The 222,199-nt window shown below is 67.5% G+C and carries 207 protein-coding genes, 6 tRNA genes and 1 other RNA gene (2 of these 214 cut by a window edge); 132 read left to right on the top strand and 82 right to left on the bottom strand.

Features of this window, described 5'->3' with window-relative positions; genetic code table 11:
* Positions 1 to 1,071, top strand: partial view of a tRNA 2-selenouridine(34) synthase MnmH gene (gene mnmH, locus GRB96_RS00435; RefSeq protein ID WP_161429944.1) — the 3' portion only. Its footprint begins 81 nt before the window's first position; 1,071 of the gene's 1,152 nt are visible here — the last part of the coding sequence; its start codon lies beyond the left edge, outside the window; its stop codon occupies positions 1,069 to 1,071.
* Between the two features lie 117 nt (positions 1,072 to 1,188).
* Here the strand turns inward: mnmH and GRB96_RS00440 are convergent, their stop codons facing one another.
* The gene (locus GRB96_RS00440; protein ID WP_161429945.1) at positions 1,189 to 1,884 is read right to left on the bottom strand and encodes a type 1 glutamine amidotransferase; all 696 of its coding nucleotides are present in this window, start codon (positions 1,882 to 1,884) and stop codon (positions 1,189 to 1,191) included.
* Positions 1,885 to 1,930: 46 nt separating this feature from the next.
* Between GRB96_RS00440 and GRB96_RS00445 the strand changes: the two genes are divergently transcribed.
* Positions 1,931 to 2,224 (top strand): MGMT family protein, encoded by a 294-nt coding sequence (locus GRB96_RS00445; protein WP_161429946.1) that lies wholly within the window; start codon positions 1,931 to 1,933, stop codon positions 2,222 to 2,224.
* Between the two features lie 139 nt (positions 2,225 to 2,363).
* Positions 2,364 to 2,963 carry a YjaG family protein gene (locus GRB96_RS00450; RefSeq protein ID WP_161429947.1) on the top strand — a complete coding sequence of 200 codons (600 nt, stop codon included), beginning with the start codon at positions 2,364 to 2,366 and terminating at the stop codon, positions 2,961 to 2,963.
* 3 nt (positions 2,964 to 2,966) lie between these two features.
* On the opposite strand, the gene hisF is transcribed toward GRB96_RS00450, so the two are convergent.
* The 4 genes from hisF to hisB all read right to left on the bottom strand — a co-directional run bounded on the left by hisF (position 2,967) and on the right by hisB (position 5,878).
* Positions 2,967 to 3,740: an imidazole glycerol phosphate synthase subunit HisF gene (gene hisF / locus GRB96_RS00455; protein ID WP_161429948.1), complete on the bottom strand. Its 774-nt coding sequence runs from the start codon at positions 3,738 to 3,740 to the stop codon at positions 2,967 to 2,969.
* A 2-nt stretch (positions 3,741 to 3,742) separates the two neighbouring features.
* Positions 3,743 to 4,489 carry a 1-(5-phosphoribosyl)-5-[(5-phosphoribosylamino)methylideneamino]imidazole-4-carboxamide isomerase gene (gene hisA, locus GRB96_RS00460; RefSeq protein ID WP_161429949.1) on the bottom strand — a complete coding sequence of 249 codons (747 nt, stop codon included), beginning with the start codon at positions 4,487 to 4,489 and terminating at the stop codon, positions 3,743 to 3,745.
* Between the two features lie 122 nt (positions 4,490 to 4,611).
* Complete coding sequence (hisH, locus tag GRB96_RS00465) at positions 4,612 to 5,253, bottom strand: imidazole glycerol phosphate synthase subunit HisH (protein ID WP_161429950.1); 642 nt, start codon at positions 5,251 to 5,253, stop codon at positions 4,612 to 4,614.
* Positions 5,254 to 5,284: 31 nt separating this feature from the next.
* Positions 5,285 to 5,878, bottom strand: coding sequence for an imidazoleglycerol-phosphate dehydratase HisB (gene hisB, locus GRB96_RS00470; RefSeq protein ID WP_161429951.1), 594 nt, complete (start codon positions 5,876 to 5,878; stop codon positions 5,285 to 5,287).
* Positions 5,879 to 6,081: 203 nt separating this feature from the next.
* Between hisB and GRB96_RS00475 the strand changes: the two genes are divergently transcribed.
* The 9 genes from GRB96_RS00475 to GRB96_RS00515 all read left to right on the top strand — a co-directional run bounded on the left by GRB96_RS00475 (position 6,082) and on the right by GRB96_RS00515 (position 12,627).
* Complete coding sequence (locus tag GRB96_RS00475) at positions 6,082 to 6,543, top strand: acetyl-CoA sensor PanZ family protein (RefSeq protein ID WP_161429952.1); 462 nt, start codon at positions 6,082 to 6,084, stop codon at positions 6,541 to 6,543.
* Positions 6,540 to 8,885, top strand: a complete 2,346-nt coding sequence (locus GRB96_RS00480; protein WP_161429953.1) for an AsmA family protein — start codon at positions 6,540 to 6,542, stop codon at positions 8,883 to 8,885. Before GRB96_RS00475 ends, GRB96_RS00480 begins: the two co-directional genes overlap by 4 nt.
* Positions 8,886 to 8,937: 52 nt before the next feature.
* Positions 8,938 to 10,029 (top strand): A/G-specific adenine glycosylase, encoded by a 1,092-nt coding sequence (mutY, locus tag GRB96_RS00485; RefSeq protein WP_161429954.1) that lies wholly within the window; start codon positions 8,938 to 8,940, stop codon positions 10,027 to 10,029.
* Between the two features lie 26 nt (positions 10,030 to 10,055).
* Positions 10,056 to 10,328 carry an oxidative damage protection protein gene (locus GRB96_RS00490; protein ID WP_161429955.1) on the top strand — a complete coding sequence of 91 codons (273 nt, stop codon included), beginning with the start codon at positions 10,056 to 10,058 and terminating at the stop codon, positions 10,326 to 10,328.
* A gap of 60 nt (positions 10,329 to 10,388) precedes the next feature.
* Positions 10,389 to 10,464 (top strand) — tRNA-Phe (locus GRB96_RS00495).
* Between the two features lie 6 nt (positions 10,465 to 10,470).
* Positions 10,471 to 10,545, top strand: a tRNA-Gln gene (locus GRB96_RS00500).
* Between the two features lie 93 nt (positions 10,546 to 10,638).
* A tRNA-Thr gene (locus tag GRB96_RS00505) sits at positions 10,639 to 10,714 on the top strand.
* A 144-nt stretch (positions 10,715 to 10,858) separates the two neighbouring features.
* The gene (thpD, locus tag GRB96_RS00510) at positions 10,859 to 11,857 is read left to right on the top strand and encodes an ectoine hydroxylase (RefSeq protein WP_161429956.1); all 999 of its coding nucleotides are present in this window, start codon (positions 10,859 to 10,861) and stop codon (positions 11,855 to 11,857) included.
* A 104-nt stretch (positions 11,858 to 11,961) separates the two neighbouring features.
* Positions 11,962 to 12,627 (top strand): fumarylacetoacetate hydrolase family protein, encoded by a 666-nt coding sequence (locus GRB96_RS00515; protein WP_161429957.1) that lies wholly within the window; start codon positions 11,962 to 11,964, stop codon positions 12,625 to 12,627.
* An 82-nt stretch (positions 12,628 to 12,709) separates the two neighbouring features.
* Here GRB96_RS00515 and speA read toward each other — a convergent pair whose 3' ends face one another.
* From speA to GRB96_RS00530, 3 genes are all read right to left on the bottom strand, one after another.
* Positions 12,710 to 14,632, bottom strand: a complete 1,923-nt coding sequence (speA, locus tag GRB96_RS00520) for a biosynthetic arginine decarboxylase (RefSeq protein WP_232913044.1) — start codon at positions 14,630 to 14,632, stop codon at positions 12,710 to 12,712.
* Positions 14,629 to 15,588, bottom strand: coding sequence for a homoserine kinase (locus GRB96_RS00525; protein WP_161429958.1), 960 nt, complete (start codon positions 15,586 to 15,588; stop codon positions 14,629 to 14,631). The genes speA and GRB96_RS00525 overlap by 4 nt, the downstream gene beginning before the upstream one ends.
* Before the next feature lie 259 nt (positions 15,589 to 15,847).
* The gene (locus tag GRB96_RS00530; RefSeq protein ID WP_161429959.1) at positions 15,848 to 16,141 is read right to left on the bottom strand and encodes a DUF2782 domain-containing protein; all 294 of its coding nucleotides are present in this window, start codon (positions 16,139 to 16,141) and stop codon (positions 15,848 to 15,850) included.
* A 157-nt stretch (positions 16,142 to 16,298) separates the two neighbouring features.
* On the opposite strand from GRB96_RS00530, the gene polA reads away from it, so the two are divergent.
* Positions 16,299 to 19,067: a DNA polymerase I gene (gene polA, locus GRB96_RS00535; RefSeq protein WP_161429960.1), complete on the top strand. Its 2,769-nt coding sequence runs from the start codon at positions 16,299 to 16,301 to the stop codon at positions 19,065 to 19,067.
* 60 nt (positions 19,068 to 19,127) lie between these two features.
* Here polA and GRB96_RS00540 read toward each other — a convergent pair whose 3' ends face one another.
* Positions 19,128 to 20,156, bottom strand: a complete 1,029-nt coding sequence (locus GRB96_RS00540) for a Fe(3+) ABC transporter substrate-binding protein (protein WP_161432945.1) — start codon at positions 20,154 to 20,156, stop codon at positions 19,128 to 19,130.
* 223 nt (positions 20,157 to 20,379) lie between these two features.
* Here GRB96_RS00540 and GRB96_RS00545 point away from each other — a divergent pair, with 223 nt between their 5' ends.
* On the top strand, positions 20,380 to 21,552 hold the full coding sequence (locus tag GRB96_RS00545) for an ABC transporter ATP-binding protein (protein WP_170293761.1): 1,173 nt from the start codon (positions 20,380 to 20,382) through the stop codon (positions 21,550 to 21,552).
* Here GRB96_RS00545 and GRB96_RS00550 read toward each other — a convergent pair.
* The 4 genes from GRB96_RS00550 to dctP form a co-directional block, all read right to left on the bottom strand.
* Positions 21,469 to 23,046, bottom strand: a complete 1,578-nt coding sequence (locus tag GRB96_RS00550) for an ABC transporter permease (RefSeq protein WP_161432946.1) — start codon at positions 23,044 to 23,046, stop codon at positions 21,469 to 21,471. The two genes, GRB96_RS00545 and GRB96_RS00550, sit on opposite strands and share 84 nt — an antisense overlap.
* Positions 23,047 to 23,316: 270 nt before the next feature.
* Positions 23,317 to 24,645 (bottom strand): TRAP transporter large permease, encoded by a 1,329-nt coding sequence (locus GRB96_RS00555; RefSeq protein ID WP_161429961.1) that lies wholly within the window; start codon positions 24,643 to 24,645, stop codon positions 23,317 to 23,319.
* Positions 24,642 to 25,145 carry a TRAP transporter small permease subunit gene (locus GRB96_RS00560; protein ID WP_161429962.1) on the bottom strand — a complete coding sequence of 168 codons (504 nt, stop codon included), beginning with the start codon at positions 25,143 to 25,145 and terminating at the stop codon, positions 24,642 to 24,644. Before GRB96_RS00560 ends, GRB96_RS00555 begins: the two co-directional genes overlap by 4 nt.
* 94 nt (positions 25,146 to 25,239) lie before the next feature.
* A complete protein-coding gene (dctP, locus tag GRB96_RS00565) occupies positions 25,240 to 26,349 on the bottom strand; it encodes a TRAP transporter substrate-binding protein DctP (RefSeq protein WP_161429963.1) in 1,110 nt (369 codons plus the stop codon).
* A 365-nt stretch (positions 26,350 to 26,714) separates the two neighbouring features.
* Between dctP and GRB96_RS00570 the strand changes: the two genes are divergently transcribed.
* Both GRB96_RS00570 and GRB96_RS00575 read left to right on the top strand, forming a co-directional pair.
* The gene (locus GRB96_RS00570; protein WP_161429964.1) at positions 26,715 to 28,946 is read left to right on the top strand and encodes a tRNA(Met) cytidine acetyltransferase TmcA; all 2,232 of its coding nucleotides are present in this window, start codon (positions 26,715 to 26,717) and stop codon (positions 28,944 to 28,946) included.
* Between the two features lie 204 nt (positions 28,947 to 29,150).
* Positions 29,151 to 30,620: an aminoacyl-histidine dipeptidase gene (locus tag GRB96_RS00575; RefSeq protein WP_161429965.1), complete on the top strand. Its 1,470-nt coding sequence runs from the start codon at positions 29,151 to 29,153 to the stop codon at positions 30,618 to 30,620.
* A gap of 75 nt (positions 30,621 to 30,695) precedes the next feature.
* On the opposite strand, the gene GRB96_RS00580 is transcribed toward GRB96_RS00575, so the two are convergent.
* Positions 30,696 to 31,169 carry a Dps family protein gene (locus GRB96_RS00580; RefSeq protein ID WP_161429966.1) on the bottom strand — a complete coding sequence of 158 codons (474 nt, stop codon included), beginning with the start codon at positions 31,167 to 31,169 and terminating at the stop codon, positions 30,696 to 30,698.
* Positions 31,170 to 31,447: 278 nt separating this feature from the next.
* Here GRB96_RS00580 and GRB96_RS00585 point away from each other — a divergent pair, with 278 nt between their 5' ends.
* Both GRB96_RS00585 and GRB96_RS00590 read left to right on the top strand, forming a co-directional pair.
* Positions 31,448 to 31,987, top strand: a complete 540-nt coding sequence (locus GRB96_RS00585; RefSeq protein WP_161429967.1) for a hypothetical protein — start codon at positions 31,448 to 31,450, stop codon at positions 31,985 to 31,987.
* On the top strand, positions 31,984 to 32,343 hold the full coding sequence (locus GRB96_RS00590) for a hypothetical protein (protein ID WP_161429968.1): 360 nt from the start codon (positions 31,984 to 31,986) through the stop codon (positions 32,341 to 32,343). Before GRB96_RS00585 ends, GRB96_RS00590 begins: the two co-directional genes overlap by 4 nt.
* A gap of 36 nt (positions 32,344 to 32,379) precedes the next feature.
* Here GRB96_RS00590 and GRB96_RS00595 read toward each other — a convergent pair whose 3' ends face one another.
* Positions 32,380 to 32,823, bottom strand: a complete 444-nt coding sequence (locus GRB96_RS00595; protein WP_161429969.1) for an HIT domain-containing protein — start codon at positions 32,821 to 32,823, stop codon at positions 32,380 to 32,382.
* Positions 32,824 to 32,963: 140 nt separating this feature from the next.
* On the opposite strand from GRB96_RS00595, the gene GRB96_RS00600 reads away from it, so the two are divergent.
* The 4 genes from GRB96_RS00600 to GRB96_RS00615 all read left to right on the top strand — a co-directional run bounded on the left by GRB96_RS00600 (position 32,964) and on the right by GRB96_RS00615 (position 35,374).
* Positions 32,964 to 33,710, top strand: a complete 747-nt coding sequence (locus GRB96_RS00600; protein ID WP_161429970.1) for a sulfite exporter TauE/SafE family protein — start codon at positions 32,964 to 32,966, stop codon at positions 33,708 to 33,710.
* 69 nt (positions 33,711 to 33,779) lie between these two features.
* Positions 33,780 to 33,911 (top strand): entericidin A/B family lipoprotein, encoded by a 132-nt coding sequence (locus GRB96_RS00605; RefSeq protein WP_031217497.1) that lies wholly within the window; start codon positions 33,780 to 33,782, stop codon positions 33,909 to 33,911.
* A 107-nt stretch (positions 33,912 to 34,018) separates the two neighbouring features.
* On the top strand, positions 34,019 to 34,339 hold the full coding sequence (locus GRB96_RS00610) for an I78 family peptidase inhibitor (RefSeq protein WP_161429971.1): 321 nt from the start codon (positions 34,019 to 34,021) through the stop codon (positions 34,337 to 34,339).
* 84 nt (positions 34,340 to 34,423) lie between these two features.
* Positions 34,424 to 35,374 (top strand): IS481 family transposase, encoded by a 951-nt coding sequence (locus tag GRB96_RS00615; protein WP_161429972.1) that lies wholly within the window; start codon positions 34,424 to 34,426, stop codon positions 35,372 to 35,374.
* On the opposite strand, the gene GRB96_RS00620 is transcribed toward GRB96_RS00615, so the two are convergent.
* The 4 genes from GRB96_RS00620 to GRB96_RS00635 all read right to left on the bottom strand — a co-directional run bounded on the left by GRB96_RS00620 (position 35,371) and on the right by GRB96_RS00635 (position 39,454).
* On the bottom strand, positions 35,371 to 35,886 hold the full coding sequence (locus tag GRB96_RS00620; protein WP_161429973.1) for an acyl-CoA thioesterase: 516 nt from the start codon (positions 35,884 to 35,886) through the stop codon (positions 35,371 to 35,373). The genes GRB96_RS00615 and GRB96_RS00620 overlap by 4 nt on opposite strands.
* 90 nt (positions 35,887 to 35,976) lie before the next feature.
* The gene (locus GRB96_RS00625; RefSeq protein WP_161429974.1) at positions 35,977 to 37,287 is read right to left on the bottom strand and encodes a short-chain fatty acid transporter; all 1,311 of its coding nucleotides are present in this window, start codon (positions 37,285 to 37,287) and stop codon (positions 35,977 to 35,979) included.
* Between the two features lie 70 nt (positions 37,288 to 37,357).
* Positions 37,358 to 38,719 (bottom strand): MATE family efflux transporter, encoded by a 1,362-nt coding sequence (locus GRB96_RS00630; RefSeq protein WP_240894189.1) that lies wholly within the window; start codon positions 38,717 to 38,719, stop codon positions 37,358 to 37,360.
* A 117-nt stretch (positions 38,720 to 38,836) separates the two neighbouring features.
* Positions 38,837 to 39,454, bottom strand: a complete 618-nt coding sequence (locus GRB96_RS00635; protein WP_161429976.1) for an outer membrane beta-barrel protein — start codon at positions 39,452 to 39,454, stop codon at positions 38,837 to 38,839.
* A gap of 206 nt (positions 39,455 to 39,660) precedes the next feature.
* Here GRB96_RS00635 and GRB96_RS00640 point away from each other — a divergent pair, with 206 nt between their 5' ends.
* Entirely contained in the window at positions 39,661 to 39,984 is a 324-nt protein-coding gene (locus tag GRB96_RS00640; protein WP_240894105.1) for a hypothetical protein, read from the top strand.
* 114 nt (positions 39,985 to 40,098) lie between these two features.
* Here the strand turns inward: GRB96_RS00640 and GRB96_RS00645 are convergent, their stop codons facing one another.
* From GRB96_RS00645 to GRB96_RS00660, 4 genes are all read right to left on the bottom strand, one after another.
* Positions 40,099 to 40,347, bottom strand: coding sequence for a YfhL family 4Fe-4S dicluster ferredoxin (locus tag GRB96_RS00645; protein ID WP_089679530.1), 249 nt, complete (start codon positions 40,345 to 40,347; stop codon positions 40,099 to 40,101).
* A gap of 69 nt (positions 40,348 to 40,416) precedes the next feature.
* Positions 40,417 to 40,896 carry a pantetheine-phosphate adenylyltransferase gene (gene coaD / locus GRB96_RS00650; protein ID WP_161429977.1) on the bottom strand — a complete coding sequence of 160 codons (480 nt, stop codon included), beginning with the start codon at positions 40,894 to 40,896 and terminating at the stop codon, positions 40,417 to 40,419.
* A 5-nt stretch (positions 40,897 to 40,901) separates the two neighbouring features.
* On the bottom strand, positions 40,902 to 42,782 hold the full coding sequence (locus GRB96_RS00655) for a beta-ketoacyl synthase (RefSeq protein WP_161432949.1): 1,881 nt from the start codon (positions 42,780 to 42,782) through the stop codon (positions 40,902 to 40,904).
* Positions 42,783 to 42,919: 137 nt separating this feature from the next.
* Positions 42,920 to 43,762: a Tim44 domain-containing protein gene (locus tag GRB96_RS00660; RefSeq protein ID WP_161429978.1), complete on the bottom strand. Its 843-nt coding sequence runs from the start codon at positions 43,760 to 43,762 to the stop codon at positions 42,920 to 42,922.
* A 132-nt stretch (positions 43,763 to 43,894) separates the two neighbouring features.
* On the opposite strand from GRB96_RS00660, the gene GRB96_RS00665 reads away from it, so the two are divergent.
* On the top strand, positions 43,895 to 44,470 hold the full coding sequence (locus GRB96_RS00665; protein WP_161429979.1) for an isochorismatase family protein: 576 nt from the start codon (positions 43,895 to 43,897) through the stop codon (positions 44,468 to 44,470).
* Positions 44,471 to 44,593: 123 nt separating this feature from the next.
* Here the strand turns inward: GRB96_RS00665 and yaaA are convergent, their stop codons facing one another.
* Together yaaA and GRB96_RS00675 are read right to left on the bottom strand one after the other, a co-directional pair.
* Entirely contained in the window at positions 44,594 to 45,373 is a 780-nt protein-coding gene (gene yaaA / locus GRB96_RS00670; RefSeq protein WP_161429980.1) for a peroxide stress protein YaaA, read from the bottom strand.
* Positions 45,374 to 45,470: 97 nt separating this feature from the next.
* Positions 45,471 to 46,502 (bottom strand): NADP(H)-dependent aldo-keto reductase, encoded by a 1,032-nt coding sequence (locus GRB96_RS00675; protein ID WP_161429981.1) that lies wholly within the window; start codon positions 46,500 to 46,502, stop codon positions 45,471 to 45,473.
* Positions 46,503 to 46,710: 208 nt separating this feature from the next.
* On the opposite strand from GRB96_RS00675, the gene GRB96_RS00680 reads away from it, so the two are divergent.
* Together GRB96_RS00680 and GRB96_RS00685 are read left to right on the top strand one after the other, a co-directional pair.
* Positions 46,711 to 47,226: a tetratricopeptide repeat protein gene (locus tag GRB96_RS00680; RefSeq protein WP_161429982.1), complete on the top strand. Its 516-nt coding sequence runs from the start codon at positions 46,711 to 46,713 to the stop codon at positions 47,224 to 47,226.
* Positions 47,227 to 47,289: 63 nt separating this feature from the next.
* Complete coding sequence (locus GRB96_RS00685) at positions 47,290 to 47,790, top strand: hypothetical protein (protein ID WP_161429983.1); 501 nt, start codon at positions 47,290 to 47,292, stop codon at positions 47,788 to 47,790.
* Position 47,791: 1 nt separating this feature from the next.
* On the opposite strand, the gene GRB96_RS00690 is transcribed toward GRB96_RS00685, so the two are convergent.
* The gene (locus GRB96_RS00690) at positions 47,792 to 48,340 is read right to left on the bottom strand and encodes an LOG family protein (protein ID WP_161429984.1); all 549 of its coding nucleotides are present in this window, start codon (positions 48,338 to 48,340) and stop codon (positions 47,792 to 47,794) included.
* Between the two features lie 317 nt (positions 48,341 to 48,657).
* Here GRB96_RS00690 and GRB96_RS00695 point away from each other — a divergent pair, with 317 nt between their 5' ends.
* Positions 48,658 to 49,986: an RNA-guided endonuclease InsQ/TnpB family protein gene (locus tag GRB96_RS00695; protein ID WP_205743460.1), complete on the top strand. Its 1,329-nt coding sequence runs from the start codon at positions 48,658 to 48,660 to the stop codon at positions 49,984 to 49,986.
* A gap of 46 nt (positions 49,987 to 50,032) precedes the next feature.
* Here GRB96_RS00695 and GRB96_RS00700 read toward each other — a convergent pair whose 3' ends face one another.
* The 6 genes from GRB96_RS00700 to GRB96_RS00725 all read right to left on the bottom strand — a co-directional run bounded on the left by GRB96_RS00700 (position 50,033) and on the right by GRB96_RS00725 (position 53,220).
* Positions 50,033 to 50,554, bottom strand: coding sequence for a DUF501 domain-containing protein (locus tag GRB96_RS00700; RefSeq protein WP_161429985.1), 522 nt, complete (start codon positions 50,552 to 50,554; stop codon positions 50,033 to 50,035).
* Positions 50,535 to 50,852 (bottom strand): hypothetical protein, encoded by a 318-nt coding sequence (locus GRB96_RS00705; protein ID WP_161429986.1) that lies wholly within the window; start codon positions 50,850 to 50,852, stop codon positions 50,535 to 50,537. Before GRB96_RS00705 ends, GRB96_RS00700 begins: the two co-directional genes overlap by 20 nt.
* A gap of 71 nt (positions 50,853 to 50,923) precedes the next feature.
* Positions 50,924 to 51,394 carry a Cys-tRNA(Pro) deacylase gene (ybaK, locus tag GRB96_RS00710; RefSeq protein WP_161429987.1) on the bottom strand — a complete coding sequence of 157 codons (471 nt, stop codon included), beginning with the start codon at positions 51,392 to 51,394 and terminating at the stop codon, positions 50,924 to 50,926.
* Positions 51,391 to 51,798 (bottom strand): acyl-CoA thioesterase, encoded by a 408-nt coding sequence (locus GRB96_RS00715; protein ID WP_161429988.1) that lies wholly within the window; start codon positions 51,796 to 51,798, stop codon positions 51,391 to 51,393. Before GRB96_RS00715 ends, ybaK begins: the two co-directional genes overlap by 4 nt.
* Before the next feature lie 60 nt (positions 51,799 to 51,858).
* Positions 51,859 to 52,671: a hypothetical protein gene (locus GRB96_RS00720; RefSeq protein ID WP_161429989.1), complete on the bottom strand. Its 813-nt coding sequence runs from the start codon at positions 52,669 to 52,671 to the stop codon at positions 51,859 to 51,861.
* Between the two features lie 114 nt (positions 52,672 to 52,785).
* Entirely contained in the window at positions 52,786 to 53,220 is a 435-nt protein-coding gene (locus GRB96_RS00725) for a hypothetical protein (protein ID WP_161432950.1), read from the bottom strand.
* Positions 53,221 to 53,266: 46 nt separating this feature from the next.
* Here GRB96_RS00725 and GRB96_RS00730 point away from each other — a divergent pair, with 46 nt between their 5' ends.
* Complete coding sequence (locus GRB96_RS00730; RefSeq protein ID WP_161429990.1) at positions 53,267 to 54,430, top strand: MalY/PatB family protein; 1,164 nt, start codon at positions 53,267 to 53,269, stop codon at positions 54,428 to 54,430.
* Here GRB96_RS00730 and GRB96_RS00735 read toward each other — a convergent pair.
* Both GRB96_RS00735 and GRB96_RS00740 read right to left on the bottom strand, forming a co-directional pair.
* The gene (locus GRB96_RS00735) at positions 54,424 to 55,371 is read right to left on the bottom strand and encodes a tetratricopeptide repeat protein (RefSeq protein ID WP_161429991.1); all 948 of its coding nucleotides are present in this window, start codon (positions 55,369 to 55,371) and stop codon (positions 54,424 to 54,426) included. The two genes, GRB96_RS00730 and GRB96_RS00735, sit on opposite strands and share 7 nt — an antisense overlap.
* A 281-nt stretch (positions 55,372 to 55,652) precedes the next feature.
* Positions 55,653 to 55,729 (bottom strand) — tRNA-Met (locus GRB96_RS00740).
* Between the two features lie 188 nt (positions 55,730 to 55,917).
* Between GRB96_RS00740 and phbB the strand changes: the two genes are divergently transcribed.
* Positions 55,918 to 56,664, top strand: coding sequence for an acetoacetyl-CoA reductase (phbB, locus tag GRB96_RS00745; protein ID WP_161429992.1), 747 nt, complete (start codon positions 55,918 to 55,920; stop codon positions 56,662 to 56,664).
* Between the two features lie 75 nt (positions 56,665 to 56,739).
* Here the strand turns inward: phbB and GRB96_RS00750 are convergent, their stop codons facing one another.
* Complete coding sequence (locus GRB96_RS00750; RefSeq protein ID WP_161429993.1) at positions 56,740 to 59,523, bottom strand: DUF349 domain-containing protein; 2,784 nt, start codon at positions 59,521 to 59,523, stop codon at positions 56,740 to 56,742.
* 244 nt (positions 59,524 to 59,767) lie between these two features.
* On the opposite strand from GRB96_RS00750, the gene minC reads away from it, so the two are divergent.
* From minC to sbcB, 4 genes are all read left to right on the top strand, one after another.
* A complete protein-coding gene (minC, locus tag GRB96_RS00755) occupies positions 59,768 to 60,514 on the top strand; it encodes a septum site-determining protein MinC (RefSeq protein ID WP_161429994.1) in 747 nt (248 codons plus the stop codon).
* A gap of 55 nt (positions 60,515 to 60,569) precedes the next feature.
* On the top strand, positions 60,570 to 61,388 hold the full coding sequence (minD, locus tag GRB96_RS00760; RefSeq protein ID WP_161429995.1) for a septum site-determining protein MinD: 819 nt from the start codon (positions 60,570 to 60,572) through the stop codon (positions 61,386 to 61,388).
* Entirely contained in the window at positions 61,385 to 61,645 is a 261-nt protein-coding gene (gene minE, locus GRB96_RS00765) for a cell division topological specificity factor MinE (RefSeq protein WP_161429996.1), read from the top strand. Before minD ends, minE begins: the two co-directional genes overlap by 4 nt.
* Positions 61,646 to 61,767: 122 nt before the next feature.
* The gene (gene sbcB, locus GRB96_RS00770; protein ID WP_161429997.1) at positions 61,768 to 63,258 is read left to right on the top strand and encodes an exodeoxyribonuclease I; all 1,491 of its coding nucleotides are present in this window, start codon (positions 61,768 to 61,770) and stop codon (positions 63,256 to 63,258) included.
* A gap of 141 nt (positions 63,259 to 63,399) precedes the next feature.
* Here sbcB and GRB96_RS00775 read toward each other — a convergent pair whose 3' ends face one another.
* Positions 63,400 to 66,255: an insulinase family protein gene (locus GRB96_RS00775; RefSeq protein ID WP_240894106.1), complete on the bottom strand. Its 2,856-nt coding sequence runs from the start codon at positions 66,253 to 66,255 to the stop codon at positions 63,400 to 63,402.
* Entirely contained in the window at positions 66,252 to 66,941 is a 690-nt protein-coding gene (locus tag GRB96_RS00780) for an SOS response-associated peptidase (protein WP_161429998.1), read from the bottom strand. Before GRB96_RS00780 ends, GRB96_RS00775 begins: the two co-directional genes overlap by 4 nt.
* 114 nt (positions 66,942 to 67,055) lie before the next feature.
* Here GRB96_RS00780 and GRB96_RS00785 point away from each other — a divergent pair, with 114 nt between their 5' ends.
* Together GRB96_RS00785 and GRB96_RS00790 are read left to right on the top strand one after the other, a co-directional pair.
* Entirely contained in the window at positions 67,056 to 67,661 is a 606-nt protein-coding gene (locus GRB96_RS00785) for a TetR/AcrR family transcriptional regulator (RefSeq protein WP_161429999.1), read from the top strand.
* Positions 67,662 to 67,678: 17 nt separating this feature from the next.
* Positions 67,679 to 68,392, top strand: a complete 714-nt coding sequence (locus GRB96_RS00790; RefSeq protein WP_420841777.1) for a 1-acyl-sn-glycerol-3-phosphate acyltransferase — start codon at positions 67,679 to 67,681, stop codon at positions 68,390 to 68,392.
* Positions 68,393 to 68,406: 14 nt separating this feature from the next.
* Here GRB96_RS00790 and GRB96_RS00795 read toward each other — a convergent pair whose 3' ends face one another.
* Positions 68,407 to 69,678, bottom strand: coding sequence for an HlyC/CorC family transporter (locus GRB96_RS00795; RefSeq protein ID WP_161430001.1), 1,272 nt, complete (start codon positions 69,676 to 69,678; stop codon positions 68,407 to 68,409).
* 78 nt (positions 69,679 to 69,756) lie between these two features.
* Positions 69,757 to 70,557, bottom strand: a complete 801-nt coding sequence (locus GRB96_RS00800; protein ID WP_161430002.1) for a cytochrome C assembly family protein — start codon at positions 70,555 to 70,557, stop codon at positions 69,757 to 69,759.
* Between the two features lie 202 nt (positions 70,558 to 70,759).
* Between GRB96_RS00800 and ffh the strand changes: the two genes are divergently transcribed.
* From ffh to GRB96_RS00855, 11 genes are all read left to right on the top strand, one after another.
* Positions 70,760 to 72,178 (top strand): signal recognition particle protein, encoded by a 1,419-nt coding sequence (ffh, locus tag GRB96_RS00805; protein ID WP_161430003.1) that lies wholly within the window; start codon positions 70,760 to 70,762, stop codon positions 72,176 to 72,178.
* 123 nt (positions 72,179 to 72,301) lie between these two features.
* Positions 72,302 to 72,550, top strand: a complete 249-nt coding sequence (gene rpsP, locus GRB96_RS00810; RefSeq protein ID WP_161430004.1) for a 30S ribosomal protein S16 — start codon at positions 72,302 to 72,304, stop codon at positions 72,548 to 72,550.
* 38 nt (positions 72,551 to 72,588) lie between these two features.
* Positions 72,589 to 73,140 carry a ribosome maturation factor RimM gene (rimM, locus tag GRB96_RS00815; protein ID WP_161430005.1) on the top strand — a complete coding sequence of 184 codons (552 nt, stop codon included), beginning with the start codon at positions 72,589 to 72,591 and terminating at the stop codon, positions 73,138 to 73,140.
* Between the two features lie 38 nt (positions 73,141 to 73,178).
* On the top strand, positions 73,179 to 73,940 hold the full coding sequence (trmD, locus tag GRB96_RS00820; RefSeq protein ID WP_161432952.1) for a tRNA (guanosine(37)-N1)-methyltransferase TrmD: 762 nt from the start codon (positions 73,179 to 73,181) through the stop codon (positions 73,938 to 73,940).
* A gap of 153 nt (positions 73,941 to 74,093) precedes the next feature.
* Positions 74,094 to 74,450: a 50S ribosomal protein L19 gene (gene rplS / locus GRB96_RS00825; RefSeq protein WP_161430006.1), complete on the top strand. Its 357-nt coding sequence runs from the start codon at positions 74,094 to 74,096 to the stop codon at positions 74,448 to 74,450.
* Positions 74,451 to 74,568: 118 nt separating this feature from the next.
* Positions 74,569 to 75,468: a site-specific tyrosine recombinase XerD gene (xerD, locus tag GRB96_RS00830; RefSeq protein ID WP_161430007.1), complete on the top strand. Its 900-nt coding sequence runs from the start codon at positions 74,569 to 74,571 to the stop codon at positions 75,466 to 75,468.
* Positions 75,469 to 75,471: 3 nt separating this feature from the next.
* Positions 75,472 to 76,221 (top strand): DsbC family protein, encoded by a 750-nt coding sequence (locus GRB96_RS00835; protein ID WP_161430008.1) that lies wholly within the window; start codon positions 75,472 to 75,474, stop codon positions 76,219 to 76,221.
* A 48-nt stretch (positions 76,222 to 76,269) separates the two neighbouring features.
* Positions 76,270 to 77,586, top strand: coding sequence for a homoserine dehydrogenase (locus GRB96_RS00840; RefSeq protein WP_161430009.1), 1,317 nt, complete (start codon positions 76,270 to 76,272; stop codon positions 77,584 to 77,586).
* A gap of 3 nt (positions 77,587 to 77,589) precedes the next feature.
* Positions 77,590 to 78,978: a threonine synthase gene (thrC, locus tag GRB96_RS00845; protein WP_161430010.1), complete on the top strand. Its 1,389-nt coding sequence runs from the start codon at positions 77,590 to 77,592 to the stop codon at positions 78,976 to 78,978.
* A gap of 315 nt (positions 78,979 to 79,293) precedes the next feature.
* On the top strand, positions 79,294 to 81,087 hold the full coding sequence (locus GRB96_RS00850) for a single-stranded-DNA-specific exonuclease RecJ (protein ID WP_420841778.1): 1,794 nt from the start codon (positions 79,294 to 79,296) through the stop codon (positions 81,085 to 81,087).
* Positions 81,088 to 81,097: 10 nt separating this feature from the next.
* Positions 81,098 to 81,715, top strand: coding sequence for a YitT family protein (locus GRB96_RS00855; protein WP_161430012.1), 618 nt, complete (start codon positions 81,098 to 81,100; stop codon positions 81,713 to 81,715).
* Positions 81,716 to 81,799: 84 nt separating this feature from the next.
* On the opposite strand, the gene GRB96_RS00860 is transcribed toward GRB96_RS00855, so the two are convergent.
* Together GRB96_RS00860 and GRB96_RS00865 are read right to left on the bottom strand one after the other, a co-directional pair.
* Positions 81,800 to 84,565 carry a heavy metal translocating P-type ATPase gene (locus GRB96_RS00860; protein WP_161430013.1) on the bottom strand — a complete coding sequence of 922 codons (2,766 nt, stop codon included), beginning with the start codon at positions 84,563 to 84,565 and terminating at the stop codon, positions 81,800 to 81,802.
* Positions 84,562 to 85,020, bottom strand: a complete 459-nt coding sequence (locus GRB96_RS00865; RefSeq protein WP_161430014.1) for a MerR family transcriptional regulator — start codon at positions 85,018 to 85,020, stop codon at positions 84,562 to 84,564. The genes GRB96_RS00860 and GRB96_RS00865 overlap by 4 nt, the downstream gene beginning before the upstream one ends.
* A 299-nt stretch (positions 85,021 to 85,319) precedes the next feature.
* Between GRB96_RS00865 and GRB96_RS00870 the strand changes: the two genes are divergently transcribed.
* From GRB96_RS00870 to GRB96_RS00905, 8 genes are all read left to right on the top strand, one after another.
* Entirely contained in the window at positions 85,320 to 86,672 is a 1,353-nt protein-coding gene (locus GRB96_RS00870; RefSeq protein ID WP_161430015.1) for an OmpP1/FadL family transporter, read from the top strand.
* 199 nt (positions 86,673 to 86,871) lie between these two features.
* A protein-coding gene (gene prfB, locus GRB96_RS00875; protein ID WP_143004396.1) for a peptide chain release factor 2 occupies positions 86,872 to 87,970 on the top strand; the annotation gives its coding sequence in 2 pieces (ribosomal slippage) (positions 86,872 to 86,946 and positions 86,948 to 87,970; 1,098 coding nt in all).
* Between the two features lie 4 nt (positions 87,971 to 87,974).
* A complete protein-coding gene (gene lysS / locus GRB96_RS00880) occupies positions 87,975 to 89,525 on the top strand; it encodes a lysine--tRNA ligase (protein WP_161430016.1) in 1,551 nt (516 codons plus the stop codon).
* A gap of 243 nt (positions 89,526 to 89,768) precedes the next feature.
* Complete coding sequence (locus GRB96_RS00885; protein ID WP_161430017.1) at positions 89,769 to 90,155, top strand: hypothetical protein; 387 nt, start codon at positions 89,769 to 89,771, stop codon at positions 90,153 to 90,155.
* A 74-nt stretch (positions 90,156 to 90,229) separates the two neighbouring features.
* A complete protein-coding gene (locus GRB96_RS00890; protein ID WP_161430018.1) occupies positions 90,230 to 91,609 on the top strand; it encodes an MFS transporter in 1,380 nt (459 codons plus the stop codon).
* 88 nt (positions 91,610 to 91,697) lie between these two features.
* Positions 91,698 to 92,006, top strand: coding sequence for a BolA family protein (locus GRB96_RS00895; RefSeq protein WP_161430019.1), 309 nt, complete (start codon positions 91,698 to 91,700; stop codon positions 92,004 to 92,006).
* Positions 92,003 to 92,821, top strand: a complete 819-nt coding sequence (locus tag GRB96_RS15720; RefSeq protein WP_161430020.1) for a hypothetical protein — start codon at positions 92,003 to 92,005, stop codon at positions 92,819 to 92,821. The genes GRB96_RS00895 and GRB96_RS15720 overlap by 4 nt, the downstream gene beginning before the upstream one ends.
* On the top strand, positions 92,811 to 93,359 hold the full coding sequence (locus GRB96_RS00905) for a GNAT family N-acetyltransferase (protein ID WP_240894107.1): 549 nt from the start codon (positions 92,811 to 92,813) through the stop codon (positions 93,357 to 93,359). The genes GRB96_RS15720 and GRB96_RS00905 overlap by 11 nt, the downstream gene beginning before the upstream one ends.
* 14 nt (positions 93,360 to 93,373) lie before the next feature.
* Here GRB96_RS00905 and GRB96_RS00910 read toward each other — a convergent pair whose 3' ends face one another.
* Positions 93,374 to 93,568 (bottom strand): cell division protein ZapB, encoded by a 195-nt coding sequence (locus tag GRB96_RS00910; protein ID WP_161430021.1) that lies wholly within the window; start codon positions 93,566 to 93,568, stop codon positions 93,374 to 93,376.
* Positions 93,569 to 93,665: 97 nt separating this feature from the next.
* The gene (rsmD, locus tag GRB96_RS00915) at positions 93,666 to 94,331 is read right to left on the bottom strand and encodes a 16S rRNA (guanine(966)-N(2))-methyltransferase RsmD (protein WP_161430022.1); all 666 of its coding nucleotides are present in this window, start codon (positions 94,329 to 94,331) and stop codon (positions 93,666 to 93,668) included.
* Between the two features lie 90 nt (positions 94,332 to 94,421).
* Here rsmD and ftsY point away from each other — a divergent pair, with 90 nt between their 5' ends.
* The 4 genes from ftsY to rpoH all read left to right on the top strand — a co-directional run bounded on the left by ftsY (position 94,422) and on the right by rpoH (position 98,419).
* A complete protein-coding gene (ftsY, locus tag GRB96_RS00920) occupies positions 94,422 to 95,795 on the top strand; it encodes a signal recognition particle-docking protein FtsY (protein WP_161430023.1) in 1,374 nt (457 codons plus the stop codon).
* Positions 95,792 to 96,460 carry a cell division ATP-binding protein FtsE gene (ftsE, locus tag GRB96_RS00925; protein ID WP_161430024.1) on the top strand — a complete coding sequence of 223 codons (669 nt, stop codon included), beginning with the start codon at positions 95,792 to 95,794 and terminating at the stop codon, positions 96,458 to 96,460. Before ftsY ends, ftsE begins: the two co-directional genes overlap by 4 nt.
* Positions 96,457 to 97,431, top strand: coding sequence for a permease-like cell division protein FtsX (gene ftsX, locus GRB96_RS00930; protein WP_161430025.1), 975 nt, complete (start codon positions 96,457 to 96,459; stop codon positions 97,429 to 97,431). Before ftsE ends, ftsX begins: the two co-directional genes overlap by 4 nt.
* Positions 97,432 to 97,552: 121 nt before the next feature.
* Entirely contained in the window at positions 97,553 to 98,419 is an 867-nt protein-coding gene (gene rpoH / locus GRB96_RS00935) for an RNA polymerase sigma factor RpoH (RefSeq protein ID WP_161430026.1), read from the top strand.
* Positions 98,420 to 98,571: 152 nt separating this feature from the next.
* Here the strand turns inward: rpoH and slmA are convergent, their stop codons facing one another.
* The 5 genes from slmA to coaBC are packed head-to-tail and all read right to left on the bottom strand — an operon-like array spanning position 98,572 to position 103,351.
* Entirely contained in the window at positions 98,572 to 99,183 is a 612-nt protein-coding gene (slmA, locus tag GRB96_RS00940) for a nucleoid occlusion factor SlmA (protein ID WP_161430027.1), read from the bottom strand.
* A gap of 7 nt (positions 99,184 to 99,190) precedes the next feature.
* Positions 99,191 to 100,090, bottom strand: coding sequence for an acetylglutamate kinase (gene argB, locus GRB96_RS00945; protein ID WP_161430028.1), 900 nt, complete (start codon positions 100,088 to 100,090; stop codon positions 99,191 to 99,193).
* 40 nt (positions 100,091 to 100,130) lie between these two features.
* Positions 100,131 to 101,525, bottom strand: a complete 1,395-nt coding sequence (locus GRB96_RS00950) for a phosphomannomutase/phosphoglucomutase (protein WP_161430029.1) — start codon at positions 101,523 to 101,525, stop codon at positions 100,131 to 100,133.
* A gap of 40 nt (positions 101,526 to 101,565) precedes the next feature.
* Positions 101,566 to 102,033: a dUTP diphosphatase gene (gene dut, locus GRB96_RS00955; protein ID WP_161430030.1), complete on the bottom strand. Its 468-nt coding sequence runs from the start codon at positions 102,031 to 102,033 to the stop codon at positions 101,566 to 101,568.
* A gap of 28 nt (positions 102,034 to 102,061) precedes the next feature.
* Positions 102,062 to 103,351, bottom strand: coding sequence for a bifunctional phosphopantothenoylcysteine decarboxylase/phosphopantothenate--cysteine ligase CoaBC (coaBC, locus tag GRB96_RS00960; protein ID WP_420841734.1), 1,290 nt, complete (start codon positions 103,349 to 103,351; stop codon positions 102,062 to 102,064).
* 130 nt (positions 103,352 to 103,481) lie between these two features.
* On the opposite strand from coaBC, the gene radC reads away from it, so the two are divergent.
* The 10 genes from radC (at position 103,482) to GRB96_RS01010 (ending at position 112,150) form a co-directional block, all read left to right on the top strand.
* Entirely contained in the window at positions 103,482 to 104,156 is a 675-nt protein-coding gene (gene radC / locus GRB96_RS00965; RefSeq protein ID WP_161430032.1) for a RadC family protein, read from the top strand.
* A gap of 299 nt (positions 104,157 to 104,455) precedes the next feature.
* Positions 104,456 to 104,692 carry a 50S ribosomal protein L28 gene (gene rpmB, locus GRB96_RS00970; RefSeq protein WP_023007520.1) on the top strand — a complete coding sequence of 79 codons (237 nt, stop codon included), beginning with the start codon at positions 104,456 to 104,458 and terminating at the stop codon, positions 104,690 to 104,692.
* 43 nt (positions 104,693 to 104,735) lie between these two features.
* A complete protein-coding gene (gene rpmG / locus GRB96_RS00975; protein WP_021819788.1) occupies positions 104,736 to 104,891 on the top strand; it encodes a 50S ribosomal protein L33 in 156 nt (51 codons plus the stop codon).
* 103 nt (positions 104,892 to 104,994) lie between these two features.
* Positions 104,995 to 105,825 (top strand): bifunctional DNA-formamidopyrimidine glycosylase/DNA-(apurinic or apyrimidinic site) lyase, encoded by an 831-nt coding sequence (gene mutM / locus GRB96_RS00980; RefSeq protein WP_161430033.1) that lies wholly within the window; start codon positions 104,995 to 104,997, stop codon positions 105,823 to 105,825.
* A gap of 16 nt (positions 105,826 to 105,841) precedes the next feature.
* Positions 105,842 to 107,035 carry a class I SAM-dependent rRNA methyltransferase gene (locus tag GRB96_RS00985; RefSeq protein ID WP_161430034.1) on the top strand — a complete coding sequence of 398 codons (1,194 nt, stop codon included), beginning with the start codon at positions 105,842 to 105,844 and terminating at the stop codon, positions 107,033 to 107,035.
* Between the two features lies 1 nt (position 107,036).
* Positions 107,037 to 107,369 (top strand): putative signal transducing protein, encoded by a 333-nt coding sequence (locus tag GRB96_RS00990; protein ID WP_161430035.1) that lies wholly within the window; start codon positions 107,037 to 107,039, stop codon positions 107,367 to 107,369.
* Between the two features lie 17 nt (positions 107,370 to 107,386).
* Positions 107,387 to 107,821, top strand: coding sequence for an acyl-CoA thioesterase (locus tag GRB96_RS00995; protein ID WP_161430036.1), 435 nt, complete (start codon positions 107,387 to 107,389; stop codon positions 107,819 to 107,821).
* A gap of 71 nt (positions 107,822 to 107,892) precedes the next feature.
* Positions 107,893 to 108,918 carry a tryptophan--tRNA ligase gene (locus tag GRB96_RS01000; protein ID WP_161430037.1) on the top strand — a complete coding sequence of 342 codons (1,026 nt, stop codon included), beginning with the start codon at positions 107,893 to 107,895 and terminating at the stop codon, positions 108,916 to 108,918.
* 189 nt (positions 108,919 to 109,107) lie between these two features.
* Positions 109,108 to 110,316: a YeeE/YedE family protein gene (locus GRB96_RS01005; RefSeq protein ID WP_161430038.1), complete on the top strand. Its 1,209-nt coding sequence runs from the start codon at positions 109,108 to 109,110 to the stop codon at positions 110,314 to 110,316.
* Positions 110,317 to 110,470: 154 nt separating this feature from the next.
* Complete coding sequence (locus GRB96_RS01010; RefSeq protein WP_161430039.1) at positions 110,471 to 112,150, top strand: NAD-dependent malic enzyme; 1,680 nt, start codon at positions 110,471 to 110,473, stop codon at positions 112,148 to 112,150.
* Positions 112,151 to 112,349: 199 nt separating this feature from the next.
* On the opposite strand, the gene acnA is transcribed toward GRB96_RS01010, so the two are convergent.
* Positions 112,350 to 115,094: an aconitate hydratase AcnA gene (gene acnA / locus GRB96_RS01015; RefSeq protein WP_161430040.1), complete on the bottom strand. Its 2,745-nt coding sequence runs from the start codon at positions 115,092 to 115,094 to the stop codon at positions 112,350 to 112,352.
* 205 nt (positions 115,095 to 115,299) lie between these two features.
* Between acnA and GRB96_RS01020 the strand changes: the two genes are divergently transcribed.
* Entirely contained in the window at positions 115,300 to 115,509 is a 210-nt protein-coding gene (locus GRB96_RS01020) for a zinc ribbon domain-containing protein (RefSeq protein WP_161430041.1), read from the top strand.
* A 110-nt stretch (positions 115,510 to 115,619) separates the two neighbouring features.
* A complete protein-coding gene (gene trxB / locus GRB96_RS01025; protein WP_161430042.1) occupies positions 115,620 to 116,570 on the top strand; it encodes a thioredoxin-disulfide reductase in 951 nt (316 codons plus the stop codon).
* A gap of 241 nt (positions 116,571 to 116,811) precedes the next feature.
* On the opposite strand, the gene GRB96_RS01030 is transcribed toward trxB, so the two are convergent.
* Positions 116,812 to 117,057 carry a SlyX family protein gene (locus GRB96_RS01030; protein WP_161430043.1) on the bottom strand — a complete coding sequence of 82 codons (246 nt, stop codon included), beginning with the start codon at positions 117,055 to 117,057 and terminating at the stop codon, positions 116,812 to 116,814.
* Positions 117,058 to 117,151: 94 nt separating this feature from the next.
* Here GRB96_RS01030 and GRB96_RS15725 point away from each other — a divergent pair, with 94 nt between their 5' ends.
* Positions 117,152 to 117,616: a cold-shock protein gene (locus tag GRB96_RS15725; RefSeq protein WP_276608732.1), complete on the top strand. Its 465-nt coding sequence runs from the start codon at positions 117,152 to 117,154 to the stop codon at positions 117,614 to 117,616.
* A 94-nt stretch (positions 117,617 to 117,710) separates the two neighbouring features.
* Here GRB96_RS15725 and GRB96_RS01040 read toward each other — a convergent pair whose 3' ends face one another.
* The 7 genes from GRB96_RS01040 to map form a co-directional block, all read right to left on the bottom strand.
* On the bottom strand, positions 117,711 to 118,112 hold the full coding sequence (locus tag GRB96_RS01040; protein ID WP_161430044.1) for a hypothetical protein: 402 nt from the start codon (positions 118,110 to 118,112) through the stop codon (positions 117,711 to 117,713).
* 7 nt (positions 118,113 to 118,119) lie between these two features.
* A complete protein-coding gene (gene dapE, locus GRB96_RS01045) occupies positions 118,120 to 119,292 on the bottom strand; it encodes a succinyl-diaminopimelate desuccinylase (protein ID WP_161430045.1) in 1,173 nt (390 codons plus the stop codon).
* Positions 119,279 to 120,304: a 2,3,4,5-tetrahydropyridine-2,6-dicarboxylate N-succinyltransferase gene (gene dapD / locus GRB96_RS01050; RefSeq protein ID WP_161430046.1), complete on the bottom strand. Its 1,026-nt coding sequence runs from the start codon at positions 120,302 to 120,304 to the stop codon at positions 119,279 to 119,281. The genes dapE and dapD overlap by 14 nt, the downstream gene beginning before the upstream one ends.
* Before the next feature lie 54 nt (positions 120,305 to 120,358).
* A complete protein-coding gene (locus tag GRB96_RS01055; RefSeq protein ID WP_161430047.1) occupies positions 120,359 to 120,703 on the bottom strand; it encodes an arsenate reductase in 345 nt (114 codons plus the stop codon).
* Positions 120,703 to 121,929 (bottom strand): succinyldiaminopimelate transaminase, encoded by a 1,227-nt coding sequence (dapC, locus tag GRB96_RS01060; protein WP_161430048.1) that lies wholly within the window; start codon positions 121,927 to 121,929, stop codon positions 120,703 to 120,705. Before dapC ends, GRB96_RS01055 begins: the two co-directional genes overlap by 1 nt.
* A 109-nt stretch (positions 121,930 to 122,038) precedes the next feature.
* The gene (locus GRB96_RS01065; protein WP_161430049.1) at positions 122,039 to 124,720 is read right to left on the bottom strand and encodes a [protein-PII] uridylyltransferase; all 2,682 of its coding nucleotides are present in this window, start codon (positions 124,718 to 124,720) and stop codon (positions 122,039 to 122,041) included.
* Positions 124,721 to 124,724: 4 nt separating this feature from the next.
* Positions 124,725 to 125,516: a type I methionyl aminopeptidase gene (gene map / locus GRB96_RS01070; RefSeq protein ID WP_161430050.1), complete on the bottom strand. Its 792-nt coding sequence runs from the start codon at positions 125,514 to 125,516 to the stop codon at positions 124,725 to 124,727.
* A gap of 317 nt (positions 125,517 to 125,833) precedes the next feature.
* Here map and rpsB point away from each other — a divergent pair, with 317 nt between their 5' ends.
* From rpsB to tilS, 18 genes are all read left to right on the top strand, one after another.
* Entirely contained in the window at positions 125,834 to 126,583 is a 750-nt protein-coding gene (gene rpsB / locus GRB96_RS01075; protein ID WP_161430051.1) for a 30S ribosomal protein S2, read from the top strand.
* A 162-nt stretch (positions 126,584 to 126,745) separates the two neighbouring features.
* Positions 126,746 to 127,615, top strand: a complete 870-nt coding sequence (gene tsf / locus GRB96_RS01080; RefSeq protein WP_161430052.1) for a translation elongation factor Ts — start codon at positions 126,746 to 126,748, stop codon at positions 127,613 to 127,615.
* 113 nt (positions 127,616 to 127,728) lie between these two features.
* Positions 127,729 to 128,490: a UMP kinase gene (pyrH, locus tag GRB96_RS01085; protein ID WP_161430053.1), complete on the top strand. Its 762-nt coding sequence runs from the start codon at positions 127,729 to 127,731 to the stop codon at positions 128,488 to 128,490.
* 4 nt (positions 128,491 to 128,494) lie between these two features.
* Positions 128,495 to 129,052, top strand: a complete 558-nt coding sequence (gene frr, locus GRB96_RS01090; protein WP_161430054.1) for a ribosome recycling factor — start codon at positions 128,495 to 128,497, stop codon at positions 129,050 to 129,052.
* 59 nt (positions 129,053 to 129,111) lie between these two features.
* The gene (gene uppS / locus GRB96_RS01095; RefSeq protein WP_161430055.1) at positions 129,112 to 129,900 is read left to right on the top strand and encodes a polyprenyl diphosphate synthase; all 789 of its coding nucleotides are present in this window, start codon (positions 129,112 to 129,114) and stop codon (positions 129,898 to 129,900) included.
* Entirely contained in the window at positions 129,893 to 130,693 is an 801-nt protein-coding gene (locus tag GRB96_RS01100) for a phosphatidate cytidylyltransferase (protein ID WP_161430056.1), read from the top strand. The genes uppS and GRB96_RS01100 overlap by 8 nt, the downstream gene beginning before the upstream one ends.
* A gap of 1 nt (position 130,694) precedes the next feature.
* Positions 130,695 to 131,894: a 1-deoxy-D-xylulose-5-phosphate reductoisomerase gene (gene ispC / locus GRB96_RS01105; protein WP_161430057.1), complete on the top strand. Its 1,200-nt coding sequence runs from the start codon at positions 130,695 to 130,697 to the stop codon at positions 131,892 to 131,894.
* A 49-nt stretch (positions 131,895 to 131,943) separates the two neighbouring features.
* A complete protein-coding gene (rseP, locus tag GRB96_RS01110) occupies positions 131,944 to 133,302 on the top strand; it encodes a sigma E protease regulator RseP (protein WP_161430058.1) in 1,359 nt (452 codons plus the stop codon).
* Positions 133,303 to 133,471: 169 nt separating this feature from the next.
* Complete coding sequence (gene bamA / locus GRB96_RS01115) at positions 133,472 to 135,817, top strand: outer membrane protein assembly factor BamA (protein ID WP_240894108.1); 2,346 nt, start codon at positions 133,472 to 133,474, stop codon at positions 135,815 to 135,817.
* Positions 135,818 to 135,879: 62 nt separating this feature from the next.
* Complete coding sequence (locus tag GRB96_RS01120) at positions 135,880 to 136,362, top strand: OmpH/Skp family outer membrane protein (protein WP_161430059.1); 483 nt, start codon at positions 135,880 to 135,882, stop codon at positions 136,360 to 136,362.
* Between the two features lie 19 nt (positions 136,363 to 136,381).
* Positions 136,382 to 137,419, top strand: coding sequence for a UDP-3-O-(3-hydroxymyristoyl)glucosamine N-acyltransferase (lpxD, locus tag GRB96_RS01125; protein WP_161430060.1), 1,038 nt, complete (start codon positions 136,382 to 136,384; stop codon positions 137,417 to 137,419).
* A 101-nt stretch (positions 137,420 to 137,520) separates the two neighbouring features.
* Positions 137,521 to 137,964: a 3-hydroxyacyl-ACP dehydratase FabZ gene (gene fabZ, locus GRB96_RS01130; RefSeq protein ID WP_161430061.1), complete on the top strand. Its 444-nt coding sequence runs from the start codon at positions 137,521 to 137,523 to the stop codon at positions 137,962 to 137,964.
* Entirely contained in the window at positions 137,961 to 138,728 is a 768-nt protein-coding gene (gene lpxA / locus GRB96_RS01135; RefSeq protein ID WP_161430062.1) for an acyl-ACP--UDP-N-acetylglucosamine O-acyltransferase, read from the top strand. Before fabZ ends, lpxA begins: the two co-directional genes overlap by 4 nt.
* Positions 138,729 to 138,730: 2 nt before the next feature.
* Positions 138,731 to 139,945 (top strand): lipid-A-disaccharide synthase, encoded by a 1,215-nt coding sequence (gene lpxB, locus GRB96_RS01140; protein WP_161430063.1) that lies wholly within the window; start codon positions 138,731 to 138,733, stop codon positions 139,943 to 139,945.
* Entirely contained in the window at positions 139,942 to 140,586 is a 645-nt protein-coding gene (gene rnhB / locus GRB96_RS01145; RefSeq protein WP_240894109.1) for a ribonuclease HII, read from the top strand. The genes lpxB and rnhB overlap by 4 nt, the downstream gene beginning before the upstream one ends.
* Positions 140,587 to 140,609: 23 nt before the next feature.
* Positions 140,610 to 144,122: a DNA polymerase III subunit alpha gene (gene dnaE / locus GRB96_RS01150; RefSeq protein ID WP_161430064.1), complete on the top strand. Its 3,513-nt coding sequence runs from the start codon at positions 140,610 to 140,612 to the stop codon at positions 144,120 to 144,122.
* 292 nt (positions 144,123 to 144,414) lie between these two features.
* Entirely contained in the window at positions 144,415 to 145,368 is a 954-nt protein-coding gene (accA, locus tag GRB96_RS01155) for an acetyl-CoA carboxylase carboxyl transferase subunit alpha (protein WP_161430065.1), read from the top strand.
* Positions 145,352 to 146,647, top strand: coding sequence for a tRNA lysidine(34) synthetase TilS (gene tilS, locus GRB96_RS01160; protein ID WP_161430066.1), 1,296 nt, complete (start codon positions 145,352 to 145,354; stop codon positions 146,645 to 146,647). The genes accA and tilS overlap by 17 nt, the downstream gene beginning before the upstream one ends.
* Positions 146,648 to 146,670: 23 nt before the next feature.
* Here the strand turns inward: tilS and ppx are convergent, their stop codons facing one another.
* Complete coding sequence (ppx, locus tag GRB96_RS01165; RefSeq protein ID WP_161430067.1) at positions 146,671 to 148,197, bottom strand: exopolyphosphatase; 1,527 nt, start codon at positions 148,195 to 148,197, stop codon at positions 146,671 to 146,673.
* A gap of 453 nt (positions 148,198 to 148,650) precedes the next feature.
* On the opposite strand from ppx, the gene rho reads away from it, so the two are divergent.
* From rho to GRB96_RS01200, 9 genes are all read left to right on the top strand, one after another.
* Entirely contained in the window at positions 148,651 to 149,910 is a 1,260-nt protein-coding gene (rho, locus tag GRB96_RS01170; RefSeq protein WP_161430068.1) for a transcription termination factor Rho, read from the top strand.
* A gap of 269 nt (positions 149,911 to 150,179) precedes the next feature.
* A complete protein-coding gene (ubiD, locus tag GRB96_RS01175) occupies positions 150,180 to 151,667 on the top strand; it encodes a 4-hydroxy-3-polyprenylbenzoate decarboxylase (protein WP_161430069.1) in 1,488 nt (495 codons plus the stop codon).
* A gap of 18 nt (positions 151,668 to 151,685) precedes the next feature.
* The gene (locus GRB96_RS01180; RefSeq protein ID WP_161430070.1) at positions 151,686 to 152,465 is read left to right on the top strand and encodes an NAD(P)H-flavin reductase; all 780 of its coding nucleotides are present in this window, start codon (positions 151,686 to 151,688) and stop codon (positions 152,463 to 152,465) included.
* Complete coding sequence (gene folM / locus GRB96_RS01185) at positions 152,462 to 153,175, top strand: dihydromonapterin reductase (RefSeq protein WP_161430071.1); 714 nt, start codon at positions 152,462 to 152,464, stop codon at positions 153,173 to 153,175. The genes GRB96_RS01180 and folM overlap by 4 nt, the downstream gene beginning before the upstream one ends.
* A 95-nt stretch (positions 153,176 to 153,270) precedes the next feature.
* Positions 153,271 to 153,399, top strand: coding sequence for a hypothetical protein (locus tag GRB96_RS15730; RefSeq protein ID WP_023004631.1), 129 nt, complete (start codon positions 153,271 to 153,273; stop codon positions 153,397 to 153,399).
* A 60-nt stretch (positions 153,400 to 153,459) separates the two neighbouring features.
* Positions 153,460 to 153,588 carry a hypothetical protein gene (locus GRB96_RS15735; RefSeq protein WP_276608733.1) on the top strand — a complete coding sequence of 43 codons (129 nt, stop codon included), beginning with the start codon at positions 153,460 to 153,462 and terminating at the stop codon, positions 153,586 to 153,588.
* A gap of 297 nt (positions 153,589 to 153,885) precedes the next feature.
* The gene (locus tag GRB96_RS01190) at positions 153,886 to 154,950 is read left to right on the top strand and encodes a 3-deoxy-7-phosphoheptulonate synthase (protein ID WP_161430072.1); all 1,065 of its coding nucleotides are present in this window, start codon (positions 153,886 to 153,888) and stop codon (positions 154,948 to 154,950) included.
* Between the two features lie 125 nt (positions 154,951 to 155,075).
* Positions 155,076 to 155,588 carry a DUF3087 family protein gene (locus GRB96_RS01195; protein ID WP_161430073.1) on the top strand — a complete coding sequence of 171 codons (513 nt, stop codon included), beginning with the start codon at positions 155,076 to 155,078 and terminating at the stop codon, positions 155,586 to 155,588.
* Between the two features lie 127 nt (positions 155,589 to 155,715).
* A complete protein-coding gene (locus GRB96_RS01200; protein ID WP_161430074.1) occupies positions 155,716 to 157,830 on the top strand; it encodes a PhoX family protein in 2,115 nt (704 codons plus the stop codon).
* Between the two features lie 195 nt (positions 157,831 to 158,025).
* Here the strand turns inward: GRB96_RS01200 and ppk1 are convergent, their stop codons facing one another.
* Complete coding sequence (gene ppk1, locus GRB96_RS01205; protein WP_420841779.1) at positions 158,026 to 160,203, bottom strand: polyphosphate kinase 1; 2,178 nt, start codon at positions 160,201 to 160,203, stop codon at positions 158,026 to 158,028.
* 83 nt (positions 160,204 to 160,286) lie between these two features.
* On the bottom strand, positions 160,287 to 161,291 hold the full coding sequence (hemB, locus tag GRB96_RS01210; protein ID WP_161430076.1) for a porphobilinogen synthase: 1,005 nt from the start codon (positions 161,289 to 161,291) through the stop codon (positions 160,287 to 160,289).
* Positions 161,292 to 161,499: 208 nt separating this feature from the next.
* On the opposite strand from hemB, the gene elbB reads away from it, so the two are divergent.
* A complete protein-coding gene (gene elbB, locus GRB96_RS01215; protein WP_161430077.1) occupies positions 161,500 to 162,162 on the top strand; it encodes an isoprenoid biosynthesis glyoxalase ElbB in 663 nt (220 codons plus the stop codon).
* Positions 162,163 to 162,300: 138 nt separating this feature from the next.
* On the opposite strand, the gene tatC is transcribed toward elbB, so the two are convergent.
* From tatC to GRB96_RS01280, 13 genes are all read right to left on the bottom strand, one after another.
* Positions 162,301 to 163,068: a twin-arginine translocase subunit TatC gene (gene tatC, locus GRB96_RS01220; RefSeq protein ID WP_161430078.1), complete on the bottom strand. Its 768-nt coding sequence runs from the start codon at positions 163,066 to 163,068 to the stop codon at positions 162,301 to 162,303.
* Positions 163,065 to 163,490, bottom strand: a complete 426-nt coding sequence (gene tatB, locus GRB96_RS01225) for a Sec-independent protein translocase protein TatB (RefSeq protein WP_161430079.1) — start codon at positions 163,488 to 163,490, stop codon at positions 163,065 to 163,067. The genes tatC and tatB overlap by 4 nt, the downstream gene beginning before the upstream one ends.
* 6 nt (positions 163,491 to 163,496) lie before the next feature.
* Positions 163,497 to 163,769, bottom strand: a complete 273-nt coding sequence (tatA, locus tag GRB96_RS01230) for a Sec-independent protein translocase subunit TatA (protein ID WP_161430080.1) — start codon at positions 163,767 to 163,769, stop codon at positions 163,497 to 163,499.
* Between the two features lie 64 nt (positions 163,770 to 163,833).
* Positions 163,834 to 164,169, bottom strand: coding sequence for a phosphoribosyl-ATP diphosphatase (locus GRB96_RS01235; RefSeq protein WP_161430081.1), 336 nt, complete (start codon positions 164,167 to 164,169; stop codon positions 163,834 to 163,836).
* Between the two features lie 38 nt (positions 164,170 to 164,207).
* On the bottom strand, positions 164,208 to 165,830 hold the full coding sequence (gene ubiB / locus GRB96_RS01240) for a ubiquinone biosynthesis regulatory protein kinase UbiB (RefSeq protein WP_161432957.1): 1,623 nt from the start codon (positions 165,828 to 165,830) through the stop codon (positions 164,208 to 164,210).
* Positions 165,830 to 166,453: a ubiquinone biosynthesis accessory factor UbiJ gene (locus GRB96_RS01245; protein WP_161430082.1), complete on the bottom strand. Its 624-nt coding sequence runs from the start codon at positions 166,451 to 166,453 to the stop codon at positions 165,830 to 165,832. The genes ubiB and GRB96_RS01245 overlap by 1 nt, the downstream gene beginning before the upstream one ends.
* Positions 166,453 to 167,220: a bifunctional demethylmenaquinone methyltransferase/2-methoxy-6-polyprenyl-1,4-benzoquinol methylase UbiE gene (ubiE, locus tag GRB96_RS01250; RefSeq protein ID WP_161430083.1), complete on the bottom strand. Its 768-nt coding sequence runs from the start codon at positions 167,218 to 167,220 to the stop codon at positions 166,453 to 166,455. The genes GRB96_RS01245 and ubiE overlap by 1 nt, the downstream gene beginning before the upstream one ends.
* A 93-nt stretch (positions 167,221 to 167,313) precedes the next feature.
* Entirely contained in the window at positions 167,314 to 167,697 is a 384-nt protein-coding gene (locus tag GRB96_RS01255; RefSeq protein WP_161430084.1) for a gamma-butyrobetaine hydroxylase family protein, read from the bottom strand.
* A 186-nt stretch (positions 167,698 to 167,883) separates the two neighbouring features.
* Entirely contained in the window at positions 167,884 to 169,206 is a 1,323-nt protein-coding gene (gene hslU / locus GRB96_RS01260; protein WP_161430085.1) for an ATP-dependent protease ATPase subunit HslU, read from the bottom strand.
* Positions 169,207 to 169,216: 10 nt separating this feature from the next.
* On the bottom strand, positions 169,217 to 169,750 hold the full coding sequence (gene hslV, locus GRB96_RS01265) for an ATP-dependent protease subunit HslV (RefSeq protein ID WP_161430086.1): 534 nt from the start codon (positions 169,748 to 169,750) through the stop codon (positions 169,217 to 169,219).
* A 148-nt stretch (positions 169,751 to 169,898) separates the two neighbouring features.
* Positions 169,899 to 170,624: an SPOR domain-containing protein gene (locus GRB96_RS01270; protein WP_161430087.1), complete on the bottom strand. Its 726-nt coding sequence runs from the start codon at positions 170,622 to 170,624 to the stop codon at positions 169,899 to 169,901.
* Positions 170,625 to 170,627: 3 nt separating this feature from the next.
* Complete coding sequence (gene argS, locus GRB96_RS01275; RefSeq protein WP_161430088.1) at positions 170,628 to 172,313, bottom strand: arginine--tRNA ligase; 1,686 nt, start codon at positions 172,311 to 172,313, stop codon at positions 170,628 to 170,630.
* Positions 172,314 to 172,463: 150 nt separating this feature from the next.
* A complete protein-coding gene (locus tag GRB96_RS01280) occupies positions 172,464 to 174,698 on the bottom strand; it encodes a primosomal protein N' (RefSeq protein ID WP_205743463.1) in 2,235 nt (744 codons plus the stop codon).
* A 185-nt stretch (positions 174,699 to 174,883) separates the two neighbouring features.
* On the opposite strand from GRB96_RS01280, the gene rpmE reads away from it, so the two are divergent.
* Both rpmE and GRB96_RS01290 read left to right on the top strand, forming a co-directional pair.
* On the top strand, positions 174,884 to 175,096 hold the full coding sequence (gene rpmE / locus GRB96_RS01285; RefSeq protein WP_161430090.1) for a 50S ribosomal protein L31: 213 nt from the start codon (positions 174,884 to 174,886) through the stop codon (positions 175,094 to 175,096).
* Between the two features lie 186 nt (positions 175,097 to 175,282).
* On the top strand, positions 175,283 to 176,551 hold the full coding sequence (locus GRB96_RS01290; protein WP_161430091.1) for a malic enzyme-like NAD(P)-binding protein: 1,269 nt from the start codon (positions 175,283 to 175,285) through the stop codon (positions 176,549 to 176,551).
* 102 nt (positions 176,552 to 176,653) lie between these two features.
* On the opposite strand, the gene GRB96_RS01295 is transcribed toward GRB96_RS01290, so the two are convergent.
* Positions 176,654 to 179,170 (bottom strand): penicillin-binding protein 1A, encoded by a 2,517-nt coding sequence (locus GRB96_RS01295; RefSeq protein ID WP_161430092.1) that lies wholly within the window; start codon positions 179,168 to 179,170, stop codon positions 176,654 to 176,656.
* Between the two features lie 260 nt (positions 179,171 to 179,430).
* Here GRB96_RS01295 and GRB96_RS01300 point away from each other — a divergent pair, with 260 nt between their 5' ends.
* From GRB96_RS01300 to eno, 12 genes are all read left to right on the top strand, one after another.
* On the top strand, positions 179,431 to 180,492 hold the full coding sequence (locus tag GRB96_RS01300) for a pilus assembly protein PilM (RefSeq protein ID WP_161430093.1): 1,062 nt from the start codon (positions 179,431 to 179,433) through the stop codon (positions 180,490 to 180,492).
* A complete protein-coding gene (locus GRB96_RS01305; RefSeq protein ID WP_161430094.1) occupies positions 180,489 to 181,076 on the top strand; it encodes a PilN domain-containing protein in 588 nt (195 codons plus the stop codon). The genes GRB96_RS01300 and GRB96_RS01305 overlap by 4 nt, the downstream gene beginning before the upstream one ends.
* A complete protein-coding gene (locus tag GRB96_RS01310; RefSeq protein WP_161430095.1) occupies positions 181,073 to 181,696 on the top strand; it encodes a type IV pilus inner membrane component PilO in 624 nt (207 codons plus the stop codon). The genes GRB96_RS01305 and GRB96_RS01310 overlap by 4 nt, the downstream gene beginning before the upstream one ends.
* Positions 181,693 to 182,229, top strand: a complete 537-nt coding sequence (locus tag GRB96_RS01315) for a pilus assembly protein PilP (RefSeq protein ID WP_240894110.1) — start codon at positions 181,693 to 181,695, stop codon at positions 182,227 to 182,229. Before GRB96_RS01310 ends, GRB96_RS01315 begins: the two co-directional genes overlap by 4 nt.
* Before the next feature lie 132 nt (positions 182,230 to 182,361).
* Positions 182,362 to 184,506 (top strand): type IV pilus secretin PilQ, encoded by a 2,145-nt coding sequence (locus GRB96_RS01320; protein WP_161430096.1) that lies wholly within the window; start codon positions 182,362 to 182,364, stop codon positions 184,504 to 184,506.
* The gene (aroK, locus tag GRB96_RS01325; RefSeq protein WP_161430097.1) at positions 184,506 to 185,048 is read left to right on the top strand and encodes a shikimate kinase AroK; all 543 of its coding nucleotides are present in this window, start codon (positions 184,506 to 184,508) and stop codon (positions 185,046 to 185,048) included. The genes GRB96_RS01320 and aroK overlap by 1 nt, the downstream gene beginning before the upstream one ends.
* A gap of 3 nt (positions 185,049 to 185,051) precedes the next feature.
* Positions 185,052 to 186,158: a 3-dehydroquinate synthase gene (gene aroB, locus GRB96_RS01330; RefSeq protein WP_161430098.1), complete on the top strand. Its 1,107-nt coding sequence runs from the start codon at positions 185,052 to 185,054 to the stop codon at positions 186,156 to 186,158.
* Between the two features lie 461 nt (positions 186,159 to 186,619).
* Complete coding sequence (gene gltB, locus GRB96_RS01335) at positions 186,620 to 191,071, top strand: glutamate synthase large subunit (RefSeq protein WP_161430099.1); 4,452 nt, start codon at positions 186,620 to 186,622, stop codon at positions 191,069 to 191,071.
* Positions 191,072 to 191,177: 106 nt separating this feature from the next.
* Positions 191,178 to 192,596 carry an FAD-dependent oxidoreductase gene (locus tag GRB96_RS01340; protein WP_161430100.1) on the top strand — a complete coding sequence of 473 codons (1,419 nt, stop codon included), beginning with the start codon at positions 191,178 to 191,180 and terminating at the stop codon, positions 192,594 to 192,596.
* A gap of 285 nt (positions 192,597 to 192,881) precedes the next feature.
* Positions 192,882 to 194,537: a CTP synthase gene (locus tag GRB96_RS01345; RefSeq protein ID WP_161430101.1), complete on the top strand. Its 1,656-nt coding sequence runs from the start codon at positions 192,882 to 192,884 to the stop codon at positions 194,535 to 194,537.
* 5 nt (positions 194,538 to 194,542) lie between these two features.
* Positions 194,543 to 195,394 carry a 3-deoxy-8-phosphooctulonate synthase gene (gene kdsA / locus GRB96_RS01350; RefSeq protein WP_161430102.1) on the top strand — a complete coding sequence of 284 codons (852 nt, stop codon included), beginning with the start codon at positions 194,543 to 194,545 and terminating at the stop codon, positions 195,392 to 195,394.
* A 34-nt stretch (positions 195,395 to 195,428) separates the two neighbouring features.
* Positions 195,429 to 196,721 carry a phosphopyruvate hydratase gene (eno, locus tag GRB96_RS01355; protein WP_161430103.1) on the top strand — a complete coding sequence of 431 codons (1,293 nt, stop codon included), beginning with the start codon at positions 195,429 to 195,431 and terminating at the stop codon, positions 196,719 to 196,721.
* Positions 196,722 to 197,217: 496 nt separating this feature from the next.
* Here the strand turns inward: eno and fdxA are convergent, their stop codons facing one another.
* Positions 197,218 to 197,541: a ferredoxin FdxA gene (gene fdxA, locus GRB96_RS01360; protein WP_023007499.1), complete on the bottom strand. Its 324-nt coding sequence runs from the start codon at positions 197,539 to 197,541 to the stop codon at positions 197,218 to 197,220.
* Positions 197,542 to 197,891: 350 nt separating this feature from the next.
* Positions 197,892 to 200,471, bottom strand: coding sequence for a DNA mismatch repair protein MutS (gene mutS / locus GRB96_RS01365; protein ID WP_161430104.1), 2,580 nt, complete (start codon positions 200,469 to 200,471; stop codon positions 197,892 to 197,894).
* Positions 200,472 to 200,622: 151 nt separating this feature from the next.
* Between mutS and GRB96_RS01370 the strand changes: the two genes are divergently transcribed.
* From GRB96_RS01370 to GRB96_RS01405, 8 genes are all read left to right on the top strand, one after another.
* A complete protein-coding gene (locus GRB96_RS01370; RefSeq protein ID WP_161430105.1) occupies positions 200,623 to 201,135 on the top strand; it encodes a CinA family protein in 513 nt (170 codons plus the stop codon).
* Between the two features lie 107 nt (positions 201,136 to 201,242).
* Positions 201,243 to 202,310 (top strand): recombinase RecA, encoded by a 1,068-nt coding sequence (gene recA / locus GRB96_RS01375; protein ID WP_161430106.1) that lies wholly within the window; start codon positions 201,243 to 201,245, stop codon positions 202,308 to 202,310.
* A gap of 3 nt (positions 202,311 to 202,313) precedes the next feature.
* On the top strand, positions 202,314 to 202,796 hold the full coding sequence (locus GRB96_RS01380) for a regulatory protein RecX (RefSeq protein WP_161430107.1): 483 nt from the start codon (positions 202,314 to 202,316) through the stop codon (positions 202,794 to 202,796).
* A 162-nt stretch (positions 202,797 to 202,958) separates the two neighbouring features.
* Entirely contained in the window at positions 202,959 to 205,568 is a 2,610-nt protein-coding gene (gene alaS / locus GRB96_RS01385) for an alanine--tRNA ligase (RefSeq protein ID WP_161430108.1), read from the top strand.
* A 107-nt stretch (positions 205,569 to 205,675) separates the two neighbouring features.
* The gene (locus GRB96_RS01390; protein WP_161430109.1) at positions 205,676 to 206,929 is read left to right on the top strand and encodes an aspartate kinase; all 1,254 of its coding nucleotides are present in this window, start codon (positions 205,676 to 205,678) and stop codon (positions 206,927 to 206,929) included.
* Positions 206,930 to 207,136: 207 nt separating this feature from the next.
* Positions 207,137 to 207,334: a carbon storage regulator CsrA gene (gene csrA / locus GRB96_RS01395; protein WP_161430110.1), complete on the top strand. Its 198-nt coding sequence runs from the start codon at positions 207,137 to 207,139 to the stop codon at positions 207,332 to 207,334.
* Positions 207,335 to 207,416: 82 nt separating this feature from the next.
* Positions 207,417 to 207,509, top strand: a tRNA-Ser gene (locus GRB96_RS01400).
* 21 nt (positions 207,510 to 207,530) lie between these two features.
* Positions 207,531 to 207,607, top strand: a tRNA-Arg gene (locus GRB96_RS01405).
* Between the two features lie 282 nt (positions 207,608 to 207,889).
* Here the strand turns inward: GRB96_RS01405 and GRB96_RS01410 are convergent.
* From GRB96_RS01410 to smpB, 3 genes are all read right to left on the bottom strand, one after another.
* Entirely contained in the window at positions 207,890 to 208,417 is a 528-nt protein-coding gene (locus GRB96_RS01410; RefSeq protein WP_161430111.1) for a tyrosine-type recombinase/integrase, read from the bottom strand.
* 263 nt (positions 208,418 to 208,680) lie between these two features.
* Positions 208,681 to 209,061: a transfer-messenger RNA gene (gene ssrA, locus GRB96_RS01415) on the bottom strand.
* 40 nt (positions 209,062 to 209,101) lie between these two features.
* Positions 209,102 to 209,593: an SsrA-binding protein SmpB gene (smpB, locus tag GRB96_RS01420; RefSeq protein ID WP_161430112.1), complete on the bottom strand. Its 492-nt coding sequence runs from the start codon at positions 209,591 to 209,593 to the stop codon at positions 209,102 to 209,104.
* A gap of 126 nt (positions 209,594 to 209,719) precedes the next feature.
* On the opposite strand from smpB, the gene GRB96_RS01425 reads away from it, so the two are divergent.
* Positions 209,720 to 210,154: a type II toxin-antitoxin system RatA family toxin gene (locus tag GRB96_RS01425; protein WP_161430113.1), complete on the top strand. Its 435-nt coding sequence runs from the start codon at positions 209,720 to 209,722 to the stop codon at positions 210,152 to 210,154.
* A 3-nt stretch (positions 210,155 to 210,157) separates the two neighbouring features.
* A complete protein-coding gene (locus GRB96_RS01430) occupies positions 210,158 to 210,454 on the top strand; it encodes an RnfH family protein (RefSeq protein WP_161430114.1) in 297 nt (98 codons plus the stop codon).
* A 55-nt stretch (positions 210,455 to 210,509) separates the two neighbouring features.
* On the opposite strand, the gene GRB96_RS01435 is transcribed toward GRB96_RS01430, so the two are convergent.
* The gene (locus GRB96_RS01435) at positions 210,510 to 210,935 is read right to left on the bottom strand and encodes an outer membrane protein assembly factor BamE (RefSeq protein WP_161430115.1); all 426 of its coding nucleotides are present in this window, start codon (positions 210,933 to 210,935) and stop codon (positions 210,510 to 210,512) included.
* 72 nt (positions 210,936 to 211,007) lie between these two features.
* Between GRB96_RS01435 and fur the strand changes: the two genes are divergently transcribed.
* Positions 211,008 to 211,454 (top strand): ferric iron uptake transcriptional regulator, encoded by a 447-nt coding sequence (gene fur / locus GRB96_RS01440; RefSeq protein ID WP_161430116.1) that lies wholly within the window; start codon positions 211,008 to 211,010, stop codon positions 211,452 to 211,454.
* Between the two features lie 88 nt (positions 211,455 to 211,542).
* Here the strand turns inward: fur and recN are convergent, their stop codons facing one another.
* A complete protein-coding gene (gene recN / locus GRB96_RS01445) occupies positions 211,543 to 213,216 on the bottom strand; it encodes a DNA repair protein RecN (RefSeq protein ID WP_161430117.1) in 1,674 nt (557 codons plus the stop codon).
* Between the two features lie 241 nt (positions 213,217 to 213,457).
* Between recN and grpE the strand changes: the two genes are divergently transcribed.
* The 3 genes from grpE to dnaJ all read left to right on the top strand — a co-directional run bounded on the left by grpE (position 213,458) and on the right by dnaJ (position 217,399).
* Complete coding sequence (gene grpE / locus GRB96_RS01450; RefSeq protein WP_161430118.1) at positions 213,458 to 214,087, top strand: nucleotide exchange factor GrpE; 630 nt, start codon at positions 213,458 to 213,460, stop codon at positions 214,085 to 214,087.
* A gap of 124 nt (positions 214,088 to 214,211) precedes the next feature.
* Positions 214,212 to 216,143: a molecular chaperone DnaK gene (gene dnaK, locus GRB96_RS01455; protein ID WP_161430119.1), complete on the top strand. Its 1,932-nt coding sequence runs from the start codon at positions 214,212 to 214,214 to the stop codon at positions 216,141 to 216,143.
* Between the two features lie 104 nt (positions 216,144 to 216,247).
* Positions 216,248 to 217,399 (top strand): molecular chaperone DnaJ, encoded by a 1,152-nt coding sequence (dnaJ, locus tag GRB96_RS01460; RefSeq protein WP_161430120.1) that lies wholly within the window; start codon positions 216,248 to 216,250, stop codon positions 217,397 to 217,399.
* 83 nt (positions 217,400 to 217,482) lie between these two features.
* Here the strand turns inward: dnaJ and GRB96_RS01465 are convergent, their stop codons facing one another.
* The gene (locus GRB96_RS01465) at positions 217,483 to 218,439 is read right to left on the bottom strand and encodes an HNH endonuclease (protein ID WP_161430121.1); all 957 of its coding nucleotides are present in this window, start codon (positions 218,437 to 218,439) and stop codon (positions 217,483 to 217,485) included.
* A gap of 182 nt (positions 218,440 to 218,621) precedes the next feature.
* Between GRB96_RS01465 and GRB96_RS01470 the strand changes: the two genes are divergently transcribed.
* The 5 genes from GRB96_RS01470 to carB all read left to right on the top strand — a co-directional run.
* Positions 218,622 to 218,900 carry a DUF2218 domain-containing protein gene (locus tag GRB96_RS01470; RefSeq protein WP_161430122.1) on the top strand — a complete coding sequence of 93 codons (279 nt, stop codon included), beginning with the start codon at positions 218,622 to 218,624 and terminating at the stop codon, positions 218,898 to 218,900.
* Positions 218,897 to 219,805, top strand: a complete 909-nt coding sequence (locus GRB96_RS01475) for a DMT family transporter (protein ID WP_338073996.1) — start codon at positions 218,897 to 218,899, stop codon at positions 219,803 to 219,805. The genes GRB96_RS01470 and GRB96_RS01475 overlap by 4 nt, the downstream gene beginning before the upstream one ends.
* 65 nt (positions 219,806 to 219,870) lie before the next feature.
* Complete coding sequence (gene dapB / locus GRB96_RS01480; protein ID WP_161430123.1) at positions 219,871 to 220,677, top strand: 4-hydroxy-tetrahydrodipicolinate reductase; 807 nt, start codon at positions 219,871 to 219,873, stop codon at positions 220,675 to 220,677.
* Between the two features lie 270 nt (positions 220,678 to 220,947).
* Positions 220,948 to 222,096: a glutamine-hydrolyzing carbamoyl-phosphate synthase small subunit gene (gene carA, locus GRB96_RS01485; protein ID WP_161430124.1), complete on the top strand. Its 1,149-nt coding sequence runs from the start codon at positions 220,948 to 220,950 to the stop codon at positions 222,094 to 222,096.
* A 58-nt stretch (positions 222,097 to 222,154) separates the two neighbouring features.
* Positions 222,155 to 222,199: the 5' portion of a carbamoyl-phosphate synthase large subunit gene (gene carB / locus GRB96_RS01490; protein WP_161430125.1), read on the top strand. It continues 3,186 nt past the right edge of the window; 45 of the gene's 3,231 nt are visible here — the first part of the coding sequence; the start codon lies at positions 222,155 to 222,157; its stop codon lies beyond the right edge, outside the window.

Here is a 222,199-nt window from a genome sequence, read left to right on the forward strand (position 1 = left end):
GAGTTCGCCCAGGGGGCGCTGCCCGGGGCGGTGAACCTGCCGCTGATGGATAACGAGGAGCGCCGCCTGGTCGGCATCGAGTACAAGCAGCGCGGCCAGGCCGCGGCGATCGCCCTGGGCGAGCGTCTGGTCAGTGGCGAGGTCAAGGCGGCGCGGGTGGCGGCCTGGATGGCGGAGCTCGAACGTTACCCCGATGCCATCGTCTACTGCTTCCGCGGTGGGCTGCGTTCGCAGATCGCCCAGCAGTGGATCCGCGAGGCGGGCATCACCCGGCCGCGTATCCGCGGCGGCTGGAAGGCGATGCGCCAGGCGCTCTGCGCACGCATCGATGCCGCCGCCGAGCAGCCGCTGCTGGTGGTGGGCGGGCTCACCGGCTGTGCCAAGACTGATCTCGTGCTGGCCCTGGACAATGGCCTGGACCTGGAGGGGTGTGCCCGTCACAAGGGCTCCGCCTTCGGCCGCCACCCGCTGCAGGCCCCCGGCCAGATCGACTTCGAGCACGCCATGGGCCTGCGCCTGCTGGAGTTGCCGGGCCCCGTGGTAGTGGAGGACGAGTCACGCCATATCGGCGGCGCCAACCTGCCCCAGGCCTTCTGGGAGGCGATGCAGCGCGCCCCGCGACTGCGCGTGGAGATGCCCCTGGACTGGCGCCTGGCACAGATCCATCGTGACTATATCGAGGAGCTGTGGGCGGTCTATCGTCGGCAGTTCGGCGAGTGGCTGGGCTGGGCCCTGATGCGCAAGCAGCTGGAGGAGTCCCTGGCCAAGCTGCGCAAGCGCCTGGGCAGCGCACGCCTGGCCCGGCTGCAGCGGCTCCAGGCGCTGGCCTTTCGCGAGCATGAGCGCGGCAACCCCCAGGCCCATGAGGCGTGGCTGGCGCCGCTGCTGACCGAGTACTACGACCCCATGTATCGCCACCAGCTGGAGAAGCGCGCCCCGGGCCACTTCCTCCACGTGGGCGACTGGGAGAGCTGCCTGACGGTGGCCCGGGAGTGGTCGAATGAACAGAAGGCAAGGTTGAAAGTGATGTGTGGTCACTCTGTGGCTGAGACCGGCATCGCTCGGGGCTGACCCGGCAACAAGCCTGCGAGGAGGCGCTGTGAATACGTCCCTGTACGCTACCTCGGCCATCCCTGGTCCTCGGACCTCCTCTTCGGCTTGTTCCCGGCGCCCTCGCTAATCGCAGGGTCAGGCTGCTGCCTGGCGCAGCCACTGGCTGAGCAGGCGGTCGAGCAGCGGGGCGAGGCGGTCGAAGCGCCGCGGGTCCCCGAGCATCGCCGCGGTATCCTGGGCGTGGGGGCTGGCCTCGCTGCCCTCGGGCAGTGGCTCGTTGGCGAGCAGCGCCCCGACGCTCTCGGCGGTGGCCTCCAGGTGGCAGAGCAGCCCCAGCACGCGGCCGTCGTCCCAGCTGAAGCCCTGCAGCGGGCTCGCCTCGCTGCCACCCAGAGGCAGGGCGTTGTCGGGCAGGGCGAAAACCTCGCGATGCCACATGAAGGCCTCGAAGCGCTCGGGCAGGTCCAGGCCGCTCTCCGCGGCAAGTGTGACGGGGTGCCATCCGGTTTCCGCGAAGGTGCCGCGGGCAACCACCGCACCCAGCGCCGTGGCGATCAGGCGAGCGCCGTAGCCGATGCCCAGCAGCGGCCTGTGGCCGTCCAGGGCGCGCTCGACCAGCTTGCGCTCGCGCCTGAGCCAGGGCTGGCGAGTCTCGTCCAGGGGACCTTCGGGGCCATCGAGCAGCACCAGGGCATCGCCGTCGCCGGGTTTCGGCGGCAGCTCGCCGGCGTCGAGGTGGAATACCGTGTGGCTGTGGCCCATGCTGGTCAACCAGTCGGCCAGGCGTGCCGGCCCCTGGTGGGGGGCGTGCTGGAGCAGATGAACGTGCATGGGTAACCTCGCCAGCGTATGCAACGGACAGGGGGCGCAAGGGTACATGAAGGCCGGCTGGAGGGAACAGGTCCTGACCGTCATCGCCGAGATCCCGCCCGGGCGGGTGACCACCTATGGTCGCATCGCCGCCATGGCCGAGGGCGCCACGCCGCGGTTGGTGGCCCGTGCCCTGCGCGAACTGCCCACCGGCCACGACCAGCCGTGGTTTCGCATCATCACCGCCTCGCGCAAGCTGGCCGACCACCCCGGCGCCGCCGAGCAGCGCCAGCACCTGGCCGCCGAGGGGGTGCTGCTGGATGCCCGCGGCCGGGCACCAGTGGAGCGGATGTGGCCGTGAACAGACCATAGACACTGAACCTGCCCGAGGAGCGCCGGGGTCAGGTCGTATAGGATGTGAAGGCCTGTCGCCGGGTCAGCTCCGATTACTGCCATGGTCGAAGGGGGCAGCCGACATAACCAACAGCCAAGGAGAGTCCATGAGCGGTTTCTTTCAGCGCCTGCAGGGCCTCGAGCCTCATCGCCAGCAGGCCTTCATGGCGGCGCTGTGCGAGCGCCTTCTGCCCAACTATCTCTTTTACTGTCAGGCGCACTACGCCCAGACCGCCGGCCAAGGCAACCCGGCGGGGCTGCGCGCCATCCTCGACCTGGTGTGGGAGCGGCTGGCGATTGCGGGGGCTCGCATCGACTTCGAGCGCCAGGCCGAGAAGCTCGCCGAGCTGGCACCGCCGGAGGATGACGACAGCTTCGGTGCGCGGCGCGCCACCGAGGTGGTGGCGGCACTCTCGGCGCTCCTCGACACCCTGCAGGACGAGGCGCCCGAGGCGGTGCTGGAGGTGAGTCGCGCCTCGCGAGGCGGGGTGCGGGCCTTCATCGAGCTGACCGAGGGCGAGGAGGACGGCGCGCGCCTGGCCGTCCTGGTGCGCGAGCATCCGCTGATGGCGGACGAGAACGACTTCCAGGACGCAGTGCTGGAGGCGGTGGAGGCAGGCCCGCTGGATCGCGATGCCCTCAAGGCGCTGCGCCGGCTGGGGCGCAACGAGGGCGTCAGCAACCTGGGGCTCTCCGCCGACGAATAGTGCCTACAGGCGCATCTCGATGCCGCGCTCGGCCATATAGCGCTTGGCCTCGGGGATGGTGTACTCGCCGAAGTGGAAGATGCTGGCGGCGAGCACCGCGTCGGCACCGCCCTCGACCACGCCCTCCACCAGGTGATCGAGGTTGCCGACCCCGCCGGAGGCGATCACCGGTACGCTCACCGCCTCGCTGATGGCGTGGGTCACGCCGAGATCGAAGCCGGCCTTGGTACCGTCGCGGTCCATGCTGGTAAGCAGCAGCTCGCCTGCGCCGTAGTCCACCATCTTCTTCGCCCACTCCACGGCATCGAGGCCGGTGGGGCGGCGCCCGCCGTGGGTGAAGATCTCCCAGCGCGGGGCCTCGCCCTCGGCGGAGACCTTCTTGGCGTCGATGGCCACCACGATGCACTGGCTGCCGAAACGCTCGCTGGCCTCGCGTACGAACTCCGGGTTGGTGACCGCGGCGGTGTTGATGGAGACCTTGTCGGCGCCGGCGTTGAGCATGGTGCGGATGTCATCGCAGGTGCGGATGCCGCCGCCCACGGTCAGCGGGATGAAGACCTCGCCGGCGATGCGCTCGACCATCTCCACCGTGGTATCCCGGTCCTCGTGGCTGGCAGTGATGTCGAGGAAGGTAATTTCGTCGGCGCCCTGCTGGTTGTAGCGCTGGGCGATCTCCACCGGGTCTCCGGCGTCGCGGATGCCGATGAAGTTGACGCCCTTGACCACGCGGCCGGCGTCGACGTCGAGGCAGGGGATGATGCGCTTGGCGAGTCCCATGGTCAGCTCCCTTTCCGGGCGAGTTCATCGCACAGCCGCTGGCCCTCGGCCAGGTCCAGGCTGCCCTCGTAGATGGCGCGTCCGGTAATGGCGCCGAGGATGCCGGGTTCGTCGGCGGCCACCAGAGCGCGCAGGTCGTCGAGGTTGGTCACCCCGCCGGAGGCGATCACCGGCAGGCCGCCGTCACGGGCGAGTGCCGCGGTGGCCTCGACGTTGACGCCGTTCAGCATGCCGTCCCGGGCGATATCGGTGTAGACGATGCTGGAGACGCCGTCGTCGGCGAAGCGCTTCGCCAGGTCCACCGCCTTGACCTGGGAGACCTCGGCCCAGCCGTCGGTGGCCACGAAGCCGTCGTGGGCGTCGAGGCCGACGATCACATGGCCGGGGAAGGCGCGGCACATCTCGCCCACGAAGTCGGGCTCCTTGACCGCCTTGGTGCCGATGATCACGTAGCTGACCCCGGCCGCTAGGTAGTGCTCGATGGTCTCGGCGGAGCGGATGCCGCCGCCGATCTGAATCGGCAAGTCGGGGTAGCGGCGGGCGATGGCGGTGACCGCCTCACCATTGACCGGCTTGCCCTCGAAGGCGCCGTTGAGGTCCACCAGGTGCAGGCGACGGGCGCCGGCGGCGACCCAGCGCTCGGCCATGGCCACCGGATCGTCGCCGTAGGTGGTGGCATCGTCCATGCGCCCCTGCTTGAGGCGCACGCACTGGCCATCCTTGAGGTCGATAGCGGGAATTACCAGCATGTCAGTGTCCTGTTGATCCATGGTCGGGCGGCGCGGGATGGGCCCCCGGTTGACCGGGCGCGGCTCGGGGCGCCCAGTTGACCCGGGCGCGGTTCAGGGCGCCCAGTTGACCCGGGCGCGGCTTAGGGCGCCCAGTTGACAAAGTTCTCGAGCAGCTTGAGACCGGCCCGCGAGCTTTTCTCGGGGTGGAACTGCACGGCGAAGGTGGCGTCGCGGCCGATCGCCACATGGGCCTGCACCCGGCCGTAGTCGGTGGTGCCGAACACCGTGGCATCATCGCTGGCCGCCACGTAGTAGCTGTGCACGAAGTAGAAGTGCTCGTCCTGGTCGATGCCCTCCCACAGCGGGTGCTCGCGCTGCTGGTGCACCAGGTTCCAGCCCATATGGGGTACCTTCAGTCGCTGGTTCAGGTCGTCGCGCATGTTGGCGGGGAAGCGCTTCACTTCGCCGCCGAGGAAGCCCAGGCAGTCGACCCCGCCGTTTTCCTCGCTGTGGTCGAGCAGCATCTGCTGGCCTACGCAGATGCCCAGCAGGGGCTTCTCCTGGCTGGCCAGCAGCTCTTCCACCAGGCCGCGCAGCTCGGTCTTCTCCAGCTCGCCGATGCAGTCTCGAATGGCGCCCTGGCCGGGCAGCACCAGGCGGGTAGCGCCGAGGATACGGCGCGGGTCACGGGTGATCACCACGTTCTCGTGGGTGACGTGCTCCAGTGCCTTGGCGACGGAATGCAGGTTGCCCATCCCGTAATCGATGACGGCAATCGTCATGGGGCGCTCCTCGTGGGGTGGTACGTGGGTCTCACAGGCTGCCCTTGGTGGAGGGCATCTGGCCGGCCATGCGGGGATCTTCCTCCAGGGCCATGCGCAGGGCACGACCGAAGGCCTTGAAGATGGTCTCCGCCTGATGATGGGCGTTGAAGCCCTTCAGGTTGTCGATATGCAGGGTGACCATGGCGTGGTTGACGAAGCCCTGGAAGAACTCCCAGAACAGCTGGGTATCCAGGCGGCCCACGGCGGCGCGGGTGAACTCCACGTCCATGAACAGGCCGGCGCGGCCGGAGAAGTCGACCACCACCCGGGAGAGGGCCTCGTCGAGGGGCACATAGGCGTGGCCGTAGCGACGGATGCCGCGCTTGTCGCCGATGGCCCTGGCGAAGGCCTGGCCGAGGGTGATGCCGAGGTCCTCGACAGTGTGGTGGTCGTCGATGTGCAGATCGCCCTCGGCCTTGATGTCGAGGTCGATCAGGCCGTGGCGGGCCACCTGGTCGAGCATGTGGTCGAGGAAGGGTACGCCGGTCTCGCAATTCAGCTTGCCGCTGCCATCGAGGTTGACGGTGACGCTGATCCGGGTCTCCTGGGTGTCGCGACTGACCGTGGCGATACGCTCGGACATTGAGGCTTCTCCAGCGCCTGGGCGCATGTCGAGGCGGATCGCTGGAGCAACGATCCGCAGAAACGAGGGGACGGCGGGGCTCACCCGCGGTCGTAAAACTGCCATTATAGAGAATCGCCGACCCCATCCGCTACAATGCCTCCATTCACTACGCCCGTCGCGCGGCGGCGATACCTGCCGTCCCGGCCCAAGGAGGTTCTTTTATGCCGGTGACTCTGCACCCCGTCGATCGGGGCGCCTGGGAAGCGGATGCCCAGGCCCGAACCGACCTCGCCCGAATCTATGCCGACGCTCCTGCAGAGCGCCTGCCCGCCCCTGCTGATACCTTTATCGAGGACCACCTGACGGCGGGGGGCGCCTTCCTCTGTGCGCGCTTCAATGATCGTCTGATCGGTGCCGTGGCGCTGCGCGACGATGGCAAGGCGTGGTGGCTGTCGCACTTCTGTGTGCGCAAGCCGACCCGTCGCCGGGGCGTCGGCTCACGCTTGCTGGCGCTGGTCGGCGAGGCCGCCAGCGCCGAGGAGAAGCCTCTGCGTGCGGAGCTGGCCCAGCTGCAGATGGCCGACCAGCTGATGCTCTCGCGGCTCGGCTATCGGCTCGACCGCAGCGGCGACCATTATGAGCTCGTCCTGCCCGGCTGCCACACCAAGGAGTCACCGCGATGAAGCGCCTGCTGAGCACCCTGCTGGCCGCTATCGGTATCCTCGCCGTGCTGGCGGTGGGGGCGGTGGTCTATGTCACCACCTTCCTCGACCCCGAAGACCTCAAGCCGCGGCTGGAGGAGGTGGTGCAGGAGCGGGTCGGCCTGACCCTCTCCCTCGAAGGCCCCATCTCGTGGTCGTTCTACCCGCGGCTGGGGGTCGGCGTGGAGCAGGCCGAGGCCTGGCTGCCCGAGCAGTCGGCCGGCGAGGATCCGGCCTTCATGGCCTTTCGCCGCGCCGAGGTCAGCCTGGCCTTCGCTTCGCTGCTCCGCGGTGAGGTGGCCATCGATGGCATGACCCTGGATGGCCTGCGCCTCAACCTGGCCCGCGACGAGGACGGTCGCGGCAACTGGGAATCCCTGATGGAGCGCTTCGCCGGCGGAGATGACCCGTCGACACCGGCCAGCGCCTCCTCTGCCCCGGTCCCCGGCGGTGGCAATGGGCCCTCCGTGGCCTTCAATATCGCCAGCGTGGAGGTCAAGGACGGCGAGGTGAGCTATACCGATCGAGCTGCCGGGCACTCGCTGCGCCTCAAGGGACTCTCCGTTACCGGGCGCAACGTCAATCCCCGGCGCTCCTTCCCCTTCACGGCGGGCTTCCAGCTGCTTGGCCATGACACCCCGGCGGGCGTGGACGACACCGTGCCGCGGCTGGCCAGCGAGGTCACCATGAAGGGGCGTCTTGCCCTGGCCCTCGCCGAACGCCGCTATACCCTCGAGGACCTGTCCCTCGCCACCCGCAACCGGCTGGCCGGTGTCGAGAGCCCGCAGCAGCTGGAGCTGAGCGGCCAGCGGCTGGTGGTCGACATGGCCGCGCGCCAGCTGCGCCTGGAGCCCGGCACCCTGAAGGCCACGCTGGCGCATTCCGCGCTGGGTGACACGCCTCTCTCACTGGCCATGGAGTTCGCCCTGGAGTCCGACCTGGCCGCCGGCAGTGCCCGGCTGCGCGACCTGACGCTGAGTGGTGACCATGGACTGCGCCTCAGCGGCAACCTCAACCTCGCCAACCTTCACGAGGCACCCCGCTACGATGGTCAGCTGCGTCTGGCTCCGCTCTCGCTGCGGCCCTGGCTCGAGCGCTTCGACAGCCTGCCGGCCACGGCCGATCCCGAGGCGCTCAGCGACGTGGCGTTGACCACTCCCCTGGAGGGTGACCTCGAGCGGGTGGACCTTACCGGCATGACCCTGGTGCTCGACGGCAGCACCTTCACCGGGCGCCTGGCGGCGGGCCTCGACGGCCACCGCCTGGAGACGGAGCTGCAGGGGGACCGCCTGGACCTGGATGCCTACCTGCCGGCATCCACGGGGCAGGCGCCGGACGCCGCCGGCCTGTGGCTGCCCGGTGTCGGTCGTGCCCACGCCCAGGACGAAGAGGCACTCCTGCCCGTCGAGTGGCTGCGCGAGCTGGCGCTGGATGCGCGGCTGAGCCTGAGCAGCCTGCGGCTGGGCGGGCTGGATTTCCGCGACGTGGCGTTGCGACTCGAGGGGCGTGACGGCCGGCAGCGGCTGGTGTCGCTCGAGTCGGCCTTCTACGAGGGCAGTCTGGCCGCCGATGGCGAACTGGACCTGAGCCGTGAACCCATCGCCTGGCGGCTGGCACCGCGCCTTGAGCGGGTGCGCATCGATGCGCTGCTGGAGGCGCTGGGCGAAGGCGAGGAGCCGGCGCCGCTGCGTGGCCGTGCCTTCGTCGAGGGGGAACTGACCACCCAGGGCAATGCCTGGCCGGTGATGAAGCGTGGCCTCGATGGCCGCCTGGCCGCGCGCCTGGATGACGGAGCCATCCTCGACGTCAATGTCTCCCGGGAGCTTTGCAGTGCGGTGGCGAGCCTGCAGGGGGAGCAGACCAAGCGCGAGTGGGAGGCGGATACCCGCTTCGAGCGCGCCGAGGCGACCCTCAGTGTGCGCGATGGCGTGGTGGAGAGCGATGACATCATTGTCACCCTGCCGGGCATCGATGTGGGCGGCGAGGGCACCCTCGACCTGACCAGCGAACGCTTCGATCTGCGTGCCGCGGCGCGGGTGGTGGATACCGCCGATGTGGCCTGCGAGGTCAATCCTCGCCTCGAACGCCTGCCCCTGCCGGTTCGTTGTGAGGGCAGCCTCAGCGGCGACAGCGCCGAGTGGTGCCGCTTCGATCGTGAGGGCTTCACTGCCGCCATCGGTGAGGCACTGCGTGAAGAGTTGGGCAGCCGCGCCGGTGACGAGGTGGAGCAGCGCCTGGAAGGTGCCCTCGACAAGCTCGAGGAGCGCGTCGGCGAGGACGCCGGCAGGGAACTTCGCGACGCCCTCAAGGGTCTCTTCGAATGAGCAAAGTCAGTCCCTGCGTCGGCCCCGTGCCGGCGCCTTTTTTTGAGCCGCAATGACCGACACGCCGACTCCCGTACTCGCCCCCACCGCCTTCCAGCGGCGCCTGCTCGAGTGGTTCGATGAACACGGCCGTCACGACCTGCCCTGGCAATTCTGGCGCACGCCCTATCGGGTGTGGGTCTCGGAGATCATGCTGCAGCAGACCCAGGTCGCCACCGTCATTCCCTACTTCGAGCGCTTCATGGCGCGCTTCCCGGATGTACAGAGCCTGGCGGCAGCGGAACAGGACGAGGTGCTGCACCTGTGGACGGGACTCGGCTACTACGCCCGCGGGCGCAATCTCCACAAGGCCGCCCGGGTGGTGGTCGACGAGCATGGTGGGGAGTTTCCGCTCCACAGCCTGGAGGAGATGGCGGCCATGCCCGGCATCGGACGCTCCACCGCCGGGGCCATCGTCGCCCAGAGCCAGGGGCGCCGCGCGGTGATCCTCGATGGCAACGTCAAGCGCAGTCTCAGCCGCCTGCACGCCGTGCCAGGCTGGCCGGGACGAGTGGCGGTGGAGCATCGTCTATGGGAGCTGGCGGAGCACTATACGCCCCACGAGCGACTGGCCGACTATACCCAGGCGATGATGGACCTGGGCGCGACCCTCTGCCGTCGCGGTACCCCCGAGTGTGGCCGCTGCCCCTTCAACGATGTCTGCCTGGCCCATGCGCGCGGCGAGGAGCGCCGCTTTCCCGAATCCAAACCCAGGAAGGCGTTGCCCACCCGAACTACTCGCATGCTGCTGCTGCGTGATGCCCGCGGCCGGGTGCTGCTGGAGCAGCGCCCGGCCAGCGGCCTGTGGGGCGGGCTGTGGAGCCTGCCCCAGTTCGATGAGGCGGCAGCGCTGCAGGCCTGGCTCGATGTCCACGCCCCGGGCAGCCGGCTGGATGCCCCCCGGGCTCCCTTCACCCATGTCTTCAGCCACTTCCGCCTGGAGATCACCCCCCAGCCGGCGCGGGTCGAGCGCCTTGATTCGATAGGCGAGACGCGTCGCTGGTACGATCCCGATAATCCCGATGCCGTGGGCCTGGCGGCTCCGGTGAAGGCGCTGCTGGCGAGCCTGGCGACCTTCACCCTGGATACCCCGCCGGGACCCTGAGTCAGCGTTTGCCAAGGAGTCACCCCATGAGCCAGACCGTGTTCTGTCGCAAGTACCAGCAGGAGCTCGAGGCCCTGCCGTTCCCGCCGCTGCCCGGCAAGAAGGGGCAGGAGATCCAGGCCAGCGTGTCGAAGCAGGCCTGGGAGGAGTGGCAGGCCCTGCAGACCCGACTGATCAACGAGAAGCATCTCAACATGCTCGAACCATCGACCCGGGAGTACCTGATGGAGCAGATGGAGCGCTTCCTGGACAACCGTGAGACCGACCGTGCCGAGGGTTATGTACCGCCCTCATCTTGATGAAAAGAAAGGGGTTGACGAGAAAGGCCGACTGGGGTTTAATACGCACCGTTGGCAAGGGGCCAGATAGCTCAGTTGGTAGAGCAGGGGATTGAAAATCCCCGTGTCGGCGGTTCGATTCCGTCTCTGGCCACCACGCTGCTGGGGTATAGCCAAGTGGTAAGGCACCGGTTTTTGGTATCGGCATTCCCAGGTTCGAATCCTGGTACCCCAGCCATCGCCAACCTCGTTTTCGAAAGACCGTGGACTCGAGTTCACGGTCTTTCTCGCTCAGAGGACCTCGTCCTCCGCGCCGTCAAGAGCGGCAGTTGCCGGCATAGCTCAGTTGGTAGAGCAACTGACTTGTAATCAGTAGGTCCCGGGTTCGACTCCTGGTGCCGGCACCATCCAGACTCCGCGCCGCTGCGCGATTATTACCGCCCATCGAGGCGGTTTTTTGTGTCCCTTCTCCCTGGGGTCACCCACGGCTGTATCGCCGTCGGAACACGAGTTTTGCTGAGACTGATCACGGACACACAGGAGGTGATTGGATGTCAGTCAAGACGTCTGACCGTGCGTTTGAGAAGACCGTTTCCCGTCATGGTGTCGTCGACTCGCCGGACCCGCAGGGCCGCGTGAAGAGCGCGCCGCGGCCCGGCGAGGACCCCTACCCCACGCGCCTTGCCGAGCCCTTCGACATGCCCTGGCTCAATCGCCGTGAGGCGGTGGTGAAGGGAAGTGCCGAGGCGGGCCCCCTGAGCCAGGCGCAACTCGACGAGTTCGAGCGCAAGGGCTTCCTGTTCGAGCCCGGCTTCATCACCGGCGAGGAGCTCGACGAGCTGCGTCGGGAACTGGCGGCCCTGCTGGAGAATCCCGGCTACCGCCATCGCGACTTCAGCATCACCGAGCCCTCCGGCAACGAGATCCGCTCGCTGTTCGCGATGCACTTCCTCTCCGAGCGCTTCGCCCGCCTGGCGCGCGACGAGCGCCTTGTCGGTCGTGCCCGCCAGATCCTGGGCGGCGAGCCCTATGTGCACCAGTCGCGCATCAACTACAAGCCGGGCTTCGAGGGCAAGGGCTTCAACTGGCACTCGGACTTCGAGACCTGGCACGCCGAGGACGGCATGCCGGCGATGCATGCGGTGAGCGCCTCCATCGTGCTCACCGACAACCACCCCTTCAACGGCCCGCTGATGCTGATCCCGGGCTCCCACCGAGTGTTCGTGCCCTGCCTGGGCGAGACGCCGGACGACAACCACAAGCAGTCGCTCAAGACCCAGGAGCTTGGCGTGCCCAGCCGCGAGGCGCTGGCCGCCCTGGTCGAGCGCCACGGCATCGAGGCGCCCACCGGGGCCGCCGGCGGCCTGCTGCTGTTTGACTGCAACGTGCTGCACGGCTCCAACGCCAACATGTCGCCGGACCCGCGCAGCAACGCCTTCTTCGTCTACAACCGCCGCGACAACGGCTGCGTGGCGCCCTTCGCGGCGCGCCGGCGTCGCCCCGGCTTCCTGGCCCATGATCCGGACGAGGCCTGGTCGCCGGAGGGGTGAGGGTCTCGCGATGACGGCGGTGCTGTGGCGTGTGCCGCGGGCTGCGGTAGACTGGGAGGTCTGTCGCGCCCGCGGCATGCCTCAAGAGAAGGAGAAGATGCGCCATGCGCTTTGTCCCCCATTTCACCGACGGCCAGGCCTATCCCGAGAGGCTCGGCAAGATCGTCTGCGTCGGTCGCAACTACGCCGACCATGCCCGGGAGCTCGACAATCCGGTACCCAGCGAGCCGCTGCTCTTCATCAAGCCGGCGACCAGCGCCGTGCCCCTGGAGTCGCCCATCGAGGCCCCCTTCTCCCGGGGTGAGGTGCACTACGAGACCGAGCTGGCGCTGCTGATCGGTGAGGAGCTCACCCACGTCACCGCCGACGAGGCGGAACGTGCCGTGGTGGGTATCGGGTTGGCGCTCGACCTGACCCTGCGCGATGTCCAGTCGCGGCTCAAGGAGAAGGGGCACCCCTGGGAGATCGCCAAGGCCTTCGACGGCGCCTGTCCGCTCTCCTCCTTCCTGCGGCTCTCCCAGGTGCCCAACTGGAGCGCGCTCTCCTTCACCCTGGAGGTGGACGGCGAGAGGCGCCAGCATGGCGAGGGTGCAGACATGCTCTTCCCGGTGCCGACTCTGCTGGCCGAGATGAGTCGTCACTTCTCCCTGCAGCCGGGGGACGTGGTGCTTACCGGCACGCCCGCCGGGGTCGGCCCCCTGGAGCGCGGCAGCGAGCTGCGCTTCACTCTGACCGGTGGCCTGGAGGTGACCACCCGCGTGGTGGAGTGAGGCTTGGCCTGGAGCGAGGCCTGGCCGCAGACGATGACGCCCCGCTCGAGCGGGGCGTCATCGTGTCAAGGCAGGGGCCCGGCTATTCGAGGTAGGTATAGCCCGCCAGGCCCTCGGAGAGGTCATCAAGGAAGCGCCGCTGTTCGGCCTCTTCCAGGCCGCTGGCGGCGAGTTGCTCGGCCAGGTTTCGGCGCAGTACCTCGGCGTCGAAGTTGACGTAGCTCAGCACGTCGGCCACCCGGTCACCCTGCTGGATATGGCTCAGGGTCCAGCTGCCGTCGTCGTTGAGGGTGGCATCCACCGAGTCGGTATCGCCGAACAGGTTGTGCAGATCGCCGAGGATCTCCTGGTAGGCACCCACCATGAAGAAGCCGAGCAGCTTCTCGTCTCCCTCCTGCCACTCAGGCAGCGGCAGGGTGGTCTCCACGCCCTGGCCGTCCACGTAGCCGTCGATGCGGCCGTCGCTGTCGCAGGTGATGTCCTGGATGACGCCGCGACGTACCGGCTCCTGGTCGAGTCCGGTGAGTGGCACGACCGGGAAGATCTGCTGGATGCCCCAGACATCGGGTACCGACTGGAACAGCGAGAAGTTGACGAACAGCTTGTCGGCAAGTTTCTCGGCAAGCTCGTCGTTGATCTCGCGGTGCACCCGGTTACGGGTGTCGAGACGGGCGCGCAAACGGGCACAGGCGGCGAAATAGACGGCCTCGCCCTCGGCGCGGGCGGTGATATTGGTCAGCCCCATGACGAAGCGCTCATGCAGGTCGCCCATGGCCTGCACCAGGTCGTGCCAGGCCTCCACCAGGCCGCGCTGGTCGGGGGAGGCGCCCAGCAGGTCGTGGACCCGCCACAGCTCGTCCAGTTGGGGGTCGCCCTCCACCCGGCGCTCGGGTGCGGCCTCGCTGACCCGCTCCTCCCCGATCACATTGCTGATCAGCACCGCGTGGTGCGCGGTGAGAGCGCGTCCCGACTCGCTGATCAGGTGAGGTTGCGGCAGGTCGTGTTCCTGGCAGGCCAGGCGGAAGGCGTAGACCACGTTGCGGGCATACTCGAGCATCGAGTAGTTGGCCGAGCAGAAGCTGCGCGAGCGCGTACCCTCGTAGTCGACCCCCAGACCGCCGCCCACATCCACGGTATCCACCGGGGCACCCAGCTCCACCAGCCCCTGGTAGAAGCGCGCGCACTCATTGAGGCCGCGCTGGATGTCACGGATATTGGCGATCTGGGAGCCCAGGTGGAAGTGCACCAGCTGCAGGCTGGCCAGGGCATCGGCCTCGCGCAGCTGCTCCACTACCGCCAGGATCTGGCTGGCGGTGAGGCCGAACTTGGACTTCTCGCCGCCGGTGTTCTGCCAGCGCCCACGCCCCACGCTGGCCAGGCGGGCCCGCAGGCCGATTCGCGGCGTGACGCCGAGCGCGGCGGCCTCCTCAAGGATCAGCGGCAGCTCCGAGAGCTTCTCCACCACCAGATAGACGCGGTGGCCGAGTTTCTCGCCCATCAGCGCCAGGCGCACGTATTCGCGATCCTTGTAGCCGTTGCAGACGATCAGCGAGGGGCCGTCGCCGGAGAGTGCCAGCACGGCGAGCAGCTCGGGCTTGCTGCCGGCTTCCAGGCCCACCCGGTCGCGGCCGCGTTCGGGGGTGGCGAGGATCTCCTCCACCACCCGGCGCTGCTGGTTGACCTTGATGGGATAGACCGCGGTATAGCCTCCGTCGAAGTTTTCTTCGGCCATGGCTGTGTCGAAGGCGTGGCAGAGCTGCTCGACCCGGTCGTGGAGGATGTCGATGAAGCGCACCAGCACTGGCAGGCGCAGGCCGGCGGCCTTGAGCTCGGCCACCAGCTCGTCCAGCGGCAGGGCGGGGCCCTCGGTTTCGCTGCCCAGGGGGCGTACCAGGGCGTGGCCGGAGTCATCGACGTCGAAGTAGCCGCTGCCCCACTGGTCGATGTTCCAGACGCGCCGCGCGCGCCGCGCCGGGCTTCCGGTACTGGCCATGGGTCGGCTCATGAATCTGCCTCCGGCAGGGGCAGCGCAGCATGATCGATGCGCGCCTTGAGAATGGTGCGGAATCGCTCGGGATCATGGGGGGTGAGGTCGTGGGCCGGCGGGTCCACGTAGACCACCAGCAGGCGCGAGAGCCAGTAGCGAAGTGCGGTCATGCGCAGCATCATCGGCCAGGCGTCGCGCTCGGCGGCGGTCAGCGGGCGATGGGCCTGGTAGGCGGCGAGCAGGGCGTCGTGGCGCTCGGCATTCAGGCGGCCGTCGGCGTCGCTGGCCCAGTCGTTGATGACGATGGCCAAGTCGAACAACAGGTCGCCGGTGCAGCCGTTGTAGAAGTCGATGATGCCCCCCAGACGCTCGCCCTCGAACAGCGTGTTGTCACGGAACAGGTCGCCGTGCAGGGCTCCCTGGGGCAGTGTCGGGGCGTCGCCGAAGAATCCCTGGTAGGTCTCCACCTCGTCCTTCATCAGCGTCTGGTCCTCGGGGGCGAGGTAGGCCAGCACCTTGTGGTGCATGGGTAGCAGCCAATGGAGGTCGCGGGGATTGGGGCGGTGGCCGGGGAAGTGCTTCGACACGCGGTGCATGTGCCCGAGGGCCTCGCCCAAGGCGTGGCACTGGGCCAGGTCGGGGGCCTTCGGGTGTCGCCCGGGCAGGCGCGGGAAGAGCAGGGCGGGCTTGCCGGCCAAGCCGTGCAGCGCCACGCCGTCGCGGTCGTGCAGCGGCCCCGGCACCGGCAGGCGGTGCTCGTCGAGGTAGTCGAGCAGGTCGACGAAGAACGGCAGTTCCTCGTGTTCACCCTGCTCGAACAGGGTCAGCACCAGCTCGCGCCGGTCGGTAGTGACGAAGAAGGTGCTGTTCTCGGTGCCGGCGGGAACGCCCTCCAGGGAGACCAGTGAGCCGGCGTCGAAGCGGCTCAGGAAAGCCTCGACCTGGGACTCGGTCAGCGGTGTGAATACGGCCATGTGTCTCTCACCCGGGAATGCCAAGCCGCCTATTGTAGCGACTTGCGAGTGTGATGCACGCTTCGACTGCCGCCGCATACAGGGCATCGCAGTAAGCCTTGCGACGATAGCGAAAGGCGCCGGGGACAGGTTGAAGAGGGGGTCCTATGCCAGGGATGGCATCGGTAGTGCCCAGGGAAGGGTTCACAGCGCCCCCTCGTAGGCCTGTCGCCGGGAAAGCCTTGAGTGGTGCCTCCATCTGCGATGGTCTTGTACCGCCTCAGAAGGTCTTCAGCACCCATTCGGGCACGGCGATGCGGTCGCCCTCCTGGCGCTCGAAGTTGCCGTCGCCGTCGCGGTCGACCAGGTAGTAGGAGGGGCCGGCAGAGGGGCGGATCTCGATGGCATAGAGCTCACCGTTGACCCGGTACTCGCGGATGATGCGCTCCTCCTCCTGGCGGATGGTGATGTCCGGCTCGAGGTTTTCATTGGACTGGGCCAACGCGGGGGAGGCGGCGGCGAGCGTCACCCCCACGGCCAGCAGCAGGGCGGTAAGCGAGCGAAGGGCGTTCATGGTGACCTCCAGGCCGCCGGTGGGCGGTGAAATGGTGAGCCTGCCCCCAGTGTAAGAGGTCTCACCGCTTGCGCCCACTGGCCGCGGCAAAACGCCGGCGCAATGCGTATCATGGTTGACCAGAATCATCTTCCGCTCAGCTGCAATGGATGCCTCCATGGCCGATACTCCCATCGTTCTCGTCGACGGTTCCTCCTACCTCTATCGGGCCTTCCACGCCCTGCCGCCGCTGACCACCTCCGAGGGCCTGCCTACCGGGGCCATCAAGGGCGTGCTCAACATGCTCAAGCGGCTGATCAAGGACTACCCGGACAGCCCCATGGCGGTGGTCTTCGATGCCCCGGGGAAGACCTTTCGCGACGAGCTGTTCGAGGAGTACAAGTCCCATCGCCCGCCGATGCCGGATGACCTGCGCGACCAGGTGCAGCCACTGCACGACTGCGTAAGGGCGCTGGGGCTGCCGCTGCTGTGCATCGAGGGGGTCGAGGCCGACGATGTCATCGGCACCCTGGCGCGCCGGGCCACCGAGGCGGGCCGCGATGCGGTGATCTCCACCGGCGACAAGGACATGGCCCAGCTGGTCAATGCCCATATCACCCTGGTCAACACCATGAAGGACGAGACCCTCGACGTGGCGGGGGTGAAGGAGAAGTTCGGGCTGCCTCCGGAGCTGATCATCGACTTCCTGGCGTTGATGGGCGACAAGGTGGACAACATCCCCGGAGTGCCGGGGGTGGGCGAGAAGACGGCACTCGGCCTGCTGCAGGGCATGGGAGGCGGGCTCGACGCCATCTACGCCGACCTGGAGAAGGTCAAGACGCTGGGCTTCCGCGGCGCCAAGACGCTGCCGAAGAAGCTCGAGGAGCACCGCGACCAGGCCTTCCTCTCCTACCGGCTTGCGACCATCAAGACCGACTGCGAGCTGCCGGTGGGGCTCGATGATCTGGATATCGCCCATCCGGATCGCGAGGCGCTGCTCGAGCTCTATCGTCGGCTGGAGTTCCGGGCCTGGCTCTCCGAGCTGCTCGAGGGCAGGGACGAGGGCGTCGACGATGCGGCGGGCGGCACCCCGGTGCCGGTCGAGGACGAGAGGGCGGCCGGCTCGGAAAGCCGCTCCCCCCGCGAGGACCATGTCATCCTGGCGCAGGCCGACTTCGACGCCTGGCTCGAGCGGCTCAAGGCGAGCACGGCCTTCTGCTTCGACCTGGAGACCACCAGCCTGGACTACATGGAGGCGCAGATCGTCGGTGTCGGGCTGGCCCTGGAAGCGGGGGAGGCGGCCTATATCCCGCTGGCCCACGACTATCTGGACGCCCCCGACCAGCTCGATCGCGAAGCCGTGCTCGCTGCACTCAAGCCGCTGCTGGAAGATGGCAGCAGGACCAAGATCGGCCAGAATCTCAAGTACGATATCTCGGTGCTGGCCGGCTATGGCATCCGGGTGGCGGGGCCGCTCCAGGACACCATGCTCGAGTCCTATGTGCTCGACTCCACCGCCACGCGCCACGACATGGACTCCCTGGCACTCAAGTACCTGGGGGAGAAGACCGTCTCCTTCGAGGAGATCGCCGGCAAGGGCGCCAAGCAGCTTACCTTCAACCAGGTGGCCCTGGAGCAGGCCGCGCCCTACGCCTGCGAGGACGTCGACATCACCCTGCGCCTGCATCAGGAGCTGCGGCCCCGCGTCGAGGCCGAGGGAAGGCTCGCCGAGGTGCTCGAGGCGATCGAGCTGCCGCTGGTGCCGGTGCTCTCGCGCATGGAGCGCACCGGGGTGGCACTGGATCCTCAGCGTCTGCACGACCAGAGCCGGGAGCTCGAGGGGCGTATCAACGAGCTGGAGGCGCGCGCCCACGAGCTGGCCGGCCGCGAGTTCAACCTCGGCTCCCCCAAGCAGCTCGGCCAGATCCTCTTCGAGGAGCAGCAGATCCCGGTGATCAAGAAGACCCCCAAGGGGGCGCCCTCCACGGCCGAGGCGGTGCTCGAGGAGCTGGCGCTGGACTATCCGCTGCCCAAGGTGATCATGGAGCATCGTGGTCTGGCCAAGCTCAAGTCCACCTACACCGACAAGCTGCCGCGGCTGGTCAACAAGGCAACCGGCAGGCTGCACACCAGCTACCACCAGGCGGTTACCGCTACCGGGCGACTCTCCTCCAGTGATCCCAACCTGCAGAACATCCCGATACGCACGGAAGAGGGGCGCAAGATCCGTCAGGCCTTTATCGCCCGGCCGGGTTACCGCATCGTCGCCGCCGACTACTCCCAGATCGAGCTGCGCATCATGGCCCACCTCTCAGAGGACAAGGGGCTGCTCGAGGCCTTCGCCGAGAGGCGTGACATCCACGCCGCCACCGCGGCGGAGGTGTTCGGGGTGGCGCTCGACAAGGTCTCGGGTGACCAGCGGCGCAGTGCCAAGGCGATCAACTTCGGGCTGATCTACGGCATGAGCGCCTGGGGGCTGTCGCGGCAGCTGCATATCGAGCGCAACCAGGCGCAGACCTGGATCGAGCGCTACTTCGACCGCTACCCCGGGGTGGCCCGCTACATGGAGCGCATCCGCGCCCAGGCCGCCGAGGACGGCTTCGTCGAGACGGTGTTCGGTCGGCGCCTCTACCTGCCCGAGATCCGCTCCCAGAACCGCGCCCGCCGCCAGGGCGCCGAGCGCACCGCCATCAACGCCCCCATGCAGGGCACCGCGGCTGACATCATCAAGCGCGCCATGATCGATGTGGCCGCCTGGCTGGAGGAGGGCGAGATGGACGCCTGGATGGTGATGCAGGTCCACGACGAACTGGTGTTCGAGGTGGCCGAGGCCCAGGTCGAGGCCTTCATCGAGCAGGTGAAGGCGCGTATGCAGGCCGCCGCCGAGCTCAGCGTGCCGCTGATCGTCGAGGCCGAGTCTGGAGCCAATTGGGACGAGGCCCACTGACCATCAAAAACGCCACCGCGGCTGCGGTGGCGTTTCTGGTTGAAGCGAGGGCCGTAAGGCTTAGCGCCAGCCGACGCGATCGAAGATCCGAATCGCCTCGGGGTTGTTCTCGCCCAGCTTGCTGATGTTGAGGCTGTCCTTCTTGAAGTTGCCCCAGGACTCGAGCACCGGGTTCATCTTCACGCCCTCGACCACCGGGAACTCGTAGTTGCCGTTGGCGAAGATCTCCTGGGCGGTGTCGGAGGCCAGGAACTCCAGGAATCGCACGGCGTTTTCGTGGTTGGGAGCCCCCTCGACCACACCGGCGCCGCCGACGTTGATATGGGTACCGCGATCATCCTGGTTGGGGAAGATCACGCCGACCCGGCGGGCGACCTCGCGATCCGCCTCGTCGTCGGAGTGCAACAGGCGCACGTAGTAGTAGTGGTTGGCCACCGCCAGGTCGCACTCGCCGTTGGCCACGCCCTTGATCTGGTCGGTGTCGCCACCCGCGGGGTCGCGGGCCATGTTGGCTACCACGCCCTGGGCCCACTCCTCGGCACCCTCGGCACCGTGATGCTCGACCAGCGAGGCGAGCAGCGACTGGTTGTAGATATTGTTCGAGGAACGAATGCACACCTCGCCCTCGAATTTCGGGTCGGCGAGTTCCTCGTAGCTGCCGATCTGGCTCGGATCGAAACTCTCGCGGTCATAGAAGATGGCGCGGGCGCGCTGGCTGAAGCCGAACCACAGCCCCTCGGGGTGGCGCATGGCCTCCGGCAGGCGCTCGTTGAGCACCTCGGAATCGACGCTCTGGAAGATGCCCTCCTGCTCGGCGCGCCACAGGCGGCCAGCGTCCACGGTGATCATCACGTCGGCGGGACTGGCCACGCCCTCGCGGGTAATGCGTTCGATCAGCTGATCCGAATCGCCTTCCAGCAGGTTGACCTCGATGCCGGTCTCCTCGGTGAAGGCCTGATAGAGCGCCTCGTCGGAGTCGTAGTGGCGCGCCGAGTAGATGTTCAACTCGTCGGCGGAGGCGACGGTAGCGAAGGCGGAGCCGGCCAGCGCGACGGCGATGGGAGCGGCGAGACGAGCGTGCTTGATCATCATGACCTCGGTGGTTCCCGGTGGAATGGATGAGTGGAATGATAATACGTTGCATTATTGGCACGCCTATTGAAGCCCCGCATGTCGGCGACGTCAAGTGGTCGTGGGCAGATTCCTTGCGCTGAAGCAGGTAATTCGCTGAATGCGAGTCGCTTTCAAACGCATTAGCGCTCACGATCGGTTATGATAAGGGCAACTCCACCGACACGACGTCGAGGGCCCCATGAACCAGAATCTCCAGCAATCGCTCTCCTCAGCCGCACCGGCGCTATCGATGCAGGGCATCCACCATGCCTTCGGCAGGCACGAAGTGGTGAAGGGCATCGACCTTGAAGTGCTGCCCGGCGAGGTAGTCTGCCTGCTGGGCCCTTCGGGCTGCGGCAAGACCACTCTGCTGCGCATCGCCGCCGGCCTCGAGACCCTGCAGCGAGGGCGTGTGGCCCTCGAAGGCAAGGAGGTGGCCGGCGGCGGTGGGCGTCATCTGCCGCCCGAAAAGCGCAGCGTCGGCCTGGCCTTCCAGGATTCCGCACTCTTCCCGCATCTCTCCGTGCTCGAGAACGTGACCTTCGGGCTCAAGCACCTGCCGGCGGGGGAGCGCCGTCAACGCGCCCTGACGCTGCTCGAACAGCTGGGCATGGCGGCCCACGCCGAGAGTTATCCGCACATGCTCTCCGGCGGACAGCAGCAGCGCGTGGCCCTGGCCCGCGCCCTGGCGCCCGAACCGCAGCTGATGCTGCTCGACGAGCCCTTCTCCAGCCTCGATGCGCGACTGCGCGACCAGATCCGTGATGACACGCTGCACGTGCTCAAGAAGGTCGGCGCCGCCACCCTGCTGGTGACCCACGATCCTGAGGAGGCGATGTTCATGGCCGACCGTATCGCGCTGATGCGCGATGGCCATATCATCCAGGTAGGCACGCCACGGGAGCTCTACTGCAACCCCAGCGATCCCTTCGTGGTGACCTTCTTCGGTGAGGTGAACGAGCTCTCCGGCGAGGTTCGCGACGGCCAGGTGCTGACCCCGGTGGGCCCCGTGGATGCCGGCTGGCTGGCCGAGGGCAGCACCGCGCGGGTGCTGGTGCGGCCGGAGGCGCTGCAGGTGGCGGCGCTGGATGCGCCGGCGGAAACGCATAGCCACAGCCATATCGTCATGGCCAAGTTGCTCGGGCGCAGCAGCCTGCTGCATATCTGTGCCCATGCTCCCGACGGTGAGGAGGCTCACGTCCATGCCCGGGTGCCGGGCGTCTTCCTTCCCGCCGAGGGCCAGCCGGTCACCCTGCGACTGGACCCCTCCCAGGTGTTCGTCTTCCCCTCACGCCCCGCCGGGGCGCGAGCGGCGCATGGCCAGGCTCAGCAGGATCACCGGGACTATGCCTACGACCACGATGGCCAGTGAGGCCGTCGAGGCCTCGGCGAGTCGCTCGTCTGCCGCCAGGCTGTGAGCCCGAACTGCCAGAGTGTCGAAGTTGAAGGGGCGCAGGATGATGGTCGCCGGCAGCTCCTTCATCACATCCACGAAGACCAGGATGCAGGCCGCCAGCAGGCTGCCGCGCATGATTGGCGTGTGCACCCGCTTGAGGGTGCCGGTAGCGGTCTGTCCCAGGGTGCGTGAGGCGGCGTCCATGCTCGGAGTCACCTTGCCCAGGCTCGCCTCCACGGCATTGAACGACACCGCCAGGAAGCGGACCACGTAGGCGTAGATCAGGATGAACGCCGAGCCGCTGAAGATCAGCCCGATCACCTCCCCGCGCTGCTCGAGCAACCAGGTGTTGATGGTGTTGTCCAGCCAGGCGAAGGGGATCAGGATGCCCACCGCGACCACCGAGCCCGGAATCGCATAGCCCATGGCCGAGATTCGCGTGGCGGTGCGCGTCAGCCGGGTGTCGTTGAGGCGCACCCCGTAGCTGAGCACCACCGCCAGGGTCACCGCGATCAGCGCGGCGATGGCGGCCAGCACCAGGCTGTTGCGGGCGTAGCCGATGAAGGCGGTGCCGAACAGCGAATCGCCCTGTGCGATGGCCAGCTCGGCGAGGATGCCGCTGGGAATCAGGAACCCTCCCAGGATCGGCAGCAGGCAGGCCAGGAAGGCGCCTGCCGAGGCCCAGCCGCCGAGCTGGAACTCAGGCAGCTGCTGATAGCGGCTGGAGGTGTGGAAATAGCGCCGCTTGCCCCGCGACCAGCGCTCCAGCAGCACCAGGGCGATCACGAAGGCCAGCAGGCAGGCGGCCAGCTGGGCGGCGGCGACCTGCTCGCCGAGGCCGAACCAGGTGCGGTAGATGCCGGTGGTGAAGGTATCCACGCCGAAGTACTGCACCGCGCCGAATTCGTTCAGGGTCTCCATCAGTACCAGCGATACGCCACCCACCAGGGCAGGGCGTGACAGCGGTATGGCCACGCTGCGAAACAGCTCCCAGGGGCCCCGCCCGAGGGTTCGCCCCACGTCCAGCATGCACACCGACTGCTCCATGAAGGAGGCGCGGGCCAGCATGTAGACGTAGGGGTAGAGCACCAGGGTGATCAGCGTCGCCGCCCCGCCCAGTGAGCGGACTTCGGGAAACCAGTAGTCGCCGAAGCGCCAGCCGAACAGGTCGCGAAGCCACCCCTGCAGGGGGCCCGAGAACTGCAGGAAGTCGGTGTAGGCGTAGGCGATCACGTAGGTCGGCACGGCCAGCGGCAGCAGCAGCGCCCACTCGAACAGCCGTCTTCCCGGGAAGCGGCACATCACCACCAGCCAGGCGGTGCCGGTGCCGATCACCAGGGTGCCAAGCCCCACCGTCACCACCAGGAACAGGGTGTTGGTCAGGTAACGGGGCAGCACCGTGCTGGCAAGATGCTGCCAGACGCCGCCGGATGGCATCAGGATGTGCGCCAGCACCGCCAGTACCGGCATCGCTACGATCAGGGCGACCCCGAGCAGCAGGGCGGTCCAGGGAGTGAAGGAAGGAATCAACCGGCGCGACAGGGCGGGCAGGTCACCGCTGGAGGGTCGAGACAAGGGAAAGCTCCTTGCAGGCGCGGAAAAGCAAATGCGAGACGTTGACGACGGCAAATGGTATCAGTTGCGCCCGATCGCTGCAGCCGACTTCGGCTGACCGGTGTCAAGACGACGACGCCCGCCGTCATATGACGGCGGGCGTCGCACCTGGGACGGCTCGGAGGGTCAGTAACCCAGCAGCATCGCCGGCAGGCCGGTGATCAGCACCGGGAAGAAGGCCATCAGCACGCAGGCCAGGACGATCAGCGCCACGAAGGGAATGACCGCGCGGTAGAGGTCGACGATCTCCACTCCGGGCGGCGCCACCCCCTTGAGGTAGAAGAGCGCATAGCCGAACGGGGGTGTCAGGAAGGAGGTCTGCAGTACCACGGCGACCATCACCACGAACCACAGCATATCCACGCCCATGGTGTCGACGATGGGCAGCATGATCGGGAAGCTGAGCAGCACGATGCCGGTCCAGTCCAGGAACATGCCCAGGATGAAGACCAGGAACAGCATCAGGATCAGCGCCCCGGTGGTGCCGCCGGGCATCGCCGTCACCACGTTGTGGATGACGTCCATGCCGCCGCCGATGGAGAACACCCCGGTGAAGGCGGTGGCCCCCACCACCACCAGCATCACCATGGTGGTGGTCTTGCTGGCCTCGATCAGGGTGCGATAGCAGGTGGAGGCCTTGCGGTCGCCGAAGATCAGGAACAGCAGGAAGGCGATGAAGACCCCGATGGCCGAGGCCTCGGTGGCGGTAGCGATGCCCAGGAACAGCGAGCCCAGCACGCCGAGGATCAGCGACATGGGCGGCAGCACATACTTGCCGAGCATGATCAGCAACTCGCCGGTCGAGGTCTCGGCGCGCTCCGCGGCCGGCACGGCCGGGCCATAGCTGGGCTTGATGAAGCAGATGATCAGTACGTAGAGCGCGTACATGGTGCCTAGCATCACCCCGGGTACCAGGGCGCCGGCGAACAGCGCGCCCACCGAGACCGGCGAGTAGCTGGCCATCAGGATCAGCATGATGCTGGGCGGGATCAGGATGCCCAGGCAGCCGCTGGCCATGATCACCCCGGTACTCAGCTCCTTGTTGTAGGAGTACTTGAGCATCGGCACCAGGGCGATCATGCCCATCACCGCGATGGAGGCGCCGACGATGCCGGTGGTGGCTGCCAGCAGTACCGAGACGATGACCACGGTGAGTGCCAGGCCGCCGCGCAGGTTGGCCAGCAGCAGGCGCATGGTGTCGAACATCTTCTCGGTGACGCCGGAGTCATTGAGGAAGCGTGCCATCAGCACGAACAGCGGGATGGCCACCAGGACATAGTTGTCCATGGAGTTGCCGTAGATGTTGTTGATCAGGATGCCCAGGGTCTTGGCACCGGGGCCGAGCCAGGCGCCGAGCACGGCCACGCCGCCCAGCACGAAGGCCAGCGGATGGCCCATGAACAGGCCAATCAGCAGACCACTGAACATGAACAGGGTGAGCATCTCGGGGCTCATGCGGTGGTCTCCTTGCGCAGTTCGTCGAAGGCGCGGATGACGATGGCGATGGCCTGCAGCAGCAGCAGCACGGCGGCCACCACGATCACGGCCTTCACCGGGTAGACCGGGATGGACATCATGCCGTAGGTGGTCTCGCCGCGGCTGAAGGAGCGCTCGAAGAAGGCCCAGCCGAAGGTCAGCAGCATCCAGATGAAGGGCACGAAGAAGAGCAGGTAGCCGAGGATTTCCAGCACCGCCTGCTTGCGGCGGGAGAGCAGGCGCTTGAGCACGTCGACCTCGACGTGGGCGTGATGGCGCAGGCCGAAGGCGGCCATCAGCATGAAATGGGCGCCGAACAGCATCTTGGTGACATCGAAGGCCCAGTCGCTGGGACGTCCGATGAAGAAGCGGGCGGCGATATCATAGATCACGATCAGCGTGATCACGGCAAGAAGTGGGGCGATCAGGCGTCCGAACCCCTCGTTGAGGGCATCGATGGCCCTGGCAATGGCGTTCATGGTGAGGCTCTCGGAAACAGGCGAATCAGACGAAAGGCGGCGCCAGGGGCGCCGCAGGGGAGCCGGGCCCACGAGGGCCCGGCGGTTTTCCCGATTACTGGTTCATGCAGGCCTCGAGCTCCTCCAGGGACGGCAGGTTGTCCATGGTGCGGCTCATGTTGAAGGGCACGGTCACGTCACGCCAGTTGGCGTAGTGCTCCAGGTAGCTGACCATGGAGTGGTAGACCTTGGCATGCATCGGGTCCTCGCAGGCGCCCTGCAGGATCACCTCGTTGGTGACCTCCTGGATGCGGGCCAGGTCTTCCTCGGACAGCTGGTTGATGGTCATGCCCTCGTCCTTGAACTTGACGGTGGCATCGGTGGAGCCGCGCTCGGACCAGGCCAGCGACCAGGTCATGGTGGCCTCGGCGGCGATCTTCAGCTTCTCCTGGGTCTCCTCGGAGAGGGCATCCCAGGCGTCCTTGTTGATCATCACGCCGAACACGCTGGCGGACTGGTGCCAGCCCGGGGTGGACCAGTAGTCGGCGACTTCGCCGAAGCCGGCCTTGTAGTCGACCCCCGGGGTGGAGAACTCACCGGCGTCGATCACGCCGCGCTCGATGGCCTGGTAGACCTCGCCGCCGGCCAGGGTGACCTGCGAACCACCCAGCTTCTCGAGCACGCGACCCTGGTCGCGGCCGGAGAGGCGCAGACGCTTGCCCTCGAGGTCGGCGATGCTCTCGATGGGCGTGCCGCCCATGAAGCCGGACTCGTTGTTGGTGATCCCGTAGGGCAGGTAGACCATGTCGTACTCGCCGTAGACTTCTTGATACAGCTCGAAGCCTCCCCACTGGTTGATCCAGTTGAGGTAGTCCACGCCGTTGAACAGGCTGGTGGTGGTGGCCAACGGCGAGAAGGCCGGGCTCAGGCCGGCCCAGTAGCCGGGCCAGTCAGCGGCGGCCTCGATGGCGCCGGTCTGGGTGGCGTCGAACACCTCGCTGCCGGGCATCAGGGTGCCGCCAGCGCGGAAATCGATGGTCAGTTCGTCGCCGGCCAGCTTGTTGACCAGCTCGACCCAGTGACGATCCATCTGGATCAGGTCCAGGTTGTCCGGCCAGGTGGAGGTCATGGTCCACTCTTCCTGTGCCTGGGCGGTGGTGCTCAGCGTGGCCAGGGCCACGCCGGCGGCCAGGCCGGTGAGCGTGAAGGTGCGCAGTGCTTTCATGTTGTTCTCCCTTCGGGTCTGAGCAGGCGGCGGCGCCTCTCGGCGCCGACCGGATAATGTCGGGTTGCGGAAGCCGTAGGCATGTTGCATTGGCATATCCGCAACTTCGGCCCCAGGCTAGCACGCTATTGGCTTGCCCGACGATCTCGCCGCTGTGACGGAGGTGCCCTCCGCGGGCAAGGTGTCGGTACCGGTATCGTGGCATTACAGGGCCGAGACGCTGTCGATAAAACGTTTCTGTATCAATAGGTTGGCTTTAGTTTACGTTAACGTAAAGGTTGCGGTGTGCGGGGCTTTCAGCGTTGAATCTTGCATCGCCATAAGACCAAAGTGCTAGGAGCGACCGCGGTGCCAGGGGAGGGACGATGATCCAGAGGCAAGAGGAAGAGGCCAGAGAAGGGGGCGAGCGGCACGCCACGACGCGGCCATTGCTGGCCCATGCCAGGCGGCTCGGCCGGCGTCGCTGGCGGGGATTGGTGTGGCTGCAGGGCGCGCCGGAGGCGTGTCATGGGGCCGCTGTCGAGCTATGGAGAGCCGGTGGCTGGCATACGCCCCTCTGGGTGGCACCCGAGGGCCCCCGGGAGGTCGATGAGATTCACTGGCTGGCGCCCGCCCGGGCGCGCACTCGGCTGGGGGGGGAACACGATCTGCTGGTGATCGACGCCGTCTCCTGCGGGGCGGGCTTCGACCCCGATGCCGTCGCGGCCCTGGCCGGCACCCTGTGCGCCGGCGGCCTGCTGGTGCTGATGACCCCGGATGACTGGGGCGCCCGTCCGGATGCCGACTATGTGCGGCTGGCCGAGCACCCCTGGCGGCCCGAGGCGCTCTCCAGCCGCTACCTGGCCCGGCTGGCGCGGTTGTTGGCAGGCGCCGACGAGGTGATTCGCTGGCGCGCCGGGCAAGTGCCGTGCCTGCCCAGGCTCGCCGTCCGCGAAGTTCGCAGCGGGGTGACGGTGGCCGATGGCGACTGCCTGACCGCCGACCAGGCCCAGGCGGTGGCCCGCCTGGGCCGCCTGCGTCGCCGGCGGCCACTGGTGATCACCGCCGACCGCGGACGCGGCAAGAGCGCCGCCCTGGGCATCGCCTGCGCCCGCTGGCTGGCCGCGGGGGAGGGCGAGGTGCTGGTCACCGCGCCGCGTCCGGCGGCGGTGGATAGCCTCTTTGAACGCCTGGCGGCGCTCTGCCCTCACGGCGAGCGCCGGGGCGGCGCCTTCGTCACCGACCGCGGGGCGGTGCGCTTCGTGGCCCCCGATGCGCTGGCCGAGCTGGCTCGGCAGGGTGAGCTGGGCGGCGCCGGACGACTGCTGCTGGTGGATGAGGCGGCGGCGATCCCCGCCGGGCTGCTTGGCGAGTGGCTCGAGGCCTTCCCGCGCATCGCCTTTGCCACCACGGTGCACGGCTACGAGGGTTCCGGCCGGGGGTTCGCCCTGCGCTTCCGTGAGCGTCTCGCGCGCACCACACCGGAGTGGCGCGGCCTACATCTGGCCGAACCGATCCGCTGGGCGAGTGACGATCCGCTGGAGCCGCTGGTCCATCGCCTGCTGATGCTGGATGCCGAGCCTCCCGAGCCCGCGGCGCGGGCCGACGGCAGGCCGGAGTGGTTGTCGCGGGATGAACTTGCCGTCGATGAGCCGCGCCTGCGTGCCCTGTTCGGCCTGCTGGTGCAGGCCCACTACCGGACCACACCGAGCGACCTGCGTCTGCTGCTGGACGGCCCCGGCCTGGCCGTCGGCGCGCTGATGGCAGATGACGCGCCGCTGGGGGTGGTGCTGACCGCCGACGAGGGGGGCTTCGCGGCGGAGCTGGCCGAGCGGGTCGCCCGTGGCGAGCGGCGCCCCCGTGGCCACCTCATGGCCCAGTCCCTGGCCGCCCACGCCGGCTCCCGGGAAGCGCTTACCGGTCGCCTGCGCCGGGTGGTACGCATCGCCGTGGCGCCGCAGCGCCGTCGCGAGGGGCTGGGTCAGGCACTGATCGAGGCGGAACTGGAACGTGCACGTGATGATGGCCGCGACCTGCTGGGCGCCAGCTTCGGCGCGGAGCCCGGGCTGATCGCGTTCTGGCAGCGCGAGGGCTTCCGCGCGGTGCGCCTGGGATTGAGCAGAGAGACCGCCACCGGCGAGCACGCCCTGATGGTGGCGCGGGCCACCAGCGCGGGGGGTGAGGCGCTGATCGACTCGCTCGCCGTGCGTTTCCAGCGTGCCCTGCCGGGCCTGCTGGCCTTCGAGCTGCGCGATCTGGCGCCGGAAGTGGTCGCCGCCCTGCTGGCGGAGGGCGACGGACCGGCCCTTACCGACGACGATCGCCAGGATGCCGAGGATGTCGCCGCCGGCCACCGCGAACCGGCGCTGGCGCGACCGGCGCTGCAGGCACTGGTGCGTCACGCCCTGGCACGCGGCGTGCCCCCCGAGGATGCCGACCTGGCGCTGCTGGTGGCCTGGGGCTTTCAGGGGCTCGCCGGCGAGGCCCTGGCCCGGCGCCTCGGCGTGCCGGGCAGGCGCCAGACCACCGCCCGGCTGCGCCAGGCGGTGGCAGGGATTCTCAGGGCTATCACAGTGAGCCATGTGGCGATAGCGAAAGGCGCCGGGGACAGGTCGTAGAGGGGGTCCTATGCCAGGGATGGCATCGGTAGCGCCCAGGGAGGGGTTCACAGCGCCCCATCGACGGTCCGGCGCCCCGGGGCCTGTCGCCGGGATAGCCTTGAGCGGTGCTTCCATCTGCGATAACCCTGACTGGAGTCGGCCACCGCTTCCCCTGCCGGAGCGGGCTGAGTAAGGTAGGTCGGTCAATCAGGAAGGATCCCCATGAACGAACATCTCGACCGGCTCGCGCCGCAGCCGCTGTGGCGCCACTTCCGCACCCTGTGCGAGACTCCGCGCCCCTCCGGCCACGAGGCCGCCCTGGCGGAGCGTCTCGAGGCCTGGGCCGACGCCCGGGGCCTCGCCCACGAGCGCGATGCCTTCGGCAACCTGCTGATCCGCAAGCCCGCGACGCCTGGCCGCGAGGCCGCCCCGGGGGTGATCTTCCAGGGCCACCTGGACATGGTTCCCCAGGCCAACAGCGACCACCCCCACGACTTCACCCGCGACCCCATCCAGACCCGCCTTGGCGACGATGGCTGGCTGCGTGCCCGGCATACCACCCTGGGCGCCGACAACGGCCTCGGTGTGGCCGCCGCCCTGGCCATCCTCGAGGATGACGAGCTCGTCCACGGACCGCTGGAGGCGCTCTTCACCCTGGAGGAGGAGTCCGGCATGGGCGGCGCGCTCAACCTCGCCGAGGGCTGGCTTACCGGGCGCTACCTGCTCAACCTCGACTCCGAGGATCGTGGCGAGGTATTCATCGGCTGTGCCGGTGGCACCGATGTGGTGGTGGAGGCGCAGCTGCCGACCGCGGCGATGGCCGACGACGAGGTGGCGCTGCGGCTGTCGCTCACCGGCCTGCGCGGCGGCCACTCGGGAATCGATATCCACAAGGGACTGGGCAACGCCAACCGGCTGCTGGTCCGCGCGCTGCGCGCCCTGGAGCGCTTCGATGCCCGCCTGGTGAGCTACCAGGGCGGCACCCTGCGCAACGCCCTGCCGCGGGAGGCCTTCGCCGTGCTGGCGCTGCCCGAGGAGGAGCGCGAGGCTGCCACGGCCGAGATGGCAGCCCTCGAGGCCACCCTACGCGCCGAGCTGGCCGGGGTCGACGATGGGCTTTCGCTGACCCTCGAGGCGACCGAGAGGCCCGCCGACGAGCCGCTCAATCCCCAGGCGACCCACCTGCTGCTGGCCGCCCTGCACGCCGCTCCCTGCGGCGTCGAGCGCATGAGCCAGGAGGTGCCCGGCGTGGTCGAGACCTCCAATAACCTCGGGGTGGTCAGCCTCGAGAAAGGACGCTTCCAGCTCGGCGCCCTGGTACGCTCGCTGCGCGACAGTGCCACCCGGGACCTGGCCGACCGCCTGCGTGCGCTATTCGAGCTGATCGGCGCCCGGGTGCGCATCGAGAACGGCTACCCAGGCTGGACACCGCAGCCGGGCAGCGAGCTGCTTACGCGCTTCCAGCGGGTGCACCGCGAACGACTGGGCAGCGACCCGGCGGTCAAGGTGATCCATGCCGGGCTGGAGTGCGGCATCCTGGGCGGCAAGTATCCCGAACTGGAGATGATCTCCTTCGGCCCGCTGATCCGCGGCGCCCACTCGCCGGACGAGCGGGTCGAGGTCGCCTCGGTTGAGGAGTTCTGGACGCTGCTGCGTGCTCTGGTCGAAGACCTGGCTCGCCCCGCGGCCTGAACGCCGCGCCAAGCCAGACACGACAACGCCGGGCCTGGGGCCCGGCGTTGTCGTGAGAGAAACCCTGCTTGCGGATCAGGCCAGGTAGCTGGCCAGCATCCATACGGTCTTCTCCTGCTCGCGGATATAGTCGCCGGCCTGGGCGGCGGTGCCCTCGTCGTCGGCATCCGAGGCCAGGGAGAGGATCTCGCGCTGCAGCTCGATCAGCACCTGATAGCCTGCCAGCACGCCCTCGACGCAGGTCTTGCCGTCCGAGACGTTCTTGTCCTCCTTGATGCGCGAAATCTCGACGTAGTCGCTGTAGGCGTGCACCGGCTGGTGTCCCAGGGTGAGGATGCGCTCGGCGACCTCGTCGACCTTGGTCAGCAGGTCGGTGTAGAGCTCCTCGAACTTCTCGTGGAGCTGGAAGAACTGCGGGCCCTTCACGTTCCAGTGGTAGCCGCGCACGTTCATGTAGAAGATCTGGTAGTTGGCCAGCAGCTCGTTGAGCTTCTCGGCCAGCTGGCTGGCGCTGTCCTCGTGCAGGCCGATACGGTTGGTGTCGCTCATGCGAATGCCTCCTTGGTCGTTTGGGTATCCATGATCAACGTGCCGCCGGATGGCGGCCAGCGAATCCTGATCATGGCCATGATAGCCGTGTTGCATTACATCATGGCGGGCGATGCCGATTTCAAGTGACCTGCGTCACCCCGCCGCGCCTACAGTGCGGGGCTATCGCAGATGGCAGTACCGCTCAAGGCTGTTCCCGGCGCCTTTCGCCATCACCCTGTCGGTAACTGCGATTGCCCTGGCCTACACTGGAGCTGTCCAACCTCGGGAGAGAGACCATGCGTCCCTGGCCGTTGCTCTTCATGCTGGCACTGGCCGGCTGCCAGACCGTCCCCTCGACCCTGCCGGTGGCGGAGCCACCACCCGCGGCGGCCTGCCGCTGGCCGGCTGCGGCCGAGCCTCCCGGCGAGATCCTGCGCCGCGCGGTGGTCGCCCTGGAGGATGACGGCTTCCTGATCCGCCATACCGCCACCGCCCCGGCACTGGTGAGCGCCGAGCGTACCCGTATCCTGCCCGGCTACGGCAGCCGCTACGACGACTGGGAGCGCCGCGGCGTGTTCGGCGGCATCGGCCTCGGCGGGGGCAGTGGCGGCATCGGCGGCGGGGTGATGATCGGCTTCGGCGGGGTCGGTAGCCTGACCCGCGACGCCACCCAGCTGGAGCGGGTCTCGCTGCTGGTCAGCGGGAGTGAGGTGCGGGTCAGTCGCGACCTGCAGATCATCGACTGGCGCGGCGAGTTGGTGGAGACACGCAGTGCCAGCACCGAGGCCTTCTGCAGTGACCTGCACAGAGCCATGCGGGCCGGGAGTGCGCCATGAGTCGTCTGCCGATCGTGCTGCTGGTGGCCCTGCTGCTCGCCGGGTGCGCCACCCCGCGGCCAGCGGCGTCGCCCACCGAGTTGATGCTCGCCGCGCCGCCGGATGCGGCCCTGGAGGCCGCCGCCGAGGCGTTGATCGCAGGCGGCCATGTGGTGCGCCACGCCGACGCCTCTCTGGGGCGGCTCGAGGCGGTGTTCTCGCGCTGGCCTGGTTATCGAGTACTGGTCCGTGTCGAGGCCCGGGGAGAGGGCAGCCAGCTTGCGCTGACCGCCACCCGCGGCGGGCGTGTCCTGCCACCGAGCACCCTGGAGCGGCTGACGGCGGAGATCGCCGCCAGGCTTGCCGCCAGTGACTGACCGCCGCTCGGCAGGCCCGGTATCGGCCGGTGGCCCTCAGCTGGCCTTTGCCGCCTCGGGGCGCAGGTCGAGCCCCTCGATCATGGCCAATACTCGGTCACGCATGGCGGCAAGGCCGTCGAGGTCGTAGGGAGTGGCCTCGCCCTGGCCCCACACCGGTCCCGGCCAGGCGTCGTCACCCTCCCGGCGCAGCACCAGGTGCACATGCAGCTGTGCCACCACGTTGCCGAGGCTCGCGACATTGAGCTTGTCGGCCTCCATCAGCGTCTTGAAGGCCTGGCCGATCCGCCCCGCCTCCCGCCACAGTTGCTGCTGCTCCGCCTCGTCCAGTTCGAAGACCTCGCTGATACCCCGCTTGCGCGGGATCAGCAGCAGCCAGGGAAAGCGGGTATCGTTCATCAGCCGCAGCTGGCACAGCGGCAGCTCGGTGACCGGATAGCTGTCTTCCACCAGGCGGGGGTCGGGCTCGAAGTGGTCCATCAGGGCTCTCCCGGGTAATCAACGAGCGGTATCGCCTGACTGGCATCATGCCACAGAACCGCTGACACAGAACCGCCGGGAGTTTTCCCGGGCTGCCCGGGCGGCTAAGCTGTGCAGCCCGACCCCGAAAGGACGCTCCCATGACCCTGATCGAGGCGCTGGCCCTGCTGCTGATCGGCACCCTGGCCGGCTTCATCAATGTGCTCTCCGCTGGCGGCTCCATGCTCACCCTGCCGCTGCTGATGTTCCTGGGCCTGCCACCCCAGGAGGCCAACGGCACCAACCGCGTCTCCATCGCGCTGCAGAGCGTCTCGGCGGTCTACAACTTCTTCCGTGCCGGGGCGCGCCATGTGGGCCTCTCGCTACGCCTCTCGGTGCCGGCAGTGGTTGGCTCGCTGGTCGGGGCCTGGCTGGCCCTGCGCACCGGCGATGCCCTGTTCGAGGCGATCCTGATCGTGGTGATGGCGGGGTCGGCACTGCTCATGCTGCTGCCCCAGCCGCGCCTGGACACCCGTCCGCTGACGCCCGAGCGGCTGACTCCGGCGATCTACCTGGCGATGTTCGGCATCGGGCTCTACGGCGGCTTTATCCAGGTGGGGGTGGGCATCCTGTTCATCGTGGTGCTCTACCGGATGCTCAAGATCGACCTGGCCCAGGTGAATGTCTTCAAGGTGCTGATCGTGCTGGTCTATACCCTGCCGGCGCTGGTGCTCTTTCTGGTCAATGACCAGGTGCGTTGGGGTTACGGCCTGCTGTTGGCGGCGGGAAGCATGACCGGGGCCTGGCTGGCGGTGAAGGTCAACGTCAGTCCCCGCGGGGCCTTCGTGGTCAAGTGGCTCACCGTGGCGGTGATCGTGGCGATCATTCTGCGCTTGCTGATCGGGTAGGGCATGGCGTGCCGTCAGCTGCTAAATTAACCTTTGCAACACCCCGAATCCGCAAGGAGATAGAGCCCCATGAAACGATCACTGTTGATGCTGATGGCGGCGCTGTTCGCCGTGTCGCTGCTCTCCGGCTGCAATACCATTCGCGGTGCCGGCCAGGATATCGAACGGGGCGGCGAGGCGATCCAGGACGCCAGCGACTGATTCCCACCCCCCCAGGGGGACGTACCGCCGGAGCGTTTGTCGCTTCGGCGTTTTTTATCGCTTCTGAGGTAGAAACCCAGGATAGAAACCCAGGCAAGGAACCCCAGATGTTCATGACGAGACTTTCGGCGCTTGCAATCGGCCTGCTGCTGGCCGGCTGCAGCGGCATGAATGCGGCACCGAGCCCTGATCCCGCCCCGCAGCCGCCCCGGGTGGAGGCCAGCGGCGAATGTGGCGCCGAGCGCGTCCAGGATCGTGTCGGCCGCGCCTACAGCGAGGCGCTCGGCGAGGCGATCCGCGACGAGAGCGGGGCGGCCGCCATGCGGGTGATTCGCCCCGGCGAGGCGGTGACCCTCGACCATCGGCCCGATCGCCTCAACGTCCACCTCGACGAGACGGACACCATCGCCTCCCTGGACTGTGGCTAGTTGTGATCTCTCGGTAGGTTGTTCATCCGGAGCCTACCCGGAAGACTGGAGATGCGAACCAACCAACCGCTCCAGGAGGCCCGGATGAACACCCATAAGAATGCCCGTCTCACTCCCCATGGTCGAGCCCTGCTGGCTGCTCGCGTGATCCATGAAGGGCTGCGACCCAGAGAGGTCGCGCAAGCCCAAGGCGTCAGTGTGAGAACGGTCTACAAGTGGGTGCGCCGTTTCCGCGAGGAAGGTCACGCGGGTCTCCAGGACCGCACATCACGCCCTGCCCGAAGCCCCTTCGCGACAGACGCGGCGACCGTGGAGCAGATCATCGAGCGTCGTCAGCAACGCCAGACCTATCGCCAGATTGCCCAGGCACTGGGGATCGGCGAGAGCACGGTGGCGCGCATTCTCAAGCGCAAGGGGCTGAACCGGTTGGCCGCCCTGTCCCCGCCCAGGCCTGACAACCGCTATGAACACGACGCCCCCGGGGATCTCCTGCATCTGGATATCAAGAAGCTGGGACGCTTCGAGCGACCAGGGCATCGCGTGACCGGCGATCGCCAGCAGAACACGCCTGGCGCAGGGTGGGAGTACGTTCATGTTGCCATCGATGACCACACGCGAGTGGCCTTCAGCAGCGTTCACCCGGACGAGACGAGCTGGAGCGCTTGCTTAGCCCTGCTGCAGGCCATGCGCTACTACACCGGCCTGGGAATCTGCTTCACCCGGGTGCTCACCGACAACGGCGCCTGCTACCGGTCACGGCGCTTCCAGCGCCTGTGCCGGCGGCTGAGGCTAAAGCATCGCCGAACCAAGCCGTACAGCCCCCGTACCAATGGCAAGGCCGAGCGGTTCATCCAGACGGCACTCCGTGAGTGGGCCTACGCTCGGTCATACGCCAGTTCGGAGGAGCGCGGCAGGCACCTGCCTGCCTGGCTCCATCAGTACAACTGGCATCGGCCGCATGCCAGTCTGGATTACCACCCTCCGGTTAGCCGGCTGGGCCTTTCCGTGAACAACCTGGTGGGTTTACACAGCTAGTCGCTCCCTTCCCTGGCGCCGTGCTCGTCCTGGGTGCGGCGCTCCTCCTCTTCGGCCTGCTTGCGCAGTTTCTTGCGCAGGGCGGCCTTCTCGAAGCGCAGCTTCTGCAGTTTCGTCTCCAGCCTGAGCGGAGGCACGGGGGCCGGTTTGCCGTCGGAGTCCACCGCCACCATGGTCAGGTAACAGCTGTTGGTGTGACGGATCAGCTTGTTCTGGATGTCCTCGGCCACCACCTTGACGCCGATCTCCATGGAGGAGCGGCCGACGTGGTTGACGCAGGCCAGGAAGGTGACCAGCTCGCCCACGTGGATTGGCTGCTTGAACAGCACCTGGTCCACCGAGAGGGTGACCACGTAGTGGCCGGCGTAGCGGCTGGCGCAGGCGTAGGCCACCTCGTCTAACTTCTTGAGGATGGCCCCGCCATGCACCTTGCCGCTGAAGTTGGCCATGTCGGGGGTCATCAGCACGGTCATCGAGAGTTCATGCTGGCCGGGCAGGGGTTGGGTGTCCATGGGAGTCTCCTTTTGTGTTATCCACAGCATAACGCCTTGCCCCCGGCCTGGGGACAAGGCGTCAGCGTGTCGAGCGGTTGATGCCTTGCTTCAGAACCAGGTCAGCCCGATGGAGATCAGTACCCCGGTGATGACCAGCTGAATCAGGCAGAAGCCCATGATGTCCTTGGCCTTGAGGCCGGCGATACCCAGCACCGGCAGCGCCCAGAAGGGCTGCAGCAGGTTGGTCCAGGCATCACCCCAGGCCACGGCCATGGCCACCCGCGGGATCTCCACCCCCAGGGCCTCGGCGGCGGGCAGCATTACCGGCGCCTGCACCGCCCACTGGCCGCCCCCGGAGGGCACGAAGAGGTTGACGATGCCGGCGCTGATGAAGGTCCAGAAGGGGAGGGTGGTCTCGGTGGCGAAGGAGACCAGCCCCTCGGAGAGGGTCGCCGCCAGGCCGGACTGCACCATGATCGCCATGATCCCGGCGTAGAAGGGGAACTGGATGACGATGCCGGCGCCGCCCTTGATCGCCTCCTGCAGGCTGGTCAGCAGGCTGCGCGGGGTGCGATGCAGCACGATGGCCAGGAACAGGAACAGGAAGTTGACGATGTTGAGGTTGAGGCCTCCGCCGCGCAGGAAGAAGTGGTCGATCAGATAGATCAGGCCGGGGATACCCACCAGCCAGGCCAGCACCACGCTGTTCTCCATGCGTTCGGCGGGGCGGGTGATGCGTACGCGCTCCTCCTCGTCCTCACCCAGCAGCTTGGGATCGATGAAGACGCTCTCGTTCTCGTCGGGGAGCATCATGCGGTTGACCAGCGGTACGGCGATGAACAGCATCACCACGATGGCCAGGTTGAAGAAGGCGAAGACGGTGGAGCCGGTGCCGATCACGCCGATCTGGTCGACACTGAAGTGGCCCTCGGTGGCGATGGTCAGCGGTACCGAACCGGCCAGGCCGCCGTGCCACACCACGAAGCCGGAGTAGGCGCTGGCCACCAGCAGGCGGTAGTCGACGCGCACCAGGCGAGCCAGCTCCTTGGCGAACAGCGCACCCACCACCAGGCCGAAGCCCCAGTTGATCCAGCTGGCCGCTAGCGACACATAGGTGACCAGCAGGATGGCGCCGCCGGGCCCCTTGGCCAGGGCGGCCAGGCGCTGCAGCAGCTTCTTCACAGGAGGGGAGCTGGCCAGCATGAAGCCGGTGACCAGCACCAGCAGCATCTGCATCGAGAAGGTCAGCAGGTTCCAGAAGCCGTCGCCCCACATGCGCATCACCGCCAGCGGCGTCTGGCGCTCCACGGCGATGGCTGCCACCGCGGCGATGATGGTCAGCAGCAGCACGAAGATATAGGGGTCGGGCAGATAGCGTTCGACCAGCTTTACCGCCGGTCTCGAGAGGGCCTTGAGCATGGCGTTCCCTACTGTTGTGAGTGTTCTTGGTGGTCCAGCACAGAAAGTAGCGCAGCGTCAGTATCTTGCGTTATTTCGCTGCCAACGGTCCAGGCCTGTCACGCCAGTCGCTGCGGCGCCGCTGGCGGTAGTAGGCGATCAGCGTCGCCGAGCGCACCAGGGTAAACAGCGTGAAGGCCAGCCACAGGCCGTGGTTGGTCAGTGCCTCCGGCAGCAGCGCCTGGGTCAGCCACCAGGCGGGCAGGTAGACGGCGAGCCCGGCGAAGATGCTGTTGCGCATCTCGCGGATTGCCGTGGCGCCGATGAAGACGCCGTCCAGCAGGTAGCTCCACACCGCGATCAGCGGCATGGCGACCATCCACGGCAGGTAGCTGGCGGCGGTTTCCTGCACCTCCGGCAGGCCGGTAAGCAGGGCGATCAGCGCCTCGCCGCCCAGGGCGAAGGCCAGCGAGGCGAGGCCGGCTGTGGCCAGCGAGAACCAGGCCGCGCCGCGCACCGCCTGGGCAAACTCCTTCCAGCGCCTGGCCCCCACCGAACGCCCGGTAAGGGCCTCGGCGGCATGGGCGAAGCCGTCCAGGGCGTAGCTGGTGAGCATGATGAACTGCAGCAGCACGGCGTTGGCGGCGAGCACGGTGTCGCCCTGGGCCGCGCCCCGGGAAGTGAAGAAGGCCATGGCAAACAGCAGCCCCAGGGTACGCACGAAGAGGTTGGCGTTGACCGAGAAAAGCTCGCCGTAGGCGGCAAGCGCCAGCAGCCGGCTACGCAGGAAGCGTCCCGAGAGCCACCTGAGTTGGCGCGAGACCAGCCACAGGCCGAAGGCGAGTGCGGTGTAGTCGGCGATCACCGTGGCCCAGGCCACGCCGTCGCTGGTCATGCCCAGGCCCACCACGAACACCAGGTCGAGCACGATATTAACGCCGTTGGTCAGCACCAGGATCGCCAGGGTCACCCGCGAGTTCTGCTGGCCCAGGAACCAGCCGAGGATGGCGTAGTTGGCGAGCACCGCCGGCGCCGAGAGGATGCGGATCTCGGCATACTCGGCGGCCAACGCCGTGGCTACCTCGCTGCCGTCGAGCAGCCACAGCCCCAACGCGATCAGCGGTCGGGAGAGCAGGATCAAGGCCGCGCCGATGCCCGCCGCCAGCAGCAGCGACTGGCCCAGCAGGTTGCGCACGTCGCTGTCGTTCTCGCGGCCCACCGCCTGGGAGGTGAGGCCGGTGGTGCCCATGCGCAGGAAGCCGAAGCCCCAGTAGAGGAAGCTGAACAGGGTGGCACCCAGGGTCACCGCGGCCAGGTAGCGGGAGTCCGGCAGGTGGCCGACAACGGCGGTATCCACCAGCCCGAGCAGCGGCACGGTGATATTGGAGAGGATGATCGGCCAGGCCAGCGTCAGGATGCGCCGGTGTGCGGACGCGGGGGACGAAGAATCCAAGCGGCTCACGATGGGCTCCCGAGGGTTGCGAGCCGCGCAGCATGGCCGGCGGCGGGGCATAACGCAACCGCCCCGCGCTGGGGCGGGGCGGTTGTGGCAGGCAGGGTCGGTTTCCGCTTAGAAGCGGTAGCCGATGCTCGCGGAGATCAGGTCGATCTCGAAGTCCTCGCCGCTGTCGCTGATATCGTAGCGTTCGAACTCGGCACGCATCAGGATGCGCTCGACCTCATACTCGGCGCCGATACCGTAAAACGGGTCGGTACCGTCTTCGCCATAACTGCCGGTAGTGCGCTGCGCACCATTGAAGTAGTTGTCAGTAAAGTCTGCATCCCAGGCAATCATGCCGAGTTTGCCGTAGACGCTGAATCCACTCTGAATGGGCAGCTTGCCTACCAGGGCAAACCCGAAGCCATCTACGCTTAGCTCAGCATTACCAGGCTCACCGCGATAGCGGTAGCTAGCTTCTGCATCACCCAAGTCGAGATAGCTGGCTTCGATAGCAAAATTGGGATTGAACTGGTAGCCGACGAACAGCTTGTAGCCAGTGTCGCTATCGTCTACGTCAACGTTGCTGACAGCAGAGCCAGCATAATCTGCAAGGTTTGCTTGGTGCTCGATATATCCCAGGCCCGCCCCCACATAGGGCCCCTCATTGGGGTTGTACTGATAGCTCTGGGCGAAGGCGGGGCTGGCGACGAGGGTGGCCAGGGCGGCGGTGGCGATCAGACGTTTCATCATGCGCTCCATTGCATGGTGGTGGTGCAGGCAACGCCTGCAAGTTGGGCAAGCGGCGAAAGCCGTCTACCCTGATGTAAGATCCTGTGAAAGGATGTAACCTCGGGCATTCTAGAAGCTAACAATGGTTAGTGCCATACCCGATTGATCGGTTGGCTGGTACTGGCAGGACGACAACGGCAGCAGAGACTGCAGGGAGCAGGGGAATGAAAGCGATGGGCAAGCGGACCTTGATTTTCTTCGCGCTGGCGCTGGTGACGCTGCTGGGCACCACCCCGGCGGTGGCCCAGGAGCAGCGTGCGGAGGCCCAGCCGAGTGGCGGGGCGATGATCGCCGACGCGGTGATCGCGCGGCCGCTGCTGGCGGCGGCCACCGTGGGTGGCACGGCGGTGTTCCTGGTCACGCTGCCCTTCACCGCCCTGGGTGGCGGCGTGGATACCGCCGCCGAGACGCTGATCAAGACCCCGGCCGAGGCGGCCTTCCGCCGCTGCCTGGGCTGCACGGTAAGCAGGCGCGCCGACGAGCTCTAAGCCGCCAGGCTCAAGGTGTTGTCACCGTCGCAGCGATATATAGAAGCGCCGACGCCCCGCTCTCAGGAGCGGGGCGTCGTTGTATCGGTGATCGTGTGTCTGCGCGGGAGACCGTCAGGCGGCGGTGATGCGCTCATACTTGGCCATCAGTTCCTCACGGCTCTCCTCGCGCTCGGGGTCGAGGGGAATGCAGTCTACCGGGCACACCTGCTGGCACTGCGGTTCGTCGTAGTGGCCGACGCACTCGGTGCACAGCTCCGGATCGATGACGTAGATCTCCTCGCCTGGCGAGATGGCGCCGTTGGGGCACTCGGGTTCGCAGACATCGCAGTTGATGCACTCGTCGGTGATCATCAGGGCCATGGGGGTACCTCACGGAAGTCGCTGGCCGCGGTCGTCGGGATCAGCTCGGTGCAATCCCGAGCCTTGTAGTCAGGTATTGTAAAGGCTCTTCAGCGCCGCGGCGACCCTGGGGTGGACATGTTGCGATACGTCGCCGCCCAACTTGGCGATCTCGCGCACCAGGGTGGAGGAGATATAGGAGTTCTCCACTGCCGGGGTCAGGAATACGGTCTCGAGTTCCGGCATCTGAGCGCGATTCATGTTGGCAAGCTGCAGCTCGTACTCGAAGTCGGAGACCGCACGCAGGCCCCGCAGCAGCACGCGCGCGCCTTGCTGCTGCATGAATTCGGTCATCAGCCCCGAGAAGCCGACCACCTCGATGTTGTCGAGTCCGGCGGTGACCTCCCGTGCCAGGGCGATCCGCGTATCGATATCCAGCGCCGGGCCCTTGCCGGGGCTCGTGGCGATGGCCACCACCACCTTGTCGAAGAGTCGAGAGGCGCGCTCGATCAGGTCGAAGTGGCCGTTGGTGATGGGGTCGAAGGTGCCGGGGTATACCGCGGTTTTCATCGCCGTCACTCCTCGAGTCGTCCGAAGGGGTTGTCCACTGCCAGGGAGACCGGGCGGGCATAGCCGGGGATCTGGATCTCGGTGTCGCTGAGCGTGAGCTCCGGCCCCTCCAGCACGCCCTCGCCGAAGCGGTAGCGCGGTGCGAAGCGCCCCTGGTCGGCCTGTCGTCGGTAGGCGATAGCGGCCTCGCGGGTCGCCTCGCGGCGTACCTGCCAGGCGGCAACGGCGGCCTCGCCGTGTCGCTGCATCAACAAGCGCTCGGTCACGGCCGGGGAGAGCAATACGCCGGTAGCGTTGTTGCCGCCGAAGCCCTTGGCGTTGATGAAGGCGGCGTCCGCGGAGAAGCGCATGGCCTCGCGTGAGAGCCGCAGCCGCTCGGCATGAACGTCGTCTGCCACGGCGTCCAGGGTGGGGATGCCGGGCAGCAGGCCGTGGGCGAAGCTGCCCAGGGCGTTGGTCAGCTGGTCTCCGGCGGCGCTGCCCTGGGAGTGACCGACGAAGGCCTTCACCGCCACCACCGGCCATGCCTCGATGCCATAGGCCCGCGCCACCAGGTCGAAGACATGGGATTCGGTCACCCGGTTCTTGGGCGTGCTGGTGCCGTGGGCTTGGACGAAGGTGCGCTCGCGCAGGGCCTGTTCGCCGAGCATCTCTCGCACCAGTGAGGCGGCCTTGCCCAGGGTGATGTAGTTGCCGATGCCCGGCGCGGAGATCGAGCGTTTCCACCCATCAGCATTGACGAAGACGTCCGGCACGCTGCCGAGGATTTCGGCGCCCACCTCAAGAGCGAGGGCGTCATCCATCAGCATCACGAACTGGCTGGACTCGGCGATGGTGAAGCCGCAGTTGCGGGCGAAGGGGCGGCAGGCGCGCTGGTAGTCGGCGTCGGTCAACAGCTCCAGTGCATCCAGGGCGCGCAGGCTATCGTCGTCGGCCAGGGCCCCCATGGTGCGGAAGCCTTCGATGATTTCCGCGGTAACCGGGGCATCGGCGGTGCCCACCATCACCACCCGGCGGCGACCGGCGCGGAGGTCGTCGACCCCCAGGCGCAGATTGTAGAGGAAGCTGGCGCAGGCGCCCATGGCCGCGCCGGTGCCCCCCACGCTGCCCAGCACATAGGCGTTGAGGAAGTCGGCGGGCATCTGCCCGTAGCCCAGCGGCATCTGCTTGGAGGTGGCACGCTTGCCGGAGACGAAGCTCTTGAGCAGGCCGCCCCAACCCTCGTCGTCGAGCTGGCCGATGGAGTTGCCGGCGTAGACGGCGACCTCGTCGGGATCGAGACGGTCGCGCAGGGTGTCCCAGTCGAGGCCGCTGTCGCCCAGGCAGTCGCTGGCGGCGAAGATGGCCATGGAGAGCCCGCGCGGGTGGTGTACGCTGCGGTAGAGCTGGCTGGGCTCGAAGCCGCTGGGCAGCTGGCCGGCGGCACGCACCTGGGCGGGGCGGTGCTCGGGGAGCATCACGTCCATCTCCCCGGCGGGCACGGTCACCTCGAGCAGCTTGCGGTCGAGCTCGCGCACCTGCCAGGTGGTCGGCAGGTCCTGGGGCAGCTGGCGACGCCGGATGCGGAAGGTGAGTGGCGCGTCCAACGCCAGGCTGGCTCGACGATTGGCAGGCAGGCCTTCGTCGTTGAAGCGCGGGTCCTCGATGCGGCGGATCAGGGTATGGTCGAGGACCTGCTGGCGGGTCTGCTCGACAATGGCGCCGGGGTCCAGGGTGTGCCCTTCGGCGTCCTGCCAGCTGCCGTCCTCCTGGCCGCTGGCCAGGCGCATCATGGCGGCCAGGCCGAGCAGGGTGCGGGCCTGGTCCTCCGCGGGCAGGGCGTCGAGCACGGTACGGCGAAACGCCTGGTGGCCCGAGGTTCTGCCGGCAGGGTTCACGCCGCCCATGCCGACGATCACCGGTAAGTGTGACAAGCCGGATTCCTCGTTGTGCTGTTGGTGTCTACGAGTTCGTTATTGATCGTGGATCATAGCACCCGGCCAGCGGCGGCGTCATGCGGCCGCCCGGGTTGGGCGGCCGGGTGTCAGCCGTTCTGTTCGATGCCCTGCACGTACCAGGGGGCGCCATCGCGCAGCTCGCGCATCAGGTGCCAGGTCTCGTTGAACTCGCTGTGCTCACCGTTCTCGTCGAGGATGCCGTGGAAGATCACCGTGGCCTCGGCCTGCTGCCCCACCTCCTGGACCATCCCCAGCTCGGCGAACAGGCGCACCACCTCGGTGCGGTTGTTGGCCGGCTGGCGGGCGCGCTCCTCGCGCAGCAGATTGTAGAGCTCCGGAGTGACGTACTCCTGAATGCCGGCGAAGTCGTTGTTGTCCCAGGCGCGCTGCAGGGTCATGAAGTGCTCCTTGGCACCGCCCAGGAAGCGCTCGCGGTCGAACCACTCAGGCTCACCGGCGAAGGCGCGGCCGAGCGGGGCGCCGCTGGCCTGGAAGGGCTGGGCGGTGGCGCCGCCGCGGGTTTCCTCGGCGCTCGGCGCGGGGCCACCCGCCACGGCCGGCCGCCGGCGTGCCAGCAGCCGGAAGAGCAGGAAGGCGATGCCGGCCACCACCAGGATATCCATCAGCCGCAGTTCATCGAAGGCGCCACCGAAGAACAGTGCGGCGAGCAACCCGCCGGCCAGCATCCCGCCCAGCATGCCGGGCATGCGCGATCCCGCGCGGCCCTGGGTGGCGCGGGTGCCGGTGGCCTGGTTCTGGGTCGCGGCCGGCTGCTGCTGCACGCTGCGCGACTGGGTGCCGAAGCTCTTGCCGCCGCCCAGGCGACGCGCCTCCGCGTCCTGCAGGGCCGGGCCCAGAGTGAATAAGCCTGCCACCAGCATGATCAGCAGGTGGCGGAAGAGCGAGGTATGAGCGAATCGTGTGGTCATGGGGTGTCGTCTTCGGTCAGGGGGAGGAAGAGTCGAGTCAGGCCATTCTAGCGGCTATGCTGGTGGCCTCCACTAAAATCGACAGCGTAGTGCCGACAACAGTAGTGCCGACAACAACAGGGAGTGAGAGCCATGCGCCTGAAACGAGAAGAGAGCCTGCTGCTGGTCGTCGATCTGCAGGCAGGGCTGCTGCCGGTCATCGAGCACGGCGACCAGGCGGTGAACGAGGCGGCCTGGCTGGGCGGCCTGGCCGAGTCCATCGAGGTACCGGTGTGGGTCACCGAGCAGTACCCCGAGGGGCTGGGCGGCAGCGAGCCGCGGCTGCTCGAGGCGCTGCCAGGGCACCGGCTGTGGCAGAAGTTGACCTTCGACGCCTGCGCCAACCCGGAGTTCGCCGCCACCCTTGCGGAAAGCGGCCGGCGCCAGGTGGTGCTGTGCGGCAGCGAGGCGCATATCTGCGTGATGCAGACCGGGCTCGGCCTGCTGGCGGCGGGCTACGAGGTCTACTGGCTCACCGAGGCCTGCGCCAGCCGCCGCGCGGCGGAGGCGCGCCTGGCCCGGGAGCGCATGGTGCAGGCAGGCGCGGTGGCGGTGAGCGCCGACATGGTGGCCTACGAGTGGCTGCACCGCTGCGACGACGAGCGCTTCAAGCAGGCCCACCGCCGTTTCCTCAAGGCTCGCGCCTCACGGCCGCTGGTGTTTGCATAGCCGCAATGCCTTGGAAGGCTTTCGGCCTCCATTCGCGCAGGATCTGCGCTCCCACCGGTAGCGTGGGAGCCCGATTTATCGGCGATGGCGGGAAACAACGACGATCGGGGCTCCCCTGCCGGCTCAGGCGGCACCCTCGGGGCGGGTGAAGACCAGGGTGTCGCCCTCGCTCATGGCGGCGTTGTAGGCGTAGCCGGCCACGTCGAACTCCTTCAGGCCCTCCGGGTCGTCCAGGCGTTGGCGGATCATCCATGCCGCCATCAGGCCGCGGGCCTTCTTGGCGTAGAAGCTGATGATCTTGAGCTTGCCGTTCTTCTCGTCCTTGAACACCGGGGTGACCACCCTCGCCTCGAGCTTCTTGGTATCGACCGCCTTGAAGTACTCGTTGGAGGCGAGGTTGACCAGCACCGGGCTGCCGCTGGCCGCGACGGCGCGATCGAGTTCGGCGGTGAGGGTCGCCTTCCAGAAGGCGTAGAGGTCCTTGCCCGCCGGGTTCTCGAGCCGGGTGCCCATCTCCAGGCGGTAGGGCTGGATCAGGTCCAGCGGGCGCAGCAGGCCGTAGAGGCCGGAGAGGATGCGCAGGTGCTCCCGGGCGAAGGCGTTGTCGCCGTCGTCAAAGGTGTCGGCCTCGAGACCCACGTAGACGTCACCCTGGAAGGCCTGGGCGGCGGGCTTGGCGTTCTGCGGGGTGAAGGGGGTGTGCCACTCGCCGTAGCGGGCGGCGTTGAGGGCGGCCAGCTTGTCGCTGATGCCCATCAGTTCGCCAAGTTGCTGGGGCGAATAGTCGCGCAGGATCTCGATCAGCTCGCGGCTCTGGTCGAGGAAGTCCGGCTGGGTGTGCAGGGCCGTGGTGGCCGGGGTCTCGAAGTCCAGCGTCTTGGCGGGCGAGATCACGCTCAGCATGGGGCGCTCCTGAATCCGGTGGGGTCGCGACGAGTATACCAAGGGCGCCCCGCCCGAGGGGCTATCGCGGTGATAGTCGCCAGGCGGAGCGTTGGCCTCAGGGGGCGGGGTTGGAGTGGCGGCGATGCACCTCCTCGATGGCCTCGAGTACCTCGCCGTCGAGGCGCAGGGACTCGCTTGCCAGGTTGCTTTCCAGCTGCGCCATGCTGGTGGCGCCGATGATATTGCTGGTCAGGAAGGGGCGCGAGTTGACGAAGGCCAGCGCCATCTGTGCGGGGTCGAGGCCGGCCTCCTGGGCGATCCTCACATACTCGGCGGTGGCGGCCTGGGCCTGGGGGTTGGTGTATCGCTGGAAGCGCTCGAACAGCGTCAGCCGGGCTCCTTCCGGGCGGGCGCCGTTGAGGTACTTGCCGGAGAGCATGCCGAAGGCCAGCGGCGAGTAGGCGAGCAGCCCCACCCGCTCGCGATGGGCGATCTCGGCCAGGCCCACCTCGAAGCTGCGGTTGAGCAGGTTGTAGGGATTCTGCACCGAGGCGACCCGGGGCAGGCCCTGGGACTCGGCCAGGTGAAGGGCACGCATCACGCCCCAGGGGGTGTCGTTGGACAGCCCGATGGCGCGCACCTTGCCGGCGTCCACCAGCTCCTTGAGTGCGGCCAGGGTCTCCTCCAGCGGAGTGGCGTCCTCCTCCTGGTCATGCACGTAACCGAGCTTGCCGAAGAAGTTGGCCTTCCGCTCTGGCCAGTGCAGCTGGTAGAGGTCGACGTAGTCGGTCTGCAGGCGCTCAAGGCTCTCGTCGATGGCCTGATGGAGGTGTGCGCGAGTCAACCGCGGGCCGCCGCGGATATGCTCGAGGCCGGGGCCGGCCGCCTTGGTGGCGATGATCACGTCGTCGCGGCTGCCACGGCGCTTGAGCCAGCTGCCGATATAGCTCTCGGTGCGGCCCTGGGTCTCCGCTCTGGGTGGCACCGGGTACATCTCGGCGGTGTCGATGAAGTTGATACCGAAGGCAACCGCGCGCTCGAGCTGCTCGTGGGCCTCGGCCTCGCTGTTCTGTTCGCCAAAGGTCATGGTGCCCAGACAGAGGCGGCTGACCTCGATGCCGGTATCGCCCAGCGGTCGCGTCTGCATCCTGGCGTCCTCACGGTTCGGGAAATGGAGTCGGCATGGTAGCCAGGCACTGACGGGGCGGCAATGCCCGGGGTTGAGTCCCTGCGGGGGCGGGCGTATGCTGGCCGCCCGTTATGCCCCGTGGACCGGGGTGGGCCAGATGTCAGACGCCGCGCACAGGGTGGTGCCGGGTGTCTTTTTCTCGCGATACAGGATTCGGTGGAAGGCCATGACACAGGCATCATCACTGTTCACACGGCTCGAGTACCGCCTGGCGGAGCAGCTCTTCCATACCCGCTGGTTGCCTCGTTCGCCGCGTACCCAGCGCCTGACCATGCATCTCTTTCAGCGCTGTGCCGACGCCGGCCATCCGGCGGCGCTCTCCACCTATGGGCACATGCTGTTCCACCGCGGCCTGTCACCCCAGGACAAGGCCCGCGGTGCACGCTATGTGCTCGAGGCGGCCCACGCTGGCGACTCTCGTGCCCAGTACCAGGCCGGGCAGATCTACGAGAATGGCTGCGCCCTCTATCCGCGCCGTGACGACCACGCCGTGACCTGGTACGCCCGCGCCGGCGAGGCGGGCCATCCGCTGGCTGCCCAGCGCCTGGCGCGCGCCTATCGTGAGGGCCAGCTGGGTCTGGCGGTGGATGCCGAACGTGCCGCCCACTGGCAGTGCCTGGCCGACCGCGCCGCTGGATTCGGCGAGGCGCTGGACAGCGTGGAAGACGAGACGCGACACTAGCCTGCGAGGTGCCGCTGCGGCGGCACTCTTCCTTTCGTGGCTGCCTCGAGGACCCTGCCCGCCGTGACGCTACCGACCCTGCTCGATATCGAGGCGTCCGGATTCGGGCGCGGCAGCTACCCCATCGAGGTGGGGCTGGCTCGCCCCGATGGCAGCAGCTGCGCCTTCCTGATCCAGCCCCTGGCCGAGTGGACCCACTGGGATCCCAAGGCCGAACTGCTTCACGGCATCAGCCGTGCACGCCTGCAGCGCGAGGGGTATCCGGTGCGCCAGGTGGCGCAGTGGCTCAATGACGAGCTCGGCGAGCTGAAGATCTGCTACAGCGACAGCTGGGGCTACGACAACACCTGGTTGTCGCTGCTCTTCCATCATGCCGGCATGCTGCCGGCCTTCCGCCTGGAGGCGCTGCGCAAGCTGCTCGGCGAGGGGCAGCTGGCGCTATGGAAGCCTACCAAGGAGGCGCTGATCGAGGAGCTGGGCATCCACCGGCATCGCGCCGGCGAGGATGCCCGGCTGCTGCAGCTCACCTACCAGCGTACTCGCGAACTGGCCGGCGAGGCCTGACTCAGCGCGCCAGGCGAGCTTCCAGCATGTCCAGCAGGTCGAGGGGGGCGCTGGCGTCGAACAGCTCGGCGCGGGTGCGGGCGTTGAGAAAGCCCTGTTCCACGGTGTTGTCGAGGAAGGCCAGCAGCGGCGCGTAGAAGCCCTCGCTGTCCAGCACGCCGATGGGCTTGTCGTGGAGCCCGAGATAGTGCCAGGTCCAGGCTTCGAAGAACTCCTCCAGGGTGCCGATCCCCCCGGGCAACATGATGAAGGCGTCGGCATGGGCCGCCATGCTGGCCTTGCGCTCGTGCATGTTGCGCACATGAATCAGCCGGGTCAGGCCGCGGTGGGCCTGCTCACGCTCCACCAGGTGGTCGGGCATCACCCCGATGACCTCTCCGCCGGCCTCCAGGGCGGCATCGGCCAGGGCGCCCATCATCCCGATGCGAGCGCCCCCATAGACCAGGGTGTGTCCACGGTGCGCCAGCGCCTCGCCCAGTCGTCGGGCGTCGGCCAGGTACTGCGGGTCACGGCCCTCCCGTGAGCCCAGAAAGACGCAGAATCTCGACATGCTCATCTCCTTGGCAAGAACGGTCATCCTGGCGCGCCTGGCGTATCGCCGCAACCTGAACCACAACGACGAGGGGCGCCATCAGGCGCCCCTCGTTACCGCGTGGCCCTGTTTCAGCGGGCGGCGTCGGCGTCGCGCTTGATGGCCTCGCGCAGCAGCTTGACGCCGACCACGGAGATGCCAAGCATGCTGATGATCAGGGCGAGGCTGGCAATGACTAAGACGCGCGGCATGCCCCGTACTTCTAATGCGGGGAAGGATGGCGCGGGCGGCGAAGGCGCTCTATAGTACTGGCTATATGAGCAGTAGTATGTGCTATGCAACGCCTCCAAGCTTTCAAATACGAACTGATGCCCAACGGGGAGCAGGTGCGCAAGATGCGCCAGTTCGCCGGCATGGCACGGTTTGTGTTCAATCGAGGGCTGGCGCTACAGCAAGAACGGTATGCGGCGGGTGAGAAGAAGCTGGGGTATGCGGCCCTGTGCAAAGAACTTACCGGCTGGCGTAACAGCGATGACACACCGTGGCTTAAGGATGGCCCGATCCACCCCCTCCAGCAGTCGCTGAAGGATCTGGAGCGCGCCTATGCCAACTTCTTCGCCAAGCGGGCCGATTTCCCGCGCTTCAAGAAGAAGGGGCTCCGCGACAGCTTTCGCTACCCTGATCCCAAGCAGATCAGGCTCGATCAGGGCAACCGTCGCCTCTATCTGCCCAAGCTGGGTTGGCTACGCTTTCGCAAGAGCCGTGAGGTGCTGGGGGCGGTCAAGAACGTCACCGTCAGCCAGTCGGCGGGCCGCTGGTTCGTCTCGATCCAGACAGAGCGGGACGTGTCGGTTCCATCGCCTAGCGGCGGCGCCGTGGGCATCGACATGGGCGTGGCACGATTCGCCACGCTCTCCGATGGCAGCCATCTGGCGCCGCTCAACAGCTTCAGAAAGCACCAGGCGGCGCTGCGCAAGGCGCAGCAGGCCATGAGTCGCAAGACCAAGTTCAGCAACAACTGGAAGAAAGCCAAGGCCCGCGTCCAGAAGATTCAGGCGCGCATCGCCAATGCCCGACGCGACTTCCTGCACAAGGCTTCTGCCACGATCAGCCAAAACCACGCGCTCGTGGTGCTGGAAGACCTGCAGGTAGGCAACATGTCGCTCTCGGCCAGAGGCAGTGTCGAGCAGCCCGGCCGCCACATTCGTCAGAAGTCCGGCCTCAACCGTTCGATCCTCGACCAAGGCTGGTACGAGTTCCGGCGCCAGCTCGACTACAAGTTGGCCTGGCGGGGGGCGCATTTGGTCGTCGTGCCACCGCACAACACCAGCCGCACCTGCCCCGAGTGCGGACATGTGGCGGCGGAGAATCGGCGCAGCCAGGCCCGCTTCGCCTGCGTCGAATGTGGCTATAAGGCCAATGCCGACCTCGTCGGCGCTATCAATGTGTTAAGGGCAGGGCATGCCCGGTTAGCCTGTGAAGTGAGTGGTGCTGTAAGGCCACCAGCAGCAGGAACCCGCGAAGCGACTCAGGGGCGGCTCAATGCCGCGCCTGAGCGCCGTAGGAATCCCCTTCCATTCCGCCGTAGGCGGCAGTTTCCTAAGAAGCTGAGGGAGGGGAGGACGTCAAATGGGTATCGACGTACATCGAGGGCTCCTTGTTGAGCGTCTTATGGTCAGGGGGTAGAGGGTAGGGAGTGCGCTGGGTACATCAGGGCAGGCAGTCGGCCACGCCATACTCGGCGTCCATCCAGCGGCCGATGACGTTGTCGCCGCACAGGTGGTGGGCGTACTGGGTGTGAAGGCAGCGCACCTGGTCCCAGTTGGCAATGCCGCCGATACCGCGCTCCGTGAGCACGCCATCATAGCCGAGCCGGATTACCTCAGCCTTTTGTGTCTCGCTCATGTGCCCCCAGCGTGCGGCGACATAGTCGCGGTGGCTGGCGTGGTAGGCGGCGAGCAGCTCGGGCTCTTCCTGCAGGCGGGCCTCGAGTCGCTTGATGGCGCCGTCGGCCTCGATGCGCGAGATCACCACCTTGAGGAGCTCGGAGCTCAGCCAGTAGAGGGTCGGGAAGGGCTTGCCATCGACGATCGGCGCCATGCGCAGCACCAGGGGAGTGCCCTCGCCATCGGTGGCGGCCACGGCCTCGATGCCGCGGGGGGCGCGGCCGAGCTGCTCGGTGATGATCGCCAGCTGGCTGGGGTCTGGTGGGTTATCGGTCTGGATCACCATCGTCGGGGTCCCGTAGAAACTTGTTGGACTCGCCAACGGCCAGGAAGAAGGCGCGATTGAGCTGCTCAGGGGTGGGCACGTAGCACCACTCCCGCTCGCAGTATTCCGCGGCCCGCGCCATCAGCACGTCATGGAGTCGATTGAACGGCGCATCATAATCGTAGGGGTCGGCGCCGAACAAGCGGATATGGGGATAGTCGGCGAAGCGCTCGATGAAGTAGCGCAGCAGCTGTGCCTCCATGGCGCGGTGGCGCTGGGTGTCCTCCGGGTCCAGCCAGAGGGTGTAGCGGATGGCCATGGCGGGCTCCTGTGGGTGCATGGCCCGGGCTTGCCCGGTCTCTCGTGGGACAGCGGCAGCGAGCGGTCGGCTCAGTCGCGGACCAGCGTCGCCAGGCGTGCGCCGGTCAGCCGGAGCAGGTCGGACGGGGCCAGGCGGATCTCGAGGCCGCGGCGTCCGCCGCTGACGTGGATCGCCGCCAGGGCCTCGGCGCTGGCATCCAGGAAGGTGGCCAGGCGGCGCTTCTGGCCCAGCGGGCTGATGCCGCCCACCACATAGCCGGTGGCTCGCTGGGCCTCCTCGGCCTCGGCCATCTGCGCCTTGCGGGCGCCGGCGACGCGCGCCAGGGCCTTGAGATCGAGCTTGCGTGATACCGGCACGATGGCCACTGCCAGGCGGCCGTCGTCGAGCCTGGCCAGCAGCGTCTTGAATACCTCGTCCGGCGACAGGCCCAGTGTCCGGGCGGCCTCCTCGCCGTAGGCGGGGCTGCGCGGGTCGTGCTCGTATTCGGCCAGGGCGAAGTCGACCCCGGCCTTCTCCAGCTGCTTGACGGCGGGAGTCATGCCTCGGCGGGCTCCTCGTGGAAGTGCGCCTCCAGGGCCTCGCGCAGCTCGCCCTCGATGGGGATGGCCTGCTTGGCCTCGTGGTCGAAGTGCACCATCACGGTGTGCCCCAGGTTGGTGAGCTGGCCGCCCTGGCGCGCCTCCTGGCTGACGGTGAAGGAGCTGTTGCCAAGTCGCGAGACGTAGGTGCGGATCTCGATCTCCTGGCCATACTGAAGCTCGGCGCGATAGTCGACCTCCATGCGGGCCATGATCAGCCGCCACTTGCGCGGGTCCAGGTCCGGAGTGAACAGCCGGAAGAGGTCGTTGCGGGCCAGCTCGAACCAGGCCGGCAGCCGGGTATTGTTGACGTGGCCCAGGGCATCGGTGTCGTAGAAGGCGGGCTCGATGGTGCGGGTAAACATGGGGGAATCCTTGTTGTGGTGTCTCCAGAACGAACAGCTTTGCCCCGAGCAAGCGCTCGGTCAAGTCCTCGCGGCCCGTCTTGCTCCCTGCCAGGCCTGGAGGCGGGTCCAGGCGGCGAGCCACAGGGTGGCCACGGCGAAGCCGGCCAGGGTGCCCAGCGCCAGCCCCAGGGTGGGGTAGGCGAAGGAGACGCACAGCGCATAGCAGAGCAGCGCGCCGAGCCCCATGGGGTAGTGCTTGATCACGGTGGCCACCGGGCCGGGGCCATGGGTCAGGTGGAGGATCACCAGGAAGGGATACATGGTGACCGGGAAGGCGGCCATCACCCCGGCCCAGGCGGCCGGCAGCACATGGGCCAGGCCGGTGATCACGAAGATGATCACCGCGGCGAGCAGGGCGCGCACCATCAGGGCAGCCCAGGAGAAGCGCCCGGCGGGGCGGGCCGCGCTCTCCGGTACGCGGCGGTAGAGCCAGGTGAACAGGGCAATGGCGGCCAGGGTGGTGAGGGTGCCGGTGAAGCGGTCGAACTCCACCCGGGTCAGCACCAGGCTTACCGCCAGGAAGGCGGCGAGCCCGGCGGCGGTGCCGGCCGCTACGCCGGGTAGCCCGGGACGGCGCCCGGCCAGCAGGTAGCCGCCGCCCAGCGCCAGGGTGGCGGTGAAGCCGGCCAGGGTGTGCACGGCGCTCTCGGCGGCGAAGCCCGGCGATAGCTCCAGGCCGATGAAAAACAGGGCGATGGCGGTGCCCAGCGGATAACCCGCCAGCAGTCCGGCAACGCGGGGACTGACACGCACGGCGATGGCACCGAGGCCCAGCACCATGCCGATCGAGACCGCAAGCTTGGCCAGTTGCCAGCTCAGGGGAACTTCCATCTTGTTTTCCTTATCCTTGTGAGGCGGTTGTTGTCATGGAGCTTGTCGCACCTTCGTCGAGTGCCTGGCCACCAGGCCCGCGAGCTTCAGGCTCAGGAAGCGTGGCTTGAGACGCTAGATCAGTCGCAGTCCCTGGCGGTCGCGCCAGGCGGCGGGCAGGGCGTCTGCCAACGGCTCGCGCAGGTGGGCCGGCAGCGCCGATGTCGCTGCCTCCAGGGAGTCGAAGTCGCGGTTGCGCAGCCAGCAGTAGGCCCAGGCGCAGGCCTCGTCGCCGTCACGGGGCTGGGGCCGGGCGGGCATCTGCACCAGCAGGAAGGTGACGGTCCGCGCGGCCCACAGCGGGATCTCGTCGCCACTCTTCGCCTCGCTCCAGGCCGTCAGGGTGGCGGCGTCGGGGGTGGCTTCCGGCTGGCCGATGCGTACCACCCGGGCGGTCTCGGCGAGCAGCAGGGCGAGGCGTTGCGGGGCATCCTGGCCCAGTTCACGCCATTGCGCCACCAGTCGCGGCATGCCGCGGCGCACCTTGGCATAGAAGTCGTCCTGGGGCATGGTCGAGGTCATGGGATTTTCCTGGCCGTCGAAAAGGAGTGAGCGCATGGCGTTCGATTTTGCCACGCCGGTGGAGCGTCGGCACCCGTCCGGTAACTGGCCATCACAGAAGTGGCATCGCTACGGTGACGGGGTACTGCCGCTATGGGTGGCCGACATGGACTTCGTTTCGCCCCCGGCGGTGCGTGAGGCGCTGCGCGCCCGGGTCGACCACGGTGTCTTCGGCTATGGCCTGGTGCCCGATTCGCTGCGTGAGACGCTATGCAGCTGGAGCCGCGAGCACTACTGCTGGGAGATCGCCCCCGAGTGGCAGCAGTGGCTGCCCGGGGTTGTGCCGGCGTTGCACCTGGCCAGCATGGCGCTGACGGAACCCGGTGATGGGGTGCTGACGGTAACGCCCATCTACCCGCCCTTCCTCAAGGTGGCCGAGCGTACCGGGCGCACGCCTCAGCAGGCGAGCATGCGCGAGCCAGCGGCGCCGGGCCAGCCCTGGCGCCTCGACCTCGAGGCCCTGGAGGCGGCGATCACTCCGCGCACCCGTCTGCTGCTGTGGTGTCACCCCCACAATCCCACCGGGCGGGTCTGGGATCACGACGAGCTGGCTGGACTGGCCGAGCTGGTGGAGCGCCACGATCTCCTCGTGGTCTCCGACGAGCTGCACTGCGATTTGCTGCTTGACGATGGCGCTCGCCACGTGCCGCTGGCGGCGGCCTTCCCGACGCTGGTCGAGCGTACCATCACGCTGTGGGCGCCCTCCAAGACCTTCAATCTGGCCGGGCTTACCACCGCCTGCGCGGTGATTCCCGACCCCCGGTTGCGACGGCGCTTTGCAGCGGCGGAAAAGGGGCTGACGCCGGATGGCAACGTGCTGGGGCTGGTGGCCGCAGAGGCCGCCTATGCTCAGGGGGACCCCTGGCGACAGGTGCTGCTCGAGGTGCTGCGTGACCACCGCCGCAGCCTGGTCGAGCGAGTGGCGCGCTGGCCCGGGGTGTCCATGAGCGCCCCGGAATCCACCTACCTGGCCTGGCTCGACCTGCGCGAGGTGGGGCTTGGCGAGTCACCCCAGCAAACGCTGCTGGAGCGCGCCGGGGTGGCCCTCTCCGATGGCGCCGACTTCGGCCACCCCGGCTTTGCCCGGCTCAACTTCGGCACCACCGCCACCCAGCTGGAAGAAGCCCTGTCGCGGCTGGATGGGGTGCTGGCTCAGTAGAGCATGGCGAACAGCTTGCGGCGGTAGCTCACCGTCAGCGGGTGGTCGGCGCCCAGGGCATCGAAGACCCGCAGCAGGGTCTTGCGTGCGGCGTCATCGCCATAGGCGCGGTCGGCTTTCATCAGCGCCAGCAGCCCCTCGAGACCCGGCTCATAGTCGCCATCGGCGACTCGGCGCAGGGCGCGCAGGTACTGCGCCTCGCTGTCGTCGCGCTTACCCAGGGCGGCCAGCTCCTCGGCGGAGGGGGCTTCCTCGCCGAACTCGATGCTGGCGCGCACGCCGCGGGCCGGGGCAGCATCGCGCTCTTCTGGCGGCAGGTTGTCGAGCACGCTGCGAGCCTCCTCGCCGCGCCCCTCGGCCACCAGGGTGCGGGCCAGCTCCACCTGGTAGGGCGTGTGGTCCGGGTATTGCTGGCTGAGTTCCTGATAGATGGCTCGGGCGGTAGCGGCATCCCCGGCAGCCAGCGCCTCGGCGGCCTGGTCCTCGGGGCTCGCCGGGGCGTCTTCCGGTGCAGGGAAGTAACGGCCCAGCCACTCGCGGATCTCCTTCTCGGGCAGCGCGCCCTGGAAGTGGTCGACCAGGCCGCCCTGGCTGACCAGCTTGACGTCGGGCACCGAGCGCACGCCCAGCTGCGCGGCGATCTCCTGGTTCTCGTCGATGTTGAGCTTGGCCAGGAGGAAGGCGCCCTGGTATTCGCGGGCCAGCTTTTCCAGTACCGGCATCAGGTTCTTGCAGGGGCCGCACCAGGGGGCCCAGCAGTCGAGCAGTACCGGCACCTGCATGGAGAGCTCCAGCACCTGCTGGATGTTGCTGGCGTCGACGTCGATGATGACCTTGGGGGCCTCGCCCGCCTCGGCCTGGGCAGGTTGCGACTGAGCCTCCTGCGGGGCACTGGTGTCGGCAGTGAGCGGTTCACCGGTACGCGGATCGACGATGGACATGGTTGGGCTTCCCGAAAACGAATGGATTTGCCTACGAGATGCGGGTGAAGGCTGGCGGATTCAAGGGGGCAGGCTCGTGCAGCGCGGATCGCGGTTCTGAAACGGGAGGGAACCGATGGCCTTCGGGGTACGAGCAAGAAAGAAGCCGACCCCCGGAGGAATCGGCTTCTTCGATATTTGGTAGCGGGGACCGCTGGTTCTGAAACGAGAGGGAACCGATGGCCTTCGGGGTATGAGCAAGAAAGAGCCGACTCCCGTAGGAATCGGCTTTCTTCGATATTTGGTAGCGGGGACCGGATTTGAACCGATGACCTTCGGGTTATGAGCCCGACGAGCTACCAGACTGCTCCACCCCGCATCAACGTGTGGCGTATTCTACACGGGATTCGCCTTTAGTCAAGCGTAGCCCTCAAACGCTCGTCCATCACGCCCTCTCTGGGCCATACTGTCCTTGGGTTGTCATAAAGATGACAGCTTGATCTAGAACAATGTGCAGTTCGGCCGGCAGGGCCGGAGCACAGTGTCATCATCATCAGGGAGGTATACATGGCCAATTCATCACGCGTCGCCTGGGTCACCGGTGGTACCGGCGGCATCGGTAGTGCGATCTGCCGTTCACTGGCCGCCGAGGGCTACAAGGTAGTGGCCGGCTATCATAACCCGGAGAAGGCCAAGGCCTGGCTCGAGGAGCAGAAGGCTGCAGGCTTTGACAATATTGATATTGCCGGGGTCGACCTGGTCGATTACGACGCTTGCGTGAAGGGCGTCAAGGAGATCGAGGAGAAGCACGGACCGATCGCCGTGCTGGTCAACTGTGCCGGTATCACCCGTGATGGCACCATGAAGAAGATGAGCCCCGAGCAGTGGCACGAGGTCATCGACACCAACCTGAACAGTGTCTTCAACACCTGCCGCAGCGTGATCGAGAGCATGCTCGAGCAGCAGTACGGCCGGATCATCAACATCTCCTCGATCAACGGCCGCAAGGGCCAGTTCGGGCAGGTAAACTACGCAGCCGCCAAGGCGGGCATGCACGGCCTGACCATGTCCCTGGCCCAGGAGACTGCTACCAAGGGCATTACCGTCAACACCGTGTCGCCGGGCTATATCGCCACCGACATGATCATGAACATTCCCGAGAAGGTGCGCGAGTCGATCCGTGAAACCATCCCGGTGAAGCGCTACGGCAAGCCCGAGGAGATCGGTCGCCTGGTGGCCTATCTGGCCGACGAGGAGTCCGGTTTCATCACCGGCGCCAATATCGATATCAACGGCGGCCAGTTCATGGGCTGACGCGGGCTGCCACCTGCCTCTAGGCAGGATAGCGCCACACAGGAGCGCGAGGGAGACCTCGCGCTCCTGTTTCGTTCAGGGGGGTGGGAGGCGCGACAGCCGCTCCAGCATATGGTCCAGTTCCCCGACCTCGCGCTCCCATATTGCCGGCGGCACGGGGCCGATGGCCAGCAACTCGGCGAGCACGCCGCGTACCTCCTCGGCCCGGGACGACTCACGCCCCAGGTTGTCGTTGAGCCGTTCGACCTGTATCGCCAGGCGCAGCGGCTCGTCGCGCTGGCTGACGCTCCCCACGGCCAGCAACGAGAGGTGCACCCTCACGCGTGCGAGGCGCTCCTCGACCGTGTCGGCGGATGTGGTTTCCTGTCGAGCGGCGTTGCGCCGAGCGTGGGCGCGGCTCATGTCGTCGCCCAATGTGAGCGCCTTCGGGAGTGCTACCTCGCGTGCCTCGCCGCCCTCGAGTCGTGCGGCATCTGCCTCGAGGTGTTCCTCGAGCAGCGTACGCACGGCCTGCCACTCCTCCACCTGCTTGGCCACCGCCAGGCGCTCCAGGCGCTCTCGCCGGGCACGCACGATGCCGGACCAGCGCCGCCGCATGCCCTCGCTGCGGCGTCCCCCGGGGAGTGGCTCCAGCGCGGCGGCCTCGTCGATGGCCCTGGCCAGCTGCGCTGCATCGGCCGGCTGGGCAGGTTGCCAGCTATCCATGCGGTCGATGAGCGCCTGCATGGCGTCCATTCGTTCCCTGGCTCGGCGAACGCGGTCGTCCCGGGCCGCCTCGCGGCTGGCGAAGATGGTGTCGCACAGGCCGCGGAATTCGCGCCACAGCGCCTGTTCCTCGCCCTTGGGGGCTCGACCCAGCTCCCGCCAGCGACGCTGCAGCGCCTTGGCCTGCTCGGCGCGCCGGGTGGCCGGGCTCTCATCTCCTGGCAGCTGGCGGGCCTCCTCGATCAGTTCGCGCTTGGCCTCGGCGATCTCCCGGGCGCGCTGATCGATCAGCGCCTGGAGGCGGTGGCGGATTACGCCGAAACGTCGTCCGACGGCTTCTGCCTGTTCGCGTGGGACCGGCGAGGCCCGGCGCCACTGGTCTCGGGCTCGGTCACGGATCTCGCGCAAGGCGTCGGGGTCGGCTTGCTGGGCGGGGTGGTCGAGGAGTGTCTCGAGCTGTTCGCACAGGGCGATACGCGTCGCCAGGTTGTTATCGCGCTCGGCGTCGAGGCGCGCCCGCCAGGCCGCCAGGCGTTCGTGAATGCGGTTCGAGGCGGCGCGGAAGCGCGCCGACTGTTCACGGTTGGCAGCGGCATCGCCCAGTGACTTCCACTCCTTGACCAGCTGGCGGTGGCGGCGATCCAGAGCGCCCTCCACGCTGGCCTCGTCGTCGGCCAGGGCCTCGATGCCGGCGACCAGCTGTTCACGTTTGGGGCCGGCCACGAATCCACGCCAGTCGCGCAGCTCTGCCAGCCGGGCACCAAGGCGTTTGAAACGTGCCTCCAGGGGGCGGAAGCGGGTGGCATCGATGCGTTCGGCAAGCTGGCGCAGGTGCTGGTAAAGGCGGCTGGCCGGCTTGAAGGCGCCGCGCTCCAGCAGGCGCTCGAGCTCATCGAGCTGCTCCTCGAAATGCTCTGCGAGCCCCTCGGCGCTGGCCGACGTGGTCGCCGGGCTGTTCTCGAGCCGCTGGCGTGTCCTGAGAAGCAGTGGCGTGGGCGCCAGGTCGCCGGGCCAGTCGATCGCCGTGAGCAATCCCTGGAGACGCTCCTTGTCGTCATCCTCGAGGGCCCGCTCCAGTTCACCGGCGCGCTGGGTGAGGCGCACCCAGGCGCCGCCGATCGCCTCGAAGCGGCCCAGGGCAGCGTCGTAACGCCGGCGCAGCGTTTCATCGGTGACATGGTGGTCGGCGAGTTCCTGCCAGCGGTGGGCCAGCAGTCGCTTCTGGGCGCGCAGGCTGTCGATATCCTGGGCCCCCAGCGTCTCGCTGCGCTCGAGTGCCTCGAGGCTCTCTTCCAGCGCCTCCACCAGGCTCTCGCTGGCCTGCTGGGCGTCCTCGCGGTGGCGATGGGCGGCGGCATTGGCGCGCTGTTGCGCCTCGTGATCCTCGACCACCTTGCGACAGCGCAGACAGGCGTCGTGATAGCGGCGTTCCAGGCTTGCGTCGGGGGTATCCTCGAGCTGCTGCCATTCGCGCATCAGGTGACGCAGGCGTCCGGCATAGAGCGGCTCCCAGGGGGCGCCGGCGTGGCGCTCCAGGGCCTGCACCAGCGACTCTCGACGCTCCCGGGCGGCGGCCAGCTCGGCGGCGTCGGCGCGGCGGCGGTTGAGACGCTCGCGGGCCTGGCGCATGACCTGGCGGTCGCGCTTCGCCTCGCGCACCAGCCGTGACAGGCCAGCGTCGCTGTCGACCCTGGCCGCCGCGGCATGGCGTACCGCGGCGATGCCGTTGTCACAGGCCTGTCGCACCAGGGCCGCCTCGTCCTGCAAACGCTCGATCGCCGCCAGGCGCAGCTGCTGGTTGTCGCCCTCGAGGGCGATTGCCTCGAGCAGCGCGGTATCGCTGAGTCGACCGACCATGGCGACCCGGGCGGAAAGCTCCAGCTGTCCCTCCTTGCCGCAGACGAGTGCCGTCAGGCGGCGTTCGAGTTCCGGGGAGCGCGCCTCGTCATCGAGCAGGGCGATCAGTCCCTCGGGGTCCTCGAGCCGTGCGAGCGCTGCAGTGCGCACGGCCGGGTCGGTGTCCGCTGCCAGTCGCTCCAGGGCGCGACGATGATCGTCGCGGGCGGGGTCAAGGCGCGCGATGGCCTGGCGACGCACGCCAGGGTCGGGGTGCTGCCAGCGGGGGGCGAAGAGGCGGCGGAAGAGTCCGGACATTGGGTATCCTGGCGTGGGCGGCATTGTGTGCCGGGGCACTCCCGCCCGTATCGTTATTGGTCAATCCTGTGATGGCTATCTAAGCATGCGTCGCGGCTGGGGAAAAGTCCGTGTCCGGGGCGGTCCTGTGGCTATACGGCGACACTGACAGGTGGTGCTCGTCGCGCGTATGATGGAGTTGCAGGGGAGGTGCGAGTCGCTTAGCTTTGACTCTACTCCCATCACAGCGACCTGGAGTTCGGCAATGAGCCTCAAACTGGACAGGGAAAGCGCAGCCTTCACTTTCAAGGGAGGCATGCTGCCGATGACGGTCATGGAACTGGCCAGTGCCGATCCCGAGCAGATTCGCGATCAGCTCGCCGGCAAGCTCAGTCAGTCGCCGGCCTTCTTCCAGCACACCCCGGTAGTGCTCAGCGTGGAGAAGCTCGACGAGCCTCACCTGGCCCTCGAACGCATCTGTGCGGTGTGTCGTGGCCACAAGCTGTTGCCCGTGGCCGTGCGTGGCGGTGCCGACCCGGTCAAGCAGTCGGCGTGGGCCCTGGGCCTGGGCTGGTTTCCGCCCCAGGAGAGTGGCCGGGCGCGCCCCCTGGAGAGCGTTGCCGCCGGTGAGGCACCAGTTGCCGACGAGTCGGTCGACCTGGGGGTGCCGCCAGGCGTCGCCAGCGGCGGGCGTATCTTCCGCGGCACGGTGCGCTCCGGGCAGCAGATCACCTCGCCCAGCGGTGACCTGGTGGTGGTCGGTGCCGTCAATGCCGGCGCCGAGGTGCTCGCCGCGGGTAGCGTGCACGTCTATGGCGCGCTGCGCGGCCGCGCCCTGGCCGGAATCCATGGTGACCCCCAGGCCAGTATCTTCTGCCGTGAGCTCCATGCCGAGCTGCTTTCGGTGGCCGGCAACTACAAGCGCCTCGAGGACATCGACCGACGGTTGCTGGGAACTCCAGTGCAGGTTCGCCTCGACGGGGATCAGCTGGGCATTACCTCGCTCGCCTGAGCGGCATGCCCGTCGATAGCCCGATCCATTTCAACGACACGACAGGAAGCGACTCTTGGCCAAGATCATCGTTGTGACCTCCGGCAAGGGAGGCGTCGGCAAGACAACCAGTGCGGCAGCCATTGCCACTGGCCTGGCACTGCGCGGCAACAAGACCGTGGTCATCGACTTCGACGTAGGGCTGCGCAATCTGGACCTGATCATGGGCTGCGAGCGCCGCGTGGTCTACGATCTGGTGAACGTCATCCAGGGAGAGGCGGGGCTGAGTCAGGCGCTGATCCGCGACAAGCGCGTGGACAACCTGCATATCCTCCCGGCCTCCCAGACCCGCGACAAGGATGCCCTGACCCTGGAGGGGGTCGAGAAGGTACTCGATACCCTGAGCAAGGATTTCGACTACATCCTCTGCGATTCTCCTGCAGGCATCGAGCGTGGCGCCCAGTTGGCGATGTACTTTGCCGACGAGGCGATCGTGGTCACCAATCCCGAGGTCTCCTCGGTGCGTGACTCCGACCGCATCCTCGGCCTGCTGGCCTCCAAGACCCGGCGCGCCGAGCGCGGCGAGGATGAGATCAAGCAGCACCTGCTGATCACCCGTTACAACGCCATGCGGGTCGACACCGGCGACATGCTCAACCTCGAGGATATCCGCGAGATCCTGGCCATCGACCTGATCGGCCTGATTCCGGAGTCCGAGGCGGTGCTGCGTGCCTCCAACCAGGGGGTGCCGGTGACCCACGACAACGATAGCGATGCCGGCCAGGCCTACGCCGACACCGTGTCGCGTCTGCTCGGCGAGGAGGTGCCCCTGCGCTTCCACGAGTACCAGAAGAAGAGTCTGCTGAGCCGCATGTTCGGAGGAGGTCGTCGTTGAAACTGCTTGAATTCCTGAAGCGAGAACGCAAGAAGTCCGCGTCGGTCGCCAAGGAGCGGCTGCAGATCATCGTGGCACACCAGCGCAGCCAGCGCGGGCAGCCCGATTACATGCCGATGCTCGAGCGCGAGCTGCTGGAGGTGATCCGTCGCTACGTCCAGGTGGACGACGATGCCATCAACATCAGCCTCGACAGCGAGGACAACTGCTCCGTGCTGGAGCTCAACGTGACCCTGCCCAAGGGCTCGCCGGGCTGAGCCAGCGCCCCTGATGCCTGGAAGCCGTGATAGCCCTGGGGGCCGAGCCAGGCTGGCTGAGCGCACCGCGGGGCTGTGCTAGGCTGTGGCCTCCATGCTGAATCGCCGGAGAGACCTTGCCCATGGCGCCGCCTGACGCCCCGCAGACCTTCCTGTGGCACGACTACGAGACCTTCGGTGCCGATCCGCGGCGCGACCGGCCCTCCCAGTTCGCCGCGATCCGCACCGATGCCGAGTTCAACGAGATCGGTGAGCCGGTCACCTTGTACTGCCGGCCGGCCGATGACTTCCTGCCCCATCCCCAGGCCTGCCTGGTCACCGGCATCACCCCCCAGCAGGCGCGCCGCCGCGGGGTGCCCGAGGCGCAGTTCGCCGGACAGATCGAGGCGCTGATGAGCGCGCCGGGTACCTGCTCGGTGGGCTACAACAGCGTGCGCTTCGATGACGAGGTCAGTCGTCACCTCTTCTACCGTAACCTCCTCGATCCCTATGCCCGGGAGTGGCAGAACGGCAACTCCCGCTGGGACCTGATCGACGTGGTACGGGCCTTTCACGCCCTGCGCCCGGAGGGACTCGAGTGGCCGCGTCGGGAGGATGGTGCCCCCAGCTTCAGGCTCGAGGACCTCACCGCCGCCAACGGCATCGAGCACGCCGGGGCTCACGATGCCCTGGCCGATGTACGCGCCACCATCGCCCTGGCCCGGCGCCTGCGCGAGGCCAATGCCAATCTCTTCAACCTGCTGTTGAGCCGGCGCGGCAAGCGCGCCGTGGGCAAGCTGCTCGATGTGCCCGGGCGCAAGCCGCTGCTGCATATCTCGCGGCGCTACCCTGCCAGCCGCGGCTGCGCCGCCCTGGTGGTGCCGCTGGCCGAGCACCCCACCAATCCCAACGGGGTAGTCGTCTACGACCTCTCGGTGGATCCGGCGCCGCTCTTCGAACTCTCCGCCGAGCAGATTCGTCAGCGGGTCTTCGTCAGCAACGACGACCTGGCCGAGGGTGTCGAGCGCATCCCGCTCAAGGTGATCCATATCAACAAGTGTCCGGTGCTCTTCCCGGCCGGCGCCCTCAAGGACGTGGCGGGGGAGCGCAAGGGACAGTACGGCGAGATCGTCGAGCGCCTGGGCCTGGACATGGCGGCCTGTCGTGACCACTGGAAGCGCCTGGCCAGCCACCCCGAAGTGGCCTCCCGGGCCGCCGAGGTGTTCGCCGAGCCGCCCCCGGCGGGGCCGGGGGATCCCGACCTGATGCTCTACTCGGGGGGCTTCTTCTCGCCGGCGGATCGCCAGCAGATGCAGCGGGTACGGGATACCGACCCCTGGGATCTGGTGGGGGCCACGTTCGCCTTCCAGGACCCGCGCCTGGAGGAGATGCTGTTCCGGTACCGGGCGCGCAGCTTCCCCGAGACGCTGGAGGGCGAGGAGCTCGCCCGTTGGGAGGCCGACCGCTGGGCGCGCATGAATGACGCCGAGGTGGCGAGCCTCACCCTCAAGGGCTTCGCCCGGGAAATCGAGCGCCTCAATGGCGTCGAGCTGACCGACCGCGACCGCCAGGTCCTCGAGGAGCTGGTGATGCACGTCGAGGCGATACTGCCGCCCCAGGCCTTCGATGCTTGAGAACATAAGAGCTAAGGGCTGATCTGATCGCGGGGCTGACCCGGCGGCAGGCCTTCGAGGAGGCGCTGTGAACCCATCCCTGGGCGCTACCGACGCCATCCATGGCGTAGGACCTCCTCTTCGGCCTGCCCCCTGCGCCCCTTACTCCTGGCCCTCCGGCAGCGGTACGAGGTGCTTGGTCAGTGTCAGGACGTCGTCGGGCTCATCGCCCGGATCGAAGGCGACCGCCACCGTCGGCGCGTCGCGCAACGCCTGCCAGGCCTGGCGCAGCTCGTCCGGGCTCACCGCGAGCACCCTCTCGGCCAGCCGCTCGCGGCGATCGAAGTCGGTGTCGCCGTAGGCCAGGGCCCGCCACAGGCGGTCGGTGCGGCCCCCCAGGCTGGTGTCGCGCCGGGTCAGCTCGGCGTGCACCGCCTGGCGATAGGCGGCCAGGTCATCCTCCTCGAGCGTCGCCAGGGTGGCCTCGAAGTCGTCGAGGAAGGCGTCGACGTGTTCGCCGATCGCCTCGCTCCCGGTCTCGGGTGACTGCACCATCAGGGCGAGTCCCGGGGCGTCCAGCATCGGCGAGTAGCCGGCGTTGACCACGTAGCCGAGCTGCTGCTCGGTGCGCAGGCGCTGGTAGAAGGGCGTGTCGATCAACTGCCCCAGCACTGCCAGGCGCGCCTGGCTCGAGAGCGAGCGGTCCGGGCCCTGCAGGTAGCGCAGCAGTATCGATTCCTCGCGACTGGTGTGCGGGGTCAGGATGGGGAGGTCCGTGGCGGCATCCAGGGGCACCAGCTCGGGAATCGCATCGGCGGAGAGCGTCGGGGCGAGGGTCTCGGCCACCCGGCGCGCGATGGTGTCGGCCTGCTCGGCGTCGAGGTTGCCCACCGCCATGGCTTCAAGGCGCAGCTCGCCGAGGAAGGCATCGCGGAAGTCGTGCAGGTCCTCGGTCGTCAAGCCTTCGCTTTCCTCGAGCAGCGCCGCGCTGGGCCACTGGGGACGCACCAGGGCCTCGGCCAGGGTGCGGCTGGCCTGGCGGTGCAGCGGGTCCTGGGGGGCATTGCGCCACTCGCGCTGCAGGCGGTAGCGCACGCGCTCGAAGGTGGCCGGGGCGATCTCGCCCTCCTGCAGCTGCTCGATCACGCGCTCCATCACCACCTCCTGGCGGTCGCGCCAGCCGGAGAAGGCCAGGGTGATGCCCCGGGCGTGGGCATAGGCATCGACCCCCTGGCCGGCCAGCCGTGCCGGGTAGAGCGCCTCGTTCAGGCTATCCTCCAGCCAGCCGGCGAGCAGTCGGGCCAGCACCGCGGCGCGGGGCGCCTCGGCGGCACGCGGGTGCTGCAGGCTGAAACGCCACTCCGCCTTGGGCGTGTCGAAGCTGGCGTCGGCCATGTGCCAGAAGGCGAAGGCGGGCTCGTCGATCCGCTGCCGCGGGCGCTCGTCCTGGGCGTCGAGCAGCGTGAGGTCCTCGGCGATATAGGGGTTGGGCTCGGGCAGCGCCAGGTCGTCGAGGAGCCTGCCTTCGGTGCTGTGCGTGTCGTCACGCCAGGGGGCGTTGAACCAGGGCGAGGTCTGGTCGCCCTCGACGTCCGGGGCGCTGTAGAGGCGGATCAGGTTGTCGGGGGTAAGGGCGGCCAGGTAGTCGCGGGTACGCTCGCGGTCGAAGCCGTCCATGCGGTAGTCGGCAAACTGCACATCCTCCACCGGGAAGCGCGCCAGGTTCATGGCCAGGCGCATGGCGTCCTGCAGGGGCGAGCCGTGCTGCTGGAACTGGAAGCTCTGCTCGGCCAGGCGCGCCTGCTGCTCATAGCGCCACGCCTCGGGGCCGGCCTCGCGGATCGTCTCGATGGCGGTGAAAAGGCTGGCCTCTATGGCGTCGCGTTGCTCGGCGCCCTCCGGGGTCAGGCTGAGGCTGACGGTGAACAGGGCATGCCGGCCATCGCCCCGGGAGACCCCGGCGGAGAGGCCGTCGGCCCAGCCCGCCTCGCGCAGGGCGGCGAGCAGGCTGCCCTCGCCCTCATGACCCAGCAGGTGGGCGATCAGGTCGGCGGGCTTGTGGCGGTACTCGGCGACGGGGTCGGGTACCGGGAAGAAGAAGCGCAGCTGGCGACTGTCACGCAGCGACTGCACGGCGACCCGCCGGGGCAGCGACTCCGGCAGGGCCAGCGGGGTGGCTATCTCGGGGCGCTCGAGGCCGCGATCGGGCACCGTGGCGAAGTGCTCGGCGACCAGCTTTTCCAGCTCGTCCAGGGGTTGGGGAGCCACCACCGCCAGGTGCATGACATTGGGGCCATAGTACGACTCGTAGAAGTCGATGACTCGCTCACGCAGGTCGGGTTCGCCCTCGGGGCGATCGGCCAGGGTCTCGCGGCTGCCCACCGAGAAGCCGGTAAAGGGGTGTTCGGGGTTGAGCACGCGGTCGAGCAGGTCGTTCTCGCGTCGCCCCTCGTCGCGGATGCGCGCCATGTACTCGGAGTGCACCACGTTGCGCTCGCTCTCCAGGCGGTCGGCGTTGAACAGCGGGGCGATGAAGAACTGGCTGAAGCGGTCCAGGGCGCCGGCGAGGGCGTCCGGCTCGATATCGAAGAAGTAGTTGGTGTCCTGGGGCGCGGTGAAGGCGTTGTGGCTGCCGCCGTGGCGGGTCAGGTAGCTCTGGTAGGCGTCCGCCTCGGGGTAGGGCTCGGTGCCCAGGAACAGCATGTGCTCGAGGAAATGGGCGAGGCCGGCCAGGTCCCCGGGATCCTGGGCGCTGCCCACCGAGACGTTTAGGGATACCGCCGCCTTGTCGGCCTCGGGGTCGCTGACCAGCAGGGCGGTGAGGCCATTCTCCAGGGTCACCACGCGATAGTCGCGCTCGTCGTTGGGGCTGATGCGTGGCGTGGTGGCGTCGGCCACCTCATCGATGCTCTCGGCCCGGGTCGGGGCGGCGAGCACCAGCAGGGCGAGCAGCTGCAGGCACATCAAGCAGAGGGGCAGCAGCCGCATTAGCGGCGCGAGGGTCTGGGCGCGGGTCATCGTCTCTCCAGGGAGTTCTGGTGGCGTAGCATGGGGCCTACCGGATGGGCGCAGGCCGCCTCCTGGTTCGCCGGGTTGTTCACACGTCTTGATACCGGGAAAGCGCCGAGGAGTTCCCGTGGTGCCGTGGCCAGCATGGCCTGGGCGGTCTCTGCCGGCGTCTGCGGGTCGAGCCAGCGCCGTGCATCGTCGGAAGGGATGACCGCCGGCAGGCGGTCGCCGAGCGGCGCCAGCAGGGCGTTGGTCGGCACCGTGATCAGTGCCAGGGAATCGGTGTGCTCGGCGAGGCTGGTGTGGAAGCGGCACCAGAGTGCAGCCAGCAGTAGCGGGCCACGGTCGACCCGGGTGACCAGGAAGGGCTGCTTGGCGCGCGGCTGGGATTTCCAGACATAGATACCGGTGGCCGGAACCAGACAGCGCCGGGCCTGGAAGGCCTCGCGAAACATGCGGCGCTCGGCCAGCGACTCCGCCCGTGCGCAGTGGGGGGCATGGTCCAGTACCGTGAGCCAGGGCGGCGTCAGCCCCCAGAACAGCCGTCCCAGGTGCGGTCGGCCGGCCTCCAGGCGGATGCCCGAGAGCATGCGGCGGGGTGCCAGGTTGGCACTGGTCACCTGAGGCATGTCCATCACCAGGTCGGGCAGCAGCTGGCTGAAGTCGATCGGTGCGATATGCAGTCGGCCGGCCATGGGAGCTCCGGGTCAGGGTGCGTCAGGGTAACACAGCTATCGAAAACAGTGTTCGATGTGCGCTATCCTTGGGGTCCTTCACGCAACTGCCCGCTCCGGCTCGCGAGGAACTCGATGGCTCGTCCCAGACAGCATGCTCCCGAGGCACTTCATGCCCAGGTCATGGCGGCGTGCGACGCCTGGTTGCAGGACAATCCGGTACACAGCCTGTCCCTGCGTGCCCTGGCGCGCGAGGTGGGGTGCGCTCCCAGCACCCTGCTCAAGCTCTATGGCAGCTTTCATAACCTGCTGCAGCACGTCAATATCGAGACCCTCGGCCACCTGCGCGAGGTGATCGAGCCGCTGACCAGCCAGGCCACCCCGGAGGAGCGGCTGCGTGCCCTGGCCCGCGCCTACTGGCAGTTTGCCCAGCGTGAGGCCTACCGCTGGCAGCTGCTGTTCGACTTCCCGCTGGCCCAGGAAGGTGAGCTGGATCAGCGTCAGACCGAGATGATCGAGGCGCTCTTCCGCCGCGTCGAGGCCACCCTCAAGGAGTATCAGCCGGCCCTCGATGATCTAGAGGCGCGCCGCCTGGGGCGCACCCTGTGGGGCAGCGTGCATGGCCTGGTGCTGCTGGGCCTCAACGAGCGCCTGGGCTACTGGCAGGGTCAGCAGCTGGAGGTGGGGGAGTTGCTCGACCAGCTGCTGGGGACCATCCTCGCCGGCCTGCGGGCCAGATAGGGGGGCCCTTGACGGCGCTGATCTGGTCCCTGGTCGCCTGTGTGGCGCTGTGGCTCGCCTGGCGGCTCGTGCAGGCGCCGCGTCCAACGGTGCGCCTGTTGGTCTATCTGCTGGTCCGCCTGATCTACCGGCTGCGCCGGGTGGGGGTCGAGCACCTGCCCAGGCGCGGTGCCGCCCTGGTGGTGTGCAACCACGTCAGCTTCATGGATGCGCTGGTGATGGGAGGTGCCAGCCCGCGGCCTTTACGTTTCCTGATGGACAAGCCGATCTATGACTCCCCCTGGCTCAACTGGCTGTTCCGCCTGGTGGGTGCGATTCCCGTGGAGTCGGAGCGCTGTGACACGGGTAGCCTGCGCCGAGCGCTGGATGAGGTGAGTCGTGCGCTGCGCGATGGTGAGGTGGTGATGCTGTTTCCCGAGGGGCGGCTGACACTGGATGGCGAGGTGCAGGAGTTCCGCCGTGGCCTTGAGCTGATCCTTGCGCGTGATCCGGTCCCGGTGATTCCGGCAGGCCTTTCCGGGTTGTGGGGGTCATGGACCTCCCACTGCCACGGCCGAGCCCTGAGCGGGCGACCACGCCGCTTCCGCGCCCGGGTGATGTTGCGGCTCGGCGAGCCGCTCTCGCCGGGTGCGGCCACCCGGCGCCACCTGCAGGCCCGGGTAAGCGAGCTCAAGTGCGAAGGGGATGCCTGGACCCAGCCGCTAGCCGAACAGCAGGTCCAGCGGCACTGAGCTGGGCTCCCGGCTCAGCGCCGTCGTGGTGCCGGCCAGCAGCGGGCCTCGGTGATCAGGTTGTCGCGTACCTCCTGGATCTCCATGCGCACGCCACCCACCTGCAGCGAGACGGGGCCCTCCGGAAACGCCTCCAGGTGCTCGAGGATCAGGCCGTTGAGCGTCTTGGGGCCATCGGTGGGCAGCTGCCAGCCCAGTGACTTGTTGACGTCGCGGATATTGGCGGTGCCTTCGATCACCACGCTGCCGTCCTCCTGGCGGTGGATCTCCTCCTCCATGCCCGCCACATCGGTGGTGAACTCGCCGACGATCTCCTCGAGGATATCCTCCAGCGTCACCAGCCCCTCCACATCGCCGTACTCGTCCACCACGATGCCGATGCGGCGCTTCTGCTTCTGGAAATTGAGCAGTTGGGTATGCAATGGAGTGGACTCGGGAATGAAGTAGGGCTCTCGAGCCTCCTGCACGATGGCCGCCTTGGTCACCTCGCTGCGGGAGAGGAAGCGTGCCGCGTTGCGCAGGTGCAGCATGCCGATGATGTTGTTGATGTCACCCTTGTAGACCGGGAGCCGGGTGTGCTGGCTGGTACGGATCTGGACGAGGATTTCCTCGAGGCCATCGTCGAGGTTGATGCCGACGACCTCATGGCGCGGCACCATGATGTCGTTCACGGTGACGTTCTCGAGGTCGAGGATGGAGAGCAGCATCGTCTGGTGGCGCTGCGGAATCAGGGTGCCCGCTTCATGGACCACGGTGCGCAGCTCGTCGCGGGTCAGGTTGTCGCCGTCGCCATCGATGTTGCGCACGCCGATCAGGCGCAGCAGGCCGTTGGAGATCACGTTGACCAGCCACACCAGCGGATAGAGCAGCTTGAGCAGCGGTTCGAGCACCAGCGAGGCGGGGAAGGCGATGCGCTCCGGCTTCACCGCCGCATAGGTCTTGGGGGTGACCTCGGCGAAGATCAGGATGGTGATGGTCAGGGCGGCGGTGGCCACGGCAGGGCCGGTGACGTCGCCGAGGAAGTGAATGGCGATGATGGTGGCGATGGACGCCGCCAGGTTGTTGACGAAGTTGTTGCCGATCAGGATCACGCCGATCAGCCGATCGGGACGAGCGAGCAGCCTGGCGACTCTCTGGGCGCGCGCTTCGCCGCTGTTGACCCGGTGGCTGAGACGGTAGCGATTGATGGACATCATGCCGGTCTCGGAGCTCGAGAAGAAGGCAGACAGGCAGACAAGCAGGAACAGCAGGCCGAACAGCAATCCCAGTGGGAAGTCGTCGCTCAAGTCGAAGGGTCCTCGGTCGCGGGTCAGGCTCGATTTGACGGGAGGTGGGCGCGCGGTGTCAAGACGATGGAAAGTCGTTCAACCGCGGCCGAGTAGCACTTCCAGCACGAAGCGGCTGCCGAAGTAGGCCACCAGCAGTACCGCGCTGCCACCCAGGGTCCAGCGCACGGCACGCATGCCACGCCAGCCCAGGCGGTGATGGCTGAACAGCAGGGTGGCGAAGATCACCCAGGCGGCCAGCGAGAGGATGGTCTTGTGGGCGAGGTGCTGGGCGAACATGTTGTCGAGGAACGCGAAGCCGCTGATGATCGCGAGGGTCAGCAGCCCCATACCGGCCCAGATAAGCTCGAAGAGCAGGCGCTCCATGGAGGTCAGCGGGGGCAGGGCCTGGACGATGCCGCGGATCTGGTGATGGCGCAGGGCACGGTTCTGCAGGCCTAGCAGCACCGCCTGGACGGCGGCGATGGCGAGTACCGCAAACCCCAGCAGGGAGCTGATGGCATGCAGTGCCACGCCGGGAGGCAGGTCATCGGAGTGTGGCGCCGCCGGCACCGTCGCGGCCAGCAGCAGCGCGATTCCCGCCAACGGCAGGATACCCGTCGCGGCACCCAGTACTGGTTTGAACAGGCTGATACCCAGCAGCAGGGCGACCGCCATGGCGCTGATCAGCACCATGCTGGCGTAGAGCCCCGGCAGCACCTGGGCATCGTGGCCGAAGAGGCCGATGACCAGTGGCAGGTGACACAGCAGACCCAGCAGCGCGAGGCCGCGTACCAGCATCGGTTGCGGCGCGACTCGGCGAGCCAGGGTCAACCCCTGCCAGGAGGCGGCGGCGATGTAGAGGAGGAAGGCTATTATGGCCAGGGCGAGCGCCTGCATGGGTTGCGATCCGTGCGCTTGTGGAAGTGAACAGCATAAGGGTGACTAGCGTGCGGCTACTATACCCAATCCCCCGCCTGCCGCACAGGCCGTGGCCTGCGGCACCTCGTCCCGGGGCGCGAAGCCAGGTGCATGGAGAGTCGCGCCCACAGCGCGTATAATCGCTCGCAAACTTCAGGCCATCGCACATGTGGAGAGGCCAATGTTCCAGAATCTCAGTGAGCGCCTGTCGCAGACGCTCAAGTCGATCAAGGGTCAGGCGCGCCTGACCGAAGACAACGTCAAGGATACCCTGCGCGAGGTGCGCCGGGCCCTGCTCGAAGCCGACGTCGCCCTGCCGGTGGTCAAGGACTTCATCGAGAGGGTGCGCGAGCGCGCCGTGGGTCAGGAGGTCTCGAAGAGCCTCTCGCCCGGTCAGCAGTTCGTCAAGATCGTCCAGCAGGAGCTCGAGGCGACCATGGGCGAGGCCAATGAGGGCCTGACGCTCAAGGGCTCGCCGGCGGTGGTCCTGATGGCCGGCCTGCAGGGTGCAGGCAAGACCACCTCGGTGGCCAAGCTGGCGCGCTACCTGCGCGAGCGCGAGAAGAAGAAGGTGCTGGTGGTTTCCGCCGACGTCTATCGCCCGGCGGCCATCGATCAGCTCGAGACCCTGGCGAAGGAGGTCGAGGTCGACTTCTTCCCGTCGCGCTCCGACCAGAAACCTGTCGATATCGCCGAGGCGGCGATCCGGCACGCCAAGATCCAGTTCCATGACGTGGTGCTGGTGGATACCGCCGGTCGCCTGGCCATCGACGAGGCGATGATGGCGGAGATCCAGGCGCTGCACAAAGCCGTCTCGCCCCAGGAGACGCTGTTCGTCGTCGACGCCATGACCGGTCAGGACGCCGCCAACACCGCCAAGGCCTTCCACGAGGCCCTGCCGCTGACCGGCGTGATCCTGACCAAGGCCGACGGCGACGCCCGCGGCGGTGCCGCTCTCTCGGTGCGCCATATCACCGGCAAGCCGATCAAGTTCATGGGCGTGGGCGAGAAGGTCGACGCCCTGGAGCCCTTCCATCCGGACCGTGTCGCCTCGCGGATCCTCGGCATGGGCGACGTGCTGTCGCTGATCGAGGAGGCCGAGCGCACCGTCGACAAGGGCAAGGCCGAGAAGCTGGCCAAGAAGGTCAAGAAGGGCCAGGGCTTCGACCTCGAGGACTTCCGCGACCAGCTCCAGCAGCTCAAGAAGATGGGCGGCATGGGCGGCCTGCTGGGCAAGCTGCCGGGCATGGGGCAGATGGCAGAGATGGCCCAGGGCCCCGGTCCCGAGAAGGAGATGGGCAAGCTCGAGGCACTGATCAACTCCATGACACCCCAGGAGCGCCGCAAGCCGGAGATCATCAACGGCTCGCGCAAGCGGCGCATCGCTGCCGGCGCCGGCCTGCAGGTGCCCGACCTGAACCGCCTGCTCAAGCAGCACAAGCAGATGCAGAAGATGATGAAGAAGGCGGGCAAGAAGGGCGGCATGCAGAACATGATGCGAGGCATGTCCGGCATGATGGGTGGCGGCGGCCCGGGAGGCCCCGGGGGCATGGGGGGCATGGGCGGAATGGGTGGTCCGGGCGGCAAGCCCTGGCGATAAACCCGAAAAAGGTTCCCAAGCGGGGCTGTTTTCCGTAGAATGCTGCGTCTTCACTGGCAGGACCGCGAATGGCGCGGTCATCGTCGTGACCGAATCCAACTCAACCGAAGGACTGACTAGGCCATGGTTACCATTCGTCTGGCTCGTGGTGGCGCCAAGAAGCGTCCCTTCTACCACCTGACCGTTACCGATTCCCGCAACGCCCGCGACGGCCGTTTCATCGAGCGTCTCGGCTTCTTCAACCCGGTCGCCCGCGGCCAGGAAGAGCGTCTGCGCATCGACCTCGACCGTATTGCCCACTGGCAGAGCCAGGGTGCCCAGCTCTCCGGCCGCGTCGCCGAGCTGGTCAAGGAAGCTCGCAAGCAGGCCTGAGGCCTGATGCGATGGTTATCTCGGTTCCGAGGTCGTCGATGAGCGAATCTGCCAAGGCTCAGCCCGCCGACGATCATGTGGTGCTGGGAAAGCTGACCAGCCCCTATGGCGTGAAGGGCTGGCTCAGGGTGTACTCGTACACCAGCCCCATGGAGGGCATCCTCGACTACTCCGAGTGGGTAGTGCGTCACGGCGAGACGCTCGAGCGTCGCCGCCTGGTGCAGGGGCGCCGCCATGGCAAGAGCCTGGTGGCCCGGCTGGAGGGCTGTGATAGCCGCGAGGCCGCCGAAGCGCTGGCCGGTGCGGAGATCGTGATGCCCAAGGCCGAGTTGCCCGAACTGACCGGCGACGACTTCTACTGGCACGAACTGGAAGGCCTGCGGGTCGTGACCCGCGAGGGCAGCGTGCTGGGGCGCATCGACCACCTCTTCGAGACCGGCGCCAACGACGTCATGGTCGTGAAGGGGAGTCTCGAGGCGGACGCCATCGACGCCCGCGAGCGGCTGCTGCCGTTCCTGCCCGAGGAGGTGATCCTCGAGGTCGACCTCGAGGCTGGCGTGATGACTGTCGACTGGGATCCCGAATTTTGACGGAATCCGAAGCGACCCCGGTCGAGTCGGTGCCCGACATGTGGATCGGCGTCGTCTCGCTGTTTCCGGAGATGTTCGAGGCGATAACCCGCCACGGCGTCACTGGTCGGGCAGTGGACAAAGGACGTATCGCGCTGGAGATCTGGAACCCGCGCGACTACGCCAGCGACCGGCATCGCACCGTCGACGACCGCCCCTACGGTGGCGGGCCGGGGATGCTGATGAAGGTCGATACCCTGCGCGCGGCGATCCACGCCGCCAGGGCCAGGGCCGAGCAGGCCACCGGGCAGCGTCCCAGGGTGATCTATCTGTCGCCCCAGGGGCGGCGGCTCGACCAGGCCGGCGCGCAGGAACTGGCTGCCGGACCACCCCTGGTGGTGGTGGCCGGGCGTTACGAAGGCATCGATGAACGCGTGGTTGAGAGCGACATCGATGAGGAGTGGTCGATCGGCGACTACGTGCTGAGCGGCGGCGAGCTGCCGGCCATGGTGCTGATCGATGCCGCGGCAAGGCTGGTGCCCGGAGTGCTGGGCCATCAGGATTCCGCGGTCGAGGACTCCTTCAATGACGGGCTGCTGGACTGCCCGCACTACACCCGCCCGGAGGCGATCGACGGGCGGCAGGTGCCGGAAGTCCTGCTCAGCGGCAATCACGGCGCCATCCGGCGCTGGCGGCTGAAGCAGTCCCTGGGGCGTACCTGGCAGCGGCGCCCCGACCTGCTGGAAGGCAGGGAGTTGAGCAAGGAGCAGCGCGAGCTGCTCCGGGAGTACCTCGAGGAACACGCGCTGCTCGCCAGATAGGGCAGGGCGGAGGTGCGGGACATCCAAGCCGCCGAGCTTGTGGCCCCGCGTCACCCATTATCTCCCGCGCTCTCGAGTTCGTTCGAGCGCCGGGATCACGATTCACCGGCAAGCCAAGCGACCGCTGAATCAGGTTATCAAGGAGTCATTGTCATGAGCAGCAAGAACAAGGTGATCCAGGCGCTCGAAGCCGAGCAGATGAGCAAGGAGATCCCGGCCTTCGCCCCCGGCGACACCGTTGTCGTCCAGGTCAAGGTCAAGGAAGGCAACCGCGAGCGTCTCCAGGCCTTCGAAGGTGTGGTGATCGGCAAGCGCAACCGCGGTCTGAACTCCGCCTTCACCGTGCGCAAGATCTCCCACGGTGTCGGCGTCGAGCGTACCTTCCAGACCTACAGCCCGCTGGTCGACTCCATCAGCGTCAAGCGTCGCGGCGACGTACGCCAGGCCAAGCTGTACTACCTCCGTGAGCGCAGCGGTAAGTCTGCTCGCATCAAGGAAAAGCTGGTCTGAGGCCGAGGCCTCGGAGCCCACGAGCCGGGGCCCTGCCCCGGCTCGACCGAGAAACCCCGTCACCGCTTGCGCGGGGCGGGGTTTCCTTTTACCCGAGGCATGCCAGCCGGAGCCTGCCATGAGCGCGCCAGACGAGAGTGCCACCATCGATGCCTTCCTCGATGCCCTGTGGCTCGAGCAGGGGGTGAGCGAGCATACGCTGGCCGCCTACCGTCGTGACCTGGCTGCCTGGGCGGCGCGTCTCGCCGAGGGTGGCGAGACTCTGGTCACGCCGGCCCCCGCGAGCCTGCCGACCTGGCTCGATGAGCGGCGTGAGGCCGGCTATCGACTGCGCAGCAACGCCCGGCTGCTCTCCAGCCTGCGTCGCTTCTACCGCTGGGCGCTGGAGACGGGGCGCATCGAGCGTGATCCGCTGGCCGAGGTTCGCCTGCAGCGGGTGCGCCCCAGCCTGCCGGAGACCCTGGAGGAGGCCGAGGTGGAGCGGCTGATCGCCGCGCCGGATATCACGACCGACCTGGGGCTGCGCGACCGCACCATGCTGGAGGTGCTCTACGGGGCGGGGCTGCGCGTCTCGGAGCTGGTGGGGCTGACCACCGATGCCGTGAACCTGCGCCAGGGCGTGGTCAGGGTGCGCGGCAAGGGCGACAAGGATCGCCTGGTGCCATTGGGCGAAGAGGCCGTGGACTGGGTCTCGCGCTACCTGCGTACCGCCCGCGGGGCGCTGATGCGCGACGCCACCCGGCCGGCACTCTTCCCGGGGCGCGACGATCAGCCGCTGACCCGGCAGGCCTTCTGGTACCGGATCAAGCACCATGCCAGGATCGCCGGTATCGAGCGCTCGCTGTCACCGCATACCCTGCGCCACGCCTTCGCCACCCATCTGTTGAATCATGGCGCCAATCTGCGTGTCGTACAGATGCTGCTCGGTCACAGTGACCTCTCTACCACCCAGATCTATACCCATGTGGCCCAGGCGCGTCTGGAGCGCCTGCATGCCGACCACCACCCACGAGGATGAATCATGACGACTCCTTCCCGGATCCTTCTTCTCGGCCTGCTGGCCGCGCCTCTGGCGGCTCTGTTTTCGGCGCCGGCACTCGCCCAGCAGGAGGGGGCCGAGCGTCTCGCCGAGCGGCTCTCGGTCAACGGCCAGTCGATGCCGGTGCAGAGTGTGCGCGAGGCGCCGATGGAGGGCCTCTTCGAGGTGCGCCTGGAGACCGGTGAGCGCTTCTACAGCGACGCCGAGGGCGAGCACTTCCTGGTCGGCGACCTCTACCGCAATGGCGACCAGGGCCTGGTCAACCTGACCGAGAAGGGCCGCAACACCGAGCGCGCAGCACGACTGGAGCAGGTGCCGGAGTCGGAGAGGGTCATCTTCCGTGGGCCGGAGAGCCGTGCCCAGGTGCTGGTGTTCACCGATACCACCTGCCCCTACTGCCAGCAGCTCCACGAGGAAGTACCTCGGCTCAACGAGCTGGGCATCGAGGTGCACTACCTGGCCTTCCCGCGCAGCGGCATGAATGCACAGGGCGCGCGCACCATGCAGCAGGTGTGGTGTGCCGACAACCCCGCCGAGGCGATGAGTGCCGCCAAGCGCGGCGATTCGCTTTCGGCCTCAGCAGACTGCGACAATCCGGTCGAGTCACAGTATCATCTGGGGCTGGAACTGGGCGTCCAGGGGACGCCGGCTATTGTACTGCCGGACGGTCGTCTGGTGCCGGGCTACGTGCCCGCCGAGCGCCTGGCCGCCATGCTGGGGCTCGAGGAATAAGACGCACGCCATACAACCAACTCGGAAGACGCGAGCAGGAGCAATACATTGAAACCGGTGAGAGTAGGAATCTGTGGGCTGGGGACCGTCGGCGGCGGAACCTTCAACGTGCTGACGCGCAACGCCGATGACATTGCCCGGCGGGCTGGGCGGCCGATTGCCATCGAGCAGGTCGCCTATCGCACCCCCAATCCCGAGTGTGACCTTACCGGCATCAACACCACTGCCGATGTCTTCGAGGTGGCCAGCAATCCGGATGTCGACGTGCTGGTGGAGCTGATCGGTGGCTACGACGTGGCCCGGGAGCTGGTGCTTGCCGCCATCGAGAACGGCAAGCATGTGGTCACTGCCAACAAGGCGCTGATCGCCGTGCACGGCAACGAGATCTTCGCGGCGGCCCACGAGAAGGGCGTGATCGTGGCCTTCGAGGCCGCGGTGGCCGGCGGCATTCCGGTGATCAAGTCGCTGCGCGAGGGACTCGGTGCCAACCGCATCGAGTGGGTGGCCGGCATCATCAACGGTACTGGCAACTACATCCTCACCCACATGCGCGACGAGGGCCGGGCCTTCGACGATGTGCTGGCTGAGGCCCAAGCGCTGGGCTATGCCGAGGCCGACCCGACCTTCGACGTCGAAGGTATCGATGCCGCCCACAAGCTGACCATCCTCGCCTCCATCGCCTACGGCGTGCCGCTGCAGTTCGAAAAGGCCTATACCGAGGGCATCTCCCGGGTCACCGCCGAGGACGTGGAGCAGGCCGACAACCTGGGCTATGTGATCAAGCATCTAGGTATCTCCAAGCGCACCGAGCAGGGCCTGGAGCTGCGCGTGCACCCGACCCTGATCCCCAAGGAGCGGCTGCTGGCCAATGTGCACGGCGTCAAGAACGCCATCGCCGTGATGGGTGACGCCGTAGGCCCGACCCTCTACTACGGCGCCGGTGCCGGCGCCGAGCCCACCGCATCGGCGGTGGTGGCAGACCTGCTCGACGTGGCCCGCGACATCACCACCGATCACCACTACCGGGTGCCCTACCTGGCCTTCAGCGGCATCAGCGAGGACGTCAGCCAGCTGCCGATCATGCCCATGGAGGAGATCACCACCGCCTACTACCTGCGGCTGCTGGCGGTGGATCGTCCCGGCGTGCTGGCGCGGGTGGCCACCATCCTCTCCGAGCAGGGCATCTCCATCGAGGCACTGATCCAGAAGGAGGCCACCGAGGGCGAACTGGTACCGATCATCCTGCTGACCCACCGCACTCGCGAGCAGCACATGAACGAGGCGATTCGCCAGATCGAGTCCATGGCCGATATCGCCGGCCCGGTGACCCGGATTCGCGTCGAGTCCCTGGACGAGCAGGAGTAAGCCATGCGCTATATCAGTACCCGCGGGCAGGCGCCCGCGCTCTCCTTCGAGGAGGTCGTTCTCACCGGCATGGCCAGTGACGGCGGCCTCTACGTACCGGAAGAGGTTCCCACGCTCACCCGTGACGACCTCGCCGCCATGGCCGGGCTCTCCTATGCCGAGATCGCCTTCCGGGTGATGAAGCCCTTCGTCAACGGCGAGATCGACGATGAGACCTTCCGCGGCATCGTCGAGGAGGCCTACGCCACCTTCAGCCACGACGCCGTGGTGCCCCTCAACCAGCTCGATGCCAACCACTTCCTGCTCGAGCTGTTCCACGGCCCGACCCTGGCCTTCAAGGACGTGGCGCTGCAGCTGCTCGGCCGCATCCTCGACCACTTCCTGAAGAAGCGCGGCGAGCGGGCGGTGATCATGGGGGCGACCTCCGGCGACACCGGCTCGGCCGCCATCGAGGGGTGCCGCCACTGCGACAACCTCGACATCTTCATCCTCCACCCCCACAACCGGGTCTCGGAGGTGCAGCGCCGCCAGATGACCACGGTGCTGGCGGACAACGTCTTCAACGTCGCCATCGAGGGCAACTTCGACGACGCCCAGGCGATGGTCAAGGCGAGCTTCGCCGACCAGTCCTTCCTGAATGGCACCCGGCTGGTGGCGGTGAACTCCATCAACTGGGCGCGCATCATGGCCCAGATCGTCTACTACGTGGCCTCCGCCGTGGCGCTGGGTGCGCCGCAGCGCGAGGTGAGCTTCTGCGTGCCCTCGGCCAACTTCGGCAACGTCTTCGCCGGCTACATGGCCTACCGCATGGGGCTGCCGGTGGAGCGCTTCGTGATCGCCACCAACGCCAACGACATCCTGCACCGCACCCTTGCCGCCAACGACTTCTCGAAGCAGGAGCTCAAGGCGACCCTGGCGCCCTCCATGGATATCGTGGTGTCGTCCAACTTCGAGCGCCTGCTGTTCGAGGCCTACGAGCGTGACGGCGCCGCCGTGGCCGAGCTGCTCGAGCGCTTCCAGGCCGAGCCCACGGCCCTGGCGGATGCGCCGCTATCGCGCCTTCGTGAACGCTTCGCCAGCCACAGCGTGGATGATGCCACCATCCTCGAGGTGATCCGCGAGGCGCACCACCGCACCCAGGAGATCCTCGATCCGCACACCGCCACCGGCTACCGCGCTGCGGAGCGCGAGCGGGGTGATGCCGCCGTGCCGATGATCACCCTGGCCACCGCCCACCCGGCCAAGTTCGCCGAGGCTGTGGTCAAGGCGGGCTTCCCGGGCGTGCCGCTGCCGCCACACATGGACGACCTGCTGGAGCGCGAGGAGCGCTACAGCGTGCTGCCGGCGGAGCTTTCTGCCGTCCAGCAGTTCGTCGTCGAGAATCGCCGCTGAGTCTGCCAGCAGTATTCAGCTCCGAGTCTGCATGACGCTCGGGGCTGATCCGGCGACAGACCCCGGAGCGCCGGACCGTCGATGGGGCGCTGTGAACCCTTCCCTGGGCGCTACCGATGCCCTGCTTCGCTCTCGCGTCCTGCTCCGGTTGCAGGACCTGTGCTGGCCATCCATGGCCAGCCCGTTCGAAGCAGTGCTTCTCACCCCTGGCATAGGACCCCCTCTTCGGCCTGTCCCCAGCGCCCCTCGCTATTCCGGCGGCCCTCTCTTGCATGCGGTCATAGACTTGAAACAGAGGAGCCCGGCTTGGACGCAGTGACGGACCCTACCGATCTTAATCAGCGCCTGAGGCCACGCATCCTGCCGCGGCCCCGGGATGCCGCGCTCTATGCTCGCGCCCAGCGCGAGGGGCTCTCCGAGCTCCAGGCCCGGGTGCTGGCCGGGCGCCTGGCGGGCTATCAGGGCGAGCTCGCCCCGCTGGTCTCGCCCAGCCTGCGTCACCTGGCCCACCCCGAGAGGCTCGCCGACGGGCGTCGCGCCGCCGAGCGCATCGCCCAGGCGGTGGTCGATGGCGAGCATATCGGCATCCTCACCGACTACGACGTCGACGGTATCACTTCCCATGTGGTCATCCGGCGCACCCTGCACGAGCTGTTCGGCGTGCCCGAGGCGAAGCTGCACAGCCTGATCGGCCACCGCATCCACGACGGCTACGGCATCAGCCTGCCGCTGGTGGAGCGCACCCTGGCCCTCAAGCCGCGGCCCAGCCTGGTGATCACCGCCGACTGCGGCAGCTCCGATGAGCCGCGCATCGCGCGCCTCGTCGCGGAGGGCATCGAAGTGGTGGTCAGCGACCACCACGCCCTGCCGGTGGAGGGGCCGCCGCCTTCCGCCCATGCCGTGGTCAATCCCACCCGCGATGACTGCGACTACCCCGACCCGACCATCGCCGGCTGCATGGTGGCCTGGCTTACGATGTCGCTGACCCGCTCGGTGCTGATCGAGTGGGGCGTGCTGGGTCGGGAGACACCCAAGCTCTCGCCCTGGCTCTCCTATGTGGCACTGGGCACGGTGGCGGACTGCGTCTCGCTGGGTGGCAGCCCCGCCAACCGGGCGGTGGTGACCCACGGCCTGACCCTGATCAACCGCATGGAGGCCGCCTGCTGGCGGGCCATGGCCCAGCGCCTGGGTGCCGACAGCGTGCCCTTCGATGCCGAGACCCTGGGCTTCCAGATGGGGCCGCGCATCAACGCCCGCTCACGGCTCGATGACCCCTATGCGGCGCTGCACTTCATGCTGGCAGCGGATGACGCCACCGCGGTGCGGCATCTGGAGACGCTGGATCAGGACAACCAGTCGCGCAAGGCGATCGAGGCCGACATGGCCGAGCAGGCGCGGGCACTGGCACTGCCGGCGTTGACCGCCGACGAGCCGGCCATCGTGGTCTATCTCGAGAGCGGCCACGCCGGCGTGCAGGGCATCGTCGCCTCACGGCTGGTGCAGGCCTACGGACGCCCGGCGCTGGTACTGACCCCCGCCGCGACACCGGGCATGCTGACCGGCTCGGGGCGCTCCATCGAGGGGCTGCACCTGCGTGACGCCCTGCAGCGCACCTTCGAGCTGGCGCCCGAGGCGCTGCCACGCTTCGGCGGCCACCGCGGGGCGGCCGGCGTCGGGGTGCCCGTCGAGCAGCTGGATGCCTTCAAGGCGGCCTTCCTCCAGGCGGTGGCCGAGCAACTAGGTGGGGCGGAGCTCTATCCGCGGATCCTCACCGATGGCGACCTTGCCCCCGAGCAGTTGAGCCTCGCGACCCTCGAGGAGCTGCAGGCGCTGGGTCCCTATGGGCGCGAGTTCGATCCACCGCTGTTCCAGGGCGAGTTCATCGTCGAGCGCCTGCGTCCGGTGGGCGCCGATGGCAACCACCTGATGCTGGAGCTCTCGCTGGGCGCGGTGATCCACCGGGCGATCTGGTTCCGGGCGCTGACGCCGGGCGAGGTGCCCGCCTTCGGGGTGGGTGACCGGCTGCGCTGCGCCTACAAGCTCAATCGCAACCGCTGGCGGGGCAGGGAGAACCTGCAGCTGATGGTCGAGCACGCCGAAGTCATATAAGGAGTCAGGCATGGACCCGCAGGAGCTGCCCAAGGACCCCCACTCCCTCCGGGAGGACGCCATGGCGATGCTTGTCGGCACGCTGTTCGTGGCGCTGGGCGTGACCCTCTACACCCAGGCCACGCTGCTCACCGGCAGCACAGCCGGCATGGCCTTCCTGCTGCAGTATGCCAGCGGCTGGCCCTTCGGCGCCTGGTTCTTCCTGATCAACCTGCCGTTCTACTGGCTGGCCATCAAGCGCATGGGGTGGTCGTTCACGCTGCGTACCTTCGCCGCCATCGGCCTGGTGTCGCTGTTCTCGGAGCTCACCGTTCGCTGGATCGACATCGCCGCCGTGGCGCCGCTCTACGGCGCGCTGATGGGCGGCTGCCTGATCGGCATCGGCATGCTGATCCTGTTTCGCCACCGCGCCAGCCTCGGCGGGGTGAATATCCTGGTGCTATACCTGCAGGACCGCTTCGGACTGCGCGCCGGCTATGTGCAGCTGGCCATCGACGGCGCCATCATGCTGGTCGGCCTGGCGCTGCTGCCGGTCGACCGAATCGGCCTCTCGGTGCTCGGTGCGGTGGCCCTCAACCTGATCATCGCGCTGAACCACAAGCCCGGGCGCTACATGGGGGTGAGCTGAGCCGGTACCCGGCTCAGCGCTTGCCCCAGAACCACCAGGCGATCAGGCCAATCAGGGCGAGTCCTGCCAGATTGATGATCCAGCTCATCGCTTGGCCTCCTTGTGCTGGTTGTCGACCTCATCGCTGCCCCCGGCCTCGCCGGAGGGGCGGAACAGGCGCAGGCGGTTGGCGTTGCTCACCACGGTGATCGAGGAGAGCGACATCGCCGCCCCGGCGATCATCGGCGACAGCAGGGTGCCGGTGATGGGGAAGAGCACACCCGCGGCGATGGGAATGCCCAGGGTGTTGTAGCCGAAGGCGCCCACCAGGTTCTGCTTGATGTTGGTCAGCGTGGCGCGGCTGATCTCGATGGCCGCGGCCACGCCGTGCAGCGAGCCGCGCACCAGGGTGATGCCGGCACTCTCGATGGCCACGTCGGTGCCCTGGCCGATGGCGAAGCCGACGTCGGCCCGGGCCAGTGCCGGAGCGTCGTTGATGCCGTCGCCGACCATGCCGACCACCTCACCCTCGCCCTGCAGGCGCTCGATCTCGGCGTGCTTGTCCTCGGGCAGCAGACCGGCGCGGAAGTCGTCGATGCCCACCTCCCGGGCGATGGCGGAGGCGGTGTGCTCGTTGTCGCCGGTCAGCATCACCACCTTGAGGCCATCGGCCTGCAGGCGCTTCACCGCCGCCACGGTGTCGTGGCGCAGCGGGTCGCTGATGCCGAACAGCGCGGCCAGCCGGCCATCCACGGCCAGATAGACCACGGTGCGCGCCTTCTCCTCCAGTTCACCGGCCTTCTCCCTGCCGCTGGCCAGGTCGACGCCGGCCTCCTCCAGCAGGCGGGCGTTGCCCAGCAGCAGCGCGCGGCCGTCGGCGGTCTCGGCCTTTACGCCGCCGCCGGTCACGCTGTCGAAATTCCGGATATCGGCGGGCTCGGCGTCGCCCTCCTCGGCGTGAGCCATCAGAGCCGCAGCCAGCGGGTGCTCGGAGCCACGCTCCAGGGCCGCCACCAGCGCGAGCACCTGGGGCTCTTCCCCTTCAAGGATCTCGGCTTCGGTCACGCTCGGCTTGCCCTCGGTCAGGGTGCCGGTCTTGTCCACCACCAGGGTGGTGAGCTTGCTGGCGGTCTGCAGGGCGTCGCCGCTTCTCACCAGTACGCCGTGCTCGGCGGCCTTGCCCACCCCGATCATGGTGGAGATCGGCGTGGCCAGGCCCAGGGCGCAGGGGCAGGCGATGATCAGCACCGTGGTGGCGGTCACCAGCATGTGCAGCACCCGTGGCTCGGGGCCGAGGTTGTACCAGACCAGCGCGGTGAGCACGGCGATGATCATCACCGAGGGCACGAAGATGCTCGAGACCTTGTCGGCCAGCGCCCCGATGGGCGGCCGTGAGTTCTGAGCGCTGGCCACCTGTTCGGTGATGCGGCCCAGGCGGGTATCGGCGCCGACTCGGGTGGCACGGTAGACCAGCGAGCCCTTGCCGTTGACGGTCCCCGCGCTGACCTCGTCACCCTCGCCCTTGGTCACCGGCAGGGGTTCGCCGGTAAGCATCGATTCGTCGATATGGCTCTGCCCCTCGGTCACCTCGCCATCCACCGGCAGGCGCTCGCCGGGACGCGCGCGGATATGGTCCCCCTCACGCACCTCGTCGATCTCGACCTCGCGCTCCTCGCCGTCACGGATCACCCGGGCCGTGCGGCTCTGCAGGTCGAGCAGGCGCCTGAGGGCGTCGCTGGTGCGGCCCCGGGCGCGCAGCTCCAGGGCGTTGCCCAGCAGCACCAGGCCGATGATCATCGACGAGGCCTCGAAGTAGATGCCGCGGGCCATCTCGGGCAGCCAGGGGGCGAAGGCCACCACCGCCATGGAGTAGGCCCAGGCGGTGCCGGTGCCCATGGCGATCAGGGTGTCCATGTTGGCCTGGTGATGACGGAAGTTCTTCCAGGCGTTGACGAAGAAGTGCCGCCCGGGGAAGGCCATCACGGCGAGAGTCAGCGCCCCGACCACCAGCCAGAAGAGCCGGCCCGCGCCTTCCGGATGGGGGGGGTAGACGAACATGCCGACCATCAGCGGGATGGCCAGGGCCAGCGACCAGAAGCTGCCCTTGAGGCGGCGACGATACTCCCGCGCATCGCGATCGGCGCGGGCCGCCTCGGCCTGGCGCAGGTCGTGGATCGGCTCGGCGCCATAGCCCACCGCCTCCACGGCCTCGATCAGGGCCTCCTCGTCGGCGCTGCCCTGCACCTGGGCGTTGTGGGTGCCGAAGTTGACCGTGGCGGAGACCACCCCCGGGGTGCGCTCCAGCGCCTGCTGGACGCTCTTCACGCAGCTGGCGCAGGTCATGCCGCCGATGGAGAGGCGATGGGTGGTGGCGCGCTCACCGGTGGGCGATTCCCGGGGTGCCTCGCTCGGGGCCTCTGTGGCGGGAACGGCTTCCTCCTGTTCGTCATCCATGGCGGCCTGCTGCTCCTCTCCCGGCGGATAGCCGGCCTCGTCCAGCAGGCGGTCCAGTGTCTCGTCATCCAGCCGGGTGGTCACGGTGAGGCGTTTCTCCGCCGGCTCGCCAACCACCTCGGCGTCGGCATCCTCGGCCTGGATCGCCTCGCGCATGCGTCTCACGCAGCCCTGACAGCTCATGCCGGGCACCTGGCGCTCGCGACGCAGCGGACGATCCGCCGGCGGGTAGCCGGCGTCCTGCAGCGTGCGGTCGAGCCTCGCGTCGTCGAGGGTGGAGGTGACGGTGAGACGCTTGTCGTCCGGAGCACCCATGACCTCGGCCTGCGGGTCCTCGGCCTGGATCGCCTCGCGCATGCGCTTCACGCAACCCTGGCAGTTCATGCCGGGAACGCGGCGTTCGAGGGTGGCGTTCATGGCGTCTCCTTGTTGGGCCTGTGTGAAGAGGGGGTGGCGTGGGTGTGGAGCGGCTCGGGGAAGCTCTCGATCAGGCGGCACAGGCTGTGGCCGTCCGGGGTGCCGTCAGGCATCTCGGCCCAGGCGTCCAGCGCCCGCTCCATGCGCTCGGCCAGGGCCTGCAGCTCGGAGATCCGCTCGCGGATCTGCGGCAGCCGGCTGGCCAGCAGGTCGCGAACCATGGGGCAGGGCGAGTCGCCGTGGTCGGCGTGGTCGAGAATCTCGCGGATCTCGGCGACGCCGAAGCCCAGGGTGCGGGCGCGCTGGATGAAGCGCAGCCGTTCCAGGTCGTCCTGGGTGAACAGCTGGTAGCCGTTGTCGGGATGGCGCTCGGGGTGCAGAAGACCCTCCCGCACATAGTGGCGTACGGTCTCGGCGGTGACGCCGGCACCCCTTGCCAGTTCACTGACCTTCATGGGATCGCCTCTCGGGATTGGCATGCCTGTAGTGTAAAACCCTTGTGTTACCCAAAGGTCAAGGCATTCACAGGCTGCCGGAATGTGCCGATTCGTTACGGGACCGGTGAGAGGTAACTCCATGAAAGTTCATGACTTCAAACAACTGTGCGACCAAAGTATTAGCGTTTTCAGCATTAAAACGCTCGTTTGGGGTTGAAACGCTCGTTGGCATACGCGAAAAGGGAGGGGCACGCGCCAGCCTCCGCGAGAGGCTACGCCGGCGCCAACGTCATAACAGCACCGCAAGGGATGGATCCATGAAGAACAAGTTCAACCGCCTGACCCTCGCCGCCGCCGTGGCGGCTGCCGCCTTCGCCAGCCAGGCCCAGGCCGGCGGCTACCAGATCAACGAGCAGAGCGTCAGTGGCCAAGGCTATGGCCACGCCGGGCGCAGCTCCAATGTCAACGACGCCACCATCGTCTTCGGCAACCCGGCGGGGATGTCGTTCCTGGACCGGGCTCAGGTATCGGCGGGTGGTACCTATTTGAATGTTAAGACCGAAATCAAGAACGTTCAGGCTCAAAAAATGCTGGATGCTGGTGTCGCTCAGGGGGGCGCGCCTGCAGGTATGCAGGTGCCAGTAGGCGAGATTCCGGGAGGCAATGATGGCGATATGGTGCCCGGCACACTGGTTCCCTATGCGTTCTATGCCCAGCCATTGACTGACAAGCTGGCCTTCGGGTTTGGTGTCTATGCGCCCTTCGGCTCCAAGACCGATTACGAGGATGATTTCCAGGGTCGCTACTTTGGCAACTATACTGAAGTGACGGTGATGAGCGCACAACCGACGGTTTCTTATCGCTTCAATGATAAGTGGTCTGTCGGTGCTGGCATCACCTATAACCAGGTGGAGGGCGAACTTCGCCGTCAACTGCCGAGCAGTGCCGCTTATGATCCTGCCGGCGATATTGACTCACGTGTCGATGGCGACGATGACGGCTGGGGTTATAACCTCGGGGTGATCTATCAACCGGTTCCGGAGACCACGTTGGGCCTCACCTATCGCTCCAAGGTGGATTACACTCTGACCGGTGATTTTCGTGCCTATGATCCGATGGGGAATGTGGTTCGCGCCGATGATGCCAACCTTGATCTGACTACGCCGGAAACCGCCAACTTCTCCATTACTCAGCAGATGACAGACCGCCTCAAGCTGATGTTTGGTGCCTCCTGGACACGTTGGAGCCAGTTCGACCAGATTCTGGTGGTCAATAATCAGGGTGAGCAGATCACAAAGGAGACACAGAACTACTCGAATGCCTGGGCATTCGCCGTCGGTGGCGAATATCAGCTCAATCACCAGTTGGCACTTCGTGCGGGTCTCTCCATCGATAACTCGCCGACCAACGACGAGTATCGCAGCGTGCGTATCCCGTCTGATGACCGCCGTATCTTTTCACTGGGTGCTGGTTGGACACCTACTGACAACCTGACACTGGACTTCGCGTACTCTTATCTAACTGAGCGCGGCACACATGTCGAGCAGGATCGTGCCGACTTGTTGGCCAGTCAGCAAACTGGTGGCGTTCCGGTTGGTGGTGCCACCTACTCTGCCGACTACAAGAACGAGGCCCATGGCTTCGGCGCTCAGCTGACCTACCGCTTCTGAGCGGCAGCCAGCACGGCGTATCCAGGGAACCCGGCTGCGGCCGGGTTCCCTGCGCTAGGGGCCGGGAGGGCGCGGCGAGTGGATGCGACTCGGCGCGGCTTTCGCTACAATGGATGTCTTTTCCGTGCCGCCGCGGCGCCGGCCTCTCGCCGGTGCCGCGGCGGCCGTACGTCCACCGCAGATTCAGGCGAGACGCCCCATGCTGGAAACCAACCCGATTCACAACCTCATCAAGGACCTGTCTGAGCGGACAGATGTCCTGAGGGGGTATCTTTGACTATGCCGAGAAGAAGGATCGGCTAGAGGAAGTCACCCGCGAGCTCGAGGATCCCAACGTCTGGAATGATCCGGACTATGCCCAGAAGCTGGGCAAGGAGCGGGCCTCCCTGGAGCTTATCGTCGCCACCATCGACGAGCTGGACCAGGGCCTCGGCGACAGCCGCGACCTGCTGGAACTGGCCGAGATGGAGGAGGACGAGGGCACCGTCGCCGAGGTGGAGAAGGAACTGGAGGGCTTCAGGGCGAGCCTCGAGAAGCTCGAGTTCCGGCGCATGTTCTCCGGCGAGATGGACGAGAACAACGCCTACCTCGACATCCAGGCGGGCTCCGGCGGCACCGAGGCTCAGGACTGGGCCAACATGCTGCTGCGCATGTACCTGCGCTGGGCCGAGCACCACGGCTTCAAGGCGGAGATCACCGAGCTCTCCGCCGGCGAGGTGGCGGGCATCAAGTCGGCCTCCCTGCATATCCAGGGCGACCACGCCTTCGGTTGGCTGCGCACCGAGACTGGCGTGCACCGCCTGGTACGCAAGAGTCCCTTCGACTCCGGTGGCCGCCGCCATACCTCGTTCGCCTCGGTGTTCCTGTCACCGGAGATCGACGACAGCTTCGAGGTGGAGATCAATCCCTCGGACCTGCGGGTCGATACCTACCGCTCCAGTGGTGCCGGCGGCCAGCACGTCAACACCACCGACTCGGCGGTGCGCATCACCCACGAGCCCACCGGTATCGTGGTGGCCTGCCAGAGCCAGCGCAGTCAGCACGCCAACCGCGACTTCGCCATGAAGCAGCTCAAGGCGAGGCTGTGGGAGCACGAGATGGAGAAGCGCAACGCCGCCAAGCAGGAGGCCGAGGACTCCAAGTCGGACATCGGCTGGGGCAGCCAGATCCGCTCCTACGTGCTGGATGACCAGCGTATCAAGGACCTGCGCACCGGCGTGCAGACCAGCAACTGTGACAAGGTGCTGGATGGTGATTTAGACCAGTTTATCGTCGCCAGCCTAAAGCAAGGATTGTAGCGAAATGGCCAACGAGAGCCCCACCCCGGACAGCCCCCAGAACGACGAGAACCGCCTGATCGCCGAGCGTCGCGCGAAGCTGGCGGCGCGCCGCGAGCGGGCCGCCGCGCAAGGCGAGAGCGCCTTTCCCAACCACTTCCGTCGTGACAGCCATGCCGCCGAGCTCAACGCGGCGCTGGGCGACAAGGACAAGGCCGAGCTCGAGGCGTTGAACCGTCAGGCCGGCGTGGCCGGGCGCATCATGCGCAAGCGTGGCCCCTTCATCGTCATCCAGGACGTCAGCGGCCAGATCCAGCTCTATGTCGACAAGAAGGGGCTGCCCGCCGAGACCCTCGAGGAGATCAAGGGCTGGGATATCGGCGATATCGTCGCGGGGCGTGGCCCGGTGCACAAGTCGGGCAAGGGCGACCTCTACGTGATGATGGAGGATGCGGTGCTGCTCACCAAGAGCCTGCGTCCGCTGCCCGACAAGTTCCACGGCCTCACCGACATGGAAGCGCGCTACCGTCAGCGCTATGTGGACCTGATCATGAACCCCGACTCGCGTCAGGTGTTCGAGACCCGTGCCGGAGTGATCAGCGCCATGCGCCGCTTCTTCGAGGCGCGCGGCTTCATGGAGGTTGAAACCCCCATGCTGCAGGCGATTCCCGGCGGCGCCACGGCGCGCCCCTTCGTCACCCACCACAATGCGCTGGACCAGGACATGTACCTGCGCATCGCACCGGAGCTCTATCTCAAGCGCCTGGTGGTGGGCGGCTTCGAGAAGGTCTTCGAGATCAACCGCAACTTCCGCAACGAGGGGCTCTCCACGCGTCACAACCCCGAGTTCACCATGATCGAGTTCTATCAGGCCTACGCGGACTACCATGACCTGATGGACCTCACCGAGGAGATGCTGCGCACCCTGACTCGCGAGGTGCTGGGCACCACCACCGTGGTCAACACCGTGCGCAACCGCGACGGCGAGGTGCTGGAGCATTTCGAGTACGACTTCGGCCAGCCGCTGCGCCGTCTGACCGTGTTCGACTCGATTCTCGAATATAACCCCGAGATCCATGCCGATGCGCTGGCCGATGAGGCCGCGGCGCGCCAGATCGCCGAGCGTCTGGATATCGACGTCAAGGATGGCTGGGGCCTGGGCAAGATCCAGATCGAGATCTTCGAGAAGACCGTGGAGCATCGCCTGCAGCAGCCCACCTTCATCACCGAGTACCCCACCGAGGTCAGCCCGCTGGCGCGCCGCAAGGACGCCAATCCCTTCGTCACCGAGCGGTTCGAGTTCTTCGTCGGCGGCCGCGAGATCGCCAACGGCTTCTCTGAGCTCAACGATGCCGAGGATCAGGCCGAGCGCTTCCGCGAACAGGTAGCGGAGAAGGAGGCCGGCGACGACGAGGCGATGTACTACGATGCCGACTATGTGCGCGCGCTCGAGTATGGCCTGCCGCCCACCGCCGGCGAGGGCATTGGTATCGACCGCCTGGTGATGCTGCTCACCGACAGCGCCTCGATCCGCGATGTCCTGCTGTTCCCGGCCATGCGGCCCGAGGTGGACTGACATTTGCGTCGATGGCGGAAGCGCTCGGGGCTGATCCGGGGGTAGGCCTCCGAGGAGGCGCTGTGAACCCCTCCCTGGGCGCTACCGACGCCATCCCTGGCGTAGGACCTCCTCTTCGGCCTACCCCCGGCGCTCCCTCGCGCATGGGCAACAGCGGCTGTCCTGGTCTGTAAGAGGGAAGCATTGGTAAACACTGCAGACAGCGCCCATAATGGCGGTCGTTTCGACGTCGAGGAGACCACCATGAAACTGCTCAATCGCTCTGCCCTGAGCGTCCGCCCGACCCAGCACTTCGTGGACTGGATCAACGGGCTCGAGCCCACCCTCGGCGACGACGACCTGACGCTGGCCGACGTCGAGCGCGAGAGCACCGTCTACCTGATTCCCGAGATGGACACCCCGGAGGCCCTGCAGGGCTTCGTGCGCGAGCGCTATCTCGAGATCCTCGAGACCGAGCTGCGCGCCTGGGAAGAGGACGAGCGGCAGTGGCCCGAGACCATCGACTGGTCGCTGTTCCAGCGCTTCCTGCAGCTCGAGCACAGCTATCTGGCCATCGACCTCGACAACGAGGCGGCACTGGAGATCTCTGAGATCGACGACAGCCTGCTGCTGGAGACCGATCAGGACTGACGGTCGACTCGCAGTATCCAGGAGAAACCGGCTTCGGCCGGTTTCTTTTTTGACGAACCCCGACGGAACATGGAATGAGTCGACTCTTCGAGACGCGCCCCGGCGACGATGGCCTGCCGGGACCCGAGCGGCGCCTGGCCGTGCTGGCGCTGATCCTGGGTACCCTGATGGCGGTGGTGGACACCACCATGGTCAATATCGCGTTGCCCTCCATCGCCAGGAGCCTCGAGGTCTCCGCCTCCCGGGTGGTGTGGGTCACCAACCTCTTCCAGGTCAGTTGTGCCGCCTTCCTGCTGGTATTCGCCGCCTTGAGCGAGCTGCTCAGCCGGCGTCGACTCTACGTGGCCGGCGTCGCGGTCTTCGCCCTGGCGGCACTGGGCAGTGCGCTCTCGACCAGCCTCGAGTCACTGCTGCTGTTCCGGGCCCTGCAGGGGCTGGGGGCGGCGGCGACCCTCTCCATCGGCCCCTCGATCTACCGACAGATCTTTCCCACGCGGCTGCTGGGCAGTGCCCTGGGGCTCTCCGCCATGGTGGTGGCGGGCGGCTATGCCGCCGGCCCGGCCATCGGCGGGCTGCTGCTCTCGGTGGCCGACTGGCCCTGGCTGTTCGCCCTGCATCTGCCGCTGGGTGGGGTGGCGGTGGTGCTGGCCTGGCGGGCGCTGCCCCGCGAGTCGGCACGTCCCGGCGGCTTCGACTGGCAGGGGGCGCTGCTCTCGGTGGCCATGCTCGGCGGCTTCTTCGTTGCCATGGATGGCCTCGGGCATGGCATGCCGGTCTGGGCGCTGGTGGCGTGGCTGGGCAGCAGCCTGGTCGCGGCGCTGCTGTTCCTGCGTCGCCAGCGGCGTGCCACCCATCCGCTGCTGCCGCTGGCGATCTTCGCCGAGCGGCGCTTCAGCCTGGCGCTGGCCGCCCAGGGCAGCGCCTTCGTGGGCCAGGGGCTCGCCTTCGTGGCACTCTCCTTCCTGTTCCAGCAGCAGATGGGCTTCTCGCCCTTGGAGACCGCCTGGCTGTTCACTCCCTGGCCGCTGGCGATCATGCTGGTGGGGCCGCTGGCGGGCCGGCTGGCTGACCGGATGAACCCGACTCTGCTGGCCTCGCTGGGCCTGACCCTGCTGATGGTCGGCCTCGCCGCGCTGGCCCGGCTAGATGCCGAGGCCGGGGTGGTCGAGGTGTTGTGGCGCATGGCGCTGTGCGGGCTGGGCTTCGGGCTCTTCCAGCCGCCCAACAACCGCGAACTCATCGGCAGCGTGCCCGCCGCGCGCAGTGCCAATGCCTCCGGGGCCATGAGCACCTCGCGCACCGTGGGGCAGTCGCTGGGGGTGGCCCTGGTGGGTGCCTTCCTGGCCGCCGGCGTGGCGGTGCAGGCGACGCTGTGGCTGGGCGCGCTGACCACCCTGATCGCCTTGCTGTTCAGCCTGCTGCGGGTCCCGCTTGCCGCCGCCCGGGGCGAGTAGCGACGAGCGCGCGCGACCCAGGCGCATCGTTCGCGCCGCCGATAGCGAGTACAATGGGGCCTTCACTTCACCACTTCGGGAAGCCGCCATGAGCATCCAGTCAAGCATCGAAGAGAAGCTCAAGGCCCTCGAGCCCGCCTTTCTGCAGGTGGAGAACGAGAGCCATCGGCACGCCGTGCCGCCCAACTCCGAGACCCACTTCAAGGTCACCCTGGTCAGCGAGCGCTTCGCGGGGCTGATGCCGGTCAAGCGTCACCAGCAGCTCTACTCCCTGCTGGCCGACGAGCTGGCTGGCCCTGTGCATGCCCTGGCCCTGCACCTCTACACGCCGCAGGAGTGGGAGGCCAGCGGCCAGGCGCGCCCCGACTCCCCCGACTGCCAGGGCGGCGGGCGGTGACCAGCGAACCGCAGCGCCTCCAGTACCTGGAGGCGATGGGTCTGACCGCCTGGGTATCACGCTATGTGCTGCCCAACGCGCGCAGCACCCCGGCCTGCGACTGGGAGCTGCCCGAAGCCGCCCCCGAGGCCGATCACGGCGAGCGCCTGCATGCCCTTCTCGAGGAAGCGCGGGAGCAGCCTGCTGCCCCCCGGCCGGAGGCCCCCGCCCAGGAGCGTGCCGTGCGCCCGCCGCGACCGGGCAAGGCGCGAGCGGCCCTGCTGGGGGATATCCCGACTTCGCCAGAACCCGACAGCGGGGCCGAGACGGCAGGACCTGCCGCGCAGGCGCCGGGAGAGGCGCTGCGCTTCGCCTTCCAGGTCGCCTGCCTGGAAGGGCGCTGGCTGCTGGTGCTGCCGGGCGAACAGGCGCCGGGGCGTCCCCAGCTGATGCTGCTCGCCAACCTGCTGCGGGCAGCGGGCATCGATTCGCCACTGCCGGTCTTCCAGGACTTTCGCTGGCCGCTGCAGGAGGGGTTGCCGGTGCATGAGCCGCTGGAGGAGGCCCGCGAGGGCCTGAAGGCCTTCATCGCGGGGGCCAGCCGGCGCGGCTGGGCGCCACGCCGGCTGCTGATGTTCGGCCAGGATGACACCCTGGACCGGGTGCTGTCGTTCGAGGCGGGGCACTGCCCGCTGTTCGACCTGCCAGCCTGGCAGGCGCCGTCACTGAGCGAGCTCTCCGCCAGTGCCGATGCCAAGCGCGCGCTGCTGCCGCAGCTGCTGGAGCTGGGCGAGGCGTGGCGAGACGCGGCAGGGGAAGTGCCGGATGAACGCTAGCAAGCGCGGGAAGAAGCCGATGCTGGTGCGCCTGACGGAGGCCGACCTCCCGGCGGTGGCGCCGCTGGAGGCGGCTCATGGCTGGCCTGTGGGCGGCTCCGAGGCGCAGTGGAAGACAGCCCTGGCCGACCCCGCCACGGCTGTCTACGGCCTGATGGCCGGCGATGCCCCGATGGGTGATGAACTGCTGGGCTATGCCGCCGTGGCCCGGCTGCCCTTCGAGGCGGAGCTGCAGGCGATCCTGGTGGACGAGGCGTTGCGGGGCCAGAGGCTCGCCCGGCAGCTGCTCTCCGTGGTGGCCGACCAGGCCCGTGACTGGGGCAGCGAGCGGCTGCTGCTGGAGGTGCGGGCGGGCAATGCCCCGGCCATAGCGCTCTATCGTGCGGCGGGCTTTCGCGAGGATGGCATTCGTCGCGGCTACTATCCGCTACTGCCGAGTCGTGACTCGTCCTCGTTGCATGCCCCGGACACGCCACCGCCCCGGCAGGCCGGGGCGGTTAGGGAAGATGCGCTGCTGATGTCGCTGGCGCTGGGGTGAGTCCGCTCGGCGGCTCAGCCCTGGCTGTCGCCATCCAGCTCGTCCAGCTTGCCCAGCACGGCGGTTAGGCGGCGCTCCCACTCCTCGCGCTCCTGCTTCAGGCGGCTGTTTTCCTCGCGCAGCTCTTCGGCTTCCATCTTCAGCAGCTCCAGAGCCTCCACGGCACTGGTGACCTTCTGTTCGAGCCGGTTGAAGAGTTCGATGCTCATCCTGTTCTCCTGAGGTGTCGTTCCGGGTGGTCCTTGCGGCCGAGCCGGGGCCCGTGGCGGGCGTTCCAGGCCAGCAGCGTAACGCCGAGCTACCGGCTCAGCAAGCGTCGTCGGGCGGCGACATCACTCCAGTGTCACGGCGGTAGAGCCGGCCGTGGCTGTCGCCGGCCTGCACCTCGCGGTGCAGCTGCCAGCCGGCGGGGATCTGCGGGTCGAGTCCGGCCTCGGTCTCCAGGTAGATGAAGGCGTCGTTCGCCAGCCAGCCCGCCTCCAGAGCGGCGCAGCAAGGCTCCGCCAGGCCCTGGCGGAAGGGCGGGTCGAGGAAGACCAGGCTGGCGGGGCAGGGCGTGCCGGCCAGGAAGGTGGCAACATCGGCGTTGACGACCCGCCCGCGCGGCGCTGCCCCCAGGGTGGCGAGGTTCGCGGTGAGCTGGTCGGAGACCCGGGCATCGCGCTCCACGAAGGTGGCTTCCCGGGCGCCTCGCGAGAGGGCTTCCAGGCCGAGGGAGCCGGTGCCGGCGAAGAGGTCCAGAACCCGGGCGCCGGGCAGGGTCGCTGCCAGCCAGTTGAACAGGGTCTCGCGGACCCGGTCGGGCGTGGGCCGCAGCCCGGGGCTGTCGAGTACCGGCAGCAGTCGGCGGCGGTAGTCGCCGCCGATGATGCGCAGGCGGCCGGCACTCCGGTGGCCGGTGTCCTTGCCGCCGTGCTGGCGGGCGGTGGCGGGCTTGCCTGAACGGCGTGAGCGTGGGTGGCGTCGAGTCATGGCGAGGATTGTAACGGGCGGCTTGTCCACAGTCATGGTGGGCAGTGGTAGGATGTGGCGATTCGTTCATCCGCGAGGCTGATTCTGTCCATGTTCGGTTTTTTCAAGCGCAAGAAGAAGCAGGAGCAAGAGGCGACCCGGGAGGAGCATGACCTCCAGGACGAGACCGCCCCGCCTGCCGATGAGGGTGAAGGCTCCGCCGAGGGGGAGCGTGACGGTGAGCCCGAGGGCCGGGCCGAGCCACCGCACGCCGAGACGGCCGAGGAGCCCCTCGACAAGAGCGTCGCGGAGGACGGCGCTGCAGCGCGTCAGCCGGAGCCCGAGGTCGAAGTGGCACCTGATGCAGGGGGCGACCAGGCAGCAGGCGTTGCCCCCGATGTCCCTGAGCAGCAGACTGCTGTCGAGCCCGAGCCCGAGCCCGAGCCCGAGCCCGAGCCCGAGCCCGAGCCCGAGCCCGAGCCCGAGCCCGAGCCCGAGCCGCCCCGGACCGCGCTGCAGGAGAAGCCGGTCGCCGGCGAGAAGAAGGGCTGGTTCGCTCGCATCCGCTCGGGCCTCGGCAAGACCCGCGCCAACCTGACCGACGGCCTGGCCGACCTGTTCCTGGGCCGGAAGCAGATCGATGACGACCTGATGGAGGACCTCGAGACCCAGCTGCTGATGGCGGACGTGGGCATCGAGGCCACCACCGAGATCATCGATCGCCTGACCGAGCGGGTCTCGCGCAAGGAGCTCAAGGATAGCGAGGCACTTTACCGCGCCCTGCAGGAGGAGCTGGCCATCATGCTCGAGCCGGTGAGCCATCCCCTGGTGCTGCCGCCCAAGGGGGAGGGGCCCTTCGTCATCCTGGTGGTTGGCGTCAACGGCGTGGGCAAGACCACCACCATCGGCAAGCTGACCCAGCGCTTCCAGCGCGAGGGGCGCAGCGTGATGCTGGCCGCCGGCGACACCTTCCGAGCCGCCGCGGTGGAGCAGCTCAAGGTGTGGGGCGAGCGCAACAAGGTACCGGTGATCGCCCAGCACACCGGCGCCGACAGCGCCTCGGTGGTCTATGACGCCGTGGCGGCCGCCAAGGCCCGCGGTGTCGATGTGCTGATCGCCGATACCGCCGGGCGCCTGCACAACAAGGCGCACCTGATGGAGGAGCTCAAGAAGGTCCATCGGGTGATGGGCAAGCTCGACGCCGCAGCACCCCACGAGGTGATGCTGGTGCTCGACGCCGGTACCGGTCAGAACGCCCTCTCCCAGGCCAGCACCTTCCACGAGGCGGTGCCGATCACCGGGGTCACGCTGACCAAGCTCGACGGCACCGCCAAGGGCGGCATCATCTTCGCCCTGGCCAAGCAGCTGGGTATTCCGATCCGCTTCATCGGGGTCGGTGAGTCCCTGGACGACCTGCGCCCCTTCGTGGCCGGCGAGTTCGTCGATGCCCTGTTCGACCGCGAGAGGGACGACGCCCAGGGATGATCGTCTTCGAGCACGTCGGCAAGCGCTATGGCGGTCGCTTCGATGCCCTCGCCAACCTCGATTTCCGCGTGCGGCGTGGCGAGATGCTGTTCCTGACCGGCCACTCCGGAGCCGGCAAGAGCTCACTGCTGCGTCTGATCATGCGCCTGGAGCGCCCCTCCCGGGGGCGAATCCTGGTTGCTGGCCACGATATCGACCGGCTCCATCCCAGCCAGGTGCCCTTCTATCGTCGCCAGATCGGCGTGGTCTTCCAGGATCACCAGCTGCTCTACGACCGCTCGATCTTCCACAATGTGGCGCTGCCCCTGGCGATCCAGGGCGTCGAGCCCCGCGAGGCGGCGCGCCGGGTGCGAGCGGCACTCGACAAGGTGGGGTTGCTGCACCGCGAGAAGGCGTTGCCCATCGAGCTTTCCGGCGGCGAGCAGCAGCGCGTCGGGATCGCCCGGGCGGTGGTCAACAAGCCGGCCCTGCTGCTGGCCGACGAGCCCACCGGCAACCTCGATCCCCAGCTCTCCGCCGATATCATGGCGCTGTTCGAGGACTTCAACCGCATCGGCACCACGGTGATGATCGCCAGCCACGACCTGGCGCTGATCGCCCGACTCCACCATCGCACCCTGCGCCTGCGCGAGGGGCGCCTGGTGGGTGACCAGGAGGCCGCATGAGCCGTTCTCCCGCTCCGCCCCCTCGCGGCGCTCGCACTCACCGCACGCGTTCATCGAGCCGCTTCCGCGGCTGGCTGCGCCACCATCGGGCCATGGCCCTGGACAGTGCCCGGCGGCTGCTGCGGACGCCCATCGGCAGCCTGGTGACCATGCTCGCCATCGCCATCGCCTTGGTGCTGCCGGCGGCGCTGTGGCTGACCCTGGACAGCGCACGGCTGCTCGACGCCGAGCTCACCGAGAGCGCGACCCTCACCGCCTACCTCGCCCCGGGGGTCGATGATGGCGAGGCGGGACGCATCGAGGAGGCCCTGGGGGCCCAGCCCGGCGTAGCCCGCACCCGGCTGATCACCGCCGCCGAGGGCATGGCGGAGTTTCAGCAGGCGCTGGGGCTCACGGACGCCCTGGCGCGCCTCGACGACAACCCTCTGCCGGCCAGCGTGGTGGTGACCCCCGAGGCTCCGGCACCGGATGCAGTGCGGGAGCTGGCCGAGACGCTGGGGGCGCTGTCCGGAGTGGAGGAGGTGCGCCTGGACATGGCCTGGATCGAACGCCTGCGCAGCCTGGCCGAACTGGGGCAGCGCGTGGCGCTGGCGCTGGCGGTGCTGTTCGGTGGGGGAGTGCTGCTGGTGGTGGGCAATACCATCCGCCTGGCGGTGGAGAGTCGCCGGAAGGAGATCGAGGTGATCACCCTGATCGGCGCCACGCATGGCTTCGTGCGCCGCCCCTTCCTCTACAGCGGCGCCTGGTATGGCCTGGGCGGCGGCCTGCTGGCCTGGGCGCTGCTGACCCTGGGCGGGGAGTGGCTGGCGGCACCGGTCTCGGCGCTTGCGGCCAGCTACGGTGCCAGTTTCAGCCTGCCCCGGCTGGGGGCGGGCGGTTCCGCCACCCTGGTCGGCTGTAGTATACTATTGGGCTGGTTAGGTGCCTGGATCGCGGTCAGTCGCCACCTCGCGGAGGTGAAGCCGCGCTGAGGCCAGGCCAGCGCGTCGATGGCTCCAAGGCCACGGGCCTCGCGGAACTTTTCGATGTTCCTGGCGTCTGAAGAGCCGCACGCCAAGACACACATGGGCTGATTGAGGAGACATCCTGCACATGAGCAACAGTCTTCTTCCGGTGGGCCAACTCTCCCCGGGGCACGACCTCAACGGGTATATCCGGGCGGTGAATGGCATTCCCATGCTTTCCTCCGACGAGGAGCGTGAGCTGGCCTTCCGACTGCATGATGAGGGCGATCTGGAGGCGGCACGCCGCCTGGTGCTGTCGCACCTGCGCTTCGTCGTGCATATTGCCCGCAGCTACTCCGGCTATGGCCTGCCCCAGGCGGACCTGATCCAGGAGGGCAATGTCGGCCTGATGAAGGCGGTCAAGCGTTTCGATCCCAATCAGGGCGTGCGACTGGTCTCCTTTGCCGTGCACTGGATCAAGGCCGAGATCCACGAGTTCGTGCTGCGCAACTGGCGTATCGTGAAGATCGCCACCACCAAGGCCCAGCGCAAGCTGTTCTTCAACCTGCGCAGCGCCAAGAAGCGCCTGGCCTGGCTCAACAGCGACGAGGTCGAGGCGATCGCCAAGGACCTCGACGTCAAGCCCGAGGTGGTGCGCGAGATGGAAGGTCGGCTCTCCTCCCACGATGCCGGCTTCGATGCGGCTCCCGGCGAGGATGACGAGAGCAGCTGGCAGGCGCCGGTGCACTATCTGGACGACGCCTCCGCCGATCCGGCGACCCAGCTCGAGGCGAGCGACTGGGAGGGCGACTCCACGCGCCGCCTGCAGCAGGCCATGGAGGCCTTGGACGAGCGCTCCCGGGATATCCTGCAGCGTCGCTGGCTCAGCGAGCCCAAGGCGACCCTGCACGACCTGGCCGATGTCTACGGTGTCTCCGCCGAGCGTATCCGACAGCTCGAGAAGAACGCCATGAAAAAGATCAAGCAGCAGATCGGCGACGCCTTGGTGGCATGACCCACGGCAGGGCGCCTGGTGTCTGGTGTGGGCGGCTGAGCCCGCCATGAAGTATCGAGGAGCAAGCTGCAAGGGAACCCCTTGGCTTGCTCCTTCTGGTTCAGGCCAGCCTGACTTGCTCCTTGCTCCTTGCTCCTTGCTCCTAGCGCCTGTCAGGCCGGCTGCGGGCTCTCCCGGAGCAGCTGTGCCGAGAGCAGCCCCCACTGGTCCTCCCAGTACTCGGTGGGGCGGCGGCGGAAATCGCTCCTCACGTACTGGCTGATGCGCCCTTCGGCGGTGGCCAGCAGCAGGTTGGCGGCGGCGGAGGCGGGCAGGCTGGGGCGGCGCCCCTCGCGCAGCTCGGCCTCGCGCAGGACCTGCCTGAGCTGGGTCTCGAGCCGCTCGAACAGCTGGTGGATGCGGGTTCGCAGGCGCGCCGTCTCGCCGGTGAGCACGCCGCCGTCGAGCAGCCGTGAGAGACCGGGGTTCTTCTCGGCGAAGCTCAGCAGCAGGGTCAGCAGCGCCGCGCAGCGCGGCAGTGCCTCGTGCTCCTCTTCCAGGATGCGCCCGATACGGGCGAACAGGGTCTCCTCGATGAACTCGATGAGGCTCTCGAACATGCGTGCCTTGCTGGGGAAGTGGCGATAGAGCGCGGCCTCGGTGACGCCGACCTGCTTTGCCAGGGCGGCCACGGTGATGCGTTTGCCGCTGTCCTCTTCCAGCATCAAGGCCAGTGCCTGCAGGATCTGCTCGCGGCGACTAGGGGTGGGAGTTGCCTGCGTCATGGTGTGGTCAGCTTTCGTCGGTGATCAGGGTGCCGACCCCGGCGTTGGTGAAGATCTCCAGCAGGGTGGCGTGGGGCACCCGGCCGTCGATGATATGGGCGCTCGCGACGCCACCCTTCACCGCCTCCAGGGCGCAGCGGATCTTGGGCAGCATGCCGCCGTGGATGGTGCCGTCACTGATCAGCGCATCCACCTGGGCGGTGGTCAGGCCGGTCACCACCTCGCCGGAGCCATCCATCAGGCCGGCCACGTTGGTCAGCAGCATCAGCTTCTCGGCACCGAGCGCCTCGGCCACCTTGCCGGCCACCAGGTCGGCGTTGATGTTGTAGCTGTGGCCCTCGGCGTCGACGCCGATGGGGGCGATCACCGGGATGAAGTCGCGCTCGGCGAGCATCTCGATCAGGTCGGTGGAGATATGCTCCACCTCGCCGACATGGCCGATGTCGATGATCTCGGGGACGGTCATCTCCGGGCTCTGGTGCACCACCTTGAGCTGGCGGGCACGTATCTGGGCGCCGTCCTTGCCGGTGAGGCCGATCGCCTTGCCGCCGCACTGGTTGATCAGGTTGACGATGCCCTTGTTGACCAGGCCGCCCAGCACCATCTCCACCACGTCCATGGTCTCGGCATCGGTGACCCGCATGCCATTGACGAAGCGTGACTCGATGTTGAGCTTCTTGAGCAGCTCGCCGATCTGCGGACCGCCCCCGTGGACCACCACCGGATTGATGCCGACCTCCTTCATCAGCACCATGTCGCGGGCGAAGGAGTCGATCAGGGTGTCCTCGGTCATGGCGTTGCCGCCGTACTTCACCACCACGGTCTTGCCGGAGAAGCGCTGGATATAGGGCAGCGCCTCGGAGAGTACCTCCACCACAAGGCGCGGGTCGCGGGTCTGTTCGGTCATCGGTCGGGTTCCCTCTCCTGTCTATGCGATGAACCGCCCCTTAGAGGGGCAGTTCGAGGTCGGGTGACACCTGGGTGAGGGCGTCAGCGAAGCGGCCGCGGATGCGGGCCAGGGCGGCGTCGTCCTTGCCCTCGAAGCGCAGCACCAGCACTGGCGTGGTGTTGGAGGCGCGGCACAGGCCCCAGCCGTCGGGGTAGTCGACGCGGATGCCGTCGAGGGTGGTCTTGACCCCCTCCTCGCCGAAGTCGCCCTCGCGGGCCAGGCGTGCCACCAGGTCGAACTTGGTCTCGTCGGTGACGGTGATGTTGATCTCCGGGGTGCCCTTGTCCTGGGGGTAACGGTCGAAGAAGGCGTCGGCATCCATCTCCTGGCGGGAGAGGATCTCCAGCAGGCGGGCGGCGCCGTAGAGGCCATCGTCGAAGCCGTACCAGCGCTCCTTGAAGAAGATGTGGCCGCTCATCTCGCCGGCCAGCAGGGCGCCGGTCTCCTTCATGCGCGCCTTGATCAGCGAGTGGCCGGTGCGCCACATCTCGGGCTCGCCGCCGGCCTCATCGATCACCCGGGCCAGGTTGCCGGTGCACTTGACGTCGAAGATCACCTTGGCGCCCGGGTTGCGCTCCAGCATGTCCTCGGCGAAGGCCATCATCAGGTGGTCGGGGTAGATCAGGCGGCCGGAGGGGGTGATCACGCCGAGGCGGTCGCCATCACCGTCGAAGGCCAGGCCGATATCGGCGCCGCTCTCCTGCACCACGCGGATCAGGTCCTGCAGGTTCTCGGGCTTGCCCGGGTCCGGGTGGTGGTTGGGGAAGGTGCCGTCGATCTCGGCGAACAGCGGGAGGGTCTCGACGCCGAGCTTCTCCACCAGCTGTGGGCCGAGCTCGCCGGCCACGCCATTGCCGCAGTCCACCACCGCCTTCAGCGGGCGGGCCAGGCGCACGTCGGCCAGGATGCGCGCCAGGTAGGCGTCGCGCACGTCCACCTCGCGCACGCTGCCCTGGCCTGTGCTCAGTTCGCCCCCGACGATACGGGTGTGCAGGGCGGTGATCGCCTCGCCGGAGAGGGTCTCGCCGCCAAGCACGATCTTGAAGCCGTTGTAGTCCGGCGGGTTATGGCTGCCGGTGACCATCACCCCGGAGGCGGTGCCGTCCAGCGCATGGGTGGCAAAGTAGAGCACCGGGGTGGGCACCATGCCGACGTCGATGACGTCGCGACCGGCGGCGGTCAGACCGCGCACCAGGGCGTCCTTGAGGCGTTCGCCGGAGAGGCGACCGTCGCGGGCGACCACCACGGTGGACTCGCCGCGGGCGGCGGCCTCGCTGCCGATGGCGCGGCCGATCAGCTCGACGCTGTCCTCGGTAAGGGTGTCATCGACGATGCCGCGGATATCGTAGGCGCGGAAGATGGAGGCGGGAACGGTCTGGGTGTCGGCTGTCATGGTTATCCTTTTCCTGTGAATAGCGTCGCGGGACTCAACATCAGTGGCGGCCGGAGCTGCCGAAGCCGCCGCTGCCACGCTGGCTGGCGTCGAAGTTGTCTACCACCTCGAGCGCGGCCTGCACCACGGGGACAAGCACGAACTGTGCCAGGCGATCGAAGGGCTCGACGGTGAAGTCGGTCGCGCCGCGGTTCCAGACCGAGATCATCAGTTCGCCCTGGTAGTCGGAGTCGATCAGCCCCACCAGGTTGCCGAGCACGATGCCGTGCTTGTGGCCCAGCCCCGAGCGCGGCAGGACCAGGCCGGCGAGGCCCGGGTCGGCGATATGCACGGCGAGCCCGGTGCGCACCAGCTCGCACTGGCCCGGGGCCAGGGTCAGCGGGGCCTCGAGCAGGGCGCGCAGGTCCATGCCGGCGGAGCCTTCGCTGGCGTAGCGGGGCAGGTGGTCGCGCAGGCGCTCGTCGAGGAGCTTCACGGCGAGGCGCGGGGGAGTGGCGGAAGCGGGCATCGGGTTTCCTGGAAATCGGTCGTGTGGGTCAGCGGGACTGCCGGTCGGCGAGGCAGGCCAGGGCGCGGCGCAGGATCGCCTCGGCGAGCCGCGCCTTGGGCTGTGGAGGGAAGGCGTCGCGGCCGAGATCGTCGCCCTTCGGCGACGATTGACGGGGCCCAGCCCGCCATAGCAGCACGGCGGCGTTGTCGTCGGCGCCGAAGCCGAGGCCCTCGCAAGAGACGTCGTTGGCGACGACCATGTCCAGCCCCTTGCGGGCGAGCTTGTCCCGGGCGTAGCGCTCCACGTCCCGGGTCTCGGCGGCGAAGCCTACCACCAGCGGCCGGCTGGCCTCGGGCAGGGCGGCCACCGCGGCGATGATGTCGGGGTTCTTGACCAGGCGCAGGGTCAGGGCGTCCTCGCCCTCCACCTTCTTGATCTTGTGCTCGGCTGCCGTCTCGGCGCGGTAGTCGGCCACCGCGGCACAGCCGATGAAAAGGTCGCTCTCGGGTGCCAACTGCTGGGCGGCGGCGTGCATCTCGCGGGCCGTCTCCACCTCGAGACACTCCACGCCGGTCGGGCAGGCCAAGGCCACCGGACCACTGATCAGCTTGACCCGGGCGCCCAGCGCCGCGGCGGCCTCGGCCAGGGCGTAGCCCATCTTGCCGGAGCTGTGGTTGGATAGGTAGCGCACCGGATCCAGCGGCTCCCGGGTGGGGCCTGCGGTGATGGTGATGGTCAGGCCCGAAGCGGGACCCTTGTCGGTGTCCGCGGCCCCCTCCGCCACCCGCAGGGCCTCGAGGATCGCCTCGGGCTCCAGCATGCGCCCAGGACCGACATCGCCGCAGGCCTGATCGCCGCTGTCCGGCCCCAGCAGGCGCCAGCCGTCCTCGGCGAGCCGGGCGGTGTTGCGCTGCGTCGCCGGGTGGGCCCACATCGCCTGGTTCATGGCCGGGGCCATCACCTTCTCGGCGTCGCTGGCCAGGCACAGGGTGGTGAGCAGGTCGTCGGCCATGCCGGCGGCCAGCCGCGCCATCAGGTCGGCGGTGGCGGGGGCGATCAGGATGGTGTCGGCCCAGCGGGCCAGCTCGATGTGCCCCATCCCGGCTTCGGCCTCGGGGTCGAGCAGCGAGGTGCGCACCGTCTCGCCGGTCAGTGCCTGAAGGGTCAGCGGGGTAATGAAGGACTGGGCGCCCTGGGTCATGACGACCCGCACGTCACAGCCCGCCTGCTTGAGCAGGCGGGCGAGCAGGGCGCTCTTGTAGGCGGCGATGCCGGCGCTGATGCCGAGCAGCACGCGTCGGCCTGTCGTGGGTCCGGATGGCGATGACATGGGCATGTCCCAGGGCGCTGTTATCAGCCGCCTACCTTACCATCGGCGCCCGACCTTGCGTAGCCGGGCCGGCCATGCCGGAAGAGTGGCTACACTGAGGAGACTCGGCGTGCGGGAGAAGAGTGGGAGGGTGGCGATGTCGATCAGGGACTGGCCGGAGGGTGAGCGCCCCAGGGAGAAGTTGCTGGCGCTGGGCGCGGAGGCGCTCTCGGATGCCGAGCTGTTGGCGATCTTCCTGCGGGTGGGCGTGCAGGGCCGCTCGGCGGTGGACCTGGCGCGTGACCTGCTGCTGGAGTTCGGTGGCCTGCGCCAGTTGCTGGAGGCCGAGCGCGAGCGCTTCTGTGCGGCGCGGGGCATGGGGGATGCCAAGTACGTGCAGCTCCAGGCGACCCTGGAGCTGTCGCGGCGCCACCTGGCCAGCCAGCTGGCGCGGGGGGAGGCGCTCACCTCGCCGACCCTGGTGCGTGCCTATCTCTCCAGCCAGCTGCGCCATCTCGGGCACGAGGAGTTTGCCGCGCTGTTCCTCGATACCCAGCACCGGGTGATCCGCTACGAGTCACTGTTCCGCGGCACCCTGGACAGCGCCTCCGTCTATCCCCGCGAGGTGGCTCGCCGCGCCCTGGAGCTCGGTGCCGGGGCACTGATCCTCGCCCACAACCACCCCTCCGGCGTGGCCGAGCCCAGTGATGCCGACCGGCGCATCACCGAACGGCTGCGTGAGGCATTGGGGCTCTTCGAGATCCGCGTGCTCGACCATTTCGTGGTGGGGGATGGCGAGGTTGTCTCCTTCGCCGAACGCGGGTGGTTATAGTCAGCGGGGCATGACGCGGGGCGCCACTTCCTCTATAATGCCGCCTCGGCTGCGCCTGACCCCGCAAATCGGGGTCGCCTGCCAAGCGCCTGCCCACCGTCAGTCGCCTTTCGCGTCGCACTCGCCGTCGCGGGGCATGTCATGCCCTTGCGCTCCGGGCTTGTCCGGCGAGGCGGTCTCTGGTATAAAGTGCAGCCTTTGAATTCCCTTGGGTCAAATGTCACGGGATCTCCCGGTTTGCCCGACAGGTTTTGAACACAACAGGTGATTGAACACCTGGCCAGTGGTTGGAGGCTCCCATGTCCAAAGTATGTCAGGTTACCGGCAAGCGCCCGGTGACTGGTAACAACGTTTCACACTCCCAGCGCAAGACTCGCCGCCGGTTCCTGCCGAACCTGCACACCCACCGTTTCTGGGTGGAGTCCGAGAACCGCTTCGTCAAGCTGCGCGTCTCTTCCAAGGGCATGCGCATCATCGACAAGAAGGGTATCGAGGCGGTACTCGGCGATATCCGCAAGCGCGGCGAAGCCGTCTAAGCGATTCGCTTTCTAGCGATTCATTAAAGGGGAGCAAGTAGTCATGCGTGACAAGATCAGAATGGTGTCTAGCGCCGGTACCGGCCACTTCTACACCACCGACAAGAACAAGCGGAACACTCCGGACAAGCTGGAGATGAAGAAGTTTGATCCGGTCGTCCGTAAGCACGTGATGTACAAGGAAGCCAAGATCAAGTAAGCCTTGATCCTCTTCCGCAGGTGTTCAAGCCTGTTGACCTGAACCCGGCTGACTCCTCAGCCGGGTTCAGGCGTTTCTGAGGCAGCCGCAGAGACCGCCGTCGATGCCCGAACTTCCCGAAGTCGAAACCACCCGCCGCGGTATCGCGCCCCATGTCGAGGGCCGCGAGATCGGCGAGGTGATCGTACGCCAGCCCCGCCTGCGCGTGCCGGTGCCCGGCGACCTGGCCGAGCGGCTGGTGGGCGCGCGCATCGGTACGCTGGCCCGACGCGCCAAGTACCTTCTGCTGCCCCTCTCCGGGGGAGAGGCCGCCGGGGCCACCCTGCTGTGGCATCTGGGCATGTCCGGAAGCCTGCGTATCGCGCGTCTCGGCGAACTCCCCAGGAAGCATGATCACCTCGACCTGGTGCTCGACGACGGCGCCATCCTGCGCTACCACGACCCGCGCCGCTTCGGCTTCGTCGACTGGCTGGCCGGTTGCCCCGAGCAGGATTCGCGCCTGGCGCACCTGGGGCCTGAACCGCTCTCGGCGGCCTTCGATGGCGAACGGCTCTACCGGCTTTCCCGCGGGCGTCGGGTCGCGGTCAAGCCCTTCCTGATGGACAACACCGTGGTGGTGGGGGTAGGCAATATCTACGCCTCCGAGGCGCTGTTCATGGCCGGCATCGACCCGCGCCGTGCCGCCGGGCGCATTTCGGCCGAGCGCTATGCTTGCCTGGCCGCCGCCGCCAAGGAGGTGCTGGCCGCGGCCATTACCCAGGGCGGCACCACCCTGCGTGACTTCGTCGGCGGCACCGGCGAGCCCGGCTACTTCAAGCAGCGGCTCAATGTCTATGGCCGCCACGGCCAGCCTTGCCGCCGCTGCGGCGCCGAGCTGCGCCTCATTACCCTCGGGCAGCGGGCCAGTGTCTACTGCCCCCACTGCCAGACCTGATTCCCCGGAGAGACCCATGACCCTGTCCTCACTGCGCCTGAAGAAGAACGCCGACCGCCGCCTCAAGGCCGGCCACCTGTGGCTCTACTCCAACGAGATCGACACCGATGCGACCCCGCTCAAGGGGCTGGAGGCCGGGGCGCAGGTGGTGGTGGAGGCCGCCAACGGCAAGGCCATGGGCGTGGCCTACGTCAATCCCAACTCGCTGATCTGTGCTCGGCTGGTCTCCCGGGACCCCAAGCAGGGCCTCGACCGTTCGCTGCTGGTGCATCGGCTCAACCAGGCGCTGGCGCTGCGCCAGCGCCTGTTCGCCGCGCCCTACTACCGGCTGGTGCACGGCGAGGGCGACCTGCTGCCGGGGCTGGTGATCGACCGCTTCGGCGATACGCTGGTGGTGCAGCTCAATACCGCCGGCATGCAGGCGGCCCTCCCCGAGCTGCTCGACGCCCTGGACAAGGTGCTCTCGCCGACTACCGTGGTGCTGCGCAACGACACCTCGGGGCGCCGCCAGGAGGGCCTCGAGCGCGTCGTGGAGGTGGCCAAGGGGGAGGTGAGTGATCCCGTGCTGCTGGAGGAGAACGGCGTGCGCTTCGCCGCTCCGGTGCTCGACGGCCAGAAGACCGGCTGGTTCTATGACCACCGCGCCAACCGCGCCTGGCTCAACCAGTTCGTGGCCGGCAAGCGGGTGCTGGACCTGTTCAGCTATGTGGGTGGCTGGGGCGTGCAGGCGGCGGCCCACGGTGCCAGTGAGGTGCTCTGCGTGGATGCCTCCGCCCCGGCGCTCGAGCGGGTCGCCGAGAATGCCGCGCTCAACGGCCTCCAGGAGCAGGTGTCGGTGGGCGAGGGCGACGCCTTCGAGGCGCTGGCGGCCCTCAAGGCGGAGGGAGAGCAGTTCGATGTGGTGATCCTCGACCCGCCCGCCTTCATCAAGAAGCGCAAGGATATCCCCAACGGCGAGCGCGCCTACGCGAAGCTCAATCGCGAAGCGATGCGCCTGCTCGGGCGTGACGGCCTGCTGCTCTCCGCCTCGTGCTCCATGCACCTGGCGCCGGAGCGACTGGTGGACGTGGTGCGCGGTGCGGTGCGCCACCAGGACCGCCATGGCCAGGTCCTCTTCCAGGGCCATCAGGGGCCGGATCACCCGGTGCATCCGGCGATCCCCGAGACCAGCTACCTCAAGGCGCTGGGCGTGCGGGTCTTCCGGGACTGACATGGCGGACGCGGCGGTGCGGGTCTTCGCCCACAGCAATGCGCTGCTGGTCAGCCATGTGCGCAACCTGCTCGAGGCGGCGGGGATCCCGGCACAGCTGCGCAACATGACCCTCGGCGGCGGCGCCGGCGAGCTGCCGCTGGGGGAGTGCGAGCCCGAGGTGTGGGTGAAGCCGCATAACCGCGAGTGGGCGGAGGCGCTGATTCGCGAGGCCCTGGCCGGGGCGAGCGAGGCACCGGCCTGGCGCTGCCCCGGCTGCGGCGAATCGCTGGAGCGCGTGTTCGACGCCTGCTGGAACTGCGGGGCGCTGCGTCCCTGTGATTCGAGCCCCTGACATGCGAGGAGCGTCTTATGGAGTGGGATCTGCCCGAGCCCTTCGTCATCGAACTCGTTGTCGAGCCCGCGGCCATCGATGAGTATGACCATGCCAACAACGCCGAGTACCTGCGCTGGATCGAGCGGGTGAGCTGGGCCCACTCCGACGCCCTGGGGCTCACCCTGGCGCGCTACCGGGAACTGGATCGCGGCATGGCGGTACACCGCCACGAGCTGGATTACCTGGCCCCGGCCTTCGCCGGCGACCGCCTTGCGCTCGCCACCTGGATCATCGCCGATGACAGCCGCCTGACCCTGACCCGCAGCTTCCAGCTGATCCGTCCCGCCGATGGCCGCACCTTGCTGCGGGCGCGCACCCGCTTCGCCTGCATCGAGCTCTCAAGCGGCCGCCCGCGGCGCCTGCCCGAGGAGTATCGGCGGATCTACGGCGAGGCGGCCGTGGCCGAGTGACCCCGGTCGCCTTGGCGGGGTGCGCGCGTTACCATAGCGGCCATTTCCGAACCGCAGAGTCCGCTTTTCCCATGAGTGCAGCTTCCGAGAAGACCCGCGTTCTTACCGGCATCACCACCACCGGTACCCCCCACCTGGGCAACTACGTCGGTGCCATCAAGCCCGCCATCGAGGCGAGCCAGGACCCCAACGTGCAGTCCTACTACTTCCTCGCCGACCTGCATGCGCTGATCAAGTGCCAGGACCCGCGCCGGGTGCAGGAGTCACGCCTGGAGATCGCCGCTACCTGGCTGGCCCTGGGCCTGGATACCGACAACGCCATCTTCTACCGGCAGTCGGATATCCCCGAGATCCCCGAGCTGACCTGGATGCTCTCCTGCGTCTGCGCCAAGGGGCTGATGAACCGCGCCCACGCCTACAAGGCGGCGGTGGCGGAGAACGAGGCCGCCGGCAACCAGGATCCCGACAAGGGCATCACCATGGGCCTGTTCGGCTACCCGGTGCTGATGGCCGCCGACATCCTGATGTTCAACGCCAATCGGGTGCCGGTGGGGCGTGACCAGATCCAGCATATCGAGATGGCCCGGGACATGGCCGGGCGCTTCAACCACCTCTACAAGGGCCAGTACTTTACCCTGCCCGAGGCGGCGGTGGACGAGAAGGTGGAGGTGCTGGGTGGCCTGGACGGACGCAAGATGTCCAAGAGCTATAACAACACCATCCCGCTGTTCGTCTCCGCGAAGAAGCTGCAGAAGCTGGTGCGCAAGATCAAGACCAACTCCTTGGAGCCCGGCGAGCCCAAGGACCCGGATACCTGCACCCTGTTCCAGATCTACTCCGCCTTCGCCACGGTGGAGGAGAGCGCGGCCATGCGTGACGAGTACGCCAATGGCATCGGCTGGGGCGAGGCCAAGAACCGCGTCTTCGAATACCTCGATGAGCACCTGCGCGAGCCCCGCGAGCGCTACCAGGCGCTGATGGAGGATCCGGGGCATATCGAACAGGTGCTGCTGAAGGGGGCCGAGCGTGCCCGCGCCGAGGCCGCCCCGCTGATGGATCGCCTGCGCCAGGCTGCGGGGCTCGGGCGCTTCGTCTGAGGCACGACCTGACGGACGTGACAGCGGGCGCCTTCGGGCGCCCGCTGTCGTTGGGGGGCGGGACGTGTGGCACATATTCTTTTTTGGAATCAATTCTTTCATTTAAATGCTTTTACGTGCTTTTTCGGGATCGTTAACATGGCCGGCCCATCGGGCTCCCCGCCCCTGACGATTTCGAGAGAGCACGCCATGAGTGAACTCGCCCTGACCCAACGATCCCGACTCTCCCTGCCGCTGTTGGCCACCGCCGGCCTGGTCGCCGCCGCCTTGGTGGTCGGCAGCGTCTTTGGCATTCGGCTCGGTGCCCTGATGCTGGTCGGTGGCCTGCTGGGCATGGTGCTCTACCATGCGGCCTTCGGTTTCACTTCCGCCTGGCGGGTCTTCATCACCGAGCGCCGCGGCCGCGGCCTGCGCGCCCAGATGGTGATGCTGGCCATCGCGGTGTTGCTGTTCTTCCCGGCACTTTCGGCCGGCAGCCTGTTCGGCCAGTCCGTCTACGGTTACGTGTCGCCGATTGGCGTGTCGGTGGTCTTCGGTGCCTTCCTGTTCGGCATCGGCATGCAGCTGGGCGGCGGCTGTGCCTCAGGCACACTGTTCACTGCCGGCGGCGGCAATGCGCGGATGCTGATCACCCTGGCGTTCTTCATCGTCGGCTCGGTCATCGGTACCGCTCACTTCAGCTGGTGGCAGAGCCTGCCCGCCTTCCAGCCGGTGTCGCTGGTCAACGAGTTCGGTGCCGGTGGCGGCATCGTGGTGAGCCTGGTGCTGTTCGCCGCCATCGCCGGCTTCACCGTGCTGATGGAGAAGCGCCGCCACGGTCAGCTGGAGCGGGCGCCGACGATCGATGCCGGTAACCGTCGCTGGCTGACCGGACCCTGGCCGCTGCTGGGCGGTGCCGTGGCCCTGGCGCTGCTCAACTTTGCCACTCTGGCCCTGGCCGGCCGCCCCTGGGGTATCACGTCGGCTTTCGCCTTGTGGGGTGCCAAGGGCTTCGAGTCGCTGGGCGGCGACGTCAGCCAGTGGGGCTACTGGCAGGCGAGCTGGAATGCCTCCGCCCTGCAGGCCAGCGTATGGAGCGACATCACCACGGTGATGAACGTCGGCATCATGGTCGGCGCCCTGGTGGCGGCTTCCCTTGCCGGCAAGTTTGCCCCCAATTTCCGCATCCCGGCGCGTTCGGTACTGGCGGCGGTGATCGGCGGCATCATGCTCGGCTATGGTGCTCGCCTGGCCTTCGGCTGCAATATTGGCGCCTACTTCGGCGGTATTGCCTCCGGCAGCCTGCACGGCTGGGTGTGGCTGGTGGCGGCCTTCGCCGGCAACATGCTCGGGGTGAAGCTGCGGCCCCTCTTCTTCACTGGCGAAGCGGCGCTCAAGCCTGCTGCCAAGGGCTGCTGAGCCCGGTCGGTACTCCGAGAGTGTCCCGTGATTGCCGCGTGATCCGCGCCCCGGCCCAGGCCGGGGCGCGGCTTTTTCGTGCGTGGTAGAGTATCGCTACAAGGCGCCGGTAGAGCGCCAACGGCCCGTTCCCGTCAACCGATCGAGAGCTGAGATGACCACCGAAGCCAAGCGCCCCCTGTATATCCCCTATGCCGGCCCGCCGCTGCTGGAGATGCCGCTTCTCAACAAGGGCAGTGCCTTCAGTCAGGAGGAGCGCATCGAGTTCAACCTGATCGGCCTGCTGCCGCAGTGCGTCGAGAGTATCGAGGAGCAGGTGGAGCGGGCCTACCGCCAGTATCGCCAGTGTCAGACCGACCTCGACAAGCACATCTATCTGCGCGCCATCCAGGACGACAACGAGACCCTCTACTATCGGCTTGTCTCGGAGCATCTCGAGGAGATGCTGCCGATCATCTATACGCCCACGGTGGGCAAGGCGTGCCAGGAGTTCTCGAACATCTATCGCAATCACCGTGGCCTGTTCATCAACTACGGCGACCGCGATCGCATGGACGATATCCTGCGCTCCTCCACCAAGGAGAAGGTCAAGGTGATCGTGGTCACCGACGGTGAGCGCATCCTCGGCCTGGGCGACCAGGGCATCGGGGGCATGGGCATCCCCATCGGCAAACTGGCGCTGTATACCGCCTGTGGCGGCATCAGCCCGGCCTATACCCAGCCGATCATGCTCGATGTGGGCACCAACAACCAGGCGCTGCTCGACGACCCCATGTACATGGGCTGGCGTCACCCACGCATCTCCCAGGAGGAGTACGACGCCTTTATCGCGGAGTTCATCGCTGCGGTGAAGCGGCGTTGGCCCGGCGTGCTGCTGCAGTTCGAGGACTTCGCCCAGGCCAATGCCGTGCCGCTGCTCACGCGTTACCGCGACGAGCTGTGCTGCTTCAACGACGACGTCCAGGGCACCGCCTCGGTGGTGGTGGGTACCCTGATGGCCGCCTGCCAGGCACGTGGTGAGGGCATCGCCCAGCAGCGGGTGGTGTTCGTGGGCGCCGGTTCCGCCGGCTGCGGCATCGCCGAGCAGGTGGTGGTGGCGATGCAGGCCGAGGGCCTCACCGACCGGGAGGCCCGCGCCCGTATCTACATGGTCGACCGCGAGGGGCTGGTCACCGACGACCAGGACTGGCTGCGCGACTTCCAGAGTCGTCTGGCTCACGAGGCGGCACTCACCGAGGGCTGGAGCGATCAGGAGCTGGTGGAGACGATCCGTCAGGTCAGGCCCAGCGTGTTGATCGGTGTCTGCGGGCGTCCGGGCATCTTCACCGAGGAGGTGGTGCGTACCATGCATGCCGGCTGCGAGACGCCGGTGATCATGCCGCTCTCCAACCCCACCTCTCAGGCCGAGGCGATGCCCGAGGATGTGATCCGCTGGACCGACGGTGCCGCGCTGGTCGCCACCGGCAGCCCCTTTGCCCCGGTGGAGCATGGGGGGCGCACCATCCCCATCGCCCAGTGCAACAACGCCTATATCTTCCCCGGCATCGGCCTGGGAGTGGTGGCCTCGGGTGCGAGGCGGGTGACCGACGACATGCTGATGGCGGCCTCCCGGGCGCTGGCCCGCGAGGCACCCATCGTCAAGCAGGGCGAGGGGGCGCTGCTGCCGCCGCTCGCCAAGATCCGTGAGCTATCCAAGGCGATCGCCTTCGATGTGGCCGGCCAGGCCCAGGGCGAGGGCGTGGCGCTGAAGACCGATGGCATCAAGCTGCGCGAGGCCATCGAGCGCAACTCCTGGGAGCCGGAGTACAGGCGTTATCGTCGCCGCTCCTTCTGATGCTTCGCCTGGAACGATAAAGGCCCCGCCGGGTAACCGGCGGGGCCTTTATCATTTGCGTGGCAGCATTTCGGCGACAGGCCTGTTCGGGGGCGCTGTGAACCCTTCCCTGGGCGCTACCGATGCCATCCCTGGCATAGGACCCCCTCTCAGACCTGTCCCCGATGCCTCTCGTCTACGTACAAGCAGGCGTAGCTACCTAGGCGGCACCGATCATCTTGCGCAGCACGTAGTGGAGGATGCCGCCGTGGCGGTAGTACTCCAGCTCGTTGGCGGTGTCGATACGGCACAGCGCCTCGAGCGTCTTCTCGCCCTTGTCGGAGGCGATGGTCACCTTGACCTTGCCGCCCGGGGTGAGCTCGGAGAGCCCCTCGATGGAGATCCGCTCGTCACCGGTCAGGCCCAGTGACTGGCGGCTCTCGCCTTGCGGGAACTGCAGCGGGACCACACCCATGCCGATCAGGTTGGAGCGGTGGATACGCTCGTAGGACTCGGCCAGTACCGCCCTTACGCCGAGCAGGCGGGTGCCCTTGGCGGCCCAGTCGCGGCTGGAGCCTGTGCCGTACTCCTTGCCGGCCACCACCACCAGCGGCGTGCCCTCCTGCTGGTAGCGCATGGCAGCGTCATAGATCGCCATCTGCTCGCCTGAGGGAACATGTCGGGTCTCGCCGCCGACCACGCCATCGAGCATCTCGTTCTTGATGCGCACGTTGGCGAAGGTGCCGCGCATCATGATCTCGTGGTTGCCGCGGCGCGAGCCGTAGGAGTTGAAGTCCACCGGCTTGACCCCGCGCTCCTGCAGGTAGCGACCGGCGGGGCTGTCGGGCTTGATGGCACCGGCCGGCGAGATATGGTCGGTGGTCACCGAGTCGCCCAGCATGGCCAGGATGTGGGCCCCCTTGACGTCCTCGATGGCGTCGGGCTCGCGGCCCATTCCCTCGAAGAAGGGTGGGTGCTGGATGTAGGTCGAGTCATCGGACCACTGGTAGACCTTGCTCTGGGGAACCTCGATGGCTTTCCAGACCTCGTCACCGTCGAACACCTCGGCATACTCCTTGCGGAACATCTCGGTGTTGACCTGCTCCACGGCCTCGGCGATCTCCGCCTGGCTGGGCCAGATGTCCTTGAGGTAGATCGGCTCGCCATCCTTGCCGGTACCCAGGGGCTCGCGGGTCAGGTCGAGCTGGACGTTGCCGGCCAGGGCATAGGCCACCACCAGGGGCGGCGAGGCGAGCCAGTTGGTCTTGACCAGCGGGTGCACCCGGCCCTCGAAGTTGCGGTTGCCGGAGAGTACCGAGGCCACGGTGAGGTCGGCTGTGTCGATGGCCTTCTCGATGGGCTCGGCCAGCGGCCCCGAGTTGCCGATGCAGGTCGTACAGCCGTAGCCCACCAGGTTGAAGCCCAGGGCATTGAGGTCATCCTGCACGCCGCCGGCAGCCAGGTAGTCGGTGACCACCTTGGAGCCCGGTGCGAGCGAGGTCTTGACCCACGGCTTGGTGGAGAGCCCCTTCTCGCGGGCCTTCCTCGCCAGCAGGCCGGCGGCCATCATCACGCTGGGGTTGGAGGTGTTGGTGCAGGAGGTGATGGCGGCGATCACCACGGCCCCCGGGTCGAGCCGGAACGCCTCGCCGTCGAGGTCCACGTCCTGGCTGTCGGCGTGTTCGTAACTCTCCTCGATGCCGACCGCGGTCTGGCCGCCCTCGGACATCAGCTTGCCTTTCTCGGTGGTGGAGAGCGGCTTGCCGTCGTCCTCCATCACCTTGGAGAAGGCCGACTTCATGTCCTTGAGCGCCACCCGGTCCTGGGGCCGCTTGGGGCCGGCCAGGCTGGCCTCGACCTCGGTCATGTCCAGTGCCAGGGTGTCGCTGAATACCGGCTCGTCGCCGGGCTCGCGCCACAGCCCCTGGGCCTTGCTGTAGGCCTCCACCAGTGCCAGCTGGGCGTCGTCGCGGCCGGTGAGGCGCATGTAGGTCAGCGTCTCGTCATCCACCGGGAAGAAACCGCAGGTGGCGCCGTACTCCGGGGCCATGTTGGCGATGGTGGCGCGGTCGGCCAGCGGCAGGTCCTTGAGGCCGTCACCATAGAACTCGACGAACTTGCCCACCACGCCGTGGTTGCGCAGCATCTGGGTCACGGTGAGCACCAGGTCGGTGGCGGTGATGCCCTCGCGCAGCTTGCCGGTGAGCTTGAAGCCCACCACCTCGGGGATCAGCATCGAGACCGGCTGGCCGAGCATGGCGGCCTCGGCTTCGATGCCGCCCACGCCCCAGCCCAGCACGCCCAGGCCGTTGATCATGGTGGTGTGGGAGTCGGTGCCCACCAGGGTGTCAGGGTAGGCCAGGGTCCGGCCGTCCTGCTCCTTGGTCCACACCGTCTTGCCCAGGTACTCGAGGTTGACCTGGTGGCAGATGCCGGTGCCGGGCGGTACCACGCGGAAGTTGTCGAAGGCCTGCTGGCCCCAGCGCAGGAATTCGTAGCGTTCGTGGTTGCGCTCCATCTCGATGGCCACGTTGTCCTTGAACGCCGTGGGATTGCCGAACTTGTCGACCATCACCGAGTGGTCGATGACCAGGTCCACCGGCGACAGCGGGTTGATGCGCGCAGGATCCTCCCCCAGGCTCTCCACGGCGGCCCGCATGGAGGCCAGGTCGACCACCCCGGGCACGCCGGTGAAGTCCTGCATCAGCACCCGGGCCGGGCGGTAGCCGATCTCGCGGTCGGAGCGCCCCTCCTGCTGCCAGTCGACCAGCGCCTGCATGTCCTCGCGGGCGACGCTCTCGTCGTCGGCGAAGCGCAGCTGGTTCTCGAGCAGGATCTTGAGGGTCTTGGGCAGGCGGTCGATGCTGCCCAGGGCCTCGGCGGCCTTCGGCAGGCTGTGGTAGTGGTAGGTATTGCCCGCGGCCTCTAGGGTCTGCAGGGTATCGGGAATGGAATCGGTGCTCATCGAAGTCCTCCTCGTCGCGGAGAGTGAACGAACCTTCCTGGTCGTCTGAGAGTACATGGTCATGATAGGCAGGCTTTTCAAGCGTTGCCCGGAAGCTACTTGAATTGCCCTCGGGCGGCCGCCATCTCGATTCCTAGCCACCACTGTTGCCCAGCCGGCAGTATGGCACTCGTCCATGACATGCCGACAGCGGCCGGGAGTTCCCATGCATGAAGAGGCGTTGATCCCACGGCGCGTGCGCTGCCCCTACTGCGATGCGCCCTTCGACCTGCTGCTGGATGTCTCCCAGGGCAGCCAGCTCACCTGGGAGGATTGCCACGTATGCTGCGCGCCGATCCAGGTGCGCATCGACGCCGACCCCGGCGACCCGGAGGCGTTGACGGTCTCGCTGGGGCGCGACGACGAGGTGATGTAACCCCCGTGTCGGGCACGCGACGACGCGACGCGTCGGACGGGCCGCGATGGGCGCCGGTGGCTGCTACAATGGCGCCACTTTCTCGAACGTTACTGCCACGAGGTTTTCCCATGAGCGATGCGCGTCACGAACGCCTGATCATTCTCGGCTCCGGCCCGGCGGGCTACACCGCCGCGGTGTATGCGGCCCGCGCCAACCTCAAGCCGCTGCTGATCACCGGCATGCAGGCGGGTGGCCAGCTGACCACCACCACCGACGTGGACAACTGGCCCGGCGACGACGCCGGCGTGCAGGGGCCCGAGCTGATGGAGCGCATGCAGCGCCATGCTGAGCGCTTCGATACCGAGGTGCTCTTCGACCATATCCACGAGGTGGAACTGCGCGAGCGGCCCTTCACCCTTAAGGGCGACAACGGTACCTACACCTGCGACGCGCTGATCATCGCCACCGGGGCCAGTGCCCGCTATCTGGGGCTCGAGTCGGAGCAGAAGTTCATGGGGCAGGGAGTCTCGGCCTGCGCCACCTGCGATGGCTTCTTCTACCGCAACCAGGAGGTGGTCGTGGTGGGCGGCGGCAACACCGCCGTGGAGGAGGCGCTCTACCTGGCCAACATCGCCTCCAAGGTGACCCTGGTGCACCGTCGCGACAGCCTGCGTTCCGAGAAGATCCTCCAGGACAAGCTCTTCCAGAAGGCCGAGGAGGGCAAGGTGGTGCTGGAGTGGAACCACACCCTGGATGAGGTGCTGGGCGACAACACCGGCGTGACCGGCGTGCGCCTCAAGTCCACCGAGAGCGGCGAGACGAAGGAGCTGGCCGCGCCGGGCGTGTTCATCGCCATCGGCCACAGCCCCAACACCGGCATCTTCGAGGGGCAGCTGGAGATGAACGGCGGCTATATCCGGGTCAAGTCCGGCCTCGATGGCAACGCCACCGCTACCAGCGTGCCGGGCGTTTTTGCCGCCGGCGATGTCATGGATCATGTCTACCGCCAGGCGATCACTTCTGCCGGCAGCGGCTGCATGGCCGCCCTGGACGCCGAGCGTTATCTGGACGAGGTGTAACCCATCTCATCCGGCAAAAAACGCCGAGTGTCAAAGCCACTGAGGTGAGCGGCGCCGGGGACAGTCCGTAGAGGAGGTCCTACGCCAGGGATGGCGTCGGTAGCGCCCAGGGATGGGTTCACAGCGCCTCCTCGGCGGTCCGGCGATCCGGGGACTGTCGCCGGGCAAGCCGCGGTTCGGTGCCGCGTAGGCCAGGTGGACAGCTGGGCCTGGTTGATGATCATGCCAACTCCCCAGAGTGCTAGTAGTGCGGCGGCAGCTCGTCCTCGGGGCGAGGTTGCGCCGCGTCACCCTCCTGCAGCGCCCGCTGCTGCTCGCGGATCTTCTGCTGCATCAATGCATTGATGCGCTCCAGCTTGGCCAGGCGCGTCTCCTGGGCGGCGACCGCCTGATCCAGGGTATCCAGCCAGTGCTCCTGGTAGGCGATACGGCTCTCCAGCGCCTCCAGGCGCTCGTTCAGGGCATCGGGCGCCCGTGTTGTGCTCATGCTAGAATCCTGTCGCTGCGTGTCACCGTTCACCGTGGCACCTTCCCATGGTTGTCAATATCGTTCATTACCAACAAGAGAGTCATTCGAGTCCATGAATCGCAAGGTCATGTTTCGCTGTAGTCTGGTCAGCCTGCTGCTCGCCGCCCCGGCGCCGCTGCTGATCGCCCTGTTCATTCACCTGGCCGGCGGCGCCCTCTCCGAGGCGCTGTTCGATAGCCTCGCCATCGGTGGCGTGGCAGTGGTCTATGCCGCGGCCGCGCTGGCGGTCTTCCTGGTGCTGCTTATCGGCACCCTGGCGGTCAATGTCCTTACTCCCCAGCTGGTCAACCTGGCCGAGGTCGAGAACGACGATCGCGAGCTCGGCGAGGTGAAGTGGTTCAACGTCAACAAGGGGTACGGTTTCATCACTCGTGACAGCGGCGAGGATGTCTTCGTCCACTTCCGCGCCATTCGCGGTCGCGGTCATCGCACCCTGGCCGAGGGCCAGAAGGTGCGCTATCACGTGGTGGAGAACGAGAAGGGCCTGCAGGCCGACGATGTTACCGTGATTACCTAGCAGTGCGGCTGCGCCCGTCGGCGTGGCCAGAGTAACGCCTGCACTCTCGCAGACACGACATCGCCCCGCATGTGCGGGGCGATGTCGTTTGCGGCTAGTGGCCGGAGTCGGGCCAGTGGATCTCCTCCTCGCGGCCGTCGGGGAGCACCCGCAGGAAGCGGTCGGGCTCGTCGCCGGGCTGCCACCCCCCCAGCGAACAGCGTACCTCGCTACCCAGCTGCATGGCGGCGGCGCGGGCGCAGGCCGCGTCGTCCGGCCAGGGAGTCTCCGCGCTGTCGAACCACAGGCTGGCGAAGCCGTCGGCGGCACGCTCCACCAGCAGCACCGGGATCTCACCGCCGGCAAGCCGGCCGCGGGTGCGCCACTTGCCCTTGCCGGCGGGGGCCAGGGGCTCGGCGCCGATGGCCGTACCCAGCCACTTATCGAGTGACGCCACGGGCGCCTTGGCCAGGTAGATCTCGATATCGGGGTAACGGGTTTCGCTGTCAGCTGTCATGCAAGCCTCAGGGTCGGGCGCTGCCGTTGATGAACAGGTGCTTCATGACCGCCTCGTAGATGCGGCTCAGCTCGTCCAGGTCGGCGGCGCACACCCGCTCGTTGACCTGGTGGATGGTCGCATTGAGGGGCCCCAGCTCCACCACCTGGCTGCCCAGGGTGGCGATGAAGCGGCCGTCCGAGGTGCCGCCGCTGGTGGAGAGCTCAGGCGTGTGGCCGGTGACCTCCTCGACGCCCCGAACCGCGGCCTCCACGAGCTCGCCCTCGGCGGTGAGAAAGGGCTCGCCGTTTAGGGTCCAGTCCAGCTCGTAGTCCAGGCCGTGGACATCGAGGATCGCTTCGGTGCGCGCGCGGAGCTCCTCGTGGGTCACCTCGGTGGAGAAGCGGAAGTTGAACACTACCTCCACCTCGCCGGGGATGACGTTGGTGGCGCCGGTGCCCGAGCGGAAGTTGGAGACCTGGAAGCTGGTAGCCGGGAAGAAGTCGTTGCCGGCGTCCCAGTGTTCCCGGGTCAGCGCATCCAGCGCGGGCATCGCCTGGTGGATCGGATTGCGCGCCAGGTGGGGGTAGGCCACATGGCCCTGCACGCCCCTGATATGCAGTACGCCGCCCAGCGAGCCACGCCGGCCGTTCTTGATCACGTCGCCCAGCCGGGAAGTGGAGGAGGGCTCGCCGACGATGCAGTAGTCGAGGCGCTCATGACGCTCGCGCAGGTGTTCCACCACGGCGCGTGTGCCGTCCTTCGCGGGGCCCTCCTCGTCGGAGGTGATCAGGAACCCCAGGCGGCCGTGGTGATCGGGGTGGTTCGCCACGAAGCGTTCCACCGCGGTGATCATCGCCGCCAGGCTGCCCTTCATGTCGGCAGCGCCACGACCCCGGAGCATGCCGTCGTCGTCGATACAGGGCTCGAAGGGCGGGAAGTCCCAGCGGGTATGAGGGCCGCTGGGGACCACGTCGGTGTGACCGGCGAAGGCCAGCAGCGGGCCGTGGTGGCCGCGGGTGGCCCAGAAGTTCTCGACGTCGCCGAAGGGCAGGCGCTCGACATGAAAACCGAGCGCCGTGAGGCGCTCGATCATCAACTCCTGACACTCCAGATCGTCCGGTGTCACCGAGGGGCGCGCCAGCAGGTCGAAGGCGAGCCGCAGGGTGGGCGAGAGACCGGCAGGATCAGTTGTGGGCATGCAGCGCCTCGTTGAGCGCGATGGCGCTCTTGTTGGTCAGGCACTCGATGCGGCCGTTCTGGGAGTTGCGGCGCAGCAGCAGGTCGTCCTGGTTGGCCAGCTCGCGGGCGGCCACGGTCTTGACCTCCTGGCCCTGGTCGTCGAGCAGGGTGACCTTGGCGCCGGCGGTGAGGTAGAGGCCCGCCTCCACGGTGCAGCGGTCACCCAGCGGGATACCGATGCCGGCGTTGGCACCGATCAGGCAGCCCTCGCCGACCTTGATAACGATATTGCCGCCACCGGAGAGGGTGCCCATGGTGGAGCAGCCGCCGCCGAGGTCCGAGCCCTTGCCCACCATCACGCCGGCGGAGATGCGGCCCTCGATCATGCCGGGGCCTTCGGTGCCGGCGTTGAAGTTGACGAAGCCCTCGTGCATCACGGTGGTGCCCTCGCCCAGGTAAGCGCCCAGGCGCACACGAGCGGTGTCGCCGATGCGCACGCCGCCGGGAACCACGTAGTCGGTCATCTTGGGGAACTTGTCGACACAGTCCACGGACAGGGGACGGCCCTCCAGGCGTGCCTTGAGGCGGCGAGCGGGCAGCTCCTGGACGTCGATGGCGCCCTCGCTGGTCCAGGCGATATTGCGCAGCAGGCCGAACATGCCGGTGAGGTCGAGGCCGTGGGGCTTGACCAGGCGGTGGGAGAGCAGGTGCAGCTTGAGGTAGACCTCGGGCGCGCTCTGCGGTGGCAGGTCCTCGGCGATGAACATCGCCACCAGCGGGCGCGTCGCCCCGGCGAAGGCCTCGGCCAGCTCCGCCTGCTCGGCGTGGCCGGCAGCCTTGAGGGCGCCGGCCAGCTCGGCGCACTGCTCGGGCAGGAAGCTCACCGCGGCGTTGCCTTCCGGCACATCCAGCACCCGCTTGACCGCCTCGATCAGGGTGTCGTCCGGGTTGAGCAGCGGCGCCGGGTAGTAGATCTCCAGCCAGTCGCCCTGGGTGTTCTGGGTGCCGGTTCCGAGTGCAAAGCTCAGCATGTCGAGAGTCCTCGTGGGTCGAGTGATAATAATGTGGGTCGTGAACGTCGGGGGTCAGCCCTGAAGATCGTCGTAGTCGCCGTCGCGATAGCCCACGCGAATCTCCTCGCCGGTATCCAGCAGCGGGCGCTTGAGCAGGGTGGGGTGGGCGAGCAGCAGCTCTCGGGCGCTGTTGGCATCCACCTCGTTCTTCTCCTCATCGGGCAGGTTGCGCCAGGTGGTGCTGCGCTTGTTGAGCGCTGTAAGCACCGGCACCTTGTCGAGGATATGCTCGAGCAGTGGCGCGGAAAGGCCATCCTCACGGAGGTCATGGAACTGGTAGGGAATGCCCGAGCCATCCATCGCCTTGCGGGCGCGGCGACAGGTATCGCAGTTCTTGATGCCGTACAGGGTGAACATCACAGCCTCCTCTCGATGAAGTCGCGGATGCGGCGTGCCGCCTCGGCGGTGGCCCGGGCCTCGGCGACCAGCGCCAGGCGCAGTCGACCGCTGCCGGGGTTGGTGCCGCTGCTGCCGACCCGGCCCATCCTGTCGTCGGCAGCGGGACGACCCATATAGGAACCGGGCAGCACGCTGACGTTGGCATGGCGCAGCAGCTCCCGTGTAAAGGCCTCATCGTCGCCACCGGGTACCGCCGGCCACAGGTAGAAGCTCGCCTCGGGGACAGGAAACTCCATCACCGGGGCGAGGATCTCGGTGACCGCGGCGAACTTCTCGCGATAGGCGTCGCGGTTGGCAAGCACGTGGGCCTCGTCGTTCCAGGCGGCGATGGAGGCGTGCTGCACCGGCAGGGCCATGGCGCAGCCGTGATAGGTACGGTAGCGCCGGAAGGGGGCGATCAGCGCGGCGTCGCCGGCCACGAAGCCGGAGCGCAGCCCCGGCAAGTTGGAACGCTTGGAGAGCGAGTGGAACACCAGGCAGCGCCGGTAGTCATGGCGGCCCAGCGCCGCGCAGGCCTCGAGCAGCCCCGGCGGCGGGGTCGCCTCGTCCAGGTAGAGCTCCGAGTAGCACTCGTCCGAGGCGATGATGAAGTCGTGTTCGTCGGCCAGTTCGATCAGCCGCTGGAATTCCGCCAGTGGCGTCACCGCCCCCGTGGGGTTGCCCGGCGAGCAGAGGAAGACGACCTGCACCTGGCGCCAGGTGTCGGCGGACACGGCGTCGAGGTCGGGCCTGAAACCGTTGTCGGCGCGGCAGTCGAGATAGTAGGGCTCGCCGCCGGCGAGCAGGGTGGCGCCCTCGTAGATCTGGTAGAAGGGGTTGGGCATCGCCACCTTCGCCGGACGGGTGCAGTCGAGTGCCGCCTGGACGAAGGCGAAGATCGCCTCGCGGGTGCCATTGACCGGAAGCACCTGGGTCTCGGCGTCGAGCCCGGCGAGACAGAAGCGGCGCGTGGCCCAGCCACCGATCGCTTCACGCAGTTCGGCAAGGCCGCCGGTGGCCGGGTAGCGGGCGAACTCGTCCTGATGGGCGTGCAGCGCCTCGAGCGCCGCGGCGAAGGGGGCGTGCTGGGGCTCGCCGATGGTCAGCGGGATGTGCGCGAGCCCTTCGGGGGGCGTCACGTCGGCCCTGAGGGCGGCCAGCCGCTCGAAGGGGTAGGGCTTGAGGGCGTCGAGATCGGGGTTCATGGGCGTCCAGGCGCGCCTCTTGGGCCGTGGCCTCGGGCGTCGTTATGTGAGTCGTTGTCGGAGAAGGGGCTTGATTATAGGGAAGCCCGCAGTAGGCCTCAAACGCCCCCTACCCTGAAACATCCAGCACCTCCACCAGGCGCTCGCGCAGCCGCGCCTGGCGTTCGGGGTCGGTGAGGGGCGCCCCAGCCTTGTCGGTGATGAAGAAGACGTCCTCCACCTTCTCGCCGAGGGTGGCGATCTTGGCCGCGGAGAGGGCGATGTCCTGCTCCATGAAGATACGACCCACTCGGGCCAGCAGCCCGGGCCTGTCGGGGGCGATCAGCTCCAGCAGGGTACGCTCGTTGGCCGGGTCCTGCTCGATGATCACCTCGGTGGGCACCTTGAAGTGGCGCAGCTGGCGCGGGGTGTGGCGGGTGACGATCTGGGGATAGTCGTCGGGATCGTCGAGCTCCTCCACCAGGTGGGCGCGGATCTCCTCCAGCCGCTCGGGCTCGCGGATCGGATCGCCATGGTCGTCGAGCACGATGAAGGTGTTCAGCGTCCAGTCGTTGCTGGAGGTGGCGATGCGCGCATCGTGGATGGAGAGGCCGAGCTGGTCCAGGGCAGCGGCGGTGGCGGCGAACAGGTCATCTACCGAGCGGGTGTGGATGAACACCTTGGTGCCGCCTTCGGCCATGCCCTCGGCCGGGGCGCTGAGCAGGATCAGTGGCAGCTGGCTGTCGGCGTGGCCGAGGATGCCCTGGGTCTGCCAGGCGATCTCGCTGGGGGCATACTGCAGGAAGTAGTCCTCGCCCAGTGACTCCCACAGTCGCTGCACCTGGTCCATGTCGGCGCCCACCGCGGCGAGCAGAGAGAGTGCCTCGTCGCGGGTCTCGTTGACCCAGTCGTTGCGCTCCAGCGGGTTCTCCAGGCCACGGCGCAGGGCGCGCTTGGTCTCGGCATGCAGCTGGCGCAGCAGCGAGGCGCGCCAGCCGTTCCACAGGGTGGGGTTGGTGGCGTTGATGTCGGCCACGGTCAGCACGTAGAGGTAGTCGAGGCGGGTCTCGTCCCCCACCAGGCGGGCGAAGTCGGCGATCACGTCGGGGTCGGTGATGTCGCGCTTCTGGGCCACCATCGACATGGTCAGGTGGTGCTCCACCAGCCAGCTCACCAGGCGGGTATCCCGGGGCGAGAGGCCGTGGCGCTCGGCGAAGCCTTCCACGTCGCGGGCGCCGAGCAGCGAGTGGTCGCCGCCACGGCCCTTGCCGATGTCGTGGTAGAGCCCGGCGATCCACAGCAGCTCCAGCTTGGGCAACTGATGGATCACGTTGGCGGCGACCGGGAAGGTCTCGCGGGCCTCGGGCTTGCGGAAGCCATGGATGAACTTCAGCAGATGCAGGGTATGGGCATCCACGGTGTAGATATGGAAGAGGTCGTGCTGCATCAGCCCCACGGCGCGGCCGAACTCCGGCAGGTACTTGCCCAGCACCCCGTAGCGGTTCATGCGCCGCAGCTGGCGTGCCACGTTGCCACCGGAGCGCAGCAGCTCCATGAACAGGCTCTGGTGGCGCACGTCATCGCGGTAGAGGTCATCGATCAGGTGGCGATGGTCGCGGATCTGGCGGATGGTGTCGGCCCGTACCCCCTCGATCCCCGGGTGCTCGGCCATCAGCAGGAACAGCTCGAGCAGTGCCGAGGGGCGATCGCGGAAGACGGTGCGCGAGCGCGCCTGGATATAGCCATCCTTGATCTCGAAGCGCTCGTTGAGCGGCTCCACCGGCAGGGCTTCGCCGGCGTGGAGGATCGCCTCGTCGAAGTGCTGCAGCAGCATGTCGTTGAGGCCGGCCAGCGCCGTCACGTGGCGATAGTAGCGCTTCATGAACTGTTCGACGGCGAGGCGCTCCGGGGTGTCGCGGAAGCCGAACAGCTCGGCGATGGTGCGCTGGTGGTCGAACAGCAGGCGGTCCTCGGCGCGGCCGGTGAGCATGTGCAGGGCGTAGCGCACCTGCCACAGGAAGGCCTGGCCCTGGCTGAGGATGCGCAGCTCCGGGTCGTTCATGAAGCCCGTGGCGACCAGGTCCTCGTAGCGCTCGCTGCCGAAGTGGCGCTTGGCCACCCAGCCGATCATCTGGATATCGCGCAGCCCGCCGGGGGCACTCTTGATGTTGGGCTCCAGATGGTACTCGGAGTTGTTGTGGCGGTAGTGGCGGTTGATCTGCTCCTGCCACTTGGCCTCGAAGAAGCGGTCCGCCGGCCACACTCGCTCGGGCGCCAGGCGTGTCTTCATCGCTTCGCGCAGGCGCTCGGGGCCGGCGATGGTGCGGCTCTCCAGCAGGTTGGTGATCACCGTGACGTCGGCCTCGGCTTCGCGCTCGCAGTCGGCCAGCGAGCGCACGCTGTGGCCGATCTCCAGGCCAATGTCCCACAGGAAGGTGATGAAGGCGGTCAGCGCCTCCCGGTAGGGGGCGTCGTCGTCCTGCTCGAGCAGTAACAGCAGGTCGACGTCGGAGTGCGGGTGCAGCTCCCCGCGGCCGTAGCCACCCACGGCGAGCAGGGCGACGCCCTCGTCGGGCCAGGTGTGCTGCTCCCAGGCCACCGCCAGCAGCCGATCCAGGCACCAGGCGCGACCGTGGACCAGGTCGCGGATATCGGCGCCGGCGCGGAAGCGCTCGTCGAGGCGTGCCTGGATCTCCCGCAGCGCCGCCTTGAAGGGGGCGATGGGCGAGCGGTTGCCCGAGAGCTCTTCGCGAAAGCCGTCGACGTCGAACAGCGTCTCGTCCGGCGTGAAGCGGTAGTGGTGGAGCAGCATCGGCTCAGTGCTCGAGGAAGGAGAGGTCTTCGTCGCTGCGTGCGGTCAGCACCTCGACGCCGGACTCGGTGACCAGCAGGGTGTGCTCCCACTGGGCGGAGAGGCTGCGGTCGCGGGTCACCGCGGTCCAGCCGTCGCGCAGCACCTTGGTGCGGTAGCCGCCCACGTTGATCATCGGCTCGACGGTCAGGCACATGCCGGCGGCGAGTTCGATGTCGGCCTCGGGGGCATAGCCGTCGTAGTGCAGCACCTGCGGGTCCTCGTGGAAGCTGGCGCCGATGCCGTGGCCGCAGAAGTCGCGCACCACCGAGTAGCCGTTGGCCTCGGCGTGCTTCTGGATAGCCTGGGCCAGGGTGGAGAGGCGCACGCCCGGGCGCATCAGCGCCATGCTCTTGTACAGGCACTCCTGGGTGACCCGGCACAGGCGCTCGCCCTGGATGGTTTCGCCGATCACGAACATCACGCTGGAGTCGCCATGGTAGCCGTCGGCGGTCTTCACGGTGATGTCCAGGTTCATGATGTCGCCATTCTTGAGTTTCTTGGCGTCATCGGGGATGCCGTGGCACACCACGTGGTTGATCGAGGTGCACACCGACTTGGGGAAGCCGTGGTAGTTGAGCGGGGCGGGGGTCGAGCCCAGCTCGTCGACGATGAAGTCGTGGCACAGGCGGTCGATCTCGCCGGTGGAGATGCCGGCCTTGACGTGGGGGGTGATCATCTCGATCACGCGGGCGGCCTGACGGCCCGCCTCGCGCATCTTCTCGATCTCGTCGGGCGTCTTGATGGGTACGTTCATGAGGTCTCGGATTCGGGGGTGGGGCGTCCGCGCGATGGAGCGGTACGCGCGCGGACGGCTTCATCTCGGCGTTATTCCATGGTATAAAGCTGCGCGCCTTCCTGCAATCGCCGAGCCCGTCGGCAGCGTCTCTTGCGACCCCCACGGTCGCGAAGCCGGGCCGGGAGCCCGCGATAGCGAGGGCGTCAATCAACATAACGCCTTGAAAACACACATGCACCGGCACATGGTCCCGGGTGCTGTCGCGTCTCTCACGAGTGCGGCGGTCGGATCCATGGGGTGCATGGAGGCCTAACCCGATATTTCAGGAGTCATCCATGGCACACGTCAATATGCGTGACCTGCTCAAGGCAGGTGCTCACTTCGGTCACCAGACCAAGTACTGGAACCCGAAGATGAGCAAGTTCATCTTCGGCGCCCGCAACAAGATCCACATCATCAACCTCGAGCACACCCTGCCGGCCCTCAATGAGGCGATCGACGTGGTCGAGAAGATGGCAGCGGCCAACAACAAGATCCTGTTCGTCGGCACCAAGCGCAGCGCGAGCAAGATCATCAAGGAAGAGGCCAACCGCGTCGGCCAGCCGTTCGTCAACCACCGCTGGCTCGGCGGCATGCTAACCAACTACAAGACCATCCGCGTTTCCATCAAGCGCCTGCGCGACCTCGAGACCATGCACGAGGACGGCACCTTCGAGAAGCTGACCAAGAAGGAAGTGCTGATGGCGACCCGCGAGCAGGACAAGCTCGAGCGGTCCGTGGGTGGTATCAAGGAGATGGGTGGCCTGCCCGACGCCCTGTTCGTGATCGACGTCGATCATGAGCGCATCGCCATCAACGAGGCGAACAAGCTGGGCATCCCGGTCATCGGCGTGGTGGATACCAACTCCGATCCGGACGGCGTCGACTACGTGATCCCCGGCAACGATGACTCCATCCGCGCCATCCAGATCTACGTCAAGTCCATCGCCGATGCCTGCGCGCGTGCCAAGGAAGGTCGTCCCGACGAGTTCGTCGAGGTGACCGAAGAGCCCGCCGCCCAGGAAAGCGACAGCGCCGCCGAGTGATCGCGGCCCGTCTGATCGGCGGCTGTGGGCGGCTTGTCATGCCGCTGCCATCGATGCCGGTTAGACGAGAAGGGGGCCGCGGCCCCCTTTCTTCTCCGAATTTTCCGGATTCTCCCCCGGGAGGGTCCGGCCCACTTCCCGAGATATTCAGAGGTGACACCCATGGCAGCTATCAGCGCCTCCCAGGTCAAGGAACTGCGCGAGCGTACCGGGCTCGGCATGATGGAGTGCAAGAAGGCCCTCACCGAGACCGACGGTGACATCGAGCAGGCTATCGAGAACCTGCGCAAGAACTCCGGTCTCAAGGCCGCCAAGAAGGCCGGTCGTACCGCCGCCGAGGGCGTCGTGGTGACCCGCGTGGCCGAGGACGGCAGCTACGGCGTGATGGTCGAGATCAACTCCGAGACCGACTTCGTGGCCCGTGACGACAACTTCACGGCCTTCGCCGAGAAGATCGCCGACGCCTTCTTCGCGGCCAAGAGCGAAGACGTGGCCGCCGTGATGGCCGGTGATCTGGAAACCGCCCGCGAGCAGCTGGTGCAGAAGATCGGCGAGAACATCGGCGTGCGTCGCAGCGTGGTGGTCGAGGCCGGCGCCGGCAACCTGGTGGGTGCCTACGTCCACGGCGGCCGCATCGGTGTGCTGACCGAGCTCAAGGGTGGCAACGCCGAGGTGGCCAAGGACGTCGCCATGCACGTCGCCGCCATCAACCCGGCCGTGGCGCGTCCCGAGGACATGCCCCAGGAGCAGCTGGACGCCGAGAAGGCGATCATCCTGGCCCAGCCCGACATGGCCGGCAAGCCCGAGCAGATCGCCGAGAAGATGGTCCAGGGCCGCCTCAAGAAGTACCTGGCCGAGAACAGCCTGACCGAGCAGCCCTTCGTCAAGAACCCGGACCAGTCCGTGGCCGAGTTCGTCAAGGCGGCCGGCGGCGAGGTGGTCGGCTTCACCCGCTTCGAGGTGGGCGAGGGCATCGAGAAGGAAGAGGTCGACTTCGCCAAGGAAGTGATGGAACAGGCCAAGCGCAGCTGAGGTCGGAAGTTCCGCTAAGATGATGGCGTGCGCGCGAGCGCACGCCTTCGCGTATCCGGCCGGTCGATCCGGTCGCCCCGTCATGCCACCGCTGATGCTCAGGAGATGATGCCATGTCCACATCCGATCACGTCGAAGCGCCCGCCAAGCCGCGCACCCAGAAGTCGAAGTACAAGCGGATCCTGCTCAAGCTTTCCGGCGAGGCACTGACCGGGGATGCCGAGTTCGGCATCGACCCCAAGGTGCTCGACCGCATGGCTCTGGAGATCGGGCAGCTGGTCGGTATCGGCGTCCAGGTGGGCATCGTGGTCGGTGGCGGCAACCTGTTCCGCGGCGCCGCCCTGCACGAGGCCGGCATGGAGCGGGTCACCGGCGATCACATGGGCATGCTGGCCACGGTGATGAATGCCCTGGCCATGCGCGACGCCCTGGAGCGCTCCAACATCCGCTCGCGGGTGATGTCGGCGATTCCCATGAGCGGCGTGGTGGAGCACTATGATCGTCGGACCGCCATCCGCTACCTCACCTCCGGCGACGTGGTGCTGTTCTCGGCCGGTACCGGCAACCCCTTCTTCACCACCGACTCCGCGGCCTGCCTGCGCGGCATCGAGATCGACGCCGACGTGGTGGTCAAGGCCACCAAGGTGGACGGGGTCTACGACAAGGATCCGGTCAAGTACCCGGATGCGGTCAAGTATGACCAGCTCAGCTACGACGACGCGCTGGCCCAGAAGCTCGGCGTCATGGATTTGACCGCCATCTGCCTGGTGCGGGACCATGACATGCCGGTACGCGTCTTCAACATGAACAAGCCCGGCGCCCTGCTCAACCTGGTGGTGGGCGGCGAGGAAGGCACGCTGATAGACAGAGGCTGATATCGTGATCAATGACATCAAGAAGGACGCAGAGAGCCGCATGAAGAAGAGCGTCGAGGCGCTCCACGGCAATCTGAACAAGATTCGTACCGGGCGTGCCCACGCCAGCATCCTGGACTCGGTCACCGTCGAGTACTACGGCAGTCAGGTTCCGCTGAACCAGGTGGCGAACATCAATACCGAGGATGCCCGAACCCTCTCGGTGGTGCCCTGGGAACAGGGTATGGTGCCCAAGGTCGAGAAGGCGATCATGACCTCTGACCTTGGCCTGAATCCGTCGACCGCCGGCAACAATATCCGCGTGCCGCTGCCGATGCTCACCGAGGAGACCCGCAAGGGCTATATCAAGCAGGCGCGTCATGAGGCCGAGAACTCCCGGGTGGCGGTGCGCAACGTGCGCCGCGATGCCAACGGTGACATCAAGGCCCTGCTCAAGGAGAAGGAGATCAGCGAGGACGAGCAGCGCCAGGCCGAGGAGGCGATCCAGAAGCTGACCGACAAGTATATCGCCGAGATCGACAAGACCCTGGAGTCCAAGGAACACGACCTGATGCAGGTCTGAGGACATCCGCCCGGCCCGCTCGCGGCCGGGCGGCGGCGACACACCCGAAGCGAGACCCCATGACGTCAACGCACTCCCCCGACGCCGGCTCCGATGCCGGCGCTTCTGCCGCCAGCGAGGCCGGCCTGCCGCGCCACGTGGCGATCATCATGGATGGCAACAACCGCTGGGCTAAGGCGCGTGGCCTCTCCGGCGTGCGCGGCCATCACGCCGGCGTCGAGGCGGTGCGCGCCACCATCCGCCGCGCCGCCGAACGCGGCGTCGAGGTCCTGACCCTGTTCGCCTTCTCCAGCGAGAACTGGAAGCGCCCCAGGGCCGAGGTGAGCGCGCTGATGGAGCTGTTCCTGCTGGCGCTCAAGCGCGAGGTGAACAAGCTCCACGCCAACGGTATTCGCCTCACGGTGATCGGTGATCGCAGCGGCTTCTCCGAGGCGATCCAGGCGCATATGGCCCGCGCCGAGGCGAAGACCCGCGACAACACCCGTCTGCACCTGGTGATCGCCGCCAACTACGGCGGCCACTGGGACCTGGCCCGGGCGGCGCGTCGCCTGGGCGAGCGAGTCGCCGCCGGCGAGCTCGCCCCCGAGGCGATCGACGAGGCCGCGCTGGGCGGCGAGCTCAGCCTGGCCGGCGTGGCCCCGGTGGATCTGTGCATCCGTACCAGCGGTGAGCAGCGTATCTCCAACTTCGTGCTCTGGGAGCTGGCCTATGCCGAGCTCCACTTCACGCAGCGCCTGTGGCCCGACTTCGACGCCGACGCCTTCGATGCCGCGCTGGAGGACTTCCGGCGCCGCAAGCGGCGCTTCGGCATGACCGATGACCAGATCGACGAGGCTCAAGGTGCTTAGACAGCGCATCATCACCGCGGCCTGGCTGGCACCGCTGATGCTGGCGGGTCTGTTCGGTCTAGACGGCGGCGCCTTCGCCCTGTTCACCGCGGCCATCGTGCTGCTGGGGGGCTGGGAGTGGACCAACCTGGCTGGCGTCGAGGGGCGTCGCCGACGCCTGGCGCTGGTCGCCGCGCTGGCCGTGGCCATGGCCCTGCTGTGGGCCACCGGCGGCATCCAGGCCGCCTGGCCGCTGTGGCTGGGCCTGGTCGGCTGGGCGCTCAACCTCTACTGGGTCACCCACTATCCCGAGCGCACCGGGCAGTGGTCCTCCGCCGCCAGGCGCCTGGCCATGGGCCTCTGGGTGCTGCTGCCCGCCTGGGTGGGCCTCAATGTGCTGCGCGAGACCGGTGGCATCTGGCTGCTCTTCGTGCTGCTGCTGGTGTGGAGCGCCGATATCGGTGCCTACTTCGCCGGTCGCGCCTTCGGACGCCAGAAACTGGCGCCGCGGGTCAGCCCCGGCAAGAGCTGGGAGGGCGTGCTCGGCGGCATGGTGGCCACCCTGGTACTGGCCCTGGTGTTCGCCATCGGCCAGGGGCTGGTCGCGATCGACGCCGTCCTGCTGGTGCTGACCACCCTGGCGGTGACCCTGGTCTCGGTGCTCGGCGACCTGCTCGAGAGCATGCTCAAGCGCCACCGTGGCATCAAGGATTCCAGCAACCTGCTGCCCGGCCACGGCGGCGTGCTCGACCGCATCGACAGCCTCACCGCGGCGTTGCCGCTGTTCGCCCTGCTTGCACCGGGGGTGATCTAGGATGGCCAGCGATACTGCCCTGCGCCGCCAGGGTGTCACCGTGCTGGGTGCCACCGGCTCCATCGGCACCAGCACCCTGGATGTTGTCGCGCGTCATCCCGAGCGCTACCGGGTCCATGCGCTCACCGCCCACCGCTCCCGCGAACCTCTGCTGGCGCTGTGCCGGCGTCATCGTCCGGCCGTGGCGGTGCTCGAGCGTGAGGCCGATGCCAGCTGGCTGCGCGAGCGCCTGGCCGAGGCCGGCGTTGCCACCGAGGTGCGCAGCGGGGCCGAGGCGCTGGTGGAGGTGGCGGAGGCCCCCGAGGCCGAGGTGGTGATGTCGGCCATCGTGGGTGCCGCGGGCCTGCTGCCGACACTCGCCGCGGTGCGTGCCGGCAAGCGGGTGCTGCTGGCCAACAAGGAGGCCCTGGTGATGTCCGGGGCGCTGTTCATGGAGGCGGTGCCACGCCATGGTGCCACCCTGCTGCCCATCGACTCCGAACATAATGCCATCTACCAGTGTCTACCCGTGGAGCATCGCGGAGGCCTGGCTCGTCACGGGGTGACCCAGCTGCTGCTGACCGCCTCCGGCGGCCCCTTCCGGGGCTGGTCGGCCGAGGCACTGGCCGGGGTCACCCCGGCCCAGGCATGCGCCCACCCCAACTGGAGCATGGGGCAGAAGATCTCGGTGGACAGCGCCACCCTGATGAATAAGGGGCTCGAGCTGATCGAGGCGTGCTGGCTGTTCGATGCCCGCCCCGATCAGGTGCAGGTGGTGGTGCATCCGCAGAGCGTGATTCACTCCATGGCCGCCTACAGCGACGGTTCGGTGATCGCCCAGCTCGGCAACCCGGACATGCGTACGCCCATCGCCTATGGCCTGGCGTGGCCCGAACGCATCGACGCCGGCGTCCAGTCGCTGGACCTCTTTCAGATCGCGCGCCTCGACTTCGAGCCGCCCGATGAGGCCGCCTTTCCCTGCCTGGGCCTGGCGCGGGACGCCATGGCGGCGGGCGGTACGGCGCCGGCGGTGCTCAATGCCGCCAACGAGGTGGCAGTGGCGGCCTTCCTTGCCGGGAGGCTTTCCTTCACCGGTATCGCCGAGCTGGTGGCGAGGGTGCGTGATACCGAGCCGGTGCAGCCGGCCGACGAGCTCGAGGCGATCCTCGATGCCGACACCCGCGCGCGGCGTGCCGCCGAGTGCCACCTGGCACGTCGGTGAGGCGCGTCAGCTTTTACATGAATAGCCATGCTGTCAGGAGGAGAGTGACTTGGGCGTGATCCAGAATATCCTGGCCGTGATCGTGGTACTGGGCCTGCTGATCACCTTCCACGAGTTCGGCCACTTCTGGGTGGCGCGGCGCTGCGGGGTGAAGGTGTTGCGCTTCTCGGTGGGCTTCGGCACGCCGATCTGGTCGCGGGTGGATCGCCACGGCACCGAGTATGCCATCGCCGCCATCCCGTTGGGTGGCTACGTCAAGATGCTCGATGAGCGCGAGGGCGAGGTGCCGCCCGAGGAGCTCGATCGCGCCTTCAATCGCAAGAATGTCTGGCAGCGCATCGCCATCGTTGCCGCCGGCCCCCTGGCCAACTTCCTGCTCGCCCTGGTGGCCTACTGGGCGCTGTTCGTCGCCGGTACGGCAACGGTGGCACCGGTGATCGGTGAGGTGGCGCCGGATTCGCCCGCCGCGCGGGGTGGCCTGGTGGCCGGCCACGAGATCACTGCGGTGCAGGGTGAGGCGGTGCGCTCCTGGGACGAGATCAACCTCAAGCTGGTGGCGGCCATCGGTGAGCGCGAGGCCCTCGCCATCGCCACCCGCGAGGACGCCGCCGCCGAGATACGCCAGCACCAGGTGCCGGTGGAGGACTGGCTGGTGCGCCAGGATCCTCCCCAGCCGCTGCCCAGCCTTGGGGTAACCCCCTGGCGGCCACCGATGCCGGCGGTACTCGGCCAGGTGATGGAGGGCGAGGCTGCTGCCGAGGCGGGACTGGTGGCCGGCGACGAGATCCTCGCGGTGGACGGCGAGCCGGTGGAAGACTGGGTCGCCTTCGTCGATGTCGTGCGCGCTAGCCCCGGGGAGACTCTGGCGCTCGAGGTGCGCCGCGACGGCGATACGCTGACCCTCGCGGTGACGCCCCGTGAGAATATCCTCGAAGAGGGCGTCACCATCGGTTATATCGGCGCCGGGGTGGCGCCGGTGGCGTGGCCCGAGGAGTACCGCCGCGAGATCCGCTATGGACCGGTGGCCGCGGTGGGCGAGGCGTTCGCGCGCACCGGCGAGATGATCACGCTGACCTTCGATGCGGTGCGCAAGATGCTGGTGGGGCTGATCTCGCCCTCCAACCTCTCGGGGCCGATCACCATCGCCCAGATCTCCGGCGACTCCGCCCGCGCCGGGCTGGAGAGCTTCGTCAGCTTCCTGGCCTACCTGTCGATCAGCCTCGGGGTGCTCAACCTGCTGCCGATTCCGGTGCTGGATGGTGGCCACCTGCTCTACTATGCCATGGAGGTGGTGCGAGGTCGGCCAGTCTCGGAGCGCACCCAGGCGATCGGGCTGCGCATCGGCCTGGCGCTGGTGGGCAGCCTGATGCTGATGGCGATCTACTTCGATCTGATGCGGCTCTGGTAGGGAAAGGCAGGCGCAGTGACAGAAACCAAGGGTCTTCAGGCCAGCCCCGAGTGACAAACCATCTGCGATTGCCCAGGTCCCGAGGGCCTCGCCTTGTCAGTTGGCCGTGCAAATGTATAAGGTGCCTGTCTGGACAGGTTTGGCAGATCAACGCGAGCGAATCGACTGCATGAAAATCAAGACCATCGGACTGGCGGCACTGCTGCTTGCCGGGGCCAGTGTGGCCCAGGCGGAACCTTTCGACGTTGCCGACATTCGGGTGGAGGGCCTGCAGCGCATCTCTGCCGCTTCCGTCTTCAACGCCTTTCCTGTCACCGCCCGTGACCGCGTCGACGAGCGTGAGCTCGCCGAGGCGGCCCGTGAGCTCTTCGCCACCGGCCTGTTCGAGGATGTCAGGCTGGCTCGTGAGGGGGATGTGCTGATCATCCAGGTGGTCGAGCGTCCCACCATCAGCCGCCTCAATATCGACGGCAACCGCCAGCTCGACGAGGACCAGTTGCGCCAGGGGCTTCGCGAGGCCGGCCTCGAGGAGGGGCAGGTGCTGCAGCTTTCCACCCTGGAGGAGATCGAGCGCGAGCTCGAGGGCGTCTACCAGGCTCAGGGCCGCTACAGCGCCGACATCGAGACCAGCGTGCGCGAGATCGACGAGGGCCGTGTCCAGGTCGACATCGAGATCGACGAGGGCGCGGTGGCCAAGATTCGCCAGATCAATATCGTCGGCAATCGCGCCTTCGACGACGAGACCCTGCGTGAGGTGTTCGAGCTCAACGATCGGCCGGGGCGCATCTTCGGCTGGTTCTCCAAGGATGAGTACTCCCGGGAAGCCCTCGCCGGTGACCTCGAGCGGCTGCGCTCCTTCTATCTGGATCGCGGCTATGTCAACTTCAACGTCGAGTCGACCCAGGTCTCGATCAGCCCCGACAAGTCCGAGATCTTCGTCACCATCAACGTCAACGAGGGCGCCGAGTATCGGCTCGGCGACGTGCGCTTCGTGGGCGACCTGACGATCAGTGAACGCGAAGCGCGTGAACTGCTGGAGGTCACCCCGGGCGAGACCTTCTCGCGCAGCGACGTCACCGCCTCCACTGAGGCGCTGCGTGCTCGCCTGGGTGCCGACGGCTTCGCCTTCGCCAGCGTCGATGGCATCCCCGAGACCAGCGCCGATGGGGAGACCGTCGACCTGGTGTTCCGGGTCGATCCGGGCCGTCGTGCCTATGTGCGGCGCATCGAGTTCGTCGGTAACACCACCACCATGGACGAGGTGCTGCGGCGCGAGATGACCCAGATGGAGGGCGCACCGGCCTCCACCGATGCCATCAGCCAGTCCCAGCAGCGCCTCGAGCGCCTGGGCTTCTTCAAGCAGGTCGAGGTGGAGACCCAGCCGGTAGCCGGCGAGCCCGACAAGCTCGACGTCACCTACAGCGTCGAGGAGCAGCCCTCCGGCTCCATCTCCGCCAGCATCGGTTTCTCCCAGAGCGCCGGCGTCATCTATGGGGTGGGCCTCTCCCAGAGCAACTTCCTAGGCACCGGCAACCGCGTGAATATCGGCGCCCAGCGCAGCGATACCTTCACCAGCATCAACTTCGGCTTCACTGATCCCTACTGGACCATGGACGGGATCTCCCGGGGCTATAACCTCTACTATCGCGAGTCCGACTACGAGGACTCCGATATCTCCACCTACTCCACCGACGCCTACGGTGCGGGGATCAACTTCGGTTATCCGATCAACGAGATTACCCGCCTGAACTTCGGTACCGCGGTGGAAGACCTGACCATCAAGACCTATAACGACACGGCGTCGGAGATCAAGCGCTATGTCGACGAGCAGGGCGCCGATGCCCAGGCCCTGAAGCTCACCGCCAGCTGGACTCGCAACAACCTCAACCGCGGCATCATGCCCACCGACGGCAGCTACCAGCGCCTGTCGCTGGAGACCGCGGTACCCGGCAGTGACGCCGAATATGCCAAGCTGCGCGCCCAGGCGCGTCAGCTCTTCGCACTGGACGACAACCACGACTGGGCGCTGAAGTTCAGCGGCGAGCTGGGCTATGCCGACACCCTGGGCGGCAACGACCCCTATCCGTTCTACGAGAACTTCTATGCCGGCGGCCTGGGCTCGGTGCGCGGCTTCACCGGCAACACCCTGGGCCAGCCCACCACGCCGTCGGGTAACTCCACCCGCGACCGTACCCTGGGTGGCAACATGCTGGTGCAGGGCAGTGCCGAGCTGATCTTCCCGACGCCCTTCGTGGGTGACCAGCGTACGGTGCAGAGCTCGCTGTTCGTCGACGGCGGCAACACCTTCCTCACCGACTGCTATCCGGTGGAGGATGGTCGTACCTCAAGCTGCAACTCGGGGGTCGACCTCGGTGACCTGCGCTACAGCGTCGGCCTGGGGCTCTCCTGGCTGACCCCGGTGGGGCCGCTGACCTTCAGCGTCGCCGAGCCGCTCAACGACGAAAGTGGCGACGATACCCAGTTCTTCCAGTTCTCCCTCGGCCAGACCTTCTGACCGGGCCTCGACACCCTTGCTACCGGGCCGCCGCCGGCGGCGGCCCCAACAGGAGTCCTACCATGCGCAAGTTGACCGCCGCCTTCGCCCTGCTGCTGATCTCCGCCATCGCCCTGCCAGCCCTGGCCGCCGACGTGGCGGTGCTGGACTGGCGCCGTGCGCTGATGGAAACCGACGCCGCCCAGCGCTCCATGAGCGAGCTGGAGAACCGTGTCGGGAGCCAGCAGCAGCAGGCCCAGGCCCTCGAGCAGGAGCTCAACCAGCTGCAGCAGCGCGCCGACAGCCTCAGCGACAGCGAGCGCCAGCAGGCCAACCAGAAGGTCGCCGAGCTCAATCGCCTGATGGGCGAGGTCATGCAGGCCCGCCAGGAGTCCGAGCAGGCCCTGCTGCAGCGCGCCGAGCCCAAGCTGCAGCAGGCGGTGGAGCAGATCATCGCCCGCCACAGCATCCAGGTACTGGTGGAGCCCCAGGGGGTACTGCACGCCGAGCGCGACCTGCAAAACGTCACCGCCGAGGTGACCGAGATTCTCAATAGCATGCTGTGACTGCGGCGGATCCCTTCCCATGACGCGAAGTGCTATTCCCAAGATGACCCTGGGTGACCTGGCCGAGCGGCTGGGCGCACGCCTGGTCGGCGATGCCGGGCGCCAGGTCGGTGGCCTGGCCACCCTCGGCGAGGCCGGGCCGGACCAGGTGGCCTTCCTGGCCAACCGGGCCTACCTCAAGGACCTGCCCGGGACCCGCGCCGCGGCGGTGCTGCTGCATCCTCAGCACGCGGACAGCTGCCCGGTGGACCGGCTCGAGCTGGACAACCCCTATCTGGGCTATGCCGCGGCGTCGCGGCTGTTCGACTCCCTGGCGGGCCATGATCCGGCCGGCATCCACCCTTCGGCGGTGGTCGATCCCACCGCCACCCTGGGCGAGCGGATCGAGGTGGGCGCCAATGCGGTGATCGAGGCCGGGGCCACCCTGGGCGACGACGTGGTGATCGGGCCCGGCTCGGTGGTCGGTGCCGATACCACCATCGGCGACGGGTCGCGGCTGCATGCCAATGTCACCGTCTACCATGGCGTGATGATCGGCCGGCGGGTGATCCTGCACAGCGGTAGCGTGGTCGGTGGCGACGGCTTCGGCTTCGCCCACGACGGCAGTCGCTGGCACAAGATCGCCCAGCTCGGCGGAGTGGTGCTGGGCGACGATGTGGAGGTGGGCAGCTGCTCGAGCATCGATCGCGGGGCCCTGGGCGATACCCTGATCGGCAACGACGTCAAGATCGACAGCCAGGTGCAGATCGCCCACAACGTGCAGATCGGCGAGCATAGTGCCTTGGCCGGCTGCGTGGGTATCGCCGGCTCCACGAAGGTGGGGCGGCACTGCATGCTGGGTGGTGGCGTGGGCCTGGCTGGCCACCTGACCCTCTGCGATGGCGTCCAGGTGACCGGAATGAGCCTGGTGACCAACTCGATCCACGAGCCGGGCGTCTACTCCTCGGGCACCGGGGCCATGGCCAACGCCCAGTGGCGCAAGAATGCGGTGCGTTTCAAGCAGTTGGATGACATGGCCAAGCGACTCACTCGACTCGAGCGGGCGCGCGGCGCTTGAGGGCCCTGCGGGGGGCGCTATAATCCCCCGCCAGACCGGCATGGTTGCCGGCTCTCGCCTGCCGGGACGGCAGGCATCCCGAGACTTCAGAGGTTGTGACGATGGTAATGGACATCAACGAGATCCGTGAGTATCTGCCCCACCGGTATCCTTTCCTGCTGGTGGACCGGGTCACCGAGCTGGCCCTGGGCGAGACCATCGTTGCCTACAAGAACGTCAGCATCAACGAACCCTTCTTCAATGGTCACTTTCCCCATCACCCGATCATGCCCGGGGTGCTGGTGATCGAGGCGCTGGCCCAGGCCTGTGGCATCCTCGGCTTCAAGACCGTCAACAAGCTGCCCGCCGACGGCTACGTCTACTACCTGGTGGGCAGCGACAACGTGCGCTTCAAGCGCCCGGTCATGCCCGGCGACCGGCTCGACCTGCGTGCCGACGTGGTGCGCGAGAAGCGCGGCATCTGGAAGTTTGCCTGCAAGGCCAGCGTGGCCGGCGAGGTGGCCTGCGAGGCCGAGATCATCTGCGCCGAGAGGAAGGTCGCTTGATTCATCCCACCGCCCTCATCGACCCTGCCGCACGGCTGGCCGACGACGTCGAGGTCGGCCCCTTCACGGTGGTCGGTCCCGACGTGGAGATCGGCCCCGGCTCGCGCATCGGTCCCCATGTGGTGATCAAGGGGCCGACGGTACTCGGCGCCCGTACGCGCATCTTCCAGTTCGCCTCGGTGGGCGAGGACTGCCAGGACAAGAAGTATGCCGGCGAGCCGACCCGCCTGGTGATGGGGGATGACAACGTGGTCCGCGAAGGCGTCACCCTGCACCGCGGCACCGTCCAGGATCGTGGCGAGACCACCATCGGCTCGCGCAACCTGTTCATGGCCTATGTGCATGTGGGCCACGACTGCGTGATCGGCAACGACTGCATCCTGGCCAACCAGGTGACCCTGGCCGGCCACGTCAAGATGGGTGACTTCGCGATCCTCGGCGGCCTCTCCGCCGTGCACCAGTTCTGCCACTTCGGCACCCATGCCATGGCCGGTGGTGGCTCCATCATCACTAAGGACACCCCGGCCTACGTGATGATCAACGGCAACCCCGCCCAGGTCCACGGCCTCAACCTGGTGGGGCTCAAGCGCCGCGGCTTCTCCCGTGATGCCCTCAAGGCGCTGGGTGAGGCCTACAAGCTGGTCTATCGCCAGGGGCTCACCGTCGAGCAGGCGCTGGCCGAGATCCGCAGCCGCTTCGCGCTGGTCGAGACCGAGGCCTTTGCCGCCTCCATCGAGGCCTCGACCCGCGGCATCATCCGCTAGCCATGCCGGCCGACGAGCGCGTCGCCGTGCAGCGCATCTACCTGGTGGCCGGCGAGCTTTCCGGGGATATCCTCGGCGCCAGCCTGATGCGTGCGCTCAAGTCTCGTCATCCCGGCGTCGAGTTCCGCGGCATCGGCGGGCCGCGCATGATCCAGGAGGGCATCGACAGCCGCTTTCCCCTGGAGACCCTCTCGGTGATGGGGCTGGTCGAGGTTCTCCGCCACCTGCCACGGCTGGTCGGCGTGCGCCGCGAGCTCAGGCGCGATGCGCTGGCCTGGCGACCCGATATCGTGATCGGCATCGACGCCCCTGACTTCAACCTCGGTCTCGAGCGCCAGCTGCGCGAGGCCGGGCTGACCACCGCCCACTACGTCAGCCCCTCCGTGTGGGCCTGGCGCCAGGGGCGGGTCAAGGGCATCGCCCGCTCCGTCGATGCCATGCTCACCTTCCTGCCCTTCGAGGCGGCCTTCTACGCGCGGCACCGCGTTCCCGTGGCCTTCGTCGGCCACCCGCTGGCCGATGAGCTGCCGCTGGAGAACGACCGCGGCGCGGCCCGCGCCGAGCTGGGGCTGCCCGAGGCGGGCGAGGTGCTTGCCGTGCTGCCCGGTTCACGGGCCAGCGAGATCCGCTTTCTGGGCGAGACCTTCCTGGCCGCCGCCGAGCGGCTGTGTGCCGCGCGACCGGAGCTCTCGGTGGTGATCCCGGCGGCCACGCCGGAACGGCGCGGCGAACTCGAGGCGTTGCTCGCCACCTGCCCGGCCCTCGCCGAACGCCTGACCCTGCTCGACGGCGGGGCCCGGGAGGCCATGGTGGCCGCGGATGCCGTGCTGCTCGCCTCGGGCACCGCGGCGCTGGAGGCGATGCTCTGCCATCGCCCCATGCTGGTCGCCTACCGCATGGCACCGGCTACCCACTGGCTGGCGAAGCGGCTGGTCAAGACCGAGTGGATCTCGCTGCCCAACCTGATCGCCCGGGAGAGCCTGGTACCGGAGCTGATTCAGGAGGCGGCCAGCCCCGAGGCGATCGCCGCTCGTCTCGGCGAGATGCTCGACGACGCCGACGGCCGTGCGGCGCTGGAGGCGCGCTTCGCCCGGATGCATGCCGGCCTGCAGCGCGACGCCAGCCGCCGCGCGGCGGAGGCCATTGAGGCCCTGGTCGCGGGCCGTCCGCTGCCGGCCAGCGTCGCCCCCGAGCGCGCCGCAGAGGTAGCGCCTTGACCTCGAAGCGGGCAAGGGCGGCGGGCGCGACGCTCGGCGGTGGCCTGCCGCCGCTGGTGGTCGACTACAGCGGCGAGCGGCTGGCCGGCGTTGACGAGGTGGGCCGTGGCCCGCTGGTGGGCAGTGTCGTGGCCGCCGCGGTGATCCTCGACCCGTCCCGGCCGATCCCGGGGCTCGGCGACTCCAAGACCCTGAGCCCCACGCGCCGCGAGGCGCTGGACGCCGAGATACGCGACAGGGCGCTGGCCTTCGCCGTGGCCGAGGCGAGTCCGGCGGAGGTGGACGAACTCAATATCTTCCACGCGACGCACCTGGCCATGCGCCGCGCCATCGACGGCCTGGAACCGGCGGCCGAGTACCTGCTGGTGGACGGCAATCGCCTGCCCGGGCATCATGTGCCCGGCCAGGCGGTGGTCAAGGGCGACGCCCGCCACCCGGCCATCGCCGCGGCCTCGATACTGGCCAAGGTGGCCCGGGATGCCCAGATGCGGGTTCTCGACGCCCGCCATCCCGATTACGGCTTCGCCCGCCACAAGGGCTACCCGACCCGCGAGCACCTGGCCGCCCTGGAACGCCTGGGGCCGCTTCCCGAGCACCGCCGCTCCTTCGGCCCGGTCAGGCGCCAGCTGGCGCTGTTCTGATATTTCTCAAGCCCGAGCCCTCTATGACAACGCCCTTCGTCCATCTGCGCGTCCATACCGAATACTCCCTGGTCGACGGCCTGCTGCGCCTCAAGCCGCTGGTCAAGCAGGCGGCGGGGCTGGGCATGCCGGCACTGGCCGTCACCGACGAGGCCAACCTCTTCGGCCTGGTCAAGTTCTACAAGGCCGCCCAGGGCGCGGGGATCAAGCCAATCATCGGCGCCGACCTGTGGCTGACCAATCCCCAGGACGAGGCGCATCCCTACCGGGTGACCCTGCTGGCCATGAACGAGGTGGGCTATCGTCACCTGACCGAGCTCATCTCCCGAGGCTGGATGGAGGGGCAGCGCCTGGGCCAGGCGCTGCTCCAGCGCGACTGGGTGCTGGAGCGCAGCGAGGGACTGATCGCTCTCTCCGGCGGTCGCGACGGCGAGGTGGGGCGTCACCTGCTCGGCGACCATCCCGGCGAGGCCCGGGAGATCCTGGCGCAGTGGAATGCCGCCTTCCCCGGCCGCTTCTACCTGGAGCTGACGCGTACCGGTCGCCCCTTGGAGGAGGAGTGCCTGCACCTCTCGGTGGAGCTGGCCGCCGAGACCGGCACCCCGGTGGTGGCCACCAACGATGTGCGCTTCCTCGAGAAGGAGGACTTCTGGGCCCACGAGACCCGAGTGGCCATCGGCGAGGGCAAGGCGCTGGACGACCGGCGCCGCGAGAAGAAGTATACCGAGGAGCAGTACCTCAAGAGCCCCGAGGAGATGGCAGAGCTGTTCGCCGACGTCCCCGAGGCGCTGACCAACAGTGTGATGATCGCCGCGCGCTGCAGCGTCGAGGTGCGCCTGGGCGAGATCTTCCTGCCCGAGTTCGAGATCCCCGAGGGCCTGACCCGGGACGAGTACTTCCGCAAGGTCTCCCACGACGGCCTCACCGAGCGCCTCGACTTCCTGTTTCCGCCCGAGCAGTACCCCCGGGACGGCACCGAGTACGCCGAGATCGACGCCCGCTATCGAAAGCGCCTCGACTTCGAGCTCGACATCATCATCCAGATGGGTTTCCCCGGCTACTTCCTGATCGTGATGGACTTCATCCAGTGGGCCAAGGACAACGATGTGCCGGTGGGGCCTGGCCGCGGCTCCGGTGCCGGCTCGCTGGTTGCCTATGCCCAGAAGATCACCGACCTCGACCCCATCGGCTACGACCTGCTGTTCGAGCGCTTCCTCAACCCCGAGCGGGTCTCGATGCCCGACTTCGACGTCGACTTCTGCATGGAGAAGCGCGACCGGGTGATCGACTACGTCGCCGACCGCTACGGGCGTGACGCGGTCTCCCAGATCGTCACCTTCGGCACCATGGCCGCCAAGGCGGTGGTGCGCGACGTGGCCAGGGCCCAGGGCAAGCCCTACTCGCTGGGCGACAAGCTCTCCAAGCTGATCCCCTTCGAGGTGGGGATGACACTCGGCAAGGCCATCGAGGCGGAGCCTGCGCTCAAGGAGTTCCTCGACAATGACGAGGAGGCCGCCGAGATCTGGGAGATGGCGCTCAAGCTCGAGGGCATCACCCGCGGCACCGGCAAGCACGCCGGCGGCGTGGTGATCGCGCCGACGAAGCTCACCGACTTCTCGCCGCTGCTCTGCGATGAGGACGGCAACGGCCTGGTGGTGCAGTTCGACAAGAACGACATCGAGGATGCCGGCCTGGTCAAGTTCGACTTCCTGGGTCTGCGCACCCTGACCATCATCGACTGGGCGCTGGAGATGGTCGACAAGGTGCGCGCCGTGGGCGGCGAGGGGCCGCTGGATATCGACACCATCCCGCTGGACGACGCTCCCACATTCGAGATGCTCAAGCGCGCCGAGACCACGGCGGTGTTCCAGCTCGAATCCCGCGGCATGAAGGAGCTGATCAAGCGCCTGCTGCCCGATTCGCTGGAGGACATGATCGCCCTGGTGGCGCTGTTCCGCCCGGGCCCCCTGCAGTCGGGCATGGTCGATGACTTCATCAACCGCAAGCATGGCCGGGCGGAGATCTCCTATCCCCACCCGGACTACCAGCACGAGCTGCTCGAGCCGGTGTTGGCCCCCACCTACGGCATCATCCTCTATCAGGAGCAGGTGATGCAGATCGCCCAGGTGATGGCCGGCTACAGCCTGGGCCAGGCCGACATGCTGCGCCGCGCCATGGGCAAGAAGAAGCCCGAGGAGATGGCCAAGCAGCGCGCCGGCTTCCTGGAGGGGTGTGAAGCCAACGGCATCGATGCCGATCTTGCCGGCAACATCTTCGACCTGGTGGAGAAGTTCGCCGGCTATGGCTTCAACAAATCGCACTCGGCGGCCTATGCGCTGGTGTCGTATCAAACGGCTTGGTTAAAAGCTCATTATCCTGGCCCCTTTATGGCGGCGGTGATGTCCACCGAGATGGACAACCTCGACAAGGTAGTGCCGCTGATCGAGGAGTGTCGCAACCTAGGCCTCACGGTGACCCCGCCGGACGTCAACGTCGGCGGCTACAAGTTCAGCGTCGACGACCAGGCCCGAGTCGTGTATGGCCTGGGGGCGATCCGCGGGGTGGGCGAGGGGCCCATCGGCGCCATCGTCGAGGCACGCGAGGCCGATGGCCCCTTCGCGGACCTGTTCGACTTCTGTCGCCGGGTCGATCCCAGGCGCATGAACAAGCGCACCCTGGAGGCGCTGATCCGCTCCGGGGCCCTGGACACCCTGGGTCCCAATCGCGCGGTGCTCAGCGCGGCCCTGGACGACGCCCTCAAGGCCGCCGCCCAGAACCAGACCAACCAGAACCTGGGCATGGTCGACATGTTCGGCGAGGCCTTCGCCGCTCCGGACGAGGGCGAGGGTGGCGGCGACGCTTACGCCGATTACCTGCGGGTGCGCGAGTGGAGCGACAAGGAGCGCCTGGCCGGCGAGAAGGACACCCTGGGGCTCTACCTCACCGGTCACCCCATCGACGAGTACGAGAAGGAGCTGGAGCGCTTCGTCTCCACACGCATCGCCGACCTCAAGCCCTCCCGGGAGCCCCAGCGGGTCGCCGGCCTGGTGGTGGGGGTGAGGACCATGAAGTCCAAGCGTGGCGACACCATGGCCTTCCTCACCCTGGACGACCGCACCGGGCGCATCGAGGCGTCGCTGTTCGGCGAGCTCTTCGACCAGATGCGCGGCCAGCTGGAGGCCGACCAGGTGCTGATCGTCGAGGGCGAGGTCTCCAGCGACGACTACTCCGGCGGCCTGCGCCTGCGTGGCAAGGAGGTGACCCCCATGGTCGCCGCGCGCACCCGCTATGGCCAGGCGGTGGAGCTCTCCCTGGACGGGGCGGCGGTCAACGGCCGCCTGGTCGACTCGCTGCGCGAGAGCCTGGAGCCCCACCGTAACGCCGAGGGCCTGCCGGTGCGCCTGCGCTATCGCAATGCCGAAGCCACCGGTTGGCTGGAGCTGGCCGAGGAGTGGAAGGTGGCCCCTACCGATGAGCTGCTTATCGGCCTGCGCGAGGTGCAGGGCCAGGACGGGGTAAGGCTGAAGTATCGGTAACCAGGCTATGGGCTTCGGCCTGCGTGCCGTGGTGCGGAGCATGCCAGCGAGGGGCGCCGGGGGAAGGCCGAAGAGGAGGTCCTACGCCAGGGAGGGCGTCGGTAGCGCCCAGGGAGGGGTTCACAGCGCCTCCTCGAAGGCCTTCCCCCGGATCAGCCCGAGCGGTCTCCGGCAGTAAAGATGCCGCCTTGCGTGGCGCGTTGAGGGTGCGATAATGCCCCTCACTCTTTTTCATGCCGTCCTGGACCCCAGCTGGTCGGTCGGTGGCAGACGATGACAAGGCGGCTTGCCCATGAATCCCAACTATCTCGACTTCGAACAGCCCATCGCCGAACTCCAGGCCAAGATCGAGGAGCTGCGGCTGGTCGGCAACGACAGCCAGGTCAATCTCAGTGACGAGATCGGTCGCCTCGAGGAGAAGAGCCGCAAGCTCACCGAGTCGATCTTCAAGGACCTTACCCCCTGGCAGGTCTCGCAGCTCTCCCGGCACCCCCAGCGCCCCTACACCCTGGACTACCTGGAGCACGTCTTCAGCGACTTCGACGAACTCCACGGCGATCGACGCTTCGCCGATGACGCCGCCATCGTCGGCGGCGTGGCACGCCTCGATGATCGACCGGTCATGGTGATCGGCCACCAGAAGGGACGCGATGTCCACGAGAAGGTGCGGCGCAACTTCGGCATGCCGCGCCCGGAGGGTTACCGCAAGGCGTGCCGCCTGATGGAGATGGCCGAGCGCTTCCGGATGCCGGTGCTCACCTTCATCGACACGCCCGGCGCCTATCCCGGCATCGATGCCGAGGAGCGCGGCCAGTCCGAGGCCATCGCCTACAACCTGGGTGTCATGTCGCGGCTGCGCACGCCGATCCTGGCCACCGTGGTGGGCGAGGGCGGCTCCGGTGGGGCGCTGGCGATCGGTGTGTGCGACGAACTGGCCATGCTGCAGTACTCCACCTACTCGGTGATCTCGCCGGAGGGCTGCGCCTCCATCCTGTGGAAGAGCGCCGAGAAGGCGCCCGATGCCGCCCAGGCCATGGGCATCACCGCCGAGCGCCTCAAGGAGCTGGGGCTGGTCGACACCCTGATCCCGGAACCCCTGGGTGGGGCCCACCGCCAGCCGGTACAGACCGCCGAGCGAGTCAAGGAGGCGCTGCTGGCCAGCCTCGAGCGCCTCGACGTGATGGACACCGATGCCCTGCTGGAGCGGCGTTACCAGCGGCTGATGAGCTATGGTGCACCGGCCTGAGGAGCTGCCCCTCCAGTCCCTGATCGACGACGCCCTGGCGCAGACCCCGCCGGGGCGTCGAGTATGGGTCGCCCTCTCCGGCGGCCTCGACTCCACCCTGCTGCTGACCCTGGCCGCCGCGGCGGCCCGCCGAATCCCCCGCCCGCTGCGCGCCATTCACGTCAACCATGGCCTGCAACAGGCCGCCGCCGACTTCGAGGCCCATTGCCGGACGCTCTGCAGCCGCCTGGGGGTACCGCTGAGTGTCGAGCACGTCTGCGTCGACCCGACCAACGGCCAGGGCCTGGAGGGTGCCGCCCGGGAGGCGCGTTATGCCGCCTTTGCCCGCTGCGTGGCGGAGGGCGAGAGCCTGTGGCTTGCCCAGCACCGCGACGATCAGGCCGAGACCCTGCTGCTCGCTGCCCTGCGGGGAAGTGGCGTGCGGGGGCTGGCGGGCATGCCGATGGGCCGTGACTGGCAGCGGCGTCGGCTGCAGCGACCGCTGCTGGGCATCTCACGGGCGGAACTCGAGGCCGAGGCGGCCCACTGCGGCCTCGCCTGGACGGAGGACCCCAGCAATGCCGTGTCCGACCAGGACCGCAACTACCTGCGCCACGCAATCCTGCCGCGGCTCGCCGAGCGCTGGCCCCATGCCGCCGGGGCCTTGGCCCGCAGTGCGGCACTCTGTGCCGAGGCCGATGGCCTGTTGGCAGAGCTGGCAAAGCTCGACCTGGAGGAGCTGGGCGGTGCCCCGGGGCGCCTGCCCCGCGACGGCCTGTCCCGGCTCTCGGCGCCTCGCCGTCGGCTGCTGATACGCCACTGCTGCGAGCGGCTGGGCCTGGCGTTGCCACCGGCGAGGCGCCTGGAGAGCCTGCTGGCCCAGCTGGAAGCCCGGGAGGATGCCGAGACCCGGGTGGCCTGGCCCGGCGGCGAGGCGCGGGTATGGCGCGGTCATCTCTACCTGCTGGCGCCGGTACTGGCACTGCCGACGGCGTGGCAGCTCGCCTGGGATGGATGCTCGCCGCTTGTCACGCCCTATGGCAGCTGCCGGGTCGAGCTGGCGGGACCGCCGGACGGGGAGGGGGACCTGCGGGCGATGGCGCGCCGCGGCGGCGAACGTCTGCGCCTGGCCCGGCGCGGACGCCGTGATCTCAAGCGGCTGCTTCAGGAGCTGGGGGTGCCACCCTGGGTGCGAGGGCGGCTGGTGGTGATCCGGGCGGGAGAGGTGCCGGTAGCGGTGCTCGACCCGGGTGCCGGTCAGTGGCTGGTGCTTGCCGAAGGCTGGCGAGGGACGCACTGAGGCACCCGGGGGCTGGCGCCGGGTCAGCGCCCCAGGGTCAAGCCGAAGCCGGCGGCCTGCTGGTAGGTGGCCTCCTGCTCCAGGTCGTTGAGCAGCAGCGCCGGGTCGTCGTCACTGCCCAGACCCAGCGTCAGCGCGTCGCCGCTGGCCGAGAGCCGCGGTGTTTCGGGGGGCTGCTCGGGGCGCGAGTGGTTGAGGATCACCGCCAGGCGCAGCAGGCGGGCGAGGCGGGCATGGGAGTCGCGATCGGGGGCGGGCAGTGCCTGCCACTCCTTGAGCGGAAACTTGCGGCGGTGGGCGCGCACCAGGAAGGCCAGCAGGCGCTGTTCGGGCCGCGAGAAGCCGGGCAGGTCGGAGTGCTCCAGCAGATAGGCGCCGTGGCGGTGAAACTGGCTGTGGGAGATGGCCAGGCCGATCTCGTGCAGGCGTGCCGCCCATTCCAGGAAGCGTGCCTGGACGTCGCTCAGCTCCCAATCGCCCCTGACCTGATCGAACAGCGCCCGGGCCGTGGTGGCCACGTTGTCGGCCTGGCGCGCGTCAACCTGATAGCCGCGACTGAGGTTGTCGAGGGTCTTGAGCCGGCTGTCCTCGGCGCTGTTGCGGCCCACCAGGTCGTAGAGCACGCCTTCGCGCAGGGCGCCATCGGCGTAGCGCATGTGCTCGAGCTCGAAGGCCTCGAAGATCGCGCCGAGGATCGCCATGCCGGCGGGGAAGACCCGCGCGCGGTCGGGCTTGAGGCCCTCCATGGAGACCCTGTCCAGGCGCTTGGCCTTGATCAGCCGACGGCGCAGCTCGGCCAGCCCCTCGCGGGTGATCACACCCTCCTGCGTGGCCCCACTCGCCGCCAGCACCGCGGCGGCGGCCTTGATGGTGCCGCTGGAGCCCACCGGATCCTGCCAGCCCAGCTCCCGATAGGGGCGGCGGATGTTGGCCAGCTCGGAGAGGGCGGCGAGCTCGGCACGGCGCATGCGTTTCTCGCTGATCTCGCCGTCGCCGAAGAAGCGGCGCGTGAAGGTAACGCAGCCCATGCGCAGGCTCTCCAGGGCCAGGGGCTCGAAGCGCTCGCCGATGATGAACTCGGTGGAGCCGCCACCGATGTCGACGATCAGGCGCCTGCCATCCTCGGCCAGGGCGTGGGCGGCACCCAGGTAGATCAGGCGCGCCTCCTCGCGGCCGGCGATGATCTCGATGCGGTGTCCGAGGTTGGCCTCGGCACGCTCGATGAGGGTCTCGCTGTTGGCGGCGTCGCGCAGGGCGTTGGTGCCAACGACCCGCAGGTGGTCCTGGGTGACGCCCTCGAGGAAGGGGGCGAAGCGTGCCAGGCACTCCAGGGCGCGGGCCATGGTGGCCTCGTCGAGCATGCCGTCCTCGTCCAGGCCCGCGGCGAGCTGCACCTTCTCGCCCAGGCGCGCCACCACCTGCAGGCGGTCGTCCTGGTAGTTGGCCACCAGCAGGTGGAAGCTGTTGGAGCCCAGGTCGATGGCGGCCAGCCGGCGGGGATCGCTGGCGGCTTCCTGGGAGGTGGTGGCCGGGTCCTGTGGCGAGCTCATGGGTCTTCCTTCGGCGGGTCTCGAAAAAGGGTGCGGCCAAGCCGCGGCGCTGTCAATCGCCGCGGGCGGCAGGGCTTGCGTTCATCGGCGGGCTTGTCTAGTATCGAGGCGTTCGCCTGTTCCGAATGCTTTCCGACCGAACCGGCGATCCCGTCTCGGTCATTTCCAAGTCGTCAGACAGCCCACTGCATCAGTCCGCGTTCCCGGCCTTGCGGCTCCGAACCGCTGATCAGGCGAAACGAACCTGCTTCCTCGCTTTCGCTTTCGATATAGGCCCGGTGGCCCGGCAATCCCCGCGCGGTCTCCCGCCCATGGCCATTCGATGCATCACGACCAGAGGTGGCCTGTCCGGGCTCTGAACGCACCCACAGGGCGTCTTCGTCTCGCCTCCTGTCGCTTTTCCTCACGGCGCTTCGCCGCCCGGCTTACCAAGAGCAACGTCTGAACACACCGATGAATCTTACCGAACTCAAGCAAAAGCCCGTGCCGGAACTGCTGGAGATGGCCCGCGAGATGGGCATCGACAACCTGGCACGTTCCCGCAAGCAGGACATCATCTTCGCCATCCTCAAGAAGCACGCCAAGAGCGGCGAGCCAATCTTCGGCGATGGCGTGCTGGAGATCCTGCAGGACGGTTTCGGCTTCCTGCGCAGTGCCGACAGCTCCTACCTGGCCGGGCCCGACGACATCTATGTCTCGCCGTCGCAGATCCGCCGCTTCAACCTGCGCAAGGGTGACTCCATCTCCGGCAAGATCCGCCCGCCCAAGGAGGGGGAGCGCTACTTCGCCCTGCTCAAGGTCAGCGAGATCAACTTCGATCGGCCGGAGAACGCCAAGCACAAGATCCTGTTCGAGAACCTTACGCCGCTGTTCCCCGAGGAGCGGCTGCGCATGGAGATCGGCAACGGCTCCACCGAGGACCTCACGGCGCGGATCATCGACCTGGTGGCGCCCATCGGCAAGGGCCAGCGTGGCCTGTTGGTCTCCCCGCCCAAGGCGGGCAAGACCCTGATGCTGCAGAACATCGCCACCTCGATCACCCGTAACAATCCCGAGTGCCACCTGATCGTGCTGCTGATCGACGAGCGCCCGGAGGAGGTGACCGAGATGTCACGCACGGTGCGCGGCGAGGTGGTGGCCTCGACCTTCGACGAGCCACCGGCGCGTCACGTGCAGGTCGCCGAGATGGTGATCGAGAAGGCCAAGCGGCTGGTCGAGCACAAGAAGGACGTGGTGATCCTGCTCGACTCCATCACCCGCCTGGCGCGCGCCTACAACACCGTGGTGCCGAGCTCCGGCAAGGTGCTCACCGGTGGTGTCGACGCCCATGCCCTGGAGAAGCCCAAGCGTTTCTTCGGTGCGGCGCGCAACATCGAGGAGGGCGGCAGCCTGACCATCATCGCCACGGCGCTGGTCGACACCGGCTCCAAGATGGACGAGGTGATCTTCGAGGAGTTCAAGGGCACCGGCAACATGGAGGCGCACCTGGACCGCAAGCTGGCCGAGCGTCGCGTCTACCCGGCGATCAACATCCGCCGTTCCGGCACCCGCCGGGAGGACCTGCTCGCCTCCGAGGACGAGATGCAGCGCATGTGGATCCTGCGCAAGCTGCTCAACCCCATGGAGGATACCGCGGCCACCGAGTTCCTGATCGACCGCCTCAAGGATACCAAGACCAACATCGAGTTCTTCGAGGCCATGAAACGGCGTTGATTCTGGCCTGCTGCGCTCGACGATACGGCCAGTTCTCACCGCCTGGGCATAGAAATACCAGGCCGATGTGAGCGGCGCCGGGGACAGGTCGTAGAGGAGGTCCTATGCCAGGGATGGCATCGGTAGCGCCCAGGGAGGGGTTCACAGCGCCTCCTCGAAGGCCTGTCGCCGGAAAAGCCGCGGACTGAAACGGCCACGTGGTCGGACGAGAAAGGAAGGGGCGGCGTGCTATGCTGCCCCTTTCGTCATTCTGGAACCGGGACATCCGAATGAAGTACAAGGACCTGCGCGACTTCATCGCCGCCCTGGAGGCCCAGGGCGAGCTCAAGCGCATCACCGCCGAGGTCGACCCCTACCTCGAGATCACCGAGATCTGCGATCGCACCCTGCGGGCCGGCGGGCCGGCGCTGCTGTTCGAGAACGTCAAGGGCCACGCCATGCCGCTGCTCGGCAACCTCTTCGGCACGCCGAAGCGGGTGGCCATGGGCATGGGCCAGGACTCCGTGGCCGCGCTGCGCGAGGTGGGCGAGCTGCTCGCCTTCCTCAAGGAGCCCGAGCCGCCCAAGGGCTTCCGCGATGCCTGGGACAAGCTGCCGATCTTCAAGCAGGTGATGAGCATGGGGCCGAAGACGGTACGCTCGGCCCCGGTGCAGGCGCTGGTCTATGAGGGCGACGAGGTCGACCTCGATCGCCTGCCGATCCAGCACTGCTGGCCCGGTGATGCCGCGCCGCTGGTCACCTGGCCGCTGGTGATTACCCGCGGGCCCCACAAGAAGCGCCAGAACCTCGGCATCTATCGCCAGCAGAAGCTCGGGAAGAATCGCCTGATCATGCGCTGGCTCTCCCACCGCGGTGGGGCGCTGGACTTCCAGGAGTTCCAGCAGGCCCACCCCGGCGAGCCCTTCCCGGTGGCGGTGGCGCTGGGTGCCGACCCGGCCACCATCCTCGGTGCGGTGACCCCGGTGCCCGACTCGCTCTCCGAGTACGCCTTCGCCGGACTACTGCGTGGCTCGCGCACCGAGCTGGTCAAGTGCGGCCATGCCGACCTCGAGGTGCCGGCGTCCGCCGAGATCATCCTGGAGGGCTTCATCTACCCGGATGACATGGCGCCGGAGGGACCCTACGGCGACCACACCGGCTACTACAACGAGGTCGACCACTTCCCGGTGTTCACGGTGACGCGCATGACCATGCGCGAGAATGCCATCTACCACTCCACCTATACCGGCCGCCCGCCCGATGAGCCGGCGATCCTGGGTCTGGCGCTCAACGAGGTGTTCGTGCCGATCCTGCGCCGCCAGTTCCCCGAGATCGTCGACTTCTACCTGCCGCCGGAGGGCTGCTCCTACCGCATGGCGGTGGTGACCATGAAGAAGCAGTACCCCGGCCACGCCAAGCGCGTGATGATGGGCGTATGGAGCTTCCTGCGCCAGTTCATGTACACCAAGTTCGTGGTGGTGCTCGACGATGACGTCGACGCCCGCGACTGGAAGGATGTGATCTGGGCCATCACCACGCGCATGGACCCGGCCCGGGACACCGTGATGGTGGAGAATACGCCCATCGACTACCTGGATTTCGCCTCGCCGGTCTCCGGCCTGGGCTCCAAGATGGGCCTGGATGCCACCAGCAAGTGGCCCGGCGAGACCGACCGCGAGTGGGGCGTGCCCATCGTCATGGACGAGGCCGTCAAGGCCCGTGTCAGCGAGCGCTGGCACGAACTGGGCATCGACCTCCCCGACAAAACGACCCCCTGACAAGTGTAAGAGGCACTCATGACGCCAAGGATCCTGACCTGCCCGGTCACCGAGGTCGAGGACCTCAGCCCGGACGTCTTCCGCGTCCGGCTCGACGGGCGCGCCGAGGCGGCCGCCCACGACCCCGGCCAGTACCTGGAGCTCAAGCTCGACGAGGGAATCTGGGTGCCGTTCTCCATCGCCAATGCCTGGCGCGGTGACGGCGAGATCGAACTGCATATCCAGCACTGGCCGGAGCGCGACAACTCCGCTCGACTGCGCGAGATGGTCAAGGTCGCCAACCGCCTGACCCTGCGCCTGCCCGGTGGCGACTGCGTGCTCGACCCCGACAGCTCGCGCCCGCTGCTGCTGATTGCCGCCGGCACTGGCTTCGCCCAGATGAAGGCGCTCGTGGAGGGGGCACTGGCCGCCAACCCCGGGCGCGAGATCGCCCTGTGGTGGGCCGCGCGGGAGGAGCGTGACCTCTACTTGGAGCGCCTGCCCCGGGAGTGGGCCGAGGCGCATGCCGGCTTCACCTTCCATCCGGTCACCGAGGTGGCCCCGGAGCTGCCCTGGGCCGGCGAACGGGTGGTGGGCCATCGCGGACGCATCGACCAGGCCCTGGCCGCGGGGCTCGATGACGTCTCCGGCCATGACGTCTATCTCTCCGGCTCGCCGGGCATGGTCTACGCCTGCGTGGACGTGCTCGCCTCGCTGGGCCTTGCGCCCTCGCGGGTCTTCTCCGATGTCTTCGCCTATGCGCCGCGGGATCCCATCGTGCCCACAGCCGGCAGCCTGCGGCGTGAGGCCGACGCATGAGTGCCTCGCCGATCCTGATCACCGGTGGTGCCCAGCGCCTGGGGCGTCACTGCGCGGAGCAGCTGGTCAACGACGGCCATCCGGTGATCATCAGCTACCGGCGTGAGCGGCCGGAGCTCGAAGAGCTGCGCGAGCGTGGCATCGTCACCCTGCAGGCGGACTTTGCCAGCGAGGCGGGCATCCTCGACTTCCTGGTGCGTCTCAGGGCCGAGACGCGCTCGCTGCGGGCCATCGTGCACAACGCCAGCGACTGGGCGCCGGACTCTACCGGACCCGAGGCGGGGGCCACCTTCGAGCGGCTCTTCCGTATCCATATGCTGGCGCCCTACCTGATCAACCTGCATGCCCGCGAACTGCTCGAGGCGTGCAGTGAGCCCCAGCGCGATATCGTGCACATGACCGACTACGTGGTGCAGAAGGGCTCCAGGAAGCACGCCGCCTACGCCGCCAGCAAGGCCGGGCTCGATAATCTGACGCTGTCGTTCGCCGCCATGTACGCGCCCGACATCCAGGTCAACGCCATCGCCCCGGCGCTGATCATGTTGGGCGAGGGCGATGACGAGACCTACGCCGAGAAGGCCCGGGCCAAGTCGGTGATGCAGAAGGTGCCCGGCCCCGGAGTGATCTACCAGACGCTGCGCTACCTGCTCGACAACCGTTATGTCACCGGTGCGACGCTACCCGTGGACGGCGGCCGCCATCTGCGCTGAACCTGCGACTTTCGGTGTCGTGCCGAGGCGCGTGGACTTCGCTAGAATGGTGGCCACCCCAGACCCCAACCCTGACGCAATCGAAGGAGTGACACATGGCGGGACACGACGAGAACTTCCGTGACAGCAGCGGCCTGCTGTCCATCATCATGGGCCTGATCGTGCTGGTGGCCATGAGCTGCCTGCCGGCCACCATCGGCTGGTACCAGCTGTTTGCCGGCTGAGTTGGCCTTGCCAGCCTTGCCGCTATGCGGCAGGATGAAGCGACTGCTCAGGAGAAACCGATGATCGCATCCGCCACCCACCCATTCCGTCATCACGCCGCGTGCGGCCGTGCGGAATCGGCGTGCGTGGCCGCGTGCGGCTTCTGGTATGGCTATTTTATGACCGGTGTGCCGGCGGCCATGTCCTGAGCGCAAGACGCGACATCGCCGGAGGCACACCCACCAGGGCCGCCTCCACCAGAACCCCCGGACGGCAGCCCCGCCCGGGGGTTCTGCGTTTCACGGCCCCCACACCACAACCGACTTCGAGGAGAGAGACCATGACCGCATCCATCGCCATCCGCCAGACCCGGGACTGTGTGGGCTATTACGGCTACTGGCGATTTAGCGAGCTGCGGTCGGTCCACTCCGCCACGTCCGACCGTAGCGAGATCGGTGGCACCCGACAGACACGATGTATGACCGCTACCCGGAGTTGATGACACCATGAACGCTACGCTTGCCGCCGTGAACCTGAACGAATCCCAGCGACCCGCCGCCAACCCCGCTCGAGCGCTGCCCTCCCCGGGGGAGCTGACCCGCGAGCTGCCGCTCTCCGCCGACCTGTCGCGTCGCCTCGAGAACCAGCGCCACGCCGTCCACGATATCCTCGCCGGCCGCGATGATCGCCTGCTGGTGGTGGTCGGTCCCTGTTCCATCCACGACCCCCAGGCGGCGCTGGAGTATGCCCACCGGCTGGCGGAGCTGGCCGCACGGGTGGAGGACCGCCTGCTGCCGGTGATGCGTGTCTATGTGGAGAAGCCCCGCACCACCGTGGGCTGGAAGGGGTTGGCCTACGACCCCGACCTGGACGGCAGCGGCGACATGGCCCGCGGCCTCGAGGTCTCGAGACGGCTGATGCGCGATGTGGCCGCGCTGGGATTGCCGGTGGCCACCGAGTTGCTGCAGCCGATGCTGGCCCCCTATCTCGAGGACCTGCTCTCCTGGGTGGCGATCGGTGCCCGTACTACCGAGTCCCAGCTGCACCGTGAACTGGCCAGCGGTCTCGCGGCGGCGGTGGGCTTCAAGAACGCGACCGGCGGTGATATCGGCGTGGCCCTGGATGCCATGCGCGCCGCCGCCCACCCCCACAGCCATTTCGGCATGGATTCCGAGGGACGGCCGGTGATCCGTGATACCGCCGGCAATCCCCATACCCAGCTGGTGCTGCGCGGCGGTCACGGCGAGCCCAACTACCAGGCGCACCACGTCCAGGCGGCACGTCGCGCCCTGGAGGAGGCCGACCTCTCGCCGCGGCTGATGGTCGACTGCAGCCACGCCAACGCCCGCAAGGATCACCGCCGCCAGAGTGAGGTGCTGCTCGACGTGCTGGCCCAGCGACAGGCCGGCGAGAGGGCGATCGCCGGGCTGATGCTGGAGAGTCACCTCCACGAGGGCAAGCAGGCGCTGGAGCCGGGGCGGCTGCGCCACGGGGTCTCGGTCACCGACGCCTGCATCGGCTGGGAGACCACCGAACACCTGCTGCTCTCCGCCGCCGAGCGGTTGAGGTAATACGCGAGGCTGATCCGGCGCCTCTCACGCTGGTGGTGGCGGCATGGTGGCACCTGGGTCTGTACCCAGCATGGTGTTGTCGGGATAATGCCGACGATTGCCGATTCGCCACCCAGGAGCCCGTCATGCCGTTCCAGTTCGAGGAGCACGATCCCGAGTCCTACCGCCGCAAGGGGCGGCTGATCAGCCTGGCCATGGCAGGCCAGCTGATCATCTTCGGGTTGGTGTTCGTGCAACTGCTGCAGGCCGCCTTCGACGGCGGCTTCTGGCTCAACGTGCTGGGCGTGGTGCTGGGGCTGGTGGCAACCAGCCTGGTGTTTGCAGCCCTGCGTGAGCGTCCCTGGATGGCCGAGGTGCGTTACGCCTGGCAGCTCAAGCACCACCTCTCCCGGGTCAGCGGCTACCTGCCGGCGCTGCGCCGTGGCATGGCGGAGGACAACGCTACCGCCCTGGACCTGCTGGCCTTCTACCACCAGGGCATGGCCCAGCTCGCCGAACTCAACGGGCGCACCCTGGATGACGACGCCGAGCTGCTTGCCGAGCGCGAGGTAGTGCGGGTGGCCCGCCGCGAACAAGGCCTGCCCGAGCGCGTCGATGGCCTGGACCCCCACGACCTGGCGGCCTTCCGCAGGGGCTGAGTCCTGTCCAACCGCCTCGCGCAATCCCCTTGGGCGGGCGTTTCATCGCCCTGTCACCTTGCTTAACTAGCCTGTCCTCGTCCTGGAGGCGTCTTCACGCCTCCCCCCATCCGACGAGGAGTCTCCCATGAGCAAGGAAATCGAGGATCATCGCGTCCTTAACCCGGGCACCAATGAACCCTTTGCCTCCGTACTCGAGCGCCATGTCTCGCGGCGTAGCGTGATGCGCGGTGGCCTGGGTCTGGCTGCCGCCTCGATGCTGGGCTTCGGTGGCGCCGCCCAGGCGTTGGCAGCGAGCACTAACCAGAAGAAGACGCCGCTGAGCCTGGCCTTCGAGTCGATCGCCGGTTCGCGCACCGACGCCGTGGTGGTGCCTGAAGGGTACACCGCCCAGGTGCTGGTGCCCTGGGGCACGCCGCTCGCGGGCGAGGCAACGGATTGGAGCGGTGATCTCGCCATGACTGCCGAGCGTCAAGCGCAGAGCGTGGGCATGCATCACGATGGCATGCACGGCTTTCCGCTGGACGAGGAGAGCGCCTCGCGGCGCTTCGTGCTGGCGCTCAACAACGAGTACATCGACCAGCAGGCGCTGTGGGCGCCCCAGGGCGGTCCCACCAATGCCGAGGAGGGGGCTCGCCCCGCCGAGGAGTCGCGCACTGAGATTAACGCCCACGGCGTGACCCTGGTGGAGGTGAAGCGGGGCGACGATGGTCGCTGGAGCCATGTGCAGGATTCGCCCTACAACCGCCGCTTCACCAGCGCGACCGAGATGGAGCTGGCTGGCCCGGTCGCCGGCAGCGACTACGTGAGGACCAAGTTCTCGCCGGAGGGACTCCTCACCCGCGGTACCAACAACAACTGCGGCAACGGCTTCACCCCCTGGGGCACCTACCTGGCCTGCGAAGAGAACTGGCCCAACATCTTCGTCAACACCGGCGAGCGTTTCGCCGACGACGCTCGCATCGGCATTCCCACCGAGCGTGGCCGTTACGGCTGGGAGACCTCAGCAGGCGACCCTTCCGAGCAGAACGACGAGTTTGCGCGCTTCGATATCACGCCGCGCGGTGCCGACGCTGGCCAGGACTACCGCAACGAAGCCCGCACCTTCGGCTACCAGGTGGAGATCGACCCCTACGATGGCAGCCGCCGTGCCGTGAAGCGTACCGCCCTGGGTCGCTTCCGCCACGAGGGCTGCTGGCTGGGCAAGCTCGAGCCCGGCAAGCCGGTGGTCTTCTACTCCGGCCACGACGCGCGCAACGAGTATATCTACAAGTTCGTCTCCGCTGCCGCCTGGGATCCGGCCGATGCCAACCGCCCCGGTGCCAACTTCGATCGTCTGGCGATCGGCGCCAAGTATCTGGACGAGGGTACCCTCTACGTGGCGCGCTTCGATGCCGATGGCAGCGGTGAGTGGCTGCCCCTGACCCCGCAGGCACGGACCACCGATGGCCGTCGTCTCCACCAGGCCCTGGGGCTGGCTGCCGACGACCAGGCGGGCATCATCATCAACACCTGCGACGCTGCCGATCTGATGGGTGCCACGCCCATGGACCGCCCCGAGTGGGCCAGCGTCGACCCCGCCTCCGGCGATGTCTATATCACCCTGACCAACAACAGCAAACGCACCGAGGCGGGCAGCGAGGCGACCTATACCAACGAGGGGGGCGCCATCGATGAGCTCGGAGTGGGCTTTGCCACCGCACCAATCAACGAAGCCAACCCACGCCCCGACAACGGCGCCGGGCATATCATCCGCTGGCGTGAAGGCAGCGATGAAATGCGTTTCGCCTGGGAGGTCTTCGTGTTCGGCGCCGCCGCCACCGACGGCGACAACCGCTCGGGCCTGACCGAGGCCAATCAGTTCGCCAGCCCCGATGGCCTGTGGTTTGACGATCGTGGCGATGGCCAGGGCATCCTGTGGATCCAGACCGACAACGGCTATGAAGGAGTTGCCGAGCATACCAACGACCAGCTGCTGGCGGTGGTGCCGGGTGCCCTGGAGGGCGGCGTGGTCACGCCCGAGAACCAGCAGCACCTCAAGCGCTTCGCCGTGGGGCCCAATGGCTGTGAGGTCACCGGGATCTTCGCCACCCCGGACAAGACCGCACTGTTCATCAACATCCAGCATCCGGGCAACTGGCCGGCCTCCGAGGATGCCACGCGGGAGACTCAGGGCAGTGTTCGCCCGAGGGCCTCTACCGTGGTAATCCAGAGGCAGGATGGCGGCCCGATCGCCGTCTGACCCGGCTTCGCCGGGAGCTGTAAGCCGTAAGCCTTAAGCTGTAAGAAAAACCGCCCCGGCAGCCTGGCTGCCGGGGCGGTTGCGTTCATGCTGTCTTCGAGCTTCGAGCTTCGAGCTTCGAGCTTCGAGCTTCGAGCTTCGAGCTTCGAGCTTCGAGCTTCGAGCTTCGAGCGCCGGGCATAGCCCGGCGCTCGGTCAGGCCTTGGCGGCGTAGGCGTAGAGCAGTGTCTCCTGGGCGCTGATCGGTGCGGCGTCGCCGGGCTGCTGCTTGAGGTAGCTGCCGTCGGGCTGCAGCAGCCAGCTCTGACAGTTGTCCACCAGGTAGGTCTCCAGGTCCTTGCGCACTCGTGCCGCCAGCTTCTTGTCGAGCAGCGGGAAGCAGGTCTCCACGCGGTGGAACATGTTGCGGGTCATGAAGTCGGCACTGGAGGCCCACACCTCCGGCTTGCCGCCATTGTGGAAGTAGAAGACCCGGGTGTGCTCCAGGAAGCGGCCCACGATCGAGCGCACCCGGATATTCTCCGATACCCCGGGGACCCCGGGACGCAGGCAGCACTGGCCGCGGATGATCAGGTCGCACTCCACGCCGGCCTGGGAGGCACGGTAGAGCGCCTGGATCAGCTTCGGCTCGGTCAGCGAGTTGCACTTGACGATCAGGTGGGCGCGCTTGCCCTTGCGAGCCTCCACCGCCTCGCGCTCGATCATCGCCACCAGCCCTTCGTGCAGGGTGAAGGGGGCATGCAGCAGCGTCTCGATGCGCCGGGCCCGGCCCATGCCGGAGAGTTGCTGGAAGACCTGGTGAACGTCCTCGCAGAGGGTGGGGTTGGCGGTGAGCAGGCTGTAGTCGGTATAGAGCCGGGCAGTCTTGGAATGGTAATTGCCGGTGCCGAGATGCGCATAGTGGCGCAGCTTGTCCTTCTCGCGGCGGACGATATGCATCATCTTGGCGTGGGTCTTGTAGGCCATCACGCCGTAGATGACGATGGCGCCGGCTTCCTGCAGCCGCGAGGCCAGCGACAGGTTGTCGGCCTCGTCGAAGCGCGCACGCAGCTCGATCACCACCGTGACCTCCTTGCCGCCTCGCGCAGCCTCCACCAGCGAATTGACGATGGGCGAATCGGCTCCGGTGCGGTAGAGGGTCTGCTTGATGGCCAGCACGCCCGGATCCCGGGCGGCTTCCGAGAGCAGGTCCTCGACCGGCGCGAAGGACTGGAAGGGGTGATGCAGCAGCACATCGCCAGCGGCGATGGTGTCGAACAGGCTGCTCCCCTTGCCGAGGTTCTTGGGAAAGCCGGGGGTGAAGGGGCGGTAGAACATGTCGGGCAGGTCGACGTCACCGATCAGGGACATCATGCGGGTCAGGTTCACCGGGCCGTTGACCCGGTAGAGGTCCTCCTCCTCCAGCTCGAACTGCTTGAGCAGAAAGGTGGCGAGCTCCTCCGGGCAGGTATCGACCACCTCCAGGCGCACGCCGCTGCCGTAGCGGCGCGCCAGCAGCTCGCCGCGCAGCGCCGAGGCCAGGTCCGAGACCTCCTCGGGGTCCACCGACATGTCGGCGTTGCGGGTCAGGCGGAACTGGTAGCAGCCGCGCACCGTCATGCCCGGGAACAGCTCCTCGGCGTGGGCATGGATCATCGAGGAGAGGAACACGGCCTCCTTGAAGCCCTCGTCGCAGAGTTCCGGCGGCATCTTGATCACCCGGGGCAGCGAGCGTGGTGCCGGCAGGATCGCCAGGCCCCCTTCACGGCCGAAGGCGTCCTTGCCCTCGAGTTTGACGATGAAGTTGAGGCTCTTGTTGACCAGCCGCGGAAAGGGGTGGGAGGGGTCCAGCCCGATTGGGCTGATCACCGGCATGATCTCCCCCTCGAAGTAGTCGCGAACCCAGGCGCGCTGGGCCTTGGTCCAGTCGCTGCGGCGCCGGAAACGCAGCTTCTTCTCCAGCAGCGCCGGCAGCAGCACCTCGTTGAGGATCTGGTACTGGCGTTCGATCTGTTCATGGGCGATCGTCGAGATCTCGCTGAGCACCGCCCGTGGCGAGCGGCCGTCGGCCCCGGTGCTGGCGTCGCCCAGGGCCAGCTGGTGCTTGAGCCCGGCGACCCGGATCTCGAAGAACTCGTCCAGGTTCGACGAGAAGATCAGCAGGAACATCAGCCGGTTGAGCAGCGGGTGCGACTCGTCCAGGGCCTGCTCGAGTACCCGGATATTGAACTGCAGGTGGGAGAGTTCGCGGTTGAAGTAGAGGGAGGGGTCGCTCAGGTCCGCGTCGGCCTGGGGCTTGGCCTTGGGCTTGATGCCGGCGCGGGTCTGGTTGAGGCGCGGGGTCGGGATATCGACCCCGCTCTCCTCACCGATCGGGCCACTCAGTTGCTGCATCACGGCGGGGACGTTTTCGGGACTGCGGTCTTCCATGGAGTTCTCTCCGCGTTTCCAGGAAGGGCGCGCAGTCCCCTCCTTTACTAGGTGAGCAGCCGTGCTGCCCGCTTGGCGAAATAGGTCAGTACGCCGTCGGCGCCGGCACGCTTGAAGCACAGCAGTGATTCGAGGATCACGCCATCGGCATCCAGCCAGCCGTTCTCGAAGGCCGCCATGTGCATGGCGTACTCGCCGCTGACCTGGTAGGCGTAGGTCGGAGCCTTGAGCTCGTCCTTGACCCGGCGTACCACGTCCAGATAGGGCATGCCCGGCTTGATCATCACCATGTCGGCGCCCTCGGCCAGGTCCATGGCCACCTCATGCAGCGCCTCGTCGCCGTTGGCCGGGTCCATCTGGTAGGTGCTCTTGTCCGCCTTGCCCAGATTGGCGGCGGAGCCCACCGCGTCACGGAAGGGACCGTAGTAGCGCGAAGCATATTTGGCGCTATAGGCCATGATGCGGGTATTGACCAGCTGCTCCTGCTCCAGCACCCGGCGGATCTCGCCGATGCGGCCATCCATCATGTCCGAGGGAGCCACCACGTCGGCCCCGGCCTCGGCGTGGGAGAGCGCCTGCTTGAGCAGGGTCTCCACGGTGCGGTCATTCTGCACATAGCCCTGCTCGTCGATGATGCCGTCCTGGCCGTGGCTGGTGTAGGGATCCAACGCCACGTCGGTGATGATGCCGAGCTCGGGCAGGGCTTCCTTGAGGGCCCGCACGCTGCGCTGCACCAGGCCGTTGGCGCTGTAGGCCTCCTCGGCCAGCTCGCTCTTCAGCGAGGCATCCACCACCGGGAACAGTGCAATGGCGGGGATGCCCAGCTCGACGGCCTCGCGGGCCTCCTCGATCAGGAGGTCCAGCGACAGGCGCTCGACCCCCGGCATGGAGGGCACCGCCTCGCGCTGGCCCTCGCCCTCCAGCACGAAGACCGGCCAGATCAGGTCGGCCGGGGTCAGCACGTTCTCGCACATCAGGCGGCGCGAGAAGGCGTCCCGGCGCATGCGCCGCATGCGGGTGGCAGGGAACTGGCGTGGGGTCGTGAAGCTCAAGATCGTCTCTCCGGCTCTGGCGCCGCCGATGGTAGTCTGGCGGCCCTTGATGACAATGACGTGACAGCAGGGTGTCGGCTGTCCTCGAGTATATCAGTGTCGCATTGCGCCGAAAGTCTCGCCTTGTCGCACTCGAGGGATCGCTCTAGAGTGTGGAGCTCGATAACTGGTCCTGCCGTCGGCAGGCGAACCCTGCAAGGAGATAGGCATGAGCAAACAGGTGGCGGTGATCCTTTCGGGCTGCGGGGTCTACGATGGCTCCGAGATCTACGAGACCACCCTGACCCTGCTGCGGCTCGACCAGCTGGGCCTCGGCTATCGCTGCTTCGCACCGGATATCGCTCAGCACCACGTCATCGACCACCTCAGCGGCGAGGTCGCGGAAGGCGATTCGCGCAACGTGCTGACCGAGTCGGCGCGCCTGGCGCGTGGCGAGATCCAGCCGCTGGGCGAGCTGGAGGCGGACGACTTCGACGCGGTGATCCTGCCCGGCGGCTTCGGCGCCGCCAAGAACTTCTCCAGCTTCGCCGAGGATGGCGCCGAGATGACGGTGCTCGACGAGCTCAAGCAGGCACTGGAAGGCTTTCACGAGGCCCGCAAGCCCATCGGCATGATGTGCATCAGCCCGGTGATGGTGCCACGCCTGCTGGGCCCGGGCATTGCCGTCACCATCGGCCAGGATCCCGGCGTTTCCGGCGCCATCAGCGCCATGGGTGGCCTGCACCGCAGCTGCGGCGTGGAGGACATCGTGGTGGACTTCGAGCACCGGGTGGTGACCACACCGGCCTATATGCTCGCCACCCGCATCAGCGAGGCCGCCACCGGCATCTTCAAGCTGGTCGACCGGGTCGATGAGCTGATGGACCTCTAGCCGCGAAGCGGCTCAAGCCGGAAGCTGAAAGAGCGCCGCTTCGCGGCTGGAAGCTGCAAGAAGAACGCCCCCATGGCACTGTTATGGGGGCGTTTTCGATCAGGTTGGGCTTCAAGCTTCAAGCTTCAAGCTTCGGGCTTACGAGTCGTCTTCCGCCTCGCGCTGCTGCTTCTTGCGCCGGGCGAAGCGGCCGAAAAAGAGCCCCACCTCGTAGAGCAGGTACATGGGGACCGCCAGCAGGCTCTGGGAGATCACGTCCGGCGGCGTCAGCAGCATGCCCACCACGAAGCAGCCCAGTACCACATAGGGACGCTTCTTAGACAGGCTCTCCACCGTGGTGGCGCCGGAGGCGATCAGCAGGAAGGTGGCGATAGGGATCTCGAAGGCCACGCCGAAGGCGAAGAAGAGCTTCAGCACGAAGTTGAGGTAGGCGTTGATATCGGTCATCACCGTCACGTTCTCCGGCCCGGTCTGGGTGAAGAACTCGAACAGCAGCGGGAAGACCGCGTAGTAGGCGAAGGCCGCGCCGGCGTAGAACAGCATCACGCTGGAGGCCAGGATGGGGATGGCCAGCGCCTTCTCGTTGTCGTACAGCCCGGGGGCCACGAAGGCCCAGGCCTGGTGCAGCACGTAGGGCACGGCGATGAATACCGCCGTGACCAGGGTCAGCTTGAAGGGCGCCAGGAAGGGCGACGCCACCTCGGTGGCGATCATTTGCGAACCTTCCGGCAGCAGCGCCATCAGCGGCTGGGCCACGAAGGTATAGATGTCGTTGGCGAAGGCGTAGAGGCCGAGGAAGATCACCAGCACCGCCACCACCGCACGCAGCAGGCGCGAGCGCAGTTCGATCAGATGCTCGATCAGCGGGGCCTGGTGCTGTTCCGGGCCGTCACCGGGGTTGCTCATCGTTCAGGGGCGTCCTTGTCGACGGGGGAGGGCTCGGGCGTGGTGTCAGGCTGGATGTCAGCCCCCTCGCGGGCGCGTGACAGGGCGTCATCCAGGCGCTGCTCGGGCGTCGCCGCCGGTGCATCCTGGCGGCGACTGTCCGCATCCCGGGAGCCGCGTTCGGGCTCGGCGATACCCTCGACGCCGCGCTTCACCTGGTTGACGCTGTCGTCCAGCTTCTTCTGCTGCTCGTCGAGTTTCTGGCGCAGCTCTTCCGCTTCCAGCTGTGCGCTGATCTCGCGCTGCATGCCGGAGACGGTTCGCTTGATCTTGCCGATCCACAGGCCCAGGGTGCGTGCCGCCTTGGGCAGTCGCTCCGGGCCGAGCACCAGCAGGCCTACCACGCCGAGCAGCAGGAGTTCGAGAAAGCCGATATCGAACATGGCGGTTTACTTGCGCTCTTCTTGTTCCTCGGGCTTTCGCTCGGCCTGGACGTCGTAGGTGTTGGTCTCATCCTTGTGGTCGACGCGGGCCTGGGCCTGCGCTTCGGTTTCCTCTTCCTCGGCCTTGTCGCCCTTCTCGTCCTCGTTCATCGCCTTCTTGAAGCCCTTCACGGCGCCACCCAGATCGGTGCCGACGTTGCGCAGCTTCTTGGTGCCGAAGATCAGGATGATGATGCCGAGAACGATCAGCAGCTGCCAGATACTGATACCACCTAACATTAGCGCTTCCTCTGATTGGGGTTCCGGCTCACCCGGAACGGCCAGTGATGTTGTGTCCAGCGGACTATGGCTGGCGTGCAGCCTTCTCGTCGTGGCCGGAGATGCCGAAGCGGCGGCCCAGCTCGTCGAGCACCGCTCCATGTTCGAGGCCGAGATGCGACAGCATCACCAGGCTATGAAACCACAGGTCGGCCGTTTCGGCGATCAACGCTTGGCGTTGGGCATCGCCGCCGCCTTCTGCGTCCTTTGCCGCGAGCAGGGTCTCGGTGGCCTCCTCGCCGACCTTCTCGAGTATCTTGTTCAGGCCCTTGTGATGCAAGGCGGCGACGTAGGAGTCGGAAGGATCGGCCTCGCGGCGTTGATCCAGGACAACCTGCAGCCGCTCGAGAATATCGCTCATCGATGACGTCTCCATGAAAAGGCGAGCATGAAACTGGGTCAGTGCCAGGCCAGCAGGGCCAGGCCGATGGCCGCGGCGGCCAACGCCGGCCATGGCTGTCCGCCGGCCCACTCGGCCAGCGGCTGCCAGGCCACCGCCAGCACGACCAGTAGCAGTCCCAGGCGCAGCCGGCGGTGGCGCCGGCCCTGGTGAGCCAGATGGCGCTGGATGCCGCCGAGCGCCTCGCCCTGGTGGCGGCGCTGGCGTTTCTCCAGCTCGGCCTGGGACAGCACCTGGTGGACCAGGGAGGGCAGCTCGGGAAGCTGGTGGCTGAGCTCCGGGGCCTGGCGCTTGAGCGAGGCCCAGAAGCCCTTCACCCCGGCGCGCTCTTCCATCCAGCGCTCCAGGTAGGGCTTGGCGGTCTGCCACAGGTCCAGTTCCGGGTAGAGCTGGCGCCCCAGGCCCTCGATGTTGAGCAGGGTCTTCTGCAGCAGCACCAGCTGCGGCTGCACCTCCATGTCGAAGCGCCGCGCGGTCTGGAACAGGCCCAGCAGCACCTGGCCGAAGGAGATGTCCTTGAGCGGCTTCTCGAGGATCGGTTCGCACACGGTACGTACTGCCGCCGCGAACTCGTTGGCCCGGGTATGCTCGCCGACCCAGCCCGATTCGATATGCAGCGCCGCCACCTCGTAGTAGTCCTGATGGAAGAAGGCCAGCAGGTTGCGGGCCAGGTAGTCCTGGTCCTCGCGAGTCAGGCTGCCGACGATGCCGCAGTCGATGCCGATATACTGCGGGTCATGGGGGTGCTTGCGAGAGACGAAGATGTTGCCCGGGTGCATGTCGGCATGGAAGAAGTTGTCGCGGAACACCTGGGTGAAGAAGATCTCCACCCCACGTTCGGCGAGCTTCTTGAGGTCGGTGCCCTGGGCCCTGAGGGCGGCAAGATCGGCTACCGGCACGCCGTAGATGCGCTCCTGGACCATCACCCGGTGGCGGGTCAGCTCCCAGTGGATGGCTGGCACATAGAGGTGGCTCGAGTCCTTGAAGTTGCGCTTCAGCTGGGAGGTGTTGGCCGCCTCCTTGTGCAGGTCGAGCTCGTCGAACAGGGTGGTCTCGTAGTCGCGCACGACCTCCACCGGACGCAGGCGGCGCGCCTCGGGCACGATGGTCAACAGGCGGGCGAAGCGGTAGAGCAGGGCCATGTCCTGACGCATCACCCGTTCGATGCCGGGGCGGATGATCTTGACCACCACCTCCTCGCCGCCGTGCAGCCGGGCGCCGTGGACCTGGGCGATGGAGGCCGAGGCCAGGGGCTCGGCGTCGAAGCGCGCGAAGGCCTCGGCCACCGGCAGGCCCAGCTCCGCCTCCACCACGCCGCGGGCCTCGCTGCCGGGGAAGGGCGGCACCTGGTCCTGCAGGCGCTTGAGCTCGTCGGCCACGTCCTCGGGCAGCAGGTCGCGGCGGGTGGAGAGCACCTGGCCGAACTTGACGAAGATCGGCCCCAGCGACTCCAGCGCCAGGCGCAGGCGCTCGCCCCGGGAGCGCTCGCCGATGGGTACCAGGCGCAGCGGTGAGAGCTTGAACAGGAGACGCAGTGGCCAGGGCAGGCGCTCGTGGGGCAGCAGGGTATCGAGACGGTAGCGGGTGATCACCCACAGGATGCGCAGCAGACGCAGTAGGATCATGGCGTCACCCTGTCCGCCAGGCGCCGATGCAGGCGGGCGAGGCGCGCCTCGAGGCGGTCGGAGGCCACTTCCAGCTCGGTCAGGTGGTCACGCAGCACCTCGAGCTGGGGGCGGCCCGGCAGCAAACGGGCCTCCTCGACCAGGTATTCGGAGAGGTCGGCACAGAACTCCTCGCGGGTGCGCAGACCGAAGCGGCCCAGGCGACGCAGTCCCTCGGCCAGGCTGTGGGCGGGGATATCGCCGAGCCAGCGGGCCAGCTCGCCCTCCCAGTCCAGGTCGAGGTCGAGCAGCAGGTCGCGGGTCGCCTCCAGCAGCGGGATGCGGCCGCGAACCGCCAGCCGCCCCTGGAACATCAGCCGCTCCATCGAGGCTCCGCCCAGCAGGGCGCCGAGGGTTTCGGCGTCCAGCTCGACCACGGCATCATAGGCCGCCTCGTCGGTATCATCGGGGCGCAGCAGGTCGAGGCCGCCGCCATGGAAGTGGATGGCCAGTGCCAGCTCGGGCTGCTCGAGGCGCAGCAACAGCTGCTGGCCGGCCAGCCGGGCCAGGCGGGAAGGTGCCGCCGGGTCGCGGGCCAGCAGGGCGTTCAGGGTCCTCTCAGCGGTGGCGAGCAATAACATTATAATTTGATGCCGCGGTGCAGGGCGACGATGCCCCCGGTCATGTTGGTGTACTCGACCCGCTCCAGGCCGGCCGCCTCCATCATCCCCTTGAGCGTCTCCTGGTCGGGGTGCATGCGAATCGACTCGGCCAGGTAGCGGTAGCTGTCGGCATCGCTGGCCACCACCTGGCCGATGCGCGGCAGCAGGCGGAAGGAGTACTCATCGTAGGCCTTGGTCAGCAGGGGGTTGCCCGGCTTGGAGAACTCCAGCACCAGCAGGCGGCCACCCGGCTTGAGCACCCGGGCCATGGAGCGCAGCGCGGCATCCTTGTCGGTGACATTGCGCAGGCCGAAGGCGATGGTGATGCAATCGAAGGTGTTATCCGGGAAGGGCAGGCACTCGGCATTGGCCTGGACATACTCGACATTGCCGCCCACGCCGTGGTCGAGCAGCTTGTCACGACCGACGCGCAGCATCGACTCGTTGATATCGGCCAGTACCACACGGCCGCGGGGGCCCACCAGGCGCGAGAACTTCAGCGTCAGGTCGCCGGTGCCGCCGGCGATATCGAGCACACTGTGGCCGGGGCGCACCCCGGCGCGCTCGATGGTCAGCCGCTTCCACAGACGGTGGATGCCGAACGACATCAGGTCGTTCATGACGTCGTAGCGGGCCGCCACGGAGTGGAAGACATCGGCTACCCGGGAGGCCTTCTCCTCGAGGGGAACTTCCTGATAGCCGAAGTCGGTGGTCTGCTTGTCCCTGGAGCTGGGGTTGGCGCTCATGCGATGGGGCTCCCGAATCGCTGCATGGGAGAGGTCAAGGCCTCGGATGGGCGCCATTGTAGCCTCCCGCGGCGGCGATTGTCTTGACGCGGGTTACAGCTGCCTGATTTCTATGCCCAGCGGCTCGCGGCTGGCGCCGGCCGCTTCCAGGCGCTCCAGGTACTCGGCCCAGTTGGCCTCGCGATTGTCGATCAGCCACTTCAGGTAGTCCCAGCTGAACAGGCCGCTGTCGTGGCCGTCATCGAAGTGCAGCTTGAGGGCGTAGCGACCGGTGGGGGTGATGTCCTTGAGGCCGACGAACTTCTTGCCCACCTGCAGGGTCTCCTGGCCCTTGCCGTGGCCGCGCACCTCGGCTGAGGGAGAGAAGACTCGCAGGTATTCGATGGCGAGGCGGTAGCTCTGGCCATCGGCATAGCCGAGCTCCAGCTCGCGGGCCTGCTTGTGGTAGTGCACCTTGGTAGGAATGGGGGCTGGCATGGTTGGCGTCCGGATCTGGGCATTAGGGGACGCGGCTGACCCGGTGACAGGCCTTCGCGGAGGCGCTGTGAACCCCTCCCTGGGCGCTACCGATGCCATCCCTGGCATAGGACCTCCGCTACGGCCTGTCCCCGGCGCCGCGGGCAGCCGCTGGGGGCATACTGTGCCCCGCGGCGTGCCGCTTGGTTACAGGATATACCGCGACAGGTCCTCGTCCATCGCCAGCTCGCCGAGCTGGGAGTCGACGTAGGCGGCGTCGATCACCAGCGGGGTGCCGATGTCGCTGCCGCGGAAGGAGGCCTCTTCCAGCAGGCGCTCCATCACGGTGTGCAGGCGGCGCGCGCCGATATTCTCGGTGCCTTCGTTGACCTTCCAGGCGATCTCGGCGATGCGCTCGATGCCGTCGGTGGTGAACTCGATCTCCAGGCCCTCGGTGGCCAGCAGCGCCTGGTACTGCTTGGTCAGCGCCGCGGAGGGCTCGGTGAGGATGCGCTTGAAGTCGTCCGGGGTCAGGGCGTTGAGCTCGACACGGATCGGCAGGCGACCCTGCAGTTCCGGGATCAGGTCCGACGGCCGCGACAGGTGGAAGGCGCCGGAGGCGATGAACAGCACATGGTCGGTCTTCACCATGCCGTACTTGGTGGAGACCGTGGAGCCCTCGATCAGCGGCAGCAGGTCGCGCTGCACGCCCTCGCGGGAGACCTCCCCACCGCTGGACTGGCCACCGCCCTTGCAGACCTTGTCGATCTCGTCGAGGAAGACGATGCCGTTCTGTTCCACCGACTCGATGGCGCGAGCCTTGATCTCCTCCTCGTTGACCAGCTTGCTGGCCTCCTCGTCACGCAGCAGGGCGAAGGCGTCCTTGACCGCCACGCGGCGGGTCTCGGTCTTCTGCTTGCCCATGCCGGAGAACAGGCTCTGCAGCTGGCTGGTCATCTCCTCCATGCCCGGCGGGGTCATGATGTCGACGTTGGGTCCCTGCTGGGAGACCTCGATATCGATCTCCTTGTCGTCGAGCTGCCCCTCGCGCAGCTTCTTGCGGAAGATCTGGCGCGTGGAGCTGTCCTGGCGGGGCTCCTCCTCCTGGCCGCGCGGCGGTGGCAGCAGGGCGTCGAGGATGCGCTCCTCGGCGGCGTCAGCGGCGCGATGGCCGACCTCTTCCTTGGCCTGCTCACGGACCAGCTTGATGGCGGCCTCGGTGAGGTCGCGCACGATCGACTCCACGTCGCGGCCCACATAGCCCACCTCGGTGAACTTGGTGGCCTCGACCTTGATGAAGGGCGCGCGGGCCAGCTTGGCCAGGCGGCGGGCGATCTCGGTCTTGCCGACGCCGGTGGGGCCGATCATGAGGATGTTCTTGGGCGTCACTTCCTGGCGCAGGTCGCCCTCGAGCTGCATGCGCCGCCAGCGGTTGCGCAGGGCGATGGCCACGGCGCGCTTGGCGTCCTGCTGGCCGATGATGTACTGGTCCAGGGCGTGAACGATCTCGCGGGGGGTCATCTGGGTCATGGTATCGGCCTTAGCCCGCCTTGGCAGGCAGCTCCTCGAGGGTGACATTGTGATTGGTGAACACGCAGATATCGCCGGCGATCGCCAGTGACTTCTCGGTGATCTCGCGGGCCCCGAGGTCGGTGTTCTCGAGCAGGGCGCGGGCCGCGGCCAGGGCGTAGTTGCCGCCGGAGCCGATGGCGATGATGCCGCCCTCGGGCTCCAGCACATCGCCGTTGCCGGTGATGATCAGGGAGGCGTCCTTGTTGGCCACGGCGAGCAGCGCCTCCAGGCGGCGCAGGGCGCGGTCGGTGCGCCACTCCTTGGCCAGCTCCACGGCGGCCTTGACCAGGTTACCCTGGTACTTCTCCAGCTGCGCCTCGAAGCGCTCGAAGAGGGTGAATGCGTCGGCGGTACCGCCGGCGAAGCCGGCCAGCACCTCGCCGCGATAGAGGCGGCGTACCTTGCTGGCGTTGCCCTTCATCACGGTATTGCCCAGCGATACCTGGCCGTCGCCGGCCAGCGCCACCTGGTCACCGCGGCGCACGGATACGATCGTGGTCATGGAGGAGACTCCTTGGGGGAGCGGATGAACGGCTCCCGATGACTTTCGACGCCCAGCCGGGCGTCGTGACGAATCTGTCTGGAGGGAGTAGGTGCGGGCGCGCCGCCCGGAATTCAAGCGGCCGCGCGTGTCACTGCGGGAGGCGGGCTCAGTTGTTGAGCTGGATGAGCAGCGGCTCGATGCCCTGGGTGACCATCAGGTCCTGGGCCCGGGACAGCTCGCGGCGGTCCTCGTAGGGACCCACCTGCACTCGGTGCCAGGTCTCGCCGCCCCCCGCCTTCACTTCGCTGACCTGGGCCAGCAGTCCGAAGTCGCGCAGGCGGCTGCGCAGCTGCTGCGCATCGCCGGCCGCGCGGAAGGAGGCGGCCTGCAGCATGTAGCGCTGACCCGAGGCGCTGGTGGCGGCCTGTTGCCGGGCGGGGTCGCTGGTCTGGCGATCGCTGGCCAGGTTGGCGGCGATCACCTCGGCGATGGGGTCGTCGGCAGGCGCCGAATCGTCGGTAGCCGTCTCTTCCGCCGGGGGCGGCGGGGTCGCCGTGGAGGCGGGCATCTCGCCACCCGGCGCGATCACTTCGGATTCCGGCAGCAGGGTGTAGAACTCGAAGGTGGGCATCGGCGGCTCGCTGGGCTCCGCCGCTGCCTCGGGCTCGGCCTCCGGCGGCGCGCTGCGCGGCAGCACCGTGGCCAGCGGCGAGTCCTCGACCTGCCAGGGCGCCACCCCGTGCTGGTGCTGGGAGAGCAGGAAGCCGGCCACCAGGCCGGCCAGGCCCCATACCCAGCCGGGCAGGCGCCATTCGCGGCGCGCATTGCGGGCGGGTTGGCGTCGGCTGTTGGTGGCGCCGCGCTTCCTGGGGGGCTGCTTGCGAGTCGCCATGAGTTACATTTCCTCCGGGGCGCCGACTCCCATCAGCTCCAGGCCATTGCGCAGCACCTGGCGCGTGGCCAGGCCCAGCGCCAGGCGGGCGTTGCGCAGGTCGTCGTCTTCGACCATCACCTTCACCGCGTTGTAGCAGGTGTGGAAGTCGGCGGCCAGGTCGAGCAGGTACTGGGCGATCTGCTGGGGCTCGCGGGCGGCCGCGGCGTGCTCCACCGTCTCGGGGAAGCGTGCCAGGCGGTTCAGCAGCGCCTTCTCCTGGTCCTCTTCCAGGCGACCCAGGCTGGCCATGGCCAGGGCGTGATCGAAGGGCTGGCCGTCACTGCGGGCCTTCCGCTCGACGCTGCATACCCGGGCGTGGGCGTACTGCACGTAGTAGACCGGGTTGTCGTTGGACTGCGAGCGCGCCAGGTCGATGTCGAAGGTGAGCTGGGAGTCTGCCCGACGCGCGGCCAGGAAGAAGCGCGTGGCGTCGCGGCCCACCTCGTCGATCAGGTCGCGCACGGTGACGTAGCTGCCGGCGCGCTTGGAGAGCTTCACCTCGACCCCGGAGCGGGTGACCATCACCATCTGGTGCAGCACATAGTCGGGCCAGCCCTTCGGAATGCCGGCCTCCAGGGCCTGCAGGCCGGCGCGCACCCGGGTCACGGTGGAGTGGTGGTCGGCGCCCTGCTCGTTGATCACCGTGGTGAAGCCGCGTTGCCACTTGTCGAGGTGGTAGGCGACGTCGGGCAGGAAGTAGGTGTATTGCCCGTCGGACTTGCGCATCACCCGGTCCTTGTCGTCCCCGAAGTCGGTGGTGCGCAACCACAGGGCGCCGTCCTGTTCATAGGTGTGGCCCTTCTCGATCAGGCGCTCGACGGTCGCCTCCACCTTGCCGTCGCGGTAGAGCGAGGACTCCAGGAAGTAGACGTCGAACTGCACGCCGAAGGCCTTGAGGTCGAGGTCCTGCTCGCGGCGCAGGTAGGCCACGGCGAACTCCTGGATCGCTGCCAGGTCGTCCGGGTCACCGCTGGCGGTGACATGGCGGTCGTCGGCATGGACGGTCTCGCCATCGAGGTAGGCATTGGCCACGTCGATGATGTAGCCGCCACGATAGCCATCCGCCGGCCAGCCGGCGTCCTCGGGGTCGAGTCCCTTGGCCCGGGCCTGCACCGAGAGTGCCAGGTTGCTGATCTGGGCGCCGGCATCGTTGTAGTAGAACTCGCGGGTCACGTCGAAGCCGGTCGCTTCCAGCAGGCGACAGATGCAGTCGCCGATGGCCGCGCCGCGGCCGTGGCCGACGTGCAAGGGGCCGGTGGGGTTGGCGGAGACGAACTCCACCTGCACCTTCTGGCCCTGGCCGGCGAGGCTGCGCCCGTAGGCGTCGCCGGCGTCGAGCACCTGACGGACCACCTGGGCGGCGGCGTCGGTGGCGGCGAAGAAGTTGACGAAGCCGGGGCCGGCGATCTCCACCTTCTGTACCGCCTCGCTCTCGGGCAGCGCGCCGATCAGCGCCTCGGCCAGCTCGCGGGGCTTGCGACCGGCGGGCTTGGCCAGCATCAGCGCCAGGTTGGTGGCGTAGTCGCCGTGGGCCTTGTCCTTTGTCGGGTCGACCTTGATGGTCGGGGCGAGGTCGGCGGGCAGCACGCCCTGCTGCCGGAGGGAGTCGAGGGCGTCCTCGAGCAGCGCAACGATGGTCTCTTTCATGGGGCGTCGGATGTCCTGTGGCGTCGGGCCGAGCGGCCGATGAACCGGCGGTGAAGAGGCACTCGGCCCGGCGTGGGCATGGAAACGGAGCCCTGAGCGGGCATGGCCGGCCATTATCGGCAATTGTGGGGCGGCTTTAAAGGGCGGGGGTCAGCTAAGCGTCTGCGGGTCGATATCCAGCGACCAGCGCACCCGGCGCGCCTCGGGGGTGGCCTCCAGCCAGGCGGTGAGCCAGGCGCTGGCCTCATGCAGGGCGCTGCGCTTATCGGCACTCAGCATCAGCTGCAGGTGGTAGCGGCCCTGGCGTCGCTCCATGGGCGCCGGCACCGGGCCCAGGCAGTCCACCGCAAGCTCACGCTCGGCCAGCCAGCCGCGCAGGGCGGTGGCGGCACGTCGGCCCAGCTCGCTGGCTGCCTCCTCCCTGGCGCTCTCCAGGCGCAGCAGGGCGAGGAAGCGGAAGGGCGGCAGGGCGGCGGCTCGACGCTCCTCCAGCAGCTGGTCGGCCAGGGCGGCATAGCCGCGTTCGGCCAGCAGGCGCAGGTGCGGGTCATCGGGGTGCATCGTCTGCACCAGCACCCGCCCGGGATGGGCGGCGCGGCCGGCACGGCCGGCCACCTGCACCAGCAGCTGCGCACCCTGCTCCAGGGCGCGGAAGTCGCTGGCATAGAGGCCGGCGTCGGCGTTGACCACCACCACCAGGGTGACATGGGGCAGGTGGTGCCCCTTGGCCAGCATCTGGGTGCCCACCAGCAGGCAGGGATCGCCGCGGCGCACCTCGGCCAGTGCGTTCTCGAAGGCGTCGCGACGGCGGGTGCTGTCACGGTCGATGCGGTGCACCGGCACCTTGGGGAAGCGTCCGGCAAGGGTCTCCTCGGTGCGCTCGGTGCCGCTGCCCAGGGGGCGCAGGTCGATGCTGCCGCATTCGGGACAGCTCTCCGGCAGGGCGCGGCGGCGATCGCAGTGGTGGCAGGCGAGCAGCGGCGGCTGGCGGTGCAGGGTCATGCGGGCGTCGCAGGCGTCGCACTCGGCCAGCCAGCCGCAGGCGTGACAGGCCAGCGTCGGGGCAAACCCGCGGCGATTGATGAACACCAGTACCTGGTGGCCGGCCTTGAGTGTCTCCGCAATCGCCTCCAGCGCCGGCGGCGCCAGGCCGCCCAGGCGGGGCCGCCCGCGCAGGTCGAGCAGTTCCAGGCCGGCGGGGGCGTGGCGGGTGGCGCGGCGGGTCAGCGGCAGGTGACGCCAGTCGCCACGCCGCGCCCGGGCCAGGCTCTCCAGCGAGGGCGTGGCGCTGCCCAGCAGCAGCGGGATGCCGTGGTGATGGGCGCGGGCCACGGCGAGGTCCCGGGCGTGGTAGCGCAGTCCGTCCTGTTGCTTGTAGGAACTGTCGTGCTCCTCGTCGACGATGATCGCCCCGGGGCGGGCCAGGGGGGTGAAGATCGCCGAACGTGTGCCAATGACGATGGGAGCCCGACCGCTGGCGGCTGCCTCCCAGGCATCCAGGCGCTCGTGATCGGTGAGCCCCGAGTGCAGTGCCACCACCGGCACCCGGAAGCGCTTACGGAAGCGTGCCAGGGTTTGCGGAGTCAGGCCGATCTCCGGCACCAGCACCAGCGCCTGGCGTCCGCGGCCCACCACCGCCTCGATCAACTGCAGGTAGACCTCGGTCTTGCCGCTGCCGGTGACCCCTTCCAGCAGGCAGGGGTGATAGGCATCGAGCCGTTCGTGCAGCGCCGAGAGGGCATGGGCCTGCTCGCGGTTGAGCGGCAGCGCCGGGTCGGCCAGCAGGTGGTCGGCATCGGGCTGGGGGGCGGCGGCAAGTGGCTCCTCGTGGCGCTCGACGAGCCCCTTGGCGGTCAGCGCCTTGAGCTGGTCACGGCTGAAGGACTGGGCGAGGATCGCCTGGCTGGCCAGGCCATGGGGGTGCTGGCGCAGCATCTCCAGCAGCGCCGCCTGGCGCGGAGCGCGGGGCAGGGCGTCGCTGCCGGCGGCATGCCCCGCGGCGGTGAGGGCCCAGCGCTCCCGGGTGCGGGCGGCAAGCGCACGGCCCTGGCGCAGCAGCACCGGCAGCGCCTGGTGCAGGGTGTCGCCCAAGGGGTGCTGGTAGTAGCGTGCGGTGAAGCGGCATAGCCACAGCCAGTCTTCCGGCAGCGGGGTGTCGTCCAGGCAGGCCAGCACCGGCTTGAGGTCGGATAGCGGCAGCTCGCCCCGGTCGCGGCACTCCACCACGATACCGACCACCTCGCGGCGTCCGAAGGACACCCTGACGCGCAGGCCCGGTTGCCAGCCACAAGCGGGTGCCTCGCGGGCCGGGCGATAGTCGAAGAGGCGGTGCAGCGGCGAGGGGATGGCGACGCGCAGCACGCGTGGCGCGGGCGATTCGGGCAATTGGCCTCCGGCGACGGGTCTGGTAGAATATTGCGCTCCCCGGCGCCTGGTCGGCGTTTCGGGGGGTCCGGTGAGTTCCCATGATGGCTCGGCAACCGACAGCGCGTTGCGAGCCGGTGACAGACAACCGTATGCGGTGCCTGGCAACGGATCAGGTGGCGGCATACAGCGCAACGAGGCTCAAGATGAAACAAGGTATCCACCCCGAATACAAGGCGATCAAGGCGACCTGCTCCTGCGGTGCTGCTTTCGAGGTCGGCTCCACTGCCGGTCACGACCTGGAGCTGGACGTCTGCTCCCAGTGTCACCCCTTCTATACTGGCAAGCAGAAGCAGGCGACCACCGGTGGTCGCGTCGAGCGCTTCAACAAGCGCTTCGGCGCCGCGCTCAAGCGCTGATCGCGTTGCGGCACTACGCCGTGCGTGCCAAGAACCCGCCCACTGGGCGGGTTCTTGCGTATCTGGCCTGAACAATATCGACAATGGCGCCCAATGAGCGCCAATCGGCCATCACGCATGGTGCTGTAAAGATATGGAAACTTTTTCTATACTCTGGATCACGACTTTACCCAAGCGGACACAAGCATGACTGACGCAAGACAGGCAGCGCTGGACTATCACGCCAAGCCCATTCCCGGGAAGCTCTCCATCGAGCTGACCAAGCCTACCGCCACCGCCAGGGATCTTGCCCTGGCCTACAGCCCCGGCGTGGCCGAGCCGGTACGCGAGATCGCTCGCGACCCCGAGAACGCCTATCGCTACACCGGCAAGGGCAACCTGGTAGCGGTGATCTCCGATGGCACCGCCATCCTCGGCCTGGGCAACCTGGGGCCGCTGGCCAGTAAGCCGGTCATGGAAGGCAAGGGTGTCCTGTTCAAGCGCTTCGCCGGCATCAACTCCGTGGATATCGAGGTCAACGCCGAGAGCCCCCAGGCCTTCATCGATACCGTGGCGCGCATTGCCGATACCTGGGGTGGCATCAACCTCGAGGACATCAAGGCCCCCGAGTGCTTCGAGATCGAGCAGGCGCTCATCGAGCAGTGCAGCATCCCGGTGTTCCACGACGACCAGCACGGCACCGCCATCGTCACCACGGCAGGCACGCTCAACGCCCTGTCCATCGCCGGGAAGTCGGTCGAGGAGGCCAAGATCGTCTGCCTGGGCGCCGGTTCTGCCGCCATCGCCTGCATGAAGCTGCTGGTCAGCTGCGGCGCGCGTGCCGAGAATATCTACATGCTTGACCGCAAGGGGGTGATCCACACTGGGCGTGAGGATCTCAACCAGTACAAGGCGATGTTCGCCGTGGAGACCGACAAGCGTACCCTGGGCGACGCCATCGAGGGTGCCGACGTGTTCCTGGGCCTGTCCGGTCCCAACCTGCTCTCACCCGAGCAGCTCAAGAAGATGGCACCCAACCCGGTGGTGTTTGCCTGCTCCAACCCGGACCCGGAGATTCACCCGGAGCTCGCTCGCGAGACCCGCGATGATGTGATCATGGCAACCGGGCGTTCGGACTACCCCAACCAGGTCAACAACGTGCTGTGCTTCCCGTTCATCTTCCGCGGCGCCCTGGACGTGCGTGCCACGCGCATCAACGAGGAGATGAAGGTGGCCGCGGTGCACGCCCTCAAGGATCTGGCTCGGGAGCCGGTGCCCAGCGAGGTGCTCGAGGCCTACGAGATGGAGAGCATGAGCTTCGGTCGCGAGTACATCATTCCCACTCCGGTCGATGTGCGCCTGCTGGACCGCGTGGCCTCCGCGGTGGCCCAGGCCGCCGTGGACTCCGGCGTGGCGCGCAAGCCCTACCCCTCTCACTATCCGCTCAAGACCGTCGACGACGTCTACGGCGGCTGACGCAGCGTGAGCAAGCCGGATAGCGCGAGATAGAACGAGATCGGGGCCCAGCTGGGCCCCGATCTCGTTGTTGTGGTACTGCCTCCTTGGCGGGTCGCCCGCCTAGAAGATCGCCTCGTAGGTGCCGGTGCCCTGGGAGCCGCTGCGCTGTTCCACCTCGCGCTCCACGCGGCGCGGCTGGGTGCCGGGCAGGTGGTCGGGATGGAAGATCTCGCTGATGCCCCCGCTCGACAGGCGCCTGCCGGTATCGGGGTCGATCTGGGCGGTGACCAGCTCTGCCGGCGGTTCGGGCATCGCCGGGGGCTGTCCCTCCAGGGCCTCCCCCATGAAGGTCATCCAGATCGGCAGGGCGGCGCTGGCGCCGTACTCGGCGGTGGTGGTGTTGTCATCCTTGCCCAGCCAGACCGTGGCCACCAGGTTGCTGTTGAAGCCGGCGAACCAGGTATCGCGCTGGCCGTTGGTGGTACCGGTCTTGCCGACGATATCCTCGCGGCCCAGCTCCAGGGCGCGGCGCCCGGTGCCGTTCTCGATCACGTCGCGCAGCATGTCGCGCAGGATATAGAGGTTGATGGGGTCCACCACCCGGGCGGCGACCGGATAGCTCCTGCCATCGATCGTCACCTGCTCCTGCCCCGGGGAGCAGTTGCGGCAGGCAACGGCGGGGCTGGCCTCTTCCAGGGTCGTCTCGCCCTTGGCGACACGCTCGACGAACCAGGGGGTGACCTTGAAGCCGCCGTTGGCCAGCACCGCATAGGCGTTGGTCATCTCCAATGGCGTCAGGCTGGCGCTGCCCAGTGCCAGGGAGAGGCCGTTGGGCAGGCGCGCCTCCTCGAACCCGAAGCCCTCGAGGAAGCCGATGGTCTCGTTCAGGCCCACCTCGCGCAGCACGCGGATGGTGACCAGGTTGCGCGAGCGTGCCAGGGCGTTGCGCAGGCGCATGGGGCCCAGGAAGTCGCCACTGGAGTTGACCGGGCGCCACAGCTCGTTGCTGCCGTCGTTGATCACCACTGGGGCATCATTGACCACGCTGGCGGCGGTCATCGTGCCGCTCTCGAGTGCCGCCAGATAGATGAAGGGCTTGAAGATCGAGCCCGACTGACGCTGGGCCTGAACGGCGCGGTTGAACTTGCTGGCGTTGAAGTCGAAGCCGCCCTGCAGGGCGAGGATGGCACCGGTCTCGGGGTGCATCACCACCAGCGAGCCTTCGGCGTCGGGGCGCTGGGCCAGGCGCAGGCTGCCGTCCTCGCGCTCCATCACGCGCACCAGGTCGCCGCGGCCGGCGATTTCGGCCGCCGAGCCGGGCTCCGGACCGCGGTACTGGGCGTTGCGGAACTCGCGGGCCCAGGAGAGGCCGTCCCACTCGATGGTACGCAGCTCGCCGTCGCGCAGCAGTACGCGCATCTGGCGCCCTTCGCTTTCCACCACGATGGCCGGGTAGAGCAGGCCGTAGCGCGGGGTGCGCTCGAGTACCTGGACCCAGTTGCTGACGTCGCCGTCGATGCCCTCGACCCGGGTCTCGCTGCGCTCGGCGGCGCGCCGCGCGGTCTCCAGCACCTCGGGGGATTCGTCGAGCTCCTCCTCGAGGCCACTGCGCTCGGTGCGATCCTGCGCCTCGGCGAGGCTCTGGGGCACCTCCTCCTCCTCCGGGCCACGCCAGCCGTGGCGGGTGTCATAGTCGATCAGGCCGCGGGCCAGGGCACGACGCGCCATGGGCTGGAGCTCGCTGTCCAGGGTGGTGGTGATGTTGTAGCCCCCGGTATAGGCCTCGCTCTCGCCGAAACGGTCCACGGCATACTGGCGGGCCATCTCGGCGACATAGTCGGCATCCACCTCGGCCTGGGCCACGTGGCGCTCGGCGGTGATCGGCGCCTGCACGGCCTCGTCGTAGGTAGCCTGGTCGATATACCCCAGATCGCGCATGCGGAACAGGATCCAGTTACGGCGGATCAGCGCACGCTCCGGGTTGGTCAGCGGGTTGAAGCTGGAGGGCGCCTTGGGCAGGCCGGCGATCATCGCCTTCTCGGCCAGGGTCAGCTCATCCAGCGGACGGTCGTAGTAGATCTCGGCGGCGGCGGCGATGCCGTAGGCGCGATGGCCGAGGAAGATCTTGTTGACGTAGAGCTCGAGGATCTCCTCCTTGCTGAGCACCTGCTCCATCTGTAGGGCCAGCAGGATCTCGCGGATCTTGCGGGTAAAGGTGCGGTCCAGGGTCAGCAGGTAGTTGCGCGCCACCTGCATGGTGATGGTGGAGCCACCGGACTGGATCTCGCCGCCGCTGGCGACCAGCTCGCCGGCCGCGCGCATCAGCCCCATGGGGTCGACGCCGCGATGTTCAAAGAATCTGTCATCCTCGGCGGCCAGCAGCGCCTGGATGAACTCCTCGGGGATCTCGGCATGATCGATCGGCAGGCGACGCTCCTCGCCGTACTCCCCGATCAGCTTGCCGTCGCGGGTATAGATGCGCAACGGTGAGTGCAGCTCGAAGTCCTGGAGCTGGTGCACGTCGGGCAGCCCGGGAGCGAAATAGAGGGCGGCGCCCACCACGCCGAGCCCGGCCGCGGCGATCAGCGAGACGGTGAGCCAGGCCAGGGAGAAGAGCAGGGTTCTGATAAACGTCATGAAGTGGCGGTGTCCATGCAGGGAACTGGAGCGGTTGTGAAGCGATGACGAGAGATCCGGTTGCGCGGCCATTATAGGAAGCCGGGGCGGGGGTCACCAGCGTTGACGGTGCAAGCCCAAGGTTTACCGTGTGACCATTGGCAAGATCATGTAACCTCATGCTACAGGATGGGAACAACAATCGAGACCTGCCGCCATGCGCGAGGCAGGCACCATGACAAGGCGGGCAAGCCGCACGACACAGCAGGGGCAGGACCGAGATGCGATTGATGGCATCCAGCAAGGGACTGATCGGCGTCGACATCACTTCGGCCACGGTCAAGCTTGTGGAACTTCGGCGAGCTGGCGCCACTTATCAGGTGGAGAGCTATGCCGTCAGGCCGCTGCGCGAAGGCGCGGTGGTCGAGCGGCGCATCCAGGATATGGGCGAGGTTGTCGACGCCCTTACCCGAGCCGTTCAGCAGGCCAAGCCGCACACCCGCAAGGCGGTGGTGTCGGTGCCCGCCAGCGCGGCGATCACCAAGACCCTCACGCTGCCGGCGTCGCTCAGCGACGACGAGATCGAATCGCGCATCCAGCTCGATTCAGACAAGCACATTCCCTTTCCGTTCAGTGAGGTCGCCTTCGACTTCCAGCGCCTGGGGCTCAATGCCCGCTATGCCGACCAGCAGGACGTGCTTCTGGTGGCCTGTCGGCAGCAGGACGTCAGCCAGCTGACCGATGCCGTGATGCAGTCCGGCCTGACGCCGGCGGCGGTGGATGTCGAGACCTTCGCCATGGAGCGTGCCTTCACCGAGGTGCGCCACCAGCTGCCGGCGCTCGGCGGCGAGGAGGACTGCGTGGCGCTGGTTGACATCGGTGCCACCATGAATACCTTCCATGTGCTGCGTCAGGGGCGCGTAGTCTACAGCCGCGATACCGTGTTCGGCGGCCGGCAGCTCACCGAAGAGATCCGCAATCGCTACGGCCTGAGCTATGACGAGGCGGGCCTGGCCAAGAAACGTGGCGGCCTGCCGGATGACTACCAGCGCAGTGTCCTCGACCCCTTCCTCGACACCCTGGTCCAGCAGGTGGGGCGCTCGCTTCAGCTTTACTACACCGCCGGACGCAAGCAGGAGGTGCGTCACATGGTGCTGGCCGGTGGCTCCAGCGTGCTTCCGGGCCTGGCCGAGCGGCTGGCCCAGGAGAGCGGCCTGGAGGTCTCCATCGCCAACCCCCTGGCGCGCATGAAGGTCAACAACCGCATCGACGTGCAGACCCTCTCCGGCGACGCGCCGGCGATGCTCACGGCCTGCGGACTGGCAATGAGGGCGCGTCCATGACCATCGAGATCAACCTCCTGCCCTGGCGTGAGGAGCAGCGTGTCCGGCGCAGCAAACGTTTCTATGTGGCCTTGGGACTGGCGGCGCTGCTGGGCCTCGGCGGCGGCTACGGCATGACCTGGTACTACGAACAGGAGGCCGAGGCCCAGCGCCAGCGCAACGCCCATATCGAGGCTCAGAGCCGCCAGCTTGACTCCGCCATTCGCGAGATCAGCGAGCTCGAGCAGATCCGCGAGCAGATGCTCGAGCAGGTGCGGGTCTTTACCGAGCTGCAGAACGGGCGCACCCAGACGGTACACGTGATGAGCGACCTCACCACCAGCCTCGAGGAGGGGGTGCACTACACCCAGCTCAATCGCCAGGGCGACAGCCTGCGCCTCTCCGGCCGGGCTGAAGATAATGGCCAGGTCTCCGACCAGTTGCGTCAATTGGCGGCGGCGGCCTCCTTCACCGAGCCGGTGCTCTCCGAGGTGGAGGCCGAGGGAGGCGGGGAGCGCAGAAGCTTTAGCCTCAGCATGAGTCAGCGCATGCCCGAAGCGCCCGCGGAGGCACCGCAAGGCGGGACCGAGGAGGAGGGGTCATGAGTCTCAATGCCGAGATGCGTCGCCTGCGTGATCTGGATTGGCGCGAACTGGATATCAAGGAGGCCGGGATCTGGCCCTGGTCACTGCAGCTGCTGCTCTGCCTGGTGCTGCTGGGCGTGACCTTCTTCGCCATGCACTGGTACCTGGCCGGTCCCGCCAAGGAACAGCTCGATCAGGTCAGGGCAGAAGAGCCGCGGCTGATCCGCGACTACCGCAGCAAGGCGGCCCAGGCCGCCAACCTCGAGGCCATGCGCGAGCAGATGGGCGTGCTCGAGGCACGCATGGACACGCTGCGCGAGATGCTGCCCAGCGGTGCCGAGATTCCGGCGCTGATCGACGACATCACCGAGACCGCCCTCGACAACCAGCTGACCATCGATTACATCCGTCTGCGCGGCACCGCGGCGCGGGAGCACTACGTCGAGCAGCCCTTCGATATCCAGGTGCGTGGCGACTATCACCGCATCGCGGCCTTCCTGGCTGGCGTGGCCGGGCTGCCGCGCATCGTCACCCTGCATGACATGACCCTGGCGCCGGAAGGCGGTGATGGTCAGAACCTGCGCCTCTCCATGCTGGCGCGCACCTACAGCTACCGCCAGCGCGAGGAGGGTGGCTCATGATGGTCTGGCAGAAATCGCTCCTTGTCGTGGCCGGCCTGGCGGTGATCGCCGGCTGTGCCGACCCACAGCTGACCAGCCTCGATCGCGACCTGGCCGATATCCGCAGCAACCCCGGTCCGACGCCCAACGTCGAGCTGCCGGAGATACCCGATTATGAGCCAGTGCCCTACGATGAGGCCGACCTGCGCAGCCCCTTCGTGCCGCGGCTGCCCGAGGCGGAGCAGCAGGCTCAGGGTTCCGTGGAGCTGGCGCCCGACCTGACCCGCCCGCGGGAGACGCTGGAGGCCTACAAGCTCAGTGAGCTGCGGCTGGTGGGTACCCTCACCGAGAGCGGTCAGCCCTCGGCACTGGTGCGCGCTCCGGACGGCCAGGTCCATCGGCTGCGGGTGGGCAACCATATGGGCAGCGACTTCGGCCGCATCGTCAGCATCACCTCGTCAACGGTGCAGCTGATCGAGGTAGTGCCGACCGGGCGCGGCGGCTGGGTCGAGCGCACCACGCGCCTCGAGCTCAATAGCCAGGGTGGCGCCTGATAGACAGCCGGCAGAAGCAGGAACGATCAGCGGCCAGCGGCCGAATAAACAGGCAAACAAGCTAATAAGCGAACAGCACAGCAAGCCTACCGCCGTTCCCGGGGAGCGGCGTCAAGCGGGGGGAAGGGAACCATGCGATCACTCATCATCAAGCGTGCCGTGGCATTGCTCGCCATGCTGGCGGTGTCGGGAACTGCCCTGGCGGCCTCGACGCTCGAAGGCCTCGACTTTCGGCAGGGTGCCAGCGGCGAGCTCGAGGTCGATCTCGACTTCGCTGGACCGGTGCCCGAGGTGCGCGGCTACCGTATCGATGATCCGGCACGGCTGACCATCGACCTGATGGAGACCGACAACCGCCTCGATCGCCGCAGCTACTCCCTGGGCATCGGCGGCGTGCAGCAGGTCACCGCCCTGGAAGCCGGCTCGCGTACCCGCCTGGTCTTCGACCTCGAGGGGCCGCTGCCCTACAACACTCGCGAGCAGGGCGACCGCCTGCGCCTGGCCATCGGCGGTGGCGCCGCCGATACCGGCGTGGCCGCTCGTGCCGCCAGCCCTTCCACCACCCCGACGGCCACCACCACGACAGCCGCCGCGTCGCCAGAGCCGGCGCCGCGCCAGCCGGTCAGCAGCGGCCCCAGCGTCGAGGATATCGACTTCCGCCGCGGCAGCGACGGTGCCGGTCGACTGGTGGTCACCTTCGATCGCGCCGGCGTCGACGCCCGGGTGAACGAGAGTGGCCGCAACCGCATCACCGCCGAGCTGATGGACGTCGATCTGCCCACCTCGCTGGACCAGGTCTACGATGTCAGCGACTTCGGCACCCCACTGCAGCGGATCACCCCGCGCGTGGGTCGCAACGGCGTGACCCTCGACATCCAGGGCAGCGGCGACTATGCCATGGTCTCCACCCAGAGCGGCCGCCAGCTGACCATCGAGGCCCAGCCGGTGACGCGCCAGGAGCAGGAGCAGCGTGTCCGCGAGCAGTTCCCCTATACCGGCGAGCGCATCACCCTGAACTTCCAGGATATCGAGGTGCGTTCGGTGCTGGCGATCATCGCCGACTTTACCGGCCTCAACCTGGTGGCCAGCGACAGCGTGCAGGGTCGCGTGACCCTGAACCTCGAGGATGTGCCCTGGGACCAGGCGCTGGACCTGGTGCTCAAGAGCCACGGCCTCTCCAGCCGGCAGGACGGTAATGTCATCGTGGTTGCCCCCGCCGCCGAGCTGGCCCAGCGGGAACAGCTCGAGCTGCAGACCCGCGAGCAGCTCGAGACCCTGGCACCGCTGGAGACCGAATATATTCAGGTCAAGTACGCCAAGGCGAATGATATCGCCGCCCTGCTGCGTGGCGGCGGCCAGGCAGGCTTCGGCCTGCTGACCGAGCGCGGCAAGGTGGCGGTGGACCCGCGCACCAATACCCTGCTGATCCAGGATACCGCCGACCAGATCGATAGCATCATGGATACCCTGGAGCGCCTCGACGTGGCGGTGCGCCAGGTGCAGATCGAGGCGCGTATCGTAATCGCCAGCGATACTGCCTCGCGTGAGCTGGGAGTGAATTGGGGGGTAAGCTCAAATTCATCCTATACCCTTAATGACGGTACAAATTTCGATGGCGATCAATTAAACAACAGTTTTCCTTTTTACGAATCTGATAACAGGAATGCTGGAAATCTTAATAAAGCAACGGGTGGCCTCGCTGTTGACCTAGGCGCTGCGAACCCAGTGACGACCTTCGGTATAGGCTATCTGTCAGGTGATGTTTTATTAGACTTAGAGCTCAGGGCGTTAGAGAGTGATGGCAAGAGCTATACCATCTCCCAGCCCCGGGTCATCACCGCCAACCAGAGCACCGCGGTGATCAAGCAGGGCCAGGAGCGTGCCTATCGCGAGGCGGCGGCCAGTGGTGCCTCGGCGGTGGACTTCAAGGAGGCAGTGCTCTCCCTGGAAGTGACGCCCCAGATCACCCCGGACAATCGCATCATCATGGATGTGGCGATCACCAATGACACCTTCGGAGAATTCAATCCCGGCGAGGAGCCCCCGATCAACAAGAACGAGATCGAGACCCAGGTGCTGGTGGACAACGGTGAGACCGTGGTGCTGGGCGGCATTCTTCAGTCCGAGGAGATCCGTAGCATGGTTAAGACGCCCTTCCTGGGAGATATCCCGGTGCTCGGCAACCTGTTCCGCTATACCCAACAGAGCGACGAGAAGGTAGAGTTGCTGGTATTCATTACCCCACGAATCCTGGACGACGGTGTGGCCCTTCGCTGATGCTGGCACTACCCAACCTGATATTGATCGGCCCCATGGGGGCCGGCAAGAGCACCATCGGCCGCCTCCTGGCGGCCGAACTTTCTCGCGACTTCCTGGATACCGATCATGAGATCCAGGCGCGCTGCGGCGCCGATATCCCGTGGATCTTCGACGTCGAGGGCGAGGCGGGTTTCCGCGACCGCGAGACCCAGATGATCGACGAGCTGACCCAGCGCGAGGGCGTGGTGATCGCCACCGGCGGCGGCGCCGTGCTGCGCGCGGAGAATCGCCGCATGCTGCGCGAGAGGGGGACCGTCATCTATCTCTTCACCACCGTGGAGCAGCAGCTCAAGCGCACCGCCAAGGACCGCAACCGGCCGCTGCTGCAGCGCCCCGACAAGGAGGCGGTACTGCGTGAGATGTTCGGCGTGCGTGACCCGCTCTACCGTGCCACCGCCGACCTCACGGTGCGCACCGATCGCCGCGGCCCGCGCTCGGTGGTCAACGATATCGTCCGCCGCGTGACGCGGCTGGTCGACCCCCTGCAAGCCAAGGCCTGAACCATGACCCAGACCCTCACCGGCCCGCACACCCTCGAGGTGGCGCTGGGCGACCGCAGCTACCCCATCCATATCGGCCCCGGCCTGCTCGGCGAGCCCGGCGGCCTGGCCCCCTGGCTGGCCGGCCGCCAGGTGATGATCGTCACCAACGAGACGGTGGCGACGCTCTACCTCGAGCGCTGCCGCAAGGCCCTGCCGGACGACCTGGAACTGTGTGAGCTGGTGCTGCCCGACGGCGAGGCCACCAAGAACCTCGAGCATGTCTCGCGCATCTGGGATGCCCTGCTCGAGGCTGGCTTCAACCGCCGCTGCACCCTGGTGGCCCTGGGTGGCGGTGTGATCGGCGACATGGTGGGCTTCGCCGCGGCCTGCTACCAGCGTGGGGTGGCCTTCATCCAGGTGCCCACCACCCTGCTGGCCCAGGTGGACTCCTCGGTGGGCGGCAAGACCGGGGTCAACCATCCGCTGGGCAAGAACATGATCGGCGCCTTCTGGCAGCCCCGGGCGGTGCTGATCGACACCGATACCCTGGCCACACTGCCGCCCCGTGAGCTCTCGGCCGGTCTGGCCGAGGTGATCAAGTACGGCCTGATTCGCGATGCCGACTTCCTCGCCTGGCTGGAGCAGGCACTGCCCGCGCTGCGCGACCTGGCACCCGCGGCCCTGGCTCATGCCATCCAGCGCAGCTGTGCGCTCAAGGCGGAGATCGTCGCCGAGGATGAGACCGAGCAGGGCGTGCGTGCGCTGCTCAACCTGGGCCACACCTTCGGCCACGCCATCGAGGCGCATCAGGGCTATGGCAACTGGCTGCATGGCGAGGCGGTGGGCACCGGCATGCTGATGGCCGCCGAGCTCTCGGCGCGCCTGGGCTGGCTCACCACGGATGACGTCGAGCGGGTACGGGCCATCCTGCGGGCCGCGGGCCTGCCGCTGGAGGCCCCGGCCGAGATGGGTGTCGACGATTTCCTGTCGCGCATGCGCCTCGACAAGAAGAACGTCGACAGCCGCCTGCGCCTGGTGCTGCTGCCCGCCCTGGGCGATGCCTGCGTGGATGACGCCACGCCCGAGGTGACCCTGGCGACGCTGCTGGAGCAGTTCCCCCGCGGCTGAGCCAGCCTCCTTCCCCTCACCCTGTTCTTTCCTGATCAATGTCACGCCCGCGCCATCCCGGTGCGGGCGTTGCTCGTCTATGCTGCGGTGAGCGGCGCCGAAAGCCGACAGGAATCGATCGATTGGAATAGCTTATGCGCTATCGGCATGGGGAAATCCGCCATTATCAGACTAAAGTCTAGTGCTTTCCCTCATTCGTTAAACCTGCGTTTATGGTGATTGCAAGTCGTTGACTGGCGGGATTTTTTGTCCTGGGGGTTAGTTGGCAACTGTCGGATTTATCGACGTTTTTACGGAAGGGTGGGCGCGATCCCGTTGCGCTGCAGCGCGGCCGCTGGCTATGCTGGTCGCTCTTTTGCCATGCAGGCCGGCGCGGGGATTGCGCCATCTCGATGAAATAAAAAACCGTTAAAGATATCACGAGATACCTGCCAATAAAACCACTTTCTCGAGGCGCGCCAATGAACAGAGGTCTTCATCAGCCCGGCGAGTTCCGCGACAACTGCGGGTTCGGCCTGATCGCTCACATGGAGGGCCGCGCCAGCCACGAGCTGCTGCGCACCGCCATCGAATCCCTGACCTGCATGACCCACCGCGGCGGCATCGCCGCCGACGGCAAGACCGGTGACGGCTGCGGCCTGCTGCTGCAGCTGCCGGATGCCTTTATGCGCCAGGTTGCACAGGAAGCTCTCAAGGTCGAACTGGGCGAGCGCTACGCGGTGGGGGCGGTGTTCCTGCCCGATGACGATGCTCGAGCAGCCCACGCCGCGGAGGTGCTCGAGGGGGAGCTGCGCGCCCGTGGCCTGGTGATTCGTGGCTGGCGCGAGGTGCCGCTGGATGCCTCGGTGTGCGGCCCCATGGCCCTCGAGTGCCTGCCGCGCATCCGCCACCTGTTCGTGGAGCCGGGCAAGAACGGCAGCCCCGAGACCTTCGAGGTCGACCTCTTCATGGCCCGTCGCCTCGCCGAGCAGGCGCTGCGCGACGAGCAGGAGTTCTACGTCTGCTCGCTCTCCGAGAAGGTGCTCTCCTACAAGGGCCTGGTGATGCCGGTGGACCTGCCGGCCTTCTACCACGATCTCGGCGACGAGCGCCTGGAGACCGCCATCTGCGTCTTCCACCAGCGCTTCTCCACCAACACCGCGCCGCGCTGGCCGCTGGCCCAGCCATTCCGGCTGCTGGCCCACAACGGCGAGATCAACACCATCGAGGCCAACCGCGGCTGGGCCAACTCGCGCAAGGAGAACTTCGTCTGCGAGCGGCTGCCCGACATCGCCGAGCTCGACGAGATCGTCAACACAGTGGGCTCCGACTCCTCCAGCATGGACAACATGCTCGAGGTGCTGCTGATGGGTGGCATGGAGCTGCACCGTGCGGTGCGCATGATGGTGCCGCCGGCGTGGCAGAACGTCGAGCTGATGGACGCCGAGCTGCGCGCCTTCTACGAGTACAACTCCATGCACGTGGAGCCCTGGGATGGCCCCGCCGGGGTGGTGATGACCGACGGCCGCCAGGCGCTGTGCATGCTCGACCGCAACGGCCTGCGCCCGGCACGCTGGGTGATCACCAAGAACGGCTTCATCACCCTGGCCTCGGAGATCGGCACCTACGGCTACCGGCCCGAGGACGTGGTGGCCAAGGGCCGCGTGGGGCCGGGTCAGGTGCTCGCCGTGGATACCGAGACCGGCGAGGTGCTGCACACCGACGATATCGATGCCCGCCTCAAGTCGGCCTACCCCTACAAGCGCTGGCTCAAGCAGGAGGCGCAGTACCTCGAGTCGGCGCTCACCGAGCTTGCCAGCTTCCATAACATGGACGCCGACGCCCTGGCGGTGGCCCAGAAGATGTTCCAGGTCAGCTTCGAGGAGCGTGACCTGCTGCTGCGCCCGCTGGGCGAGAGCGGCCAGGAGGCGGTGGGCTCCATGGGTGACGACACCCCCATGGCAGTGCTCTCCGCCAAGCCGCGCGTGCTCAGCGACTACTTCCGCCAGAAGTTCGCCCAGGTCACCAATCCGGCCATCGACCCGCTGCGCGAGGCGATCGTGATGTCGCTGGAGACCTGCATCGGCGCCGAGCGTAACGTCTTCAAGGCGACCCCGGAGCATGCCCACCGCATCATCCTGACCACGCCGATCCTCTCGCCGCGCAAGTTCACCGCCCTGGTGGAGCAGGAGGATCCGGCCTACGCCAGCCACCGGCTGCGCATGGCCTACGACCCCGAAAAGCACGGCCTGCAGGCGGCCCTGCGCGAGCTCTGTCGCGAGGCCGAGCAGGCGGTGCAGGCGGGCAAGGTGATCCTGGTGCTCTCCGACGCCGACCTCGAGAAGGGCGAGCTACCGATCCACGCGGCCCTGGCGGTGGGCGCCGTGCACCACCACCTGGGCCGGCTGGCGCTGCGCCCGCGCTGCAACATCGTGGTGGAGACCGGCTACGCCCGCGACGCCCACCAGATGGCGGTGCTGTTCGGCGTCGGCGCCACCGCGGTCTTCCCGTGGCTCGCCTATCAGGTGATGGCCGACATGCACCGCACCGGCGAGCTGGTCGGCAACCCCGCCGATGCCCGCGAGAACTACCGCAAGGGGCTGCAGAAGGGGCTGTTCAAGATCCTCTCCAAGATGGGCATCTCGACACTGGCCTCCTACCGCGGCTCCATGCTCTTCGAGGCGGTGGGCCTCGACGACGAGGTGATGGCGCTGTGCTTCCCGGGAATGGCCTCGCGCATCCAGGGCAGCGGCTTCGCCGAGCTCCAGCTGCAGCAGGAGCTGCTCGCCCGCGACGCCTGGATCCCGCGCAAGGGCATCAGCCAGGGCGGCCTGTTCAGGTACGTGCACGGCCACGAGTACCACGCCTTCAACCCCGACGTGGTCAAGTCCCTGCAGGAGGCGGTGCAGGAGGGCAGCTACGCCAAGTGGAAGCGCTTCGCGGCGCTGGTCAACGAGCGTGACCCCGCCACCCTTCGCGACCTGCTGCGCCTCAAGCCGGCCGCCGAGCCCTTGCCCCTCGAGGAGGTGGAGCCGGTAGAGGAACTGCTGCCGCGCTTCGACAGTGCCGGCATGTCGCTGGGCGCGCTGTCGCCGGAGGCCCATGAGGCGCTGGCCCAGGCCATGAACGAGTCCGGTGGGCGATCCAACTCAGGCGAGGGCGGCGAGGCCCCGGCCCGCTACGGCACCATCCGCTCCTCAAAGATCAAGCAGATCGCCTCGGGGCGCTTCGGCGTCACCCCGGCCTACCTGGTCAACGCCGAGGTGCTGCAGATCAAGGTGGCCCAGGGCGCCAAGCCCGGCGAGGGCGGCCAGCTGCCCGGCGGCAAGGTCAACGAGCTGATCGCCCGGCTGCGCTACGCGGTGCCCGGCGTGACGCTGATCTCGCCGCCGCCGCATCACGACATCTACTCCATCGAGGACCTGGCGCAGCTGATCTTCGACCTCAAGCAGGTCAACCCGGACGCCCAGGTCTCGGTGAAGCTGGTGTCCGAGCCCGGCATCGGCACCATCGCCACCGGCGTGGCCAAGGCCTACGCCGACCTGATCACCGTCTCCGGCTACGACGGCGGCACCGCGGCGAGCCCCATCACCTCCATCAAGCACGCCGGCTCTCCCTGGGAGCTGGGCCTGCCCGAGGTGCATCAGGCGCTGCGCATCAACGGCCTGCGCGACAAGATCCGCCTGCAGACCGACGGCGGCCTGAAGACCGGCCTCGACGTGGTCAAGGCGGCGATCCTTGGCGCCGAGAGCTTCGGCTTCGGCACCGCGCCCATGGTGGCGCTGGGCTGCAAGTACCTGCGCATCTGCCACCTCAACAACTGCGCCACCGGAGTGGCCACCCAGGATGATTACCTGCGTGGCGAGCACTTCCGCGGCACCGTGGACATGGTCAAGCACTACTTCCGCTTCATCGCCGAGGAGGTGCGCGAGCTGATGGCGATGCTCGGCGTGCGCCAGCTGACCGACCTGATCGGCCGCACCGACCTGCTCGAGGCGATCGAGGGGGTGACCGCCTCCCAGCGCAAGCTGGACCTCACTCCGCTGCTCGGCAACGACCACGTGCCGGCGGACGCCCCGCAGTTCTGCCAGGTGAGCCGCAACGTGCCCCATGACCCGGGCGCCAAGAACCAGGAGGTGCTGGAGGCGCTCAAGGAGGCCATCGAGCAGAAGAGCGGCGGCGAGTTCGCCTTCACCATCACCAACTGCGACCGCTCCGTGGGCGCGCTGACCTCCGGCGCCATCGCCAAGCGCTACGGCGAGGCGGGCCTCGAGGATGCCCCGGTCACCGCCCGCTTCACCGGCGTGGCTGGACAGAGCTTCGGGGTGTGGAACGCCCGCGGCCTGCACCTCTACCTGGAGGGCGACGCCAACGACTACGTCGGCAAGGGCATGAACGGCGGCAAGGTAGTGATTACGCCGCCCAGGGGTAGCCGCTTCGAGAGCCACCGCACGGCCATCGTCGGCAACACCTGCCTGTATGGCGCCACCGGCGGCAAGCTCTTTGCCGCGGGCACCGCCGGCGAGCGCTTCGGGGTGCGCAACTCCGGCGCCCACGCGGTGATCGAGGGTGCCGGCGACCACTGCTGCGAGTACATGACCGGCGGCCTGGTGGCCGTGCTCGGCGAGACCGGGGTCAACTTCGGTGCGGGCATGACCGGCGGCTTCGCCTACGTGCTCGACGAGGATCGCTCCTTCGTCGACAAGTACAACCACGAGCTGGTGGAGATCCACCGTGTGAATACCGAGGCCATGGAAGCCCATCGCCGCCACCTGCGCGAGATCATCGAGGAGTTCGTTGCCGAGACCGACTCGGCCCGCGGCCACGCCATCCTCGAGGACTTCAGCGACTTCACCCGCCACTTCTGGCTGGTGAAGCCCAAGGCGGCGAGCCTGAACAGCCTGCTGGCCCAATCCCGGCGACAGCCGGAGTAGAGAGGCGGCGACAGCCGGAACAAGAGCCGCCACCGGATCAGCCAACAGGCAGGCGCCCGCCCCGGCATCCCGGGGCCAGGCCGACAGGACTTCCAGGAGAAAGAACATGGCAAACCGTCTGAGCAACGACTTCCAGTTCATCGACGTGGGTCGCCAGGACCCCGAGAAACGCGACGCCCGCACCCGCTCGCGGGAGTTCGCCGAGATCTACGAGCCCTTCAAGCCCCAGGAGGCGGCCAGCCAGTCGCACCGCTGCCTGCACTGCGGCAACCCCTACTGCGAGTGGAAGTGCCCGGTTCACAACTACATCCCCAACTGGCTGCAGCTGGTCAGCGAGGGCAACATCCTCGAGGCGGTGGAGCTGTGTCACAAGACCAACTCGCTGCCCGAGGTGTGCGGCCGGGTGTGTCCCCAGGACCGCCTCTGCGAGGGCGCCTGCACCCTCAACGACGGCTTCGGCGCCGTCACCATCGGCTCGGTGGAGAAGTACATCACCGATACCGCCTTCGCCATGGGCTGGCGCCCGGACATGTCCCAGGTGAGCTGGACCGACAGGCGGGTGGCGGTGGTCGGCGCCGGCCCGGCGGGGCTGGGCTGTGCCGACATCCTGGTGCGCAATGGCGTGAAGCCGGTGGTGTTCGACCGCAACCCCGAGATCGGCGGCCTGCTCACCTTCGGCATCCCCGAGTTCAAGCTCGAGAAGAACGTCATGGAGCGCCGCCGCGCGGTGTTCGAGGAGATGGGGGTGGAGTTCCGCCTCGGCGTCGAGATCGGCCGCGACATCACCTTCGACACCCTGCTCGAGGAGTACGACGCAGTGTTTCTGGGCATGGGCACCTACAAGTACATGGAGGGGGGCTTCCCCGGCGAGAGCCTGCCTGGCGTCTACAAGGCCCTCGACTTCCTGATCGCCAACGTCAACCACTGCCTGGGCTTCGAGAAGGACCCGGGCGAGTACATCTCCTTCGAGGGCCAGCGGGTGGTGGTGCTGGGCGGCGGCGACACCGCCATGGACTGCAACCGGACCTCGATCCGCCAGGGCGCCACCAGCGTCACCTGCGCCTACCGCCGCGACGAGGAGAACATGCCCGGCTCGCGCAAGGAGGTGGCCAACGCCCGCGAGGAGGGCGTGGAGTTCCTCTTCAATCGCCAGCCGGTGGCGGTTGTCGGTGAGGGCAAGGTCGAGGGGGTCAAGGTGGTGCGCACCCGCATGGGCGAGCCCGACGAGAACGGTCGCCGTCGCCCCGAGGTGGTGCCGGGCTCCGAGGAGGTGATTCCCGCCGATGCCGTGGTCATCGCCTTCGGCTTCCAGCCCGACCCGCCCGAGTGGTTTGCGACGGCGGGGGTCGAGGTCGACGAGCGCGACCGGGTCAAGGCCGCGGAGCAGAGCGAGTTCGCCTTCCAGACCAGCCACGAGAAGATCTTCGCCGGCGGCGACATGGTGCGCGGCTCCGACCTGGTTGTCACCGCCATCTACGAGGGGCGCCAGGCCGCCGAGGGCATCCTGGACTACCTGGGGGTGTAAGGCTGGCTTGAAGCTGGTGTGAAGTGGCAAGGAACGAGGGGCGCTGGGGGCAAGCCGAAGAGGAGGTCCGAGGACCAGGGATGGCCGAGGTAGCGTACAGGGAAGTATTCACAGCGCCTCCTCGCAGGCTTGCCGCCAGATCAGCCCCGAGTGGGCTCTGCTGACATGTCGGGCACCCGGTGCCATAGCCCGAAATTGAGACAAAGGTCGCCCTCTGCTATTCTGTCGTCCCATCCGGGCGCGGCTTCCTGCCGGGCCTACCGATCACGCTTCGACAGGTTCCTCATGACACGATACATCTTCGTGACCGGCGGCGTTGTGTCCTCTCTCGGCAAGGGCATCGCGTCGGCCTCGCTGGCGGCTATTCTCGAGGCGCGCGGCCTCAAGGTCACCATGCTCAAGCTCGACCCGTACATCAACGTGGATCCGGGCACCATGAGCCCCTTCCAGCATGGCGAGGTGTTCGTCACCGAGGATGGCGCCGAGACCGATCTCGACCTGGGCCACTATGAGCGCTTCATCCGCACCAAGATGACCCAGGGCAACAACTTCACCACCGGGCGCGTCTACGAGCACGTGCTGCGCAAGGAGCGCCGCGGCGACTACCTGGGCGGTACCGTGCAGGTGATCCCGCATATCACCGACGAGATCAAGCGTCGGGTGTACGAGGGTGGCGAAGGCTTCGACGTGGCGCTGGTGGAAATCGGCGGCACCGTGGGCGACATCGAATCGCTGCCCTTCCTGGAGTCGATCCGTCAGATCCGCAGCGAGCTGGGGGCGAGCCGGGCGATCTTCATGCACCTGACCCTGGTGCCCTATATCAAGACCGCCGGCGAGACCAAGACCAAGCCGACCCAGCACAGCGTCAAGGAGCTGCGCTCCATCGGCATCCAGCCGGATATCCTGATCTGCCGCAGCGAGGTGGAGCTGGAGGAGAGCGAGCGGCGCAAGATTGCCCTCTTCACCAACGTGGAAGAGCGTGCGGTCATCCCGCTGCAGGACGCCGACACCATCTATCGCATCCCGCTGATGCTCCACGAGCAGGGCCTGGACGAGATCGTCTGCGACAAGCTGCGCCTGACGGCCGACGAGGCCGACCTCGGCGAGTGGGTGCACGTCCTGGATGCCAAGCTCAACCCGCTCAAGTCGATCAATATCGCCATGGTCGGCAAGTACATGGAGTTGCTCGACGCCTACAAGTCCCTCAACGAGGCGTTGATCCACGCCGGCATCCAGACCCGGGTGAAGGTCAATGTCGACTACATCGACTCCGAGGATATCGAGCGTCACGGTACCGAGCGCCTGGCCGGCAAGGATGCCATCCTGGTGCCCGGCGGCTTCGGTGAGCGCGGCGTGGAGGGCAAGATCGCCACCGCACGCTTCGCCCGCGAGAATGGCATTCCCTACCTGGGCATCTGCCTCGGCATGCAGGTGGCGGTGATCGAATTCGCCCGCCACGTGGCTGGTTGGGCGGACGCCAACTCCACCGAGTTCACCCATGACACCCAGCACCCCGTGGTGGGCCTGATCACCGAGTGGCTGAGCCCCGAGGGCAAGATCGAGCTGCGCGACGCGGCCTCGGATCTTGGCGGCACCATGCGTCTGGGCGGCCAGGTGTGCCAGCTCAAGGCCGGCAGCAAGGCCCGCGAGGCCTATGGGTCCGACGAGATCGTCGAGCGCCACCGCCACCGCTTCGAGGTCAACGAGCAGTTCGTCGAACAGCTCGAGCAGGCGGGCCTGGTGGTCTCCGGCAAGAGCGTCGACAACTCCCTGGTGGAAGTCGTGGAACTGCCCGACCACCCCTGGTACGTCGCCTGCCAGTTCCACCCGGAGTTCACCTCCACGCCCCGCGATGGCCATCCGCTGTTCACCGGCTTCGTCAACGCGGCGCTGGAGCACAAGGCGGCGCGCACCCGCGCCCAGTCCTCTCACCAGGAGTGAAGCGGATGAGCATGCCCGAGAGAACCATCGAGATTGCCGGCCTGAAGGCCGGCAATTCGTTGCCGCTGATGCTGTTCGGCGGCATGAACGTGCTGGAGTCCCGCGAACTGGCCCTGGAAGTGGCCGAGGCCTATGTCGAGGTCACCGGCAGGCTCGGCATGCCCTACGTGTTCAAGGCCAGCTTCGACAAGGCCAACCGCAGCTCCATCCACTCCTTCCGCGGCCCCGGTATGGAGAAGGGGCTCGAGATCCTGGCCGAGGTGAAAGAGCGCTTCGGCGTGCCGATCATCACCGATGTCCATGAGCCCTGGCAGGCTGAACCGGTGGCCGAGGTAGCCGATGTGATCCAGCTGCCGGCCTTCCTGGCGCGCCAGACCGACCTCGTCGTGGCCATGGCGAGGACCGGCGCGGTAATCAACATCAAGAAGCCGCAGTTCCTGGCGCCCCACGAGATGCGTCATATCGTGCGCAAGTGCGAGGAGGCCGGCAACGACCGGGTGATCCTCTGCGAGCGGGGTTCCAGCTTCGGTTACAACAACCTGGTGGTCGACATGCTCGGCTTCGGCGAGATGAAGGCGACCGGCTTGCCGGTTTTCTTCGATGTGACCCACTCGCTGCAGCGTCCCGGCGGGCGCGCCGACAGCGCCGATGGTCGCCGCGCCCAGGTGGCGGAACTGGCCCGGGCGGGTGTTGCCGTGGGGCTGGCTGGGCTGTTCCTGGAGGCCCACCCCGACCCCGACAACGCCAAGTGCGATGGGCCCTGCGCCTTGCCGCTGGATCGACTCGAGCCCTTCCTGGCACAGCTCAAGGCCCTCGATGACCTGGTGAAGGGCTTCGCGCCGCTCGAGATCCAATAACATCCCAACGCTGACACCACAGAGGAAGACTCGCATGACCAAGATCGTCGATATCCGTGCCCTCGAGGTACTCGATTCCCGCGGCAATCCCACCGTCCAGGCCGAAGTGCGCCTGGAGAGCGGTGCCGTGGGCGTGGCCTGTGCCCCCAGCGGTGCCTCCACCGGCTCCCGCGAGGCGCTCGAGCTGCGCGACGGTGACAAGGCTCGCTACCTGGGCAAGGGCGTGCTGAAGGCGGTGGCGGCCGTCAATGGTGCCATCCGCGAGGCGCTCGTCGGCATGGATGCCCGGGATCAGCGCGGCCTCGACGATGCCATGCTGGCCCTCGACGGCACCGACAACAAGGCCAAGCTTGGCGCCAACGCCATCCTGGCCGTGTCGCTGGCCGCCGCCAAGGCCGCGGCCAACGCCAAGGGCGTGCCGCTCTACGCCCATATCGCCGAGCTCTATGGCCAGCCGGGGCAGTACAGCATGCCGGTGCCGATGATGAATATCCTCAACGGCGGTGAGCACGCCGACAACAACGTCGACATCCAGGAATTCATGGTGCAGCCGGTGGGCGCGCCCAACTTCCGCGAAGGCCTGCGCATGGGCGCCGAGATCTTCCACGCCCTGAAGAAGGTGCTCTCCGCCAAGGGGCTCTCCACTTCGGTGGGGGACGAGGGCGGTTTCGCGCCGAACCTGGCCTCCAACGCCGAGGCGCTGGCGGTGATCCAGCAGGCGGTGGAAGACGCCGGCTACGCGCTGGGCAGCGACGTGACCCTGGCTCTGGACTGCGCCTCCTCGGAGTTCTTCAAGGATGGCCAGTACGACCTCGCCGGCGAGGGCAAGCAGTATGACGCCGCGGGTTTTGCCGACTACCTGGCTGGCCTGTGTGACCAGTACCCCATTGTCTCCATCGAGGACGGCATGGACGAGTCGGACTGGGAGGGCTGGAAGGCGCTGACCGACAAGCTGGGTGACAAGGTACAGCTGGTGGGCGACGACCTCTTCGTGACCAACACCAGGATCCTCAAGCGCGGCATCGACGAGCAGATCGGCAACTCCATCCTGATCAAGTTCAACCAGATCGGCTCGCTCTCCGAGACCCTGGACGCCATCCGCATGGCCCAGGATGCCGGTTTCACCGCGGTGATCTCCCACCGCAGCGGCGAGACCGAGGACACCACCATCGCCGACCTGGCCGTGGGCACCTGCGCCGGGCAGATCAAGACCGGCTCGCTGTGCCGCTCCGATCGCGTGGCCAAGTACAATCGCCTGCTGGTCATCGAGGACGAGCTGGGGGGCGACGTGGCCTACCCGGGCTTGTCGGCCATCAAGGGGCAGTAACCTCGTGTAGGAAATCGCCTACATCTCGTGTAGGTGATGTCAGACATGACGGCGAAGAGGTCGGTACCATATGGTGCCGACTTTATTTTTATCTGTTTGAAATAAAAGAATTATTACCGTATGAGCGGTGCCCGTAAGGTGGCGTCTGTCGACACTGGCGCTGGCTCGCAGGGTGCTTGTTCCTGCGCCAGTCTCTGCCAGAATGCGAAGCGGGACGAGGGGGCATGGAACAGTGCCTCCGGCAGGATGCAACGGGATGCTGAGTGATGCGCCAGGTGCGGCAGGAGGCCGCTTCCGGGCAGGGAGGTCATCACGGGAGTCAGGGTGGAAGGAGCCGCCCATGGAATCGCTTGGAGCGGGCGGCCCCTGGGCCGCCTTTTTTCCTGCAGGGTGTTCTCCTTTCTTCTGCCCAGTGGTAGGGCAGAAGCGACAGCGCCGACCGTCGTGAGACGGTCGGCGCTATCGTTTGTGAGTCCGTGGCGGCTGTGAAGTGGGCTCAGCGTTCCAGCTGCTCGAGCTTGCCCGGCTTGCCATCCCACTCCTCGGCGTCGGGCAGTGGGTCCTTCTTCTCGCTGATATTTGGCCATACCTCGGCCAGTTCGGCGTTGATCTCGATGAACGGCTCCTGGCCGTCAGGCAGCTCATCCTCCGAGAAGATCGCCTCGGCGGGACACTCCGGCTCGCACAGGGCGCAGTCGATGCACTCGTCGGGGTGGATCACCAGGAAGTTGGGCCCCTCGTAGAAGCAGTCCACCGGACACACCTCGACACAGTCGGTGTACTTGCACTTGATGCAGTTCTCGGTGACGACGAATGTCATGCCGCTCTTCCCTCCCTCATGGCCCGGTTCGCTGCCGTGGCAGGTCCCGACCGATGTGAATAGTAAAAGGTAATAAAAACCAGCTCTCTTATTCTAAGAAGCTAGGGTATCCGTCCATTCTAGTCGCCGCCGCCAGGCCGCCGCAAGCGAGGGGCCAGCTATTGCATATGGATGTACCGCTCAAGGCTTTCCCGGCGACAGGCCCCGGGGCGCCGGACCGTCGATGGGGCGCTGTGAACCCCTCCCTGGGCGCTACCGATGCCATCCCTGGCATAGGACCCCCTCTTCGACCTGTCCCCGGCGCCTTTCGCTAGCGCAGCATGGCTAAATGCGTTAGCCCTGCTTACCTCTTACAGAGTTTCCCGCCAACGATAGAGCAGCTCCAGCGCCTGGCGCGGGGTCAGGTCGTCGAGGCCGAGGCCGGCAAGCTCCTCCACCAGCGGGTGCGGCGCGCTGGCGAAGAGATCGTTCTGCAGTGGTGCCGCCACTGCACCACCATCGCTGCGCGACGGGCGGCTGCCCTGGTCGACCTCCTGCTGCTCCAGCTGGGCGAGCTTCTCCCGGGCTCGGGCGATCACTCCCTGGGGCACGCCGGCGAGCTGCGCCACCTGCAGGCCGTAGCTCTGGCTGGCTGGACCTTCCTCCACCCGGTGCATGAAGACGATGCCGTCCCTGTGTTCCGCCGCGGTGAGGTGAACGTTGGCCACCCCCTCGGCCTGCTCGGGCAGGGCCGTCATCTCGAAGTAGTGGGTGGCGAACAGGGTAAAGGCGCGGGTGCGGGTCAGGTGCTCGGCGCTGGCCCAGGCCAGCGACAGGCCATCGAAGGTGCTGGTGCCGCGGCCGATCTCGTCCATCAGCACCAGGCTTTCGTCGGTGGCGTTGTGCAGGATGCTGGCGGTCTCGGTCATCTCCACCATGAAGGTGGAGCGTCCGCCGGCCAGGTCGTCCGAGGAGCCGATGCGGGTAAAGATACGGTCCACCGGGCCGATCTCCGCTTCGTCTGCCGGCACGAAGTTGCCGGTGTGGGCGAGCAGCACGATCAGCGCGGCCTGGCGCATGTAGGTGGACTTGCCGCCCATGTTGGGGCCGGTGATCACCAGCATGCGGCGGTCGTCGCCCATCATCAGGTCGTTGGGCACGAAGGGAGCGTCGGAGACTCGCTCCACCACCGGGTGGCGACCGCCGCGGATGGCGATGCCCGGGGTATCGGCCAGGTGCGGGCGCACGAACTCCAGGGCGCGGGCGCGCTCGGCGAAGGCGCACAGCACGTCCAGCGCCGCCAGTGCCCGAGCACTGGCCTGGAGGGCGTCGAGCTCGGCGTTGAGAGTGTCGAGCAGTCCCTCATAGAGCAGCTTCTCCCGGGCGAGTGCCCGGGACTTCGCCGACAGCGCCTTGTCCTCGAACTCCTTGAGCTCGGGGATGATGAAGCGCTCGGCGTTCTTCAGTGTCTGGCGGCGGATATAGTCCGCCGGGGCCTCCTTGGCCTGGGCTCGGGGGATCTCGATATAGTAGCCGTGGACCCGGTTGTAGCCGACCTTGAGGCCGGGCAGGCCGGTGCGTTCCCGCTCGCGAGTCTCCAGCCTGACCAGGTAGTCGCCGGCGTGCTCGGCCAGCCCACGGTGTTCGTCGAGCTCGGCATCGTAGCCCTCGGCAAGCACTCCGCCGTCGCGGATCACCACCGGCGGGTTCTCCACCAGGGCGCGGTTCAGGGTGTCGGCGAGCTCGGGATAGGGGCGGACATGACGCTTCAGCTCGTCCAGGGTGGAGCCCTCGGGGTAGTCGGCGAGCCGGGCCTCGAGGTCGGGCAGGGCGTTGAAGGCGTCGCGCAGCCGGGCCAGGTCCCGTGGACGGGCACTGTAGAGGGCCACCCGGGCCAGGATGCGCTCCACGTCGCCGATCGCCTTGAGGTCGTCGCGCATCACCTCGAAGCCGTCCGCCTCCAGCAGCAGTGTCACGGCGCTCTGGCGTGCCTGGATGCGCTCGCGGTCACGCAGCGGGCGGTTGAGCCAGCGCTTGAGCAGCCGCGAACCCATGGCGGTGGCGGTGGTGTCGAGCACGCTGGCCAGGGTGTTGTCGCCGCTGCCACCGAGGTTGACGTCGATCTCCAGATTGCGACGGCTGGCAGCGTCGATGACCACCGCGTCGTCGCGGCTCTCCACGCCGATGGCGGTGACGTGGGGCAGGCGCGAGCGCTGGGTGTCCCGGGCATACTCGACGAGGACCCCGGCGGCGGTGATGGCGGCCTCCAGGTGGGCGCAGCCGAAGCCGCGCAGGTCCTGCACCTGGAACTGATCGCAGAGCAGGCGGGTGGCGCTCTCCGGGTCGAACAGCCAGTCGCTCTGGCGGCGCAGGCCGCGGCGCCCCTCCAGGGCCGGCGGCAGGGAGAGATTCTCGGCCACCAGCAGTTCGGCCGGGTCGAGGCGCTGGAGCTCGGCGAGCATCTCGCCTTCGCCCTCCACCTCCAGCACGCTGAAGCGTCCGCTGGAGAGCTCCAGCCAGGCCAGGCCGATGCGCTCGCCGGCGGCATGCACGGCCACCAGCAGGTTGTCGCGGCGGGCATCCAGCAGGGCTTCGTCATACAGGGTGCCGGGGGTGACGATGCGCACCACGCGGCGCTCCACCGGGCCCTTGCTGGTGGCGGGGTCGCCGATCTGTTCGCAGATCGCCACCGATTCGCCGGCGGCCACCAGACGCGCCAGGTACCCCTCGGCGCTATGGTAGGGCACCCCAGCCATGGGGATCGGCTGCCCGGCGGACTGGCCGCGCTGGGTCAGGGTGATGTCGAGCAGCGCCGCGGCGCGCCTGGCGTCATCGAAGAACAGCTCGTAGAAGTCGCCCATGCGATAGAAGAGCAGCACCTCCGGGTGCTCGCGCTTGATCTTCAGGTACTGGGCCATCATCGGCGTATGCTGGGCGCTGGCCTGGGACATGGCGATCTCTGGGCTCCTGGTCTCGTTGAGCGGTCGTCGGAGGCGCACGCGAATCGGCTGCGCCTGCATCCCCTCGGCAAAGGCAGTATTCTACGCAGATGGTCCTGCCTCGTCAGGCATGCCTTCGATCCACCGTGCAGGAGTCCTCACCATGCCCCACTCTGCCGCCAGCCTCGCCAACCTCGACCTGTCCACCCTGGCCGAGCGCCTGGGTCGCCTGTGCCGAGACCGAGGGGTGACCATCACCTGCGCCGAATCTTGTACCGGCGGCGGGGTGGCCAGCGCCATCACCTCGGTGGCCGGCAGCTCCGACTACTTCGAGACCGGCTACGTCACCTACTCCAACGCCGCCAAGACCCGCCTGCTGGGCGTGGAGGAGGCGTTGCTCGACGCGCATGGCGCGGTCAGCCCGGAGGTTGTCGAGGCCATGGTGCGTGGTGCCTGCCGCGACAGCGGTGGTGATCTCGGTGTGGCGATCAGCGGCGTGGCCGGACCGGGCGGTGGCAGCGCCGACAAGCCGGTGGGTACCGTGTGGCTGGCGTGGGGTGACGCCGAACACGCCGAGGCGGAGTGCCATCGCTATCCCGGCGATCGCCGGGCGGTGCGCGAGCAGGCGGTGCGCGAGGCGCTGGTTGGCATGATTCGCCGCCTCGAGGCACGCTGAGGCCGACGCTCGCCCGGGAACAATTTTCGCTGGCCGAGCGCGCCATTTTTCTCCATACTACTGGTCAGTCATACAGTATCCAGAGACCCAGATTGAGGAGGCCCGTGATGGCTCAGGAAGACAATCGTTCCAAGGCGCTGGAAGCCGCCCTTTCCCAGATCGATCGCCAGTTCGGCAAGGGCACCGTGATGCGCCTGGGCGACGCCCCGCGCGTGGTGATGCCCTCGGTCTCCACCGGTTCGCTGGGCCTGGATATCGCGCTGGGCATCGGTGGCCTGCCGCTGGGCCGGGTGGTCGAGATCTTCGGCCCCGAGTCCTCGGGCAAGACCACCCTGACCCTGTCGGTGATCGCCCAGGCCCAGAAGCAGGGCAAGACCTGCGCCTTCATCGACGCCGAGCATGCCCTGGACCCGAGCTATGCCGAGAAGCTCGGCGTCAACCTGGATGACCTGCTGGTCTCCCAGCCCGACACCGGCGAGCAGGCCCTGGAGATCTGCGACATGCTGGTTCGCTCCGGCGGCGTCGACGTGATCATCATCGACTCGGTGGCGGCGCTGACCCCGCGGGCCGAGATCGAGGGCGAGATGGGCGACTCCCACGTCGGCCTGCAGGCGCGCCTGATGTCCCAGGCCCTGCGCAAGATCACCGGAAATATCAAGAACGCCAACTGCATGGTGGTGTTCATCAACCAGATCCGCATGAAGATCGGCGTGATGTTCGGTAGCCCCGAGACCACCACCGGCGGCAACGCCCTGAAGTTCTACTCCAGCGTGCGCCTCGACATCCGTCGCACCGGCTCGGTGAAGCAGGGCGACGAGGTGACCGGTAACGAGACCCGCGTCAAGGTGGTCAAGAACAAGGTCGCGCCGCCGTTCCGCCAGGCCGAGTTCCAGATCCTCTACGGCAAGGGGATCTACCATGCCGGAGAGGTGGTCGACCTGGGCGTGCAGTGCAAGCTGATCGACAAGGCGGGCGCCTGGTACAGCTACCAGGGCAACAAGATCGGTCAGGGCAAGGCCAATGCCGCCCAGTTCCTCGAGGACAACCCGGCGGTGATGGAGGAGATCGAGAGCCAGATCCGCGCCCAGCTGCTCGCCCCGGTAGAGCCGAAAAAGGAGGAGGCTGAGGAGGCCGTGCTGCCGGCTGGCGACGAGCAGGACGACGACCTGCTGTAAGCCATGCTGGAGCGAACCGCCAGCGACGCCACGCCCCGTGATGATGCCGTCCGGCTGCTGGCCCGGCGTGAGTACTCTCGCGCCGAGCTGGTCGAGCGCCTGGCGGCGAAGGGGCATGCCGACGACAGCATCGCCGAGTGTCTCGACGACCTCGCCGAGCAGGGACTGCAGTCCGACGCCCGCTTTGCCGAGAGTTTCCTGCGCTCGCGGATCTTCCGCGGCCAGGGGCCGGTGAAGATTCGCCTGGAGCTGGAACGGCGTGGCCTCTGTCGTGAGGAGGTCCAGGCCGCCTTCGCCGCGAGCGAACAGGCCGGCGAGGCCGACTGGGCAGCCCTGGCCTGTGCGGCGCTCGCGCGGCGTTTCACTGGGCCCGGTGACACCCCGCGCGAGCGCGCCCGTCGCGAGCGCTTCCTGGCAAGCCGTGGCTTCGACTTCGACCAGGTGCGCCACGCCCTGGCCCATGCCTGGGACTCCACATCGGACTAGCCCCCTTCAGTCCCTTGACAACTGCGCTATAATATCTCCCTTTGCGAACGCCCCGGGTGGCCCCCCGCGGCGCCGCGATGCGCCATGTTCACGCGCCTCGTGGCGCCCGTATCGAGCCAGCGTCGCCCGCCGGGTCACCCCGTTCATCGCCACGGATACCCCATGAAAAGCGCAGACATCAGACAGGCCTTTCTGAGTTACTTCGAGGAGCACGGCCACACCGTCGTGCCCTCCAGCTCCCTGGTTCCCGGCAACGACCCGACCCTGCTTTTCACCAATGCGGGCATGGTGCCCTTCAAGGATGTCTTCCTGGGTCGCGACCCGCGCCCCTATGTGCGTGCCGCCTCGGCCCAGCGCTGCGTGCGCGCCGGGGGCAAGCACAACGACCTCGACAACGTCGGCTATACCGCGCGTCACCACACCTTCTTCGAGATGCTGGGCAACTTCAGCTTCGGCGACTACTTCAAGCGCGATGCCATCCGCTTCGCCTGGGAGTTCCTGACCGGCACCCTGGGGCTGCCGAAGGAGAAGCTGTGGGTCACCGTGCACGTCAGCGACGACGAGGCCGAGCGCATCTGGAAGGAGGAGGTCGGCATCGACCCCGAGCGCTTCTCGAAGCTCGACGAGGACAACTTCTGGCAGATGGGCGACACCGGACCCTGCGGGCCGAGTTCCGAGATCTTCTATGACCACGGTCCCGAGGTGTGGGGTGGCCCGCCCGGGAGTCCCGAGGAGGATGGCGACCGCTACATCGAGATCTGGAACCTGGTGTTCATGCAGTTCGATCGTGACGCCGAGGGCACCATGCATCCGCTGCCCAAGCCCTCCATCGATACCGGCATGGGGCTGGAGCGCATCGCCGCGGTGATGCAGGGCGTGCACTCCAACTACGAGATCGATCTGTTCCAGAACCTGCTGGAGTCGGCGGCGCGCCATACCGGCCACGCCGATACCCGCGCACCCTCGCTGCGGGTGATCGCCGACCATATCCGCTCCTGTGCCTTCCTGGTCGCCGATGGTGTGCTGCCCTCCAACGAGGGACGTGGCTACGTGCTGCGCCGGATCATCCGTCGTGCCATCCGCCACGGCCACAAGCTGGGCGCCCAGGGCAACTTCTTCCACAAGCTGGTAGGGGCGCTGGACGCCGAGATGGGCGACGCCTATCCCGAGCTTCGCCAGGCGCGCCACCAGATCGAGCGCGTGCTGCTCAAGGAGGAGGAGCAGTTCGCCCGCACTCTGGAGCACGGCATGGGCCTGCTCGAGGAGGCCCTAGCCGGCCTCGACGGTGAGGTGCTGCCCGGCGAGACGGTGTTCAAGCTCTACGACACCTACGGCTTCCCCTATGACCTGACCGCCGACGTCTGCCGCGAGCGCGGCGTGACCCTGGACGAGGTCGGCTTCGAGCGCGCGCTGGAGGCCCAGCGCGAGCGCGCCCGTGCCGCCAGCCAGTTCGGTGCCGACTACGGCGCCGCCCTGGAGCTGGAAGGCGAGACCGACTTCACCGGTTACGAGCGCCTCGAGGATCGCGCCACCGTCACCGCCCTGGCCGACCGTGACGGCAATGCCCTGGACGCGCTTGCCCCCGAGCACAAGGCGGTGGTGGTGCTCGACCGCACCCCCTTCTATGGCGAGTCCGGCGGCCAGGTCGGCGACACCGGCTACCTGCACCTCGATGGCGGTGGCCGCTTCCTGGTGGAGGACACCCAGAAGCAGGGCGGCCACCACCTGCACCACGGCGTGTTGCTCGAGGGTGAGCTGGCGCTGGGCGACGCGGTGCGCCCCCAGGTGGACGCCGGCCTGCGCGCCGCCACGGTGCGTAACCACTCCGCCACCCACCTGATGCACAAGGCGCTGCGCCTGGTGCTGGGTGACCATGTGGCCCAGAAGGGTTCCCTGGTGACCCCGGAGCGGCTGCGCTTCGACTTCAGCCACTTCGAGCCGATGACCGCCGAGCAGCTCGCCGAGGTGGAGCGCCTGGTCAACGAGCAGGTCCTGGCCAACGCACCGACCCGCATCGAGCAGATGACCCTGGATGAGGCCAAGGCCAAGGGGGCGGCCGCGCTCTTCGAGGCCAAGTACGCCGACAGCGTGCGGGTGCTGACCATCGGCGCCGACGACTTCTCCATCGAGCTGTGCGGCGGCACCCATGTGGCGCGCAGCGGCGATATCGGCTGCTTCCATATCGTCAGCGAGCAGGGCATCGCCTCCGGCGTGCGCCGCATCGAGGCGATCACCGGCGAGGGCGCGCTGGCCTGGTTCCATGAGCAGGAGGCCAGGCTCAACCGTGTCGGCGAGCGCTTGAAGGCCAAGCCCGAGCAGGTCGAGGAGCGCGTGGAGTCGCTGGTGGAGCGCAACCGCACCCTGGAGAAGGAGCTCGAGCGCCTCAAGGCCAAGCTGGCCAGCGCCGCCGGCAGCGACCTGGTCGCCGAGGCTCGCGAGATCAAGGGGGTCAAGGTGCTGGCCAAGTCGCTGGAGGGCGTCTCCGGCAAGGAGCTGCGCGGCATGCTCGACCAGCTCAAGAACAAGCTGGGTTCAGGCATCATCGTGCTTGGCGTGGGCGACGAGGCGGCCGGCAAGGTCAGCCTGATCGCCGGTGTCACCGATGACCTCACCTCGCGCGTCAAGGCCGGCGAGCTGGTCAATCACGTGGCCGGCCGGGTAGGCGGCAAGGGTGGCGGTCGCGCCGACATGGCCCAGGCCGGTGGCAGCGACGTGGCAGCCCTACCGGCGGCCCTGGAGGGCGTTGCCGCCTGGGTCGAGGAGCGCCTTTAGCAGGATTCGAGAGGGCCGGTAGCCGCGAGGCGCCGGCCCTGCTTGTAGAGAGACACCTTTCACTCACCCGGGCCTAGTTGCCCGACATACGAGGGGAAATTTCACCGATGGCATTATACGTACAGAAGTTCGGCGGCACCTCGGTGGGCTCCGTGGAGCGCATCAAGGCCGTGGCCGAGAAGGTCAAGGGCTTCCGCGACAATGGCCACCAGGTCGTCGTGGTGGTCTCCGCCATGAGCGGCGAGACCAATCGACTGATCGGCATGGCCAACGAGATCAACGATGAGCCGACCCCGCGCGAGATGGACATGCTGGTCTCCACCGGCGAGCAGGTGACCATCTCGCTGCTGGCCATGGCACTGCACAAGCTGGGCGTGCCGGCGACCTCCTATACCGGCTCCCAGGTGGGCATCCAGACCGACAGCGCCCACACCAAGGCGCGCATCCAACGTATCGAGACCGATGAGCTGCAGTCCGACCTGGACGACGGCCAGGTGGTGGTGGTCGCCGGCTTCCAGGGGGTCGACGAGGAGGGCAATATCACCACCCTCGGTCGCGGCGGCTCCGATACCACTGGCGTGGCCCTGGCTGCGGCGCTGAAGGCCGACGAATGCCAGATCTATACCGACGTCGATGGCGTCTACACCACCGATCCCCGGGTGTGCAGCAAGGCCCAGCGCCTCGAGAGCATCACCGTCGAGGAGATGCTGGAGCTGGCCAGCCTGGGCTCCAAGGTGCTGCAGATTCGCGCCGTCGAATTCGCCGGCAAGTACAATGTGCCGCTGCGCGTGCTGTCCAGCTTCGAGGACGGCCCCGGCACCCTGATCGTTGCAGACTCTGACCAAGACGAGGACACCATGGAAGAACCGCTGATCTCCGGTATCGCCTTCACCGCCAACGAGGCCAAGCTGACCCTGCTCAATACCCCCGACGTGCCGGGCGTGGCCTCGCGCATCCTCGGCCCCATCGCCGACGCCAATATCGAAGTCGACATGATCGTGCAGAACGTGGCGCCGGCCGGCGACTACACCGACTTCACCTTCACCGTGGCCAAGGGTGACTACAAGCAGACCCTCAAGATCCTCAACGAGCAGGTGCTGCCGGACCTGGGCGAGGGTGAGGTCAAGGGTGACGACAACATCGCCAAGGTCTCCCTGGTGGGCGTCGGCATGCGCTCCCACGCCGGCGTGGCCTCCAAGATGTTCCGCGTGCTCTCCGAGGAGAACATCAACATCCGCATGGTCTCCACTTCCGAGATCAAGATCTCGGTGGTGATCGACGAGAAGCAGATGGAGCTGGCCGTGCGCGCCCTGCACAAGGCCTTCGGCCTCGACAAGGCCGATATCGAGAGCGAGGAATAAGCCGACCCCGTGGCGGCAGATTACCTTCTACGCTGGTAGAAAGGCCCGCCGCGTCCTGCGGCGGGGCTTCCCTTCAACTGGCGTCCCGTGTTTGATGGGCCGCCGTGTTGGTCACGGAGGACGTTCTGCCACATACTGAGGCGGCGTGGTACTGCCGGCCAACATCCCGTTGCCAGCCAGAGAACAAGCCTGAGAAGGAGATCAGCCATGCTCATCCTGACCCGCCGTGTCGGCGAGACCCTGATGATAGGTGACGACATCACCGTGACGGTGCTGGGCGTGAAAGGCAACCAGGTCCGTATCGGGGTGAATGCGCCGAAGGATGTGGCAGTTCATCGCGAGGAGATCTATCAGCGCATTCAGCGCGAGAAGAGTGACGAGGAAGGTTCTGGTCACGAAGAGTAGCGGTCAGGGCTGCAGACAAAAAAGCCGTGGGGGCGCTGGACAAACCCCTTCGGAAACGGTAAGATATGCGCCGTGTCGTTAGGGAGAGGTGGCCGAGTGGCTGAAGGCGCTCCCCTGCTAAGGGAGTAAGGGGTTTATAGCCTCTTCGAGGGTTCGAATCCCTCCCTCTCCGCCACGGCGACACCGTGAAGCATCAGCGCCCGTAGCTCAGCTGGATAGAGTACCTGACTACGAATCAGGTGGTCGGAGGTTCGAATCCTCCCGGGCGCGCCAGATCTTGACCCGTCCTCCATCGCGAGGGCGGGTCTTCTCTTTTTTGGGACGTCCTGTCCCTCCCGGTTTCTGCTAGCCGGGGCGCTTCTCCGGGCGCCCCTGCGATCGTTTGAGGCGCCGTCGCCATTGCGACGTGCGCCTCTTTTTTTCGGTTCATCGCATTTTGCCGGGAAACGCGGCACGGATCTTCAGGAAGAAGTATTCCGTGTCGCGGTACCCATAGGCCATACTCGGATTTACCGCCGTTTCTCTATCCCGCCGTCGCCTAAGAGTACTTCGTTTTCACGCCAGTCTGCGAAGAACCGTTTCTATGTGGCCCCGGTCCTCGATGCGGCGCAGGCAGGTCAGCAGTTCAGCAGCGGTGATCTCGGAAAGCGGTCTTTTGCCGAGGACTGGAAAGGCGTCGCGCTCGAGTCGTCGGCGGTTACGCTGGTAGTGATCCGGCACGACGTCATGCTGGTGGACTCGCTCCAGCCATTCCTGTGCCACCAGCTGGAACGTGTTGGCTGCTACCTGTTGTCCGAGCCGGCGCTGGACTTGCTTGGCCATGCTGGGGTCCACGTCCTCGGCTAGCTGCTCCTTGGCCCTGTCACGAACTTTTCGCGCCTCCGCCAGGGTTACGTCCGGGTAGGTGCCGATCGCGAGTAGCTTCTCCTTGCCAGCAAAACGGTATTTCATTCGCCAATACTTGCTGCCAGTCGGTCGGATCTCCAGATACAGCCCACCGCCATCGGCCATCCTGATGGTCTTGTCCTTGGGCTTCGCCGTCTTCACGGCAGTGGCTGAGAGCTTGTTGATCTGACGGCTCATGGGGGTACCTCGCAGCGAGCTTGGCAGGTACCCCCACCTCGGGCCGCATTGCGACGGCTGGGTGGGTCAGAAGCCCCGGCTGATGCGGTCTGCGGGGAGTTGGGGGTACCAGATTCTGGTTTCGACGATGTACCCCCAGATGTACCCCCATCGTTGGGGGTATGTCAAAGGATGACCTGGGAACTCCTGAAACAAGAAAGGGGCCCGGAGGCCCCTGTTCATGCGGTTTCTGGCGTTTCTTGGTAACTCCTGAAACCTGTGGTTGGTGGAGGCGGCGGGAATTGAACCCGCGTCCGCCAGCACGCGCCCATTGGCTCTACATGCTTAGATTCCGTTTTTTGATTTAACGCCTCTGGCTCCAACGGTCAGGATCCAGCGACGCGATTCCTCTTAAGTTTAACGACCGGCATGAGGACGCTACCGATCGCGATCCCATCATTCTTGGCTCGTATCCCCTCCGTGATGAATGGGCACATCACTTCGGGGCCGGACTAGAAGCTAGCGGCTATTAAGCTGCCAGCGCGCCCTGAGCGTAGTTGTCGTCGTTTGCGACTATTTAGTCGTGATGTTGGATTTACGAGATACATCACGCTCTCGGCATGCACCGCAGGGGTTGTCACCGGCGTCGAAACCATGTCGCCCCCTCAATCGGCATCCTAACAGGATGTCCGAGCTTATGACAGATCAGCCACGGTTTTGTTCCCGCATGATGCGTCCCTTCTGACGCTGCCAGTCGCGATCCTTCTCGGTGGCGCGCTTGTCGTGCAGCTTCTTGCCGGTCACCAGCGCCAGCTCGCACTTCACCCGGTTGCCCTTCCAGTAGAGCTTGAGCGGCACGCAGGTGTGGCCCTTGTCCTGGGTGCGCGAGAAGATCCTGGCGATCTCCTTTCTGTGCAGCAGCAGCTTGCGGGTGCGCGTGGGGTCAGCCACCTCGTGGGTGCTGGCGGTGTTGAGCGGCAGGATATGGCTGCCCAGCAGCCATGCCTCGCCGTTCTTGACCAGGATATAGGTGTCGGTCAGCTGGGCCTTGCCCGCACGCAGGCTCTTGACCTCCCAGCCAGCCAGCACCAGGCCAGCCTCGAAGGTCTCTTCGATGTGGTATTCGAAGCGCGCCTTCTTGTTCAAGGCGATGACGTTGCTGCCTGGGCCCTTGCCCTTGGCTTTCTTGTTGGCCATGAAACCTCGTATCGTGTCCTTGCCTGTGGCGGCTCCCTCCGAGATGGGGGAAGCGTGGTACCATTCAAGGCCTGAAATGACGGCCCATGATACGCCCTGGGCACCGTGAAGTCAGCGAGGAGCGCAATGCCAACGGTCAACCGAACCGCCATGGTGCGGCATACCCCCCAGGAGATGTTCGATCTGGTCAACGATTTCGAACGCTATCCGGAGTTCCTGCCGGGCTGCCGCCGCGCCCGCCTGGTGGAGCGCGACGAGTCGCACCTGATCGGCGAGATGACCCTGGGGCGGGCCGGCATCGAGCAGAGCATCATGACCCGCAACGACCTGATCGAACCCGAGCGCATCGAGATGTCGCTGGTCAGCGGCCCCTTCAAGCGCCTGCGCGGCCGCTGGCTGTTCACGGCGATGGGTGAGGATGCCTGCAAGGTGAGCCTGGAGATGGAGTTCGAGTTCGCCAATCGCCTGCTCGGCATGGCCTTCGGCAAGCTCTTCCAGCAGGTCGCCGGGCAGCTGGTCGACTCCTTTACGCGCCGCGCCAACGACCTCTACGGGAACTGAGGGATGGCCGAGATCGCGATCGAGGTGGCCTTTGCCCTCCCGGAAAAGCAGCGGATCATCAGCCTGCGGGTGCCGCTGGTCACCACCGCCCGCGAGGCCGTGGCGCTGGCCGATCTGCCGTCACACTTCCCCGAGTTGCCCGCCGATACCTTCAATGACGCCGACCTGGGCCTGTTCGGCAAGCGTCTTCGCGAGCCGGGGACCCATCGCCTGCGCGCGGGTGACCGGGTCGAGGTCTACCGCGGGTTGATCATCGACCCCAAGGCGGCGCGTCTGGCGCGGGCCGGCACCAGACGCTGACGCCCCGCCGGGCAGGAGCGCGGCGGGGCGTCAGGGTTGCCCGTGCGAGCGGGTATCAGCGCTGGTCGGCGGGTGCCGCGTTGGGTGTTGCCAGCGGCGTAGCGGTGCCGCCCTCCGGCAGCGGTCCGCCTTCGCTCTGGCGCATCTCGATCGCCTCGTCGAGGTCGCCCTCGCGCTGGATATCCACCAGGCGGTTGCCGTCGAAGGTCAGGGTCACGCGGCGGCGCTCGATGTCCTCGTAGGCCTTGTCCAGATAGAAGACGTAGTCCCACTGGCTGGCGTCGAAGGGCGCTTCCAGCAGCGGGCTGCCCATCACATAGACGACGTCGTCGCGAGTCATGCCCGTCCGCAGCTGCTCCACCATCTCGGCGGTCACCAGGTTGCCCTGGGGAATGTCGCGCTTGTAGACGCCGAAGTAGCTGCAGCCGCTGGCCATCAGCAGGGCGGCGGTAAGGGTGACGATTCTGGTCAACTTTTGCATTTGCGCCTGTTCTTCACTATCGTGGTTTCGGTCGATCATACCCGACCCTACCTGATACTGCGAAGAGCAACCATGGCCGACCAGAACCATGAATTACGCAAGGCCGGTCTGAAGGTGACCCTGCCCCGCGTGAAGATCCTGCAGATCCTGGAAAACGCCCAGGGCGAGCATCACATGAGCGCCGAGGATGTCTACAAGACGCTGCTCGATGCCGGCGAGGATGTGGGCCTGGCCACCGTCTACCGGGTCCTGACCCAGTTCGAGACCGCGGGCCTGGTGGTGCGTCACAACTTCGACGGCGGCCACGCCGTGTTCGAGATCTCCCAGGAGGAGCACCACGACCATATGGTGTGCCTGGAGAGCGGCGAGATCGTCGAGTTCTTCGACGAGGTGATCGAGCGTCGCCAGCAGGAGATCGCCGAGGAGCATGGTTACGAGCTCGTCGACCACGCCCTGGTGCTCTATGTGCGCCCGCGTGGTTCCAGCGTGACCCGCCAGGATGGCCCGCCGCGCAAGTAGCCGGCAGCGCCAGTCAGCAGCACGACGGCCCCGATCATCGATCGGGGCCGTCGTCGTTTGGGGGCATTGTATGGGGCGATGGCAGGCCCTAGTGGTGGGGGCGCTGGCTGGCGTCGAGCATCTCCCGGGCATGGGCGAGGGTGCGGTCGGAGAGATTGACCCCGCCCAGCATGCGCGCCAGCTCGCCCACGCGGCCGGCCTCGTCGAGCAGCGCCATGCGGGTCAGTGTGGTATCTCCCTCGGCCTGCTTCTCGATATGCAGGTGGCGGTGGGCCTGGGCCGCGACCTGGGGCAGGTGGGTCACGGTCATCACCTGGCCCTGCTCGCCCAGCCGACGCAGCAGCTGACCGACGATTTCGGCGGTGGCGCCGGAGACCCCCACGTCGACCTCGTCGAACACCAGGCTGGGAATGGTGGAGTGGCGGGCCGCCACCACCTGGATCGCCAGGCTGATGCGTGACAGCTCGCCGCCCGAGGCGACCTTTGCCAGTGGGCGTGCCGGCTGGCCGGGGTTGGCACTGATCAGGAAGCGCACCGCGTCGAGCCCCTCGGCGGCGGGCGCCTCGCGCTCGCTGACTTCCACCTCGAAGCGCGCCTTGCCCATGGCCAGAAAGGCGAGCTGCTCCTGCACCGCCTCGCCGAAGCGGCCGGCGGCCTGGCGGCGGGCCTCGCCCACCTCCCGGGCCAGGCGCTTCCACGCCTCGCGCAGCGCCTCGACCTCGGCGGAGAGGGCGTCCAGGTCCTGGTCGCCCTCTTCCAGTGTCGCCAGTTCGGCCTGCAGGCGCTGATGCAGGGCCGGCAGCTCCTCGGGCATCACGTGGTGCTTGCGCGCCAGGCGGTGTACGTCGCCCAGGCGCTCGTCCACCCAGGCCAGGCGCTCCGGGTCGAGCTCGGTGTCCGCGGCGAGGTGGGAGAGCTCCCGGGCCGCCTCCTCGACCTGGATGCGCGCCTCGCCGAGCATGCCCAGCGTCTCGCCCAGGCGACCTCGCTCGCAGCCGGGCAGCGCCTCGAGGCGGCCGATCGCCTGGGTGAGCAGGCTGATGGCGCCACCCTCGTCATTGTCACAGCACTCGCTGGCGAACTGCGTCTCGCGCAGGCGCTCCTCGGCGTGGGCCAGCTCCTCCTGCTCCTCCTCGAGGGCCTTCAGCTCACCCTCGGCGAGCCCCAGCTGGTCGAGCTCCTCCACCTGGTAGCGCACCAGCTGGCGGCGGGCGTTCAGCTCGTCGCCATCCTCGGCCAGGCGCTTGAGCCGGCGGCGAGCGGCCTGCCAGGCGCGGAAGGTCTCGGCCATCTCGGCTACCGCCTCGCGGTGACCGGCGAAGTCGTCGAGCAGCCGCAGATGGGTCTCCTCGCGCAACAGCTGCTGGTGGGCGTGCTGGCCATGCACCTCGATCAGGTGCTCGCCCAGGGCGCGCAGGTCGGCCACGGTGGCCGGCTGACCATTGATCCACGCCTTGGAGCGTCCGCTGGCACTGACCACCCGCCGCAGCAGGCAGTCATCGTCGGGCAGCTCCCGGGCGGCCAGCCAGGCACGAGCCTGGGGCAGGTCGGCGATATCGAAGCGAGCGGAGAGGTCGGCGCGATCGCGGCCGTGGCGCACACTGGCGGCATCGGCGCGCTCACCCAGGCACAGGCCCAGGGCGCCGAGCAGGATCGACTTGCCAGCGCCGGTCTCGCCGGTGATGGCGGTCATGCCGCCGGCGAGTTCCAGCTCGAGATGGTCGACGATGGCGAAGTCGCGAATGGCAAGTTCCGTGAGCATGTTGCCTCCCCGTCGGGCCTGTTATCGGGCACATGTTCATTCATACATGATGTGAGTGTTTATACAGTAGTCCAGGATTTCCGACAATGCACGGCAGACTCGTCTCGCCCGATGCCTTGAGTTCCGCGGCGACGTCCCCATATAGCGGGCATAACCGTTACACGTCCACATTCATCATCTTGCATCGGCGATCACAGGTCGCCGCATCTGAATTTCACAGAAGAGCTTCAGGAGAGACCCCATGGCCAAAGATCCCCAGACCCCGCTGGACGAGGAGCTCAAGCGCCAGGAGGAAGAGGCGGAGCCCCAGGCCGAGCCGCAGCCCGTGGAGGGTGAGCTGGAGGAGGTTGCCGAGGCCGCCGATCAGGCGGAGCAGGCCGCAGCGTCCGGCGACAATCCCGAGGCCGAGGTGCTGGCCGCCCGCGTCGAGGAGCTCGAGCAGAGCGTGGCCGAGGCCAAGGACCAGGCGCTGCGCGCCGCCGCCGAGGCACAGAACGTGCGCCGCCGCGCCGAGCAGGAGGCCGAGAAGGCCCGCAAGTTCGCGCTGGAGAAGTTCGTCAAGGAGCTGCTGCCGGTGGTCGACAGCCTGGAGAAGGCGCTCGAGGCGATGTCAGATGAGGCCAGCGAGGCCCACCTGGAGGGGGTCTCCATGACCCTCAAGATGCAGCTCGACGTGCTCGGCAAGTTCGGCGTCGAGGTGGTGGATCCCGCTGGCGAGCCCTTCGACCCGCAGTACCACGAGGCCATGGCCATGGTGCCCAACCCTGAACTCGACCCCAACAGCGTGATGGAGGTGGTTCAGAAGGGCTACCTGCTCAACGGCCGCCTGGTGCGCCCGGCCATGGTGGTGGTCAGCCAGGCCGCCGGCTGAACGGCAACAATTCCGGGGCGCGGGGCTTGAAATGCTTCCCACGGCCCCCAGATAGATGGCAACTCCGCGGCGAAGGCCGCTGAACACGACTCCTGAATACATCACACGACTTCGAGGATTTCCTATGGGACGCATCATCGGAATTGACCTTGGCACCACCAACTCCTGCGTGGCCGTGCTCGACGGCGACAGCGCCAAGGTGATCGAGAACGCCGAGGGTACCCGCACTACGCCCTCCATCATCGCCTACACCGAGGACGGTGAGACCCTGGTGGGCCAGGCGGCCAAGCGCCAGGCGGTCACCAACCCCGAGAACACCCTGTACGCCATCAAGCGTCTGATCGGTCGTCGCTTCAAGGACGACGTGGTCCAGAAGGACATCAAGATGGTGCCCTACACCATCACCGAGGCAGACAACGGTGACGCCTGGGTCGAGGTGAAGGGCAAGAAGCTGGCACCGCCCCAGGTCAGCGCCGAAGTGCTGAAGAAGATGAAGAAGACCGCGGAAGACTACCTGGGTGAGGAAGTCACCGAGGCGGTCATCACCGTGCCGGCCTACTTCAACGACAGTCAGCGCCAGGCGACCAAGGACGCGGGCCGCATCGCCGGCCTCGAGGTCAAGCGCATCATCAACGAGCCCACCGCGGCGGCGCTGGCCTACGGCATGGACAAGTCGCGCGGCGACAAGACCATCGCGGTCTATGACCTGGGCGGCGGCACCTTCGACATCTCCATCATCGAAGTGGCGGACGTCGACGGCGAGACCCAGTTCGAGGTGCTGGCCACCAACGGCGACACCTTCCTGGGCGGCGAGGACTTCGACCTGGCACTGATCAACTACCTGGTCGACCAGTTCAAGAGCGACAGCGGTATCGACCTCTCCGGCGACAACCTGGCCATGCAGCGCCTCAAGGAAGCCGCCGAGAAGGCCAAGATCGAGCTCTCCAGCGCCCAGCAGACCGACGTCAACCTGCCCTACATCACGGCGGACAACACCGGTCCCAAGCACCTCAACGTCAAGGTGACCCGCGCCAAGCTGGAGTCGCTGGTCGAGGAGCTGGTCAAGCGCTCCCTCGAGCCGTGCAAGACCGCGCTCAAGGATGCCGGCCTCTCCGCCTCCGAGATCGATGACGTGATCCTGGTCGGCGGCCAGACCCGCATGCCCATGGTGCAGAAGTCCGTGGCCGACTTCTTCGGCAAGGACGCCCGCAAGGACGTCAACCCGGATGAAGCCGTGGCCGTGGGCGCCGCGATCCAGGGCGGCGTGCTGGGCGGCGACGTCAAGGACGTGCTGCTGCTCGACGTCACACCGCTGACCCTGGGCATCGAGACCCTGGGCGGCGTGATGACCCCGCTGATCGAGAAGAACACCACCATCCCGACCAAGAAGACCCAGACCTTCTCGACCGCGGATGACAACCAGACCGCCGTGACCATCCACGTGCTGCAGGGCGAGCGCAAGCAGGCGGGGGGCAACAAGTCGCTGGGCCGCTTCGACCTGGCCGACATTCCGCCGGCACCGCGCGGCGTGCCGCAGATCGAGGTCGCCTTCGACCTGGACGCCAACGGCATCCTCAACGTGTCCGCCAAGGACAAGGCCACCGGCAAGGAGCAGTCCATCGTCATCAAGGCCTCCAGCGGCCTCTCCGACGACGAGATCGAGCAGATGGTCCGCGACGCCGAGGCCCACGCCGACGAGGACAAGAAGTTCGAGGAGCTGGTGCAGCTGCGCAACCAGGCCGACGGCATGGTCCACGCCGCACGCAAGACCGTGGAAGAGGCCGGCGAGCACGCCAGCGACGAGGAGAAGGAAGCCATCGAGAGCGCCGCCAAGGAGCTCGAGGAGGCGATCAAGGGGGATGACAAGGACGACATCCAGGCCAAGCTCGACAAGCTGACCGAGGCCTCCGGCAACCTGGCGCAGAAGATGTACGCGGCCCAGGCAGAGGCTGGCCAGCAGGCTGGTGGCGAAGCCGGTGACGCCGGTGCCAAGCCGGAAGATGACGTGGTCGACGCCGAGTATGAAGAAGTCAACGACGACCAGAAGAAGCAGTAAACCACGCATCTGAACTACGCATCTAAGCCATGGATGACACCAGCGCGGGGGCCTGACTCCCGCGTTGGTGTTTCCGAGGGACCGCGACGGAGGCGGACAGACCCATGTCCAAACGCGACTATTACGAGGTACTGGGCGTAGAGCGCGGTGCCGATACCAAAGACATCAAGAAGGCCTACCGCCGGCTCGCCCAGAAGTTTCACCCCGACCGCAACCCGGATGACGAGAGTGCGGCGGAGAAGTTTCGTGAGGTCTCCGAGGCCTACGAGGTGCTCAGCGACGGCGAGAAGCGCGCCGCCTACGACCAGTTCGGCCATGCCGGCGTGGATGGTCAGGCCGGCGGCTTCGGCGGTGGTGGCTTCGGTGGCGCCGGGGCCGGTGGCTTCAGCGATATCTTCGGCGATGTGTTCGGCGATATCTTCGGCGGCGGCGGTGGCCGGCGGCACCCTAACGCCCCGGCCCGGGGCAGTGACCTGCGCTACAACCTCGAGCTTGACCTCGAGGACGCCGTGGCTGGCACCAGTGTGGATATCCGCGTGCCGCGCCACGTGGAGTGCGAGCGCTGCGACGGCGACGGCGCCGAGCCGGGCTCCAGCAAGGAGACCTGCCCGACCTGTGGCGGTCACGGCCAGGTGCGCATGCAGCAGGGCTTCTTCGCCGTGCAGCAGACCTGTCCGACCTGCCATGGCTCCGGTCAGCACATCAAGGTGCCGTGCCACAAGTGCCACGGCGAGGGCCGGGTACGCGAGACCCGCACGCTGTCGGTGAAGATCCCCGCCGGCGTGGATACCGGCGACCGCATTCGCCTCAACGGCGAGGGCGAGGCCGGCATCAACGGTGGCCCGCCCGGGGATCTCTACGTGCAGGTGCACCTCAAGCCGCACCCGATCTTCCAGCGCGACGGCCGCAACCTGCAGTGCGAGGTGCCGATCAACTTCGTCGACGCAGCGCTGGGTGGCGAGCTGGAAGTGCCGACCCTGGGTGGCCGGGTCAAGCTGAAGATCCCGCCCGAGACCCAGACCGGCAAGCTCTTCCGCCTGCGTGGCAAGGGCGTCAAGCCGGTGCGTGGCGGCGCCCCGGGCGACCTGATCTGCAAGGTGGTGGTCGAGACCCCGGTGAAGCTCAAGGAGGAGCAGAAGGAGCTGCTGCGCCAGTTCCAGGAGAGCCTGGGCGGCACCAACAGCGCCCACCACTCGCCCAAGAAGAGCGGCTTCTTCGACGGCGTGAAGAAGTTCTTCGAGGACATGAAGCCCTGACGCTATCCCCCCAGCGGCTCGCTCCTCGAGGCGTTCCAGGAGACCCCGGCATCGCGAGATGCCGGGGTCTTCGTGTATGGGGCTCAGCGCTGCAGGTGTGCCAGGCGCCAGGCCAGCGCCTCCCGGTCGGGCTGCCAGCGCGGGTCGCGGGGCAGCACCAGTGGTTGTTCGTCGAGTTCGCACAGCCAGCGGCTGTCGGGCACCAGTGCATCCACTGTGGGGCTGACGTGCCAGCGATGATCCGGCCCCGGGGCGATCAGGTGGTTGTCCATGGCCCAGTGCAGGTTGGGTGTGAGTGCCACGCCGTTGCTGGGGCGGTCATCCTGGCTCTCGGCGAAGGGCACCAGGTGGGCCGCCTCCACCAGGTAGCGGTAGTCGGGGGTGATATAGCGTAGCCGGCTCGCCGCACAGCGGTAGTCATAGGCTTCCAGGACCAGCGAGCGGAAGGCGGCGGAGCGGGCCTTGGCCTGCTGAGGTGAAACGGGGCTTGAGCCCTTGAGTTGCTCCGGCGACTTCTCGTAGGAGCCGCTGGCAAAGGCTTCGTCCAGGTAGTCATGCAGCTTTGCCTGGGTGTCCGGGCTCCATGCGAAATAGCGGGTGATCAGGTGTGCACCTGCCTCGCGGGCGGCCTGCTCGCTGCCGAGCCTCGCCAGCAGTTCCGGGTGCAGCCTGGCAGCGCCGAAGCGCTTGAGCAACTGGTCGAGTGATCGCGGTGCACCCAGTTGGTCGACGACACCGGCCAGAGTTGGAGAGAGTTCGGGCTGCCAGAGTGAACCGGCTGCGCCGTCCGGCCCCTTGTCGCTGGCAAGAAACCACAGCGGCAACCAGGGCCGCGCTTCGTGGCGCGAGCCGGCTGCGAGCTCATACAGCTCGTGATAGCGGCTGATCAGGCGAGTGTCGATGACTACCCGGGGCGAGGTGATATGCCCTGCCTGGATCTCGCAGATGATGGCCAGCATCAGGCAGGGCTTGTTGGGGGCGGGGTTGCCTCGGCTCTGCCCGACCCTCAGCCGTGTCAGGCAGCCAAGCGCATCGACCATGGTGCTCTCTCCTTCGTCCTTGAGTGGTGACGGCTCCCAACGTTACCACGCCGTCGGCAGGGCGGGCCTCTCGCACAAAAGCGCAGAGGCGGTTCGTCAATGCTGTTGAAAGAAGCCGCTTGGCGGCGAGGGTGGTGTCGTCATAGTCTGGTAGTCCGACATTTCTGCAGGAGGAGAGCGCCATGCCCATTTCACGCGCCGAGCTGCACGCCGACGATGCGGCAGCCCTGATCGATCAGCTGTGCGAGCGCTGGTCGGACGCCAAGGAGGTGGACCGTTCCGCCGACCCGGTGCGGGTCGATTTCGAGAACGGCAGCTGCTACCTGCAGGCGCAGCCGGACAAGCTGCTGGTGGTGGTGGAGGCCGTCGATGACGAGAGCCACGACCAGCTGGAGGGCCAGGTGGATCACGCCCTGGATACCCTCAAGGGTGTCGAACTGGATATCGTCTGGGAGGCGTGAGCCGGAGCGTTACCTCCCGCGGCGCCCACCTCGGCATGCTGCTGTGGGCGGCCCTGGTGGGGCTCTCCTTTCCCGTCGTGGGGCTGATGAGCGAACTGCCGCCACTGCTGCTCACCGCCCTGCGTTTCGCCATCGCCTGTGCCGGCCTCTTCGTGCTGGCCAGGCGCTCGCCTGACTTCCTGCCCCGGGGGCGGAGCCTGCCGCTGTATGCGCTGATGGGGCTCTGCCTGGCCGGCTTTTTCTCGGCCATGTTCTGGGCCGCGCACCACGCCACGGCGCTCACCATGGCAACCCTGCATGTCACGGTGCCGCTGCTGGCCTTCCTGCTGGGGCTGGGCTTCGGCGTGGAGCGGCTGGCCTGGCGCCTGCCGCTGATCCTGGGGCTGGGGGCGGCGGGGGCGCTGGGCCTGGCCTTCGCCGAATCCCTGGTCCAGGGCGGGCGCCTGCAGTTCGGCATCGGCGAGGCGGTGTTCTTCCTGGGCTGCCTCTCCACGGCGCTCTATCCGGTGCTCAGCCGCTGGGGGCTGGCCAGTGGCCGCCTGCCGGAGTCGGCGGCGGTGCGCACCTTCTGGAGCCTGGGGCTGGGTGGCCTGCTGGTTGGCCTGGCCGGCCTTGCCATCGAGCCGGTGGGGCGCCTGGCGGCCATGCGTGCCACGGACCTGGCGTTGCTGGTCTATCTGGGGCTCTGCTCCAGCGCCCTGACCTTCTGGCTGATGCAGCGGGCCACCGCGGTGCTCACCCCGGGTGTGGTCACCGCCTACGGCTATCTGGTGCCCTTCGTCTCCATGCTGCTGCTGTTCCTGCGTTCGCCGCAGCATATCGGCTGGGTATGGCTGCCGGGAAGCCTGATGGTGCTCGTGGCGATGGCGCTGCTGATGCGTGGTGACGTCAGGGTGGGCGGCTGACGGCGGCTCGCCTCTGGTATACTGGTGTGCATTGTCGAGCCGCTATCGTTTCTAAAGGAGCCCTCATGACCCGAATCGCCATCGTCGGTGTCGCCGGCCGCATGGGCCGCACCCTGGTCAATGCCGTTCAGCAGGATGACGGCGCCACCCTGGCGGGGGGCAGCGTTGAGCCGGGCAGTTCGCTGGTCGGTGCCGATATCGGCGAGCTGGCCGGGGTCGGCCGGGTGGGTGTGGCCGCGGTGGACGCGCTGGACGCCATCGTCGATGACTTCGATGTGCTGATCGACTTCACTGCCCCCCGGGTGACGCTTTCCAACCTGGCGTTCTGCGCCGCCCACGGCAAGCGCATGGTGATCGGTACCACCGGGCTCTCCGACGAGGAGCTGGCCGAGCTCGACGCCTTCCGTGAGCAGCTGCCCTTCGTCTTCGCCCCCAACATGAGCGTGGGGGTGAACCTGACCCTCAAGCTGCTGGAGACCGCGGCCCGGGCGCTGGGCGACGAGGGCTACGATATCGAGGTGATCGAGTCCCACCACCGCCACAAGGTGGATGCCCCCTCCGGCACCGCGCTGAAGATGGGCGAGGTGGTGGCCGAGAGCCTGGGCCGCACCCTCAAGGAGCATGGCGTCTTCGAGCGGGTGGGGCAGTGCGGGCCGCGCAGCGACAAGGAGATCGGCTTCGCCACCGTGCGCGCCGGGGATATCGTCGGCGAGCACACGGTGATGTTCGCCACCGAGGGCGAGCGCATCGAGATCACCCACAAGGCCTCGAGCCGCATGACCTTCGCCAAGGGGGCGGTGCGCGCCGCGCGCTGGGTGGCCGGTCAGGACAAGGGGCGCTACGCCATGCAGGATGTGCTCGGTCTCGACTAAAGGGGTAGTCGAAGGGCGGAGTTTCCTGTAATATCCCCAAAATTTTGGCCGGGCGCCTGGGCGAAAGCCCAACACAGCGCTTGTTGCTTCGGCCCTTTGTTCTGAGCGAACCAGCTCTGAGCACATCAGTTCCGAGCGAATGACAACAAGCGGGATGAAACCGGTCACCATCGGGTTTCGTCCCGCTTTTTTGCGGGCCGGCCATCGGTAAGCAGTATGCATTGACGAGCTGTCTCGATAGCTCTCTAAAAAACCTGGGAGGACGTTGCATTGAACAGACCCGCGATACTGGCCCTGGAAGACGGCAGTGTGTTTCACGGCACGGCCATCGGTGCCGATGGACAGACCAGCGGTGAGGTGGTGTTCAATACGGCCATGACCGGCTATCAGGAGATCCTGACCGACCCCTCCTACACCCGACAGATCGTCACCCTGACCTACCCCCATATCGGCAATACCGGCGTCAACGCCGAGGATGTGGAGTCGGGGGCCATCGCCGCCGCCGGCCTGGTGATCCGCGACCTGCCGCTGCTGGCCAGCAGCTTCCGTTGCGAGCAGACCCTCTCCGACTACCTCAAGGGCCAGAACGTGCTGGGCATCGCCGAGATCGATACCCGCCGTCTGACGCGCATTCTGCGCGACAAGGGCGCCCAGAACGGCGCGATCCTGGCCGGCAGCGAGGCCGAGGGCGAGGACGCCGAGGAGCGCGCCCTGGCCGCCGCCCGCGCCTTCCCGGGCCTCAAGGGCATGGATCTGGCCAAGGTGGTCTCCTGCCAGAGCCCCTACGATTGGAGCGAGGGCGAGTGGGCCCTGGGTCAGGGTTACGCCGACACCACCCAGGGTGAGCGCCCCTTCCACGTGGTCGCCTACGACTTCGGCGTCAAGCGCAACATCCTGCGCATGCTGGCCTCCCGCGGCTGCCGCCTGACCGTGGTGCCGGCCCAGACTCCGGCGTCCGAGGTGCTGGCCATGGCCCCCGACGGCATCTTCCTGGCCAACGGCCCCGGCGACCCCGAGCCCTGCGACTACGCCATCAAGGCGATCCAGGAGATCCTCGAGACCGAGATCCCGCTGTTCGGCATCTGCCTGGGCCACCAGCTGCTGGCCCTGGCCAGCGGAGCGAAGACCGTGAAGATGAACCACGGCCACCATGGTGCCAACCACCCGGTTCAGGACCTCGACACCGGCCATGTGATGATCACCAGCCAGAACCACGGCTTCGCCGCCGACGAGGCGAGCCTGCCGGCCAACCTGCGGGCCACCCACCGCTCGCTGTTCGACGGCACCCTGCAGGGGATCGAGCGCACCGACCGCCCGGCCTTCAGCTTCCAGGGTCACCCGGAGGCGAGCCCCGGGCCCCGGGACGTCGCGCCGCTGTTCGATCGTTTCGTCGAGATGATGCGGTCCCGCCAGGCCTGAGCCTGGGGAATCGCCACACTCACGTCGCCACTCGTCACCCTTTTCAGCGGGAAGCACCATGCCCAAGCGTACCGACATCCAGAGCATCCTGATCATTGGCGCC

Origin of the sequence: Halomonas alimentaria, from assembly GCF_009902005.1 — a bacterium.
In the GTDB taxonomy this organism is placed as follows: Bacteria; Pseudomonadota; Gammaproteobacteria; order Pseudomonadales; family Halomonadaceae; genus Halomonas; species Halomonas alimentaria.

What these genes read in the sequence shown, in the direction of transcription:
- GRB96_RS01345 (WP_161430101.1), top strand. Translation starts at nt 192,882, where the DNA reads ATGACACGATACATCTTCGTGACCGGCGGCGTTGTGTCCTCTCTCGGC.
- GRB96_RS00600 (WP_161429970.1), top strand. Translation starts at nt 32,964, where the DNA reads ATGACCCTGATCGAGGCGCTGGCCCTGCTGCTGATCGGCACCCTGGCC.
- GRB96_RS00775 (WP_240894106.1), bottom strand. Translation starts at nt 66,255, where the DNA reads ATGACCCGCGCCCAGACCCTCGCGCCGCTAATGCGGCTGCTGCCCCTC.
- GRB96_RS15735 (WP_276608733.1), top strand. Translation starts at nt 153,460, where the DNA reads ATGATCGCATCCGCCACCCACCCATTCCGTCATCACGCCGCGTGCGGC.
- thpD (WP_161429956.1), top strand. Translation starts at nt 10,859, where the DNA reads ATGTCAGTCAAGACGTCTGACCGTGCGTTTGAGAAGACCGTTTCCCGT.
- GRB96_RS00785 (WP_161429999.1), top strand. Translation starts at nt 67,056, where the DNA reads ATGGCTCGTCCCAGACAGCATGCTCCCGAGGCACTTCATGCCCAGGTC.
- GRB96_RS00700 (WP_161429985.1), bottom strand. Translation starts at nt 50,554, where the DNA reads ATGGTGATCCAGACCGATAACCCACCAGACCCCAGCCAGCTGGCGATC.
- GRB96_RS01435 (WP_161430115.1), bottom strand. Translation starts at nt 210,935, where the DNA reads ATGCAAAAGTTGACCAGAATCGTCACCCTTACCGCCGCCCTGCTGATG.
- GRB96_RS00780 (WP_161429998.1), bottom strand. Translation starts at nt 66,941, where the DNA reads ATGGCCGGCCGACTGCATATCGCACCGATCGACTTCAGCCAGCTGCTG.
- GRB96_RS00690 (WP_161429984.1), bottom strand. Translation starts at nt 48,340, where the DNA reads ATGTCGAGATTCTGCGTCTTTCTGGGCTCACGGGAGGGCCGTGACCCG.
- GRB96_RS00895 (WP_161430019.1), top strand. Translation starts at nt 91,698, where the DNA reads ATGAGCATCCAGTCAAGCATCGAAGAGAAGCTCAAGGCCCTCGAGCCC.
- GRB96_RS00725 (WP_161432950.1), bottom strand. Translation starts at nt 53,220, where the DNA reads ATGCCCCAGGACGACTTCTATGCCAAGGTGCGCCGCGGCATGCCGCGA.
- GRB96_RS00580 (WP_161429966.1), bottom strand. Translation starts at nt 31,169, where the DNA reads ATGAGCGACACCAACCGTATCGGCCTGCACGAGGACAGCGCCAGCCAG.
- GRB96_RS00660 (WP_161429978.1), bottom strand. Translation starts at nt 43,762, where the DNA reads ATGACCACACGATTCGCTCATACCTCGCTCTTCCGCCACCTGCTGATC.
- GRB96_RS01305 (WP_161430094.1), top strand. Translation starts at nt 180,489, where the DNA reads ATGACCATCGAGATCAACCTCCTGCCCTGGCGTGAGGAGCAGCGTGTC.
- GRB96_RS01270 (WP_161430087.1), bottom strand. Translation starts at nt 170,624, where the DNA reads ATGGCGACTCGCAAGCAGCCCCCCAGGAAGCGCGGCGCCACCAACAGC.
- GRB96_RS00540 (WP_161432945.1), bottom strand. Translation starts at nt 20,156, where the DNA reads ATGATCAAGCACGCTCGTCTCGCCGCTCCCATCGCCGTCGCGCTGGCC.
- bamA (WP_240894108.1), top strand. Translation starts at nt 133,472, where the DNA reads ATGAAAATCAAGACCATCGGACTGGCGGCACTGCTGCTTGCCGGGGCC.
- dapE (WP_161430045.1), bottom strand. Translation starts at nt 119,292, where the DNA reads ATGCCCACAACTGATCCTGCCGGTCTCTCGCCCACCCTGCGGCTCGCC.
- GRB96_RS00645 (WP_089679530.1), bottom strand. Translation starts at nt 40,347, where the DNA reads ATGGCCCTGATGATCACCGACGAGTGCATCAACTGCGATGTCTGCGAA.
- xerD (WP_161430007.1), top strand. Translation starts at nt 74,569, where the DNA reads ATGAGCGCGCCAGACGAGAGTGCCACCATCGATGCCTTCCTCGATGCC.
- alaS (WP_161430108.1), top strand. Translation starts at nt 202,959, where the DNA reads ATGAAAAGCGCAGACATCAGACAGGCCTTTCTGAGTTACTTCGAGGAG.
- GRB96_RS00490 (WP_161429955.1), top strand. Translation starts at nt 10,056, where the DNA reads ATGAGCCAGACCGTGTTCTGTCGCAAGTACCAGCAGGAGCTCGAGGCC.
- GRB96_RS01320 (WP_161430096.1), top strand. Translation starts at nt 182,362, where the DNA reads ATGCGATCACTCATCATCAAGCGTGCCGTGGCATTGCTCGCCATGCTG.
- fdxA (WP_023007499.1), bottom strand. Translation starts at nt 197,541, where the DNA reads ATGACATTCGTCGTCACCGAGAACTGCATCAAGTGCAAGTACACCGAC.
- GRB96_RS00990 (WP_161430035.1), top strand. Translation starts at nt 107,037, where the DNA reads ATGGCGGACGCGGCGGTGCGGGTCTTCGCCCACAGCAATGCGCTGCTG.
- grpE (WP_161430118.1), top strand. Translation starts at nt 213,458, where the DNA reads ATGGCCAAAGATCCCCAGACCCCGCTGGACGAGGAGCTCAAGCGCCAG.
- dapC (WP_161430048.1), bottom strand. Translation starts at nt 121,929, where the DNA reads ATGAACCCCGATCTCGACGCCCTCAAGCCCTACCCCTTCGAGCGGCTG.
- tsf (WP_161430052.1), top strand. Translation starts at nt 126,746, where the DNA reads ATGGCAGCTATCAGCGCCTCCCAGGTCAAGGAACTGCGCGAGCGTACC.
- GRB96_RS00640 (WP_240894105.1), top strand. Translation starts at nt 39,661, where the DNA reads ATGAAAGCGATGGGCAAGCGGACCTTGATTTTCTTCGCGCTGGCGCTG.
- rplS (WP_161430006.1), top strand. Translation starts at nt 74,094, where the DNA reads ATGAGCAGCAAGAACAAGGTGATCCAGGCGCTCGAAGCCGAGCAGATG.
- GRB96_RS00445 (WP_161429946.1), top strand. Translation starts at nt 1,931, where the DNA reads ATGAAGGCCGGCTGGAGGGAACAGGTCCTGACCGTCATCGCCGAGATC.
- GRB96_RS00515 (WP_161429957.1), top strand. Translation starts at nt 11,962, where the DNA reads ATGCGCTTTGTCCCCCATTTCACCGACGGCCAGGCCTATCCCGAGAGG.
- GRB96_RS01180 (WP_161430070.1), top strand. Translation starts at nt 151,686, where the DNA reads ATGACGCCAAGGATCCTGACCTGCCCGGTCACCGAGGTCGAGGACCTC.
- rpsB (WP_161430051.1), top strand. Translation starts at nt 125,834, where the DNA reads ATGGCACACGTCAATATGCGTGACCTGCTCAAGGCAGGTGCTCACTTC.
- GRB96_RS00480 (WP_161429953.1), top strand. Translation starts at nt 6,540, where the DNA reads ATGAAGCGCCTGCTGAGCACCCTGCTGGCCGCTATCGGTATCCTCGCC.
- GRB96_RS01470 (WP_161430122.1), top strand. Translation starts at nt 218,622, where the DNA reads ATGCCCATTTCACGCGCCGAGCTGCACGCCGACGATGCGGCAGCCCTG.
- ispC (WP_161430057.1), top strand. Translation starts at nt 130,695, where the DNA reads ATGGCCAGCGATACTGCCCTGCGCCGCCAGGGTGTCACCGTGCTGGGT.
- GRB96_RS00625 (WP_161429974.1), bottom strand. Translation starts at nt 37,287, where the DNA reads ATGCTCAAGGCCCTCTCGAGACCGGCGGTAAAGCTGGTCGAACGCTAT.
- ppk1 (WP_420841779.1), bottom strand. Translation starts at nt 160,203, where the DNA reads ATGCAGCAACTGAGTGGCCCGATCGGTGAGGAGAGCGGGGTCGATATC.
- kdsA (WP_161430102.1), top strand. Translation starts at nt 194,543, where the DNA reads ATGAGCATGCCCGAGAGAACCATCGAGATTGCCGGCCTGAAGGCCGGC.
- hisH (WP_161429950.1), bottom strand. Translation starts at nt 5,253, where the DNA reads ATGACGATTGCCGTCATCGATTACGGGATGGGCAACCTGCATTCCGTC.
- csrA (WP_161430110.1), top strand. Translation starts at nt 207,137, where the DNA reads ATGCTCATCCTGACCCGCCGTGTCGGCGAGACCCTGATGATAGGTGAC.
- GRB96_RS00860 (WP_161430013.1), bottom strand. Translation starts at nt 84,565, where the DNA reads ATGAACGCCACCCTCGAACGCCGCGTTCCCGGCATGAACTGCCAGGGT.
- GRB96_RS00530 (WP_161429959.1), bottom strand. Translation starts at nt 16,141, where the DNA reads ATGAACGCCCTTCGCTCGCTTACCGCCCTGCTGCTGGCCGTGGGGGTG.
- GRB96_RS00680 (WP_161429982.1), top strand. Translation starts at nt 46,711, where the DNA reads ATGACACAGGCATCATCACTGTTCACACGGCTCGAGTACCGCCTGGCG.
- rimM (WP_161430005.1), top strand. Translation starts at nt 72,589, where the DNA reads ATGAGCGAATCTGCCAAGGCTCAGCCCGCCGACGATCATGTGGTGCTG.
- GRB96_RS00545 (WP_170293761.1), top strand. Translation starts at nt 20,380, where the DNA reads ATGAACCAGAATCTCCAGCAATCGCTCTCCTCAGCCGCACCGGCGCTA.
- GRB96_RS00615 (WP_161429972.1), top strand. Translation starts at nt 34,424, where the DNA reads ATGAACACCCATAAGAATGCCCGTCTCACTCCCCATGGTCGAGCCCTG.
- GRB96_RS00610 (WP_161429971.1), top strand. Translation starts at nt 34,019, where the DNA reads ATGTTCATGACGAGACTTTCGGCGCTTGCAATCGGCCTGCTGCTGGCC.
- GRB96_RS00985 (WP_161430034.1), top strand. Translation starts at nt 105,842, where the DNA reads ATGACCCTGTCCTCACTGCGCCTGAAGAAGAACGCCGACCGCCGCCTC.
- GRB96_RS00620 (WP_161429973.1), bottom strand. Translation starts at nt 35,886, where the DNA reads ATGGACACCCAACCCCTGCCCGGCCAGCATGAACTCTCGATGACCGTG.
- GRB96_RS00550 (WP_161432946.1), bottom strand. Translation starts at nt 23,046, where the DNA reads ATGCCGGTACTGGCGGTGCTGGCGCACATCCTGATGCCATCCGGCGGC.
- GRB96_RS00950 (WP_161430029.1), bottom strand. Translation starts at nt 101,525, where the DNA reads ATGACAGCCGACACCCAGACCGTTCCCGCCTCCATCTTCCGCGCCTAC.
- fur (WP_161430116.1), top strand. Translation starts at nt 211,008, where the DNA reads ATGGCCGACCAGAACCATGAATTACGCAAGGCCGGTCTGAAGGTGACC.
- hisF (WP_161429948.1), bottom strand. Translation starts at nt 3,740, where the DNA reads ATGGGACTCGCCAAGCGCATCATCCCCTGCCTCGACGTCGACGCCGGC.
- GRB96_RS00735 (WP_161429991.1), bottom strand. Translation starts at nt 55,371, where the DNA reads ATGTCCATCGTCGATCCGCGTACCGGTGAACCGCTCACTGCCGACACC.
- rpmE (WP_161430090.1), top strand. Translation starts at nt 174,884, where the DNA reads ATGAAACAAGGTATCCACCCCGAATACAAGGCGATCAAGGCGACCTGC.
- dapB (WP_161430123.1), top strand. Translation starts at nt 219,871, where the DNA reads ATGACCCGAATCGCCATCGTCGGTGTCGCCGGCCGCATGGGCCGCACC.
- GRB96_RS01310 (WP_161430095.1), top strand. Translation starts at nt 181,073, where the DNA reads ATGAGTCTCAATGCCGAGATGCGTCGCCTGCGTGATCTGGATTGGCGC.
- GRB96_RS00605 (WP_031217497.1), top strand. Translation starts at nt 33,780, where the DNA reads ATGAAACGATCACTGTTGATGCTGATGGCGGCGCTGTTCGCCGTGTCG.
- GRB96_RS00675 (WP_161429981.1), bottom strand. Translation starts at nt 46,502, where the DNA reads ATGCAGACGCGACCGCTGGGCGATACCGGCATCGAGGTCAGCCGCCTC.
- GRB96_RS00560 (WP_161429962.1), bottom strand. Translation starts at nt 25,145, where the DNA reads ATGAACGCCATTGCCAGGGCCATCGATGCCCTCAACGAGGGGTTCGGA.
- ftsE (WP_161430024.1), top strand. Translation starts at nt 95,792, where the DNA reads ATGATCGTCTTCGAGCACGTCGGCAAGCGCTATGGCGGTCGCTTCGAT.
- yaaA (WP_161429980.1), bottom strand. Translation starts at nt 45,373, where the DNA reads ATGCTGAGCGTGATCTCGCCCGCCAAGACGCTGGACTTCGAGACCCCG.
- slmA (WP_161430027.1), bottom strand. Translation starts at nt 99,183, where the DNA reads ATGACGCAGGCAACTCCCACCCCTAGTCGCCGCGAGCAGATCCTGCAG.
- GRB96_RS01425 (WP_161430113.1), top strand. Translation starts at nt 209,720, where the DNA reads ATGCCAACGGTCAACCGAACCGCCATGGTGCGGCATACCCCCCAGGAG.
- GRB96_RS00890 (WP_161430018.1), top strand. Translation starts at nt 90,230, where the DNA reads ATGAGTCGACTCTTCGAGACGCGCCCCGGCGACGATGGCCTGCCGGGA.
- GRB96_RS00595 (WP_161429969.1), bottom strand. Translation starts at nt 32,823, where the DNA reads ATGGACCACTTCGAGCCCGACCCCCGCCTGGTGGAAGACAGCTATCCG.
- GRB96_RS01055 (WP_161430047.1), bottom strand. Translation starts at nt 120,703, where the DNA reads ATGTTCACCCTGTACGGCATCAAGAACTGCGATACCTGTCGCCGCGCC.
- dnaJ (WP_161430120.1), top strand. Translation starts at nt 216,248, where the DNA reads ATGTCCAAACGCGACTATTACGAGGTACTGGGCGTAGAGCGCGGTGCC.
- GRB96_RS00870 (WP_161430015.1), top strand. Translation starts at nt 85,320, where the DNA reads ATGAAGAACAAGTTCAACCGCCTGACCCTCGCCGCCGCCGTGGCGGCT.
- dnaE (WP_161430064.1), top strand. Translation starts at nt 140,610, where the DNA reads ATGACAACGCCCTTCGTCCATCTGCGCGTCCATACCGAATACTCCCTG.
- minC (WP_161429994.1), top strand. Translation starts at nt 59,768, where the DNA reads ATGAGCCTCAAACTGGACAGGGAAAGCGCAGCCTTCACTTTCAAGGGA.
- GRB96_RS01370 (WP_161430105.1), top strand. Translation starts at nt 200,623, where the DNA reads ATGCCCCACTCTGCCGCCAGCCTCGCCAACCTCGACCTGTCCACCCTG.
- hslV (WP_161430086.1), bottom strand. Translation starts at nt 169,750, where the DNA reads ATGACCACGATCGTATCCGTGCGCCGCGGTGACCAGGTGGCGCTGGCC.
- GRB96_RS00590 (WP_161429968.1), top strand. Translation starts at nt 31,984, where the DNA reads ATGAGTCGTCTGCCGATCGTGCTGCTGGTGGCCCTGCTGCTCGCCGGG.
- GRB96_RS00555 (WP_161429961.1), bottom strand. Translation starts at nt 24,645, where the DNA reads ATGAGCCCCGAGATGCTCACCCTGTTCATGTTCAGTGGTCTGCTGATT.
- aroB (WP_161430098.1), top strand. Translation starts at nt 185,052, where the DNA reads ATGACCCAGACCCTCACCGGCCCGCACACCCTCGAGGTGGCGCTGGGC.
- map (WP_161430050.1), bottom strand. Translation starts at nt 125,516, where the DNA reads ATGAACGTACCCATCAAGACGCCCGACGAGATCGAGAAGATGCGCGAG.
- rpmB (WP_023007520.1), top strand. Translation starts at nt 104,456, where the DNA reads ATGTCCAAAGTATGTCAGGTTACCGGCAAGCGCCCGGTGACTGGTAAC.
- ffh (WP_161430003.1), top strand. Translation starts at nt 70,760, where the DNA reads ATGTTCCAGAATCTCAGTGAGCGCCTGTCGCAGACGCTCAAGTCGATC.
- recN (WP_161430117.1), bottom strand. Translation starts at nt 213,216, where the DNA reads ATGCTCACGGAACTTGCCATTCGCGACTTCGCCATCGTCGACCATCTC.
- aroK (WP_161430097.1), top strand. Translation starts at nt 184,506, where the DNA reads ATGCTGGCACTACCCAACCTGATATTGATCGGCCCCATGGGGGCCGGC.
- GRB96_RS01255 (WP_161430084.1), bottom strand. Translation starts at nt 167,697, where the DNA reads ATGCCAGCCCCCATTCCTACCAAGGTGCACTACCACAAGCAGGCCCGC.
- tatC (WP_161430078.1), bottom strand. Translation starts at nt 163,068, where the DNA reads ATGAGCAACCCCGGTGACGGCCCGGAACAGCACCAGGCCCCGCTGATC.
- accA (WP_161430065.1), top strand. Translation starts at nt 144,415, where the DNA reads ATGAATCCCAACTATCTCGACTTCGAACAGCCCATCGCCGAACTCCAG.
- GRB96_RS15730 (WP_023004631.1), top strand. Translation starts at nt 153,271, where the DNA reads ATGGCGGGACACGACGAGAACTTCCGTGACAGCAGCGGCCTGCTGTCC.
- rpsP (WP_161430004.1), top strand. Translation starts at nt 72,302, where the DNA reads ATGGTTACCATTCGTCTGGCTCGTGGTGGCGCCAAGAAGCGTCCCTTC.
- eno (WP_161430103.1), top strand. Translation starts at nt 195,429, where the DNA reads ATGACCAAGATCGTCGATATCCGTGCCCTCGAGGTACTCGATTCCCGC.
- tatA (WP_161430080.1), bottom strand. Translation starts at nt 163,769, where the DNA reads ATGTTAGGTGGTATCAGTATCTGGCAGCTGCTGATCGTTCTCGGCATC.
- GRB96_RS01340 (WP_161430100.1), top strand. Translation starts at nt 191,178, where the DNA reads ATGGCAAACCGTCTGAGCAACGACTTCCAGTTCATCGACGTGGGTCGC.
- tatB (WP_161430079.1), bottom strand. Translation starts at nt 163,490, where the DNA reads ATGTTCGATATCGGCTTTCTCGAACTCCTGCTGCTCGGCGTGGTAGGC.
- GRB96_RS00715 (WP_161429988.1), bottom strand. Translation starts at nt 51,798, where the DNA reads ATGTTTACCCGCACCATCGAGCCCGCCTTCTACGACACCGATGCCCTG.
- GRB96_RS00835 (WP_161430008.1), top strand. Translation starts at nt 75,472, where the DNA reads ATGACGACTCCTTCCCGGATCCTTCTTCTCGGCCTGCTGGCCGCGCCT.
- ftsX (WP_161430025.1), top strand. Translation starts at nt 96,457, where the DNA reads ATGAGCCGTTCTCCCGCTCCGCCCCCTCGCGGCGCTCGCACTCACCGC.
- GRB96_RS01190 (WP_161430072.1), top strand. Translation starts at nt 153,886, where the DNA reads ATGAACGCTACGCTTGCCGCCGTGAACCTGAACGAATCCCAGCGACCC.
- GRB96_RS01465 (WP_161430121.1), bottom strand. Translation starts at nt 218,439, where the DNA reads ATGGTCGATGCGCTTGGCTGCCTGACACGGCTGAGGGTCGGGCAGAGC.
- GRB96_RS00570 (WP_161429964.1), top strand. Translation starts at nt 26,715, where the DNA reads ATGATCCAGAGGCAAGAGGAAGAGGCCAGAGAAGGGGGCGAGCGGCAC.
- GRB96_RS00995 (WP_161430036.1), top strand. Translation starts at nt 107,387, where the DNA reads ATGGAGTGGGATCTGCCCGAGCCCTTCGTCATCGAACTCGTTGTCGAG.
- GRB96_RS01005 (WP_161430038.1), top strand. Translation starts at nt 109,108, where the DNA reads ATGAGTGAACTCGCCCTGACCCAACGATCCCGACTCTCCCTGCCGCTG.
- uppS (WP_161430055.1), top strand. Translation starts at nt 129,112, where the DNA reads ATGACGTCAACGCACTCCCCCGACGCCGGCTCCGATGCCGGCGCTTCT.
- lpxD (WP_161430060.1), top strand. Translation starts at nt 136,382, where the DNA reads ATGACGCGAAGTGCTATTCCCAAGATGACCCTGGGTGACCTGGCCGAG.
- GRB96_RS00855 (WP_161430012.1), top strand. Translation starts at nt 81,098, where the DNA reads ATGGACCCGCAGGAGCTGCCCAAGGACCCCCACTCCCTCCGGGAGGAC.
- GRB96_RS01195 (WP_161430073.1), top strand. Translation starts at nt 155,076, where the DNA reads ATGCCGTTCCAGTTCGAGGAGCACGATCCCGAGTCCTACCGCCGCAAG.
- ppx (WP_161430067.1), bottom strand. Translation starts at nt 148,197, where the DNA reads ATGAGCTCGCCACAGGACCCGGCCACCACCTCCCAGGAAGCCGCCAGC.
- GRB96_RS01380 (WP_161430107.1), top strand. Translation starts at nt 202,314, where the DNA reads ATGCTGGAGCGAACCGCCAGCGACGCCACGCCCCGTGATGATGCCGTC.
- GRB96_RS01010 (WP_161430039.1), top strand. Translation starts at nt 110,471, where the DNA reads ATGACCACCGAAGCCAAGCGCCCCCTGTATATCCCCTATGCCGGCCCG.
- trmD (WP_161432952.1), top strand. Translation starts at nt 73,179, where the DNA reads ATGTGGATCGGCGTCGTCTCGCTGTTTCCGGAGATGTTCGAGGCGATA.
- fabZ (WP_161430061.1), top strand. Translation starts at nt 137,521, where the DNA reads ATGGTAATGGACATCAACGAGATCCGTGAGTATCTGCCCCACCGGTAT.
- gltB (WP_161430099.1), top strand. Translation starts at nt 186,620, where the DNA reads ATGAACAGAGGTCTTCATCAGCCCGGCGAGTTCCGCGACAACTGCGGG.
- GRB96_RS01390 (WP_161430109.1), top strand. Translation starts at nt 205,676, where the DNA reads ATGGCATTATACGTACAGAAGTTCGGCGGCACCTCGGTGGGCTCCGTG.
- GRB96_RS00885 (WP_161430017.1), top strand. Translation starts at nt 89,769, where the DNA reads ATGAAACTGCTCAATCGCTCTGCCCTGAGCGTCCGCCCGACCCAGCAC.
- GRB96_RS00705 (WP_161429986.1), bottom strand. Translation starts at nt 50,852, where the DNA reads ATGGCCATCCGCTACACCCTCTGGCTGGACCCGGAGGACACCCAGCGC.
- dnaK (WP_161430119.1), top strand. Translation starts at nt 214,212, where the DNA reads ATGGGACGCATCATCGGAATTGACCTTGGCACCACCAACTCCTGCGTG.
- GRB96_RS00665 (WP_161429979.1), top strand. Translation starts at nt 43,895, where the DNA reads ATGCGCCTGAAACGAGAAGAGAGCCTGCTGCTGGTCGTCGATCTGCAG.
- lysS (WP_161430016.1), top strand. Translation starts at nt 87,975, where the DNA reads ATGGCCAACGAGAGCCCCACCCCGGACAGCCCCCAGAACGACGAGAAC.
- lpxB (WP_161430063.1), top strand. Translation starts at nt 138,731, where the DNA reads ATGCCGGCCGACGAGCGCGTCGCCGTGCAGCGCATCTACCTGGTGGCC.
- ybaK (WP_161429987.1), bottom strand. Translation starts at nt 51,394, where the DNA reads ATGACTCCCGCCGTCAAGCAGCTGGAGAAGGCCGGGGTCGACTTCGCC.
- hisA (WP_161429949.1), bottom strand. Translation starts at nt 4,489, where the DNA reads ATGCTGGTAATTCCCGCTATCGACCTCAAGGATGGCCAGTGCGTGCGC.
- GRB96_RS00865 (WP_161430014.1), bottom strand. Translation starts at nt 85,020, where the DNA reads ATGAAGGTCAGTGAACTGGCAAGGGGTGCCGGCGTCACCGCCGAGACC.
- ftsY (WP_161430023.1), top strand. Translation starts at nt 94,422, where the DNA reads ATGTTCGGTTTTTTCAAGCGCAAGAAGAAGCAGGAGCAAGAGGCGACC.
- GRB96_RS00440 (WP_161429945.1), bottom strand. Translation starts at nt 1,884, where the DNA reads ATGCACGTTCATCTGCTCCAGCACGCCCCCCACCAGGGGCCGGCACGC.
- coaD (WP_161429977.1), bottom strand. Translation starts at nt 40,896, where the DNA reads ATGAAAACCGCGGTATACCCCGGCACCTTCGACCCCATCACCAACGGC.
- phbB (WP_161429992.1), top strand. Translation starts at nt 55,918, where the DNA reads ATGGCCAATTCATCACGCGTCGCCTGGGTCACCGGTGGTACCGGCGGC.
- dctP (WP_161429963.1), bottom strand. Translation starts at nt 26,349, where the DNA reads ATGAAAGCACTGCGCACCTTCACGCTCACCGGCCTGGCCGCCGGCGTG.
- trxB (WP_161430042.1), top strand. Translation starts at nt 115,620, where the DNA reads ATGAGCGATGCGCGTCACGAACGCCTGATCATTCTCGGCTCCGGCCCG.
- GRB96_RS01000 (WP_161430037.1), top strand. Translation starts at nt 107,893, where the DNA reads ATGAGTGCAGCTTCCGAGAAGACCCGCGTTCTTACCGGCATCACCACC.
- GRB96_RS00800 (WP_161430002.1), bottom strand. Translation starts at nt 70,557, where the DNA reads ATGCAGGCGCTCGCCCTGGCCATAATAGCCTTCCTCCTCTACATCGCC.
- GRB96_RS00750 (WP_161429993.1), bottom strand. Translation starts at nt 59,523, where the DNA reads ATGTCCGGACTCTTCCGCCGCCTCTTCGCCCCCCGCTGGCAGCACCCC.
- GRB96_RS01290 (WP_161430091.1), top strand. Translation starts at nt 175,283, where the DNA reads ATGACTGACGCAAGACAGGCAGCGCTGGACTATCACGCCAAGCCCATT.
- tilS (WP_161430066.1), top strand. Translation starts at nt 145,352, where the DNA reads ATGGTGCACCGGCCTGAGGAGCTGCCCCTCCAGTCCCTGATCGACGAC.
- mutY (WP_161429954.1), top strand. Translation starts at nt 8,938, where the DNA reads ATGACCGACACGCCGACTCCCGTACTCGCCCCCACCGCCTTCCAGCGG.
- folM (WP_161430071.1), top strand. Translation starts at nt 152,462, where the DNA reads ATGAGTGCCTCGCCGATCCTGATCACCGGTGGTGCCCAGCGCCTGGGG.
- ubiD (WP_161430069.1), top strand. Translation starts at nt 150,180, where the DNA reads ATGAAGTACAAGGACCTGCGCGACTTCATCGCCGCCCTGGAGGCCCAG.
- GRB96_RS00635 (WP_161429976.1), bottom strand. Translation starts at nt 39,454, where the DNA reads ATGAAACGTCTGATCGCCACCGCCGCCCTGGCCACCCTCGTCGCCAGC.
- acnA (WP_161430040.1), bottom strand. Translation starts at nt 115,094, where the DNA reads ATGAGCACCGATTCCATTCCCGATACCCTGCAGACCCTAGAGGCCGCG.
- mutM (WP_161430033.1), top strand. Translation starts at nt 104,995, where the DNA reads ATGCCCGAACTTCCCGAAGTCGAAACCACCCGCCGCGGTATCGCGCCC.
- rho (WP_161430068.1), top strand. Translation starts at nt 148,651, where the DNA reads ATGAATCTTACCGAACTCAAGCAAAAGCCCGTGCCGGAACTGCTGGAG.
- GRB96_RS15725 (WP_276608732.1), top strand. Translation starts at nt 117,152, where the DNA reads ATGAATCGCAAGGTCATGTTTCGCTGTAGTCTGGTCAGCCTGCTGCTC.
- GRB96_RS00585 (WP_161429967.1), top strand. Translation starts at nt 31,448, where the DNA reads ATGCGTCCCTGGCCGTTGCTCTTCATGCTGGCACTGGCCGGCTGCCAG.
- GRB96_RS01410 (WP_161430111.1), bottom strand. Translation starts at nt 208,417, where the DNA reads ATGAGCCGTCAGATCAACAAGCTCTCAGCCACTGCCGTGAAGACGGCG.
- GRB96_RS00730 (WP_161429990.1), top strand. Translation starts at nt 53,267, where the DNA reads ATGGCGTTCGATTTTGCCACGCCGGTGGAGCGTCGGCACCCGTCCGGT.
- polA (WP_161429960.1), top strand. Translation starts at nt 16,299, where the DNA reads ATGGCCGATACTCCCATCGTTCTCGTCGACGGTTCCTCCTACCTCTAT.
- argB (WP_161430028.1), bottom strand. Translation starts at nt 100,090, where the DNA reads ATGACCGAACAGACCCGCGACCCGCGCCTTGTGGTGGAGGTACTCTCC.
- radC (WP_161430032.1), top strand. Translation starts at nt 103,482, where the DNA reads ATGTCGATCAGGGACTGGCCGGAGGGTGAGCGCCCCAGGGAGAAGTTG.
- GRB96_RS01430 (WP_161430114.1), top strand. Translation starts at nt 210,158, where the DNA reads ATGGCCGAGATCGCGATCGAGGTGGCCTTTGCCCTCCCGGAAAAGCAG.
- GRB96_RS01065 (WP_161430049.1), bottom strand. Translation starts at nt 124,720, where the DNA reads ATGCTGCTCCACCACTACCGCTTCACGCCGGACGAGACGCTGTTCGAC.
- GRB96_RS00450 (WP_161429947.1), top strand. Translation starts at nt 2,364, where the DNA reads ATGAGCGGTTTCTTTCAGCGCCTGCAGGGCCTCGAGCCTCATCGCCAG.
- pyrH (WP_161430053.1), top strand. Translation starts at nt 127,729, where the DNA reads ATGTCCACATCCGATCACGTCGAAGCGCCCGCCAAGCCGCGCACCCAG.
- GRB96_RS00720 (WP_161429989.1), bottom strand. Translation starts at nt 52,671, where the DNA reads ATGGAAGTTCCCCTGAGCTGGCAACTGGCCAAGCTTGCGGTCTCGATC.
- GRB96_RS01030 (WP_161430043.1), bottom strand. Translation starts at nt 117,057, where the DNA reads ATGAGCACAACACGGGCGCCCGATGCCCTGAACGAGCGCCTGGAGGCG.
- rpoH (WP_161430026.1), top strand. Translation starts at nt 97,553, where the DNA reads ATGAGCAACAGTCTTCTTCCGGTGGGCCAACTCTCCCCGGGGCACGAC.
- dut (WP_161430030.1), bottom strand. Translation starts at nt 102,033, where the DNA reads ATGCCCGCTTCCGCCACTCCCCCGCGCCTCGCCGTGAAGCTCCTCGAC.
- rsmD (WP_161430022.1), bottom strand. Translation starts at nt 94,331, where the DNA reads ATGACTCGACGCCACCCACGCTCACGCCGTTCAGGCAAGCCCGCCACC.
- GRB96_RS00575 (WP_161429965.1), top strand. Translation starts at nt 29,151, where the DNA reads ATGAACGAACATCTCGACCGGCTCGCGCCGCAGCCGCTGTGGCGCCAC.
- GRB96_RS00525 (WP_161429958.1), bottom strand. Translation starts at nt 15,588, where the DNA reads ATGGCCGTATTCACACCGCTGACCGAGTCCCAGGTCGAGGCTTTCCTG.
- ubiE (WP_161430083.1), bottom strand. Translation starts at nt 167,220, where the DNA reads ATGAGCGCCAACCCCAGCTCCAGGGACAAGCAGACCACCGACTTCGGC.
- GRB96_RS01245 (WP_161430082.1), bottom strand. Translation starts at nt 166,453, where the DNA reads ATGTTATTGCTCGCCACCGCTGAGAGGACCCTGAACGCCCTGCTGGCC.
- speA (WP_232913044.1), bottom strand. Translation starts at nt 14,632, where the DNA reads ATGAGCCGACCCATGGCCAGTACCGGAAGCCCGGCGCGGCGCGCGCGG.
- GRB96_RS01040 (WP_161430044.1), bottom strand. Translation starts at nt 118,112, where the DNA reads ATGACAGCTGACAGCGAAACCCGTTACCCCGATATCGAGATCTACCTG.
- rpmG (WP_021819788.1), top strand. Translation starts at nt 104,736, where the DNA reads ATGCGTGACAAGATCAGAATGGTGTCTAGCGCCGGTACCGGCCACTTC.
- GRB96_RS01295 (WP_161430092.1), bottom strand. Translation starts at nt 179,170, where the DNA reads ATGACGTTTATCAGAACCCTGCTCTTCTCCCTGGCCTGGCTCACCGTC.
- GRB96_RS01315 (WP_240894110.1), top strand. Translation starts at nt 181,693, where the DNA reads ATGATGGTCTGGCAGAAATCGCTCCTTGTCGTGGCCGGCCTGGCGGTG.
- GRB96_RS00475 (WP_161429952.1), top strand. Translation starts at nt 6,082, where the DNA reads ATGCCGGTGACTCTGCACCCCGTCGATCGGGGCGCCTGGGAAGCGGAT.
- hisB (WP_161429951.1), bottom strand. Translation starts at nt 5,878, where the DNA reads ATGTCCGAGCGTATCGCCACGGTCAGTCGCGACACCCAGGAGACCCGG.
- argS (WP_161430088.1), bottom strand. Translation starts at nt 172,313, where the DNA reads ATGAAAGAGACCATCGTTGCGCTGCTCGAGGACGCCCTCGACTCCCTC.
- mutS (WP_161430104.1), bottom strand. Translation starts at nt 200,471, where the DNA reads ATGTCCCAGGCCAGCGCCCAGCATACGCCGATGATGGCCCAGTACCTG.
- GRB96_RS01020 (WP_161430041.1), top strand. Translation starts at nt 115,300, where the DNA reads ATGCATGAAGAGGCGTTGATCCCACGGCGCGTGCGCTGCCCCTACTGC.
- GRB96_RS01120 (WP_161430059.1), top strand. Translation starts at nt 135,880, where the DNA reads ATGCGCAAGTTGACCGCCGCCTTCGCCCTGCTGCTGATCTCCGCCATC.
- hslU (WP_161430085.1), bottom strand. Translation starts at nt 169,206, where the DNA reads ATGACCCAGATGACCCCCCGCGAGATCGTTCACGCCCTGGACCAGTAC.
- GRB96_RS01300 (WP_161430093.1), top strand. Translation starts at nt 179,431, where the DNA reads ATGCGATTGATGGCATCCAGCAAGGGACTGATCGGCGTCGACATCACT.
- coaBC (WP_420841734.1), bottom strand. Translation starts at nt 103,351, where the DNA reads ATGCCCATGTCATCGCCATCCGGACCCACGACAGGCCGACGCGTGCTG.
- smpB (WP_161430112.1), bottom strand. Translation starts at nt 209,593, where the DNA reads ATGGCCAACAAGAAAGCCAAGGGCAAGGGCCCAGGCAGCAACGTCATC.
- thrC (WP_161430010.1), top strand. Translation starts at nt 77,590, where the DNA reads ATGCGCTATATCAGTACCCGCGGGCAGGCGCCCGCGCTCTCCTTCGAG.
- dapD (WP_161430046.1), bottom strand. Translation starts at nt 120,304, where the DNA reads ATGCTGAGCTTTGCACTCGGAACCGGCACCCAGAACACCCAGGGCGAC.
- GRB96_RS00905 (WP_240894107.1), top strand. Translation starts at nt 92,811, where the DNA reads ATGAACGCTAGCAAGCGCGGGAAGAAGCCGATGCTGGTGCGCCTGACG.
- sbcB (WP_161429997.1), top strand. Translation starts at nt 61,768, where the DNA reads ATGGCGCCGCCTGACGCCCCGCAGACCTTCCTGTGGCACGACTACGAG.
- GRB96_RS01235 (WP_161430081.1), bottom strand. Translation starts at nt 164,169, where the DNA reads ATGAGCGATATTCTCGAGCGGCTGCAGGTTGTCCTGGATCAACGCCGC.
- GRB96_RS00910 (WP_161430021.1), bottom strand. Translation starts at nt 93,568, where the DNA reads ATGAGCATCGAACTCTTCAACCGGCTCGAACAGAAGGTCACCAGTGCC.
- GRB96_RS00655 (WP_161432949.1), bottom strand. Translation starts at nt 42,782, where the DNA reads ATGGGCGGCGTGAACCCTGCCGGCAGAACCTCGGGCCACCAGGCGTTT.
- recA (WP_161430106.1), top strand. Translation starts at nt 201,243, where the DNA reads ATGGCTCAGGAAGACAATCGTTCCAAGGCGCTGGAAGCCGCCCTTTCC.
- elbB (WP_161430077.1), top strand. Translation starts at nt 161,500, where the DNA reads ATGAGCAAACAGGTGGCGGTGATCCTTTCGGGCTGCGGGGTCTACGAT.
- GRB96_RS00695 (WP_205743460.1), top strand. Translation starts at nt 48,658, where the DNA reads ATGCAACGCCTCCAAGCTTTCAAATACGAACTGATGCCCAACGGGGAG.
- GRB96_RS01200 (WP_161430074.1), top strand. Translation starts at nt 155,716, where the DNA reads ATGAGCAAGGAAATCGAGGATCATCGCGTCCTTAACCCGGGCACCAAT.